Raw genomic sequence first — 227,578 nt, forward strand, 5'->3', positions numbered from 1 at the left:
CGACGAGCCGGTCGCCGGCGCGCGAGACGGCGAAACCGCGCGGTTGCGGCTCGGTGGGGATGAAGGTCTCGACGGGGCGCACGGTGCCGTCCTGCGCGACGGGGACCGCCCCCAGCGAGCTCGTCGAGCGCTCGGACGTCCACAGGTGGCGCTCGTCGGCGCCGAGGTGGATGTCGGCTCCCCACACCGCGTGGTGGGCGACGGGGTCCGCCCCGATCTCACCGCGGACGAGCCCGGCGGCCGGGTCGACGGCGGGGGCCTGCGAACGCAGCTCGAGCGTGCCGGTGTCGCGATCGCGGGCGTAGTGCAGCACCTCGCCGGAGTACTCGGTCATGACGTAGACGGCGTCCTGTGCGGCGGTGAGCACGAGGTGGCGCGGACCGCTCCTGGCCGGGGCCGCCGCGGTGCCCACGGGGCTCAGCGTCAGGTCGTCGGCGAGTGCGTACGCGGCGACGAGGTCGTCGCCCAGCGACACGAAGTAGACGAACCGGCCGTCCGCCGAGGGGAGGACGGAGTGGAGCTTCGAGAACTCGACGCGACCGGTCGGCTCGCCCACGACTCCGTCGACGATCGGCGCGACGACGCCGTAGTCGCCGCCGTACGAGGCGGCCAGCAGCGCCGAGCCGTCACGGGTCAGGGCGATGTAGCTGACCGAGCCGCCGGGCAGCGCGAAGCGCGAGCGCGGAGTGAGCGTTCCGGTCTCGCGGTCCAGCGCGAGCGTGACGATGGCGGCGGGGTCGCCCTTCACGCCGGCGTAGACGAGGTCGCGTGCTTCGTCGACGGCGAAGGTGCCCGTGCCCGGGAGGTCTGCCGTGACGGCGAGCCGCTCGAGCGCATCGCCCACGAGGCGGAAGACGCTGATGCTGTTGTCGCCCGCGTTGGCGACCAGGACGAGAGAGGAGTCAGTCACACCCCGAGCCTAGCCGGGGGGTGTCGGCGGGCTCGCGGCGGGAACGCCCCGCCGGGACTGATAAACTCGCGGACGGAAGTGTGTCCGAGCGGCCTAAGGAGCATGGCTGGAATCCATGTAGGCGGGGTAACTCGCCTCGCAGGTTCAAATCCTGTCACTTCCGCCACGAACGACAGAGCGCCACTCCTCCGGGGGTGGCGCTCTGTCGTGTCCGGGGCGCGCCGGTCAGTCGCGTTCACCGGCCGGGACATCGAGGATGCCCGCCCAGATGCGGCCGCCGGCCACGATGCGCTGCGACGCGTCCAAGCGTGCAGCGGCGGTCGTCGGCTTGCGGACGGCCTGGGCGTGGATGCAGCCGGCGAACTCGTCGGTGAACCCCGAACGCGGATGCCGCACCGTCACGGCCCGCAGCACATCGTGGTCCCACAGCTCGGGTGCGACGCCCGACACGTCGAGGCTCGTCGCGACCTCGAGCAGGTGCCCCTCGGCATCCTCGTCCGGGTCGACGCTCAGCCACATGTGGCGCTCGATGATCTCGCGCACCCGCTCGCGGCGCTCCGGCGGCCAGCCGGCTCCGGCTGCGAACGCCCACGCTGCCGCACCGCCGGCGGATTCGAACGCGACCTCGTGGGCGTCGAAGGACGGCGTCACTCCGAGGTCGTGCAGCATCGCCGCGACGAACAGCAGTTCCGCGTCGTAGGGCAGCGACAGCGCGTCGGCCCGCAGCCGCGCCCACGCCCAGGATCGGATGCCGTGGTTCACCAGCGCCGGCGACGACCAGCGCCGCAGTGTCTCGAGGGCCGCCGCGGCGGCGGGGGTCGGGGGAGCGAGGAGCGCGTCGAGATCCGAGGTCACCCGGTCATTGTCGATCCCGGCGGTCGGGATGCCGGCCCGCGGCGGCCGGTCCGGCAGGGATCAGCGCGACGCTGTCGCGAATGCGACGATGGGGAGCGTTTCGAGGCGTCACGAAGGGTCATATGACCCTCACCACCCCGCGAAGGGTTTAGCGTCGGTGGGTCGCCATCGCGACGACATCCCCTCAGGAGCATCACCATGAGTTCTGCCACCTCGAAGAGTCCGGCCCCCGCCAAGCGGAAGAAGCCGTTCTACCGTTCGTTCGGCTTCCAGATCACCGTCGCCCTCGTCGCGGGCGTGCTGCTCGGCCTGCTGGCGCGCCAGCTCGGCCCCGACGCCGAGGGCAACCCGAACGGGCTCGCCGCGACGCTGTCCACGGTCGGCAGCGGCTACGTCACGCTGCTGCGCACCGCCGTCGTGCCGCTGATCTTCCTCGCGATCGTCGCCTCGATCACGCAGTTGCGCAACGTCACCAACGCCGCTCGCCTCGCCGGGCAGACGCTGCTGTGGTTCGGGATCACCGCCCTGATCGCGGTCACGATCGGCATCGTGCTCGGCGTCACGATCCAGCCCGGCGCGCGCGTCGACGCCGGCCAGCTCACGCCCGAGACCCCGTCGAACGTCGGCTCGTGGTGGAGCTTCCTCACCGGGCTCATCCCGCAGAACTTCCTCGGGCTCACCGTGTCGACCTCGATCAACCCCGACACCGGCGCGGCGTCGTCGAGCGTCGGCTACAACGTCCTGCAGATCATCGTGATCTCGGCCGCGATCGGCATCGCCGCGCTCAAGCTGGGCGCGCGGGCCGAGGCGTTCGTGACGTTCACCGAGTCGGCGCTCAAGGTCGTCCAGCGCGTGCTGTGGTGGATCATCCGCATCGCCCCGATCGGAACGCTCGGCCTCATCGGCTCCGCCGTCGTGACCTACGGCTGGGAGAAGCTGACGACGCTGCTGTGGTTCGCCGTGGCGATCTACGTCGGACTGGCCCTCGTGCTGTTCGTCGTGTACCCGGTGCTGCTGAAGACCCACGGCCTCTCGATCCGCCAGTACTTCTCGGGCGTGTGGCCCGCCGTGCAGCTCGCGTTCGTCTCGCGGTCGTCGATCGGCACCCTGCCGCTGACGCAGCGCGTCACCGAGCGCAACCTCGGCGTGCCGCGCGAGTACGCCTCGTTCGCCGTCCCGTTCGGCGCGACGACCAAGATGGACGGCTGCGCCGCGATCTACCCCGCGATCGCCGCGATCTTCGTCGCGCAGTTCTTCGGCCTCGAGCTGTCGGTCGTGCAGTACCTGCTCATCGTCGTGGTCTCGGTCGTCGGCTCGGCAGCGACCGCAGGCACCACCGGCGCGACGGTCATGCTCACGCTGACCCTCACGACGCTCGGCCTGCCGCTCGAGGGCGTCGGCCTGCTGCTCGCGATCGACCCCATCCTCGACATGGGCCGCACCGCCGTCAACGTCGCGGGGCAGGCGCTCGTGCCGACGATCGTCGCCAAGCGCGAAGGCATCCTCGACCGCGAGCTCTACGACGCCGAGCGCTCGGGCGACCCCTTCGCCGACGACAGCGCCGACGAGCTCGAGCAGCCCGCGCGCGCCTGATCGCGACGCCACCACCTGAGAGGGGCCGGTCCGGATGCTCCGGGCCGGCCCCTCTCGTGTGCGTGGCAGGTCAGGCCCGAACGAGGGTGCGAGGCAGCAGCATCGCCGTCAGGCGCCGCGGGGTCGACACCGACGCGAGCAGTCCCTGCCTCACCGCCGCCGCGTCCTCCGCGGCCGCGCTGCCCGCCGAGGTGTCGGCGGCGTCGCCGGGTCGGTCGAAGCCGGCGCGTTCGACGGCACCGACCAGCGCGGCCATGCGCTCGGCGGGCACGGCGGGCAGCGCGATCAACCGCGTCCCCAGCGCGCGGGGGCTCTCGGCGTCCGAGAGCGACAGCCCGACGTCGCGGGCACTGTCGCGGACGAACTGCCACGCCGCCAGGACGTCCCCGCGCCGCGCAGCCGAGAGCTGGCGACGGCGGCGCGCGGCGGCCAGCAGCGCCGGCAGTAGAAGCACGGCGACGGCACCGAGCACGACGCCGGCGTAGGGCAGCGCGACCGCGACGGGCGAGCGCTGCGATGCCGTGCCCGAAGCCGCGGAGGCCGACGGGCTCGGCGCGGCCGCGTCGCTGGGGGCGACGGATGCCGTGGGCTGCGGCGCCGGATCGGGCGTGACGTCCTCGCCGCCGTCGTCGGGAAGCGGCTGCGTCGACCGCTGGTACGTCGGCGGCGCACCGAGACTGTTCGTCGGCTCGAACGGCACCCAGCCGATACCCGCGAAGTACACCTCGGGCCACGAGTGCAGCTGCGAGCTCAGGACCGAGGCGACGCTCTCGCCGTCGACCGAGCGCCCCGTGAGGCTGCCCGGCAGGTAGCCCACGACGATGCGGGACGGCATGCCCAGCGTGCGCGCCATGACGGCGAACGCCGAGGCGTAGTGCACGCAGTACCCGCTGCGCGCCCGCAGGAAGTCGGCGATCGCGTCGACCCCCGAGCCGTCGAACCCGTCGGCCACGGGAGCGTCGAGCGAATAGCGGAAGTCCGAGCCGCGGAACCACCGCTGCAGTGCGGCGAGCTGGTCGTACGCGGTGACCTCGCCCGCGGTGATCTCGCGCGCCGTGCGCTCGATCGAGGGCGGCATGGCGTCGGGAAGCTGCGTGACGAAGTCGGGTAGTCCCTCCGAGGTCGTGCCGGCGGCCTGGATCTGTTCGAGCGTCGGGCGCACCACGTGCGTCGTGGTGACGTACTCCTGGCCCTGCGTGTCGGCGCCGTCGCCGATGACGGTGCGGTTGCTCGGCATCGCCGCCCACGATCCGGCGAGGTCGTCGACGCGCACGGCCGGCGACGGCACGGGCAGCCACGTCGACGAGAGCTGGGTGACCGCCACGGTCGTGCGGTACTCCGTGATCCGGATGTCGGGATCGGCGACGACGGGTCCGAGCGCGTCGGGCGTCAACGGGGCGGTCTCGTCGCGGTCGGGCTCCCACACCCGGCCGTCGAAGCGCGAGAGCGTCGTTGCGCGCAGGTACGGCGAATTGGGGGCGTTGGTGCGCGTCGTGAGCACCTCGACCTCGGTGGGGCGCCGCAGGTCGTCACCCAGCTCGAGGTTGGCGTTGATCGTCGTGGCCGGTCCCGTGCCGATGCCCACGCGCGGCGCGGGCCGCGGCAGCTCGGGCACGACGACGACCGTCGCGACGATGGCCGCGACCGCCACACCCGCGGCCAGCGCCGTGCCGGTCCGCGGCGAACGGCGAGATGTCGCGGTCGCGTCGGAACCGGATGCCGTCCGTGCCGCCGCCGCCACGAGCGCTCGCTCACGCGTCCGCGTCTCGGTGCGTAGGAGCAGCAGCAGGGATGCCGCGAAGGCGACGAACGACGCGATGTCGAGGGGCGTCGGCACCGACAGCGCCGGGATCAGCCAGACCGCGACGAGGGCGACGGCCCCCAGCAGCGGCATACGCGCCGTGATGACGGTGTGGTCGAGCAGGACGGTGAGTGCGGCGAGGGCCGCCACCGTCACGATCGCGAGCGGCCGGCCCACCTCGAGCGGCGCGACACCGGTGATGATCTGATCGGCGGCGCCGGCGGCGATGGCGGGCAGCTCCGCGATCGTGCCGGGGGAGGGGATGACCAGCAGTAGGGCGGTGCTGCCGAAGTAGACCGCGGTGATCAGCGCCCCGGCCAGCAGCAGCTCGGCGAGCGTCACCAGGAGCGCCGGGGTGCGCAGCCGCCGCAGAGCCACGCCGGCGGCGAGGACCGTGATCACGACGGCGGCCGCCACGACGAGCCACGACCCCGCCGCGACGACGCGCAGCAGCGGCAGGACCGCCACGGTGATCGCGACGAGAAGGGCGAGGGCCAGGCGCGTACGGCCGCTGCGCCGAACCTCGAGCCGCCGCACCTCAGACCCCCGCACGGCTCGCCCCTCGGTCGGTGGCGAGCTGCCAGGCATCGGCGAGGTCGCGGTCGGGCGTCAGCGGCGCCACGCGCCACCCGGCGTCGCGGGCGCGCTCGAACACGTCCGCGGTCGTGTCGGCGGCCCAGAGGATGGGCAGCGCGCTGTGTCCGACGAGAGGCGACAGTGCGGTGATGTCCGCGGGGCTCACGTGCGCGGTGATGACGACGACGGGGCCCGACACGGTCGTGGAGAAGAACCGCGGGATCAGCGACAGACGGTCCGCGCCGCCGGCGACGACCGTCGCGAGGTCGAGGCCGAGCTGCTCCACCGCGACCGTGTCGCCCGCCGGGACCGGCGCCCCCAGCGGCATCCCCTCGGTGTCGAGCACGATCACGTCGTAGCCTTCGCGGGCCAGGCGGGCGCTCGCCGACACCGCGGCCGAGACGGCGACCTCGAACGCGGGGTCCGCGCCGGGCAGCGCCGCGTCGGCCGACCACCGCGTCGCCGCGCGGTCGAGCACGACGGTGGCCTCGGGGGTCGACTCCTGCTCCTCCTGACGCACCATCAGCTCGTCGTGGTGGGCGCTGGCCCGCCAGTTGATGCGCCGCATCGAGTCGCCGGGCTCGTACGAGCGGGGGATGAGGTTGTCGGCTCCTTCGCCGAGTTGATGGGTCGCGGTGTGCAGGCTGCCGCCGGCCTCGCCGGGGTACTCGGCCAGGGGTGGCAGCGCGACGATCGCCGGGGTGACGGTCACCGACTCGATGCCGCCGACCCGCAGACGGCGGCGGGTGAGGCCGAACGGATCGGTGACGACCAGACCGAACGGGCCGATCTCACGGATGCCGCGCCGCACCGCGCGGATGCGGTATGCGAGCCGCATCCGTCCCGCCGACCCCGCCGCGACGACCCCGGTCGCCTCGCCCTCGATGCCCTCGGGCAATACGTCGGTCCAGCGCGCGAGCGTGCCCGGCAGGCCGGAGCGCGCCGATACGTGCACGGTGACGACGCTCTCGTGTCCGACGGCGGCGACATCGGGTGCGAACGACCGCGACACCTCGCCGTAGCGGTGCACGAACCACAGCGAGATCCAGGCCACCACGACGGTCGCCAGCAGAAGCACACCGACGTAGACCAGCTCGGCGACGTTGACGGCATGGGCGAGGACGATGGCGCCCACCCCGAGGACGACGGCGCCGCCGCCGCGCAGCGTCAACGGCCACCCGCGGCGCAGGCGGGCGCGGAGGCGCGCGGGGCGTGTCGCGACGGCGGAGCGGGCCGGCATGTCGCGCCTCACCGCACCGGAAGCGGCACCGGAACCTCGGCCGCGATGGCCGCGAGGGCCGCGTCGACGACCTCCGTGCCGCTGCGCCCGCGCGCGGCGCCGCTGCTGCGGGCCGGGATGAGGCGGTGGGCGAACACCGGCTGCAGCAGGGCGACGAGGTCGTCGGGGATGACGAACGGGCGCCCGTCCAGGGCGGCCCACACCTTCGCGGCGCGCACGAGCTGCAAGGTGGCGCGCGGACTGGCGCCCAGGCGCAGATCGGGGTGTTCGCGGGTCGCGCGGGCGATCGCGACGGCGTACTCCTCGATCGCGGGCGAGACGTGCAGCCGACGCGCCCACGCGATGAGGTCCTGCACGTCGGCGGCCGCGACGACCGGCGCCAACGACGTGAGCGGGTTCACGCTGTCGCGATCGCGCAGCATGCGCGCCTCGGATGCCGCATCGGGGTAACCCATCGAGATGCGCATCATGAACCGGTCGCGCTGCGCCTCCGGCAGCGCGTAGGTGCCGTCCATCTCGAGGGGGTTCTGCGTCGCGACGACCAGGAACGGGGCCGGAAGCGGATGGGTACGCCCGTCGACGGTCACCTGACGTTCCTCCATCGCCTCGAGCAGCGCCGACTGCGTCTTGGGGGAGGACCGGTTGATCTCGTCGGCGATGACGATGTTGGCGAAGATCGCGCCCTGCTTGAACTCGAACTCGCGGTCGGCCTGGTTGAAGACGCTGACGCCGGTGACATCGCCGGGCAGCAGGTCGGGCGTGAACTGGATGCGGCGCACCGACGCGTCGACGGTGGCCGCGAGGGCTCGCGCCAGCATCGTCTTACCGACACCGGGCACATCCTCGATGAGCAGATGCCCCTCGGCGAGCAGGCACACGAGCGCGGAGCGCACCGCCTCCGGCTTGCCGTCGATGACCCGGGCGATGCTCGCGGAGATGGCGTCGGTCGTGGCCGCGAACCGATCGGGGCCGAAAGCCGCCCGCGTGCCCTCGTTCGTCATGCGATCCCCTCGTTCCCTGCGCCACGCCGCATCGCGCGCGTCTGCGGCAGAGCCTAACCGGCCCCGGTGACGGGAGGACTCAGCTTCCGGGTTAGACTGGTGGCAGCTCTCCGCGAGGCGGCATCCAGGCCAACTCCCCCAGGACGGAAACGTAGCAAGGGTAACCAGGCTCTGCCGGGTTCGCGGAGAGTCTTAATTTTCCCCACCGACGTGGCCTGCGGCATCCGCCGCCACGATCCGCGGGGATTTTCCCGGCTCGTGGTCAGGCCTCTCCTCTTAGGCTGAACCCGTGGCTCAGAGCATCTACATCACATCCGCAGAAGGCCATTCCGCGAAGTCGATCATCGCGCTGGGGGTGCTCGAGGCCTTCAGTCGCGTCGCGCCACGCGTCGGCGTCTTCCGGCCGATCGCGCGATCCACCGACGAACGCGACTATGTGCTCGAGATGCTGCTCGACCACGACGGCGTCGACCTCGCCTACGACGACTGCATCGGCGTCACCTACGACGACATGCGCAGCGACCCGGATGCCGCGCTCTCGCGCATCGTCGAGCGCTACAAGGCCGTCGAGGCGCAGTGCGACGCCGTCGTCATCATGGGCAGCGACTACACCGACGTCGGGTCGCCGGCCGAACTGGGCTACAACGGCCGCATCGCCGTGAACCTCGGTGCTCCCGTGCTGCTCGTGCTCGGCGGTCGCGCCGGGCAGGGCGGGGGAGAGACGCTCGGCTCGTCGGCCGCGCGCACGCCCGACGAGATGGGCCAGATCGCCTCGCTCGCCGTCGCCGAACTGCGCGGCGACCGGGCCGAGCTGTTCGCCGTCGTGGCGAACCGTGCCGACGGCGACCGCCTCGACGAGATCATCGCCGCCGTCCGTCGCACCGTCCCCCAGGACGTCCCGGTGTGGGCGGTGCCCGAAGACCGGTTCCTCGTGTCGCCGTCCGTGCGGGGCGTGCTCGAAGCGGTGCAGGGCAGCCTCGTCAAGGGCGATGCCGACCTGCTCGGCCGCGAGGTGCTCGGGGTCGTCATCGGCGCGATGTCGATGGTCAACGTGCTGCCGCGCCTGAGCGAGCGCTCGGTGGTGGTCATCCCGGCCGACCGGGCCGAAGTCCTCCTGGCGACGCTGCTCGCGCACGCGTCCGGTACCTTCCCGACCCTCTCGGCGATCGTCATCAACGGCGGCTTCCCGTTGCCCGAGTCGGTCGACCGGCTCATCGACGGCGTCGGCGCGACCCTTCCCATCATCGCGACCGATCTCGACACGTACGAGACGGCCGCGCGCATCATGAGCACCCGCGGTCGCCTCGCCGCCGACTCCCGTCGGCACTACGACGCCGCTCTCGCCCTGTTCGAGCGTCACATCGACACGTCCGAGCTGACGCAGGCCCTCGGCCTGGCGCGCTCGACCGTCGTGACGCCGCTGATGTTCGCGTACGGACTCGTCGAGCGGGCCCGCACCGACCGGCGCCGCATCGTGCTTCCCGAGGCCGACGACGACCGCGTCCTGCACGCGGCATCCATCGTCCTCTCGCGCGGCATCGCCGACATCACCCTGCTGGGCGAAGAGGTCGAGGTGCGCTCGCGTGCGCTCGAGCTCGGCCTCGACCTGCGCGACGCCGAGATCCTCTCGCCGTTCGACGCCGTGCACGTCGACAAGTTCGCCCGCGAGTACGAGCGCCTGCGCGCCCACAAGGGGATGACGTACGGCCAGGCCGCCGATGCCGTCACCGACGTGTCGTACTTCGGCACGCTCATGGTGCACCTGGGGCTCGCCGATGGCATGGTCTCGGGCGCCGCCCACACGACGGCCCACACCATCCGCCCGGCGTTCGAGATCATCAAGACCAAGCCGGGCGTCTCCGTCGTCTCGAGCGTCTTCCTCATGGCGCTCGCCGACCGCGTGCTCGTCTACGGCGACTGCGCCGTCATCCCCGACCCCACGAGCGAGCAGCTCGCCGACATCGCCGTGTCGTCGGCCGAGACGGCGCGTCAGTTCGGCATCGACCCGCGCGTGGCGATGCTGTCGTACTCGACAGGGGAGTCGGGCTCGGGCGCCGACGTCGACAAGGTCCGGGCAGCGACGGCACTCGTGCGCGAGCGCGCGCCGGAACTGCTCGTCGAGGGACCGATCCAGTACGACGCGGCCACCGACGCCGCCGTCGCGGCGAAGAAGATGCCCGGGTCGTCAGTTGCCGGAAAGGCGACGGTGTTCGTCTTCCCCGACCTGAACACGGGAAACAACACCTACAAGGCCGTGCAGCGCTCGGCGGGCGCGATCGCGATCGGTCCCGTGCTGCAGGGCCTGAACAAGCCCATCAACGACCTTTCGCGCGGAGCGCTCGTCGAAGACATCGTCAACACGATCGCCATCACCGCGATCCAGGCCCAGGGAGGGGCATCCGCATGAGCATCGTGCTCGTCATCAACAGCGGCTCGTCATCGTTCAAGTACCAGCTGATCGACGCCGCCACCGGGTCTCCGCACGCCTCCGGCCTCGTCGAGCGGATCGGCCAGGAGCAGGGCCGCGTCAAGCACACCGTCTTCTTCTCGGGCACCGACACGACCGGAGCGGATGCCGCCGTCGCGGCGACCGACGCGACGTACGAGCGCGAGCTGCCGATCGCCGACCACACGGCCGGGTTCCAGCTGATGCTCGACGCCTTCGCTGAGAACGGGCCGTCGCTCGAGCGCCTGGCGCCCGTCGCCGTCGGACACCGCGTCGTCCACGGCGGCGCCCGCTTCTTCGAGCCGACGCTCATCACGCCCCTGGTCGAGATCAACATCGACGAGCTGTCGGTGCTCGCGCCGCTGCACAACCCCGGGGCGCTCCAGGGCATCCGCGCCGCGAAGGCCGCCTTCGGCGACCTGCCGCACGTCGCGGTCTTCGACACCGCCTTCCACCAGACGATGCCGCCCGCGGCCTACACGTACGCGATCGACGCCGAGCTCGCCGAGGCGCACCGGGTGCGCCGCTACGGCTTCCACGGCACCTCCCACAAGTTCGTCTCCGAGGCGGCGGCCGCCCATCTCGGGCGCCCGCTCGCAGACCTGCGTCAGATCGTCTTCCACCTCGGCAACGGCGCATCGGTCACGGCGATCGACGGCGGGCGCTCGGTCGACACGTCGATGGGTCTGACCCCACTCGAAGGCCTCGTCATGGGCACGCGCTCGGGCGACCTCGACCCCGCCGTCATCTTCCACCTGGCCCGCCGCGCCGAGATGACCATCCCCGAGCTCGACGACCTGCTCAACAAGCGCAGCGGCGTGCTCGGCCTCGCGGGCGTCTCGGACATGCGCGACATCGAGGACGGCGTCGAACGCGGCGACGAGAAGGCGACGCTCGCCTTCGAGGTTTACGCGCACCGGCTGCGCGCGTATGCGGGCGCCTACCTCGCGCAGCTGGGCGGCGTCGACGTCATCTCCTTCACCGCGGGGGTCGGGGAGAACTCGCCGCTCGTGCGGGCGAGCGCCCTCGCCACGCTCGGCTTCGCCGGCATCGAGATCGACCCGGCGCGCAACGAGCAGCGCGGTCGCGGCATCCGTCGCATCTCGACCGACAGCTCGGCCGTGACGGTCCTCGTCGTGCCCACCAACGAGGAGCTCGAGATCGCGCGGCAGACCGTCGCCGTGACCGCCTGAGATCATCCGGCCGTGTGGCGCGTCGAGCGGCCCGGGGGTGATTACGCTGGGTCTGTGACCGCGGCTCAGCTTCCCGACCTGACCACCTACGACGGCGTGCTGTTCGACCTCGACGGGGTTCTCACCCCGACCGCCGAGGTGCACATGCATGCGTGGGAGGCGATGTTCACCGAGCTGTTCACGGCGTGGGGGATCACGCCCGCCTACACCTCCGACGACTACTTCCGTCACCTCGACGGCAAGAAGCGGTACGACGGTGTTGCGAGCCTGCTGCGCTCGCGCGACGTCGAGGTGCCGTGGGGCGAGCCCGGCGACGACCCCTCCGCCGACACGGTCTGCGGCATCGGCAACCGGAAGAACGCCGTCTTCGAGCGCGTGCTGCGCGCCGAGGGCATCGCCCCGTACCCCGGTTCGCTCGCCCTCGTCGACAAGCTGCAGGCGGCCGGCATCCCCATCGCCGTCGTGTCGAGCTCGAAGAACGCGCGCGAGGTTCTCGATGTCGCCGGCCTGCTCGAGCGCTTCCCGGTGGTGATGGACGGCGTGATCGCCGAAGAGCGTCACCTGCCCTCGAAGCCCGCGCCCGACGTCTTCGCCGAAGGCGCGCGCATGCTCGGCGTCGACCCGGCGCGTTCGGTCGCCATCGAGGACGCGCACTCCGGCGTCGAGTCGGCCGTCGCGGCAGGCTACGCTCTCGTGGTCGGGGTCGATCGCGGTGCCGGCGCCGACACGCTCCGCGCCCTCGGAGCGAACGTCGTCGTCGACGATCTCGACGCCTTCGTCTGAACCCGAATCACCCGAACTCACCCGCATCCACCGGCCACCTCCCGCGGCCGGTCACCGCCCTCTGGAAGGCCGTCATGATCGATCGCGATCGCTTCCCCGTCGACCCCTGGCGACTCGTCGAGACGAGCTTCTCGGTCGATGACATCGGCGTCACCGAGACCCTCTTCGCCGTCGGCAACGGGTACCTCGGTCTGCGCGGAAACCACCCCGAGGGACGCAACGCGCAGGAGCACGGCACCTTCATCAACGGGTTCCACGAGATCTTCCCGATCCGTCACGCCGAGCAGGCGTACGGCTTCGCCGAGGTCGGTCAGACGATCATCAACGCGCCCGACGCGAAGGTGATGCGCGTCTACGTCGACGACGAGCCGCTGACCCTCGACATCGCGGACGTCCGCGATTACGAGCGCGCGCTCGACATGCGCACGGGTGTGCTCACGCGCAAGCTGCGCTGGATGACGCCGAGCGGCAAGGAGGTGCAGGTCGACTTCGAGCGCCTCGTGTCGTTCGAAGAGAAGCACCTCGCCATCATGCGGCTCACCGTGACCGTGCTCAACGCCGACGCCCCCGTCACCGTCAGCTGCCAGATCGTCAACCGCCAGGACGGCGAGGACGTCTACGGCGGATCCGCGCCCAACCTGCCGAAGGCCGGTTTCGACCCGCGCAAGACCGAGAAGATCGACGAGCGCGTCCTGCAGCCGCAGGAGTACTGGCAGGACGAGGACGGCCGCGCGGTGCTGTCGTACAAGGCGTCCAACTCGGGCATGACCGTCGCCGTCGTCGCCGACCACATCGTCGAGACCGAGAACGAGCATTCCGCCCGCCGCCTCGTCGAGCCCGACATCGCCAAGAACGTCTTCCGTGTGCACGCCAAGCGCGGCGTCCCCATCACGGTGACCAAGCTCGTGAGCTACCAGACCTCGCGCGGCGTGCCCGCGCGCGAGCTCGTCGACCGCGGGCGCCGCATGCTCGACCGCGTGCGCGACGAGGGCGTCGACACGCAGTTCGAGCGCCAGGCGGCGTGGTGCGCGGACTTCTGGCGTCGCTCCGACGTCCGTATCGGCGGCCACGACGACCTGCAGCAGGCGACCCGCTGGTGCCTGTTCCAGCTCGCGCAGGCCGCCGCGCGCGCGGACGGCCAGGGCGTGCCGGCGAAGGGCGTGTCGGGGTCGGGGTACAGCGGCCACTACTTCTGGGACACCGAGGTCTACGTCCTGCCGTTCCTCGCGTACACGACGCCGCTGTGGGCCCGGAACGCGCTGCGCATGCGCTACCTCATGCTTCCCGCTGCGCGGCGCCGCGCCCGTCAGCTGAACGAGGCGGGCGCCCTCTTCCCGTGGCGCACCATCAACGGCGAGGAGGCGTCGGCGTATTACGCCGCCGGAACCGCGCAGTACCACATCAACGCCGACGTCAGCTTCGCGCTGGCCAAGTACGTCCGGACGACCGGCGACACCGACTTCCTGTATCGCGAGGGGGTCGACATCGCCGTCGAGACGGCGCGGCTGTGGTCGACGCTGGGCTTCTGGCGCTCCGGCGACACCGGCGACGACGAGTCGTTCCACATCCACGGTGTCACCGGCCCCGACGAGTACACGACCGTCGTCAACGACAACCTCTTCACCAACGTGATGGCCCGCTTCAACCTGCGGTTCGCGGCGCGCACCGTGCGCGACATGGCCGACGAGGCGCCGGAGGCCTACCGCGCGCTCGTCGACCGGCTCGAGCTCGACCCCGGCGAGGCCGACGCGTGGGAGCGTGCGGCCGAGGCCATGCGCATCCCGTTCAGCGAATCGCTCGGCATCCACCCCCAGGACGCGGTCTTCCTCGACCGCGAGGTGTGGGACCTCGAGAACACCCCCGAGAGCCAGCGGCCGCTGCTGCTGCACTTCCACCCGCTCGTGATCTACCGCTACCAGGTGCTCAAGCAGGCGGACGTCGTGCTGGCGCTCTTCCTGCAGGGCAACCACTTCACCGACGCCGAGAAGCTGGCCGACTTCGAGTACTACGACCCGCTGACCACGGGCGACTCGACGCTGTCGGGGGTCGTGCAGTCGATCCTCGCAGCGGAAGTCGGGTACCAGGACCTGGCGCTGGAGTACTTCCTCGAGTCGATCTACGTCGACCTCGGCGACCTCCACAGCAACGCCGCCGACGGCGTGCATGTCGCATCCGCCGGCGGTGTGTGGACGTCGCTCGTGTCGGGCTTCGGCGGCATGCGCGACCACTACGGCGAGCTGAGCTTCGACCCGCGGCTGCCGCGGGATTGGCCGTCGCTCGAGTTCACGCTGCACTGGCGCGGCACGCGGCTGGATGTCACCGTGACGGCCAACGCGCTGACGGTCGACGCCGGCCCGGGCGAGGCCGTGGACTTCTCGGTGCGGGGGCGCGATGTGCGGGTGGCCGGCGGCGAGTCCGTCACCATCCCGCTCGCCGGTCAGGGGCCGTTGCTCACGGGACGGCCGTCGCTGCGCCAGGTCGCCGAATCGCGCCGCGAGGACGGATCGCTGCTGGGCGCCTCCGTTCCGGTCGCGACGGTCACCACGTCGATCCCGACGGTGACGGGTACCGTCCCGACGATCACCGGCGAGATCCCCGTCGTGACCGACTACGAGCAGAACTTCACCGAGCAGGTACGGACGGGCCTCGACGCCTGAGCATCGCCGTGTCCGCGCGCTCAGCGGTGCGTGGACACGGCGGTGGCGGACGTGTCGGATGCGAGATCGGCCATGATCGCGCGCACCGCGTCGCGGCCCGCGCGGTTCGCGCCGACGGTGGACTGAGACGGCCCGTAGCCGATCAGGAACAGACGCGGCTCGTCGAGCGAGCGGCCGTTCGCGACGCGGACACCGCCGGCCGGCGTCCGCAGGCCGAGGGGTGCGAGGTGGGGGATGTCGGCGCGGAAGCCGGTCGCCCACAGGATCGCGTCGGCGGGCTCGAACGAGCCATCGGGCATCCGTACGCCGCCCGGCTCGATGCGTTCGAACATCGGATGCCGCACCAGCACGCCCCGGTTGTGAGCCGCCTGGGCCCAGCGGTTCCAGTGCAGGCCCGTGACGGAGATGACGCTGCCCGGGGGCAGGCCTTGACGCACGCGCTCCTCGACGCCGGCGATGGCGGCGATGCGGGCGGCGGTGTCGAAGTCGCCCGCATCCCACCGCAGCTCATCGCGGGTCACCCAGAACGTGTCGGCGACGCGGGAGATCTCATCGAGCAGCTGGATGGCCGAGATGCCGGCACCGACGATCACGACACGCTCGCCGGCGAACCGGTCGGCCGCGATGTAGTCGTGCACGTGCAGTTGGCGGCCGCGGAAGGTGTCGGAGCCGGGGTAGTGGGGCCAGAACGGTCGGCGCCAGGTTCCGGTCGCGTTGACGACCCAGCGCGCCGACCAGCTGCCGACGTCCGTGCTCACGCGCAGTCGGCCGCGCGGATCGTCGTCCGCGCGCTCGACCCGCCGCACGTCGACGGGGCGCTGCACCCGCAGGTCGAATCGCCGCTCGTACGCGTCGAAGTAGGCCGGCAGCACGGACCGGGCCGACGCCCGCGGGTCGGCGGGCGGCACCGCGAACCCCGGGAGCTCGTGGATGCCGTTGACGGTCTCCATGCGCAGCGACTCCCACCGGTGCTGCCACGCGCCGCCCGGCGCGCGTTCGGCGTCGAGCACGACGAAGGTACGCTCGGCGGCACCGGAACCGACGGGCTCGAATCCCCGGCGCCGCAGGTGGTACGCGGCGGAGAGTCCGGCCTGTCCCGCGCCGATGACGACGACATCGACGGGTACGGCATCCATGCTCCGTGCAACCGCGCCGCCCCCTGCGCTGTTCCCGCTCGGCGGCCGAGCGGGGCGGATGCGGGCAGGGCCCATGTCGGTGGTACGCCGTAGTCTGTTCGGGTGACCACCGCCCTCTACCGCCGCTACCGTCCCGAAGCGTTCGGCGAGATGATCGGCCAGTCGCAGGTGACCGAACCCCTGATGACGGCGCTCCGCTCCGACCGCGTCGGCCACGCCTACCTGTTCTCCGGCCCCCGCGGGTGCGGAAAGACCACGTCGGCCCGCATCCTCGCTCGTTGCCTCAACTGCGCGCAGGGGCCGACCGACACTCCCTGCGGGACGTGCGACAGCTGCGTCGAGCTCAGCCGCGGCGGCGGGGGATCGCTCGACGTCGTCGAGATCGACGCGGCATCCCACAACGGTGTCGACGACGCCCGCGACCTGCGCGAGCGCGCCGTGTTCGCGCCGGCCCGCGACCGGTTCAAGATCTTCATCCTCGACGAGGCGCACATGGTGACGGCGCAGGGCTTCAACGCCCTGCTCAAGCTCGTCGAAGAGCCGCCCGCGCACGTGAAGTTCATCTTCGCCACGACCGAGCCCGAGAAGGTCATCGGCACGATCCGCTCGCGCACCCACCATTACCCGTTCCGGCTCGTCGCACCCGCCGCGATGCTCGAGTACGTCGAGCAGCTGTGCACGCAAGAAGGCGTGCAGGTCGAGGCGGGCGTGCTGCCGCTGGTCGTCCGGGCGGGCGGCGGGTCACCGCGAGACACGCTGTCGCTGCTCGATCAGCTGATCGCCGGCTCCGACGACGGCGCCGTGGCGTACGAGCGGGCCGTAGCGCTGCTCGGTTACACCCACGCCGAGCTGCTCGACGAGGTCGTCGGTGCGTTCGGCGCCGTCGATGCCGCGGCGGCCTTCGCCGCCGTCGACCGCGTCATCCAGACCGGGCAGGATCCGCGGCGCTTCGTCGACGATCTGCTCGAGCGGCTGCGCGACCTGATCATCGTCTCGGCCACCGGCCAGGGCGCGTCGGCGGTGCTGCGCGGCGTCTCCGCCGAGGAGCTCGAGCGCATGGACCGGCAGGCGTCGATGTTCGGCACCGACCGGCTCTCGCGCACCGCCGATCTCGTCGTCTCCGCTCTCGACGAGATGTCGGGCGCCACCTCGCCTCGACTGCAGCTCGAGCTGCTGGTCGCCCGCGTCCTGGCCGCAGCGCAGCACGGGGTACCGGCGACCAGCGGCGCGCCGGTCGCCGCCGCTCCCGCCTCGTCGGCGATATCGGCCCCCGCGGCCTCGTCGCAGCCGGCTGCGCCGCCGCGCATCGTCACGCCCGCCGCATCCGCGCCCGCGGCGCCGTCCAGCCCGGCGTCGCCGGCGGCCGCACCCGCCGCGGCGGCACCGGCGTCGTCGGCCGCGCCGTCGCCGGCGGCGTCGAACGGGTCGGATGCCGCTTCCGCCGAGCCGCGCGACCCGTCGACGGTCACGCTCGGGCAGATGCGCGACGCGTGGCCCGAGGTGCTGCAGCGTCTCGAGTCCATCAGCCGCACGTCGTGGATGATCGCCTCGGTCGCCTCGCCCGTCGCCTTCTCCGAGACGGGCGTGCTGACGCTGTCGTTCCAGAGCCACTCCGACGTCCTGCAGTTCAAGAAGCTCAACGCCGGAAAGGGGCCGAGCGAAGACCTGCGCGGAGCGATCCTCGGCGTCCTGGGTGTGCGCGTGAAGTACGTCGCCCGGCACGACTCCGACCCCGGCGGCGGGCCCGCGCCCGGTGGCCCCGCGCCGAGCGCCCCCGGCGGCGAGCCCGGTGGCGACGCCCGCCCGCAGCCCGACGGCCGCTCCACGGGGACCGGTGCGCCCTCCTCGTCCGCACCGCCCGCCGCATCGGCTCAGCCTGCGGCATCCGCCTCGCCCGCCGCGTCGGCTCCGGCGGCGGCATCCGCTCCCGCCGGGTCGGGCCAGCCGGCCGGCCGGGCGGGCGGCGCGCCGACGCGCGGCGCCGCGTACGCCGCGCCCGTGACCGAATGGGCGGTGGCTCCGATCCCGCAGGGCGAGCCGGTTGCCCAGCTCGCCGTCGACGACGAGCCCGAGGACGCCGTCGTCGCACCGGTGCGCACGCTGACGGCACCGCACGACGGTGACATCGACCGGTACCCCGATCCGCTGCCGCCGATCGACGAGGAAGACCGCGACGACCCTCCGCCGCCGATCGACGACGAGGCCCCCCTGCCGCCGCGTGCCCCGGCCGCCGTCGAGCGTCGCGCCCCCGAGTCGTTCGTCGGCGCCGCGTCCGAGCGCACCGCGCTGCCGGCAGCCGGCCCGTCGCCCGCTTCGGCGACGTCGCCCGCTCCGGCCCCGGTACCGGCATCGGAGCGCTCCACGCCGCGTCGCGGCGGCATCGAGCGCTACGGCGAGGCGGTCGTCCGCCAGATGCTCGGCGCCACCTTCGTCCGCGAAGAGCCCTTCACGTCACCGACGAGATTCGGATAAGCCATGTACGACGGCATCGTCCAAGACCTCATCGACGAATTCGGCCGGCTTCCCGGTATCGGGCCGAAGTCGGCGCAGCGCATCGCGTTCCACATCCTCCAGACGCCGACCTTCGACGTCTCGAAGCTCTCGCACCTGCTGGGCGAGCTGCGTGAACGCGTGCGCTTCTGCGAGCTGTGCGGCAACGTCTCCGAGCAGGAGCGCTGCGCCATCTGCCGCGATCCGCGCCGTGACGGCACGTTCATCTGCGTGGTCGAAGACGCGAAGGATGTCGCCGCCATCGAGCGCACCCGCGAGTTCCGCGGGCTTTATCACGTGCTCGGCGGTGCGATCAGCCCCATCGGCGGCGTCGGTCCCGACGACCTGCGCATCGCGCAGCTCATGCAGCGTCTCGCCGACGGCACGGCGCAAGAGGTCATCCTCGCCACGAACCCGAACCTCGAGGGCGAGGCGACGGCGACGTACCTCAGCCGTTTGCTGACGACGCTCGAGATCCGGGTCACCCGTCTCGCGTCGGGGCTGCCCGTCGGCGGCGATCTCGAGTACGCCGATGAGGTCACCCTCGGGCGAGCCTTCGAGGGCCGCCGCCAGCTCTGACGGCGACCCTCGCCCGGCCTCAGGACTCCGTCGGCGCGTCGGCGAGACCCACGACGTCGAGCAGCCAAGCCAGCTCGAAGGCGCGCTCGCGCCAGGAGTTGTAGCGCCCGCTCACGCCGCCGTGGCCGGCCGACATCTCGCACTTGAGCAGCGCGTCGGCCCCGACCTCGCGCAGGCGGGCGACCCACTTCGCCGGCTCGACGTACAGCACACGCGTGTCGTTGAGTGAGGTCACCGCCAGGATGCGGGGATAGGTGACGCCCTCGCGCACGTTCTCGTAGGGCGAGTACGACTTCATGTAGGCGTACACCTCGGCGTCGTGCAACGGGTCGCCCCACTCGTCCCATTCGATGACCGTCAGCGGCAACGACGGGTCGAGGATGGTCGTCAACGCGTCGACGAACGGTACCGCGGCGAGGATGCCGGCGAACAGCTCCGGGGCGAGGTTGGCCACGGCGCCCATCAGCAGCCCGCCGGCCGATCCACCCTCGGCGACGAGCCGATCCGGCGCGGTGTAGCCGGTGTCGACGAGGTGGCGGGCGACGGCGACGAAGTCGGTGAAGGTGTTGCGCTTGTGCAGCAGCTTGCCCTCCTCGTACCACTGGCGGCCCATCTCGCCGCCGCCGCGGACGTGTGCGACGGCGAAGACGACGCCCCGATCCAGCAGCGAGAGCCGAGCGACGGACATCGCCGGGTCGATGGAGTGCTCGTACGAGCCGTAGCCGTAGAGGTGCAGCGCGCGCGGAGCGGCATCCGCTGCAGCGGGGTCGCCGAACGAGCGCTTCCACACCACCGAGACGGGGATGCGGGTTCCGTCGTCGGCGACCGCCCAAACGCGTCGCTGCTCGTAGTCCTCCGGCTGGTAGCCGCCGAGCACCGGCTGACGCTTGCGCAAGAGCAGCTCGCCGGTCTCGACGACGTAGTCGTAGACGGCGGCGGGCGTCACGAACGAGCCGTATCCGAGCCGGACCACGGGCGGAGCCCACTCGGGGTTCCCGCCCGAGCCGACGGTGTACAACGGTTCGGGGAAGGTGATCTCGTCGACCGATCCGCTCGCGTAGTCGAAGACGCCGAGACGCTGCAGCCCCTCGCGGCGGTAGCCGAGCAGCGCCCAGTCGCGGAAGGTCGACAGGCCCTCCAAGCGGCGCCCGGGCACGTGGGGAAGCACGACCTCGCGGGCACCGGTGGGGTCGTCGGCGGCGACGCGGACGAGCTCGAAGTCCAGCGCGCCGTCGTTGTGCAGGATGTAGAGCACGTCCTCGCCGTCCACGACCGCGTGCGAGAGCTCGTACTCGACGCCCTCGCGGCGCGGCCACACCGACCGGGGCTCGGCTCGCAGGTCGTCGGCGGGCACGAGGAACTCCTCGCTCGTGATCGACGAGCCGACCTCGATCACGAGGTAGCGGTCACTGCGGGTGAAGCCCGCGCCGACCCAGTAGCGCTCGTCCGGCTCGTGGAACAGACGCTGATCGGATGCCGGGTCGGTGCCGATCTCGTGCAGCCACACCGAGTCGGGGCGCCAGGCGTCGTCGACGGTCGAGTAGACGACGAATCGGCCGTCCGGCGACAGCGAGGCACCGGCGAAGGTGCCGGGGATCTCGTCGGGCAATGTGCGGCCGGTCGCGATGTCGCGGATGCGCAGCGTGTAGCGCTCGTCGCCCTCGGTGTCGACGCCGTACAGCAGCAGCGAGCCGTCCGTGGAGACCTCGAAGCTGCCGAGCGAGAAGAACTCGGCGCCTTCGGCCTCGACGTTGCCGTCGAGCAGCAGCTGCTCACCGGGCACGTCGACGCCGGGCTCGAGCTGCGGGGGCGTCCAGTCGTCGGCCGAGGCCAGGGGAGCGCGGCAGTGGATGCCGTACTGGCTGCCCTCGACCGTGCGGCTGTAGTACCACCACGGGCCGCGGCGCGACGGCACCGACAGGTCGGTCTCGAGCGTGCGGCCCTTGATCTCGTCGAAGATGCGATCGCGGAGCGCCGCCAGGTGCTCGGTGCGGGCGTCGGTGTACGCGTTCTCGGCCTCGAGGTGCGAGAGCACGGCGGCGTCGTCCTTCGCGCGCAACCACTCGTACCGGTCGATCACCTCGTCGCCGTGGTGCCGGCGTCGGTGCTCGTGGACGGGGGCGATCGGGGCGGACGGTGATGCGGTGTCGCGAGAATCGGTCACCGTTCCACGGTAGTGCCGCGTCCGCGCTGCCCGGCCGGACGATTGCCGGTCGCACGGATCGATGTGGCAGGATTCGATGGTCCGGTTGCCGGACCCTGAACAGACGGTGAACTCTTCGTTCGCGCCCGCCGCCGCCGCGGCATCCCGATTCGTCCTGCGGACCCGCGCTCGCGCGGCCGCACGTCACAGAGAGCGCGTAGTGGAAACCGCTGTCCTGATCCTCCTGCTGGTCATCGCACTGGCCCTGTTCTTCGACTTCACCAACGGCTTCCACGACACGGCGAACGCCATGGCGACGCCCATCGCGACCGGGGCGCTCAAGCCCAAGGTCGCCGTGCTGCTGGCGGCCGGACTCAACCTCGTCGGAGCCTTCCTGTCGACCGAGGTCGCCAAGACCGTCTCGCACGGCATCATCCACGAGGATCAGCTCGCCGCGACGGCTCTGCTGCCGCTGATCTTCGCCGGACTCATCGGCGCGATCACCTGGAACATGCTGACGTGGCTGCTGGGGCTGCCCTCGAGCTCGTCGCACGCGCTGTTCGGCGGCCTGATCGGAGCGACCCTGGTCGGCGTCGGCGCCATGGCGATCGACTTCGGCGTCGTGCTGAGCAAGATCATCCTGCCCGCGCTCATCGCCCCGGTCACCGCCGGGATCATCGCCTTCACCGTGACGAAGGTCGCCTATGCCGTGACCCGTCGCCACGACGGCAAGCCCGACGGGCGCGACGGGTTCCGCTGGGGCCAGATCTTCACCTCGTCGCTCGTCGCGCTCGCGCACGGCACCAACGACGCGCAGAAGACGATGGGCGTCATCACTCTCGCCCTCATCGCCGCGGGATGGCAGAACGCCGAGCACGCCGAGCCGCAGCTGTGGGTCATCGTCGCATGCGCCGTCACGATCGCGCTCGGCACCTACATGGGCGGCTGGCGCATCATCCGCACGCTCGGCAAGGGACTCACCGACGTCAAGCCGGCGCAGGGCTTCTCGGCCGAGGCATCCACCGCCTCGACGATCCTCGCCTCGAGCGCCCTGGGCTTCGCGCTGTCGACGACGCAGGTGGCCTCGGGCTCGGTCATCGGCTCGGGTCTCGGGCGCCGCGGCTCGACCGTGCGCTGGCGCACCGCGGGCCGCATCGCGATCGGGTGGCTGCTCACCCTGCCGGCCTCGGGCGCCGTGGGCGCGCTCGCCGCGCTCCTCGTGGTGTGGTTCGGCGCGGTCGGCATCATCGTCGACGCGGTGCTCGCCGTCGCGATCGTGGTGGTGCTGTTCCTGCGTTCGCGTCGCGACGAGGTGCACGCGGGGAACGCGATGAGCGAGGTCGCCGATTCGGGCCTCGCCGTCGATGTGCCGGCCGACCCGCCGCCCACCCGCCGTCAGCGTCGCGAGAAGGCGGCCGCCGCCGCGCAGACTCCGACACGGGAGGAGGACCGATGAGCGTCTCGATCGACTGGCTCGCCTTCGTCCAGGTCTTCGCCGCCGCCATCTGCGGCGCCCTCCTGGTCGTGGGGTTCTACGCACTCGGGCTGCGCCTGCTCGTGCGCGCGGGCCGGGTGCCGGTGGTCAGCCCGGCGGAGTTCACCGACGCGATCGCCGTGATCAGCGAGAAGCAGGCCCGCCGCCGGGCGAAGGCCGCCGCCAAGGCCGCGAAGAAGAACCCGCTCACCGCGGGGCAGAAGCGCGTCGCGTTCATCGGCGCCGTCGGAGCCTTCGCCCTGTGCGGGCTGGCGGTTCTCGGCGGCATCGTCCTCATCGTCGCGGGCCGGTAGGAGCCCCGGCCTAGGCTGACCGTATGAGCTCTCGCGAATCGTCCGAAGCCGCACGCGTGCAGTTCGGGCGCCACGCACCCGCCGAGCACGTGATCGTCCACCTCAGCGACACGCACCTGCTCGCCGGCGGTGCCGCCCTGGGCGGTCGCTACGACGTCGAGGCCAATCTCGCGGCCACCCTCGCCGCCGTCGAGCGAACCGGCGTGCGTCCCGACGCCCTGGTGTTCACGGGCGATCTCACCGACCTCGGCGAGCCCGACGCCTACCGCCGGCTGCGCGATGCGGTCGAGCCCGTCGCCGAGCGCCTCGGCGCCCCGGTCGTCTGGGTGGCGGGGAACCACGACGAGCGCCCCGCGATGCGCGCGGGCCTGATGGATGCCGCCGGGCCGGGCGGTCGGGACGACGCGCCGCTGACGGGGGTGTGGGACCTGCGCGGGCTCCGCCTCGTCGCGCTCGATTCGACCGTGCCGGGATGGCACCACGGGCAGATCGACCCCGACCAGCTCGCCTGGCTCGACGAGGTGCTCGCCGAGCCGGCACCGCACGGCACGATCCTCGCACTGCACCACCCGCCGCTGCCGAGCCACATCCCGTTCTTCGACATCCTCGAGTTGCGCGAGCAGGACGCGTTCGCCGATGTCATCCGGGGCACCGACGTGCGCGGCATCCTCGCCGGTCATCTGCACTACTCGACCTCGGGCACCTTCGCCGGCGTTCCCGTGAGCGTGGCCTCGGCGACCTGCTACACGATGAACCTGCAGCGCCCGGCCGCCGCGGTGAACGGCATGGATGCGGGCCAGGCCTTCCAGCTCGTGCACGTCTACGACGACGTGATCACCCACGCGGTCGTCCCCGTCGTCGAGGCCCCGACCGGCGACTACTTCTCGGCCGAGTGGACCGCACGGATGGCAGCCCTCTCGCCGCAGGAGCGGCTCGAGGCTTTTTCGCGTAAGCGCTGAGTAGGCTGGGAGCGTCCCTCCCATCGCCGTGAGACCCACAAGGACCCGTGCATGAGCTTGCCCACTCCCGCCACCCGCACCGAGACCGATTCGCTCGGATCCCTCGAGATCCCCGCCGACGCCTACTGGGGGGTGCACACGGCGCGAGCCCTCGAGAACTTCCCGGTCTCGCAGCGCCCGATCTCGGTGTATCGCGACCTCGTGCGGGGGCTGGCGATGGTGAAGCAGGCCTCGGCTCGCGCCAACCGCGACATCGGCGCGCTCGACCCGGAGCGGGCCGACCTCATCGACCGCGCCTCACAGCGGGTCATCGACGGCGAGTTCCACGACCAGTTCGTCGTGGGTGTGGTCCAGGGTGGTGCCGGCACCTCGACCAACATGAACGCGAACGAGGTCATCACCAACATCGCGCTCGAGATGGCCGGCCGCGAGAAGGGCGACTACGCCTATCTGTCGCCGATCGACCACACCAACCGCAGCCAGTCGACGAACGACGTCTACCCGACCGCCATCAAGGTGGGGCTCGGCCTCGACCTGCAGACGCTGCTCGATGAGCTGGGGCTGCTGCGCGCGTCGTTCCTCGCGAAGGCCGTCGAGTTCCACGACGTCCTGAAGGTCGGTCGCACGCAGCTGCAGGATGCCGTGCCGATGACGCTCGGCCAGGAGTTCCACGGCTTCGCCACGACGCTGGGCGAGGACCTCGAGCGCCTGGGCGAGAACGCGTCGCTGCTGTATGAGATCAACATGGGCGCGACCGCGATCGGCACCGGGATCACGACGCATCCCGACTATCGCGCGAGCGTCGTGCGACACCTGCGCGAGATCACCGGTCTCGACCTGTCGAGCGCCGTCGACCTCGTCGAGTCGACGAGCGACACCGGCGCGTTCATGTCGTTCTCATCCTCGCTCAAGCGCAACGCCATCAAGCTGTCGAAGATCAGCAACGACCTCCGTCTGCTCTCCAGCGGCCCGCAGGCCGGCTTCGGCGAGATCAACCTGCCGCCGCGGCAGGCGGGGTCGAGCATCATGCCGGGCAAGGTCAACCCCGTCATCCCCGAGGTCGTGAACCAGGTCGCCTTCGCCGTCGCGGGCGCCGACCTCACGGTCACGATGGCCGTCGAGGGAGGACAGTTGCAGCTGAACGCCTTCGAGCCGATCATCGCGCACTCGATCTTCCAGTCGATCACCTGGATGCGGCGCGCGATGCGCACGCTGCGCGTCAACTGCATCGACGGCATCACGGCCAACCACGAGCGCCTGGGCGCGATGGTCGGTTCGTCGGTCGGCGTCGTCACCGCCCTCACGCCCTTCATCGGGTACGCGGCGGCCGCGGCTCTGGCCAAGACGGCGCTGCTGACCCACCGCAACGTCGGCGACCTCGTCGTCGAGGCCGGTCTGATGTCGCGCGAAGAGGTCGACAAGCAGCTGTCGCCGGCGCGGTTGTCGGGCCTGCAGGCGATCACGGCGGCGATCCCGATCGTGCGCCCCGATGTCGACGAGGATGCCGCGCGCTGACGACTCCGCGCACCCGGCCCGCGCAAGCCTTTGTGCGGCGGTGACCGCTGTCGCTAACGTCGGTGGTGTTCATCGCTTCTCGACCGACCGGGGGACCCCATGACCGACCCGAACAACTCGTCCGCGCCGCAGCCTCCGGCGTACCAGCCGCCGGCCTACCCGACCTCGTCCTCGGACGCGTCGTACGGCAACTCCAACGCGCCCGTGCCCGGCAAGACGCTCGGCATCGTCGCGTTCATCCTGTCGTTCTTCGCGCAGCTGGTCGCGCTGGTGCTCGGTATCGTCGCGCTGGTCCAGAGCAAGAAGGCCGGGCACAAGAACGGGTTCGCTCTGGCCGCGATCATCATCAGCGCCGTCCTCATGGTGGTCGGCATCATCGTGGCGATCGTGCTCTTCACGATCTTCGGCAACGTGGCGAACGACGTCTACCAGGCGTGCGTCGTCGAAGGCGCCGACACGGTGACCGTGTGGGGCCAGACGCAGTCCTGCGCCGACATGCGCTGACGCCGTCGGCACGCCGAGTACCCGAAAGCCCCCGCGGACGACCGCGGGGGCTTTCGCTGTGCGGTCTCAGCTCGGAGCGGCCGGTTGCGGCGGCGGCATCAAAGCGCTTAAACTCGGGAGGGCACGGTTTAAGCGCTTTGATCGCACCGTGTCATCCGCGATTCAAGGAGGAAGACGTGAAGTTCAGAACAGTGGCCGGCGGTGTCGCGACCCTCGCGGTGTTCGCCCTGGTGCTCACCGGTTGCGGTCGCGCCGACGAGACGGCCTCAGGCCCGGCCGAGGTCACCTCGCTCGACAACAGCCCGGCCACCGGGACGCTCAGCGTCTGGGCGATGGGGGCCGAGGGCGAGGCGTTGCCCGAGTTCGTCTCAGAGTTCGAAGAGGCCAACCCCGATGTGAAGATCGAGGTCACCGCGATCCCGTGGGATGCGGCGCACAACAAGATCCAGACGGCGATCGCCGGGGGCAACACCCCCGACATCGCCATGATGGGTTCGACCTGGATGGCCGACTTCGGCGACGCCTTCGCGACGGTTCCCGCCGAGATCCCGACCGACGGCTTCTTCCCCGGCCCGCTCAGCACCACCGAGTTCGACGACCGTGCGGCCGGCGTTCCCTGGTACGTGGACACCCGCGTGCTGTACTACCGCACCGACCTGGCGCAGCAGGCCGGCTGGACGCAGGCGCCGACCGACTGGGACGAGCTGCAGCAGCTCGCCGCCGACATGAAGGACAAGGCGGGCGCCGATTTCGGCATCCGGATGCCGGGTGGCAACGACTCCTTCCAGGGCGCCATGTGGATGCCGTGGTCGGCCGGCGCCGAGCTGATCGACGGAGACGCCTGGACCCTCGACACCCCCGAGATGGCCGAGGGGCTGGCGTACTACCAGAGCTTCTTCGACAAGGGGCTCGCCGATGCGGACGCTGATGTCTCGGCCGGAGCGACCGAGTCGGAGTTCGTCGCCGGCACCACCCCCATGGTCGTCGAAGGGCCGTTCCTCCGAGGCCAGCTCGAGCTCGTGGGCGGCGAAGACTTCGCCTCGAAGTACACCACGGCCGTGCTGCCGGCAGCCGACGAGTCGGTGTCGTTCAGCGGCGGCGCGAACCTCGTCGTGTTCGAGAACAGCGCCAACGCCGAGTCGGCTTGGAAGCTCGTGCGCTGGCTGAGCGAGCCCGAGACGCAGGTCGCCTTCTACGAGGAGACCGGTGACCTCCCGGCGCTGCAGGCTGCGTGGGACGACCCCGCGCTGGCGGATGACACCAGCCTGACCACCTTCGGCGAGCAGCTGCAGACGGCCAAGGCTCCGCCCGTCACCACGAGCTGGGTGCAGGTCGCCGCGAAGGGCGATCAGGCGCTCGAGCAACTGCGTCGTGGCGGCGCCGACGTCGCGACCGTGCTGCAGAAGCTCCAGTCGGACGCCGACGCCATCGGCGTGAAGTGACCTCGATGTCCACGTCCACCCTCCCCGCGGCCGGAGCCGTCACCGACTCCGGCCGCGGGGCCTCCCGCCCCGGCGGCCTGCATGCGCGCCAGCGCAAGCGCCAGGCGCTCATCGCGTGGGCGTTCTGCCTGCCGTTCGTCGCCGTGTTCGCCGTCTTCATGCTCTTCCCGATCGTCGGGTCGTTCGCGATGTCGTTCACCGACTTCACGGCGCGCGACATCACCTCGCCGTTCGCGGTGAACTTCGTGTGGCTCGACCAGTTCGCGACCCTCTTCCGCGACCCGCGCTTCCTCACCTCGCTCGGTGTCACGGCCGTCTTCGTCGTCGTCGGCATCCCCGTGACGATGGTGCTCGCCCTCGCTCTCGCGCTTGCGCTCAACAGCGGGGGAGGGCGCATCGTGGCGTTCTTCCGCGTCGGCTTCTACGCGCCCGTGGTCACGAGCATCGTCGCCGTGGCCGTCGTCTGGCGCTACATCCTCCAGCCCGAGGGGCTGCTCAACTCCGCCCTCGCGGTCGTCGGCATCGACGGGCCCAACTGGCTGAACGATCCCGCGTTCGCGTTGCCTTCGCTCATCATGATGGCGGTGTGGCGCAACGTCGGCACGCTGATGGTGATCTTCCTCGCGGGGCTGCAGGCGGTGCCGCAGGACGTCAACGAAGCCGCGACGATGGACGGCGCCTCGTCGTGGCGCCGACTGATCTCGGTCACCCTGCCGCTGCTGCGCCCGACGATCCTGCTCGGCGCCGTCCTCATCTCGGTCGGCTACCTGCAGTTCTTCGAGGAGGCCTTCGTGATGACCAAGGGCGGGCCGCTCGATTCGACGCTGTCGGTGGCGTACTACACCTTCCAGCAGTTCGGTTTCGGCGAGTACGGTCTCGCGTCCGCCGCGAGCTACGTGCTCTTCCTCGCCATCGCCCTGCTGAGCCTGCTGCAGTTCCGGCTGCTCCGTTCGAAGGACTGACCCGATGACCACGATCCCCGCCCCCGTGGTGGACACCGTCGCGCCGGCCCCGACGACCCGTCGCCGCCGCCGCCGCGGTCTCGGTCCCCGCGCGATCACGTACACCGTCCTGAGCGTCGGCCTCGCGCTGTGGCTCATCCCATTCGTCTGGATGCTGCTCGGGTCCGTCAAGACCCAGGGTGAGATCCTGCAGCGGCCGCCGACCTGGCTGCCTCAGAACCCCACGGGTGAGAACTTCGCCCAGTGGTTCGGTCCGCTCGACTTCGGCCACTTCTTCGTCAACAGCCTCGTCGTGGCTGTCGTCACGGTGCTCGGCAACATCGTGTTCTGCTCGATGGTCGGCTACGCGCTGGCGAAGATGGAGTTCCCCGGCAAGCGGGTGCTCTTCGTCCTCGTGATGGTGACGCTCATGGTCCCCGGCGTGGTCACCTTCGTGCCGCTGTTCGTCATGGTGTCGTCGCTGGGCCTGGTCAACACCTACCCGGCGCTCATCCTGCCCTTCATCACCGCTCCCATCGGCGTCTTCCTCATGCGCCAGTTCATCCAGGGCATCCCCGACGCGCTGCTCGAGGCGGCGCGGCTCGACGGCGCGGGGGAGTGGCGGATCTTCTCGCGGATCGTGATGCCGCTGTGCGGCCCGCCGCTGGCGACCCTCGGCATCCTCACCTTCCTGGCGTCGTGGAACAACTTCCTCTGGCCGCTCGTGTCGGCCCAGAGCGAGGACATGTACACGCTCCCGGTGGCGCTGTCGCTGTATTCGACGGGGCAGAACGCCACCAACTACGGCCTGCTCCTGGCCGGATCCGTGCTGGTCATCGCGCCGATCATCGTGCTGTTCATCTTCTTGCAGCGCTGGTTCATCCGCGGCGTCGCCACGACCGGACTCAAGTGACGACCGCGACGCGGCATCCGTCCCCCCACGAACGAAAGCTCTCCATGCGACCCGACTTCCACACCGCACCCGACGGCACGCGCTTCCGCGACCTCAACGGCAACGGGGTGCTCGATCCGTACGAGGACCCGCGCCTGAGCCCCGAAGAGCGCGCCGATGACCTCGTCGGACGGATGTCGCCGGTCGAGAAGATCGGGCTGATGTTCCAGACCGTCATCGAGATCGGTCCCGAGGGGGAGCTGCTCGAGGCGCCGGGCGCGATCTCGAAGTCGCCCACCTCGGACGTCGTCGTGGGCAAGAACATGAGCCACTTCAACGTCCATGCGATCCGCACGGCTCGCGAGGGCGCGCGCTGGAACAACCACGTGCAGCGTCTTGCCGAGAGCACGCCGCACGGCATCCCGGTCACGATCAGCACCGACCCGCGCCACGCCTTCGTCGAGAACACCGGCGTCGCATTCTCGGCCGGGCCGTTCTCGCAGTGGCCCGAGCCGCTGGGCCTGGCCGCGCTGGATGACCTCGAGGTCATCGAGCGGTTCGCCGACGTCGCTCGGCGCGAGTACTGCGCCGTCGGCATCCGCGCGGCGCTGCATCCGCAGATCGACCTCCCGACCGAGGCGCGCTGGGGACGCCAGGCGCAGACCTTCGGGTTCGACGCGGACCGGGTCTCGCAGATCACCGCGGCCTACCTGCGCGGGTTCCAGGGCGAGCATCTCGGCGCCGACAGCGTCGCGTGCACGACGAAGCACTTCCCCGGCGGCGGCCCGCAGCTCGACGGCGAGGACGCGCACTTCCCGTACGGGCGCGAGCAGGTGTACCCGGGCGAGATGTTCGAGTATCACCTCGAGCCGTTCCGCGAAGCGATCCGACGCGGCACCGCCGGCATGATGCCCTACTACGGCATGCCCGTCGGTCTCGAGCGGAACGGAGAGCCGATCGCCGAGGTCGGATTCGCCTACAACCGGCAGATCATCACCGACCTGCTGCGCGACGAGCTGGGCTACGACGGCGTCGTCGTCACCGACTGGGAGCTCGTCAACGACAACCACGTCGGCGATCAGGTCCTCCCCGCACGCGCCTGGGGAGTCGAAGAGCTCGACCCCACCGAGCGGATGCTGCGCCTGCTCGACGCCGGCGTGGACCAGTTCGGCGGCGAGGAGTGCACGGAGCTGCTCGTCGACCTCGTCGAGCGCGGCGTCGTGCCGATCGAACGCGTCGACGTCTCGGCCCGCCGCATCCTGCTCGTGAAGTTCCGCCTCGGCCTGTTCGACGATCCGTACGTCGACGAGGACGAGGCCGAGCGCATCGTCGGCAACGCCGAGTTCCGCGCGCTCGGGGAGCGGGCGCAGGCCGAGTCGCTGACGGTGCTGCAGAACCGGGACGGCGTCCTGCCGCTCCGGGCGACGCCGCGCCCGCGCGTGTACGCCGAGAACATCGGTGACGATGCACTCGCGGCCGTCGGCGAGCGGGTGTCGCGGCCCGAGGATGCCGACGTCGCCGTGGTCCGGATCGGAGCGCCGTTCGAGCCGCGCGACGACCTCTTCCTCGAGAAGTGGTTCCACCAGGGATCCCTCGAGTTCGGGCCGGGCCTCGTGGCGCGGCTCGCCCGCGTCGCCGCGCACGCCCCGCTCGTGGTGGTCGTCGGGCTCGACCGACCGGCGATCCTCACCCCGCTCGTGCCGGTCGCCTCGGCGATCGTCGCCGACTACGGCAGCTCCGATGCCGCGGTCCTGGCCGCCCTCACGGGGGCGGTGGCGCCGCGGGGACAGCTGCCCGTCGAGATCCCCCGTTCGATGGATCAGGTCCGGCGTTCGCGCACCGACGTCCCGGGTGACACGGTCGATCCGATCTTCCCGCGTGGCACCGGTCTGTCGATCGTGACGGCATGAGGCCGCTGGGTAGACTCCCCGAGGAATCGAGGTAGTCATGGCGATCGGGCGTCCCACCGTCTATGACGTCGCGGAACGGGCCGGGGTGTCGATCGCGACGGTGTCGTTCGCGTTCCGGCGGCCCGACAAGGTGCGCAGCGAGACCCGCGAGGTGGTGCTCCGTGTCGCGCGCGAGCTGGGGTACGTCCCGAGCGGCTCGGCCCGGAACCTCGCGCGCGGCCGCACCGGTGTGCTCGGGCTGCACCTGTTCGACCTGCTCGTCGAGTCGGCCACGCCCCTCGACCTCGATCCCGCGCGACCCGCGCCGCCCGCGCGGAGCCGTCTCACGGATCTGGCCGATCTCGACCTCGACGGCGGCCTGCTCGCCTGGGACTCGGACGAGGACAGCCGTCGCAGTGAGCCGCGCACCTTCCCGCTGTATGTCGACGAGGTCCAGCGCGGCTTCGTCCTCGAATGCAAGCGGAACGGGTCGGCGGTGCTGCTGAGCACCGGTGGCCGCGGCGCCTCCGAGATCGCCGACACGGCGGGCCAGGTCGATGGTCTCGCGATCCTGCCCGGCGCGACCGTCGACGCCTCGCTCGGCTCGGTCGCCTCGACGCTGCCGGTGGTCGTGTTGAGCTCGCCGATCGGCGACGCCCATCACGTGCTCGCCGACAACGCCGGTGGCGAGCGGATGCTCGTCGACCACTTCGTCCGTACGCACGGCGCGCGCTCGTTCGGATGGATCGACGCTCCCGCGGGCTTCGACACCGACGAGCGACGGACGGCGTTCTTCGATGCCGTCGCCGCGCATCCGGGGGCCTCGGCCGAGGTGCTCGATGTCGTGAACCTCGAGCGTTCGCCATCGTTCCCCGAACTCACCGGTCGCATCCGTGCCGGGGCGCTGCCGGACGCGGTGCTGTGCGCCACCGACCAGTTGGCTCTCGCGACCCTCGACGTGCTGCACGCCCACGGCGTCGACGTCCCGCGTCAGGTGGGACTCGCCGGGTTCGACGGCATCCAGGCGGCACGGATGTCGACGCCGCCGCTGACGACCGTGCGCCAGCCGATGGAGCTGATGGGGCGCCTCGCCGCGCATCTGCTGCTCAACGACCCCGCCGACGGCACACTCGAGCGACGCAGCGTGCGCGTCGAGGTCGAGCTGCGCATCGGCGGCAGCTGCGGCTGCGGGGTCGCCGTCAGTCGGTGATGCGGCAGTGGGTGCGCAGCTCGCCGATGCCGTCGATGCCCACCGTGACGACCGAGCGGTCGCGCAGGAAGATCTGCGGGTCGCGCGAGTAGCCCGCACCGCCGGGGCTGCCGGTCGAGATGAGCGTTCCCGGCAGCAGCGTCGCCGCAGTCGACAGGTGCGCGACGAGCGTCGCAACGGAGCGGATCATCTGGCCCGTCGAGGCATCCTGCACCGTCTGTCCGTCGACGACGGCCCAGATGTGCAGGTCCTGCGGGTCCGGGATCTCATCGGCGGTGACGACGAAGGGACCGGTGGGCGTGAAGCCGTCGAAGGACTTGCAGCGCGACCACTGGGCCTCGGAGAACTGGATGTCGCGGGCGGTGATGTCGTTGACGACGGTGTAGCCCCACACGTGGTCGAGGGCCGCATCGGCGGCGACGTTCTTGGCCGGGCGTCCGATGATGACGCCGAGCTCGGCCTCGTAGTCGACCGACTCGCTGAGGCTCCGCGGCCACGAGGTCGTCGCCTCGTGCGCGGTCAGCGAGTTCGGCCACAGCGTGAACACGGTCGGCGCGCTGTCGGCCTTCAAACCCAGCTCGCTCGAGTGGGCGGCGTAGTTGAGTCCCACGGCGAGCACGATCGGGGGAGCGAGCACCGCCGACGCGTAGGTGACGCCCGCGAGCTGGTGCCAGGCGACACCACCGGCCGCAGCGGCCTCGGCGACGCGCGCCAAACCCTCGTCGCCGAGCTCGACCAGCTGCTGCAGCCGATCGGGTGCGCCGTCGAACAGGTCGCCGACGAAGGTGGCCCGGTCGTCGTCGACGAGCACGAGTCGGGGTTCGTCGGCCCCCGCGGTCATCACGTGGGCAAAGCGCATGATCCCAGGCTACCGGGAGCCGGACGCGGATGATCCCGCGCGGTCGTCCGTCGCGGCCCGTTCGCGGGACGGCGCCGGGTGCTTGTCGGAGTCGAGCCAGTTCGTCTGATCGGTCTTGAGGAACTTCGCGTAGACCACGAGCGAGACGGCGATGACGACCGTGGCGTAGCCGATGAACAACGGCACCTGCGAGCTCGCGTTGGCTGCGGTGAACAGCAGGGGCGCCGTTCCTCCGAAGATCGAGTTGGCCATGGCGTACCCGAAGCCGACGCCGAGGGCGCGGATGTAGGTCGGGAAGAGTTCGGCCTTCACGATCGCGTTGATGGACGTGTACCCGGTCAGGATCACGAACGCTCCGATGAGCAGGGCGAAGGCGATCACCGGATCGGTCTGCTGCGGCAGGTAGGTCAGGAAGAACCAGGTGTACAGCACGCCGCCGATGCCGAAGAACACCAGCAGGGCGCGACGTCCGACGCGGTCCGAGATCCAGCCGCCGAGCGGCTGCAGCAGCATGAGCACCGTGAGAGCGATGAGGTTGATCACCGTTCCGGCGACGACGTCGCCGTCCGCGAATGCGTTCTTGACGATGTTCGGCCCGGTCACCGAGTACGTGTAGAAGGCGACGGTGCCGCCCATCGTGATGAGGAAGCACAGCAGAAGCGGGCGCCACTGCACCACGATGAGGTCGCGCATCGAGCCGGCTCGGGTGAACTGCCCGGTGCGCACCGCGTCGAGCGTCTCCTGGCTGAGCGACTCGTCCATGGTGCGGCGCAGCCAGAACACCACGATCGCGGCGAGGCCGCCGATGCCGAACGCGACGCGCCAGCCCCAGTCGCTGATCTGCTCGGGGGTCAAGGTCAGCACCATGACCAGCAGGGTCGTCTGGGCCAGCACGTGCCCGCCGACGAGGGTCACGTAGTGGAAGGACGAGAGGAACCCCCGATGCCCGGGAACCGCCGCCTCCGACATGTACGTCGCGCTGGCCCCGTACTCGCCGCCGGTGGCGAATCCCTGCGCCAGCCGGGCGATCAGCAGGATGACCGCCGCGCCGCCGCCGATCATCGCGGCGGTGGGCGCCAGCGCGATGAGGGCGGAGCACGCCGCCATGACGGTGACCGAGACGGTGAGGGCGAACCGTCGCCCGCGGCGGTCCGCGAGCCGGCCGAAGTACCACGAGCCGAGGGGGCGCATGAGGAACGTCACCGCGAAGATCGCCCAGGCGTACAACGTCGAGTTCTGGTCGTCGGCGCTGAAGAACTGCGATTCGAAGTACGTCAGGAAGACCGAGTAGACGTACACGTCGTACCACTCGACGAGGTTGCCCGCCGAGCCCTTCAGGGTGTTCAGGACGGAGCGCTTGACGCTGCGGGGCCGGTCTGTCGCCGTCGACATGAGCGATTCCTCTCTCTGCGGCGGGCGCGTCGCTGCGGCCGCCGGGATGTTCCGTCACCCAGCATCTCCACGGGACCCCATCGCCGCCCGGATCTTTACGTCGCCTTTACAGCGCCGCGGGGTGACGCCCGTTCCGTCGTACCCTGCAGTATGCGTTTGCTCATCGTCGAGGACGACGACTCGGTCGCCGCCGCCCTCGTCGCGGGCCTGCGGCGGTCCCCGCATTCGGCCACCCGTGTCGCGCGGGCGAGCGACCTGCTGCTCCAGCACCACGACCACGACGTCGTGCTGCTCGATCTCGGGCTGCCCGATCTCGACGGCATCGAGGCGCTGCGGCGTCTTCGTCGCACCTCCGAGGTGCCGCTCATCGTCGTCACCGCCCGCGGCGACGAGGAATCCACTGTGCGCGCCCTGCGTGCCGGCGCCGACGACTACGTCGTCAAGCCCGTCCGCATCCCCGAGCTGCTGGCCCGCGTCGAGGCGGTCGCCCGCCGCCGAGGCGAGACGCCCCGCGTCGACGAGGTGCGCATCGGCGACCTCGCCATCGATCTCGCGGCGCGACGGGTCGCGATGCACGCCGACGAGGTGCACCTGACCGCGACGGAGTTCGAGATGCTCGCCGAGCTCGCACGCTCCGCGGGCCGGGCCGTCAGCCGTCACCGGCTGCTCGACGCCGTGTGGGGCGACGCCTACGCGGCGTCGTCACGGTCGTTCGACGTGCATCTGACGGCGCTGCGTCAGAAGCTGCCGGTGGCGACGATCACCACCATCCGCGGCTACGGCTACCGCCTCGAGACGGAGTCATGAAGACACGGATGCTGGTGGGGTTGCTCCTGCTCGGCGGCATCAGTCTCGTCGCGGTGCTCGTGCCGCTGCTCGGCGCGCTCGCGTCCGCTCGCACCCAGGCTCTCGCCCTGCAGCGCGGAGCTGCGCTGACCGAGATCGTCGAGCTCGCCGCCACGACCGACGAGAGCCGGCCGGTGTCGCTGCAGCGCTACCTCGACCGGTTCTTCGAGGTGCACGGCGAATCGGTGCGGGTGGTCGATGGCACCGGCCGGACCATCGCCGGGGTAGGTGAACTCGTCGACGCGGGCCGGGCGGACCGCATGCTGCTGTCGGCGCGCCGCAACCTGCCGCAGTACGACCTCCCCGTCGTGCTGCCCTGGTCGCCCGAGGCCGCGCCGATCGCGGCCCCTGTACGCCGTTCCTCGGAGGTGGCACGCGGCGCGGCGATGCTCGTCGTGGACGTCGGCGAGGCCCGGGCCGACGTCACACGGTCGTGGGCGATCGCGCTCGGCGCGGCGGTGCTGCTGCTCGCCGCCCTGATCGCCTTCTCGCTCCGCTTCACGGACTGGGTGCTGCGTCCCGTGCGCATCCTCGACGCGGCCGCCACCGATGGGGCGCTCGGCACGGGCGGGCTCGACGCCGTGCCGATCGGACCACCCGAGATCCAGCACCTCTCGGAATCGGTGGCCCGGATGACGCGCGCTCGCGAAGAGGCCCTCGAGCGTCAGCGCGGGCTCGTCGCCGACGTCTCCCATCAGCTGCGCAATCCGCTCAGCGCCATGCGCTACCGGGTCGACGACCTGCTCGCCGACGACCCGACCTCGGAGTCCGTCACCGCCCTCGACACCGACCTCGAGCGGCTGAGCGCCACACTCGACCGGCTGCTGGCGCTGGCCGAGGCCGAGCAGCGGGCGAGTTCGCGCCCCGATCACGGTGCGAGCGCCGCCGAGCACGTGACCTCGGCCGATGCGCTCGTCGCGCTGTTCCGGCAGCGCCGAGATCTCGACGGCCTCCGTCTGGTGTCGGCCACCCGCGACGAGGTGGTGGTCGGATGCCGCCGCAGCGACCTCGAGGACGTCGTGTTCATCCTGCTCGAGAACACCCGGAAGTACGCCGGGGTGAGCCCCACGGCGTCGGTGGCGCTGCGTGCCGAGGGAGACCGGGCGGTGCTGCGCGTGAGCGACGACGGTCCCGGTCTGCCCGACGGAGATCTTCCGCTCGTCGGTCAGCGGTTCTGGCGCGCCGCGGTGCACCGGTCGCTGCCCGGCACCGGCCTGGGTCATGCCGTGCTCGCCGCGATCGTCGACGCCAATCGCGGAACGGTCTCCGTGTCGCGGGGACGCCCGAGCGGCCTGACCGTGACGGTCACGTTCGCGGGTGCGTCGTGGAGCTGACGCGGCGGGCCCTCCTCGGGCTCGGTCTGGGGTCGGTCGCCCTTGCGGCGCTGGCGGGGTGCGGGCAACGGGATGCCGCGCCGGCGCTGCGGCTCGCGTGCGGTGAGCGGGGCGGAACGTACCTGCAGTTCGGCGAGAACTTCCGCGATCGCCTGGATGCTCGACGCCCGGGTGCCGTGCGCGTCGTCGAGACCGAGGGAAGCGCCGACAACGTCGACCTGCTCCGCCGCGGCGACGCCGACCTGGGGCTCTGCCTCGCCGATCTCGCCGCCGAGCGGGCCGACGGGTTGCAGGCGGTCGGCCGGGTGTACCAGAACTACCTGCAGTGCCTCGTGCGCGCCGACTCCGGCCTGACCGACGCGGCACAGCTGGCGGGGCTGACGGTGTCGATCGGTGCTCCGGGGTCGGGCGCGGCGGTGGCCGCTCGGCGCGTGATCGAGTCCGGCGACCCCGGGCGGTGGCCGCGGACCCGGCAGCTCCCGCTGCGCGCCGCCCTCGATGCGCTCGAGGCGCGCGAGCTCGACGCCGTGTTCTTCTCGGGCGGCGTGCCCATTCCCGAACTCGTCGATCGCCCGCCCGCCACCCCGCTGCGCCTGCTCGACCTCGACGAGCCCGCCGACCGGCTCGCGCAGGACTGGCCGGAGTTCTACCGGCCGGTCGAGATCGCCGCGGGTGTCTACCCGGAGCAGGGCGAGGCCCGGACGGTCGGCATCGCGAATCTGCTGCTGGTGCGACCGGATGTCGCGGCCGACGCCGTGCGGCTGCTCGTCGATGTCCTCGTCGACGAGGCGCCGCGGCTGGTGCCGCCGGGAAGCCTCGGCGTGCAGTACCTCACCGAGTCGTCCCTCATCGACACCGCGCCCCTCGAACTGCACCCGGGGGCGCTCGCCGCCTATCGTTCGCGTTACGGCTGACGCGGCGCAGCGTGACGCGCGGCTGCGCGATCCGCGCGATCGGGGTCGTGGGGGACCGGGCGCGCCCTAGGGTGGGGGCGTGTCGTACCCGTCGTCGCTCTCGCAGCCCCAGCCCGGCCAGCCCGGCGCCGTCCCTCCCGCCCCGGCGTCGCCCGCGACGCTGCCGGTGCATGCGCGGCCCGGTGGCTGGGCCGCCCTGTGGGTGATCGCGCTGCTGGTCGTGCTGCTGCTCGGGCTGGTGGCCTACGTCGTCACGTTCCTCGGATGGGTGGCGTCGATCATCGGTGCCGTGCTGGCGCTCCTCCCGCTGCTCGGGGTGCTGTGGGTCGTGCGCATCGTCGACCGGTGGGAGCCTGAGCCGCCGCGCCTGCTCTGGGTGGCCCTGGGCTGGGGGGCGATCGCGTCGGTGGTCATCGCGCTCGGCGTCGACCTGCTGCTCGCGCTCGCGGTCGGGCCGTCCCGCGACCCGCTGGCGTCGGCGATGGCGAGCGTCGTGCAGGCGCCGATCGTCGAAGAGATCGCCAAGGGGCTCGGCATCCTGCTCATTCTGTGGATCGGTCGTCGGTACTTCGACGGTCCCGTCGACGGTGTCGTCTACGGGGCGATGATCGGAGCCGGCTTCGCCTTCACCGAGAACATCCTCTACTTCGCCGACAGTCTCATCTCGGGCGGTTTCGCCCAGGTGACCGTGACGTTCGTGCTGCGCGGCATCCTGTCTCCGTTCGCGCACGTCATGTTCACGGCGGCGACGGGCTTCGCCGTCGGCCTCGCCGTGCGGCGCGGGGCTCGCGGGGGAGCGGTGTTCGCCCCCTGGGCGGGCGGGTTGGCCGTGGCGATCCTGCTGCACGCGCTGTGGAACGGCTCGGCCGCATTCGCGGACTTCTTCGCCCTGTATGTGACCCTCCAGGTGCCGCTGTTCATCGCCTTCGTGTTCGGCATCGTGCTCCTGCGCCGCGAGGAGTCGCGGCTCACCCGCGCGCGCCTGCAGGACTACGCCGCCGCCGGCTGGTTCACCCCCGTCGAGGTCGACCTGCTCGCCACCGGACCGGGTCGGCGCCGCGCGCTCGCCTGGGCGCGGTCGCTGCCCGGCGATCGCACCGAGACGATGCGCGCGTTCATCGCCGAGGCCACGCGGCTCGCCTCGGCGCGGCAGCGCGCGCTCACCGGCCGCGATGACGAGGCCCTCGCCGACGAGCGCGCCCACCTGGCCCGCGCCACGCGCCTGCGGCGGACGCTGCTGCTCTGACGGACTGCGCTGACGCAGGCTCACGAGACGGGCGGAGAAAGACTCAGCGCCCGGTGCCGCGGCGATGCCTGCGTGTCTCCCGGGCGCTGAGTTGGCCTGCATCCATGATCCATCCGGACCCGAGGGCCGTCAAGGGCGGTCGCGTACCGCCGGCTCGCGTTGCACCGGGCGGCGCGCTCGGGTTGGATGGAGCCCATGACTGACGACCGCACCAAGCCCGAGATCGATGCCCCTGAGGGCCCGGCACCCGACGACCTGGTCGTCCGCGACCTGATCGTCGGCGACGGCGCTGAAGCCAAGCCCGGCGACACCGTCACCGTGCACTACGCCGGTGTCGAGTACACCTCGGGCGAAGAGTTCGACTCGTCGTGGAACCGCGGCGAGAGCATCCAGTTCCCGCTGCGCGGCCTCATCCAGGGCTGGCAGGACGGCATCCCGGGCATGAAGGTCGGCGGACGGCGCGAGCTCGTGATCCCCCCGCACCTCGCGTACGGCCCGGCCGGCGGCCACTTCCTCGGCGGCAAGACCCTCATCTTCATCATCGACCTGCTCGCGGTGGGCTGACCCCGCTCCGACGCTCTCCGGGCGGATGTCGCGCACAGCGGCATCCGCCCGTCGTTGTTCGGTCGTCGTTCCGTCGCCGCGAATTTACATTCGCGGGAATACGATGTTCGAGCGGCGCGTTGCCGCCCCCTGTACGCCGGACCCCTCCGGACGCCCTACGAGAAGGACGATCATGACCACCACGACTGACATCCCCGGTTACAAGGCAGGCACCTGGGCGCTCGACGCCTCCCACAGCGAGGTGGGCTTCAGCGTTCGCCACATGATGATCTCGAAGGTCCGCGGCACGTTCGCCGTCGCCGAGGCGACCATCGTCGCCCCCGAGAACCCGCTCGACCTCACGCTCGAGGCGAAGGTCGATGTCGCGTCGATCAACACCAAGGACGAGGGTCGCGACGGCCACCTGCGCAGCGCCGACTTCTTCGACGTCGAGACCTACCCGACCATGACCTTCGTCTCGACCGGTGTGCGCGAGCAGGGCGGCGACTTCCTCGTCGACGGCAACCTCACCATCAAGGACGTCACCAAGCCCGTCACCTTCACGGTCGAGTTCGGCGGCTTCGGCACCGACCCGTGGGGCAACTACAAGGCCGGCGCGACGGCCAAGACGGTCATCAACCGCGAGGAGTTCGGCCTCACCTGGAACGCCGCCCTCGAGACCGGCGGCGTGCTCGTCGGCAAGGACGTCACGATCGAGCTCGATCTGCAGGGTTCGATCCAGGCCTGATCGCCCGGATTCTCTCCGAGGGGCGGATGCTGCGGCATCCGCCCCTCGTTCTGTCTCAGGGCGTCGGGTGGGCCGCGTCGTAGGCGCGGAAGGTCGGGGCGAGGCGCACGAGCAGCGCGACGAGCCCGATGATGACGAAGCCGCCGAGCAGTGGCGGGAACCACAGCGCGGTGACGGTGGCGAGCGTGCCGGCGTACAGCGCTCCCAGTCGGGGTCCGCCCGCCACCACGACGATGAAGAGCCCCTGCAGGCGGCCGCGGATCGCGTCGGGGACAGCCGCCTGCACCATCGTGTTGCGGTAGATGGAGCTGACGTTGTCGGCGGCACCCGATCCGGCGAGGGCGACGGCGGCGAGGACGATGAGCGTGACGTTCGCGGAGTCCTCGCCGATGCGCCCGGGTGCGAAGAACCGCAGGCTGCCGGCCAGCAGGACGCCGCCGAAGAGCGCGATCGACACGCCGTAGGCGATGATGGCGCGTTCGATGCCGCGGCCGTGCAGCGGGTAGCGGGCGATCGGGCCCGAGAAGAGGCTCGAGAAGAACGCGCCCACGGCGATCGCGGCGGTCAGCAGCCCCGTCGTGATCGCGCCCCCGCCCAGCAGGACGGCGCCGATGGCGGGGAAGAGCGCGGTCGGCTGCCCGAACGTCATGGCGATGATGTCGAGGATGAACTGCATCCGGATGTTCCGAGCGCGCTGCAGGAACTGCCAGCCGTCGGCGAGCGAGCGCAGGCCGGGGCGCACGACGGTGCCCTCGGGGCGGATGCTCGGCAGTGACCACAGGCCCAGGAACAGCGCGCTCATCAGCACGAGGTCGATCGTGTACGTCCAGCCGTAGCCCGTGAACGCCACGAGCAGTCCCGCGGCGGCCGGTCCGACCGACACCATGATGCCCATCGTGATGCCCCCCAGTGCGGATGCCGCCGGCAGCAGCTCTCGGGGGATGAGCCGCGGCACGATCGCCTGGCGCGCCGCCATGACGACCGAGTTCGCGGCCGAGTTCACGACGGCGATGGCGTACAGCCAGCCGACGGTCTCGTCACCGGTCCAGGTCAGCACCATCAGCACCGCGGTCGAGGCGAAGGTGATCGAGGCAGCGATCAGCGCGACGCGGCGCCGGTCGAAGGCGTCGGCGAGCATGCCGCCGTAGAGGCCCGCGATGATCATCGGCACGAGGCCCGCGACGGCGATCATCGCGACGGCGAAGGTCGACGCGGTCAGCTCGTACATGTGGAGCATGATCGCGACGATGGTCAGCTGGCCGCCGAGGCCGGCGAGCGTCGAGCCGACCCACATGCGGGCGAACGCGGGCGAGGTGGTCAGCGGCCGGAGGTCGATCAGATGGTCTCGTCGCAGGCGCACCGGACGAGCCTAGAGGACTGGTAGAGTAGAGCGGTTGCCGTTCGATCGGCCGCGGATAAAGAGAGCTCGCACATCAGGTGCCGGGCGCCGCGCAATGAGAAGGAAGGGGATCCCATCTATGGCACTCGAAGCAGACGTCAAGAAGGCGATCATCGAAGAGTACGCGACGCACCCCGGTGACACCGGATCCCCCGAGGTGCAGGTCGCGCTCATGTCGCAGCGCATCAAGGACCTCACCGAGCACCTCAAGATCCACAAGCACGACCACCACTCGCGCCGTGGACTCTTCCTGCTCGTCGGTCAGCGCCGTCGACTGCTCGGCTACCTCCAGGAGCTCGACATCCAGCGTTACCGCAAGCTGATCGAGCGCCTCGGTCTGCGCCGCTAAGGAGCACGACCCGCGCACAATCGCGCGAAACATTCTTGCGAAGGCCGTCCCAGGTGCGGGGCGGCCTTCGGCATTTCCCCGCGACCCGGGCAGTGCGCCGCGCGTCAGGCGCGGGTGGCGAGCAGGTCGGCGTGCCAGCGCTCCGCGACGTCCGGGTGGGCGCGCAGGCGGGACTTCAAAGCGTTCTCGCCGTGCACAGCGTGGATCGGGTTCGACGGGTCGCGCGTGACACCGCGAGCCTGAGCGGCGAGGTCGGCCGGCAGCTCGATGAGCGGGAAGCGCGCGTCGAGCGCGGGGTTGAAGAAGAACGGCACCGAGATGCGGTCGTCGGGGTAACGGGGCGACACCACGCGGTGGTTCGTCGCGATCAGGTAGCCGTCGGTGGCGTACTCGAGCAGCTCGCCGATATTGACGACGAAGGCTCCCGGCACCGGCGGAGCGTCGACCCAGGCGCCGTCGCGCTCGACCTGCAGTCCGCCCTTGCCCGGTTCGACCCACAGCAGCGTCAGCGCTCCCGAGTCCTTGTGCGCGCCCACGCCCTGCGCCGGCGTCGGGTCGTCCTTCCCGGGGTAGCGCACGATCTTCAGCAGCGTCTGCGCCTCACCGAAGTGGTCCTCGAAGTACGACGCGCGGGCACCCAGCGCCTCCGCCCACGCGCGGAGCAGCCGCCGGGCGACCTCGGAGAGGTGGGCGACCCACGCGTCCGTGACCTCTCGCAGCTCGGGCTGCGCCTCGGGCCACAGGTTGGGGCCGATGAGGCGGGCGTAGTCGGGCGCGTCGGGATCGGTGACGGCGGCTCGCTCGGGGCCTATGTCGATCTGTTCGCGCCAGTCGACCCGCCCCTGCGTGCGCTCGCCGCCGACGCGCGTGTACCCGCGGAAGTGCGGGCTGGTGACGTTCTCGATCGCGAGCTTGTCAGCCTCGGGAAGCGCGAAGAAATCACGCGCGACACGATGCAGACGCTGCTCGAGGCCGGCGGGGATGCCGGTGCCGGTCAGGTAGAAGAAGCCGACGTCGTGCGTCGCAGCGCGCAGCTCGTCCTGGAACCGGGCCACGGCCGCCGCATCGCCGTCGAGCTGCGAGAAGTCGAGCACGGGCAGGGAGAGGTCGCTCATGCAGCGAGGCTACGAGCCGTCGGCGGCATCCGCTCGATTGTTGCGGGGGATGACTCCGCCGGGTTCGCGGGGGCGGCGCGACCCCGTCGGATCGTTGCGGTGTCCCTCGCGCGCCGCGAGTCCCCGGTCGGCGAAGATCCATGCCGGGCGGGGCTCGACCAGGGGGCGGAACAGGCGCCGCACCGGGCGGGAGGCGAGGCCCAGCGCGATGCCGAGCGATGCCACCACGACCGCCGGCAGCCACAGCCACGTGGGCTCGGCGTCGCGCAGCACGCCGGACTCGCGGAACGGGTAGAGCACGAACGAGTGCAGCAGGTACACGTACATCGTGTACTGGCCGAGGCGGGTCCAGCCGTGCTCACCGCGGGGCACGAGGGCGAAGAACGCCGCCGTCAGCACCAGGGCGAGCAGGAGCAGCGCGACACGGATGCCGCCGGCCCACCACTCGGTGGTTCCGGCGTCGGCGTAGCTGGCGTCGTAAGACAGCCACCTGCCGAGGTCGACCTCACGCCAGACGTCGATGAAGGCCCAGGCTGCCCACCCGGCGACCGCGAACGTGACCACGGCGGCGGCGAGCGACCAGGCGCTGCGTCGCAGCAGGCGGAAGCGGTCGACGATGTCACGGTCGCGCAACCACCAGCCGAGGACGAAGAGCGGCAGGAAGCCGAAGGTCCGCGACAGCGACAGGGTGGAGTCGATGTTGGGCAGGTATCCCGCCACGATCGAGATCGCGAAGGCCCACAGCAGGGGCCAGCGCAGCAGCGCGAGGTACGGCAGCACGAGGCGGAAGATGCCGAGGGCGAGCAGGAACCACAGCGTCCACGACGGCTGCGTCGGGTTGGGGTTGGCATGCCCCTCGACCACGAACTTCGTGAGGGTCCACAGGCCCTCGAAGATCGCGTAGGGCGCGACGATGTCGGTCAGGATCCGCGCCATCTGCCGCCGCGAGGGCGGGTCGGATTTGGAGAAGTAGCCCGAGATGATCGCGAACGCGGGCATGTGGAAGGCGTAGATGACGAGGTACATCGCCATCGCGATGTCGGAGTCGTACGTCAAGCGCTGCACCGCGTGGCCGAGCACGACCAGCACGATGCACGCGAACCGGGCGTTGTCCCAGAACGGGACCCGGCGCTTCGGGCGCGCTGGCGTCGTTCCGGTTGCGGGATGCGTCATCGTGGATGAAACACTATCCCGCGGGAATACTCCAGGCGCCCCCACGTTCCATGGTTTATATTCATTTGCATGAAACGGATGCCGAGGCGTCCGGGAAGGCGGATCGACGTGAACACGCACACGAGCGACAACACCAGCTGGCCGGGGATGCAGTTCGGCATCTTCACCGTGAGCGACATCACGGCCGACCCCACCACCGGCCACACCCCGAGCGAGGCCGAGAAGATCCAGGCGGCGGTGACCATCGCCAAGCACGCGGAAGAGGTCGGCCTCGACGTCTACGCGATCGGCGAGCACCACAACCCGCCGTTCTGGTCGTCGTCGCCGACCACGACGCTGGCCTACATCGCGGCGCAGACCGAGCGCCTCATCCTCTCGACGGCCACGACCCTCATCACGACGAACGACCCGGTGAAGATCGCCGAGGACTACGCGATGCTGCAGCACCTCTCGGGCGGCCGCGTCGACCTCATCATGGGCCGCGGCAACACCGGCCCCGTCTACCCGTGGTTCGGCAAGGACATCCGCCAGGGACTACCGCTCGCGATCGAGAACTACGCGCTGCTGCACAAGCTGTGGCGTGAGGACGTCGTCGACTGGGAAGGCAAGTTCCGCACGCCCCTGCAGGGCTTCACCTCGACGCCCCGTCCGCTCGACGGCGTCGCGCCCTTCGTCTGGCACGGTTCGATCCGCACGCCCGAGATCGCCGAGCAGGCGGCCTACTACGGCGACGGGTTCTTCGCGAACAACATCTTCTGGCCGAAGGAGCACTACCAGCGCCTCATCGACCTGTACCGCCAGCGCTTCGCGCACTACGGCCACGGCACGCCCGAGCAGGCGATCGTCGGCCTCGGCGGCCAGGTGTTCATGAGCGCCAACTCGCAGGACGCCGTGCGGCAGTTCCGCCCGTACTTCGACAACGCCCCCGTCTACGGTCACGGACCTTCGCTCGAGGATTTCAGCGAGATGACCCCGCTCACCGTGGGCTCGCCGCAGCAGGTCATCGACCGCTACGCCGCCATGCGCGAGACGTTCGGCGATTACCAGCGTCAGCTGTTCCTCATCGACCACGCGGGGCTGCCGCTGAAGACGGTGCTCGAACAGCTCGACATCCTCGGCGGCGAGGTCGTGCCGGTGCTGCGCAAGGAGCTCGCTCAGGGGCGCGGCCCCGAGGTGCCCGATGCCCCGACGCACGCCGCACGTGTCCGCGCCGTGTACGGCGACGGTCCTGCGCGTGAGGCGCGTCCCCGCGCCAACCGCGGCGACAACCTCAGCGGTCCCTCGCCCTACCAGGACGCTCCGGCTCCCGCCGGCGCCGCCTTCGGTGTGGGGGCGGGACGATGAGCGCGCGGCGCATCGCGGTCGTCTCGGCCGGTCTGTCGAACCCGTCGTCCACACGCATGCTCGCCGATCGGCTCGCCACGGCGACGATCGCCGAGCTCGCGGCATCCGACGTCACCGCGACGGCCGATGTCATCGAGCTGCGGGACCTGGCGCACGACATCACGAACAACCTGCTGACCGGCTTCGCGCCGCCCGCGCTGGAGTCGGCGATCAACTCGGTCGTCTCGGCGGATGCGTTGATCGCCGTGACGCCGATCTTCTCGACGAGCTACTCCGGGTTGTTCAAGTCGTTCATCGACGTGCTCGACCCCGACTCGCTCACCGGCAAGCCGGTGCTCATCGGGGCGAACGCGGGCACGGCACGGCATTCGCTGGCCATCGACTACGCCATCCGACCGCTGTTCGCGTACCTGCACGCGGCCCCGGTCTCGACCGGTGTGTTCGCCGCCTCGAGCGACTGGGGCAGCAAGGCCGACGACGTCGCGCCGCTGAGCGCACGCGTCGACCGCGGTGCCCGCGAGCTGGCGGCGGCGGTCATCGCCCGCGCGCCCCAGACCGGCACCGACCCGTTCGACCCGTCGACCTACCTCGGTGACGGCAAGTCGTTCGGTCACCTGCTCGGCGGTCTCGCGGGCGAGTGACCCGCGGTCTCAGGCCAGCACGACCTGCGAGAGCGACGCGAGCGGCATCCACTGCGGTGTCCGCAGCGTCGCTCTCGCCACGTCGGCGGCGACGAGCGGCCCGAGGTCGACGTCCGCGAGCGCGGCGATGTCGGCGATCGGCACCTGGAACGTTCGGAACCCCGCGAGCGGCGGGACGGCGGCGGGCAGGAGCATCGCGGTCTGATCGAGCACGAAGCCGGCAGCCGCGAGCCGCGGCGACGCGCCCGGTTCCGCCGCATCCCAGGCGGCGACCTTCCAGAAGCGTCGGGGGATGAGGATGCCGCGGTACCTCGGGTCGTCGGGGGCGAGCACCGGTGCGGAGAAGACGCTCACGCGCAGGCCGCTCGCCTCGGCGTAGGCGAGCACGTGATCCTCCAGTCCGACCCACAGCTCGGGCGACTGGTTGAAGTCGGCGGCCTGCGGTGCGGCGTTCGGGTACGCGAAGGTCGCCTCGGTGGCGGTGCGCGCCTGCTCCGCGGTACCCCAGCCGGGGTCGCGGCGGCGGACGAGGTGGCCGCGGTCGTAGTCGTTGTCGCGGTACAGCTCGTTGCCGGCCTGCTCGTCGGCGGGGACGCGGGAGTCGAGGTACCAGTCGCCCGAGCGCGCGACATCGCGCAGCGACGAGCCGTCGATGTTGACCCCCGTCGAGACGGCGAGGCGCCGCGCCGGGTCGAGCAGCACGCTGAAGTGCGGGTAGGAGAGATCCCGCAGCGGACGATCGTCGGTGGGCCGGGGAAGGGGCACCTCGCTCCGGAGGAAGTCGGGCTGGTAGCCGTCGTGCGATGTCATCGATCCTCCGCGGTGGTCGGTCGGGGGGTGTCCGGGTCGGTGTCGTCCGCGCCGCGGGCGGCACGGCCTCGTGCGACGCGCGCCGACAGCACGTCGATCACGACACCGAGCGCGAGCGCGACCGCGATCGACGCCAGCACTGCCAGCAGCGGCGCGTCGGGCAGCAGCGCCCCGATCGCCGCGCCGATCACCGCCTGGTAGGACGCCCAGGCTGTGGCCGCAACCGCGGCGATGGGCAGGAACCGTCGCGCGGGCACCCGCGTGGCGCCGGCGGTCAGGTTCACCGCGAGCCGGGCGAACGGGATGAACCGCGCGGTGAAGACGACGGTTGCCGTGCCGCGGGTGAGCCGTCGCCGCGCCCAGTCGAACGCGCGCTGGACGCGGGTGTCGCGCATCCAGCGCCACCGTCCGAGGCCGACTCGACGCCCGATCGCGAAGCACAGCGCGTCGCCGCAGAAGGCCGCGAGAGCGGCGACCCCGATCACCGCCGCGAGCGGGGGAGAGCCGGTCGCGGTCGACAGCGCCCCGGCCGCCGTCACGGCGATCTCGCCGGGGACGACCACGACGACCGCGTCGGCGAGCACGAGCGCGAACATGACGACCAGCGTCCACGGGCCCTCCGAGATCGCGGTCAACAGATCGGCGGGCACGACAGCATGCCTAACAGCCGGGGGTGAACGGTGCGGGAACGACGACGGTCAGGCGACCGCGAGGTGACCGGCGATCGATGACTGCGTGAACACTCCGCGTTCGGGCCGGTTCCCCGGCGCCGGGCGCCGACCGCGGGGGCACCCTGGTCGTGTGAGAGTCGCGGTGGTCACCGAGTCGTTCCTGCCCCACATGAACGGGGTCACCGGTTCCGTGCTCCAGGTGCTCGAGCATCTCGAGCGGCGTGGACACGAAGCCTTCGTCGTCGCCCCCGGCGCCGGCCGCGAGCACCCGCTCGCGATACCCGGCCGCTCGGTGCCGTCGCTGCCGCTGCCGCGCTACCCGGCGGTGCGCGTCGCCGCGCCTCCCGTGGCCTCGATCAGCCGCGCGCTGCGTGCGTTCCGCCCCGACGTGGTCCACCTCGCGTCGCCGTTCGTCCTCGGCTGGCAGGGGCTTCTCGCCGCTGAAGGAATGAGCGTGCCGAGCGTCGCGATCTACCAGACCGACGTCGTCGCCTACACCGAGCGCTACGGCCTGCCGCACGCGACCGCGCTCGCCGCCGCACACGTGCGTCGGCTGCACCGGCGGGCGACCCTCACCCTCGCCCCCTCCGAGGCGGCACGCGGTCAGCTCGAACGCCTCGGCGTCGATCGCGTCTCGATCTGGGGACGCGGCGTGGACGGCATCCGCTTCGCCCCGCACCGCCGCGACGAGGACTGGCGCGCGCGCGTCGTCCCCGGGACCGCCCGGGGCGAGGTCATCGTCGGATACGTCGGCCGGCTCGCGCCCGAGAAGCAGGTCGAAGACCTGGCCGTGCTCGGCTCGCTCGAGGGCGTTCGCCTGGTCATCGTCGGTGACGGCCCGGCCCGTCCCACGCTCGAGCGGCTGCTGCCGGATGCCGTGTTCCTCGGCCACCTGCAGGGCGACGAGCTCGCCACGGCGATGGCGAGTTTCGACGTCTTCGTGCATCCCGGTGAGAGCGAGACGTTCGGCCAGACGATCCAGGAGGCGCAGGCGAGCGGGGTGCCGGTGGTCGCCACCGGGCGCGGCGGTCCGCTCGACCTGGTGCGCAACAGCATCGACGGCTGGCTGTACCGGCCCGGAGACGCCGCCGATCTGCGCGCGCGCGTCGCCGACCTCGCCGGGGATGCCGCGAAGCGCCGGGCTTTCGCGGACGCCGCCCGTTCGGCGGTCGCAGGCCGCACGTGGGAGAGCCTCGGCGACGCGCTGCTGTCGCACTACGATCGCGCCGGGGCGCTGCACGGCATCGATCGCGGCGCACGCGTGCGCGTGTGGCCGCGCCCTGACCCGGCTCCCGTGAGCAGCGCCCCGCCGCTGTGGCGCCGGTACGTCGCCCTCGGCGATTCGATCACCGAAGGGCTCTGCGACACGTCGCGGGTGCCGGATGGCGCCTACCGCGGCTGGGCCGATCGTCTGGCACAGTTGCTGGCGCTCGCCGCCCCGCGTGCCGGAGGGCAGGCGGGGGCGTTCCAGTACGCGAACCTCGCCGTGCGGAGCCGGCGCGTGCGGCACCTCGTCGACGAACAGGTGCCGGCCTGTCTGGCGCTCCGCCCCGACCTCGTCTCGGTGCTCATCGGGGCGAACGACCTCGTGCGCGGCCGGGTGGACGTGGCGGCGGTCGCGGACGAGGTCGAGATCGCCGTCCGGCGCCTGCGCGACTCCGGCGCCGATGTGCTGCTGGGCACCGTCTTCCTTCCCGATCGTGCGGCGGCGGGCGTGCTCGCGCGCCGGTTCGCCTCCTTCAACGCGCGGCTGCGCACGATCGCCGCGGCGACCGGGGCGATCCTGCTCGACCTCGAGGCGGTTCCCGAGCTCGGCCGCGTCGAGCTGTGGGCCGACGACAGAGTCCACCTGCGCTCGCGCGGACACCGACTCGTCGCGTACCGTGCGGCCGAAGCGCTCGGCGTCCCCGATGCCGAGGCGCTCGCCGACCTCGACGAGGCGCTGCACCTCGACGAAGACCTGCCCGTCGCGGGAACCTGGCTGCGGCGGGACGTCCTGCCCTGGATGTGGCGTCGGCTGCGCGGACGCACCGCCGGCGACGGCATCGCGGCGAAGCAGCCGTTCTACCTGCGGATCGGCCCGTCCGACCGGCGACGGTCGTCGCTGTCGCAGTGACCGCGGCGGTGCGCTACGGCAGGGGGCGCGTGGGGCGCCGGGCTCAGTCGCGCCAGCGATACTCGGTCTCGGGGCGGCCCGGGGTGCCGTAGCGCTGCGCGCGTTCGGCGCGGCCGCCGTCGGCGAGGTGCTCGAGGTAGCGGCGGGCGGCGACGCGCGACAGCCCGAGCGATGCGGCGGCCTCACGGGCCGAGAGCACCCCGGCGGAGCGCAGGGCGGCGGTCACCCGCTCGAGCGTCTCGGGCGCCAACCCCTTCGGCACCGGGGCTGTGACCGGCCGCAGCGCGCCGAGCATGGCGTCGATCTCGGCCTGCGTCGCCGCGCCCGTGGTCTCGCTCGCCCGTTCGCGATATCGCGCGTACTGCGTCATCCGCTCCTGGAACATCGCGAACGTGAACGGCTTGACGAGGTAGTGCATCGCCCCGAGTCCGACCGCCTGGCGCACGACGTCGGCGTCGCGCACCGACGTGATCGCGATGACGTCGACGGTGCGGGCGCGGGCGCGCAGGTGCCGCAGCACGTCGAGTCCGGAGCCGTCCGGCATCGTCATGTCGAGCAGCACGAGGTCGATCTCGGGCGCCCGTGGGCCGTCGAGCAACGCGCTGAGCGCGGACCGCGCGCCCGCGCATTCGCCCACGACCTGGAACCCCTCGAGTCCTTCGACGTAGTGGCGGTGCAGGTCGAGGGTGAGGGCTTCGTCATCGACGAGCAGCACGCCGATCATGCGTTCCTCCGGGGCAGGACGACGCGGAACGTCGTGGGTTCGGGTGCGAAGGCGAGTGAGCCGCCCGCGTCATCGACGATGGCCGACACGAGCGCGAGCCCGACGCCGCGTCCCTCGGCGCCCGCGGGCTTGGTCGAGAACCCGTGCTCGAAGATGCGCCGCTCGAGCTCGGGCGGCACACCCGCTCCCGAGTCGGAGACACTGATCTCGAGCTCGTCGTCCGTCGTCCGCGTCATCCGCACCTCCACCCATCGTGGTTCGGAGCCGCTCGCGGCGGCGTCGAGGGCGTTGTCGATCAGGTTCCCCACCACCGACACCGCGTCGACGGGGGTGAGGACCGAGCGCGGAGCGTCAGGCTCGATGTGCGAGCGCCACCGGATGCCGCGCTCCTTCGCCTGCGACGCTTTGCCCAGCAGCAGCGCGCCGACGGTCGGGTCGCCGTCGCGGCGTGCGGCCACCTGATCGACGAGCACCTGGCTCTGGCGCGACGTCTCGGCGAGGATCTCGATCGCCTCGGCCGTGCGACCGAGCTCGAGCAGCGCGATGGCGGTGTGCATGCGGTTCCCGTGCTCGTGGGTCTGCGCCCGCAGCGCCTCGCCGAGCGTGCGCAGCGACTCGAACGACGACACCGCGTCGCGGATCGCCCCCGCCGGCAGGTCGCCGGTGACCTGGCGAGTGGCGCGGCGGGCGACGACGGCGCCGACGAGGCCGGCGACGAGCAGGGCCGCGGCGATGCCGGCGACCACAAGCAGACGAGGGCCGAGGGTTGCGGTGATGCTGCCGATCGTGACGCCGACCGACACCCAGCCGACGATCCGGTCGTTCCGCTCGACCGGGACGATCGTGCGCACCGAAGGGCCGAGCGTGCCGGTGAACTCCTCGGTGAGCGCTGCCGGTTCCGCGGGGATCGAGCCGAGATACGGTTCGCCGATCCGCTCGCGGTCGCGGTGCGTGATGCGGATGCCGTCCGGGTCCATGATCGTGACGAAGTCCACGCGCGCGTCGACGATGACCTGTTCGACCTGCGGTTGCAGCAGCGCGGATGCGGCCGCGGCGTCGTCGTCGGCGAGGGCGTCGGCGACCTGCGCGGTGTCGGCGACGGTCTGCGCGACGGCCTGCGTGACCCGCTCGGCCTGCGCACGGGCGGTGCGTTGCCCGTCGACGATCAGGATGCCGGCGATCGCGAGGCTGAGCACGGCCACGGCGACCGTGACGGCCACGAACACGAGTGACGCCGCGCTGCGGCTGCGTCTGGGCGCCATCGCCCCTCCCTCTCTCGCGTCGTCGCGGGTGCGCTGCTCGCGCTCCGCGACCAATACGACCACAAATCGGACGCGGACGAGAACCGGCGGAAGCTGAGGGGGACCGACAGAGGCGTCGGCCACGGACAACGACTGTTCACCTGGAGAAGACCATGGCTCTCACATCATCCTTCCGCCTTCCGGGCTACAACTTCCGCCGAGGCAAGCAGGCCTGGGACAAGCACACCTGGCTGTACGTCTCGGTGATCCTCGCCGTCGTGCTCGGCGCCGTCGTCGGTCTGCTGTGGCCGACGTTCGCGGTCGGGCTCGAGCCGCTCGGCAAGGGCTTCGTCAGCCTCATCAAGATGATGATCGCCCCGATCATCTTCTGCACGATCGTCGTCGGCGTCGGTTCGATCGCCAAGGCGGCCACGGTGGGCCGGATCGGCGGCCTGGCCCTGCTGTACTTCATGGTCATGTCGACCTTCGCCCTCGCGATCGGGCTGGTGGTGGGCAACATCATCCACCCCGGCGAGGGTCTGAACATGCAGAGCGCCACCTACGACGCCGGCACCGCAGCCGAGGCGAAGTCGACGACGGACTTCATCCTCGGCATCATCCCGACGACGTTCTTCTCGGCCTTCACGGGCGAGAGCGTGCTGCAGGTGCTGTTCATCGCGCTGCTGGTCGGGTTCGCGCTGCAGGGGCTCGGCAAGAAGGGCGAGCCGATCATGAACGCCGTGAAGTACCTGCAGACGCTCGTCTTCCGCATCCTCGGCATGATCCTGTGGCTCGCGCCCATCGGAGCCTTCGGCGCCATCGCGGCGGTGGTCGGCAAGACGGGTGTCGCAGCCATCGTGAGCCTGGGCGTGCTGATGATCGCGTTCTACATCACCTGCATCATCTTCATCGTCGCGGTGCTCGGCAGCATCCTGTACGCCGTCGCCCGGGTCAACATCTTCAGCCTCATGAAGTACCTCGCGCGGGAGTACCTGCTGATCGTCGGCACCTCGTCGAGCGAGTCGGCACTGCCGCGACTGATTGCGAAGATGGAGCACCTGGGTGTGTCGAAGCCCGTCGTGGGCATCACGGTTCCCACCGGCTACTCGTTCAACCTGGACGGCACGGCGATCTACCTCACGATGGCGTCGCTGTTCATCGCCGCGGGCATGGGTGCGCCGATGTCGATCCCGGAGCAGATCGGGCTGCTCGTGTTCATGATCATCGCGTCGAAGGGCGCCGCGGGCGTCACCGGCGCAGGCCTCGCGACGCTGGCCGGTGGTCTGCAGGCCTACCGTCCCGACCTCGTCAACGGCGTCGGCGTGATCGTCGGCATCGACCGGTTCATGTCGGAGGGCCGCGCGCTGACGAACTTCACCGGCAACGCCGTCGCCACCGTCCTCATCGGAACCTGGACGCGCGAGTTCAACCGCGAGCAGGCGCGTGCCGTGCTCAGCGGACAGCACCCCTTCGACGAGTCGACACTGACGGGCCACGGACACGACGGGATGTCGGACGACACCGGCGCCGTCAACACCCAGGGCCTCGAGGAAGCGGCGCTCACCGAAGCCACCGCCAAGGAGGAGCGCGCCCGCCAGCGCCGCGCAGCCGCAAGCCGCTGAGTCGCTGAGTCGCTGAGCGGCAGAGTCGCTGAGCGGCAGAGGCGCTGAGTCGCAGGCTCGCTGAGCCGCTAGGCCGCTAGGCCGCTCGACGGTCGCGGGTCCGAGGAATCGGATGCCGCGGCCGTCGGCTTTCTGCGCGCGGAGGATCGCCGACCCGCGGCGTCGAACCGAAGCTCAGAACGGTGGTGGCGATTCGGCGGGAACCCGCGGGACTCCCGGTTGCCTCATCGTCCGCGGCGGATCGGCCGCGATCGTGAACGCGACCACGGGCGGGGGTGCGTCTTCGCGGTAGACCCTCCCGGTGGGCGAGGTCCACACGAGCCTTCCGCCGTGCAGCTGTCTCACGCGCCATCGAGTGTGGTGTTTGACGTCGTGGGGTCGTTTGCAGAGGTGGGCGAGGTTGCCGACGTGCGTGGGTCCGCCGTCGGAGGCGGCGTGGGTGTGGTCGATTTCGCAGCGGATGGCGGGTTGCCGGCATCCGGGGAACCGGCAGTGCCGGTCTCTTGCTCGCAGCAGCCGGCGCATGGCGGCGGTGGGTTGGTACGTGTCGCATTCCAGGACGGTTCCGGTGACGGGGTGGGTGAGGAGCCGGTCCCAGGCGGTGTTGTCGCCGGCGAGTTCGCGGGCGGTGGCTGCGTCGATGGGGGAGCGGCCCACGAGCTCGGCCGGCCCGTCGTCCTCACCGGTCAGGGTGAGCGCGGACACGACGACCTGCACCTTCGCGCGGATCGCCCCGAGCCCACCGTTTCCGTCGTCGTCGGCCGGGGGGTCGAGCGCGGGCGTTCCCGCGAGCAGCAGATCGGCGAACACGTCGGCACGAACCTGGTCGATGCTGCGGGTATCCGCCGCGAACGACGAGCCGTTAGGTGCGTCGGCGTCGGCGTCGGCGTCTGCGTCTGCGTCTGCGTCGGCTTCGGCTTCGGCGGCCGCGTCGCCCGCGTCCGCTCCCGCCGCATCCGCCCGCGGGCGGGCGTCGATGATCTCCCGTGCCTGTCGAGTCAGCCGGTCGACGACGCCCTCGGCGATCACGGTGGGCAGTGTCGCGATGAGGTCGGACATCCCGTCCGGCCCCGGCTGCACGCGCACGCACCGCCCCGCCGCGGCGGCCTCGTGCCGCTCCGTGAACGACCGCGGATGCAACCTCTCCGCCACGTGCACCAGGGCATCCCGCACGCGGTTGGGCGTCTCACCCTCGCACCGCTCGATCGCGACCCGCTCGAACTCTCCGCGCACCTCGGCCGGCACGACGCACCCCGTGTCTTGGATGACCCGGACATGCCCCCGCGTGATGCGCCCGGCCTCCCAGGCATCCATCGTCGCGGGGTAGTTGTCGACGAGGTCTCGCGCTTCGTCGATGCGTCGTTGCAGCGTCCGGTCGGTCGTGACGAAGACTCCCGCGAGCTCGGCTGCGATGCTCCGCAGTGCCATCTCGCGGGCCTTGACCCGCTCGTCCGCCCTCGCCGCCTGCTGCTCCGCCAGCCGCCCCGCCGCGGCGAGCACGCGCACCTCGCGGATCTGCACGGCGCGCGCGGCATCCGTGACACCCGCGGCGTCGGCGACGAGCTCCGTGAGCGCGGCGATGTCCGCGTCGCTCCCGATCCCGCTACCGACCCGGTTATTCGAAGACATGTTCGAATGATGTCATGGACCTCCGACATCGGCCTCGGCCCGGGCCGTGCCACGATCCGGTGGCCGCTGGCCCGCGGCCTCGCCACATGCCGCGATGCTGGTGCTCCCTGCCTGAGCCGGCAACACGCGTCGTTCGCACCGCCCGTCGTTCCCACCGCCCGTCGTTCGCACCGCCCGTCGTTCGCACCGCCCGTCGTTCGCACCGCCCGTCGTTCGCACCGCCCGTCGTTCCCACCGCCCGTCGTTCCCACCGCCCGTCGTTCCCACCGCGCACTCCTCCGCGGCGTTCTCAGCCGCCGCTGAACGTCATGCGAGAGGATGGAGTCTTCCTTTCCCCGATCGAAGAGGTCACTCGTGCGTCTGCGCCCGCTCGCCGCTCTGTCCGTCGTCGCCGTGTCGGCGCTCGCACTCGCCGGTTGCGCCGGCGGGGGAGAGCCCACGGAGACGCCCAGCCCGGACGCCTCCGGCTCGTCGCAGTGCCTCGTCGACGCCCAGCCGGGCGACGCGTCGAACAGCATCGAGGTCGAGGGTTCGGCGCCCGACCTGACGGCGACCGTGACGCCGGGCATCGAGCCGGCGGACATCGAGCGCACGCTGACGGCCGAGGGTGACGGCGACGAGCTCGTCGCGGGCGACCTCGTGTCGGGCGCGTACGCGATCTACGACGGCGCGACCGGCGAGCAGCTCGAGTCGTCGGCCACGACCTCTCCCGACGACTCCGGCCTCGTGCCGATCCTGCTCGACCCGCAGCAGTACTCCGTCTTCGTGGCGGCACTCGAGTGCGCGCCGCTCGGGTCGACCGCCGCGCTCGCGATCCCCGGCTCGGCGTTCGGCGAGGGTCGCACCTCCGTCGTCGTCGTGGCGGAAGGCGTCGAGAAGCTCGACACCCGCGCCACCGGTGACGAGCAGGAGCCCGTCGAGGGGATGCCGGCGGTCGAGCTCGGCGAGAACGGCGCGCCGACCATCACGATCCCCGAGGGCGACGCCCCCACCGAGGTGCAGCTGGCGAACCTGAAGACCGGTGACGGTGCAACCGTCGGCGCGGGCGACACCGCGTTCGTGCAGTACACCGGCGTGAAGTGGTCCGACGGCACGGTCTTCGACTCGAGCTGGGACCGCGGCCAGCCCGCGGCCTTCCCGACCAACGGTGTCGTCGCCGGCTTCCAGCAGGCGCTCGAGGGGCAGCAGGTCGGCTCGCAGGTGCTCGTCGTGATCCCGCCGGCAGCGGGGTACGGCGCGCAGGAGGGCAGCGAGCTCCAGAACGAGACGCTCGTGTTCGTCGTCGACATCCTCGGCGTCCAGCGCACCCCGGTTCCCGCCGCCGGCTGAGGCGGCGGGTCGGGCTCGGGGCCTCCGGGCGACGAACGCCTAGGCTGACGGCATGCGTCGCGTCCTCATCCTCGGCTCCACCGGATCGATCGGAACGCAGGCGCTCGACGTCATCGACGCCAACCGCGACCGGTTCGCCGTCGTGGGCCTGGCCGCTGGCTCGAACGGCGGGCTGCTCGCCGAGCAAGCGGCACGGTTCGGCGTGCGCGAGACGGCTCTCGGCGCCATCGACGCGGAGCGCCTGGTGCGCGATGTCGACGCGGATGTCGTGCTCAACGGCATCACGGGATCGGTGGGGCTCGGGCCGACGCTCGCGGCCCTCGAAACCGGTCGGATCCTCGCCCTGGCGAACAAGGAGTCGCTGATCGTGGGCGGCGAGCTCGTGACCTCGCTCGCCCGGCCCGGCCAGATCGTGCCCGTCGACTCCGAGCACTCCGCGATCGCGCAGGCGTTGCGTGCGGGTGAGCACACCGAGGTGCGACGGCTCGTGCTGACGGCATCCGGGGGCCCGTTCCGGGGTCGCGGCCGCAACGAGCTCGTCGATGTGACCCCGACCGAAGCCCTCGCGCATCCCACGTGGGACATGGGCCGGGTGGTGACGACGAACTCCGCGACGCTCGTCAACAAGGGCCTCGAGGTGATCGAGGCTCATCTGCTGTTCGGTATCGGCTACGACCGCATCGACGTCGTCGTGCATCCGCAGTCGGTCGTGCACTCGATGGTCGAGTTCGTCGACGGATCGACGATCGCGCAGGCCTCGCCGCCCGACATGCGGCTTCCGATCTCGCTCGGGCTCGACTGGCCGCGCCGTGTGGCCGGCGTCGGAGCGCCGATCGACTGGACGCGGGCGACCGCCTGGACCTTCGAACCGCTCGATGGCGAGGCCTTCCCCGCCGTCGCGCTGGCGAAGAGCGTCGGGCGGGCCGGGGCGACCTACCCGGCCGTCTTCAACGCCGCGAACGAGCAGGCCGTCGAGGCCTTCCACGCCGGCGCGCTGACCTTCCCGGGCATCGTCGAGACGATCGAGCGCGTCGTCGACAGGCACGAGCCGCCGACCGAGCTCAGCCGCGAGAGCCTCGCCGCGGCGGAGTCGTGGGCGCGGTCAGCGGCGGATCGCGCGATCGCCGCGGCATCCTGACCCCGGGCGCACCCACCCGGCGCGCCCGGGGCGTGTCATGTCGGTGTCAGTACACGGTGAGGCCGCGCGCGGCGAACTGCGCGCGCACGTGGGCGACGAGTCCGGCATCGGGCGTCTCGCGTCCGGCCAGGGGATAGGGGATGCCGAGGCGCTCCCATTTCGACGTGCCCATCTGATGGAACGGCAGCACCTCGACCCGCTGCACGTTGGACCATCTCGCGACGATGTCGGCGACGGCATCCACGTTCTCGGGGGCGTCGGTCAGGCCGGGGACGAGCACGAAGCGGATCCACGCCGGCACACCGCGCGCGGCGAGGCGGTCGCCGAAGTCGAGCGTCGGCTGCAGTTCGCGGCCGGTCACCTCGCGGTAGGTCTCGGGAAGGCCGGACTTGACGTCCAGCAGCACCAGCGACAGGTCGTCGAGCAGGGCGTCGGATGCCGCGCGGCCGAGGTTGCCGGAGGTGTCGATCGCGACGTGGACGCCGAGGTCGGCCGCGGCCCGCGCGAGCCGCGTGACGAACGCGGCCTGCTGCAGCGGCTCGCCGCCGGAGATCGTCAGCCCGCCGCCCGTCGCCCGGAAGACCGGCAGGTAGCGGCGGATGCGAGCGAGGATGTCGTCGAGGGCCGTCAGCTCGCCGTCGCGCTGCCGCCACGTGTCGGGGTTGTGGCAGTACTGGCAGCGCAGCGGGCAGCCGGCGAGGAAGAGGGTCATCCTGGTGCCGGGACCGTCCACGGAAGTGACGAGCTCCCAGGAATGCACGCTGGCGATCTGCCCGGATCGTCGTGCGGCGAGACGATCGCGCGGGGCGTCGCACAGATCAGCGTTGCTCGGTGCACCCGGCACCAGGATGGCGGACACGGGACTCAGACTCCCGTGTGGAAGGTGCGGCTGAGGACGTCGAGCTGCTGCTCGCGAGTCAGTCGCACGAAGTTGACCGCGTAACCGGAGACCCGGATGGTCAGCTGCGGGTACTTCTCCGGGTGCTCCATCGCGTCCTCGAGCGTCTCGCGCGTGAGCACGTTGACGTTGAGGTGGTAGCCGTCCGAGCCCATCTGCGCGTCGAGCAGCCCGACGAGGTTGCGCACCCGCTCCTCCGCCGTGCGACCGAGGCCGCCCGGCGTGACCGTCGTGGTGAGCGAGATGCCGTCCTGCGCCTGGTCGAACGGGAGCTTCGCCACCGACAGGGCCGCGGCGAGCATGCCGTGCGTGTCGCGACCGTTCATCGGGTTGGCGCCCGGGGCGAAGGGCTGGCCGGCGCGTCGGCCGTCGGGAGTGTTGCCGGTGGCCTTGCCGTAGACGACGTTCGAGGTGATCGTCAGCACCGATTGGGTGTGGACGGCGTCGCGGTACGTCTCGTGCTTGCGGATCATCGTCATGAAGTCCGACACGAGCTCGCGGGCGATCTCGTCGACCCGGTCGTCGTCGTTGCCGAAGGTGGGGAAGTCGCCGTGCACGAGGTAGTCGACGACGAGACCCGAGGCGTCGCGGACGGGCTCGACCCGCGCGTACTTGATCGCCGACAGCGAGTCCGCCGCGACCGACAGCCCCGCGATGCCGCAGGCCATGGTCCGCAGGACGTTGCCGTCGTGCAGGGCCATCTCGAGCCGCTCGTACGCGTACTTGTCGTGCATGAAGTGGATGCAGTTGAGCGCGTCGACGTAGGTCTCGGCGAGCCACTCCATCATTCCGCGGAAGCGCTCGCGCACATCGTCGTAGTCGAGGATGTCGCCGGCCACGGGGGACGCAGCGGGAGCGATCTGCTTGCCGCTGACCTCGTCGCGGCCACCGTTGATCGCGTACAACAGCGTCTTGGCGAGGTTGACCCGTGCGCCGAAGAACTGCATCTGCTTGCCGACGGTCATGGGCGACACGCAGCACGCGATCGCTGCGTCGTCGCCGCAGAGGGCGCGGATGTGGTCGTCCGACTCGTACTGGATCGACGAGGTGTCGATCGACACCTGGGCGCAGAACTCCTTGAAGCCCTCCGGCAGCGCGTCGGTCCACAGCACCGTGAGGTTCGGCTCGGGCGCCGGGCCGAGGTTGTACAGCGTCTGCAGGAACCGGAACGCGGTGCGGGTCACGAGCGTCCGGCCGTCCTCGCCGACGCCGCCGATCGACTCGGTGACCCACGTCGGGTCGCCCGAGAACAGGGAGTCGTACTCGGGGGTGCGGAGGAACCGGACGATGCGCAGCTTGATGACCAGGTCGTCGACGAGCTCCTGAGCCTCGACCTCCGTGAGCGCGCCGCGGGCCATGTCGCGCTGGATGTAGGCGTCGAGGAAGGCGGTGTTGCGGCCGAAGCTCATCGCCGCGCCGTTCTGCTCCTTCACGGCGCCGAGGTACGCGAAGTACAGCCACTGGATCGCTTCGCGGGCGGTGGCGGCGGGCCGGGTGATGTCGAACCCGTACGAGGCCGCCATCTCGGCCAGCTCGTGCAGGGCCCGGATCTGCTCCGCGTTCTCCTCGCGCGAGCGCAGGATGTTCTCCGTCGATGGGTGCATGTCGAGCTCGGCGCGCTCGACGTTCTTGGCGGCGATGAGGGCCGTCGTGCCGTAGAGCGCGACGCGCCGGTAGTCGCCGATGATGCGTCCGCGACCGTAGGCGTCGGGCAGGCCGGTGATGATGTGGCTGCTGCGGGCGAGGCGCACGGCGGGCGGGTACACGTCGAAGACGCCGTCGTTGTGCGTCTTGCGGTAGCGCGTGAAGATCGTCTCGAGCGTCGGGTCGACGGGGTAGCCGTAGGTCTCGAGGGCGCCCTTGACCATGCGCCACCCGCCGTTGGGCATGATGGCGCGACGCAGCGGCGCGTCCGTCTGCAGTCCGACGATGAGCTCGTCGTCGCGTCGGATGTAGCCCGGAGCGTGCGAGGTGATCGTCGAAGGGGTCGCGGCATCGACGTCGTAGACGCCGCGCTCGCGCTCGGCGGGGAACATCTCGCTCAGCGTGCCCCACAGTCCCGTGGTGCGGGCAGTCGGTCCGACCAGGAACGACGCGTCGCCGGTGTAGGGCTCGTAGTTGCGCTGGATGAAGTCGCGAACGTCGATGTCGTCCTGCCACGGGCCCGGGGCGAACCCCTCCCACGCCGCGGGAACGGCATCGTCGTCGTGTGCTGTCGAGGTCGGGATGACTGTGCTCATCGTGGGTCCTTCGTCCTGTCGGAAGGCCCGCCGGGGAGCGGGGGAGGCGCTGGTCGTGCCTGCCGCGGCGTGCCTGAGGCCGACGCTACGCCCGCGCGCGGAGCACGATGCGGATCATGCACGACGACTACAGGAGCTATGGATGCCGCTGATTTTTCACAGTGGTCTGACCACAAACGCGCTCAGTCGGTGTACGGCACCGACCAGCTCGGCTCGGGCACGGGCCACCCGGCATCCCGCAGCGCCCGGCGGGCCAGCTCGCGCGCCGAGTACGGCGTGCGCTGCCCGCGGATGTCGCGATAGTCCTGGTGTCCTGGGCCGGCCCACAGGATCGCGTCGCCCTCGCCGACGAGCGACACCGCGTCGACGATCGCCCGCTCGGGCGGCGAGGACTCCCGGATGTCGGCATCCGGGCGCGCGTTGCGGGCGCCCTCGAGCAGCGTGGCGCGGATGGCGTCGGGATCCTCGAACCGCGGGTGGTGATCCGTCACGATGAGGATGTCGCTGCCGAGCACGGCGGTCGCGCCCATGTCGTGGCGCTTGGTCTTGTCGCGGTCGCCGTCGGCGCCGAAGAGCATGAGGACGCGGCCCGGGGTCACGCGGCGCACGGCGGCGAGGGTCTTCGAGAACGCGTCCGGGGAGTGCCCGAAATCGACGTACACCGCGGGGCCGCGATCGCCCGAGACCCGCTGGATGCGTCCGGGCAGGTGAGCGTCGATCACCGATCCGTCGAGCGCGCTGACGATCGTGTCCCACGCGTAGCCGCCCTCGAGGAGCATCACGATCGCGAGCCCGGCGTTGGCGGCCATGTGCGGCCCGATCACGGGCACGGTCGTGGTCAGCTCGCGGTCGCCGGGGCCGCGCAGTCGGAAGCGCGTGCCGTCCTGGCGTTCCTCGACGATGTCGATGGTCCAGTCCGCCGTCTGGGTCGGGTCGTCGGCGATCGCCGGCGTGACGATCGTGACGACCGGGATGTCGGCGCGCGCGACGATGTCGGAGCCCGCGGCCGAGTCGAGGCAGACGACGCCGCGGCGCGACCGGTCCGCGCGGAACAGCGGCAGTTTGGCCTCGAAGTACTCGGCCATGTCGCCGTAGTCGTCGAGGTGGTCGTGCGACAGATTGGTGAACCCGGCGACGTCGAAGACGACCCCGTCGACGCGGTGGCGCGTCAGCGCCTGCGCGCTCACCTCGACGGCGACCGCCTCGACGCCGCGTTCGCGCATCAGCGCGAGCAGGGCGTGGAACTCGGATGCCTCGGGCGTGGTCAGTCGCGAGACGATCACCTCTCCGGCGATGTGGCGCTCGGCGGTCGATGAGAGCCCCGTGACCGCCCCCAGCTGCCCGAGGATGCCCTCGAGCAGGTGCGAGACGCTCGTCTTGCCATTCGTGCCCGTGGTGCCGAACAGGACGGGCAGCTCGTCGTCGCGACCGGTGCCGTAGACCCAAGCCGACAGGTCGCCCAGAGCCGCGCGCGGATCGTCGACGACGACGATCGGCAGCCCGGCGGAGCCGGCGATCTCCGCGCCCGCGGCATCCGTCACGATGGCCGTGGCTCCGCGGTCGGCGGCGACGGACGCGAATTCGGCGCCGTGGCGTGCTCCGCCGCGGATGGCCACGAAGGCCTCGCCGGCTCGCAGGTCGGCGGTGGCCAGGGTGATCCCCGTCACGGTCACGCCGTCGGCGTCGCCGACGACACGGCCGCCGACACGGGCGGCCAGGTCGGCCAGCGCGCGGCGCGGCGGACGCGCGGGGCGCAGGACGGGAGGAAGGTTCGAGGCGTCGGTAGGCATTGCCGACCATTCTGCCACTCCAGGCAGGTCCGGGCGGGCGGGTCCGACGACCCTCCCGCCCGGACGATGGTCAGGCGCGGCGTCGGGCGATCGCCAGCACGAGAGCGGCCGCGGCGACGACGAGGGCGCCGGCCGAGAGCCACACCGGCAGCGGGTCTGCGGCGGGCGCCGCCGCGGCGGCGTTCTCGGCGTCGGCCGCGGTGTCATCGCCGTGCTCACCGCTCGCGTGGCCGCCGTGCTCGGTGTCCGCGGCCGCTCCCACCACGACCACCGGCGCGGGGTACTCGAGGTCGTGCGGGTCCTGCCCGTCTTCGGCGATCTCGACCCACGCCGCCTCGCCGGCCTCGCACTGCTGCGTCACGGGGAAGGCGAAGCTCTCGCCCTCCGCGGATCCGGGGAAGATCACGTTCATGCCCGCCGACGCGGCGTAGGCGTCGGGCACGGGAGTCACGGCGGTGTACGTGATGCGGGTCGGGATGCCGGACTCGCCGGCCTCGGTCGTGATGGTCCAGGCGCCGTCGACCACAGGGGTCGCGCCCTGGGCCTCGGCGGGGATGTCGACGACGAGCGCGGTGGTGGGCGATCCGTCGCAGCCGTGGCTGAAGGCGAAGTCGATGCGCGTCGAACCGTTCGCCGCGACCTCTTCGGGCGTGACGTGGACGTGCGCCGACGCGGCCAGCGGCAGCGCGAGGGCGAGGGCGGCGCCGGCGGTGACGCCGGCCAGGGTGCGCACGCGGCGGCGCGCAGGAGTGATGCGGGACATGGTTCTCTCTCGGAACGGGCGGGCCGCGTCGGGCGGCGCCGCACAAGGGGTGGGTCGATGGTCACGCGGTCGCGACCGGCGGACCCCGCAGCGAGAGGAAGGAGCGGACCGGGCGGGCGACCACGAACCGCCGCCGGCGATCGGGCGTCAGCCGCAGGAGAGCGGGGACCGGCGCCACCGGCGACAGCAGCCGCTCGACGCGACGGATCCCGCGGGCGATCGCCCCGATGGCGCGTTCGCCCACGACGAGCGCGAGGATCGTGAGCGCCGCGGCAGCGACGTGGGTCGCCGTCATCGACGGGCTCGCCGCATGCGCGTGCGACCCCGCCGCGAGGGCGAGCTGCGATCCCGGATGCAGGTGCGCGGAGGCCGCCCCCGGGTTCGCCGACCCGGCGATGGAGAAGAAGGTGTGGAACAGACCCTGACTGGCGAGCACGACGAGCGCCGTTCGCCCCGAGGACGGCGTGCGACCGACCAGCCACACCGACACCGGCGTGGCCAGCAGAGCGGCAGCGGCGATCAGCCAGAGCGGTGCGAGCCCGCCCGAGAGGGTGTGTGCGGTGGCCGCCAGCACGGTGGCGATCGCTGCCGACCCGGCGCCGCGGCCGGCGCGCAGACGCCGAGCGTGCGCACCCCCCGGCCGGTCCATGGGTCCGAGTTTAGGGGCCCGGGCAATTCAAAGGCTCGACCGGTAGCCTCACCGCTCGTGGATGTCCTCGCTTTCGCCATCGGAGTGGTGCTGCTCGTCGTCGGGCTCGCGGTGTCGATCGCTTTGCACGAGATCGGTCACCTCGTTCCGGCGAAGGCGTTCGGCCTGCGCGTCGGGCGCTACATGATCGGCTTCGGTCCGACCCTGTGGTCGCGTCGATTCGGCGAGACCGAGTACGGCGTGAAGGCGTTGCCGCTCGGCGGCTACATCTCGATGTCGGGCATGTACCCGCCCGCCCTCGAGGGGCAGAGCGCGGCCGGTCGGGCCGGCGGCGGATTCTTCGCCACGATGGTGCAGGACGCGCGGGACGCCAACGCCGAGACCCTCGTCGAGGGCGACACCCGCCCGGCCTTCTACCAGCTGTCGGTCTGGAAGCGGGTCGTCATCATGCTCGGTGGCCCCGTGATGAACCTGCTGTTCGCGATGGTGCTCTTCGGCGTCGCCCTCAGCGCCATCGGCCTGCCCGCCGTCTCGCCGACGGTCGCGTCGGTCAACGAGTGCGTGCTTCCCGCCGGCGCCGATCGCACGGCCTGCGAGGCGGGAGACCCGACCTCGCCGGCTGCGGCAGCCGGCATCCGCCCCGGTGACGTCATCGTCGCCGTCGACGGAACCGAGGTCGACACGTTCGCTGCGGCGACCGCGATCATCCAGGACGCGCCGGGTCGCAGCATCCCGATCGTCGTCGAGCGCGAGGGCGAGCGTGTCGAGCTCACCGTCACGCCCGTCCGGGCGGAGCGGCTCGTGGCGACCGCCGACGGGGGAACGACGCAGGCCGAGGTCGGCTTCGTGGGGATGAGCGGCACGCGCATCAACGAGCCCCAGCCCCTGTGGGCCGGGCCGCAGGCGGCGGTCGATCGCGTGGGCGCGGTCGCGGGCGTCATCTGGCAGCTGCCGGTCAAGGTCTACGAGACCGGTGTCACGCTCGTCACCGGCGCGGAGCGCGACCCGAACGGGCCGCTGTCGGTCGTAGGTGCCGGGCGCATCGCGGGCGAGGTCGCCGCGACCGAGGCGCCGATCCAAGACCGCGTGCTCGACCTGATCAGCCTCCTGGGCTCGCTGAACATCGCGCTGTTCGTCTTCAACCTGCTGCCGCTGCTGCCGCTCGACGGCGGGCACGTCGTCGTGGCCCTCTGGGACGGGATCAAGCGCGCGTGGGCGCGCATCACCCGACGGCCGGCGCCGCGCCCGGTGGACGCCACGAAGCTCGTGCCGGTGACATTCGTCGTCGTGATCGGGTTGATCGTGATGGGCGGGACGCTCATCCTCGCCGACGTCTTCAACCCCATCTCGATCCTGGGCTGACGCGCCGCAGTGCCCGACGCCGCAGGACCTCCGCGCTGAACGCGCTCAGGCCTGAGCGGGCTCGAGGGCGAAGCCGATCAGTCGCTCGAGCGTCGGCAGGCCGTCGCGCGAGAGGATCGACTCGAGGTGCCCCTGCACCGAGGCGTAGCCCGGCCCGCGCAGGGCGTAGACGTCGCCGGATGCCGCGTCCGCCGCGATCTCGGTCTCGCCGAGGTGCTGCATGCCCGCGGGCACGCGCGCCGTGAAGGTGTTGTAGAACCCGATCGACGACGGCACGCCGAAGACATCCACCTGCTTCTGCAGGCCCTGGTGCGGTGAGGCGAGCGGCGCGAGATCGAGCCCGACCCGGTCGGCCAGGATCTGGTGGCTCAGGCAGACGGCCAGCAGGGGGCGAAGCGCATCCGCGCGCCGTGCCACGAGGTCGCGCATGCGCGCGATGCGGGCGCTGGCGCCGTCGCGCGGGTCACCGGGTCCGGGACCGAAGACGACGAAACCGGCCTCGTCCACAGCGGCATCCGTCACCTCGCTCCACGTCCGGATGTCGACCCGGAAGCCGAGGTGGTGCAGCTGGTGTCCGAGCATCGTCGTGAAACGGTCCTCGGCATCGACGACCAGCACATCCCGCCCGGCGAACGGCCCGCCCTCAGCGGCCTGCGGATCGAGCCAGAACTGCGCCAGGCGCGCGTTGCGCGAGGCCAGGAGCTCGGCGATGGTCGGGTCGTCGCCCAACCGGGGGGCGGGGGCGTCCGCGGGCGCGTCCTCGTCGATCGCCGTCGCGACCGGCACGGCGGCCGGAGCGTCGTCGCGGTCGACGGCGCCGATCGCACCGAGCACGCCCGCCGCCTTGCCGTGGGTCTCGCCGACCTCGCCGGCCGGGTCGGAGTGCCGCACGAGCGTCGCGCCCACCGGCACCCGCAGTCGGCCGTCGACGAGGTAAGCCGTGCGGATGAGGATCGGCGCGTCGAGGTCATGACCGCCGTCGACGGTCGGCGTGAACAGCGCCGCCACTCCGGAGTAGTAGCCGCGGGGCGAGCGCTCGTGCCGGGCGATGACGGTGCAGGCGTTCTGCATCGGCGAGCCGGTGACCGTCGGGGCGAACATCGTCTCGCGCAGGATGTCGCGAGGGTCCATGGTGCTCGAGCCGCGGAGCATGTACTCGGTGTGGGTCAGCCGCGACATCTCCTTCAGATGCGGGCCCGTGATGCGGCCGCCGTCGGAGCAGACCGCCGACATCATCTTCAGCTCTTCGTCGACGACCATGAAGAGCTCCTCGGTCTCCTTGGTCGACGACAGGAACTCGGTCAACGTCTCGGCGGTCGCCCCGCCGCGGGGATGCCGGAAGGTGCCCGAGATCGGGTTCATCGTCACGATGCTCGTGCCCGGCTCAGCGGGCGGACCGCTGTGCGCGCTGACGTGCGCCTCGGGGCTCGCGCCCACGGCGACATGACCGTCCGTGACCACGAGGAACGTCCAGTACGCCCCGCGCTCGTGCTGCAGCAGCGCGCGGAACCAGGTGAGCCCGGCCGTCACCGGGTCGGTGTCGACGGTCGCGGTGAAGTCGCGGCGGATGACGAAGTTCGCGCCCTCGCCGCGACCGATCTCGTCGGCGATGACGCGGCGGACGATGTCGGCGTACTCGTCGTCGGAGATGTCGAAGCCGGCGTCGCCGAGGGGGATCCGCTCGGACGGCAGCTCGCGCAGAGCCTCCGCGAGCGGGATCGATCCGTGGTCGGTGACGCGCAGGCAGCGCAGGGGAGCGCCGTCGTCGTGGCAGACGAAGCCGCGCTCGACCACCTGACGGAACGGCACGAGCGCGAGGACCTCGCGCGGCGTGCCGTCGCCGTCGTGCAGGGGGATGTCGCCCAGCAGGTCGACGTCGACGACGTCGCCTCGCAGCACCTCCACGGTGGCGCCGTCGCGAGCGATGAGGGCGAACGGCTCGCCGCTCGCGGCGAGATCGGTCAGCGTCGAGGAGGTCATCGTCGTCTTTCGTCGTCGGGGCGTCCGCCCCACGAAAAAGACCGCCGGGCCTTCGTCGCCGGGCGGTCTGTTGTCGTGTGCACGTCGGACACACCGCCTAAGCGGTGTGCCACCAGGAGAAGCGCGTGCGCATGGGGCGAAATTATCACACCCGCCCGGCGCGCGCCGTTCCCAGCCCGGGCGGGGCACCGCCGCGTAGGCTGAGCGCGTGCCAGCAGTCAATCTCGGGATGCCGCAGATTCCCGACGTTCTCGCCCCGCGCCGCAAGAGCCGGCAGATCCGTGTCGGGCGGGTGCTCGTCGGTGGTGGCGCCCCGGTCAGCGTGCAGTCGATGACGACGACGCCCACGACCGACATCAACGCCACCCTGCAGCAGATCGCCGAGCTGACGGCATCCGGCTGCGAGATCGTCCGTGTGGCAGTGCCCTCGCAGGACGACGCCGACGTGCTGCACATCATCGCCAAGAAGAGCCAGATCCCCGTCATCGCCGACATCCACTTCCAGCCGAAGTACGTGTTCCAGGCGATCGACGCCGGCTGCGCGGCTGTCCGCGTCAACCCGGGCAACATCCGCAAGTTCGACGACCAGGTCGGTGCGATCGCGAGCGCGGCCACAGCTGCGGGGGTCTCGCTGCGGATCGGCGTCAACGCGGGGTCGCTCGACCGTCGCCTGCTCGAGAAGTACGGCAAGGCCACGCCCGAGGCGCTCGTCGAGAGCGCCGTGTGGGAGGCGTCGTTGTTCGAAGAGCACGACTTCCACGACTTCAAGATCTCGGTCAAGCACAACGACCCGATCGTCATGGTGAAGGCCTACCGCCAGCTCGCCGAGCGCGGCGACTGGCCGCTGCACCTCGGCGTCACCGAAGCCGGTCCGGCCTTCCAGGGGACGATCAAGAGCGCGACGGCGTTCGGCATCCTGCTGGGCGAGGGCATCGGCGACACCATCCGCGTGTCGCTGTCGGCACCGCCGGCGGAGGAGGTCAAGGTCGGCCACCAGATCCTGCAGTCGCTGAACCTGCGTGAGCGCAAGCTCGAGATCGTCTCGTGCCCCTCGTGCGGACGCGCACAGGTCGACGTCTACACGCTCGCCGACGACGTCACCGAGGGTTTGAAGGACATGACCGTTCCGCTGCGCGTCGCCGTCATGGGCTGCGTCGTCAACGGACCCGGTGAGGCCCGCGAGGCCGACCTGGGTGTTGCGTCGGGCAACGGCAAGGGTCAGATCTTCGTCAAGGGAGAGGTCATCAAGACCGTGCCCGAGTCGGAGATCGTCGCGACCCTCATCGAAGAGGCCCGCCGCATCGCCGACGAGCTCGGCCCCGACGCGCCGTTGGGCACCGCGCAGGTCGTCACCGCCTGACGCGGGACCACCCGGGTCGATCCGACGTCGATTCGGTAACGGCTTGGATCCGGATGCCGCTGCGCGTATGGCTGTGCTGACACAGTGTTGTCATGCCGCGCCGCCGTATCGCCGTCCTCACGCTCGCCCTCGTCGGTGCCCTGACGGCGGGTTGTGCGACGCCCGCGCCCGTCGCCGATACGCCGACGGCGACCCCCACACTCGAGGTTAGCCCGACGCCCACGCCCTCTGAAACGCCCGATGCCGGACCGGTACCGGCGTTCGACGGCGACTGCGCGCAGATGCTGACGACCGATCAACGTGACGCGATCCTCGGCGTGGGTTCACGCACGGCGGAGGAGCATGCGCAGCAGATGGAGCCGGATCGTCCCCTTCCCATTCGAGTGGATGTCGCCGGGACGCTCGGCGGGCTCGGCTGCACCTGGTACGCCGCCGAGGGCGCGGACCTTCCGGACGGACTGCGGGTCCTCACCGTGATGGTCCTCCCCGCATCCTCGGTGCCGAAGGAGTACGCGGCGAAGTACTCCGTCGCGGTCTGCGAATCCAACTACGGAACCAGCGCCTGTCGCCTCGGACGAACTGCCGGGGAGAGCTGGGTGAGCGCCTCCGTCGGCGACGCGGTGCCCGAACCTCCTCGCGAGCTGCTCGCCTCCGCGATCGACGCCGTCGCGGAGAACCTCGCAAGCACCGTCGGGCGGGCCCGTCCGATCACGCTGACCGATCAGGTCTGGTCGATACCCGACTGCGAATCGCTCGGGCGCGACATCCGGCTCGACGAGCTCATCGGCCCGTACGTGCACGGGCATTGGGAGGGCAAGGCGGAGCCCGAAGACGACCTGTTCCGCGCCGCCGGCGTGCTCGCGGGCTGCCCGCTCTTCACCGACCCCGAGCACCCGGACTCCGAGGCGTGGGAATTCCACTACCTGACGCCATACGTCGCCCCGGGGCTGGCGTGGCAATGGGACGAGCTGCGTGCCGATGCCGAGAACTCCTCGCGTGCCGTCGATGTCGAGGGTGCGGCCGATGCGTTCGCCGTCGACCAGGGGTACGGGGCGAGCATCGTGTTCGCGACGGACGGCACGAACGTCGTCAGCCTCTACTCACAGAACCCCGACCTTGCCGTGCAGATCGTCGGACGCATCATGACGTCGCTGTCGTCGTGACCGGCCCCGCGCTCAGCGCGATGACCCGCCGGCGGGATCAGGAGATCGTGCCGGCGGCGTAGGTGGCGTCGGTGTCGACGTCGAGCGCCGTCCGGATCGCGATGGCCAGGCCTTGGGTGATCGCGGCCAGGGGCAGCGAGGGCTGGCCTTCCGGCGCGTTCTCCGAGGCGTAGGGCACGTGGATGAAGCCCGCGCGCTGACTCTCGCGATCGGTGCTGTCGAGAGCCGTGAACATCGCGTGATTGCAGACGAACGTCCCTGCGGAGTACGACACAGATGCCGGCGCCCCCGCGTCGGCGATCGCGGCGGTGATCGCCTTCACCGGGAGCGTGGCGAAGTGGGCGGCGGGACCGCCCGGGCGCGAGGGCATGTCGACGGGTTGCGCGCCCGCGTTATCGGGGATGCGTGCATCCATGAGGTTGATCGCCACGCGTTCGGGTGTGATGCCGGTACGACCACCGGCGAGGCCCGTCGCGATGATGACATCCGGCTGATGCGTCGCGATCAGCTCGGTCAGGGTGCGTCCGGCTCGATCGAACTCGACGGGCAGGATCTCGACCACGAGGCGTTCGGGCCCGTCCCATTCCTCCGCAACCCGTGTCACGGCGTCGCCCGACGGGTTCGTCGCGTCGCCCGCGAAGGGTTCGAAGCCGGTCAGCAGCACAGTTCTCATCGATCCAGGCTAGAACGTCCGTGATCGGGAACCTTCTCAGTGAGCGCACATCGCCGCGCCGCGGCATCCGTAGACTCGACTCGTGGTCACCCGTATGTCGCACCTGTTCCTCCGCACGCTCCGTGAAGACCCGGCGGGCGCCGAGGTCGCCAGCCACAAGCTGCTGATCCGCGCCGGCTACATCCGGCCGCAGGCAGCGGGCATCTTCGCGTGGCTGCCGCTCGGCCTGCGCGTCAAGGCCAAGATCGAGCGCGTCGTCCGCGAGGAGATGGCAGCCGCCGGTGCGCAGGAGGTGCACTTCCCGGCGCTCATGCCGCGTGAGGCCTACGAGGCCTCCGGGCGCTGGGACGAGTACGGCGATTTGCTGTTCCGCCTGCAGGACCGCAAGGGCGGCGACTACCTGCTCGCGCCGACGCACGAAGAGGCGTTCACGCTGCTGGTGAAGGACCTGTACTCGTCGTACAAGGACTTGCCGCTGACGATCTACCAGATCCAGGACAAGTACCGCGACGAGGCCCGGCCCCGCGCCGGCCTGCTGCGCGGGCGCGAGTTCACGATGAAGGACGCCTACTCGTTCGACGCGAACGACGCCGGGCTCGAAGCGAGCTACCAGGCGCAGCGCGACGCGTACGAGCGCATCTTCCAGCGCCTCGGCCTCGAGTACGTCATCGTCCAGGCGGATGCCGGCGCGATGGGTGGCTCGCGGTCCGAGGAGTTCCTGCACCCGACGCCCGTCGGTGAGGACAGCTTCGTCCGCTCGGACGGCGGCTACGCCGCCAACGTCGAGGCCTTCACGACGGTCGTCCCCGAGGCGCTGCCGATCGACGGCTTGCCCGAGCCCGTCGTCTTCGACTCGCCCGACACGCCCACGATCGAGACGCTCGTGGCCCACGCGAACGCGACCCTCGAGGGTGAGTACGCGGCGGCGCACACACTCAAGAACGTCGTGCTCGCGCTGACCCACCTCGACGGCACCCGCGAGCTCGTCGTCGTCGGCCTGCCGGGCGACCGTGACGTCGACGCGAAGCGTGTCGAGGTCGCTTTCGCGCCTGCCGAGGTCGAGCCCGCCACCGCGGAGGACTTCGCCAAGCACCCGCTGCTCGTGAAGGGCTATATCGGCCCCTGGTCGCCCGAAGGTCCGGTGCTCGGCGAGGAGTCGGCCACCGGCATCCGTTACGTTCTCGACCCGCGCGTCGTCGACGGCACGTCCTGGATCACGGGCGCGAACATCGACCAGAAGCACGTGCACTCGCTCGTCGCGGGCCGCGATTTCACGGCCGACGCGTTCGTCGAGGTCGCCACGGTGCGCGAGGGCGACCCGGCCCCCGACGGGTCGGGCCCGGTCTCGATCGCGCGCGGCATGGAGATCGGTCACGTCTTCCAGCTCGGACGTAAGTACGCCGAGGCGCTGGGGCTGAAGGTCCTCGACGAGAACGGCAAGCTCGTGACGGTCACGATGGGCTCGTACGGCATCGGCGTCACGCGCATCCTCGCGATCATCGCCGAGCTCAACAACGACGACCGTGGTCTCATCTGGCCGGGATCCGTCGCTCCCTTCGACGTGCACGTCGTCGCGACCGGACGGGACGCCGCCGCGTTCGAGCTCGCCGCGAAGCTCTCGGCCGATCTCGAGGCGTCCGGGCTCGAGGTCGTCTACGACGACCGTCCCAAGGTCTCGCCGGGTGTGAAGTTCGGTGACGCCGAGCTCGTCGGCGTGCCGCAGATCCTCATCGTCGGGCGCGGCGCCGCCGAGGGTCAGGTCGAGCTGTGGGACCGGCGCACGGGCGAGCGCGAGACCGTCGCTGTCGCGGACGCGGTCGCGCGTCTCACCTCACGCTGACCGCCTGTCATCGCCGGATGCCGCAGACGTTGCGGCATCCGGCGCACTTCTTTCTGCGCTCGATGCACGCGACCGCGTCTGACACCGCCGCCCCCGGGCTGTCGCGACGTCGGCGTCGACGCGGCGGCGTTCAGAGCCGGGCGTAGCGCGCGCGGAACACCGTGAACACGCCGTAGGCGAGCAGGCCCGCGCCGATTGTCACGACGATCGCGGGCCCGAGCGTCAGGTCGAGCATGGCGCGGATGGCCGCGTCGAGGCTGCCGGCGTCCTGGGCGCGGGCACGGAGCGCGGCGACCACCAGCACGAGCCCGAGTGAGCCGAGGGCGATGCCCTTCGCGATGAAGCCCGCGACGCCCAGGCCCTCGACCGTGCGCCCGAGGCCACCGTCGGGGATCGACATCTTCGAACGGAACGACCGGCGCACGCCCATGACCGCGAAGACCACGCCGGCCACGGCGACCCCGACGCCGACCAGCACGATCGCGACGACGCCGCCCGGCAGGGCCAGCACGCCGCGGCTCGCGTCGCGTGCGGCCTGATCGGCGCGAGGCCGCGCCCCGAGCGCGACCGCGGCGGAGAGCCCGCCGAAGAACAGGAAGACGAACGCCTGGCCCCATTCCGAGATCCGCAGCCCCCAGGCGGCGGCGCCGTCTCGACGCCGTGAGGCGAGCATGCCCTCTGCGAGGTGCCAGACGCCCAGTGCCGCGAGCAAGGCGGCGGCGGCCCACAGCGCGATGGAACCGAGAGGTATCTCAGCGACCGCGCGGAACGCGCCGGTCTGGTCGGCGTCCTGACGGCCGCCGAAGGCGACGGCGATGATGAGCGAGCCGATGAGCAGGTGGACGACGCCGTTCGCGACGTAGCCGCCGCGCGCGAGCGCTCGAGCCACGGGCTGCCGTTCGACGGCTCGCGCCGCGTCGTGCACCCCGTGTTCGGTCATCCCGAGAGCCTATGGCGGTGCGAGGTCGACGGCGCAGCGGCGGGCCGGGACGCGACGGATGCCGCCGCGCCCCGGCCCGGGGGATCAGCCGCGGGCGATCCGTCGGCGGCGCAGGGTCAGCAGCACCCCGCCGAGGACCGTCAGGACGGATGCCGCCACGGCCAGCGGCATCATGAGGCCCGAGTCGCCACCGGTGGCAGCCAGTGAGCCGTCGACGTCTGCGGCGGGGGTGCCGGTCGGCGCGGTCTCGCCGGGCACCGTTCCGCCGGGAACAGCGGGGGCCGGCGTCGTCGGAACCGGCGCCGGCGACGGCGCAGCGATCGCGAAGGCCACACGCTGCGGCGCGATGGTGCGCGCTCCGAGAGCCTGTGAGAGCTCGACGGCGTGCTCGCCGGCGGTCAGACCGGACGTGACGACGATCTCCCACGAGCCGTCCGCTGCCACGGCGGTGACAGCACCGCCGAGGTCGGCGCGTGCGGCCATGCTCGCCGCGGCGGGCGCCAGACGCACCTCGGCGCCGGGGAAGCCGACTCCGGCGAAGCGCACCGACGACACATCGGCGGCGAGCTCGCCCGACGGTGCCTCGCGGACCTCGAAGCCGGTCAGGTCGGCGCGCTGCGTGAGCCACTCGTCCGGGGTGGTCGGGCGGTCGATGATGCGCGTCTCGCCGATGCATCCGTGCCAGCCGTTGCGCGCGGCGTCATCGGTCCAGTCGGCCCCGAGGATCCAGGAGTGCCCCTCGTGCCAGGCCATGCCGCCGACGTTCGTGGCATTGCGCAGCACCGGAGCGCCGTCGACATACATGGTCGTCGTGCGCGACGTGGGGTCGTTCACGATCGCGACGTGCTGCCACTGGTCGACCATGATCTCGCCCGACCAGTTGACGCGGTCGCCGAGCGTCGCGTCGGCGTCGAGGCTCGTGTACTGGAACTCGCGCAGGTTCGAGATGCCCAGCGCCGTGGGGGAGGCGGTCCAGTCCCAGCGCGTCTGCGGCACCCCGATCTTCGAGCGGTTACCGGTGCGGGTCAGCGCCTTCGACCACCCGTTGTCCGACGCGTTCCAATCGGCATCCATCTTCACGAAGCTCTCGATCGTGTACCCCTGCGACAGGTCCGCCTCGTTGATCGGGGCGTCGGGGCCGGTCGTCAGGTAGCTGAAGCGCGAGCCCGACGAATCGTCGAAGCACACCGCGGCGGCATCCGACGAGTAACCGTGCACGTCGGAGGACTGCACCGTGACGTCCTCCCATAGCGTCCCGACGGCGTTGGTGTCGGCGGGATCGGGACGCGTCAGGTCGTTGTCGCCGGCGATGTCCTCGATGACCGTGTCGCCGTCGACGACGCCGTCCTGGCCGTTGAAGCGCCAGTGTGCGAGCGTGCCCTCGGCCTCGACGAAGTCGAGCTCGTTACCCGGGGCCTCGGTCGAGATCGGGTCGGGACCCTCGAAGCCGTCGAGGAGGATCGCGCGGGCGGCATCCGTCAGCTTCGGCTCGTCGGCCGAACCGGCGGTGAACCCGGGGGCGAAGCCGGCGAAGCGCTCGCGGAAGTCGATCGGCACCGTGAAGCGCTGGTGCTCACCGTCGAGGAGGGGCTGGTCGTAGCTGGTGAGGCTGTCCTGCGGCTTCTGCACGACCCACGGCGACCCGGTCTCGAGCGACAGGCTGCCGTTGGTGAGGTCGAACTCGACGAGGCCGAGGTAGCCGTTGCCGCCCTCGTACGCCATCTGGTAGTCCATCAGCACCTGGTGCACGTCATGGCCGAAATCGTTCTGCTTGACCTGTCGCGTCGCCCCGTGGAAGTGGCCGTTGAAGGTCAGGAAGATCTGGTCGTTGCCGCGGATGAGGCGGTCCCACACGCGCTGGCTGTCGCCGGTCTCGATGGGGGAGGTCTGGTCGGCCGCGACGTTGATCAGCGCGTGCGAGGTGAGGATCACCGGGACATCCGGGTGCGCGTCGAGCACGCTCTGCGCCCAGGCGAGCGTCGCGTCCGAGGCGTTCCAGGCGACGGCGAGCGACATGAACCGCTGGCCCTCGGCCTCGAAGATGTGGAACTGGCTCAGACCGAGCGGGTCGCTGCCGCCGTACGTGCTCTGCTTCGCCGCACGCGTCGCCCCGAACCAGCGGGTGAACGGCTCGTTCGCGACGTCGAGCTGGTCATCGCGGACGCCGCTGTTGAGCACGTCGTGGTTGCCGGGGAGGATCGAGTACGGCGCGGCCGCCTCGTCCATCGTGCGCATCGCGTTGTCGGCCGCGCGCCACTCGGCCTCGACCCCGGCCCGATCGACGATGTCGCCGAGGTGGAGCGTGAACGGGATGCGCAGGTCGTCCGCGTGGGCCGTGAGCCATTCGGTCTGCGTCGCGAACGGGTCGGTGCCGTATCGGGGCAGGAACTGGTCGGCCGAGTAGCGCGAGTAGAACTGCGTGTCGGGCAGCACGGCGAGGGTGAAGCGGGAAGCGAGGTCTTCGGCGGGCGGTACGGCGGCGGTCGCCGCGGTGGTCGCGGGCGCGGCCACGGCGAGACCGGCGGCGAGACCTGCCACGGTCAGGGCGGCGGCGGTGCGACGCGTGCGAGAGGCTGACGGAAGGCGTGAGGACACGCGGGAACTCCTGTTCGACGGGGAGGGCGGCGCGATATGCGCCGGTCCCCGACTCTGGAGAGCCCCCGTGACGTGCCGGTGTCCGCCGGGAGGCCGCTGGGTGGCTCAGCGATGGCCGAAGTCGTCGCCCGGCTCCGCCGTGGGCTCGGGCGCCGCAGGAACGCGGTACCACGCGCGCCCGAGCGGCAGGAACGACCGACCGAGGGTGCGCCCGAAGAACTTCTCGACGAGCATGTACGCCGCCAGCGCGGAAGCCAGCAGCAGCGCGGCCGAGCCGGTGGCGCCGAACGCGGCGGGCCCGCCGAAGGCCGTGACGGTCTGCAGTCCGAGCCCGGCGGACACGGCCAGCAGCGTCACGGGGAGCATGGTGTTGCGGCTCGCCGCCGACACCGCGAACAGGAGGGCCAGGATCGCGAACATGAGCGTGAAGACGCCGCGTGCCGGACCGTCGACGGCGAAGATCCCGAGCTCGCCGCCCAGCAGGAAGCCGGGCATGCAGATCCAGTACCAGCCGAAGGCGCTGTAGACGATGAAGTGGAAGTCGTCGCCCGCGAAGTACGAGAGCATGCCAGCGGTCACCTGGACGACGCCGCCGAAGACGGCTCCGACCCAGAAGACCGGGCTCTCGTTCTGCAGCCCGAGATGCTCGAGCTGCGCCGTCAGCGTCGCGATGACGAAGCCGAGCAGACCGATGAGGCCGGGGTCGGCGAGGCGGGGCGTGCGTGCACTCATGCGCCTCAGTATCCCGGTCCAGCATCGGCGGAGGCAGGGTGCCGACCGGGCAAACACGACACGAGCGGCATCGGGTAACGTTGGAGGGATGCCGGGAGCCTCGCGCGCCCCCGGTCGAGAGCTGAATACGGAGGGCACCATGGACATCGATCTCTCACTGTTGCGCACGGTCGAGCGAGAGAAGGAGATCCCCTTCGACGAACTCATCCGCATCATCGAGCAGGCCGTTCTGACGGCCTACGCGAAGCACACGTCGCCCGAGGGCGAGCTGCCCGAGGGCACCCGTGCCGCGCTCGATCGCAAGACCGGCCACGTCGCCATCTACGTGCCGCTGCGCGACGACGAGGGCGCGGTCATCGGCGAGGAGGAGTCGACCCCCGACGACTTCGGCCGCATCGCCGCGTTCGCCGCCAAGCAGGTCATCAGCCAGCGTCTGCGCGACATCGCCGATGACGCGGTGCTGGGGGAGTTCCGGGGCAAGGAGGGCGACATCGTCGCCGGCGTCATCCAGCAGGGGCCGAACCCTCGGATGGTGCACGTCGACCTCGGCACGATCGAGGCGATCCTCCCGCCCGAAGAGCAGGTCGCCGGCGAGGAGTACCGGCACGGTTCGCGCCTGCGCGTCTACGTGACCTCGGTCGCGAAGGGCGCGAAGGGCCCGTCGATCACGGTCTCGCGCACCCACCCCGGTCTGGTGCGCAAGCTCTTCGCGATGGAGGTGCCCGAGATCGCGAACGGTCTCGTCGAGATCACCTCGCTCGCCCGCGAGGCGGGCCACCGCACGAAGATCGCCGTCACGGCGAACGACCCGTCGATCAACGCGAAGGGTGCATGCATCGGCGAGCTCGGACGACGGGTGCGAGCGGTGACCGAAGAGCTCGGCGGCGAGAAGATCGACATCATCGACTTCAACGCCGACCTCGCCACGTTCGTGGCGAATGCGCTGTCGCCGGCGAAGGTCACCTCGAGCTTCGTCCTCGACGCGTCCACGAAGGCCGTCCGGGCGCTCGTGCCCGACTACCAGCTGTCGCTCGCGATCGGCAAGGAGGGGCAGAACGCCCGCCTGGCCGCGAAGCTCACCGGCGCGAAGATCGACATCCAGCCCGACTCGATCCTGGAGTCGTGAGGCTCGCCGGCTGCGCAGCCGCGTCGGCGCGATCGCAACGTCCGACCCGGTCGAGGGGGTAGAATGGATCCTGTTCGAACGTGCGTGGGATGTCGCGCGCGTGCCTCCCGGTCCTCACTCCTGCGAGTCGTGGCCCGCGACGGCGTCCTGATCGCAGATCCGGCCGCCTCGCTTCCGGGGCGGGGCGCGTGGGTGCATGACACGACGGAATGCGTGGATGCCGCCCTGCGGCGTCGTGCTTTCGGACGAGCTCTGCGACTGTCCGGCCCACTGGACACGCAGGATTTCCAGATTGATCACCAGCGCAAAGGCTGAACGGCTATGGACACGAAGTGAACGGCTCCAGATGAGACCCGTCCGCGCTTAAACGGTCCGCCCTGTCCGAGGGTGGGCCTTCTGACAGGAGAATTGTGGCAAAACCACGCGTACATGAGATCGCTTCCGAGCTCGGCGTCGACAGCAAAGTCGCACTCGCCAAGCTGAAGGAGCTCGGCGAGTTCGTCAAGAGCCCGTCATCGACCATCGAGCCTCCCGTGGCTCGCAAGCTGCGGGCTGCGCTCCAGGCCGAGGGCGGTTCCGCCGCTGCGGCCCCCGCGCCCGCCGCTTCTTCGGGCCCGCGCCCCGGCGCCGCCCGTCCGGGTGCCGGCAAGCCCGGTCCCGCTGGCGCCAAGCCCGGCCCTGCCGGCGCGAAGCCCGGCCCCGCGAAGCCCGCCGCACCGGCTGCGCCCGAGGCGCCCGCCGCTCCGGCCGCCCCCGCGGCATCCACCCCGGCCGCGCCGGCGACCCCGGCTGCTCAGCCCGCGGCCCCCGCCGCGCCCTCTGCCCCGACTCCCGGTGCCGGCAAGCCCGGCCCGGCCAAGCCCGCGGGCCCGACGCCCGGCGGCTCGCAGCCTCCGCGTCCGGGTGGCGCGCGTCCCGGCAACAACCCCTTCGCTCCTTCGCAGGGCATGGGTCAGCGTCCCGCCGGCCCGCGTCCGGGCAACAACCCCTTCGCTTCAGCGCAGGGCATGGGTCAGCGACCCAACCCCGGCAACATCCCGCGTCCGCAGGCTCCGCGTCCCGGCGCCCCGCGTCCCGGCGCTCCGCGTCCCGGTGGCGCTGGTCGTCCCGGTGGTGGCGGTCGTCCCGGCGCGCCGTTCCAGCAGCGTCCCGGTGGTCCCGGTCGTCCCGGCGGTGCCGGCGGCGGGTTCCAGCGTCCCGGTGGCGCCCCGGGCGGCGGCGGTTTCGCCGGTCGTCCCGGTGGCGGTGGCGGCCGTGGCCGTGGTCCCGGCGGTGGCACCGCAGGTGCCTTCGGCAAGGGCGGCGGCAAGTCGAAGCAGCGTAAGTCGCGTCGCGCGAAGCGGCAGGAATTCGAGATGCGGTCGGCGCCGGTCGTCGGCGGTGTCAACGTCCAGAAGGGCAACGGCGAGATCATCCGCCTGCGCCGTGGCGCGTCGATCGCGGACTTCGCCGACAAGCTCGAGGCGCTGCGCGGCTACACGGTGCAGCCCGGCACGCTCGTGACCATCCTGTTCAACCTGGGTGAGATGGCCACGGCCACCGAGTCGCTCGACGAAGCCACCTTCGAGGTGCTCGGCGAGGAGCTCGGCTACACCATCCAGATGGTCTCGCCCGAGGACGAGGACAAAGAGCTCCTCGAGGGCTTCGGTCTCGACCTGGATGCCGAGCTGGAGGCCGAGAGCGAGGACGACCTCGAGATCCGTCCTCCCGTGGTCACCGTCATGGGCCACGTCGACCACGGTAAGACGCGACTGCTCGATGCGATCCGTCAGACCAACGTGGTCGCGGGCGAAGCCGGCGGCATCACGCAGCACATCGGTGCTTACCAGGTCTGGACCGAGCACGAGGGGATCGAGCGGGCCATCACCTTCATCGACACCCCGGGTCACGAGGCGTTCACCGCCATGCGTGCCCGTGGTGCGCAGGTGACCGACCTCGCGATCCTCGTGGTCGCCGCCGACGACGGCATCATGCCGCAGACGGTGGAGGCGTTGAACCACGCACAGGCGGCGAACGTGCCGATCGTGGTCGCGGTCAACAAGGTCGACAAGCCCGACGCCAACCCCGGCAAGGTGCGCCAGCAGCTCACCGAGTACGGTCTCGTGGCCGAGGAGTACGGCGGCGACGTGATGTTCGTCGACGTGTCCGCTCGTCAGGGCACCGGCATCCAGGAGCTTCTGGACGCGGTGCTGCTCACGGCCGACGCCGGGCTCGACCTCACGGCGAACCCGAACAAGGCGGCGCGCGGTGTCGCGATCGAGGCCAAGCTCGACAAGGGCCGCGGTTCGATCGCCACGGTGCTCATCCAGTCCGGAACGCTGCGCGTCGGAGACGCGATCGTCGCCGGAACGGCGTACGGCCGCGTGCGTGCCATGGTCGACGAGAACGGCGACGCCGTCGAAGAGGCCTACCCGTCGCGTCCGGTCCAGGTGCAGGGTCTGAACTCCGTGCCCCGCGCCGGTGACGTGTTCATCGTCACCGACGAGGACCGCACGGCGCGTCAGATCGCTGAGAAGCGTGAGGCCGCCGAGCGCAACGCCCAGCTGGCCAAGGCCCGCAAGCGCATCTCGCTCGAGGACTTCACCCGTGCTCTCGAAGAGGGCAAGGTCGAGTCGCTCAACCTCATCATCAAGGGTGACGTCTCGGGTGCCGTCGAGGCCCTCGAGGAGTCGCTGCTCAAGATCGAGGTGGACGACTCCGTGCAGCTGCGGATCATCCACCGCGGCGTCGGTGCCATCACCGAGTCGGACATCAACCTGGCGACGATCGACAACGCGATCGTCATCGGCTTCAACGTCCGTCCCGACACGAAGGCGCGCGAGCGTGCTGCCCGCGAGGGTGTGGACGTCCGGTTCTACTCGGTCATCTACAACGCGATCGACGACGTCGAGCAGTCGCTCAAGGGCATGCTCAAGCCGGAGTACGAAGAGGTCCAGTCGGGTGTGGCCGAGATCCGCGAGGTGTTCCGCTCCTCGAAGTTCGGCAACATCGCGGGTGTCATCGTCCGTTCGGGCACGATCACGCGCAACGCGAAGGCACGCGTCATCCGCGACGGTGTGGTGCTCGCCGATGGCCTGGCCATCGAGTCGCTCCGCCGCTTCAAGGACGACGTCACCGAGGTCCGCACGGACTTCGAAGCCGGTATCGGCCTCGGCAAGTACAACGACATCCAGATCGGTGACGAGATCGAGACCACCGAGATGGTGGAGAAGCCGCGCGGCTGACCCATCGTTGGTTGCTACGGCGATGGATGTCGCTCGGATGACGGGACCCCCAAGACCCGACTATCCGAGCGACATCCATCGCCTCCGCAGTCGCCGGTCCGCCGACGAGCGGGCCCGAAGAAGGAGAAGAAGGTATGTCCAGCGAACGTCAGTCGCGCCTGGCCGATCGCATCCGCGTCCTCGTCGCGGAGCGTCTGGAGAAGGGCCTGCGCGACCCGCGGCTCGGCTTCGTGACCATCACGGACGTGCGCGTCACCGGTGACCTGCAGCACGCCTCGGTGTTCTACACCGTGTACGGCTCGGACCAGGAGCGCGCCGACTCCGCCGAGGCGCTGCGGGCGGCCACGGGCATGCTGCGCAGCGAGGTCGGGCGCAAGCTCGGCGTCCGCCTGACCCCGACCCTCGAGTTCATCCTCGACGCGATCCCGGAGAACGCCGGGCACATCGAGCACCTGCTGCGCGAAGCGCGCGAGCGGGATGCCGCGACCGCCGCCACCGCGACCGGTGCGGACTACGCGGGAGAGCCCGACCCCTACGTCAAGCCGCGCGAGATCGCGGACGACGAGGACTGATCGGACGGGGGATGTCGCTGCGGCGGCATCCCCCTTCCTCGATCGTCAGCGGGGAAGGCGCAACCGTCCGTCGACCGCTTCGACGAGGCCGTCGGCGACGAGCGAGTCGATCGCGCGGTCGCGCTGCACGAGATCCGGCCAGTCGGGCACGACGTCGGTGCTCGCGACGTCGTGCGCGGGTGCGTCGCGCAGCACCCGCAGAACGGCGCCGCGCGCCTGCCGGTCGCTGCCTTCGTAGCGGGCCTGTTTCACGCGGGTGTCACCGGTATCGGGGTAGCCCGCGACGCGCCATGCGCAGCGATCGCTCAGCGGGCACGCCTCGCACCTCGGAGCGAGCGCCGTGCAGACCAGGGCGCCGAGCTCCATCGCCGCGGCGTTGACCACCGCCGCGTCCGGGACGCTCGCGGGCAGGATCGCGCTCATGTCGGCCAGGTCGCGTTTGGCCGCCGGCCCGGGCTGCGAACGCCCGTCCACCGCGCGCGCGAGCACGCGCCGGGTGTTGGTGTCGACGACCGGATGCCGGTCGCCGTAGGCGAACACGGCGACGGCGCGCGCGGTGTAGTCGCCGATGCCCGTGAGCGCGAGCAGGTCGTCGACGTCGCGGGGCACGATGCCGTCGTGGCGGTCGCGGATCTCGACCGCTGCCCGGTGCAGCCACAGCGCCCGCCGCGGGTATCCGAGGTTGGCCCAGTGGCGCACGGCGTCGGCCGGCGGGGCCGCCGCGAGGTCCGCGGGCGTCGGCCACCGCTCCAGCCACGCTTCGAGCAGCGGGATCACTCGGCTGACCGGGGTCTGCTGCAGCATGAACTCGCTGACGAGCGTGCCCCATGCGCCGAAACCGGCACGACGCCAGGGCAGGTCGCGCGCGTTGTCGCGGTACCACTCGATGAGCGGTGCGGCGAGGTCCGACATCCCTCCAGCCTAAGCGGCCGCGGATGAGACGCACGCCGAGCGTGGGGCCCAGATGAGACCGCGCGCGGTCGGCGAAACGGCACCCGAAGCGCCGGACCGGCGGGCACGGCCCAGCGCCGTAGGCTGGAAGGTATGCCCGAACCCGCGCCCCGTGGCATCCTGCTCGTCGACAAATCGGGCGGGATGACCAGTCATGACGTCGTCGCCCGCGCTCGTCGGGCGCTCGGCACCCGCAAGATCGGGCACGCCGGGACGCTCGACCCGATGGCGACCGGCTTGCTCGTGCTCGGCGTCGGTGCCGCGACGCGGCTGCTGACCTACATCGTCGGCCTCGACAAGACGTACGAAGCGACGATCCGGCTCGGCGTCGCGACCGACTCCGACGACGCGGACGGGGGCGAGACCGCACGCGCGCATCCGGATGCCGTCGCGGCGGTCACCCGCGAGCGCATCGACGCCGGCGTCCGCGAGCTCACGGGAGAGATCGCGCAGGTGCCGAGCCGGGTTTCGGCGATCAAGGTCGGGGGCAAACGCGCCTACGATCTCGTGCGCGCCGGCGAGGAGGTCGAACTGAAGGCCCGTCGCGTGACGGTCTCGCGCTTCGACGTCGTCGCCGTGCGCGGTGCCGACCTTGACGCGGGCGGCACCGCCGTGGACGTCGATGTCGTGGTCGACTGCACGAGCGGAACCTACATCCGGGCCCTCGCCCGAGACCTCGGCGCCGACCTCGGCGTCGGCGGTCACCTGACGGCGCTGCGACGCACTCGCATCGGCCCGTTCGCGGTGGCCGACGCGGGCCCCGAGATCGAACCCGGCGCAGCGCTGCTGAGCGACGCGGCCGTGGCCACGGCGGTGCTCGGTGCCTTCGACGTCAGCGCCGACGAGGCCCGCGATCTGCGGCACGGCAAGCGGCTGCCCGGAGCCGCGGCGCGGCTGACCGGAGACACCCCGGCCGCCGTCGATCCGGACGGGCGACTCGTCGGCATCGTCGAACGACGGGGTGACGACGTCAAGAGCCTCATGAACATGGCGGCGGACGCGTGATCTCGGTCTTCACCATCGTGCAGGTCGCGATAGCGGTCGCCGCGGGTCTGCTGTGCGTCGTCCTGGGGCTCGCGAACCGGCGCCCCAGCGACCTGTCGGTGGGGTCGCTCGCGCTCGTCGAGCTGCTTCTGCTGGCGCAGGTCGTCATCGCGATCGTCGCCCCCTTCGCCGGCAACAGCCCGAGCGGAAGCGCGCTGGAGTTCTGGGTCTACCTCGTCTCCGCGGTGCTGATCCCACCGGCGGCGGTGTTCTGGGCGCTCGTCGAGCGCAGCCGCTGGAGCACCGTCATCCTGGGCGTCGCCGCGCTGTCGGTGGCGGTCATGGTGTGGCGGATGCAGGTCATCTGGACGGTTCAGGTCGGCTGAAGCCGCACCGGTGGCGCCTATCATTGACAGGTCATGGATCACACCCGTCCCCGTATGACCGGCATCGGTCGCGTCCTCGTGGTCGTGTACGCCGTGATGGCGCTCGCGGCCACGGGGCGCTCGTTCGTGCAGATCGTCGAGGACTTCGCCTACGCGCCGCTCGCGTACTCGCTGTCGGCGGTGGCCGCGCTCGTGTACGTCCTCGCGACGGTCGCCCTCGTGAACTCGGGTTCGCGCGCCTGGTACCTCGTCGCCTGGGTGGCGATCTGCTTCGAGCTCGCCGGCGTCCTCCTCGTCGGCACCCTCAGCCTCGTGCTGCCCGACCTGTTCTCGCACGACGCGACGGTGTGGTCGGGGTATGGCTTCGGATACTTCTGGGTGCCGTTGGCCTTGCCGTTCGTCGGCATCTGGTGGCTCGTCGCACACCGCGACGGCGCACCGAAGACCGAGGAGGCTCCGGCCGTCCTGGAGGGTTCGTCATGGTGACCGTGTTCCGCGATCCGGCCGAGGTCCCGCCCGGCTTCGGCCCCAGCGTCGTCGCGATCGGGAAGTTCGACGGTGTGCATTCGGGTCACCGAGCCGTGATCGACCGGGCGCGGGTGGATGCCGCCGAGCTCGGCGCCCGCGTGGTCGCGGTCACCTTCGACCGCAACCCGCTGAGCCTGTTGCGTCCCGAGCTGTGCCCGCAGCCGCTCGTCGGCCTCGAGCAGAAGATCGGGCTTCTCGCGGCAGCGGGCGTCGATGCGGTGCTCGTGCTGCGTTTCGACGACGAGCTCGCCGCCCTGCCCGCCCGCACTTTCGTCGAGAGCATCCTCGTCGGCGCGCTCGGCGCTGTCGCGGTGCTGGTCGGCGACGACTTCCGGTTCGGCCGAGGCGGCGAGGGCGATCCGGACCTCCTCACGCGGCTCGGCGACGAGCTGGGATTCGACGTCGCAGTCATCGGCGACGTGCGCGCCCGCGACGCCGGACGCCGGGTCTCGTCGACCTGGGTGCGCGACCTGCTCGCCGAGGGCGACGTCGAAGGCGCCGCGCGGCTGCTCGGCCGCCCCCACGCGGTCGAGGGGGTCGTGGTGCACGGGCTCAAGCGCGGGCGCGAGCTCGGTTACCCGACCGCCAACCTCTCCGCCGACGCGGCCGGGTTCATCCCCGCCGACGGGGTGTACGCCGGCTGGCTCGTCGACCAGGGTGCCGAGGGGCCCGCGGATGCCGCCGCCGGCAGCGTCATCCGCTATCCCGCCGCCATCTCCGTGGGCACCAATCCGACCTTCGACGACGTCCCACAGCGTCAGATCGAGGCGTATGTGCTCGACGAGACGACCCTCGACCTGTACGGGCACCGCGTCGAGGTGCGCTTCGCCGCGCGCATCCGCGGGATGGTGGCGTTCACCGGCATCCCGGCGCTCATCGCCCAGATGGACGACGACATCGTCCGGGTGCGCGAAGCCCTGGCCTGACCGGCCCGGCGGCCGTCAGCCCGTGGGAGTCAGCCCGTGGGCGTCAGTACGACGACTGGTCGACGGCGCCGGTGGCCTCGCCGCCGGCCTCGATGCGCCGGGCCTCGCCGAGGATCGTGGCGCTGCCGCTCGTACCCAGGCGGGTGGCGCCGGCCTCGAGCATGGCCACGGCATCGGCGAAGCTGCGGACGCCGCCGGAGGCCTTCACCTGCACCGAGGGGCCGACGTTCTCGCGCATGAGGCGGACGTGGGGAACGGTCGCGCCGCCGCCCGCGAAGCCCGTGGACGTCTTGACGAAGTCCGCACCGCCGGCTTCGGTCAGGCGGCTGCCGCGTGCGATCTGCTCGTCGTCGAGCAGGCTGGTCTCGAGGATCACCTTGACGATCGAGTCGCCCGCGGCGTCGACCACCGCGCGGATGTCGTCGACCACGACGTCGTCGAAGCCCGAGCGCAGCGCCGCGATGTTGATCACCATGTCGAACTCGCTGGCACCGTCGGTGCGCGCCTGCTGGACCTCGGCGACCTTCGCGGCGGTCGAGGTCGTGCCGTGCGGGAACCCGATGACGGTGCCGACGGCCACGCCGGTGCCCGCCAGACGCTCGACCGCATGCGCGATGTCGGACGGACGCACGCACACCGAGAACACACGCCATTCGGCGGCGATGGCGAGCTCGGCGTCGACCTGCGAGCGGGTCAGCTCGGGCTTGAGGATCGCGTGGTCGAGGGTCGCAGCGAGGTCGCGCTCGGAGATCGTGGGCATGGTCTCAGCGTACGCGGTCGCCGCGACCCGGTTCGGTTCGCCACCGGGGCGCAGGCGTCCGCGTGCCGCTCCCGCGAGCGCACCCCGTTTCTCGGAACCGCCGCGTCGCAACCCGCGGTGGTGCGTCCTCACGGGCGCGGACGATGATGGCGTAGACTGACGACCGGGGACATCGTCGTATTCGACGCCGCAGCTCGCTGAAGCGAGTGCCCGTGGCCGGCCGACGAGAACCCCATCGCTCGCCTGACGTTCCGACGTCAGCTCGGGCGGCACCTCGTACGTTTCCGTCACGACGGAACTCCGGCACTCAGGCTCAGGAGGAGCATGCCGACCATGGCCACCGCCGCAGCGACCGCCAACCGCCGCAGGAAGTCCTCGTCCGCGCGCCGAGACGACGACGCCCCGCTCATCCCGATCCTCGCGCGCAAGGTGCGCGAGGTCGAGGCGAAGGCGCAGCGCGGCAAGCTCGGTCCCACCAATCGTGTGAAGTTCCAGGTCATCGCGTTCCTCGTCCGAGAGGAGCGCGCCCGCGTCAAGGCCGACGAGAGCATCTCGACGGCGGCGCGTGCGGAGCTGCTCAAGCGCCTCGACGGCGTCGCGACGATCCTGGCCAAGACGGCCGCGCGCGACACCTCCCTCATCCAGCTGCTCGAGGTCGATCAGGCGACGTCGCCGGTGGCCAAGCGCATGCGGCGCGACTGGCTGCTCGAGTCCGGGGCGGAGCTGCCCGAGGACGAGCTGATCATCACCGATGCCGCGCCGGCGCAGTCACCCGTCGTGCCCGCCGCGGTCGCCGACCGGCAGGTCACCCCGCCGCAGGTCTTGGCTCGCCGCGAGGCGAACCCGTTCCTCGCCCCCGACCTCGAGCTGCGCGCACCCCACCCCACGCCGCGCCGCCGCCTCGACGGCTGGGAGCTGATGGGCCCGCTGTACAAGGCGTTCGAGACCGGCGCCGGCGGCGCCGCCGCCTCGATGGACCTGCCCCCCGTGCCGGAGTTCGACCGACTCTCGCCCAAGGGCCTCGAGGTCATGCCCCACCAGTCGCGGTTCCTCGAGGCGGTGCGCGAGGGACACCGCTCCTTCCTGCTGGCCGACGAGCCGGGACTCGGAAAGACGGCGCAGTCGGTGCTTGCGGCATCCGTCGCCGATGCGTATCCGCTGCTGGCCGTCGTGCCGAACGTCGTGAAGATGAACTGGGCGCGCGAGGTCGAGCGGTGGACGCCGCAGCGCCGGGCGACGGTCATCTCGGGCGACGGCGACCAGATCGACGCGTTCGCCGACGTCTTCATCGTCAACTACGAGGTGCTCGACCGGCACCTGTCGTGGCTCGGCTCGCTGGGGCTGCGCGGCATGGTCGTCGACGAGGCGCACTTCATCAAGAACCTCTCGTCGCAGCGGTCGCAGAACGTGCTCGCGTTGGCCGGCCGCATCCGCGAGCAGGTCCGCGACCCGCTCATGCTGGCCCTGACCGGCACACCGCTGATCAACGACGTCGAGGACTTCGATGCGATCTGGCGGTTCCTCGGCTGGACCAACGGCGAGAAGCCGGGTCCCGTGCTCATGGAGCGCCTGGACGAGACCGGACTCACGCCGGCCGACAAGGCGTTCTACCCCGCCGCCCGCGACGCCGTCATCTCGATGGGCATCGTGCGCCGGAAGAAGAAGGATGTCGCGGCCGACCTGCCCGACAAGCTCGTGGCCGATCTGCCCGTGCAGCTCGACGACGAGTACGGTCGCTCGATCCGTCAGGCCGAGCAGGAGCTGGGTGAGCGCATGGCCGCCCGCTATCGCCGCATCATCGAGGCCCGCGGTGACCGCGTGTTCATCGGCGAGGCCGACGACGACATCGTCCGCCTCGTCTCGACGCAGGAGCTCGAGGAGTCCAAGGCCGCCGGCACCGGCGCCGAGAACGTCTTCACGATGGTCCGTCGCATCGGCCAGGCCAAGGCCGTGCTCGCCGCGGACTACGCCGCGCAGCTGCAGCGCTCGGTCGGCAAGGTCGTCTTCTTCGCCAAGCACATCGACGTCATGGATGCCGCGGAGGCCCACTTCGCGGCCGCGGGGCTGCGCACGGTCTCGTTGCGCGGCGACCAGACCGCGACCGCCCGCCAGGACGCGATCGACGCCTTCAACAACGATCCGGACGTCGCGATCGCGGTGTGCTCGCTGACGGCCGCGGGTGTCGGGGTGAACATGCAGGCGGCGTCGAACGTCGTGCTCGCGGAGCTGTCGTGGACGGCGGCCGAGCAGACGCAGGCGATCGACCGCGTGCACCGCATCGGTCAGGAAGAGCCCGTGACGGCGTGGCGCATCATCGCCGCCCACACGATCGACACCAAGATCGCCGAGCTGATCGATTCGAAGCAGGGGCTCGCGGCACGCGCGCTCGACGGCGAGGCGGTCGACCCGACCTCGAGCGACTCGGTGCAGCTGTCGGCGCTCATGCACCTGCTGCGTCAGGCGCTCGGCGCCGCCTGAGCGCGGCAGAGGAGTTTCTCCGGCGGTCCCCGCGTGGCAGCGGGGGCGCGGCGACGATAGTCTCGGATCGAGGCATCGTCGCCGCACCCCCACCCAGCTACCACGAAGGATCTCCCCATGAAGATCGGCATCCTCACGAGCGGCGGCGACTGCCCCGGACTCAACGCTGTCATCCGAGGCGTCGTGCTCAAGGGCACCACCTCGTACAACATCGAGTTCGTCGGCATCCGTGACGGCTGGCGCGGCGTGGTCGACGGTGACTTCTTCCCGCTGACCCGCCACGAGGTGAAGGGTCTGTCGAAGGTGGGTGGCACGATCCTCGGCACGAGCCGCACGAACCCCTACGAGGGCCCCCGCGGTGGCGCCGAGAACATCGCCGCGACGCTCGACAAGCACCGCATCGACGGCATCATCGCCATCGGCGGCGAGGGCACGCTCGCCGCGGCCAACCGCCTCGCCAACGACGGCATCAACGTCCTGGGTGTTCCCAAGACCATCGACAACGACCTGAAGGCGACCGACTACTCGTTCGGCTTCGACACGGCCGTCAACATCGCGACCGACGCGATGGACCGCCTGCGCACGACGGGTGACTCGCACCAGCGCTGCATGGTCGCCGAGGTCATGGGCCGCCACGTCGGCTGGATCGCACTGCACGCGGGCATCGCCGCCGGCGCCCACGTCATCTGCATCCCCGAGGTGCCGATGTCGATCGACGAGATCGTCGCCCAGGTCACCAAGGCGTTCGACCGCGGCCGCGCGCCGCTCGTGGTCGTGTCGGAGGGCTTCAAGCTCACGGGCCAGGACGAGGCGTACAGCGACAAGGGCCTGGACGCCTTCAACCGTCCCCGTCTCGGTGGCATCAGCGAGGTGCTCGCGCCCGAGATCGAGCGCCTCACGGGCATCGAGACCCGTGCGACGGTGCTCGGTCACATCCAGCGAGGCGGCTCGCCCTCGGGCTTCGACCGCGTGCTCGCGACGCGACTGGGGCTCGCTGCCGCCGACGCCCTCGTCGACGGCGCCTGGGGCCAGATGGTCTCCCTCAAGGGCACCGACATCGTCCGCGTCTCGTTCGACGAGGCGCTCGGCGAGCTGAACACCGTGCCCCTGTACCGCTACGAAGAGGCGGCCGCCCTCTTCGGCTGAGCAACCACCGCTTCTTCCCGCGACCGCGTCCGCACAGGTTCTCCTCCGAGAACCGCCGGGCGCGGTCGCTGCCGTTTCGGGCGCTCGTCAGCGCACGCGCGCGCGCGAGCGGATGACCGACCCGAGCGAGGCGCGCAGCGGCTGGCCGAGGTAGATGCCGAGCGACGCCCCCACCGCCAGCGCGATGCCGATGGTGGCGGCATCCGCGAGCGTGCTGAACCCCGTCAGCAGGGTGGCGGGGCTGTCGCCCGACTCGACCACCCCGAGCAGGCCGCGGAACACCGCCGCTCCGGGCACCATCGGCAGGATCGCCGCCGTGGTGATGGCGACGGAGGGCACATGCAGGCGATACGCGGCGACGATGCCCGCGAGGCTTGCCACGAAGGCCCCCACGCCGCTGGCGGTGGCGGTCTCGAACCCGACGGATGCCGCGGCGACGTAGCCCGCCCAGGCGACCACGCTGAGGGCGACGCTGACGACGATGATGCGCAGCCCCGCACCGTTGAAGATCGCGACGGCGAGGGCGATCAGCCCCGCCCCGAAGAACTGCAGTGGGATGCCGCCGAGGGGGAGTGCCTCGGTGGGGGCTTCGAGCCCCAGCCCGATGACGCGTGCTGTCTCGATGCCCGCCAGGATGCCGAGGACGACGCCGAGGGTCTGCGTGACGAGCTCGAGGATGCGTCCCATGGCGGTCAGCGCGAAGCCGTCGATGGCGTCCTGCGCGGCGCCGACGACCGTCAGGCCCGCGAGCATGAGGACGATGCCCGACGCGACGATGACGGACGGTCGCATGCTCATCGCCGCGTCCCATCCCGTGGAGCGCAGCAGGGGGGAAGCGGCCGCGACGATCGTGAGGACGAAGGCGCCGGCGATCTGACTGAAGAAGAACGGCACGCGTGCGCGTCCGAGCAGGAACTGGGTGAACGCGGCCGCGCCCGCGGCCAGGAACGACAGCAGGATGACCAGCCAGTTGCCGCCGAACATGAGCGCGACGCCGACCGCGAGGAGGGCCTGCGACGCGACGACGACGGGCTGGTGATAGCGGAACGGCGTCCGACGGATGCCGCGGAAGCGCAGGGCGGCGGCATCCAGGGGCAGCCCCGAGCGGATCTCGGCCACGAGGGCCTGCAGCCGCTGCAGGCGGGCATGGTCGGGCGCAGCGCTGCGCACGACGCGCATGAGCGTGATGGGGCGGTCCTCGCCGCTGCGGTGATGCGCGACGGTGATGGAGTTGTAGGTCACGTCGACGTGCACGGGGTCGAGCCCGTAGACGCCTGCGACCCGCACGATCGTGAGCGTGACCTCGCTCGCGGGCGAGCCGGCGACGAGCATGGTCTCGCCGATGCGGATCGCCAGATCGAGCACCCGCACGGCGAAGGCGTCGTCGATGACGGGCAGCATCTCGGTCGCGGGGCCGGCCATCGCGTCGGAGGTGCGGACGAGTGCGTTCAGCGACGCGAAGAGCCGGGGACGTCCCATGCGGTCCAGCCTAATTCGGCCGGTCCCGGCGGAGCGCCGCTTCCGGCGGGGACGGGCTGTCACATGGCGAACACCGCATGGGAGGCTCCGTAAGATGGGGCGGTGGACGCGGCATCCGGCGTCCTGAGGCAATCGCGCCGGTTCCGGCATCCCGGGGAGAACCCACATGGCATTGATCGTGCAGAAGTACGGCGGGTCGTCCGTCGCCGATGCGGAGAGCATCAAGCGGGTCGCCAAGCGCATCGTCGACACCCGTCGCGCCGGCCACGACGTCGTCGTCGCCGTGAGCGCCATGGGCGATACGACGGACGAGCTGCTCGACCTCGCCAACGAGGTCGCCCCCATCCCCGCCCCGCGCGAGCTCGACATGCTGCTCAGCTCGGGCGAGCGCATCTCGATGGCGCTGCTGGCGATGGCGATCCATTCGATGGGCTTCGAGGCGCGGTCCTTCACCGGCAGCCAGGCCGGCATGATCACCGACGCCACCCACGGCGCGGCCCGCATCGTCGATGTCACGCCGGTGCGCCTGCGCGAGGCCCTCGACGAGGGCGCCATCGTGATCGTCGCCGGCTTCCAGGGCTTCAACCGCGACACCCGCGACATCACGACCCTCGGCCGCGGCGGCTCCGACACCACCGCCGTCGCGCTCGCGGCGGCCCTCTCGGCCGACGTCTGCGAGATCTACAGCGACGTCGACGGCATCTACACCGCCGACCCGCGCGTCGTGCCCAAGGCGCGCAAGCTCGGCGTCGTCTCGGCGGAAGAGATGCTCGAGCTCGCCGCCAACGGCGCCAAGGTGCTCTACATCCGTGCGGTGGAGTACGCCCGCCGCCACGGCGTCATGATCAACGCCCGGTCGACGTTCAGCTCCGGCACCGGCACCTTCGTGCTGGGTCCGGGCATGACGCTGCCCGCAGGTCGAAAGGAAGAAGAGATGGAAGAGCCGATCGTCGCGGGCGTCGCCACCGACCTCAGCCAGGCCAAGATCACCGTCATCGGGGTGCCCGACGTGCCCGGCAAGGCGGCCGAGATCTTCAAGATCGTCGCCAAGTCCGGCGCCAACGTCGACATGATCGTCCAGAACGTCTCGGCGGCCACGACCGGCCGTACCGACATCTCGTTCACCCTGCCGAAGACCGACGCCACGCTGGCACTGCGTGCCCTCGCCGGTGAGCAGAACGAGGTCGGCTTCGAGAGCCTCGTGCACGACGACCAGATCGGCAAGCTCTCGGTGGTCGGTGCGGGTATGCGCACGCACTCCGGCGTCTCGGCGACGCTGTTCGAGGCGCTGTCGACGGCCGGCGTGAACATCGAGATGATCTCGACGTCCGAGATCCGCATCTCGGTGGTCGTCCGCGGCGACGAGCTCGCCGAGGCCGCACGCGTCGTCCACACCGCTTACGGGCTCGACGGCGACACCGAGGCCGTCGTCTACGCCGGCACCGGTCGCTGACGTCCGCGGGGTCCGCGACGGGCCCCGTCGATCAGTGCGATCGAGCGGTCAGCGGATGCCGCGGACGGCGGTGATCGCGTCCCAGACCGCGCGGGCCACGACGGCTTTCGAGCCGGTTGCCTCGGCCACGACCGCGCCGTCCGCACCGATCACCGCGATCGTGTTGCCGCCCGCGCCGAACCCGGTGTCCCAGCCCACCTCGTTGACGACGAGAAGGTCGGCGCCCTTGCGCTCGCGCTTGCGCCGCGCGCGCTCGAGCAGGTCGTCATCGGCGGTCTCGGCCGCGAACCCGACGACGGTCTGACCCGGCCGGCGCGCGGCGGCCAGCCCCGCGAGGATGTCGTCGTTGGGTACGAGCGCGATGCTGTCGAGGGGACCGTCCTCCTTACGGAGCTTGCTCTCCGAGACCGAGGCGGCGCGGTAGTCGGCGACCGCGGCGACCATGACGACGACGTCGGCGGATGCGGCCGCCGTGCCCATCGCCTCGCCGAGCTGCGCCGCGGTCTCGACGTTCACGATCGTCACGCGCGGGTGCGCCGCGACCCCGTCGAGCACACCGGCATCGACGGATGCCGCCACAAGGGTCACCGTCGCGCCGCGCCGGGCCGCGTCGAGGGCGACCTCGGCGCCCTGTCGTCCGCTCGAACGGTTGCCGAGAAAGCGCACCGGGTCGAGCGGCTCGCGGGTGCCGCCCGTCGAGACGGCGACGTGAAGTCCGTCGAGCGGCCCGCCCGACACCGCCGCGAGGGCCGCGGCGACGATGTCCTCGGGTTCCGACAGACGCCCCGGCCCGCTGTCTCCGCCCGTCAACGGGCCGTCGGCCGGGCCGACCACCACGACGCCGCGCTCACGCAGGGTCGCGACGTTGGCGGTGGTGGCGGGGTGCCGCCACATCTCCGTGTGCATGGCCGGGGCGACGACGACCGGCGCCGTCGTGGCCAGCAGCGTGGTGCCGAGCAGATCGGACGCGAGACCCGCCGCCATCGCGGCGAGGGTGTTCGCGGTGGCGGGGGCGACGATGACGAGGTCCGCGCTCTGACCGAGCGCGACGTGCCGCACCTGCGCCACGTCGTCGTGGACCGAGGTCGTGACGGGGTTCCGGCTGATCGCCTCCCACGTCGTGAGGCCGATGAACCGCAGCGAGTCCGGCGTCGGCACGACGTGCACGTCGTGCCCGGCCTGCACCAGCAGCCGGACCAGCTGCACGCTCTTGTACGCGGCGATGCCGCCGGTGACCCCGACTACGATGAACATGTCCCGATCCTCCCACGCCGTAGGGAGAGCGCGGAGGGCGCGGACGGGACGTCGAGAGCGAGAACCGTCATGTGCACCGTCGTCATCCAGGTTCCCTCGGACCGCACCCATCCGGTGCGGCTGCTCGCCGTGCGCGACGAGGATCCGGCACGCGCGTGGGACCCCGTCGGGCCGTGGTGGCCCGAGTCCTATCCCGGCGTCATCGGGGTGCGCGATCGCCGCGCCGGCGGCGCATGGCTCGCCGCGGACGACGAGCAGCGGCGCCTGGCCGTCATCCTCAATCGCGCCGACGTGCTGCCCGACGACGCCCCGGCGGCATCCCGCGGCGGCATCGTCCTCGACGCCGTCGCCGGCGACCCGCCGACGGGCGCACCGCCCACGCACGGCTTCAACCTCGTCGACGTCGGGCCCGACGGTGTGCGCGTGACGATGTGGGATGCCGCGACCCTGCGGACGGTCGCTCTCGAGCCCGGCACGCACATGATCGCGCACGACGACGTCGACGATCCGCGCACGGCCCGCATCCGCCGGTGGCTCGGGGCGTTCGCCGCGGCGGCTCCCGAGCTCGAGCGGAGCGCAGACGTCACGCCCTGGCTCGACGTCCTGCAGGACACCACGGCGACGCCCGCGGCCGACGACGCGGCCATCATCCGCGACAACCGGCCGTACGGCATCCCGACGCTGTCGTTGCTCGTGTGCACCGCGACCATCGGCTCGGACGGCGTCGACGTGGCCTACGGCGCGCTCGCCGTGCCGGGGGAGTGGAACCGCCCCGAGATGGCGTGAATCCGGCGGTCATCGGCCGTCACGCGGGCCGAGGCGGCTTCGGCCCGCCGGTAGAATCGCGGAAACCCGATCCCGCTCCACGCAAGGAACAGCTATGACCCGCATCTCCGATTCCGGACTCTCCGTCGCCGTCGTCGGCGCCACCGGCCAGGTCGGAAAGGTGATGCGCGAGATCCTCGTCGAGCGAGACTTCCCGATCCGCGAGCTGCGTCTGTTCGCGACCGCGCGCTCGGCCGGCACGTCCATCGACTTCGCCGGTCACGACGTCGTCGTCGAAGACATCGCGACCGCCGACCCGGCGGGCATCGACATCGCCCTGTTCTCGGCCGGCGCGACCGGCTCGCGCGCGCACGCCCCGCGCTTCGCCGAGGCCGGTGCCGTCGTCATCGACAACTCCAGCGCCTGGCGCATGGACCCCGAGGTGCCGCTCGTCGTGAGCGAGGTGAACCCGCACGCGACGCTCAACCCGCCCAAGGGCATCATCGCCAACCCCAACTGCACGACGATGGCCGCGATGCCGGTGCTGAAGGTCCTCGACACCGAGGCCGGTCTCGAGCGCCTCATCGTCTCGACCTATCAGGCTGTCTCCGGCTCCGGGCTCGCGGGCGCCGAGGAACTGCTTGGGCAGGTCGAGGGCGTGCTCGCGCAGGGACACACGCTCGATCTCGTCCACGACGGCTCGGCCGTGGAATTCCCGCAGCCCGAGAAGTACGTCGCCCCGATCGCGTTCGACGTCATCCCCTTCGCCGGCAACCTCGTCGACGACGGCGACAACGAGACCGACGAGGAGAAGAAGCTGCGCAACGAGAGCCGCAAGATCCTCGAGCTGCCCGACCTGCGCGTCGCCGGCACCTGCGTCCGCGTGCCGGTGTTCACCGGCCACTCGCTGTCGATCCACGCGGAGTTCGCCCGCGACATCACGCCCGACCGTGCCCGCGAGGTCCTCTCGGCCGCACCTGGCGTGGTGCTCGAAGAGGTGCCGACGCCGCTGCAGGCGGCGGGCAACGACCCGAGCTACGTCGGCCGCATCCGTGCCGATCAGTCCGCACCCGAGGGCAAGGGCCTCGTGCTGTTCATCAGCAACGACAACCTGCGCAAGGGTGCCGCGCTCAACGCGGTGCAGATCGCCGAGATCGTGGCCGAACGCCTCTGACCGGGCGGCCGGATTCCGGCGCCGCCAGCGGGGATAGACTGGTGCATCGTGAGTGAAAAGGTCGACGTCGTCCTGATCGGCGGTGGCATCATGAGTGCCACCCTGGGAACGCTGCTGAAGCAGCTCCAGCCCGATTGGAAGATCGAGGTGCATGAGCGCCTCTCGGATGTGGCCCAGGAGAGTTCCAACGCCTGGAACAACGCCGGCACCGGCCACGCTGCGCTGTGCGAGCTCAACTACATGCCCGAGGGGCCCGACGGTTCGGTCGACCCCGGCAAGGCGATCACGATCAACGAGCAGTTCCAGCAGAGCCGTCAGCTGTGGACATCGCTCATCGAGCGCGGCATCCTCGATGAGCCGTCGACGTTCATCAATGCGACCCCGCACATGACCTTCGTGCGCGGCGAGAAGGATGTCGCCTACCTCAAGAAGCGCTACGAGGCGCTCAAGGATCAGCCGCTGTTCGCCGGCATCGAGTACTCCGAGGACTCCCGCGTCATCAACCAGTGGGCGCCGCTGCTCATGCAGCACCGGCGCAAGGGCGAGCCGTTCGCGGCGACGCGCGTGCCCGCCGGCACCGACGTGGACTTCGGCGCGCTCACCCGCCAGCTGTTCACGCACCTGCAGGACCAGGGCGTCGAGGTCATCACCGACCGCGAGGTGCGCACGATGAAGCAGCAGAAGGACGGGTCGTGGCGCGTGCTGTGGCGCAGCCGGCTCGGCGGCACCCCCGGCCACACCGACGCGCGATTCGTGTTCGTCGGCGCGGGCGGATGGGCGCTGAAGCTGCTCCAGAAGTCGGGCATCCCCGAGATCAAGGGCTACGGCGTCTTCCCGATCGGCGGCCAGTTCCTCAAGACCAGCAACCCCGAGGTCGTGGCGCAGCACAAGGCGAAGGTCTACTCGCAGGCCTCCGTCGGCGCGCCGCCGATGTCGGTGCCGCACCTCGACACCCGCGTCGTGGACGGCGAGGCCTCGCTGCTGTTCGGTCCGTTCGCGACCTTCAGCCCCAAGTTCCTCAAGACAGGCCGGATCACCGACATCGTCGCGCAGGTGCGTCCGCACAACCTGGTGCCGATGCTGAAGGTCGCGGTCGACAACCCGAGCCTGATCTCTTATCTCGTCGGCGAGCTGATGAAGAACCACAGCAAGAAGGTCGACGCGCTGCGCGTGTTCATGCCGACCGCGCGCGACGAGGACTGGGAGCTCATCCAGGCCGGTCAGCGTGCACAGGTGATGAAGAAGGACCCGAAGAAGGGCGGCGTGCTGCAGTTCGGCACCGAGGTCGTCACCTCGGCCGACGGCACCATCGCCGGTCTGCTCGGCGCCTCGCCGGGCGCCTCGACGGCGGCATCCATCATGCTCGGGCTGCTCAAGAAGTGCTTCCCCGATCGGATGCCGGCGTGGGAGGGGGAGCTGCGCGAGCTCATCCCCAGCTACGGGCAGCCGCTGAACCCCCGGGGCGAAGCGGCCCGCGCCTCGGTCGAGAAGACCGCCGCGGCGCTGTCCATCACCCCCTGACGGGCATGGCCAAGCTCTACTTCCGATACGGAGCGATGAACTCCGGCAAATCGACGGCTCTGCTGCAGGCGGCGTACAACTACGAGGAGCGCGGTCAGCACGTGCTGCTGGCCAAACCCGAGATCGACACCAAGGGCGCCGGGCAGATCGCCAGCCGGCTCGGGGTGCAGCGCGACGTGGACTTCCTCATCGGTGCCGGCGAGGACGTGCGGGCGATCTTCGCAGAGCACCGCGCTCGCGTGCAGGCCGAAACCGGCTCCGACGTCGCCTGCCTGCTCATCGACGAGGCGCAGTTCCTCACCTCGCCCCAGGTCGATGACCTGCTGCGGACGGTCGTGGACGAGAACGTGCCGGTGCTGGCCTACGGCATCCGCACCGACTTTCAGACGCGCGCCTTCCCCGGGTCGGCGCGCCTGATGGAGCTCGCGCACAGTCTCGAAGAACTCAAGACGATCTGCCGCTGCGGGCGCAAGGCGCTCTTCAATGCCCGGCTCGTCGGTGGTCGGTTCGTCTTCGAGGGCGACCAGGTCGCGATCGACGAGCTCGCCGCGGACCGCGTTACGTACGAGTCGATGTGCGCCGAGTGCTACCTGCGCGAGTCGGCCGGTCGGCTCGCCTGAGACGTTTCACGCCGATCATGCGCTACCGCTTTGCGCGGTCAGACCACAAGATGTAGGGTGATCCGGCCACGAAGGAGAGGGGCGTCATGGCGGACGAAACCCCGGCGCGCGCTTGGCGCGTCGTACTGGAGAAGATCGAGTCCGATCTTCTCGCCGGCAAGCTCGGCCCCGGAGACCGCCTTCCCTCGGAGCGCGACCTGGTCGCGCAGCTCGGCGTCGGACGATCCAGCGTCCGCGAGGCGCTGCGCGTGCTCGAGGTCATGGGACTCATCCGCACGGCGACTGGTTCCGGCCCCAGCGCGGGCGCCATCGTCGTGGCGCGTCCCAGCGGCGGCATGCAGGCGCTGCTCAAGCTGCAGGTCGCGGCGCAGGGCTTCGCGATCTCGGATGTCGTCAGCACCCGCCTGCTGCTCGAAGACTGGGTCGCGGGCCGCCTGGCCGCGGCCGACGCGGTCGATCTCGGCACGGCCCGCGAGGCGCTCCGCGCGATGGATGCGGCGAGCCTGAGCCCCGCGGACTTCCTCGCGCTCGACGCGCAGTTCCACGTCGCACTGGCCGAGGCCTCGGGCAACGAGGTCGTCGCGGCGATGATGGCCGGGCTGCGTTCCTCGATCGAGGACTACGTGCTGCAGGGTGCCTCGCGCATCCCGGACTGGGAGAGCGCCGTCGACCGCCTGCGCGGCGAGCACCGCGCGATCGTCGCCGCCATCGAAGAGGGGCGCGCCGACGATGCCCGCACCGCCGTCCACGACCACATCACCGGCTATTACGCCTCGGCGAATCCCGTTCGCCCGGAAACCGCCTGACCCACCGCACGTCACCACGATCCCGGCGTCACCGCCGAACCCGAGGAGGAACATGGTCACCCGCCAGCTGCCGAAGATCCCGGAACTGCTCGAGTTGATGCAGTTCAAGGCGCCCGACCTCAACGGGCGGCGTCGTCGCCTCAACTCCGCGCTCACCATCGACGATCTGCGCACCATCGCGAAGCGTCGTACCCCCAAGGCGGCCTTCGACTACACCGACGGCGCGGCCGAGGGCGAGCTCTCGCTGGCGCGCGCCCGGCACGCGTTCGAAGACATCGAGTTCCACCCCGACATCCTGCGTCCGGCCGAGTCGGTCGACATGTCGACCGAGATTCTCGGTGGCCGGTCGGCGTTGCCCTTCGGCATCGCCCCGACGGGCTTCACGCGCCTGATGCAGACCGAGGGTGAGAGCGCCGGAGCATCGGCCGCGGGCGCCGCCGGCATCCCGTTCACCCTCTCGACGCTCGGGACGACCTCCATCGAGGGCGTCCGTGCCGCGAACCCGCATGGCCGCAACTGGTTCCAGCTCTACGTCATGCGCGACCGCGAGATCTCGTACGGTCTCGTCAAGCGCGCGGCGGAGGCGGGGTTCGACACGTTGATGTTCACCGTCGACACCCCCGTCGCGGGCGCCCGGCTGCGCGACAAGCGCAACGGCTTCTCGATCCCGCCGGCACTGACGGTCGGAACGATCGTCAATGCGATCCCGCGCCCCTGGTGGTGGATCGACTTCCTCACCACGCCCAAGCTCGAGTTCGCCTCGCTGACGACGACCGGCGGCACCGTGGGCGAGCTGCTCAATGCGGCGATGGACCCGACGATCAGCTACGACGACCTCGAGATCATCCGCAGCATGTGGCCCGGCAAGATCGTCATCAAGGGCGTGCAGAACGTCGAGGACTCGAAGCGTCTGATCGACCTCGGCGTCGACGGCATCGTGCTGTCGAACCACGGCGGTCGTCAGCTCGACCGGGCCCCCGTGCCGTTCCATCTGCTGCCGCAGGTCGTCCGTGAGGTCGGCAAGGACGCGACGATCATGGTCGACACCGGCATCATGAACGGCGCCGACATCGTCGCCTCCGTCGCGCTCGGGGCCAAGTTCACCCTCATCGGGCGGGCATACCTGTACGGCCTCATGGCGGGTGGGCGCCAGGGCGTCGACCGCACGATCGGCATCCTGCGCAGCGAGATCGAGCGCACGATGCAGCTGCTGGGCGTCTCGAGCCTTGAGGAGCTCGAGCCGCGTCACGTCACCCAGCTGCAGCGCCTCGTGCCGATCGCGCAGCCCTCCGCGCGTCGCTCCGCCGGCGCCCGCGCCGTGGCCGCCGCGAAGGACTGACCCCCGCACACAGAACCGGGCCCCGGGCCGACAGCGAAACGGCTGTCGGATCCCGGGGCCCGGTGGTCGTGTGGCGGCTCAGCGGCGAGGCAGCGTCGGCAGCAGCGTGTCGAGGAACTCCGCGGTGTCCTCCCAGCCGTCGACGGCCTGGCAGGTGACGCCCATGGCGAGCACGGGGTAGTCGTTGCCGTTCTCGTCGAGGCGGTCGCCGACGAAGAGCATGTCGTCGAGCGGGATGCCGGTCTGCTCGACGAGCCGGTTCATGCCGTAGGCCTTGTCGATGCCGCGCTCGGTGATGTCGACCGACGTGGAGCCACCCGATCGCACCTCGAGGTCGGGGAGGAGGGCCTGGACGGCTTCACGCAACGTGTTCTTCTTCTCGCCGGACGGGTCCCACGCCATCTTCGCGTCGACGGGAGCCTGCTGCCCGAGCGCCGAGAACGTGATCTGCGAGCCGCGGTCCTCGAGGATCGGGCCCCACGTCTCGCTTTCCCACAAGCCCAGACGGCGTGCCTCGCCCTCGACGGCGGCCAGCGCGCGCTGCTTCTGGTCGTCGGTCAGGGCGCGAGCGTAGATCGTCTCGATGCCCGCGGGGGAGAGGCGGTAGTACTGCGTGCCGCAGGTGGGCAGCAGGTGGAAGTGCGAGAGCACTTCGGCGTCGGTCTCGGGCAGGCGGTCGACGACCTGCGCCGTGAACTGCGCGAGCTGGCCGCCCGAGATGATGGCGACCTCGACGCGCTCGGCGAGATCGAGCAGCTGCCGGCCGATGCGCGGGTCGATCGCGCTCTTGGAGGGGGCGAGGGTGTCGTCGAGGTCGAAGGCGACCAGGCGAGGGGTGGGCATCCGTGCTCCGTTCTCCGGTGGCATGACAGAGGCTCCGCCTTCCGGCGGAGCCTCTTCGCTGTCGGGGTGACAGGATTTGAACCTGCGGCCTCGTCGTCCCGAACGACGCGCGCTACCAAGCTGCGCCACACCCCGTGGCAACCCTCCAAGCTTACCCCGATCCGGCTCAGATGACGAATCGGCTCACATGCGAGCGCGCAGGGTCAGCACGGAGGCCTCGGGGCGGCATCCGAAGCGGATCGGGGCGTAGATGGAGTGCCCGAGGCCGGCGCTGACGTTGAGAGGCACGGCATCCGTTCCCCACGTGCTCAGGCCGCGGGCCTGGTCGAGGGGGATGTCGCAGTTGGCGACGAGCGCCCGCGACGAGAACGGGACACGCACCTGGCCGCCGTGCGTGTGGCCGCCGAAGATCACATCCGCGCCGAGGTCGACGAAGCGGTCGAGGACCCGTCGATACGGGGCATGGGTGACGCCGACCGTGAGCTGCGCCTCGTCGGGCTTCCCGAGCCCCGTGAGGGCCGCGGGGAGGGCGTCGAGGTCATCCCAGTCGCGGTGGGCGTCGTCGACGCCGACACCGTCGATGCGCAGGGCGCCCACACGGACCGTGGCGGCCGCGTTGTCGAGATCCGACCAGCCGAGCTCGTCGGCGAAGTACGCGTCCATGGCGGGCGTGTCGAGCTTGTCCGCGGCCTTGGCGTGGCCCGACGGGCCGGTGAAGTAGCGCAGCGGATTGCGGCCGCTCGGCTCGAAGACGTCGTTCGACCCGTGGACGAAGAACCCGGGCACCCCACGCAGGGGGGCGAACGCGGAACGGATGCCGTCGAGCCCGCGCGCATGCCCGAGGTTGTCGCCCGTGTTGATGACGAGATCGGGCTGGGTGTCTTCGACGAGGTCGGCGATCCAACGCTGCTTGCGGTGCTGCCACGGCGCCATGTGGGCGTCGGACAGGTGCAGCACCGTGACGTTCGCGCTGCCCGGCGGGAGGACACGCAGCTCGTGCCGACGCACGGTGAACAGGTATCGCTCGATACCGACGCCCCAGACGACCGCACCGCCGGCGCTCAGGGCGCCGGCGGTGGCGATCGTGGTCAGCGTCCGGCGGACGCTCGCCATCAGCAGTCCTTCGCCGCGTACTGGATCGTGATCTGCGTGCTGCGGCCGACGCCCGTGCCGGCGGCGGGATCCGTGCCGGTGACGGTGGGCTGAGCGGCATCCTCCTGCTGCGTGCAGGCGGTCGTCACGCTCGTGAACCCGGCGGCGCGCAGTTGGCGTTCCGCCTCTTGCGGGTTGCCCGTCACGGGCGGGACCGTGGCCCCCTCGCCGTTGCTCGGCGTGATGGTGACGGTCGTACCGCCCGGGGCGCGTCCCGGACCCGGGTCCTGCGAGACGATCCGGCCCGCGGGCTCCGTCGAGTCGGTCGGCGACGCGACGTTGACGCTGAAGCCCGCGGCCTGAAGCGCGCGCTCGGCCTCTTCGACGGACTGGCCGACGACGTTGGGCAGGTCGGTCAGGATGTTCTTCGTCAGGTTCGAATCGGGAGCCGGAAACGGGTCGCCGCCGAACTTGGCGTTGGCAGCGCGCTGCATGACCGGCCAGACCGCGTTACGGATCTGGTCGAGTCGCCAGCCGTTGGCGCGGTACTCGTTGAGCTTGCCGTGGCCCATGACGTTGCCGACCCAGACGACGGTCGCGACCTTCGAGCTCGCGCCGTCCATCCAGGTGTGCTCGTACTCGTGGATACCGGTCTTACCGAAGATCGGGGTGCCGTCGTTGGTGCGCGAGCCCTGACCGGTCGCGTTCATCACGCCCTGCAGCGTGTACGCGGCGGTCGCGGCGACGTTGGCCGAGATCGCCTGCGAGCACTGCAGCTGGGGCGTGATGTCGGTGCCGTCGGAGGTGATGGCGCGGTCGATCACCTTGCTCGGGCAGAGGGTGCCGCCGCCGGCGATCGAGGCGTAGGCCTGCGCCATGTCGATCGGTGCGACCGCCGCGTCGCCCAGGACGTTGTAGGGCTGGTTACCGTTGTCGAGCGGCGAGCCGTCCGAGCGCATGACGCCCATCTTCATCGCGACCTGGTTCGTCGAGCAGACCGAGATGCGCTCTGCCATGGCGAAGAATCCCGAGTTCAGGGAGTCCTCGGTGAACTTGCGCACGGTGCCCGAGTAGCCGTTGCTGTTCTGGAAGTTGCCGATGCCGTCGCGGCTGTTGTCGGCCCGCACGTTCTGCGTGCCGCCCTCGCACGTGGTCAGCACGCGCTTGGTCCCTACGCGGCCGTTGAGCACCTCGTTGACCGAATGGCCCTGCTCGAGCCAGTTGATGAGGCTGAACACCTTGTACGTCGAGCCCGCGGAGTGACCGCCGCCGCCGTCGTTGTTGCGCACGTTGTAGTTGACCGGGGTGACGTTGCCGGAGTCGTCGCCCGTGGGGGCGAAGGGTCGGTTCTGGACCATCGACAGGACGCGGCCGGTGCCCACCTCGACCTGGACGGCCGAGGAGCCGAGGTTCATCCCGCTGTGGTTCGCCGGGACGACCGACATCGCGTCGAGCGCGGCGTTCTGCAGGTCGGGGTCGAGCGTCGTGTAGACCTTCATGCCGCCGCGGCGGAGGTTCTGCTGACGGTCCTCGAGGGTCTCTCCGAACGCGGGGTCGGACAGGACGATGTTGCGGACGTACTCGCAGAAGAACTCCGCGCCGGCGGCCAGCTGGCATCCCTGGGGGCGCTGCTGAATGGCCGGCGTGATGGGCTCCGCGATCGCGGCATCCCGTTCTTCCGCCGTGATCTTGCCGTCCGAGAACATGCGGTTGAGCACGTAGGTCTGACGGTCCTTCGTCAGCGCGTACCCGTTCGCGGCACCGTTCGTCTCGCTTTCGGGACGGTCGAGACGGTAGGAGTTGGGCTCCTGGACCATGCCCGCGATGGCGGCGGCCTGACCGATGGTGAGGTTGGCCGCGGAGGTGCTGAAGTAGTACTGGGCCGCTGCGCCGATGCCGTACACCGTGCCGCCGAAGTGCGCGATGTTCAGGTAGCCGAGGAGGATCTCGTTCTTCGGGTAGCGCTTCTCGAGCTGGATCGCGTAACGCATCTCCTGCAGCTTGCGCTCGATGCCGTCGGTGCCGCTGGCGACTGTCGTCGAGCGGAAGCAGGCGTCGACCTCTTCCTGCGACTTGGCCTCCTTCTCGCAGGCCTGCTGCAGGACGTTCTTGACGTACTGCTGCGTGATCGACGAGCCACCGCGGGTGTCGCCACCACGCAGGTTGCCGAACACGGCGCTGGCGGTACCGACCAGATCGACACCGCCGTGCGTGTAGTAGTTCTTGTCCTCGCTCGAGATGATCGCGTCGTACATGACCGGCGCGACCTCCTCCCAAGCGACGGGGATGCGGTTCTGGTCGTAGAACTGCGTCATGAGGACGTCGTTGCCGTCGCTGTCCTTGCGATAGAACTCGGTCGGGAGCATGAGCTCGTCGACCTCGAGGTAGCTCGGCATGTTGTCGAAGACGTCGATCGCGCTGGATGCTGCGTAACCCGACACGGCGATGGCGGGGGTCACGGTCGCCGTGACGAGCACCCCGGCCACGGCACTGAGGCCGACCAGGCCGGCGAGACCGCCGAGCACACCGGTGGCCGTGCGTTTCTTGTGAGGCATAGGGTGAATCGTAAGCGAGATACCTGGGCGTCCGCCTCAGGTCGAGCCGTTGCGCGCGGCCGTTTCGCACCCTAGCCCTGCCACAGATCGGAGCCCCGATGACGACGTGGGAGTACCTCACCACGCCCCTGCTGATCCACAACACCGCCGCGATCCTCAACAACTGGGGCAAGCAGGGCTGGGAGCTGGTGCAGGTCGTGCCCGGTCCCGAGGGCGGCCTGGTGGCCTACTTCAAGCGTCCGGCGGGCGGAGGCGTCGCCAACGCCGGTCTCGGGGCGGCACAGCAGGCGGCGCAGCAGTTCGAAGGAATGGGCGCGTGAGCGTCGCCGCGCGCCTGCGCGAGCTCGGGATCGAGCTGCCGCCGGTCGTTCCGCCGGTCGCCGCGTACATCCCCGCGACCGTGCACGGTGACCTCGTCTACACCTCGGGTCAGCTCCCGATGGTCGACGGAGCGCTTCCTGCGACGGGCAAGGTCGGCGACGGCGAGGGACTCGTCCCGCCCGTGGATGCCGCGCAGTTCGCGCGCCGCTGCGCCCTCAACGCGATCGCTGCGGCCGCCGACGCCGCCGGCGGGCTCGACAAGCTCGTGCGGGTCGTCAAGGTCACGGGGTTCGTGGCATCCGTTCCGGAATTCACCGGTCAGCCCGGCGTCATCAACGGTGCGAGCGAGCTGCTCGGCGAGGTGTTCGGCGAGGCCGGTCGTCACGCGCGGTCTGCCGTCGGCGTGCCCGTCCTGCCGCTGGATTCGCCCGTCGAGGTCGAGGTCGTCTTCGCCCTGCGCTGACCCCGTCGGCTGACACCGTCGGCTGACACCGACACGCGCCGCCCCCGCGAGGGCGCGGCGATCTCTACGCTGTGCTCAGGTTCACGACGGAGGCGGTAGGCATGCAGGGACTCGAAGTCACGGTTCTGCTCGGGATCGCGATGCTGGTGGGCACGGTGCTCGCGCCCCGGTTGCGCGTCGCGACACCGCTCGTGCTGCTGGCGATCGGCCTGCTGCTGGGCTTCGTGCCCGAGCTGCGAGAGATCGAGCTGCCGCCCGAGACGATGCTGCTGCTGTTCCTGCCGGTGATGCTGTTCCGCGAGGCATGGACGACGTCACTGCGGTCGGTGCGCCGATCGCTGCGCTACATCGTGCCCATGAGCACGCTGCTCGTCGTCGCCTCGGCGTTCGCGGTGGCCGGCGTCGCCACCGCTCTCGGCGTGCCGTGGGAGGCGGCGCTCGTGATGGGCGCGGCAGTCGCGCCGCCCGACGCCACCGCCGTCGCCGCGCTGGGCCGGTTGCTGCCCGAGCGCACCTTCATGAAGCTCAAGGCCGAGAGCCTCACCAACGACGGCACGGCGCTCGTGCTCTACGCCATCGCGGTCTCGCTGCTGCTGGGCGACCAGGTCACCCCGTGGTCGATCACCGGGATGGTCGCGCTGTCGTACCTCGGGGGAGCGGCTGCCGGTGTCGCGGTCGCGGCCGCCGCCTTCGTCGTGCTGCGCCGGATGCGGTCGACGCTCACGATCAACCTGACGCTGCTGCTCGTCCCGTTCGTCTCGTTCCTCGTCGCCGAGCTCATCGAGGCGTCGGGGGTGCTCGCCGTCGTCTTCGCCGGCCTCATCATCGCTTGGGTGTCGCCGCGCATCACGACGGCGACCTCGCGGCGAGCCGCCGACGCCACCTGGCCGTTCGGCGTCTACCTGCTCAACGGTGCCCTGTTCGTGCTCATCGGGCTCGAGGTGCAGCTCGTGATCCACGAGATCTCGCCGTCCGAGATCGGCACCCTGCTGCTCGTCACCCTCGCCGCCTGGATCGCCCTCGTCGTCGTCCGCTACGTCTTCCAGTGGCTGTTCTCGCCGTTCTCGCGGCCCGCCGCCGGCTCGTCGCGGTCGCTGCGGCATCGCTCGCGGGTCGTCAGCACCTTCGCGGGGTTCCGCGGCGCCGTCTCGCTCGCTATCGCGCTCTCTGTCCCGATCACCCTGCCCGGCGGCGGGCCGGTGCCGGGGCGCGATGCCATCGTCTTCGTCACCGCCGGTGTCATCATGCTCACGCTCCTCGTGCAGGGGCCGCTGCTGCCGGCGGTCATCCGGTGGGCCAAGCTCCCGTCCGACGATGCCGCCGTGGCCGAGTTCGAGCTCGCTCAGCGGGCCATCTCGGGCGCCGCCCTCGCGGCCCTGGACGATCTGGCCGTCGAGCACGGCATCAGCGATGTCGTCCGCGACCGCGCGCGCCGCGAGGGCTACGAGCGCCTCGAGCTCGCCAACGCCCGCGCAGTCGCCCGCGTCCGCGCCGCCGAGGAGAGCGAGCGCTCGGACGCCGACGATGGCATCGGGGGCGATGACGAAGCCGCTCGCGTGGGGCCGGTGCCCCCCGACGCGGTCGACGGCGACGGCCGCCGCGCCGTGCCGCAGCTCGAGATGATCGCCGTGAGCGACGACATCGACCTCACCCAGCGCTCACCCCTGATCCGGCACCGCGAGGCCACGCGCCTGCACCTGGCCGTCCTCGACCGCAAGCGCGAGGTGCTGCTGCGTCTGCGCCGGGAGGGGACGATCGACGACCTCGTGGCCCGCCGCATCCTGGCCAGCCTCGACCTCGACGAGATCCGCGCCCGCGGTCTCGAGCGGACCGACGACTGACCGCCCCTACTTCAGCTGGGCGCTGATCACCGACATCACGGCGGTGTCGGCGAGCGTCGTGGTGTCGCCGACCTCGCGGCCCTCGGCGACATCCCGCAGCAGACGCCGCATGATCTTGCCCGAACGCGTCTTGGGAAGCTCGCCGACGATGTAGACGTCGCGCGGACGTGCGATCGGTCCGATCTGCTCGCCGACCCACTGGCGCAGCGAGGTCGCGAGCCCGTCGGGTTCGTGAGCGTCGAGGTAGCTCTGCTTGATGATCACGAACGCCACCACCGCCTGGCCGGTCGTCTCGTCGGACGCGCCGACGACCGCGGCCTCGGCGGTCGCCTCGTGGGCCACGAGGGCCGATTCAATCTCGGTGGTCGACAGGCGATGGCCCGACACGTTCATGACGTCGTCGACGCGGCCCAGGAGCCAGATGTCGCCGTCGTCGTCGAGGCGGGCGCCGTCGCCGGCGAAGTAGTAGCCGCGATCCTGGAACTTCTCCCAGTAGGTCTCGACGAACCGGTCGGGGTCACCCCAGATGCCGCGCAGCATGCTCGGCCACGGCTCCGTGATGACCAGAAGGCCGCCGTTGCCCTCGCCGACGCGGTCGCCGTTCTCGTCGACGACGTCGATCGAGATGCCCGGCAAGGCCATCTGCGCCGAGCCGGGTTTCGTCTCGGTCACCCCCGGCAGCGCGGAGATCATGATGGCGCCCGTCTCGGTCTGCCACCACGTGTCGACGATCGGGGCGTTCTTGCCGCCGATGACCTTGCGGTACCACATCCATGCCTCGGGGTTGATGGGTTCGCCCACCGACCCGAGCAGCCGGATGCTCGACAGGTCGTACTCCGCGGGCACCTGGCGGCCGATCTTCATGAACGATCGGATGGCCGTGGGGGCGGTGTAGTAGATCGTCACCCCGTACTTCTGGATGATCTCCCACGACCGTCCCGGGTGCGGGGTGTCGGGCGTTCCCTCGTAGAGCACCTGGGTCGCACCGTTCGCGAGCGGTCCGTAGGTGACGTAGCTGTGGCCCGTGACCCATCCGATGTCGGCGGTGCACCAGTAGACGTCCGTCTCGGGGTGCAGGTCGTGGACGACACGGTTCGTGAACGCGGCCTGGGTCAGATAACCGCCGGAGGTGTGCAGGATGCCCTTGGGCTTCCCGGTCGTGCCCGACGTGTACAGGATGAACAGCGGGTTCTCCGCGGGAAAGGCACGTGCCTCGTGATCGGCGGATGCCGCCGGCACGACGTCGTGCCACCAGAGGTCGCGGCCCTCGGTCCACTCGACGTCGTTTTCGCCGCGCCGCACGACCAGCACGTGCTCGACCGTCAGCTGCGGTCCGGCGCCGCGGTCGGCGAGGGCCTGGTCGACGGCGGGCTTGAGGGGAGAGACCTTGCCCTTGCGGTAGCCGCCGTCGGCGGTGATCACGAGCTTCGCGCCGGCGTCGTCGATGCGGGTGCGCAGGCTGTCGGCCGAGAAGCCGCCGAAGACGACCGAATGCACCGCGCCGAGGCGGGCGACGGCGAGCATCGCGGCGACGGCCTCGGGGATCATCGGCATGTAGATCGCGACCCGGTCGCCCTGCTCGATGCCGAGCTCCGTGAGCACGTTCGCGAGGCGCTTGACCTCGTCGGTCAGCTCGGCGTACGTCACGGCGCGATCGTCGCCGGGCTCGCCCTCCCACAGCAGCGCCACGCGGTCTCCGAGGCCGGCGGCCACGTGCCGGTCGAGGCAGTTGTAGGCGACGTTGAGCTCGCCGTCGGCGAACCATTCCGCGAACGGCGGGTTCGACCAGTCGAGCACCTGCGTGAAGGGGGTGTGCCAGTGCAGCTCGCGTGCCTGATCGGCCCAGAATCCCTCGCGGTCCGCCGCGGCCCGCTCGTACAGCTCGGCGGTGCCGATCGCGGCGGCGGCGAAGTCGGGCGAGGGGGCGAATCGCCGGGTCTCGGTCAGCAGGTGGTCGATCTTGCTGCTCATGCGCACGCTCCTTTGCGGTCCATGGCGCCGCAGTGCGGCGTCCGGTCAATCTAGACCGGCGCGGTGCCGGGGGACTACCGCCGATAGTGGGTGGCCAGCCACGGCCGGTCCGGCCCTCGGCGAGTGGCCGGGGTCGGAGGCGCGGCGTAAGCTGGAGGTGGCTGCGAGTTCTTCGCGCCCGTGGCGCCCCGACCTACCCCCCAAGCGGCGGGTCGTCGCGTGGACGGCATCCCAATCCCCCAATGTGGGGTGCCGTCCTCCCCCCTCTTCGGACAACCCTCCCCAGCGCCGGGCAGGTGCCGTTCCTCCACTGATCGACGGATGCGGCTCCGCGAGAACGCCGCCGGTTTCTACCTTCGGGGTATGTCTCAACCCTTCGTCGTCGCTCCCCGTGAGGGCAGCCCTTCCGCCCGCACCGCGGCTGCGCGGGCCGCTTCACCTGTGGCGGATGCAGCTGGCGGGGCACCCTCCCGACGGCGGCTGCCGGATCATCCTGCGCTCGATGCGCTGCGCCCGCATCTGCTCGATCCCGAGGTCACCGACGTGTTCGTCAACGGCCGCGGCGGCCTGTTCGTCGACCGGGGCCGGGGCGCCGAGCCTGTCGTCGGGTGGCGCGCGGACGAGTCGGCGGCGCGCGCGCTGGCGGTCTCGCTGATCTCGCTCGGGGGTCGCCACATCGACGACGCGACACCGTGCGCCGACGTGCGCTGGGAGGGCGGCATCCGGGTGCACGCCGTTCTCCCGCCGGTGGCGTGCGAGGGTGCTGTCATCTCGATCCGGCTTCCCGCGGGCGACCGGATGACCCTCGACGATCTCGGGCGCCGCGGGATGTTCGACGCCGCCACGGCGAAGCGCCTGGAGGCGCTGGTGACGGCGCGGACGAACGTCCTCGTGACCGGTGCGACCGGGGCGGGCAAGACGACGCTCCTCGCGGCGCTGCTGGGGCGCGTCGCGCCCACCGAACGCATCGTGACGATCGAGGATGTCGCCGAGCTCCGACTCGACCACCCTCACCACGTGCGGCTCGAAGCACGGCAGCCGAACCTCGAGGGTGCGGGCGCGGTGCCGCTGGCCCGGCTCGTCCGCGAGGCGCTGCGCATGCGTCCCGACCGTCTCGTGGTGGGGGAGTGTCGCGGAGAAGAAGTGCGCGAGCTGCTGACAGCCCTCAACACCGGACACGACGGCGGCGCGGGCACGGTGCATGCGAGCGGTCTGGGTGACGTGCCGGCGCGCCTCGAGGCGCTCGGTTCGCTCGCCGGACTCGACGATCATGCGGTCGCGCGGCAGGTGGTCAGCGCGATCGGAGCGATCGTGCACGTCGGCCGTGTCGACGGAGCACGACGTGTCACCGGGATGGCTCGACCGATTTTGACCGCGGGGCGGCTCGACGTGCAGGAGTTGCGGTGAGGCCACTGCGACGACGGACGACGGATGCCGCTGCCGCGACGGCGTCATCGGTCGCGCCCACCCTGCGGCGCCTCGCGGTCCTGCTCGAAGCCGGCGTCGCACCGGACCTCGCGTGGCAGCACCTGGCGGCCGCCGGTGACGCCGCAGCCGTCGGCGTGTGCGCCGGCCGGACGTCCGGCAGCGACCTGGTCGACGCGATCGGGGCGTCGGGCGGGGCCTGGCGCGACGCCGCCGCGGCATGGCAGGTCGCCGCCGTCGTCGGCGCGCCGCTCGCACGCACGCTCCGGAGCATCGCAGCAGCCCTGAGCGAAGCCGAGCAGACACGCGACGACGTTCGTGTCGCGCTCGCCGAACCGGCCGCGACCGCCCGCTTGGTCAGCTGGCTTCCCCTCGTCGCGGTCGTCCTCGCGCTCGTCCTCGGCTTCGACATCGTCGCCACCGTGACTCACCCGATCGGTGCTGTCTGCCTCGCCGCCGGCGCGTTCCTCATGGCTGCGGCGCACGTATGGACGCGGCGGCTCGTGGCGCGGGCGCAACCCGATGCGACCGTCGCGGGGCTGACGTCGGAGATGCTTGCCATCGCCCTCTCGGGCGGCGTCTCGATCGCGCGCGCCGAGCAGGTGCTGGCATCGGTCGACACCGAGCCCACCCCGGCCGACCGCGAGGTGCTCGAGCTCTCGCGCACCGCCGGAGCGCCGGCTGTCGAGCTGCTGCGCGCCACCGCCGATCTCGAGCGGCATCGCGCCCGCGTCGACGGGCGCTTGCGCGCGGCGCGCCTCTCGTCGCGACTGCTGATACCGCTCGGTGTCTGCACGCTGCCGGCCTTCCTGCTCATCGGCGTCGCCCCGATGCTGCTCAGCGTGCTCGCGAGCACCCCTGTGACGCTGTGACGCTGTGACGCCCGCCGCCGAGCTACCCAGCCGTGCCCGACCCACCACCCATCCAGAGAAACGGAGCGATCATGACACCCCACCTCCCGCGCCTCACCCGTGCACGCGCCGCGCGCCTGTTCGCCGACGAGTCCGGCGCCGCCACGGCCGAGTACGCCATCGCCACCATGGCGGCCGTGGCCTTCGCCGGCTTGCTGGTGATCATCATGCGCAGCGACGAAGTCCGCGGCATCCTCACCGACCTGGTGCGCCGCGCGCTCACCGTGCAATGAGCATTCGCCGTGACGAGCGCGGCTCGGCGACCGCCGAGTTCGCCATCGTCGTGCCCGCGGCGCTGCTGGTCGTGCTGCTCGCCGTCGCCTCGCTGGCGGCGGCGGGCACGCAGGTCCGGCTCGAGCATGCGGCGGCGCAGGCGGCCCGGCTCGCCGCGCGGGGAGAGGATGCCGCCCGCGCGCACGCCACCGTCACCGCGGCGGTTCCCGGTGCGTCGCTCTCGCTCGGCGACGATGGTGACCTCGTATGCGCCGCCGTCTCGGCCGACCACGGCGTGCCGTTGCCGCTGCCGCCCCTGCGGGCTCGCGCCTGCGCTCTCGCCGGAGACCTGTCGTGACGGGCGCGGCCGTCGCCGCCGGCGTGCTCGTCGTGACGGCGACCCTCGCCGCCGGGTGCGCCGCCGTCGGCGGGGCGGCCATCCGCTCGGCGCAGGTCACCGCCACAGCCGACAGTGCGGCGCTGGCTGCGGCGGACGCGGCGGTCGGGATCGTCGGGGGAGCGCCGTGCGAGCGAGCCGCGCAGGTCGTCGCGAGTGCGCGGCTCGACCTGGCTTCCTGCGAGGTGGCGGGCGTCGTCGCCACGGTCGAGGTGGCGGGCTCGGCGGGTGTATTCCGCGTGCAGGCGCGCGCCCGCGCGGGGCCTCCGGCTTGATATGCCCGCCGGAGGATACGGGCGTTCCGCTCCCAGCGTCTTACCCCGTGTGGCGCGTGTATGGTTTGCGTCGGAGAAAGGAAGACTCGTGGCAGGCGGCAAGAAACTCGTCATCGTCGAGTCCCCGACCAAGATGAAGTCGATCCAGGGGTACCTGGGCGACGAGTACGAAGTGCTCAGCTCGGTCGGGCACATCCGGGACCTCGCTAAGAAAGAGGACATCCCGGCCGACAAGAAGCAGGCGTACGGCAAGTACTCCATCGACGTCGAGAACGGCTTCGATGCGTACTACGTGGTCAGCGACCGCAAGACAAAAACGGTCGCCGAGCTCAAGCGCGCCCTGAAGGGCGCCGACGAGGTCCTGCTCGCCACCGATGAAGACCGCGAAGGCGAAGCCATCGCGTGGCATCTTCTCGAGGTCCTCAAGCCCAAGGTGCCCGTGCGGCGCATGGTCTTCCACGAGATCACCAAGGACGCCATCCGAGCGGCCGCCGACAACACGCGCGAACTCGACATCGCGCTCGTCAACGCGCAGGAGACCCGGCGTGTGCTCGACCGCCTCTACGGGTGGGACGTCTCTCCCGTGCTGTGGCGCAAGGTCGGTTCCGGCCGTGACGGTCAGGCGCTCAGCGCCGGTCGCGTGCAGTCCGCCGCCACCCGCATGGTCGTCGAGCGTGAACGCGAGCGCATGGCCTTCGTATCGGCGTCGTACTGGGACATCGAGGCGCACGCCGCGAAGGAGGGCAGCTCGTTCTCGACGCGTCTCGCGCGGCTCGACGGTGCGCCCCTCGCGCGCGGCACCGACTTCGACGACACCGGCTCGCTCAAGAAGGCCGTCGTCGTGCTCACCGAGACCGAAGCGCGCGCGCTCGCCGCCGGTATCGAGAAGGCCGCTCACGCCGCCGTCACCGCCGTCGAGGCGAAGCCGGGAACGCGCAGCCCGAAGCCGCCGTTCACGACCTCGACGATGCAGCAGGAAGCCGGCCGCAAGCTCTCGATGAGCGCGAAGCACGCCATGAGCGTCGCTCAGCGTCTCTACGAGAAGGGCTACATCACCTATATGCGAACCGACTCGACCGCGCTGTCGGCGCAGGCCGTGTCGGCGGCGCGCACGCAGGCGGTCGCGCTGTACGGCGACCGCGCCGTGCCGGCGAGCCCGCGCTCGTACCGCAACAACGCGAAGAACGCGCAGGAGGCCCACGAGGCCATCCGCCCGTCGGGCGAGGAGTTCCGCACGCCGGCCTCCGTCGCCTCCGGCCTCGACCGCGACGAGCAGCGCCTCTACGACCTCATCTGGAAGCGCACCGTCGCCAGCCAGATGTCGGACGCGAAGTACGAGACCACCACCGTCACCCTCGAGGTCGACGCCGACGGCAAGCGTGCTGCGTTCACGGCATCCGGCACGGTGTACACCTTCAAGGGCTTCCTCGAGGCGTACGAAGAGGGCAACGACGAGAAGCGCGGTGACAGCGACCGCTCCGCAGACCAGTCGCTGCCGCCCGTCACCGTCGGCGACACTCTGACGCTGTCGGATGTCGAACCGAAGGGCCACGCGACCAGCCCCAAGCCCCGCTACACCGAGGCGAGCCTCGTGAAGGCGCTCGAAGAGCGCGGCATCGGCCGTCCGTCGACGTTCGCGAGCATCATCGACGTCATCCTCGAGCGCGGTTACGTCACCAAGCGCGGACAGGCCCTGGTGCCGAGTTGGCTCTCCTTCAGCGTGGTCCGTCTGCTCGAGCAGCACTTCGCCGACCTCGTCGACTACGACTTCACGGCGGCGCTCGAGGACGACCTCGACGCGATCGCGCGCGGCGAGCAGGAGCGCGAGGCCTGGCTGAAGGAGTTCTACTTCGGCTCCGACAACCACGTGGGCCTTCGCAACATCGTCGAGAACCTCGGTGACATCGACGCGCGCGAGCTCAACGCCACGCCCATCGGCGATGTCGCGACCCTGCGGTTCGGCAAGTACGGCCCGTACCTCGACGTTCCGGTCGGCGACGGCGAGACGCGCATCGTCAACGTCCCCGACGACCTCGCACCCGACGAGCTGACGCCCGAGAAGGCGCGGGAGCTCATCGAGGCCCCCGTCGCGGGGGACCGCGTGCTGGGCGAGAACCCCGAGAACGGCAAGCTCATCGCGGTCAAGGACGGTCGTTTCGGACCCTACGTCCAAGAGCTCGAGCCCGAGCCGGAAGAGACCGTCGACGAGGCGACCGGCGAGGTCGCACCGGCGAAGAAGAAGACGACGAAGAAGAAGGAAGCGGCCCCCAAGCCGCGCACGGCGTCGCTCTTCAAGTCGATGAGCGTCGAGACGGTCGACCTCGATCAGGCCCTCAAGCTGCTGTCGCTGCCGCGCGTCGTGGGCGTCGACCCCGAGACGGGCGCCGAGATCACGGCGCAGAACGGCCGCTACGGTCCCTACCTGAAGAAGGGCACCGATTCGCGCACGCTCGCCAGCGAGCAGCAGTTGTTCGACATCACGCTCGAGGAGGCCCTGGCCGTCTACGCGCAGCCGAAGTACGGCGCCCGTGCGGCGTCGAGTGCGCTCAAGGAGTTCGAGGCCGATCCGACCAGCGGCAAGCCGATCAAGCTGAAGGACGGCCGCTTCGGTCCCTACGTCACCGACGGTGAGACCAACGCGACCATTCCCCGCGGTGAGAACGCTGAAGAGGTCACCTTCGAGCGGGCGGTGCAGCTGCTGGCCGACAAGCGTGCCAAGGGGCCGGCGCCCAAGCGCACCCGCAAGACGACCACGACCCGCAAGCCCGCGGCGAAGAAGAAGTGACGGCAGCCGCGACCCGCGGGCTGTGGGTCACGCTCGAGGGCGGTGACGGGGCGGGCAAGACCACTCAGGCCGCCGCGCTCGAGTCGTGGCTGCGGCAGGCGGGGCGCGCTGTCGTGCGCACGAGAGAGCCCGGTGGAAGCGACGTGGGTGTGCTCATCCGCGACATCGTGCTGCATCACCGCGGTGACATCTCCCCGCGGGCCGAGGCGCTGCTGTACGCCGCCGACCGCGCCCACCACGTCGAGACGGTCGTCCGGCCCGCCCTCGCGCGCGGCGACGTGGTCATCCAGGACCGCTACCTCGATTCGTCCGTCGCCTATCAGGGCGCCGGACGCGTGCTCGATGCGCACGAGGTGCGCGAGCTGTCGCTGTGGGCCGCCGAGGGAGCGCTGCCCGACCTGACGGTGCTGCTCGACCTCGACCCCCGTGCGGCACGCGAGCGGCTCGACGCCGCCGACAAGCCGTTCGACCGGCTCGAAGCCGAGAAGTCCGAGTTCCACGAGCGGGTGCGGGCAGCCTTCCTCCGGCTCGCCGCCGCCGAACCCGAGCGGTTCCTCGTCGTCGACGCGACCCGCCCGCCCCTCGATATCGCGACCGAGATCCGCGAGCGGGCCGAGCGCGTGCTCCACGCCTCCTCCCCAAGCTGAACCCCGCCGGATCCCCAGCCGTGCGCCCTGATGCGTGCGGGCGAGGTCGGGGGCTCCCCGTAGGCTGGACCCATGGCAGCGGCGACCGAGCTCGCGCCCCCGTGGGGCGAGGTGTGGGGGCAGGATGCCGCTGTGGCGGCGCTGCAGGCTGCGGCATCCGATCCCGCGCAGCTGGCGCACGCCTGGCTGATCACCGGCCCGCCCGGATCCGGTCGTTCGACGCTCGCCCACGCGTTCGCGGCGGCGCTCATCGCCGAGCCCGGCGACGAGGCGGCCATGCGGCAGGTGCTCGCCGGAACGCACCCCGACCTGACGGCGCTGCGCACCGAAGGCGTCGTGATCTCGATCCGAGACGCTCGCGGCCTCGTCGAGCGTTCGTACTTCTCGCCGTCGCTCGGACGGTACCGGGTGATCGTCGTCGAAGACGCCGACCGGATGGTCGAGCGCACGAGCAACGTTCTGCTGAAGGCGCTCGAAGAGCCCCCCGAGCGGACGGTCTGGGTGCTGTGTGCCCCGAGCGACGCCGACCTGCTGCCGACCATCCGCTCCCGCGTACGCACCCTGCGGCTGCGCGAGCCGGACGTCGCCGACGTGGCTCGTCTCATCGCCGCGCGCACGGGCGTCGACGAGGCCGTCGCATTGCAGTCCGCTCGTCTCGCGCAGCGTCACATCGGGATGGCGCAGCGCCTCGCCACCGACGTCGCGTCGCGGCAACGACGCGACGCGACCTTGCGGTCCGTGCTCGCGGTGCGCGGTGTCGGCGACGCGGTCGAGGCGGCGGGGCGCATCGTGGCTGCGGCGACCGAGGACGCCAAGGCACTCACCGCTGAACGCGACGAGGCCGAGCGCGAGGCGCTGCTGCGCACCCTGGGCGTCGCGCCGGGCGCCGCGGTTCCACCGGCCATCCGCGGCCAGCTCGGGGCCCTCGCCGACGACCAGAAGCGCCGCGCGACGCGCAGCCTGCGCGACGGCATCGACCGCGTCCTCACCGATCTCGAGTCGATGTACCGAGACGCCCTCATGCTCCAGTTCGGACGCGCCGACGACCTCATCAACGTCGAGCTGACCGACGAGCTCGCCGCTCTCGCGTCGGCGTGGACGCCGGAGCGGACCCTCGCCGTGCTCGATCGCATCTCGGCCACCCGCACCAACCTCGAGGGCAACGCGGCCCCCTTGCTCGCGCTCGAGAGCATGCTCATCACCGTTGCCAGCGGAAGGACACCGTGAAAGCTCCTCGTCGTCTGCTCACCTCCGTCGCCCTCGTCGGGGCCGCCGTCGTCGCCTTGACCGGCTGCATCTACAACGCCATCCCCGACGAGAAGAGCACGGCCCCCAGCCGCACTCCCGTCATCGAGGGCATCTCGCCCGACCTGCTGCCGTTCTACAGCCAGGATCTGACGTGGGAGAGCTGTGAGGGTGCGGACGCCGGCAGTTACGACTGCACCACCGTGCGCGCGCCGCGCGACTGGGACGACCCGTCGGCCGGCGAACTCGAGCTCGCGCTCGTCCGCCGCGCCGCCGACTCGGGCTCCCCGGCCGGTTCACTGCTGGTCAACCCGGGCGGCCCCGGGGCCAGCGGCTACGACCTCGTCGCCGACAGTGCGCAGTTCGCGGTGGGCTCGGTGCTCGCGGACGCCTACGACGTCGTCGGCTTCGACCCGCGCGGTGTCGGCCGTTCCACGCCGGTGGCGTGCTTCGACGCCGCCGGCACCGATGCCTACTTCTTCGACATCCCTGCGGCTCCGCGCGGCACCCCCGAGTGGGAGGCGGATCTCACCGCCCGCAACGAGCAGTTCGCCGCAGCGTGCGAGCAGAACAGCGACGGCGTCCTGCCCTTCATCACGACGGAGTTCGCCGCCCGCGACATGGACCTGCTGCGGGCCGTGCTCGGTGACGAGAAGCTGAACTACCTCGGCTACTCGTACGGGACCTTCCTCGGCGCGACCTACGCCAAGCTCTACCCCGACAACGTCGGCCGTCTCGTGCTCGACGGCGCGATCGACCCGAGCGTCCCCTCGCTCGACGTCAGCACGACCCAGGCGGTCGGATTCGAGTCCGCTCTGCGCGCCTTCATGGCGGCGTGCCTGGAAGCCGAGGACTGCCCCTTCCGCGGCTCGGTCGACGAGGCGATGGCCGACCTCGGCTCGCTGCTCGCCAGCGTCGACGCCTCGCCGCTGCCCGCAGCCGACGGTCGCCGGCTCGGCGCCGATGCACTGATGACGGCGGTCATCGCCGCGCTCTACGCCGAGGGCAACTGGCCGATTCTGCGCCAGGCGCTGTCGCAGGCGCTGGCCGGCGACCCCGAGACGGCGTTCCTGCTCGCCGACTTCTACTACGCGCGCACGCCCGCGGGGGAGTACGAGGACAACTCTTCGGAGGCGTTCCGCGCCTACAACTGCATGGACTACCCGGTCGAGAACGACCCCGAGGCGGAGGCGGCCTCAACGGCGCGTCTGGCCGCCGAGGCCCCGACCATCGCGCCGTACTGGGAAGGCGTCGACGCGTGCGCTGTGTGGCCGTACCCGCCCACCGGTACCCGCGGCGAGATCACCGCGGAAGGGGCGGCGCCGATGATCGTGATCGGCACCACCAACGACCCGGCCACCCCGTACGAATGGTCCGTCGCCCTCGCCGAGCAGCTCGCCTCGGGCGTGCTCATCACCCGCGAGGGTGAGGGTCACACCGGGTTCCAGAAGGGCAGCGCCTGCGTCGACACGGCGGTCGAGGCGTTCTTCATCGAAGGCACCGTGCCCGAGGACGGGCTCGTCTGCCAGTAGCTCAGACGTGCGGTCGCGGCAGCGAACGCGCCGCCGCGACCGCCTCGAGCAGCTAGCGCCGACGGCATCGGTCGTCCGGAGTGGTCAGCGGCGCAGGATGCGGCGGGCGAGGGCGTTGCCGAGGAACTGCACGCCCTGCACGATGACGACGATCACGAGCACCGCGGCCCAGGTGACCCACGGGTTGAACTGGCGGAAGCCGTTGACGAGCGCGAACTGACCGAGCCCGCCGGCCGCGACGGCGCCGGCGATGGCGGTCATGTCGACGAGGGCGACGACGATGAAGGTGTAGCCCAGCACGAGGGGGCCGAGCGACTCGCGCGGCACCAGGCGGAACAGGATGCGCGACCGGCTCGCGCCTGCGGCGCGTGCGGCCTCGATGACGCCCGGGCGCACGGTCAGCAGGTTCTGCTCGACGATGCGGCCGATCGCGAACATCGAAGCGATCGAGATCGCGAAGACGCCGAACTCGATCCCGATGCCGCGGATGCCGACAGCGCGGGCGAGCGGCTGCACGGCCGCCAGCAGGATGATGAACGGGATCGGTCGGAACGTGTTGACGATGACGTTCAGGATGCCGAAGACGACGCGGTTCGGGAACAGGCTGCCCGCGCGCGTGGCGTACAGCGCGAGGCCGATGAGGAATCCCGCCAGCCCACCGAAGAGGAGGCTGAGCGTGATCATGTAGAGCGTCTCGGCCGTCGCGGGCCAGAGCTCGGGCAGCAGGTCGATGAGCCTATCCACGGACGTCCTCCTCGATCAGCGGGGCGTGCTGCGACGCGGCGGTGATGGCGCGCTCGACGGCGTCGTCGTCGCCGGTGACAGCAAGGGTCAGGTGGCCGAAGACGCGACCACGGATGTCGTTGATGCCGCCGTGGATCAGCTCGAACCGGGCCCCGTGCGACGACAGCGCGGCGAAGACGTCGGCCTGGGTGGCGTCGCCCTCGCGGATCGTGAACGTCACGATCCGGCCGGGATGCCGCCGTGTCAGGGCTGCGAGCTTCTCGCCCGAGGGCACTTCGTCGATGATGCTCGCGACGAACCGACGGGTCGCCGGCTGCTGCGGCGAGGAGAGGACCTCGAACACCTCGCCGCTCTCGATGATGCGGCCGTGCTCCATGACGACCACGCGGTCGGCGATGGCGCGGACGACCTCCATCTCGTGCGTGATGACGAGGATCGTCACACCGAGCTCGGTGTTGACGCGCTTGAGCAGCGCCAGCACCTCCTGCGTCGTGTCAGGGTCCAGCGCGCTCGTCGCCTCGTCCGCGAGCAGGATGCGGGGATCCGTGGCCAGCGCGCGGGCGATGCCGACCCGCTGGCGCTGGCCGCCGGAGAGCTGTTCGGGGTAGTTGCGGGCCTTGCCGGCGAGTCCGACGAAGTCCAGCAGTTCGCTCACGCGCTCCTTCACCTCGGTGCGGGATCTGCCCGCTACCTCGAGCGGATACGCGACGTTGCCCGCGACGGTGCGCGAGTCGAATAGGTTGAACTGCTGGAAGATCATGCCGATGTCGCCGCGCAATGCGCGCAGCTCGCGTTCGCGCAGTCCGGTGATGTCGCGCCCGTCGATCTCGACCCGTCCGCTCGTCGGCGTCTCGAGGGCGTTGACCAGGCGCAGCACGGTGCTCTTGCCCGCGCCGGAGTAGCCGACGATGCCGCACACGGTGCCCGCGGCGATGTCGAGGTCGACGTCATCGACCGCCACGACGGGGTCACCGCCCTTCGTGGACGGGGGGAAGCGCTTGGTCACGCCGGACAGGCGGATCAGGGTCATACGAAGGCTCCTCGAACGCGACATGCGTGTGCGGCCCGTCCGGAGGGAGCGGGCCGCACACGCAGGATGTCACTGGTTGGCGCGGATGTCGTCCTCGACCTGCTTGAGGGCAGAGGCGAGCTCGTCGGCGGGGGTCTTCACGAGCACCGCGGAGCCGCCGGAGGCCTCCTGCAGCCCGTCGGTGACGGCCGTGGTGTCCTGGAAGATCTCGACGAGCTTCTGGTACGTGGGGTTGTCGGCATCCTCGGCCTTGGCGGCGAAGATGTTGATGTACGGCTGCGCGCTCGGGTCGCTGGGGTCGTCGGTCGCGAGGGCCTCGTCGAACGTGAGTCCGGCGTCCTCGACGAAGTCGTTGTTGATGATCGCGGCGGCGACATCCGGCAGCGAGGTGGCCGTGAGCGCGGCATCCAGGGCCTCGACGGTCACCTTCGAGCCGGGCTCGACATCGGCGACGGTCGAGAAGACCGATCCGCCGTCCTTGAGCTCGATGAGTCCCTGCGCCTGCAGCACGAGCAGGCCGCGCGCCTGGTTGCTCTCGTCGTCGGGAACGACGACCGTCGAGCCCTCGGGGATCTCGTCGACCGAACCGTACTGCGACGAGTACAGCCCGAGCGGGTAGGTGGCGGTCGAACCGACGGCGACGAGGTCGTCGTCTGCGTTCACGTTGTAGGTCGCGAGGTAGATGATGTGCTGGAACTGGTTCAGGTCCAGCTCGCCCGCCGACAGGGCGGGGTTGGGCTGCGTGTACTCGGTGAAGTCGACGATCTCGACCTCGATGCCCTCTGCGGCAGCGGCCTCGACGTACGTCTCCCAGTACGGGTCGCCGGCGCCGACGACGCCGATGCGCACGGGGCCCTCGGATGCGGCGTCTCCCGAGCCGTCGGATCCGCCGGCGCAGGCGCCGAGCAGGAGGGTCAGGGGGAGGGCCAGGGCGGCCGCGGTCAGAAGTCGCTTGGACATGAGTGGTGCTCCTCGGATCAGGCACCGCGGGGCGGTGTCCCGCCCGTGCGCGACCGGGGTCGCGCTCGCCTCGTCGCGGTGCCCTTCGACGCTAAGCGCCCCCGATGTCCAACGAGTAATCGATGCGTAACACGGCGTCTCCCGCTATATGGGGTGCGCGAGCGGCGCCGGTTCGCGGCGGGGTCCGCCAGCATGTAACATTGCTGATCGTGCATCGCACAGCGACGCGCGCCGCCTTAGCTCAGACGGCAGAGCGATTCACTCGTAATGAATAGGTCAAGGGTTCGATTCCCTTAGGCGGCTCCACAACGAAAGGCCCGGACTCCGAAGAGTCCGGGCCTGTCGCGTTCCCCCTCAGCGGGGCGCCGTGAGGGTTACAGCGTCGCCGTGAACGGGTCGAAGTCGACGGGAACAGTCGGCACGGGTGCGACGGTGCTGGCGACGGTGACGAACTCGCCGGATGCCGCCGACTCCTGCGCCGACAGCATGATGTCGAGCACGTGGTAGCCGAGCTCTCCCGTGGCCACGTGCGGGCGACCCTCGGCGATCGCGCGGACCATGTCGAGAAGACCGAGGCCACGGCCGGTGAGCGCGCCCTCCTGCTCGATCTCGATCCACTCCTGCTCGCCCCAGTTGCCGTCCGAGATCGACTTCCGCGCCGTGACGTAGGCGATACGGCCCTCGAACTGGTTCGGGTCGGGCAGGACCATCGAGCCCTCGGTGCCGTGGACCTCGAAGACGCCGTGGCGCTCGAGCGGCGAGTCGAAGCTCAGCAGGCTCGCGGACTGCTGGCCCGCCTCGAAGGCGGTGACGACCTGCATGGTGGTCGGAACCTCGACGGGGAAGACCGTGCCCGCCTGCGGGCCGGCCTGGATGGTGCGCTCCTCGAGCTTCTTGCGGCCCACGGCGGCGACCTGGTCGGCCGACCCGAACAGGCTGACCAGACCGCTGAAGTAGTACGGGCCCATGTCGAGCAGCGGACCCGCGCCCTGCGCGAACAGGAAGGCGGGGCTCGGGTGCCACAGGTCGGGTCCGACGGTCTGGAACGTCGTCGAGGCGAACATCGGCTCGCCGATGACGCCGCTCTGGATGGCGCGCTTGGCGGTTTGGAAGCCCGGTCCGAGCAGGGTGTCGGGCGCTGAGCCGATGCGCAGGCCCGCGGCATCCGCCTGTCGGAGCAGCTCGGCGGTGCTCTCTCGGTCGAGACCCAATGGCTTCTCGGTCCAGACGTGCTTTCCGGCCGCGATGGCGCGCGAGGAGATCTCGACGTGGACGGCGGGGATCGTCAGGTTGACGACGACGTCGACGTCAGGATGCGCGAGCACCTCGTCGGTCGAGCCCCATTCGGCGACGCCGTGCTTCTCGGCCTGAGCCTTCGCGCGGTCGACGTCGAGGTCGCCGAGGATGACGACGCGGACATCGGGGAACGAGCCGAGGTTCTCGAGATAGGTGTCGCTGATGACGCCCACGCCGACGAAGCCGACTCCGACGGGCCCGGTCATGCGCTGACACCGTTCTCGCGCAGGAACGCCAGGCTGGCGGCGACATCGGCGAAGACGTCGCCCGGAGCGTTGTCGTACTCGACGACCGCGTACTTCAGCGCCGTGGCCGCGCGCAGCGACTCGACGAGGGGGACGTCGCCGGTGCCGGCGTGGCGCTGGTCGAGGCTGTCGGAGCCGAACTCGCCTGCTCCGGCGGCCCACGGGTTGGTGGCGGGGACGATGCCGTCCTTCACGTGCACCGCGATCAGGCGGTCGCCCAGGCGCTGGACGAGCGCGGGGAGGTCCTGCCCGCCGGTCAGGGCCCAGAACAGGTCGAGCTCGAGGGTGACGCGCTCGTCCAGCAGCGAGACGAAGCGCTCGTAAGCGCTCTGCCCGTCGAACGACGCGATGAACTCCTGCGCGTGGTTGTGGTAGCCCACGGTCAGGCCGAATCCGGCGGCGGTCTCCGCGGCGGCGTTGAGACGCCCGGCGATGTCGGCGACACCGTCCTCGCTCAGCCAGCGCTCGGGCGCGACGAACGGGTCGATGACGGTCGTGATGCCGATCGTCGCGGCGGCCTCGTAGACGACCTCGGGCGCGGGGGTGGGGATCGAGCCGTCGGGCGTCCAGAGCTCATCGGTCAGCAGGGGAGCGTGGCCGGTGGGCGATGTGAGACCGGCGGCATCCAGAGCCGCGCGGATCTCGGTGGGACGCGAGACGAAGTCGAACGCCTCGACATGCGCGAACCCGATCTCGGCGAGCCTCGCCAGCGAGCCGGACATGTCGGCGGAGAACTCCTTCGCGAGCGAATAGAGCTGGACGGATGCCTGGACGTCAGTCACAGTCGACCTTCTTTCGTACGTCATCGTGCGGGGTGCCTCGTGGTGGCACGTCGACACGCTAACACGGAAAACATCCGGCTGGAGGTTTTTGTTAGAGTCGCGCTGTGAGCACCGACGATCGCGCAGCCGTGGGCCGGCCCGGCGCCTATGCCAAGGGGGTCGCGCGGCGCCGCGAGATCCTCGATCGCGCGATCGAGGTGTTTCAGGAGCGCGGACTACAGGGCACGTCGCTGCGCCGCATCGCCGAGGCGATCGGTGTCTCGCACGCCGCGCTGCTGCACTACTTCGAGTCGCGCGAGCAGCTGCTCGTCGCCGTCTACGAGCACGCCGAGGCTCAGCGCGACGCCCGCGATCGGCCGCCGTCGGCGACGGCCGTCGGCGTCATGACGCGCGCGGCCGTCGACAACGCCGAGGTGCCCGGCCTCGTCGAGCTGTATTCGATCCTCGTGGCGGGGGCGCTGGAGGCGAACAGCGACCACGGCAAAGCGTTCTTCACGGCCCGGTTCGAGCGTGTGCGGGCTCAACTGACGCAGCGGCTGCGGGCAGAGCAGGCCGCGGGAACCGTGCGCGACGACGTGCCCGCCGAGCAGCTCGCGGCGCTGCTGGTCGCGGCGTCGGACGGTCTGCAGATCCAGTGGCTGCTCGAGCCGTCGATCGAGCTCGAACGCACACTCGCCTCGCTGAGCGTGCTGCTGCGTCCGGCGTGACCCATACTGAGAGCATGCTGCGCGCGCCCCGATCCCTCCGCCGGCCGCGCGCGTGACGACGGCTCTCGACGCCGTCCTCGAGGTCTTCACGTGGATCGGCTTCGGCGGCGCCGTCGCCCTCGCGATCGCGCTGGTGGTGCTGTGGGCCAGTGACGGCACCTGGTTGCCGGCCGAGGCGGTCGTCGACCACGACCATGACGGCACCTGGGTGCGCTGGTTCGACGACGAGGGCGAGGCCAACAGTGCCCGTGTCGACGACCACACGGCGGCCGCGCTGGCCGGGGCCGACCGCGCCGACATCTGGTTCCGTCACGGTTGGCACGGACGGATGCGGCTCACCCGCAGGCCCCCGATGCATCGTCTGCTGCTCGGTTTGACCTGGGGAGCGCTCGCGCTGGGCATCGTGTCGGTCGTGGTCTCGACGATCGTCCTCTTCGCGCGCGGCTGATCGCCGCCGTTTCGGGCGTCCGCGACGGATGCCGGGTCTGGCGTATACGTAGATTGCTAGATAAGCTACCTACGTGAAGAGCGAAACACGTGTGCCGCGCTGGCTGCGCCTCGGAATCCCCGCCCTGCTCGTCCTGATCTGGCTCGTGGGCGGGACGGTGGGCGGTCCCTACTTCGGCCGGGTGGACGAGGTCGCGACCAACGACCAATCCTCGTTCCTGCCGTCGAGCGCGGACGCGACCCAGGTGAACGAACGGCTGACCGACTTCACCGGCGCCGAGGAGATCCCCGCGGTGGTCGTGGCATCCTCCGACGCTCTGCTCGATGACGCGCAGCTCGCGGCGCTCGCCGAGCTCGGCACCGCGATCGGAGAGCTGGACGGCGTGGGCGAGGTGTCGCCGCCCATCCCCGCGGACGACGGTCTCGCGGTGCAGCTGTTCGTGCCGATCGACGCCTCCGGAGATGTGGGCGAGATCGTCGGTGAGATCCGGTCGCTCGTCCAGGACGACATCCCCGCCGGCGTGGAGGGGTGGGTCACCGGGCCCGCCGGGTTCACCGCGGACCTGGTCGAAGGCTTCCTCGGCATCGACGGGCTGCTCCTCATCGTCGCGCTGGCCGCCGTCTTCGTCATCCTCGTCGTCGTGTACCGGTCACCGCTGCTGCCGATCCTCGTGCTGCTGACATCGGTGTTCGCGCTGTGCGTCGCGCTGCTGACGGTGTGGTGGCTCGCGAAGGCGGAGATCGTGGTGCTGAACGGCCAGGTGCAAGGCATCCTGTTCATCCTCGTCATCGGCGCGGCCACCGACTACGCGCTGCTGTACACCGCCCGCTACCGCGAGGCGATCGGCTCGGGGATGAACCGGTGGGATGCCGCGGTGCGGGCGTGGAAGGGATCGGTCGAGCCGATCCTCGCGTCGGGCGGCACGGTGATCGCCGGTCTGCTCTGCCTGCTGCTGAGCGACCTGGCCAGCAACAAGGCGCTCGGGCCCATCGCCTCGATCGGCATCGCGTTCTCGATGCTCTCGGCGCTGACGTTCCTGCCCGCCCTGCTCGCGCTGTTCGGTCGCGCGGCGTTCTGGCCGTTCATCCCGCGCACGGGCGCCATCGACCTGCCCGACGATCCGGCCGTCCCGGTGCGCGGGATCTGGCCGCGACTCGCACGCTTCGTCGCGCGTCGAGCACGCACCGTGTGGATCGCCAGCACGGCGGTGCTGCTCATCGGCGCGGTCGGCGTGCTGCAGCTCAATGCGAACGGCGTTCCGTCGAGCGACCTCGTGCTGGGAGCGTCGGAGGCCCGTGACGGCCAAGCGGCGCTCGCCGAGCACTTCCCGGCCGGTTCGGGCAGCCCCGCGTCGATCATCGTTCCGGAGGATCGACTCGCCGACGCTCTGGCGGTGCTCGAGGACAACCCCGGTATCGACTCGATCGCCGCCACCGCCGCCGATTCGCCCACCGGTCAGGTCTCGGTCGCGCTGCAGGACGGCGCCCCGGTGTTCACGGCGGCCGGCCCGCCCGGAGCGCCCGTGCCGTCGCCGACGGTGTCGGACGGTGACGTCCTGCTGTCGGCGACGCTGACCGAGCCCGCCGACTCGCTCGAGGCGGAGCAGACCGTGCGCGACCTGCGCGCGACGTTCGCGGACGATGTCCCGGGGGTGCTCGTGGGCGGCTCGACGGCCACCGACGTCGACACGAACGACACGTCGATCCGCGACCGCACGCTGATCATCCCGGTGATCCTCGTGGTCATCCTGCTGATCCTCATGCTGCTGCTGCGTTCGGTGCTCGCGCCGGTGCTGCTCATCCTCAGCACGATCCTGTCGTTCGGCACGGCGCTCGGGGTCAGCGCCCTCGTGTTCAACCACGTCTTCGACTTCCCGGGCGGCGACCCGGCGGTGCCGCTGTACGGTTTCGTCTTCCTCGTCGCACTGGGGGTGGACTACAACATCTTCCTGATGTCCCGGGTCCGCGAAGAGACGCTGCAGCACGGCACGCGCCGCGGTATCGCCCGGGGCCTCGTCGCCACCGGCGGGGTCATCACCTCGGCCGGTCTGGTGCTGGCGGCGACGTTCGCCGCACTCGGCGTGATCCCGATCCTGTTCCTGGCCCAGATCGCGTTCATCGTGGCCTTCGGAGTGCTGCTCGACACGTTCGTCGTCCGGTCGCTGCTGGTGCCCGCGCTCGCGCACGACATCGGCCCCGCCATCTGGTGGCCGTCGAAGCTGTGGCGACGCGAGCGGGCCGAGCACCGGCGCGAACGGGTCGAGCGCCGACACGACTGACACCCCCGAGCCGCCGGGCGTACCCTCGAGCCATGACTCGTGCACTGTTCATCGTCGATGTCCAGAACGATTTCACGGAGGGAGGGGCGCTCGGCGTCTCGGGCGGCGATGCGGTCGCCGCCGCGATCACCCGTCACCTGCGCGCCCACGCCGACGACTACGCGCTCATCGTCGCCTCGCGCGACTGGCATCACGCCGACCACGACAACGGCGGCCACTTCGCCGACGGTGAGCCCGACTTCGTCGACTCGTGGCCTGTGCACTGCGTCGCCGACACCCCCGGAGCCGAGTACGACCCCGAGCTCGACACGCAGGCCATCACCCACCACGTCAAGAAGGGGCAGGGCATCCCCGCGTACTCGTTGTTCGAGGGGACGACGGATGCCGGGGAGTCGGTCGCCGAGCTGCTCACTGCGCACGGCGTGGTCGACGTCGACGTCGTCGGTCTCGCCACCGACTACTGCGTGCGCGCGTCGACCCTCGATGCGCTCGCCCACGGACGCCGGGTGCGTGTCTTGACCGATCTCGTCGCGGGCGTCGCGCCCGCCACGAGCGAGGCGGCTTTGGCCGAGCTGGCGCACGCGGGCGCGGAGCTCGCGACCACCGACGCGCTCTGACGCTCAGTTCCCGTCGCCGGGCTTTCCGCCCGGCTTCCCGTTGCCGTTGCCGTTGCCGTTGCCGCTGTTCGAACCAGGCCCCGAGCCGCTGTTCGCGCCGGGTCCGTTGCCGTTTCCGTTGCCGCCCGCGCCGGGAACCTCGGCGGGGCCGGGCTCGACGGGCACGCCGACGGGCTCCGTGACCGGCTCGATCACCGGCTCGGCGGGTGCGATCGGTGCATCGACCGCGACGGTCTCCTCCGCCTCGACGGCGTCGTCCGCCGATTCGTCACCGGCGGGCGAGACGTCGGTCTCGGCGACATCCGGTGCGTCGGCCGGCTCGACGAGGGGGGTCTGCACGACCGGTGGGTCGACGGGCGTCGTGGTCGAGGCCGTCTGCGGCTGGGCCAGCACGACGGATGCCGCCACGACGACCGCTACGACGGCCGTGGCCACCCCGGTGACGAGGGCGACCCGCCGCCGACGGCGCCGCTGACGACGATTCGCGATGACACGGTCGGGAGCCGACGCCGCCGCGGCGGCGAGGCTGGGGGAGACCAGCGTCGGGTTGGTGTCGTTGCGCCCGGCCGCCGTGGCTCGCGAGGCGGTGACGGGGGCACTGACGGCGGGCGGCGGCGTCACCGGCCAGGCGGCGGTGGCGAGGTCGGCCTGCGCGGCGCGACGCTCGGACTCGGGGCGCCCGTCGACCGTGCTCGAGAGCGTCGAGCGGAGACCGTCGCTCGGGATTCGTGCCATGACCTCGTGGGCGGTGGGACGGTCGCAGGGTTCGCGCGCGGTCATCTCGCACAGCAGGTCGCGCCAGTGCTGATCCAGTCCGCCGGGGATCTCGGGGTCGCGGGAGAGCCGCGCCAGGAGCTGTCCGCGGTTGCCCTCGGTGCCGGCGAACGCGCGCTCGCCGCTGGCGGCTTCGAGCAGCACGAGCCCGAGCGCGTAGATGTCTGAGGGGGGTGCCGGATCGGCGCCGTGCAGCAGCTCGGGTGCGATGAACGCGGCCGTGCCGACGATGAGGCTCGGCGAGGTCACGCGGTCGCTGTCGAGCAGGTGCGCGATGCCGAAGTCGGCGAGCTTGGCGCGCATCGGCACTCCCGGCGTCGACGAGCGTGCCAGAAGAATGTTGGAGGGCTTGACGTCGCGGTGGACGATGCCCGCATCGTGGACGACGTGCAGTGCATCGGCGAGCTGCGCGCCGAGTGCCGCGAGCTCGCGTATGTCGAGCGGACCGTCGGCGATCCGGTCGGCGAGGGTCGGGCCGACGACGTGTTCCATGACGAGGAAGCGGGGCTCGTGCGAGAGGTGCGCGTCGAACAGCGTGACGAGACCGGGGTGATTCAGGGACGCCAGCAGCCGGGTCTCGATGCCGGCGCGATCAGCGGTCGCCTCATCCGCGATGTCGGCGCGCAGCACCTTGACCGCGACACGCCTGCCGAGCGCCTCGTCGTGCGCCAGGAACACCCGCGCCATCCCGCCCGTCCCGATGGGTTCGACGACCCGATAGCGCCCCGCCAGGAGCGCGCCGACATCGACCGCGTCGTCGCTCGTGGCTCCGTCGTTCATCGCGTCCTCGTGCTCGGCCATCCCCACCCCGGGAAAAACCGTAGACCCGCGAAATCGCTTCCGCCTCGGGCTGGCGCCCAGCGCCGGCCCGCGCTATGGGCCGGCGCTCAAGCGTTGCCCCGCAGGGCGACCACGGGTTCGATGCGCGAGGCACGTCGGGCCGGGATGCCGCCGGCGGCGAGCCCGATCAACGCACCGAGCACCGTGCCCGCGACCGCCACGAGCGGGTCGAGCACGGGGGTCCACTGCTGCGCGACGGCGACGGCGAGCACCCCGAAGACCCCGAGTGCCGCGCCGATGAGACCGCCGAGCAACCCGATGACGACCGACTCGACGACGAACTGGCCCGCGATCTGACGTCCGGTGGCCCCGAGCGCGCGGCGCAGGCCGATCTCGCCCGTGCGCTCGAGCACCGAGAGGGTCGTCACGTTAGCGATGCCGAGCCCGCCGGCCAGCAGCACGATGACCCCGAGGATGACGAACACGACGTTGACATCGCCCTGGACGTCGCGGGCGAGATCGGACCGGCCCTGCGGCGCGCTCACCTCGAGGGTATCGATGGCGTCGGGTGCCAGGGCGAGAGGCGCCTGCTCGCGCAGCTGCGGTCCCGTCCCGACGGTGATGTGGGCGATGGCGTCGCCCGGCGCGCTCAACCCGAAGTCGCTGCGCGCGGCCCCGGTGGGGATGACGACGGCGTCGACGAGCTCGGCGCGCCGCTGCAGATCGTCGAAGATGCCCACGACGGCGTACGCGGTACCGCCGATGAAGATGGACGGCTGGGTGTCGACGCGATTGATCGACAGCCTCTCGGCGGCCCCCGCGCCGAGCAGCGCCACGCGGTCGCCGCGGGTGTCGTGCCCCGCATCGAACGCCCGCCCTGTGACGACGGTGCCGCCGAGGGTCTCGAGTATGCCGCCGGACGCGGCGAACAGCGCCGGGGGAGCAGCGGTGGCGACCGACGGGTCGTTGATGGGGACGGCGGTGATCGAGTTCTCGGGCGGGGTCACCGCGGCCAGCACGGCCGCTGCCTCGACGCCGACCAGGCTCTCGAGTCGCTGCGGGGCGTCCCAGGGCAGGGATGCCGTCGCGACACTCTGGCCGCCGCGGGCTTCGGCTTCGGCGGGCCCGATGCTCAGATGCGTCGCTGCGGCCGCGTCGAACTGCCGTGCGATCTGACCCGCGGCGGTCTGCGCGAAGCCGATGGTGGCCACGAGCGCCCCGATGCCCAGCACCGTGCCCGCGATCGTCATGACGAGTCGCCCGGGTCGTGAGCCGATGTCGACCGTCGCCTCCAGGACGAGGTCGCCGAAGCCGAACCGGTCGGCGCGCGGCACACGATCGGCTTCGGCGACCGCCGTCGTCAGCTCGGCATCGGGCCGATTCCGCCGCCGGGGCAGCCAGCGCAGCAGCGCCCTCCGCGGCGCGGTCACGCGAGCTCGCGCATGCGGCCGTCGTCGATCCGGATGCGCCGGGCGGCGCGATCGGCGACGTGCTGGTCGTGGGTGATGACGACGAAGGTGAGGCCGCCGGCGTGCAGCTCTTCGAACAGCGCCATGATGTCCGCGGTGGTCGCCTGATCGAGGTTGCCCGTGGGCTCGTCGGCGAGGATCACCCGCGGCTGGGTCACGACGGCACGCGCCACGGCGACGCGCTGGCGCTCGCCGCCCGACAGCAGGCCGGGCAGGAAGTCGACGCGGTGGCTCAGTCCGACGCGCTCGAGGGCCTCACGGGCCCGAACGGGGCGCTCGTCACGCGGCATCCCGCTGTAGAGCATGGGCAGCATGACGTTCTCGAGCACGGTGCGCCGCGGCATCAGGTGGAAGGCCTGGAAGACGAATCCGAGGCGGCGCGCGCGTACCGCCGCCCGCTGGTCCTCGGTGTAGCCGCCGGTCAGCTCGCCCGACAGCCGGTACTCGCCGACCGTCGGGCGATCGAGCAGCCCGAGGATGTTGAGCATCGTCGACTTGCCCGACCCGCTGGGTCCGACGATGGAGACGTAGTCGCCGTCCGACACCGTGAGGTTGATGCCCTTCAGCGCCTGTACCTCGGGCGGCCCGGGGAAGGATCGCGTGACATCGCGCAGCTCGATCACCGGCGGGACGGCGGTCGCCGCGGTCATCGGCCGACCACGACGAGGTCGTCCTCGTTCAGTTCGCCCTCGGTCGCCCGCACCTCGACGGCGCCGCCGGCCGACAGCCCGGTCTCGACGACGACCAGGCGGGTGCGGGCGTCGGCGTCGCGGGGATCGCCCGCGACGACCTCGACCCGCGTCTCGCCGCCCGGGCCCGCGGTCAGCGCGGCGGCGGGGACGCTGAGCACCTCGCCGGCGGTGGCGCCGACGGCGATCACGACTCGCACGTTCGACCCCTGCAACTGCGCGATCTGCTCGGCCGACAGCTCGGCGGGCTGCAGCGTCACCTTCCAGCGTGCCTCGCCGTCCGCGCCCGGGGACACCTCGGTGACGGTGGCGGCGTGCTCGGCGCCGTCGGGCAGCGCGAACGTCGCCGTCGCCCCCGTCGTCAGCAGCTTCGCGTCCGCCTCGGCGGCCGACCCGGTCAGAGCCACGGTGGCGCCCGACACGGTCATCGCGGCGCCGGCGAGGATGCTGCCGCGCTCGGCGGTGACCGCGTCCACACGCCGCGGGAGTTCGCTCAGGTAGAGCACCTCACCCGCAGGGAGGGCGGGAAGAGCCTCCTGGCGTGCCCGCGCGAGGTCGTCCTGCGCCTGCGAGAGCTGGGAGACGGCGGCATCCACAGCGGCGCGCTCGGCGCTCGTGTCGCGCCCGGCGTTCAGCTGCTCGCGGCGCAGTTGCGCGAGGGCGAGGGCGTCTTCGGCGTCACCGATCGCGACGGTGTCGTCCGGCTGCGTCGTGCGCAGATTGTCGAGCTGGCGCCGCGCGCTCGAGATCCCGTTGTCGGCCTCACGGATCTCGACGGGCGAGGCGCCACTGCGAGCGGCATCCAGCGCGCCTCGTGCGCTCGTGACCGCCTGCTCGGCGGAGCGGACGCCCTCGTTCGCGGCGCGCACCGCACCCTCGCCGTCCTCCTCGCCCTCGGGGCCGGTGTACCCGACCGCGGCGTAGAGCGCGGTGACGGCGTTCGCCGCCTGCTCGTCGAAGGCAGCGTTCGCGGGGTCGCCCGCGTCGATGCCGACGGCGCGCATGGCCTCCTTGAACTGCACGACGTCGGGGCCCGACACGCCGAACCGCAGCGTGCGGTACGCGGGCAGATCGCCCGGCAGGGTGATGACCGGGCGACCGGCGACCTCGAGAGCCACCGACAGCGGAGAAAGCTGCGCCCCGACCTCCGGCACCTGTCCGGTCACGACCGCCGGGCCCGAGATCGCGGAGGTGTCGATCTTCACCTCGACGGGGTCGGCGAAACCGACGTCGCCGCGGATGGTGACGTCGTTGCTCAGCGCGCCGAACGCGACCGGCACGGTCACGAGCCCGGGAGCCGGCGCGTCCTCCGCGGCGGCCGAAGCGGCCGGCATGACGAAGCGCCCGAGCAGCAGACCCCCCACGAGCGCGATGACCGCGACGGCCGCCGTTATCCACAGCGCACGGTTGCGGGTCGCGATCGAGCGCCACACGGTCCGTCGGCCGCCCGTCGCCGCGTCGGCGTTCGTCGCCGCGTCGGGCACAGGATCGCCGATGAGCTCGTCGAAGGCGGCGTCGTCCGGCGACGCCGGGGCGTCGGTGCGACCGTCGCTCACGAACGCGCCTGCTCAGCCGCTGCCTTCATCGCGTCGAGCTCGGCCTTGTGGTCTTCGATGAAGGCCTCCTCGGCGGCGAACTGCGCCTTCTCGTAGGTCTCCCGGTAGTCCAGCTCTTCCCGGCAGTCCAGATCGGCGAGCGCGAGCTCGACCTCGCGCTCGTGCACGGCGTCGAGCTGCGCCTGGTCGAGGCCGGTCTCCGAGGCTCCCTCTTCGTAGAGGGCGTTGAGCTCGTCGTAGATCGAGTTCTGCGCGTCGGACTGCGTGGCGAACCCGGGGTAGCCGGCTGCATCCATGCATGTCGACCAGGCGCGATCGAGCTCGGCGATCTCGGGCAATGACGCGGTGTCCTCGTACAGCGTGTTGATGGCGTCCATGACGTCGGCGAACTCGTCGGACTGCAGCGGGTCGTCGCCGCCGATCTCGTGACTCGCCCATCCGCTGCAGCCGGCCGTCTGCCAGTCGTACTCGTACGAGCCGTCCTCCGACATCTCCTCCTCACTGGGAGTCGGTCCGTACAGCGCCTCGTAGAAGGCGGTCTGCTCGGATTCCGACAGGCTGCTGACGTAGTCGGCGTTCGGGTCGCTCGTCATCTCCTCGGGCGCGGGCTCCTCGTCGCCGCCCGGGTACTCCACGGCGCCGTAGCCCCACTGCGACACGAATTCGCGGTCGTCCGGCTTCCACTCTTCCCCGGTGTCGAACGACACGCTCGTGGTGGGCACGGGAACGTACTCGAACCCCTCGTCCTGCATGCACTGCGCCATGAGCTCTTCGCGCTGCTTGTCCTCGGCGGCGTACTTCGCCTCCTGCTCCTCGGGGCTCAGGTCGCCACCGGAGAGCGCGATGAAGTACTCGCTCAGCGGCGAGACCTTCTCGTCCGGTGCGCCGGAGTCCGTGCCCGTGCATCCCGCGAGAAGGAGGACCGCACCGACCATCGCCGGCGCCGTCCATCGAAGTGTGTTCCGGTGCACCTGCAACCCCCTTGAAATGAAGAACGCGCTCAGGCTATGGCGCGGGCGGGAGCGACCGAATCATCCAGAAGGATGACGTTCACGAGAAATCGTCGGATCGATGACGACGCTCGCCGCGGCGGGCGGAGCCGTGTTCGCCGGCTGCAGGTCGACCCGATGGGCGCCGCAGTGCGGGCAGCGCACATAGCGGATCAGACCCTCGCTGGTGCGATGGGCCGATTCGGTCACCCACCCGTGGTCGTGGGGCCAGACACCGGTGTCGCGATGAGTGTCGGCCTGCGCGGGGGAGGAGGTGGTCATCACCCGATCGTGCTGTAATGCCCTTATGCAGCTCAACCCTTACGGCGAGTACGCGGTGCTGTTGGCGGCTTCTCGCGCCAACGACTGGCCTGCCGACCGCGACGGCGTCGTCGCCCGGACCTACGAGCACGGCATGACCGCCGTCTACGCACCCGCGGCGGCATCCGATCATGCCCGCACGCGCGACGTCATCGACGCGTGGCTCGACATCGTCGACGCCGATACGGAGGCGCAGCGAGCACGCTTGTTGAACGACCAGATGGCGGCGGCGACGGCGTACCCGCGCCTGACCGACCACGACGGCGCTTGGCACCTGCACTATCGCGACGATGACCAGCGCCTGCCGCAGGTGCTGCGCGCGGTCATCGCGGTCGGAACGGCGCTGCACGTGACGACTCGCGGGATGCACCGGCTCGCCCGATGCGCGGCGGGCGGTGCCGCCGGCGACCCGTGTCGCAACGTTGTCGTCGACATCACGCGCAACGGTCGGCAGCGGTACTGCTCGGTGCGGTGCGCGAACCGCGACGGCGTGCGCCGCCACCGTGCCCGCACCGCCATAGCGCATCGCGCCGGTTGACGACAAACGACCGCACGCGGCGGAACGACGCGTCACAGTGGACTGATGTCCACCGAGCCGACCCCCTTCCGTGCCTCCGAGCTTCCCGACGGTTTCGGGCTCGTCGTCGGCAACTGTCAAGCCGAGACCATGCGGATCCTCCTGCACGCCGACGACCGGCCGACCGTGCGTGTCCCACCCGTCCACGAGTTGGATGCCGCCGACACCGCACGCCTGCACGAGCTGTTGCCGCGGGCGTCGTTCCTCGTCGCGCAGCCGGTGCGCGACGACTACCACGGCCTTCCGCTGGGCACGCGGCAGCTCGCGGCCGCGCTGTCGCATCACGCGCGGCTCGTGACCTTCCCCATCGTGCGCTACACGGGCCTGCATCCGTTCCAGGCGGCTCTGCACGTGTCGGGCATCGACGAGGTCCCGCCGGTCGTGGCCTATCACGACGTCCGCACGCTCGCCGCAGTCGCCGGGCTGCCGGTCGCATCGCGCCTGCCGCGACGCGCGGTCGAGCAGGTCGCGGCGGACTCGCTGGACGAACTGCGCCGGCGTGAGCAGTCGATCGACGTGGCGGCATCCGATCTGCTGCGGCCGACCTCGGGCGAGGTGATGCGCACGGTCAATCATCCGGGGAACGTCGTCTGGATGCCGCTGGCGCAGCGGGTCCTCGAAGCGCTCGACGACTCGGGAGCGCCAACGGATCCGGGCCGCCCGCTGCTCGCCGCCGTGCGAGCACCACTCGAGGAATGGGTGGTCGACGCATGGGACCTGCCGGACGAGCCGCGGACGCGCTGGCGGGCGGACGGCGTCGAGATCGAGCCCGACGTCGTGGCGGCCGCACACCGGGAGTGGTACCTCGCGCATCCGGCGTTCGTCGATGCGGCCGTCCGTCGTCTGCGTCGAACGCTCGGTCACTGGAGGCTGTGAGCCCGTCCGGCCCGGGCACGCGAACCCCGTGCTAGCGTTGAGGGGTCCCTCCGGGGCTCGTGCGTCGTTCGTCTGGCTCACCGTCGAGCAGATCGTGACGCGATCACTGGTTCATCCAGCCCCCAGCCTGGTTCGTCCAGCCCCCATCTTCGTGCGCACGCGTTCGTGCGCCACTGTTCTAAGGCACTCTTGCTCTCCACGCTTTCTTCGTCCGCGCCCGCCCTCGTCTGGCGACAGGCCGACGCCGACTTCTACGTCGCGACCCTCGACGGCCAGTACGCCGGGTTCGTCACGACCGGCTCGCTGCCGGCTACCTTCGACGCCGAGAGCGGCCACGGCGCCGACCTCGGCGCTCACACGTCACCGGGGGCCGCGGCAGCTGCCGTCGCCGACGCGGCGGCGCCCGCCCGCAGCGGCCCGTCGCGTGCGCGTCGGCTTTCCACCCGCACCGCGGCTTCTCGCCCGCGGCGGCACTCCTTCGACCGTCACTGACCCTCACCACGCGTGGGTCGGGCCCGACGCACCGCGGTTCAGCGGTACGTCGGGGGAGCGCCCTCGAGGTCGCGGGCGATCGCGGCCACACCGCGGCGCATCTCGAGATAGATCTCGCGCACACTCGCTCGCTCATTGAGTTCGGCGCGGCGAACCCACTCGTCGATCGTCAGACGCAGCACCAGCGCGAGCGTTGAAACAGCGGCTCGCGAGGCGATCACGTCCGCGTCGGCACCCGCGGCGTCGACGGCGGCGTCCGTCAGCTGCTCGACCTGTTCTGCTTCGTTGCGCAGCGCCAGGGCCAGGAGCGACGGCTCGGCGCCCACGATGCGGCGTACCCGTAGGGCGCGGATGTGCTCGTCAGGGTGCGCATCGAAGCGTTCGAGCAGATTCAGCCAGCTGAGCTCGATGCCCTCGACGACCGACGCGCCGGCTCGCACGGCCTCGATCGCATCGCTGACGACGCGGGCCGAGTCATCGGCGCTGGCGAACACGGCCGCTTCTTTGGTGGGGAAGTAGCGAAAGAACGTCCGTTGCGAGGTGCCCGCCCGACGGGCGATGTCGTCGACGGTGGTCCCGTGCACTCCCCGCTCCTCGAACAGCTCGAGGGCGGCATCCGACAGCTCGCGCTGCGTCTCGAGGCGCCGGCGCTCACGCAGTCCGGTCGGCGGGGTGTCGGCGAGGGGATCCTCGCGGTCGCTCTCCATGCAGGAATTGTCGCACAGTGCCTTCGTGTCAGTCACTGCCATATAATCGAGCAGTGACTCTCGAACAGCAGCATCCCGAAACGCAATCGGTACCCGTCAATTCCGCCGTCGTGACCCCCGCCATCCGCACGGGACCCGTCATCGCGCTGCTCGTGGCCTCTGCGTTCGTCGTCATCTTGAACGAGACGATCATGGGTGTCGCCCTGCCGCGTCTGATGGTGGATCTCAACATCACGGCGGCTACCGCCCAGTGGCTGACGACCGGCTTCCTGCTGACGATGGCGATCGTCATCCCCTTGACCGGCTACCTGCTCGCGCGCTTCCCGCTGCGTCGCATCTACTTCATGGCGATGTCGCTCTTCACGCTCGGCACGCTCATCGCCGCCCTCGCGCCCGGGTTCGAGATGTTGCTCGCAGGGCGCGTCGTCCAGGCATCGGGCACGGCGATCATGATGCCGCTGCTGATGACGACGGTGCTCAACGTCGTCGACCCCTCGCGCCGCGGCCGGATGATGGGCGTCATCAGCATCGTCATCGCTGTCGCACCCGCGATCGGCCCCACGGTGTCGGGCCTGATCCTCTCGGTGCTCGACTGGCGCTGGATGTTCTGGCTCGTCCTTCCCATCGCGGTGCTGGCCCTCTCGCTCGGCGCCGTCTGGGTGCGCAACGTCACGCAGACCCGCGAGGCACGCTTCGACATCGGGTCGGTCGTGCTCTCCGCACTCGGCTTCGGCGGCCTCATCTTCGGCCTCAGCTCCATCGGCGAATCCGCCTCGGGTCACGCGCCCATCCCGGTGTGGATCCCGCTCATCGTGGGTGCCCTCTCGCTGGCCGCCTTCGTCGTGCGTCAGCTCGCGCTGCAGAAGTCGGACGCCGCGCTGCTGGACCTCCGCACCTTCCGCTCGCGCGCGTTCAGCCTCGCCGTCGTGCTCGTGGTCGTCGTGATGTCGGCCCTGTTCGGCTCGCTCATCCTGCTGCCGCTGTACCTGCAGCAGGTGCTGGGCCTCGACACCCTGACGGTCGGACTCATGCTGCTGCCCGGCGGTGTGCTCATGGGCGTGATCGCCCCGATCGTGGGCGCGCTGTTCGACCGCTTCGGGCCGACCCCGCTCGTCATCCCGGGCATGATCGTCGCCGCCGGCGCCCTGTGGGGAATGACGACCTTCGGTACCGAGACGTCCATCGCCTGGATTATCGCGGTCCACATGACTCTCAACCTCGGGCTCGGCTGCGTCTTCACCCCGCTGCTGACCTCGGCGCTCGGCTCGTTGCCGGCGCGGCTCTACTCCCACGGCAGCGCGACGGTGAGCACGCTGCAGCAGGTCGCGGGTGCGGCCGGCACGGCGCTGTTCATCACGCTCATGTCGGTCGGCGCAGCGACGGCGGCCGCGGAGGGGGCGGATGCGGTTGCCGCGACCGCCACCGGCGTGCACACGGCATTCGTGACCGGAGCGATCATCGCGTCCGCGGCGGTCGTGCTGACGTTCTTCGTCCGCAAGCCCGCGCCCGTCGAAGGCGCGCCGCCGGTCGTGGCCCACTGATGGGCTCCCCGCAGCGCGCGGCCAGCATCTGGTGGGAACGGGTGCGCGACCTTCTCTCGCTCGGCACCCACTCCCACGCCGCGGTCCCGGATCTCCGGAGCCTCGAATCGCAGCGCTCGCGCATCGAGCGGACGCACTTCCTCGTGAACGACCGCCAGCGCCAGATCCGCGGCGACCGTCTGTACGTGCTCCGCCGGTCGCGGCGTGACCGGCGCAATCCCACGGCGATCGCGGTGTACGCCCGGGGGCGCGTCGTCGGCCAGGTGTCCGACGTCCGCGCCCGCGACCTCGCCCCGCTGCTCGACCGCATCGGCGGAGCGGCGCTCGTATCGGGCACGGGCACGGCGCCCGGCAGCATCCGCCTGTGGGTCGACCTGCCGACGCCGAGCGCCCTCGCAGCGTTCATCAACGGCCCGACGGTTTCGACGCCGGTGGGCCACGAGTCGGGGACGAAGCGCGCGCCGCGTGCTCGCCGCGCCGTCTCGGGAACCGACACGATCCTGACGGTCGCGACGGGCTGACCGGGCGGCAACGAAGAACAGGGGCGGGGTGCTGATGCACCCCGCCCCTGTTCGCTGCCTGTTGCGGCTCAGCCCTCGCTGCCGGCGTGCGTGACGCGGACGAGCATCTTGCCGGTGTTGGCGCCGCGCATCATCGCCAGGAACGCGTCGACGGTGTTCTCGATGCCCTCGACGACCGTCTCGTCGTAGGCGATCCGGCCGTCGGCGAACCAGGCGGTCATCTTCTCGGTGAACTCGGGCGACACGTGAAGGTAGGAGGCCAACGTGAAGCCTGTGGCGGTGAGGCTGCGAGTGATCAGCCTGCCCATGTTGTCGGGGCCCGGCGTCTTCTCGGTGGTGTTGTAGCCGGTGATGGCGCCGCACAGGGCCAGACGTCCGCCGGTGTTCATCACATCGAGCGCCGCCTCGAGGTGGTCGCCGCCGACGTTGTCGAAGAACACGTCGACCCCGTCGGGGGCATGCGTCGGCAGCTGTGCACGCACAGGAGCGTCCTTGTAGTTGAACGCCGCGTCGTACCCGTACTTCTCCGTCAACAGGGCGACCTTCTCGGCCGATCCCGCCGACCCGATGACGCGGCCGGCACCGAGCAGTTTGGCGATCTGGCCGACGGCCGTCCCGACGGCGCCGGCGGCCCCCGACACGAAGACCGTGTCGCCCGGCTTCAGGTTTGCGATGGCGGTGAGCCCGACGTATGCGGTGAGGCCCGTCATCCCGAGGATGTGCAGTCGCAACGACAGGGGGAGGCCGGGAACCTCGGGTACCGGTCGGAAGCTCGAGGCCTCGGCCTGCACGACATCCGTCCATCCGTGCTGGTGCAGCACGACCGTGCCGACGGGCAGGTCGTCAGCGGCGCTCTCGACGATGCGACCGATCGCGCCTCCTGCGATGACGTCGCCGAGAGCGAAGGGCGGGATGTAGCTGGGGACGTCGTTCATCCGCCCGCGCATGTACGGGTCCACCGACACGTACTCGTTCGCGACGCGCACCTCGCCCGGGGCGAGCGCGCCGAGCTCGACGCGTTCGATCGCGAAGTCGTCGGGAGTCGGCCACCCCTCGGGGCGGCGTGCGAGCCGGATCTGCGTGCTGGTCGCGTGAGTCATGGTTCTCCTTCGTGAGGGGTCGGTGACGGATGCCGCCGGCTCGATCGGAGCCGCGGACAGGATGCGCGGGTGGCGCGGGGTCAGAGGGCGAGGCCGAGGATGAGGGCCACGACACCGAGCGCGGGGATCACGCCCTGCTTGAGCGCCGCGGATGCCTTCGACGGATCGGACAGCAGGAGCACGAGGCTCGCCGCGACCATCGACCCCGCACCGGCGAAGACGAGCGTCACGCCGATCGCGAGCTCGCCGACCGCGACGAAGACGATGCCGGCGAAGACGGCGATCGCGAGGAACAGGTTGTAGAAGCCCTGGTTGAAGGCGAGGGCCTTCTGCGTCTCGGCCTGTGCGACGGTGCCCGTGCCGAAGGTCGCGCGAGCCCGCTCGCTCGTCCAGGCAAGTGACTCGAGATAGAAGATGTAGACGTGGATGAGCGCTGCAAGACCCGCGAGCGCGAGACCGAGGATGATCACGAGCTGTTCCCTTCCGGCGGTTGCCACCGCACTTCTGTACTGGTCGGTTCAATATATACTGGACTGACCGATACACAAAAGGGGTGTGAGAGATGGGGCGAACGCAGGCATACGACCGCGCCGAGGTCGTCCGCGCAGCTCGGGGTGTCTTCTGGGAACAGGGGTTCGACGGCGCGCCGCTGCCGGAGCTCGAGCGCGTCACGGGGCTGAATCGGTCGAGCATCTACCACGCGTTCGGTTCGAAGCGGGGCCTGTTCGACGCTGCCGTTCAGAGCTACCTCGACGAGGTCGTGCGACCCCGGCTGGCGCCCCTGACCGGAGCGACCGTGGAGCCCGCGGCGATCGAGGACTATCTCGTCGGGTTGCGCGCCGCGCTGGGACGATCGCGGTCGCTGCCCGGTTCGAGCGGTTGCCTGCTCGTGAATACGGCCGCGGCTCCGATCGGGCGGGACGATGCGGTCGCCCAGGTGGTCGCCGACTACCGTGCCGAGTTGCGGGCTGCGTTCGGTCGGGGCGTCGCGGCGCGCCGACCCGATCTTCCTGCCGGCGAGAGCGCGACGCTCGCCGATGCGTGCACCGGTCTGGTCATCTCGGCGTTCGCTCTCGTCCGCGTCGACAGCGCCGGCGCCGTCGACGCCATCGGGACCGCTCTCGCGCTCGTATCGGGGGCGCCGCGGTCCTGAGGGCGCCGGTGCAGTCCGTGATGCGCGCTCTCGCGAGACGCTTTACGCCTCTTCCTTGACTTCTGGCAAGCGTTCGCGGCGAGAAATCGCGACGCATACCGTGAGCCGCGTGCAGCAGAGCGATCAGTACGACTTCGACAACCCCGTGACCCGATACGAGCGGGTCGAGCCGCCCGTGCAGCACCAGCCCGAGCCCGGCGTGCAGGCCGACATGCAGCCCACCCCCGACCTCGGCGAAGAGACCTATCGCGGCTCCGGCCGCTTGTTCGGCCGGAAAGCCCTCATCACCGGCGGCGATTCCGGCATCGGCGGCGCGACGGCGATCGCGTTCGCGCGAGAGGGGGCCGACGTCGTCATCGTCCACCTGCCCGCCGAGCAGCTCGATGCCGATCGCATCCTCGGCCTCATCGCCGACGCCGGAGCGCGCGGGCACGCCATCGCGGCCGACATCTCCGACGCCGAGGCGTGCCGGTCGCTCGTCGCCGAGGCGGTCGAGTTCCTCGGTGGTATCGACATCCTCGTCAACAACGCGGGCAAGCAGGTCGCCGTCGAGCGGCTCGAAGACCTGACCGACGAGCAGTTCGCGGCGACCTTCCACACCAACGTGTTCGCCAACTTCTGGATCACCAAAGCCGCGCTGCCGCACCTGCCGGCGGGGGCGTCGATCATCAACACGGCGTCTCTCGAGGCGTACCAGCCCGCCCCCGACCGTCTCGACTACGCCGCGACGAAGGCCGCCGTCAACAACCTGTCGAAGGGTCTTGCCCAGCAGCTCGCGCCCCGCGGCATCCGAGTCAACGTCGTCGCCCCAGGCCCCGTGTGGTCTGCGCTGCAGGTCAGCCAGGGCGTGTCGGACGAGCAGATGCGCGCCTTCGATGATGAGAGCACCTATCAGCGCGCCGGGCAGCCGGCCGAGATCGCCCCGGCATTCGTCTTCCTGGCATCGGCGGAGTCGAGCTACGTCTCGGGCGAGACCCTCAACGTCAACGGGGGCATGGTCACTCCGTGAGCCCCAGAACCTTCGCGGTCGTCTCGCTGCGCGGAGACGTACCGAGGCTCGACGACGCCCCCGGCCCTGCGGATCCCGCCGCACCAGACCCTGCCGGTCCGTTCCGCGTCGTCGTCGCTGGCTCGCCGACGGACGCCGACGAGGTCCTCTCCGCCATCGCCCAGGCCGAGATCTACACGCCCTGGATCCTCGTCGGTGACGCCGCGCAGCACGAGCTGATCGCGACGATCGCCGACTGCGTGCTCGACGGCGCGATCGGTGTGTTCGGGCTCGCCGGCGTCATCGTCGTGGACGGCTCGGTGCCTGGCGTCGTGCGTGAGCGCGAGGTGCCCGCAGACGCCACGGCCGCCGATGACCTCGCGGTCGCTGTCCGGCGCCTCGCGGGCCGCATCGCCGATCGTTCTCCGCGTGTGCCGGAGGCCTGGGCGCGGGTCATCGCCTCGTCGCGCACCGATGTCGCGGTGCGCGCGACCTACGCTCGCCGCGCGCTCGCCGATGACCCGGAGTATGCGCCGCGATCGCTGTCGCCCGCGCAGCTGGCGCTGCTGCGGCAGGTGGCCCGTCGCGTCATGCCGCAGGGCGAGGGACCCGCGATGGACCTCGCCGCGCGCCTGGACCGGATGGTCGACGCGGGGGAGAGCGACGGGTGGCGCCCCACCGGCATGTCGACGGACGAAGAGGCCTACCGCGCCGGTCTCGACGCGCTCGCCGCGATCTGGAAGCGCGGGTCGGCCGCGCAGGACGAGGTCATCCGCGAGGTCATCGCCGGGACGGCGGCCCCCAACTCCGCGCTCTCGCCCGGACAGCTGAGCCTGTGGTTCGAGGACGTCCGCAACGACCTCGTCCGCGCGTGGCTGTCGCACCCGGCATCCCTCGCACGGGTCGGGTATAGCGGCTTCGCCACCGGCGGCACCGGACCCGAGCCCGCGGGATACCTCGTGCTCGCGGCCGGACGGCGCGAGGAATGGGAACCCGCCGAGCTCGGCCGCCTCGAGGCAGAAGGAGACGCAGCATGAACCTCACCGGGATGCGCACCTACGACCTGGACGAGGTCGTGGATGTCGTCGTCGTGGGCACCGGCGCCGGGGGTGGCCCCCTGCTCAGCAGGCTCGCCGAGCGCGGCCTGCGCGTCGTCGCCCTCGAAGCGGGGCCGAACCTCGAGCTCGACCAGTTCACGCCGGACGAGCGCGAGGCGACCCGCATCAACTGGATGTCGGACCGCTTCAGCGGCGGCGACGCACCGACCGCATTCGGCCCGAACAACAGCGGGTGGGGCGTCGGCGGCGGAACCCTGCACTGGGGAGCCTTCACGCCCCGCCCCGACCGCCGCGACCTGTCGCTGCGGACCGAGACCGGGCAGGGACGGGACTGGCCCGTCGACTACGACGAGCTCATCGGCTACGTCGCCGAGGTCGAGCGCGCCATCGGGGTGAGCGGTCCGACGCCGTATCCGTGGGACCCTCAGCGCGAGTACCTCGACGGCCCGACGCGGCGGAACGCTCCCGCCGACCTGGTGCTGCAGGGCTGCGAGCGCCTCGGCATCAGGGCCACCGACGCGCCCGCGGCGATCATCACCCAGGACCGCGACCAGCCGCACTACGGCCCGCGCAAGGCGAGCATCGACGTCGGCGGCATCCATCAGGGCGACCGGTTCGGCTACAAGGCGACCACTGCCATCACTTACCTGCCCGTCGCGGTCGCGCACGGGGCGGAGATCCGCCCCGACTCGATGGTGCACCGGATCGAACAGGATGCGGCCGGCGCAGTGACCGCGGTCATCTATTTGCACGAGGGCGTCGAGTACCGACAGCGCTGCGCCGCGCTCGTGCTCGCGGGCGGCGGGATCGAGACGCCGCGGCTGCTGCTGAACACCGGGCTCGCCAATTCGAGCGGTCAGGTGGGCCGCAACTTCCTCGCCCACGGCGCCGTGCAGGTGTGGGGGCGGTTCGACGAATCGGTCCGCGGATACCGCGGGTATCCGTCGGCGGCGATCACCGAGGACTTCGTGCGCCCCGAAGGCGTCGATTTCGCCGGGGGGTATCTCATCCAGAGCCTCGGGGTGATGCCGCTGACCTACGCCACCTCGCTCGTGCGCGGGGGCGGGCTGTGGGGCGCGGACCTCATGGCGGCGCTGGACGCCTGGCAGAACTCCGCCGGCATCGGGATCAACGGCGAGTGCCTGCCGTCCGAGCGCAATCTGCTCGTGCTGTCGGACGACACCGACGAATGGGGCATCCGGCGCGCCGAGATCAGTTTCTCGCCGGGCGAGAACGAGAAGGCCATCGATGCTCACGCGGTGGACGTCATGACCCGCATCCTCGAGGCGGCCGGTGCGCGCGAGACCCGGGTGCTCGCCCGCACCGCCCACACGATCGGCACGTGCCGCATGAGCACCGACCCCGATGACGGCGTCGTCGATCCCGAGGGACGGTCGCACGACATCCCGAACATGTGGATCTGCGACAACTCGACGTTCCCCAGCGCGCTGTCGGCCAACCCCGGCCTCACGCAGATGGCGATGTCGCTGCGGACGGCCGATCGGATGCTCGCATCACGATGATCGGCCGCCCGCAGCGCGGCATCAGCGGCTGACCGCCTGACGCTCGCGCGTGCGCGCCACCACGCGGTTGCGCACGGAGAACACGAGCACGATCGCGAGCAGCGCGTAGAGCACGATCGTGATCGGGCTCTGGACGAGCACCGAGAAGTCGCCGTTGGAGCTCATGGCCGCGTCGCGCAGGCTCGTCTCGGCGAGAGGCCCGAGCACCATGCCGATGATGAGCGGCGCCAGAGGGAAGTCCATCGCCCGCATGAGGAACCCGAGCAGCCCGATGCCCAACAGCATCAGCAGGTCGAACGTCGAGCCCGACGTGGCGTAGATACCCAGGGCGCAGAACACCGTGATGCCGGCGTAGAGGTACGGGCGCGGGATGAGGAGCAGCTTCGCCCACAGCATCGCGAAGGGCAGGTTCAGGATGAGCAGCACGACCATCGCGATGAAGAAGCTCGCCAGCAGCGACCAGACGAGGTCGGGCGCGCGGTCGAACAGCAGCGGTCCGGGCTGCAGGCCGTACTGCCGGAAGGCGGCGAGCATGATGGCCGCCGTCGCCGAGATCGGCAGACCCAGCGCGAGCAGGGCTCCCATCGCCATGCCCGTCGTGGAGTTTCCCGCCGCCTCGGGGGCGGCGAGACCGCGGATCGCACCGGTGCCGAAGCGGGGGTGCTTGCGCCGCGCGTCGAGGCGCTTCTCGAGTCCGTAGGCGAGGAAGGTCGGGATCTCCGAGCCACCCGCCGGCACGACGCCGAACGGGAGGCCGATGGCGGTGCCGCGGGCCCAGGCCGGAGCCGCCTCCTTCAGCTCCTGGCGCGAGAGCCAGGGGCGTCCGGTCGGCTTGATCAGCCCCTTGGTCGAGGTGTGGCGCTCGAGGCACGCGACGTAGATCACCTCGCCGAGGGCGAGGATCGCGACGGTGACGGTCACGAGCGAGATGCCGTCGAACAGGTTGGGGGAGTCCATCGTGAACCGCGGGGCGCCCGAGACGCCGTCGATGCCGATCACCGCGATGCCGAGGCCGATGAACAGCGCCGTCAGACCCTTGACCACGTTGTCGGTGACGACCGACGAGGTCGCGGCGAAGGCGAACACGGCCAGGGCGAAGAACTCGGCCGGACCGAACCGGCTCGAGAAGTCCGCGAGGGCCGGGGCGAGGAACACCACGACCACCGATGCGACGAACCCGCCGATGAAGGCGCCGATCGCCGCGGTCGCGAGCGCCTGGGCGGCCCGCCCGTTGAGCGCCATCTTGTGTCCCTCGAACGTCGAGGCGATCGCCGACGCTTGACCGGGGGTGTTCATGAGGATGCCCATGGTCGAGTCGCCGAACAGACCGCCGAAGTAGACCCCCGCGAACATGATGAACGCGGCGGTCGGATCGAGCGAGAAGGTGACAGGAAGCAGGAGCGCGACGGCCATCGACGAACCGAGGCCGGGGAGCACGCCGACGGCGGTTCCGAGGACGCACCCGATGAGCACCCACAGCAGGTTGGCGGGGGTGAGGGCGCCGGCGAAGCCTTCGCCGAGCAGCTGGAGGACGTCCATGGTCAGAAACCTCCGAGGATGCCGGACGGGAGCGGCATCCCGAGCAGCATGTCGAAACCAATGTAGGCCAGTGAGCTCACCGTCAGCCCGACGACGAGGCTCGCCACGGGCTTGCGCGAGCCGAACCCGCGGGCGACGCACCAGAACAGCAGGCCGGCGGCGATGATCCAGCCGAGGATGTCGAGCAGGAAGGCGAACGCGAAGAACGACACCACGACCCACGCCAGCGATCGCACGTCGACGCGCACCGGACGCGGGGCGGCGTCATCGGCCGTGGCGGTCGCGCGGACAGGTGCGGTGGCGCGCTCGCGCATCTCTTTCACGGCCGAAACGACGAGCGCCGCGGCGAAGACGTACAGCCCCGCCGCGATGATCGCCGGGAAGAACTGCGGGCCGGGGAAGACGGTGCCGGCAGGCACCTTCATCGTGAGGATGCCCACGACCAGGTAGGTGGCGAACGCGGCCACGACGGCGGGCATGGTGAGGCCCTTGAGCAGTGCCGCGGCGCCCGGGCCGGAGACGAGCCGCAGCCGGTCTCCGACGACGGCCGAGGTGGCGGTCGGGTTGGCGGGGAACGTCATAGTCCCATCTCCTCGTACAGGTTGCGGATGCGCTGTTCCTCGTCCTTCAGGAACGTGTCGAGCTCGTCGCCCGTGATGACGCGTTCGGTCCAGCGGTAGCGTTCGATCGCGTCCTGCCACTCCGGCGTGGCCACGGAATCCAGGACGAGTTGCGTGAGCCCGTCGACGTCGTCGTCGCTGAGCCCGGCGGGCGCGGCCAGCATGCGCCAGTTCGACAGCGAGATGTCGTAGCCCTGCTCGGCCGCCGTCGGGATGTCGATGCCGTCGATCGGCTCTTCGGCTACGAGGGCGAGCGCCCGCAGGCGCCCGGCTTCGATCTGATCGATGTTGTCGGGGTAGCCGCCGGTCGCCGCCTTCGCGGTGCCGTTCAGCAGCGCCTGGATGGCCTCGCCGCCGCCGTCGGACGAGATGTAGGTCGTGTCGACGGGGTCGATGCCGGCTGCCAGCGCGAGGTCGGTGACGACGAGCTGGTCGAACGAGCCGCCGCCGGTCCACGGGATCGACTTCGGGTCCTCGCGCCATGCCGCGACGAGGTCGTCGAGCGTCTCGTACGGTGAATCGGCCGGCACGACGATGACGTCGTACTCCTCGACGATCACGGCGAGGGGCGTGACGTCGTCGAGGGTGGCCGCCGAGTCGAACTGGATCGTCGCGGCGAGCAGACCCGTGCCGCCGACGAGCATGTTGCCGGGGTGCCCGTCGAGCGCCGAGACGTTGCCGAGGGCGATCGTGCCGCCGGCGCCCGGCATGTTCACGACCTGCACGTTGTTCACGAGCCCGTTGGCCTTCTGCGCCTGCTGCAGCTCGCGGGCCACGCCGTCCCAGCCGCCGCCCGCGGCCGCCGGGGCGATGATCGTCATCGAGGCGTTGATCTCCTCGCCGGTCGCGGCGGACGAGATCGAGCCGAAGCTCGCCACACCGATCGCGGCTGCCGCGATCGCCCCGCCGATGACCCGCGCTGCGGTTCTGCGTCCGGTCGAGCCGGGACGCGCGTCTGTATCCGTCGCGTTCTGCGTCATGATCACTCCATTCGCGCGGACGTCGTCGTCCGCGAGATCGAATTAGGATGGCACCTCATCGCACCGCCCCGACCGCCGAGGCGATTTGTTCTCATTGATGCGCACGAGGGATGCCGACGCGGCCGTTCTCCACGAGGAAGTGACCAGGATGCCGATGACGATGAGACCCTCCGCGGTGCGCCTCGTCATGCTCGTCGTGCCGTCGCTGGTCACGATCGGCGCGCTGTCGGCGACGGCGGGCGTGGCGTTGGCGCTGCAGGAACGGACGATCCGCACCGCGACGACCGATCGGGTGCTCGAGGTCGCGTCGAGCCTCGCCGAGTTGCCCGAGGTCCGCGAAGCGGTGGCGGCGGCCCGGCCGGCGGGAACGCCCGACGACCTCACGGATGCCGCGGGCCTGGCCCCCGTGACGGCCGTGCTGCAACCCATCGCCGAGCTCGTGGGCGAGGCGGCGGGCGTCTACTACGTCGTCATCACCGATGACGAGGGCGTGCGCATCACGCATCCGCTCGCGTCGGAGCGCGGCGTGCAGGTCGAGACCGCCAACGCGTCGGTGCTCGCCGGCGAGACGTTCGTGGGAACCGAGGTCGGGGCGTCGGGGCCGTCGCTGCGCGCGAAGGTGCCGGTGCGCGATGCCTCGGGCGAACCGATCGGCATGGTCGCCGTCGGCGTCCTCGAGTCGCAGATCGCGAGCGAGCTCGATGAGGCGCTCAGCGCGTTGCGCCCGTGGGCGATCGGCGCGCTCGTGATCGCGACCCTCGCCGGCTCCGTGGTCACCGCCGTCGTCGAGCGACGTTTCCGCCGGCTGGATGTCATCGCCGCCGAGCACGCGCAGATGCGGCGGACCACCGCGGCACTGCGCGAGCAGTCGCACGAGTTCCGCACGCGCCTGCACGTCATCCACGGTCTCGTCTCGCGCGGACAGGGCCCGGAGGCGCTCGGCTACATCGAAGACATCGTGCCGGTGCGCCGCGCGGAGGGCGAGTTCGAGACATCGGGCGATGGGCGCGCCGACGACCGCCCGATCGCCGCGGCGACGATGCGGGCGGTGCAGGCCGAGCTGCTCGACCTCGGCGCCCAGGCACGGTTCGACCTGGACCTCGCCTCCGACCTCGACGAGGGACTCGTCTCGGTCGTGACGAACCTGTGCCGCAATGCTGCGGAAGCCGGTGCCACGGTTGTCTCGTGCGCGCTGCGCACCGAGGGTGAGCGCGTGATCGGCTCGGTCGAGGATGACGGTCCGGGCGTCGACCCGAGCGTCGCGGGGCGCATCTTCACGCCGGGGTTCTCGTCCAAGCATGACGCCTCGGGGTTCGGACGCGGGCTCGGGCTCGACGTCGTCCGCCGGATCGTCACCGCGCGGGGTGGCTCGATCGAGGTCGGTGCATCGACGCTCGGTGGAGCCCGGTTCACGTTCGATCTGGCGGTGGCCCGGTGAGCAGCGGCATCCGTGTTCTGATCGCGGACGACGACCGGGGGGCGCGCGCCCTGCACGCCGGGTTCGTGGCGGACGTGCCCGGGTTCCGGGTGGTCGGTACAGCCGACACCGGTGAGGCGGCGCTCGAGCGCATCCGCGGCGGCGTCGATCTCGTCCTGCTCGACATGCGGCTGCCGGGGATCAGCGGCATCGAGGTGCTGCACCGCCTGCGCACGCTCGAGGCGGGCGGCCCCGACGTGCTCGTCATCAGCTCGTCGCAGGATCAGACCACCGTGCGCCAGGCGCTCGCCGGGCAGGTGGTCGGCTACCTCGTCAAACCGTTCACGTTCGCGGCGCTGCAGGAACGCCTCGAGCGCTACGCCGTCGACCGCGAGCGCCGGGTGTCCGACGAGCGCGACCGGCCGCTCGCCCAGAGCGAGATCGACCGGTTGCTGTCCACCGGCACGATTCGGACGGCATCGGCGACGTCGGTGCGCGACGGCCGCGGCGCGGCGCACCTGATTTCGGGCGGCGACGCGGCCGCGCTGCCGAAAGGGCTCGCCGCGCCCACGCTCGCGCAGGTGGTCGCCGCCCTCGATCCCGTCGTGCCCCTCACCGGCGCCGAGGTCGCCGCCGCGTGCGGCATCTCGCGCGCCACCGCGAACCGGTACCTCACGCACCTCGTCGACACCGGCGTGATCCACCTCTCGCACCGCTACGGCAAGCGGGGCCGACCCCAGGTGCTGTACCGGCTCGCGCCGTCGCCCGAGCGGTGAACCGGGCATAGCCTGAACGGATGAGTGCGCCCGAGGTTCTGCGGTACGCCGCGTTCACATCCCGTCCCGAGGGCGGCAACCCCGCGGGGATCGTCCTGGATGCCGCTGGGCTCGACGCCCGCGACATGCAGCGCATCGCCGCCGAGGTCGACGAGGCCGAGACGGCCTTCCTCACGGGAACAACCCCCGACGGCGCGCACACCGTGCGTTACTTCTCGCCCATCGCCGAGGTTCCGTTCTGCGGACACGCCACGGTCGCCACCGCCGTGGCGCTCGCCGAGCGGGGACGCGTCGCGGATGACGGCGCCGTCCGCTTCGACACCCCCGTCGGAGTCGTCGCCATCGCGGTCACGCACGACGACGGCGGCATCCGGGCGGCGTTCACGAGCATCCAGCCGTCGGTGCGCGAGCTCGACGATGCCGACCTCGACGCGATCCTCGACCTGCTCGGGCTGACGCGCGATGACCTCGACCCCACGCTGCCGCCGCGCCTCGCGAACACCGGGAACACGCACCCGGTCATCGTGCTGCGCGACCGTGAGACCTTCGACGGGTTCACGTTCGACCCTGATGCCGTACGCGCGCTGCTGGATGACCGCGGATGGCCCGCGACCATCACCGTCGCCCACCGGGCGGCATCCGATCGGTTCCACGCGCGCAACCTCTTCCCGGTCGGGCGCATCACCGAAGACCCCGCGACCGGTTCCGCCGCAGCGTCCTTCGGCGCCTACCTGCGGTCGCTCGGCGCGGTCGCGGTGCCATCGACGGTCGTCATCGAGCAGGGTGGGCACGTCGGCCGACCGGGGGAGTTGACCGTCGAGATCACCGAGAGCGGTGGGATCACCGTGTCGGGGCACGCCGTCCGCATGCCGTGACCGGGTGAGCCGGATGGTGGACCGGGCGACGGTGGATGCCGCAGCCCCGATGTGATTGCATCGAGCGATGGACCTGTCGTGGTTGTGGTTGCTGCCGGTCGCCGCCGGAGCGACGATGCAGGTCGTGTCGGTGTTCTGGTTCGAGCGGCTGCGCCCCGACGTCCCGTACCCGCTCTGGACATTCGCGACTCGCGAACCGGGCGGTGTGCGCGCGCTGCGGGTCGGCGGTGCCACGCTCATCGTCTTCGCGGCGGTGATGCTGGCGCTGTCGCGCGGAGCCCTCTGGTTCGTGACGCCGATCGTCGTGGCGGCGGCCTTCGTGCCGATGGTGGTCGCGATCTACGTCGTGAACGGCAGGTTCACGCGGCGCCAAGCTCCCGGCGCCGAAGCGACCGACTGACTGACCGCCGAGCTCCTACCGCGGGGCGGCCTCAGTCCGAGGTCGGGCGGTTCTGCGCCGGGGGAGGCGTCGCTGACCGCCGGCCGAGCAGGAACGCCAGCGCGAGCAGGCCGACGACGGCAACGGCGATCCCCGCCCACATGAGCGGCGAGACGACGGTGCCCGGCGTCGGAAAATAGGAGGCCGCGGCCAGCGGCTGGTAGGCGAACCACCCGAATGAGGCTTGTGGCTTCGTGATCAAGGCATCGAACAGGATCAGCAGGAGGCCGCTCGCGATCATCGCGCCGGCGATCCACCAGAGAGAGCGCGGAACGCGCGGCGACGGCGCAGGCGGTGATGTGGCGTCGGCCATGGAGTTCCTTCGTCATTCGCCGAAAACGCGGAATGGCCCAGGCCTGGAGGTGCCTGAGCCATTCCTGAGATCGGGTGTGCTTAGTTCGCGGCCCGATAAGCGTCGATCACGGATGCCGGAATGCGGCCGCGCTCGTTAACGGTGTGCCCATTCGCGCGCGCCCACTCACGGACGGCGCCGAGGTCGAGGTCGCTCTTGGTCGCGCGCGAGGAACGCGCACGCGTGGCGTTTCCGTTCGCGCGGATGGACCGGGCGACCTCCACGAAAGGCTCGAGCGCCTTGTAGAACTTCTCGGCGTTGTCGTCGGAGAGGTCGATCTCGTACGCCCGACCTTCGATCGAGAACGTGATCTGCTTTCCTTCGCCGTCCTCGAGCACGGTGCCGTCGAGGTCATCGATGAGCTGGGTGATTTGTTTGCGGGCCATGTACGCCATGGTAACGCTGACGCGTCCTTTCCCCTCATCGATTTCCCCGACCGCTATTTCATGTCGTGCCTGGCAAACGCTCAGACCATCTTCGCCCGCGCATTCGGAACGCAATGCGTCATCTGCAGACCGGCGACATCGCGGGGGCCGTTGTTCCCCAGATTGCCCAGTCGCTCGAGCTCGCCTTCGCTGAGCGTCTGCGACTGCAGCGGCGGCAGATCCTTGACCTCGTCCAGCCCGATACCGAGCCCCTCGCCGACGCGCCGACCGAGGTCGTCCTCCACCATGTAGAAGTGCCAGAGCATGCGTTCCTGCACCGGACGCGCGGCCTGCCCGATCAACTCGACGAAATTGGCCACGAGGTCATCGCGCTCCCAGTCCTCCATCAACAGGTAACGCTGGCCCGCCTGCGTGTAGTCGTTCGTGCGCGGAATGCGCTTGCGCGTCAGGCGTCCCGTGATCTCGGGGCCCTGCTCGTCGTGCGTGGGATATTGCGCTTCGCGCAGACCGCCCGTGATCGAGGGCTCGTAGTTGACGTGCGGGTTCTCACCGCCGTTGTCGACGTGATAGGCCATCTGGCCATCACGCAGGTTTGTGGCGACCGACGCATTCTTCGGCGAATTCACCGGCAGCTGCAGATAATTCGGGCCGACGCGGTAGCGCTGCGTGTCGGAGTACGAGAACGTGCGGCCGACGAGCATCTTGTCGTCCGAGAAGTCGAGTCCATCGACGAGCACGCCGGTGCCGAACGAGATCTGCTCGTTCTCGGCGAAGAAGTTCGAGACATTGCGGTTCAGCACCATCTTGCCCACGGTGCGCGGCGGGAACTCATTCTCGGGCCAGAGCTTCGTGTCATCGAGCGGATCGAAATCGAGTTCGGGGTGGTCGTGGTCATCCATCATCTGAACCTGCAGCTCCCACTCGGGGTACTCGCCGCGCTCGATCGCCTCGTACGCGTCCTTCGAGGCGTGGCCCAGGTCGCCGGCCTGGACGGCAGCGGCATCCGCTTCGGTCATCGAGCTGACGCCCACCGACGGGATCCAGTGGTACTTCACGAGCTTGGTCTCGCCCTGCTCGTTCACCCACTTGTAGGTGTTGACGCCGAACCCCTGCTGTGTGCGGTAGTTCGCCGGGATGCCGCGGGGGCTGAACAGGTTGACGAGCATGTGCATCGACTCCGGCGTCTGCGACATGAAGTCGAAGATGCGCGCCGGCTCCTGCCGGAAGGTGATGGGGTCGGGCTTGAGCGAGTGGATGACGTCGGGGAACTTGATCGCGTCGCGGATGAAGAAGACGCCGAGGTTGTTGCCGACGAGGTCCCAGTTGCCATCCTCGGTGTAGAACTTCACGGCGAAGCCCCGCGGATCACGAGCGGCCTCGGACGAATCGCGGCCGCCGATGACCGTCGAGAAGCGCACAGCGACATCCGTGCGCTTGCCGGCTTCCTGGAAGAGCTTCGCGCGCGTGAACTGTGCGATGGGCTCGTCGCCCCATGTGCCCGTCGTCTCGAAGTAGCCGAACGCGACGAAGCCGCGCGCATGCACGACGCGCTCGGGGATGCGCTCACGGTCGAAGTGGCTGATCTTCTCGAGGAAGTGGTAGTTCTCGAGCGTCGCCGGCCCCCGAGCCCCGACCGTCCGCTGGTTCTGGTTGTCGTAGACGGGGTGTCCCTGCCGGGTGGTCAGCTCCTGGCGGTCGTCGCCCTCAGCGGGCCCCTGGCTCGATACATCGGTCATCGCGTCCTCCGTATGGTTCGCATGTCGTCGGAACGGCCGACGCTACGGGGGAGTGCGACGGGTGCGGAAGGGGGTTGCGGGCTATCGGAGCTTGACAGTCCTGCCCTGGCGATCGGCGCGGGCCCCGAGGGCTGGGACTACCCTCGAGATCGCCATTCGGAGCGGTTCAGGCGTCCGGGTGCTGGCTGTGGTCCGCGAAGTCGGGTTCAGCGCGCAGAACGTCGGCTATCTGTTCCTCCGGCCGTGGCGCAACGGTCTCATCAGCCTCGAGCTCCGGAACGCTCGGCTCATCGGCAGCCGGGATGTGGTGGTCAGAAGTGTTGTCGTACGACACGGCGGATCCTTCGGTCGGTGCACTGCCAAGCGTACGTGGATGTCGAGGCAGGCATCGTGAGCAGGAGGATTGCTGCCGCTCGGTGGCCAAGGCGGTTGCGGTGGGCGCCGGCGTTCCGACTTCTTCGGAGGTCGAGAGTTCCGACGCTGTTCCAGTGGTGGGCCCCGTGGGGCTCGAACCCACGACCCGCGGATTAAAAGTCCGATGCTCTACCGACTGAGCTAGAGGCCCTGAGCTTCCCAGCTTAGTAGCCGTCGCGGTGCCTGCGAGCCGCACCGGCCGCCGCACCCGGAAGGCATCCGTCCGGGCACGACAAAGCCGCCGGTGTGCTCGCACCGGCGGCTTCGCCTCGGCCACGGAGATACCGAGGCCGTGCCGCGGGAACCCCTCACCGCGGCTGTTCGGGTCACATCGGGGGCATCAGCACCGAGTCGATGAGGTAAACCGTTGCGTTGGCGGTCTCGACGCCACCGCAGATGACAGCAGCGCTGTCGTTGATCATGATGTTGTCGCCCGAGCCGGTCACGGTGACCTCGCCGCCGTTGACGGTGGCGTGGGTGCCCTCGATCTCGTCGGGAGCGATCTGGCCGGGGACGACGTGGTAGGTGAGGATCGACGTCAGGGTCGCCGAGTCGGTCTTCAGCGACTCGATGGTGGCGGGGTCGATCTTCGCGAAGGCGTCGTCGACGGGAGCGAAGACGGTGAACTCGTCACCGTTCAGCGTGTCGACGAGGTTCACGTCGGGGTTCAGCTGGCCGCTGACGGCCGCCGTGAGCGTGGTGAGGATCGGGTTGTTCGACGCTGCGACGGCAACCGGGTCCTGCGACATGCCCTCAACCGAACCGGCACCCGAGGGAACGGCCTCGGCGTAGTCGGCACAGCCGGCGCCGACGAGGTTGGCGGCGGGGTCCATGCTGGCGTCGGGGGAGGCCGACTCCATGGGCGCCGACGAGGGCGAGGTGGTCTCTTCGGTCATCGTCTCGCCCGAGCTGGACGAGCAAGCCGACAGCGCGAGCGCTCCGGCGAAGCCGAGGGCCAGGGCAGCAGTGAACTTCTTCTTGGTGCTGAGCATGATTGCCTCCGTGTGTCTCCGCCGTGGGTCCGTCCCCGGCGTCGAGGGTTCTTCGGAGACCCCCGCGGAACGGATCGGAAAAAAGTTGAGAATCTTGGAAAACGAGCTTCCGGGCGCTCGACGACCCCGTGACGAAGCGGCGTAGCGGAGGTAGAGAAGCGATAACAGCTCGGCGCGGGGATCGGGAACGTGCTGCCTGATGCGGCATGCTTATACGGATGGTCATCGATGGAATGGACGTGCCCGAGGACGGGCCGTCGACGGATCACGTGGCGGAGCTGCTGCAGCGCTGCGCCGACGGTGACCACAGCGCATTCACCCGCCTCTACGACATGCTCTCCGCGCGCGTATTCGGCCTCATCCTGCGCGTGCTCGTCGACCGGGCGCAGAGCGAGGAAGTGCTGCAAGAGGTCTTCCTCGAAGTGTGGCAATCCGCTTCGTCGTTCGCTCCGAAAAGAGGGCAAGGAAGATCGTGGGTTCTCACGATCGCCCACCGCCGAGCGGTCGATCGAGTGAGGTCGTCGCAGGCGAGCAGCGATCGCGATGTACGTGCGGGCTACCGAGACATGGCGTCGCAGCCCGAAGGCGTCGCCGAACAAGTGGAGCTTCGCATCGAAGGACGGCGCGTTGCTCGGGCTCTCAGCTCTCTACCCGAGGCGCAGCGAGAGGCCATCACCCTCGCCTATTACGGGGGTTACAGTCAAAGCGAGATCGCAGCGCTGGTAGGAGCGCCACTCGGAACGATCAAGACGCGGATGCGAGACGGCCTGTCTCGGCTGCGCACCGCCATGGGGGTGACATCGTGAACGAACAGGAATTCGCCGAACTCTCGGCCGGGTATGCCCTCGGCGCGCTGTCGCCGGAAGACGAAACCGCCTACCGCGAAGCACTCCACGCACACCCCGAATACGCCTCTCTCGCCGATGACGATGCCCGCGCGGCATCCTTCCTCGCCGAGGGGGCGGAAGAGGTCGCCCCGCCGGCCGACATCCGTGCCAGCCTGCTGGCTCGCATCGGTGCACCCGGGACTGCTGCGCCCGCAGGGAACACCGCAGCCGACCCGGATGCCGCTGACCCCGGCGACGAGCTGAGCGACGACGACCCGCGAGCGGAAGCGACCGCTCACCCCGTCGGCTCGCCCGTGACCGAGCAGATCCAGACGGTGCAGCGCCGCAACTGGACGCGCAGCCTGTTCGCCCTCACCGCGTCGATCGCGCTGCTGGTCGGCATCGGCTGGGGCGTCGGCACGCTGACCGAGGACATGCGGGCGCCGAGCGCCGAGAGCGTGCTCGCTCAGATCGAGCGCTCCGGCGATGCCCATTCGAACACCGCGCAGCTCGCCGACGGCGGCGAGGCCACCGTGCACTGGTCGCCGAACGTCGAGGGTGTCGTGCTCGTCGCCGACGGCCTGCCCGAGATCGCTGACGACCAGTCGTACGAGGCCTGGTTCGTCCGCGGCTCCGCGCCTATCCCCGCGGGAGCGTTCGAGTCGAGCGACGGCTCGGCGGCGCTGCTGCTCGAGGGCGAGATGCAGCCCGACGACGTCATCGCCCTCACCATCGAGCAGAGCGGCGGATCGCCGAGCGGCCTGCCGACCACCGATCCGATCGTCGCCATCCCGACGAGCGCCTGACTGCCCACCCCGTTATCCGGCAGCAGAACGGCCGGCCCATCGAAGGGCCGGCCGTTCTGTCGTCCGTGTTCACCCCTCGCGAGCGGTCCTCCGTCAGGGGCCAGTCGGGGCAGCGCCTCGCTTAGCCTGGAATGATGACGGACGCATCCCGGGACTACCACAAGCCGGTTCGACGCCCCGCCGACGAGTTCGACCGGCACTTCGCCGGCGAGGATCCGGCCGAGGTCTCACGCGTCGCCCACGCGACCGCGGGCGCGCTGCTCTCGCGTGTGCGCGAAGACCCCAGCGAGGACGTCGTCGAGCGGCTCGTCGGCCTCACCGCGCAGCACGGGATCGACACCGTCGCTGAGCTGTGGTCACGGTCGCCGGCGAAGTCGCTGCCGGGGGCGCTGTGGCGGCTGTACCTGCTGCAGCTGATGATCCATCGCGATCCCCGCACCGCCGCGCTGCTCTACGAGCGCGGGCGCACGACACTTCGCTCGGCCGACGAGGTGATCGCGGGAGCCCCGACGCCCGCCGGACCGGAGGAGCTCGTCGCCCTCATCGACATCATCCTGCGCGGGGCGTTCCGCGGCGACTTCGCCGTCGCCCTCGAGCGAGCCGCCGCGTTCTGCCGGGTGCAGGCCGCCGGCGCGACCTCCGTCGCCGACGACCATGACGCCAGCGAGCCCGACCAGTCGACGGCGCTGACCGCGCGTGCCCTGCGGCTGAGCACCTACGCCGACGATCTGGGCTCGTGTGCGGGCCTCTGGCGGCGTGAAGCGCTGACCTGAGCCGGGGAGCGGGCGGCAACGCTGCTGCGCAGGTCGTCCGGAGAAAAGAAGTGCCGGACCGCAGAACGCCTCTCGGCGCGTGGCCGCTCGCGGCGGCTGAAGATGGAGCCCGGGGTTACTGCGGCCCGGCACCTACAGTCTAACCGAGCCTCACCCGAGGGCATTCCCGGGGTGTCGAATCGGATGCCGCGGGTGCGCGTCCAGCGCTGGCCGTAGGCTCGGCGCATGGCACTGCGATTCGCGCTGATGATCGATCCGCTCGCGGCGGACGAGACCACCCCCGACCTGTCGACGACCTTCACCACCGTCGACCCGGCGGCCCCCGCTCTGACGGTCGGTGAACTGAGCACGCAGCGCGGCGACGGCATCTTCGAGTCCATCGGCGTGGTGGGCGGCCACCCGCAGGATGTCGAAGCCCACCTCGAACGCCTCGTCCATTCGGCGCGCCTGTGCGACCTTCCCGAGCCCAACGTGGCGCAGTGGCGGGCGGCGGTCGCCGTGGCGGCATCCGAGTGCGGAGACGGTGAAGGCGTCGTCAAGCTGATCCTCAGCCGCGGGGTCGAGCACGGGCCGACGCCGACCGCATGGGCGACCGCTGCGACCGCCGGCGACTTCACCGACGCCCGCACGCAGGGCATCCGGGTGGTCACGCTCGACCGCGGATACGCCATCGACGCGCCGGCACGCGCGCCGTGGCTGCTGCTGGGCGCGAAGACCCTGTCGTACGCGGTCAACATGGCCGCGTTGCGCGAGGCGCACCGGCGCGACGCCGACGACGCGGTGTTCCTGAGCTCGGACGGATTCGTGCTCGAAGCGCCGACGGCATCCCTCATCCTGCAGCGCGGCGACACCTTCGTCACCCCCGCGCCCAACGGCGGCATCCTGCACGGAACGACGCAGCTCAGCCTCTTCGAGCACCTCGCGTCCCGCGGCTTCGAGACCGCGTACGAGACGATCCCGGTCGACGACCTGCGCCGAGCGGATGCTGCGTGGCTCGTGTCGAGCGTGCGCCTCGCGGCGCCGATCCGCCAGCTCGATGGCGTCGCGCTGAACGTCGACGCCGCGTTCACGGCATCCCTCAACGACTACCTGCTCTCGCCCCGCGACTGACCGGGGCGGGGCCGCGGCCCGGAAACGACGACGCGCCGGGCGAGGAGGACCTCGCACCGGCGCGTCGCGTGTTCAGGGGTGGATCACCCGAAGCGGCCCGAGACGTAGTCCTCGGTCGCCTGCACGGTCGGGGTGGTGAAGATCGACGTGGTGTCGTCGTACTCGATGAGCTTGCCGGGCTTGCCGGTGCCGGCGATGTTGAAGAACGCGGTCTTGTCCGAGACGCGCGACGCCTGCTGCATGTTGTGCGTGACGATGACGATCGTGTACTCGCTCTTGAGCTCTTCGATCAGTTCTTCGATCGCGAAGGTCGAGATCGGGTCGAGAGCCGAGCAGGGCTCGTCCATCAGCAGTACGTCGGGCGAGACGGCGATCGCGCGGGCGATGCACAGACGCTGCTGCTGACCACCCGACAGGCCCGAACCGGGCTTCTCGAGCCGGTCCTTGACCTCGTTCCACAGGTTCGCGCCGCGAAGCGACTTCTCGACGAGGGCGTCGGCGTCGGACTTCGAGATGCGCTTGTTGTTCAGCTTGACGCCGGCCAGCACGTTCTCGCGGATCGACATCGTGGGGAACGGGTTGGGGCGCTGGAAGACCATGCCGATCTGGCGGCGCACGAGCACCGGGTCGACGCCGGGGCCGTACAGGTCGTCGCCGTCGAGCAGCACGCTGCCCTCGACACGACCACCGGGGATGACCTCGTGCATGCGGTTCAGCGTGCGCAGGAAGGTGGACTTGCCACAGCCCGACGGTCCGATGAAGGCCGTGACGCTGCGGGGCTCGATGTGCAGCGAGACGCCTTCGACGGCCAGGAAGTCGCTGTAGTAGACGTTGAGGTCGTTGACCTCGATGCTCTTGGACACTGGTTGATTCCTCTAACTGGCTTCGGGTTGCCGGGTCAGCGACCGAACTTGGGGGCGAACCGCTTCGCGACGAATCGCGCGACGAGGTTCAGCACCATGACGATGATGATCAGGGTGAGGGCACCGGCCCAGGCACGCTGCATGGCGGCCTCGATGTTGGTGCCCGGGTTCTGGAACTGGTCGAAGACGAACACCGGCAGCGTCATCATCGGCTGCGAGGTGAGGTCCATGTTGAGCGAGTTCGTGAAGCCCGCGGTGAGCAGCAGGGGCGCCGTCTCGCCGATGACGCGCGAGATCGACAGCATGATGCCGGTGGTGATGCCGGCGATCGAGGTGGGCAGCACGACCTTGAGGATCGTGAGCCACTTCGGCACGCCGAGTGCGAACGACGCCTCGCGCAGCTCGTTGGGGACCAGACGCAGCATCTCTTCGCTCGAGCGGACGACCACGGGGATCATCAGCACCGACAGCGCGAGCGCACCCATGAGGCCCGTGTTGTTGCCGGGTCCGATCAGCAGGGCGACGAGCGCGACGATGAACAGACCGGCGACGATCGAGGGGATGCCGGTCATGACGTCCACGAAGAACGTGATGGCCTTCGCGAGGCGGCCGCGGCCGTACTCGACGAGGTAGATCGAGGTCATCAGTCCAATCGGCACCGAGATGACCGCGGCGATGGCCGTGATCAGGAGCGTGCCCCAGATCGCGTGCAGGGCGCCGCCGCCCTCGCCCACGACGCTGCGCATCGTCCAGCTGAAGAAGGTCGCGTCGAAGCGCGACAGTCCGTTGACGACGACGGTGTACAGCAGCGACACCAGGGGCAGCAGCACGATGAGGAACGCGATGCTCACAACGACGGTGGCGAGGCGGTTCACCGCGTGGCGGCGCGACTCGACGATGGCCGAGAGCGTCACCAGTCCGATGGCGAAGATCACGGCGGCGATGACGGTCGCGCCGGCGATGTTGAAGTCGCCGAGCTCGTTGCCGAGGTTCAGGACCGTGAAGATCAGGATGCTGATCAGCGCGCTGATGCCGAGGAGGGCCCAGGGCATCCACGTGGGCAGGCGCCCGGCGGTGAGAGACGAGGTGCCCGAGCCGGACGAGCCGGCGGGCCGAGGCGGGCGAACAGCGGTGGCGGTCATCAGTTCGCTCCAGAGAACTCGGCGCGGCGGTTGACGATCCACCGCGCGATGGCGTTGACGGCGAAGGTCACGATGAACAGGATCAGACCGGTCGCGATGAGGACGTTCGTGCCGGTCCCGTACGCCTCACCGAAGTTCAGGGCGATGTTCGCGGGGATCGGGGTGGGGTTGCTTGAGGTGAGCACCTGGAAGCTCACGACGCCCGTGGCCGACAGCACCATGGTCACGGCCATGGTCTCGCCGAGTGCGCGTCCGAGGGCGAGCATCGCCGCCGAGACCATGCCGCCGCGGCCGAACGGGAAGACGGCCATGCGGATCATCTCCCAGCGCGTGGCGCCGAGGGCGAGCGCGGCCTCTTCGTGCAGCTTGGGGGTCTGCAGGAAGACCTCGCGGCAGATGGCGGTCATGATCGGCAGGATCATGACCGCGAGCACGAGGGATGCCGTCAGGATCGTGCGGCCGGTCGGCGAGGGCTGACCCGAGAAGACGAAGATCCAGCCGCCGCGCTCGTTCAGCTCGACGTAGAAGGGCTGGAGGATGCGCGAGAACACCAGCGCGCCCCACAGGCCGTAGACGACCGAGGGGATGGCGGCGAGCAGGTCGACGACGTAGCCGATGACCGAGGCCAGCCGGCGCGGAGCGTAGTGCGAGATGAACAGGGCGACGCCGATACTGAGCGGCGCTGCGACCAGGAGGGCCATGAACGATGCCCAGATGGTGCCGAAGACGAACGGCCACACGTACTGCAGGAAGGGCGTTCCGTTGAGGAACTGCGTGCCGTCCGGGTCGGCGGTCAGGGCGGGGATGCTCTGCGCGATGAGGAAGAAGGTGACGGCGGCGAGGACCGCCAGGATGACGATACCGGCGCCGAGCGCCGTACCGGAGAAGGCGACGTCACCGGGACGTTTCTTCGCCTTCGTCGTGACCGGCGCCGAGGTTTCGGCAGCCGGGGGAGCTGAGGTGGTCATCTTCTCCTCTGTGATTCGTTATCTCCGCGCGAAGCCGGGTGGCGCCGAAACTGGCACCACCCGGCTCGCATGGGGTGTCTTACTGAGCGGCGCCGATCATGGCGATGGCGTCCGTGACCTGCGAGCGCAGGTCCTCCGACAGCGGAGCGGAGCCCGCGGCCTCGGCGGCAGCGTTCTGGCCCTCTTCGCTGGCGACGTACTCGAAGTAGCTGCGGACGATGTCGGCGGTCGCCGCGTCCTCGTACTGCTCGCACGCGATGAGGTAGCTCACGAGCGCGATCGGGTAGGAACCGGCGGGAGCGGCGGCCGGGTCGACCTCGAAGACGAGGTCGCCCTCGCCACGGCCCTCCGCGAGCGGCGACGCGGCGACGAGCTGCGCGGCGGCGTCGGCCGAGAACGGAACGAACTCCTCGCCGACGCCGACGGCGACGGTTCCGAAGTCACCGGCGCGGGAAGCGTCGATGTAGCCGATCGTGCCCTCACCGGCGCCGACAGCGGACTCGACGCCCGAGGTCTGCTGAGCCGACTCGGAGCGCGTCGTCGAGACGGGCCACTCGTCGCCGTCCTCGTAGGGCCACGCCTCGGGCGCGACCGAGGCGAGGTACTCGGTGAAGGTGCCGGTGGTGCCCGAGGCGTCGCCGCGGTAGACGGGCGTGATGTTCGTCGAGGGCAGCTCGGCGTCGGGGTTCAGCGCGGCGATGGCCGGGTCATTCCAGGTGGAGATCTTCTCGTCGAAGATCTGCGCGATCAGGTCGGGGGTGAGGTTCAGGGTCTCGACGCCCGGCAGGTTGAAGACGACGGCGACCGGCGAGATGTAGGCCGGGATCTCGACGATGTCGGGGGTGACGCAGCTGCCGAACTGGCCGGCGGCGAGCTCCTCCTCGTTGAACGCGCGGTCGGAGCCGATGAAGGCGCTCGAGCCGGCGATGAAGTTCTCGCGGCCGGTGCCCGATCCGGTCGGCTGGTAGTTGATGGTCACGCCGCCGTTAGCGTTCTGGAACTCGGCGGTCCAGGCCTGCTGTGCCGCACCCTGCGACGAGGCGCCGGTCGCGTTGACGGTGCCCGACAGGTTCGAGGCTGCGTCGCCCGAAGCGTCGCCACCCGGGGCGGGCTCGTTGGCGGGGGCGCACGCGGTCAGTGCGAGAGCGGCGACGGCGCCGAGGGCGCCGATCTGGGCGAAACGGGAAAGCTTCACGCTGTGATTCCTTCGGGATAAGGGATTGCCCCTGGTGCAGGGCACGTGGAGACCGTAGAGACCGTCCCTTACGAGAGTGCGCTGTCGGGGTGAACAGAAGGTGAACGGCATCCGTGAGGCAGGCGTGAGGGATGCCGCGTGGCGCGGAAGTCGTTCACCTGCAGGCACTACGGTGTGCGCCATGTCGAAGAGTGCGAAGCAGGAACGCGCGGCCCGCGAAGCGGTCGAGGAGACAGCGGCTGCGGCGAAGACCGCGAGGAAGACGGCGAAGAAGCTGCCCAAGAAGGTCGCGCGACCGCTGCAGGACGCCATCGACGACGCCCGCGATGCCGCTGACGTCTCGAAGAAGGACGTGCGCAAGGCGCCGAAGAAGGTCGCCAAGCGAGCACGGGCTGCCGCCGCGCGCCTCGAGAAGGCGGTCGCGAAAGCGGTGCAGCGCTCCGCCGAGAAGGCACGTCTGCGTGAACAGGCGGAGCAGGCCGAGGCGGCCGCGCGCCGCGCCGAAGAAGAGGCCGCCGCGGCCAAGGCGGAGTCCAAGGCCCGCCGTCGCGCTGCCGCCGAGGCCGAGAAGGCCGCCGCCCGCGCCGACCGGGCCGCGCGCGAAGCGGACGACGAGCTCGCGGTCGCGCTGGGCGAACCCGAGACCGACGCGACCGTCAGCGACGCGGCTGCGACCGGCGGCGCTGATGTCGTCGGTGATCTCGCTGCATCCCAGCTGGCGACCGACGAGCTCGACGCACCGCTGTCTGCCCTCACCGTCGCTCAGCTGCGGGTGCGGGCACGTGACGCGGGCCTGACGGGGTACTCGCGTCTGCCGAAGGCGCAGCTCGTCGCGCGACTCACCGCACGGTGACCGCCACCGTGCAGCGTGTGCTCGATCGGCGCGCGCAGACTCCGCCGGAACGCACGCTGCTCGATGTGCTGCGCGCGACGACCGAGCGCCACCCCGAGGCATCCGCCCTCGACGACGGCTCGGGTGCCCTGAGCTACCGAGAACTGATGGCTCGCGTCGGCCGGCTCGCGGTGCGCCTGCACGAGAGCGGCGTCCGCCGCGGCGACCGCGTCGGCATCCGGATGCCGTCCGGCTCGAAGGAGCTGTACCTCTCGATCCTCGGCGTGCTCGCGGCCGGAGCAGCGTACGTGCCCGTCGACGCGGATGACCCGGACGAGCGCGCGCGCCTCGTCTTCGGCGAGGCCGCGGTGCGGGGCATCATCGGCGGCACGGGGGAATACGTGCCCGCCGACCGCGCCATCGCGACCGACGCGGATGCCGACGCGGATGCTGGTGGGGTGGCATCCGTCGGTCCCGGCGCGCTGTTCGCGGGCGAAGCACCGCACCCGTCGACGCATGCGGTCGTGACGGTGCCGCAGCCGCGACCCCACGACGACGCCTGGGTGATCTTCACCTCCGGCTCGACCGGCGTGCCCAAGGGCGTCGCGGTGTCGCATCGTTCCGCCGCCGCGTTCGTCGATGCCGAGGCGCGACTGTTCGTGCAGGAAGCGCCGCTCGGCCCCGGCGACCGCGTGCTCGCGGGGCTGTCCGTGGCGTTCGACGCGTCGTGCGAGGAGATGTGGCTCGCCTGGCGCCACGGCGCCTGCCTCGTGCCCGCGCCTCGTTCGCTCGTCCGTTCGGGCGAAGACCTGGCGCCGTGGCTGCTGCGCCAGGGCATCACCGTCGTCTCGACGGTTCCGACGCTCGCGGCGATGTGGCCGCCCGCTCTCATCGAGAACGTCCGGCTGCTCATCTTCGGCGGCGAGGCCTGTCCGCCCGAGCTGGCGGCGCGGCTCGCCTCGGATGACCGCGAGGTCTGGAACACCTACGGCCCGACCGAGGCGACGGTCGTCGCGTGCGCGGCGCCGCTCACCGGCAGCGGACCGGTGCGGATCGGTCTGCCGCTCGACGGCTGGTCGCTCGCCGTCGTCGATGGCGACGGTACCCCGGTGGCCGAAGGCGAGGTCGGCGAGCTCATCATCGGCGGCGTCGGGCTCGCGCGTTACCTCGACCCGGCGAAGGACTCCGAGAAGTACGCGCCGATGCCGACGCTGGGTTGGGAGCGGGCGTACCGTTCGGGCGACCTCGTGCGCTTCGAGAGCGCGGGGCTGCTGTTCCAGGGACGTGCCGACGACCAGGTCAAGGTCGGCGGACGCCGCATCGAGCTCGGCGAGGTCGAGGCGGCGCTGCAGGACCTGCCGGGCGTCTCGGGGGCTGCCGCCGCCGTCCGCACCACGGATGCCGGAGTGCCGATCCTCGTCGGCTACCTCGCGGCGCCGCCGGACTTCGACCGCCTCGCCGCGCGTGCGGCGCTCGCCGAGCGTCTTCCCGCCCCGATGGTGCCCGTCCTCGCCGTCGTCGACGATCTGCCCGTCCGCACGAGCGGCAAAGTCGACCGGGCCGCGCTGCCCTGGCCGTTGCCGTTGCTCGAGGACGCGCACGCCGATCTCACCCCGGCGGAGGCCTGGCTCGCGCAGCAATGGCAGGCGGTGCTGGGACTGCCGGTACCCGGCCCGAAGGCCGACTTCTTCGACCTCGGCGGCGGGTCGCTCGCCGCAGCTCAGCTGGTCTCGCTCATCCGCGCTCGCGTGCCGGAGTTCTCGGTCGCCGACATCTACGATCTGCCGCGGCTGGGCACGATGGCCCGCGCGCTCGGCCCGCTTCCGACCGCTGAGAACGCCGCCGGCTACCACCGCCCCGAGCCCACGCCCCGCCGCACGCAGTGGGCGCAGACGCTGCTGGGGGTGCCGCTGTTCATCCTGTCGGGGGTGCGCTGGCTGCTGTACCTGCTGACGGCTGCGGCGATCCTGCGCACGGCGCCGGGCTTCGAGGTGCTGCCGTCCGTCCCCTGGCCCGTGCTCGTCATCGGGCTCGTCGTTTTCGCGACACCGTTCGGGCGGATGGCGATCGCGGTCATCGCCGCGCGACTGCTGCTGGCGGGCGTGCGCCCGGGGGACTACCCCCGCGGCGGCGCGATCCATCTGCGCCTCTGGCTCGCCGAGCAGGTCGCCGATCAGATCGACGCCGTCGGCCTGGCCGGAGCGCCGTGGGTCGCCCTGTACGCGCGAGCCCTCGGCGCGAAGATCGGACCCGGCGTCGACCTGCACAGCCTCCCGCCCGTGACGGGCATGCTCGAGATCGGCGAGGGAGCGGCCATCGAGCCCGAGGTCGATCTGAGCGGCTACTGGATCGACGGCGACGTCGTACGCATCGGCGGCATCCGGATCGGCGCCGAAGCCAGCGTCGGAGCGCGCAGCACGCTCGCTCCCGGTACGAAGATCGGTCGACGGGCGGAGATCGCGCCGGGCTCGGCGGTGTTCGGACGCGTGCGCGCCGACCAGACGTGGGCGGGATCGCCGGCCGTGCGGGTCGGCGGCACGGCGGAGGACTGGCCGCGCCATCGGGCTCCCGCGGCGAAGCGCTGGCTGTGGGCCTACGCCGCCGGGGCCGCCGCGCTGGCACTGCTGCCGCTCGCCTCGTTCGCGGTCGGAGGGCTCGTGCTCGCCCAGGGAATCCGGGGGACCGAGACCCTGGGTGAGGCGCTCGCCGGATCGTTCGTCTGGCTGGCGCCGGCGGTGGTGGCGACGGGGATCGTCTTCGCCTCGTCCGTCGTCCTGCTCGTGCGGCTGCTCAGCATCAAGCTCACCGAGGGCGTCCACCCCGTGCGCAGCCGGGTCGGCTGGCAGGCGTGGGCGACCGAGCGTCTGCTCGACTCGGCGCGCACCGTGCTGTTCCCGATCTACTCGAGCCTCGCGACGCCCGTGTGGCTGCGACTGCTCGGCGCGCGCGTGGGCCGCGACGTCGAGGCATCCACCGTCCTGCTGCTTCCCTCGATGACGCGCATCGAGGACGGCGCCTTCCTCGCCGACGACACGATGGTCGCCTCGTACGAGCTGCACGGGGGCTGGATGCGCATCGGCCCCGTCCGCATCGGACGCCGGGCGTTCCTCGGCAACTCGGGCATGGCCGCCCCCGGGCACCGGGTGCCGCGCGACGGCTTGGTCGCGGTGCTGTCGTCCGCGCCGGCGAAAGCGAAGGCGGGAACGTCGTGGCTCGGCTCACCGGCCGTGCGCCTGCGGCGGCTCGCCTCCGACGCCGACGAGAGCCGAACCTACCGCCCCCCGACCCGCCTGCGCGTGGCCCGGGCGCTGTGGGAGCTCGGCCGCATCGTGCCGGTCATCGTCACCTGCGCCGTGGGGTTGCTCGTGCTCTTCGCCCTCGCCGCGCTGACGGCCTGGGCGGGTCCGATCGCGGCGCTGCTGCTGTCGGGCGTCGTCATGCTCACCGCGGGCGCCGTCGCCGCCGCGATCACGGTCGCGGCGAAATGGCTGATCGTCGGGCCGATCCGCGCGGGCGAGCAACCGCTGTGGTCGTCGTTCGTCTGGCGCACCGAGGTGTCCGACACCTTCACCGAGATGGTCGCCGCGCCCTGGTTCGCCCGCGCGGCCGCCGGCACCCCGGCGCTCGCGGTGTGGCTGCGTGCGCTCGGAGCGCGGATCGGACGCGGCGTGTGGTGCGACAGCTACTGGCTGCCCGAGCCGGATCTCGTCGAACTTGGCGACGGATCCACCGTCAACCGCGGGTGCGTCGTGCAGACCCACCTGTTCCATGATCGAATCATGAGCATGGATGCCGTTCGCCTCGAACCCGGCGCGACGCTCGGGCCCCACAGCGTGATCCTTCCCGCGGCCACGATCGGCGCCCACGCGACGGTCGGTCCCGCGTCGCTCGTCATGCGCGGCGAGAGCGTGCCGGTCGGTTCGCGCTGGAGCGGCAACCCCATCGGCCCCTGGCGCGCGGTCACCGTCCGCGCCTACCAGTCGACGTCGTGACGGGGGCGCCCGCGACCGATCCCTATGCGCCGCAGTCGGGAGACGGCTCCTACGACGTCGAGGGGTACGACCTCGATCTGACCTACCGGGTGCGCACCAACCGGCTGTCGGGCGTCGCCGTCCTCGACGCGGTGGCGCGCGAAGACATCTCGGCGGTGCATGTCGACCTCGTCGGGTTGCGCGTCGAGCGGGTCGAGGTCGACGGTGTGCGAGTGCGGACGATGCGGCAGGGGCCGCGGCGCCTGCGCATCGGGCTGCCGACCGAGGTCGTCGCGGGCGACCGGTTCCGGCTGCGCATCGTCTACGCCGGGACGCCGGCGCCCCGACGCTCGCGCTGGGGCGCGATCGGCTGGGAGGAGCTGACCGACGGCGCCCTCGTCGCGGGTCAGCCGACGGGAGCGCCCACCTGGTTCCCCTGCAACGACCGCCCCGACGCCCGCGCGCCGATGCGGCTGAGCATCACGACCGACGGTGACTACACCGTCGTGGCGACCGGAGTCGCGGCGCCACCCACCCGTGCGGGGGCGTTGCGCACGTGGGCGTTCACCTCGAGCGTCCCCGTCGCGACCTACCTCGCGGCCGTGCACATCGGCCACTACGTCGAGCAGCTGCTCGCGGGCCCGGTGCCGGTGCGCGTCGCCTTCCCCGTCGAGCACCGCGCCGCGGTGCAGCGCGCCTTCGCGCCGGTGCCCGCGATGCTCGAACTCTTCGGCGACCTGTTCGGCCCGTATCCGCAAGAGACGTGCGCGCTCGTGGTGGCGGCAGACGAATTGGAGATTCCGCTCGAAGCCCAGGGTCTGGCCGTGTTCGGCGTGAACCACCTCGTCCCCGACGAGCAGCGACTCATCGCGCACGAGCTGGCGCACCAGTGGTTCGGCAACAGCGTCGGCATCGGCGCCTGGCGCGACATCTGGCTCAACGAAGGCTTCGCCTGCTACGCCGAGTGGCTCTGGTCCGAGCGCGCGGGCGGTCCGAGCGCCGCGCAGTGCGCGGCCGAGCACCACGCGCGGCTCGCTGCGCTGCCGCAGGACCTTCCGCTGCGCGACCCCGGACCCGATCTCATGTTCGACGACCGCGTGTACAAGCGGGGCGCGCTCACCCTGCACGCGCTGCGGCTGACGATCGGCGATGCGGCGTTCTTCGACCTCGTGCGCGCGTGGACGCAGCGCAACCGTCACACGCTCGTCAGCACCGAGGACTTCCGAGACCTCGTCCTCGAACGAGCCGGCGAGCCCGCGGCATCCGTTCTCAGCGCGTGGATCGATCGGATGCCGCTCCCGCCGCTGTCGCCACGCTGAGCACGACCTCGGCGGGGCCCGGGAGCTCGCGGACGAGCAGGGCTCCGGGGTGGTCGGGGACGTGGGCGAGCCAGCCGTCGCCCTGGCGGGTGAGTCGCACGGTGGCGGGGTCGACCCGCAGCCCCCGTCCGTCGGCTTTGAGGGCCGCCTCGACGCGGGTCCAGGTCGCGGCATCGGCGGTGTCGTCGCCGAGCGCGGCGCGCAAGCGGTGCTGGGCGCCGGGGTCGAGCGCGCGGGGTTCGGCGTCGATCGCGAACGCGCCGTCGCCCGCGCGGGTCGCGACGATGGCCCAGCCGCCGGCGTAGCTGACCGACACCGCGACGGCAATCGACGTGCCGTCGTCGGTCGCGCGGGCTGCGCCGTGCGGGCCGCCGCACCATGGGCACACCCGACCGATGCGGGGAGACCGGATGCCGCGGTCCCGCAGCGCCGCGACGAGCAGCTCATCGGCGATACGGCGGCGGTCCTGCCCCGGGGGCACGCGACACCAGCGCACGTCGAGGCCGGCGGTCATCAGACGGGCGTCAGATGCGTCTCGATCGCCACGATGCCGGCGCCGGGGTTCGTCCGCGGCAGATGCACGACCGAGAACGCACCGGTCTCGAGGGCGGAGGCGCTGCCGAGGTAGGACCCGCGCAGGGTTCCGGTCGCCAGCGCCATCTCGCTCAGCAGGTCGGGAAGGACGGGGCCGTGGGTGCAGAGCACGACGGGCTTGCGAGCGCGGACGCGTTCGCCGACGACGCCGCGCACGTCGGCCTGCCCCTGTTCCCAGGCGTCCTGCGACAGGGCGCGCGAGCGATCGACGCGCTTGCTGATCGCGGCGGCGAGGGGCGCGACCGTCCGCAGACACCGCTGCGCGTCGGACGAGACGATACGGCGCACCCCGAAGGCGATCAGGGGGCCGACGACCGCGTGCGCCTGCTTCTTGCCGCGCGGCGACAGCGGACGAGCGGCATCCTCGCCCTCCCAGTCGTCACGCGAGACGGCCTTGCCGTGCCGCAGGGCGATGAGGGGGAACGTGTCGATCGCCTGCTCGTCGACCAGGCGCACGAACTCGTCGAGGATCTCGATGTCGACGGGGTAGCTCAGCCGGCTGCGCGCCTTCTTCAGGCCCATCCACTCGAGCGCGGCGATCTCTTTGTTCGGAACGAACGTCGACACCCGGATGGCCAGCTCGGTCGCCTCGGCCGCCCAGTAGTGGACGATCTTCTGCTTCTTGCTCGGCAGCCGGTACTTCGAGACGCCCACGGGTGGTCCGAGCCGGACGGCGATGCCCGTCTCTTCGCGGATCTCGCGCACCGCCGTCTCGGCGAGCATCTCGCCGGGCTCGACCTTGCCCTTGGGCAGGGTCAGGTCGCGGTACTTGGTGCGGTGGATGATGAGCACCTTGACCTTGCCCTCGACCCACCGCCACACGACGCCTCCGGCCGCGTACACCGCGGTGTCGGTCATCGCACCGCCCGCGCCCGGCGCCGGCGTTGCACCTGCGCCATCGTCCGGTCCTGGAGATCCACCAGCGGCTTGCCGTCCTCATCGAACGCGTGCCGCGTCCAGACGCCGCCTTCGCCGAGATGCCACGAGCTGGTCGCGTCGCTCATCGCGAGATCGAACAGCGTCGTCAGCTCGTTGACGTGGTCGGGCGTGATGACGCGGACGAGGGCCTCGACGCGGCGGTCGAGGTTGCGGTGCATCATGTCGGCGCTGCCGATGAATGCGAGGGGGTCCCCGTCGTTGTGGAACGCGAAGATGCGGGAGTGCTCGAGGTAGCGGCCCAGGATCGAGCGCACCGTGATGTTGTCGGTGACGCCCGGCAGATCCGTCCGCAGCGAGCAGATGCCGCGCACCCAGACGTCGACGCGCACACCGGCGTGGCTGGCGCGGTACAGGGCATCGATGATCTGTTCGTCGACCATCGAGTTGACCTTGATGCGGATGTGAGCCGGTTTGCCGTCGAGCGCATTGCGGCGCTCGGCTTCGATGTGACGCAGCAGCCCCTTGCGCAGGTGCAGGGGCGCGACCAGCAGACGCTTGAACTTCTTCTCGATCGCGTAGCCGCTCAATTCGTTGAACAGGCGGGTGAGGTCGCGCCCGACCTGCTCGTCGCTCGTGAACAGACCGAAGTCCTCGTAGAGCCGGCTCGTCTTGGGGTTGTAGTTACCCGTGCCGATGTGGCTGTAGCTGCGCAGCGCGCCGTCCTCTTCGCGGATGACGTGCAGCAGCTTGCAGTGCGTCTTCAGCCCGACCAGGCCGTAGACGACGTGCACGCCGGCCTTTTCGAGCTTCCGCGCCCAGACGATGTTCGCAGCCTCGTCGAACCGGGCCTTCACCTCGACCAGGGCCAGCACCTGCTTGCCGCGCTCGGCGGCGTCGATGAGGGCCTGGACGATGGGGCTGTCGCCCGATGTGCGGTACAGCGTCTGCTTGATCGCGAGCACGTGCGGATCGCGCGCGGCCTGCTCGAGGAACGCCACGACACTCGTGGTGAACGACTCGTACGGGTGGTGGACGAGCACGTCGCCGGCGCGGATGGCGCCGAAGAAGTCGGTGCGGCCGTTCTGCTCCGCCGGCTGGAACGCCGTCGCCGTCGTGGGCACGTGCGGCTTGTACCGCAGCTCGGGGCGGTCGATGCGCGACAGGTCGAACAGGCCCCGCAGATCGAGCAGGCCGGGAAGCCGGTAGACCTCTTGGTCGGTGATGTCGAGTTCGCCCAGCAGCAGATCGAGGGTCACATCATCCATGTCCTCGGTCACCTCGAGGCGGATCGGCGGCCCGAACCGGCGACGCAGCAGCTCGGCCTCGAGCGCCTGGATGAGGTTCTCGGTGTCGTCCTCCTCGATCACCACGTCCTCGTTGCGGGTGAGGCGGAAGGTGTGGTGCTGCAGGATCTCCATCCCGGGGAAGAGGTCGCCGAGGTTGTTGGCGATCAGGTGCTCGAGCGGGAGGTAGCGCTTGACGGACGTGCCCGTGTTGAGCTCGACGAAACGCGGCAGCATCGGGGGCACCTTCAGGCGCGCGAACTCCTGCCGACCGGTCTTGGCGTTGCGGATGCGGATGGCGAGGTTGAGCGACAGACCCGAGATGTAGGGGAACGGGTGAGCCGGGTCGACCGCGAGCGGCATCAGCACGGGGAAGACCTGAGCCTGGAAGTAGTCGTAGAGGCGGCTGCGCTCGGAGTCGTCGAGATCGTCCCACCCGACGATCTCGATGCCCGCCTGGGCGAGGGCGGGCTGCACCATGTCGCCCCAAGCGCTGGCGTGACGAAGCTGCAGGGCGTGCGCCTCGGACGAGATGTCGGAGAGCACCTCCTGCGGCGCGCGGCCGACGTTGGTGGGAACCGCGAGGCCGGTGACGATGCGGCGCTTGAGGCCGGCCACCCGCACCATGAAGAACTCGTCGAGGTTGCTGGCGAAGATCGCGAGGAAGTTGGCGCGCTCGAGCACCGGCAGCGTCGGGTCTTCGGCCAGCTCGAGCACGCGCTGGTTGAACGCCAGCCAGCTCAGCTCGCGGTCGGTGTAGCGGTGGTCGGGCAGCTCGGCGTCGACGTCCTCGACGGCGGGGTCGAAGTCGTCGTCGTCTGCGTCTCCCAGACCGGAGTCCAGAGCCTCGGTGTCGATCATCCCCTCATCATGGCAGTCTCGCGTGTCCTGCCGGTGAACGCGGGGGCGCGTCAGCGGGGCGCGGTCTCGCGTGCGGCCGGCAGCTGGTCGTCTTCGTAGACGTTGAAGCGGTAGCCGACGTTGCGGACGGTGCCGATGAGCTGCTCGAGGTCGCCCAGCTTCGCGCGCAGGCGCCGGACGTGGACGTCGACGGTGCGCGTGCCGCCGAAGTAGTCGTATCCCCAGACCTCGCTGAGCAGCTGCTCGCGCGTGAACACGCGCGACGGGTGCGTCGCGAAGAAGTGCAGGAGCTGGAACTCCTTGTAGGTCAGGTCGAGCGGGCGCCCGTGCACCTTCGCCGAGTAGGACGACTCGTCGATCGTGATGCCGGAGGTCTGGATGCGGCTGGAGACCTGCTCCTTGCTGACCCGTCCGACGGCGAGCCGCACCCGTGCGTCGACCTCGGCCGGACCGGCCGTCGCGAGGATGACGTCGTCGATGCCCCAGTCGGTCGAGACCGCGGTCAGACCGCCCTCGGTGACGATGAGGACCAGCGGCGCGTCGATGCCGGTGGTGCCGAGGATCTTGCAGAGCGACTTCGCTCCGACGAGGTCCAGACGCGCGTCGATGAAGATGACGTCGGCGCTCGGGGCGTTGACGAGCTGCGCGGGCTCGGCAGGGATCTGCCGAACGCGGTGGCTGAGCAGCTCGAGCGCGGGGAGCGCGAGACCACCGCCGTGCGTGGAACTCAGGACGAGAAGCTGTGCCAACGGGGATTCCTCCGGGAGCGGCCGGGACGTGACCTCATCTTAGGGTCTCGGTCCGGGCCCGCTGCGCGCCCGCGTCGCGCGGAGACGCGGGCTGGTCCACAATGGACGGGTGACAGCACCCGATCTCGCCCCGCCGCGCACCATCGGCGGCGTCATCGCCGTCTGGGTCGTGGCCGCGCTCGCCGCCGTCGTGGTGGGGGTGCTCGCGCCGAACGAGACGCGCGCGCTGTGGATGCCCGTCGCGCTGGGTGGATGCCTCATCCTCGCGTTCTGCGTGCAGCTGGCGCTGGGCCGCTCGCGGGGGTTCATCGAGCGCGTGTCGGCGAGCGTGCTGGGAGCACTGCTCGTCATGGGCTTCATCGGAGTCGGTTTCGGTCTGTCGTCACTGGTCGCGGTCTGACACCGCGCGCGGGCGTAGAGTAAGGGCATGGATCTCCTCGCGCTCGAAATCTTCTACGTGGGCCTGCTCGGCCTCGCGTCGCTCGCGATCGTGTTCGTCTCGGCCGTCGTGGTGAAGAACCTCTACCGCGGCCAGCGCTGACGTCGTGCTCGAGCTGCCCACCGATCTTCCGGCGGACCTCGTCCCCCTCTCGTGGCTGATCGGCGTCTGGGAGGGATCGGGCGTCATCGACTACGAGACGGCGGCCGGTCACGTCTCGGGCGAGTTCACCCACCGGGTGAGCTTCAGCCATGACGGCGGTGACTACCTGAACTACTCGGCGACCGCCTGGCTGCTCGACGACGCCGGTGCCACGACGCAGGCGCTCGTCGCCGAGAGCGGCTTCTGGCGATTGGCACGTCCCGCGGACGACGCCGACGCCGGACCGGCACTGCTGCCGGCGACCGTTCCCGCGCCGCAGCCGCGCACCGTCGATGACGTCGAGGCGCTTCGCAACGCCGAGGGCGGGTTCGACATCGAGGTCGGCCTCGTGCACTCCGACGGTGTGAGCGAGCTGTACCTCGGTCAGGTCCGCGGCCCGCGCATCGACATCGCGACGGATGCCGTGGTGCGCTCGGCATCCGCCAAGGAGTACACCGCCGCCACCCGCATGTACGGCCTCGTCGACGGCCATCTGCTCTGGGCCTGGGACATCGCTGCGCTCGGCGGCGAGCTCGCCTCGCACGCGTCGGCGCGACTGGCGCGAGCCGAGTGATGCCCGGCACGGCAGACGTCTTCGCCGGGGTCGCCGGCGCCGTGCACGACGAGCGCGGGCTGCTGCACGTGGGCAATCCGCTGCGCGAGCAGCAGCTGCTCGAACGCGGTTCCGCCCTCGCCGCACTCGGAGACCGCGCGGTGGTGACCGTCTCGGGTCCCGATCGCCTCACGTGGCTCGACTCGCTCACCTCGCAGGCGGTGGCGGGACTGCAGCCGGGGGAGAGCACCGAACTGCTCGTCCTCGATCCGAACGGGCGCGTCGAGCACGCGGCATCCGTGGTCGACGACGGCGACACGACCTGGCTCATCACCGACGCCGAGCGCGTCGCAGCGTTGACGACGTGGCTGACGCGGATGCGCTTCCGTCTGCGCGTCGAGATCGCCGACCGGTCGGCTGATACGGCTGTCGTCGGCGGCGCGGGTGCGGCGGTCGCCGACGTGGCTACGCGGGTGGTCTGGCGTGACCCGTGGCCCGACGTGACCGTCGGGGGCTGGGGTTACGCTCCCACGGAAGGCCACCCCGCCACGGGGCGCGACTGGGTCGAGGCCGTCGTCGATGGCTCCGAGCTCGAGCGCTTGGCGGCGCAGGCCCGAGCGGGCGAGCGATCGATCGTCGGACGTCTCGCCGCCGACGCGCTGCGCATCGCGGCCTGGCGTCCCCGTCCGAGCGCCGAGGCCGACGGCATGACGCTGCCGCACGAGGTGGACTGGCTGCGCACCGCGGTGCACCTGTCGAAGGGGTGTTACCGCGGGCAGGAGACGGTCGCGAAGGTGCACAACCTCGGCCACCCGCCGCGCCGGCTCGTCGCGCTGCAGCTCGACGGCAGCGATGCCGTGCTCCCCGAGCCCGGGGCGATCGTGCGCTTCGCGGACGATGAGGTCGGTCGCGTCACGTCGTCGGCCCGGCACTTCGAGCAGGGGCCGATCGCGCTCGCCATCGTCAAGCGGTCGGTGCCGGTCGATGCGCCGCTCATCGTCCAGGTCGACGACGAGGCGGTCGCGGCTGTGCAGGAGACCGTCGTGCCGCCCACCGCCGGGCGCGCGGCCGCCCCGCCGCGACTGCCCCGGCTCAGCCGCCGCACCTGACGTGTCGCCCGAGCGTTCCGACGAGCCGTCGCCCGTGACGGCGCCGATCGCGACCGGCTGGCGTGCGCGCGTTCGGCCGCAGCGCGGCCTGAACCGCATGCGGGAGTCGGTGCCCGCGGTCCTGCAGATCGTCCTCGCAGCCTCCGCTGCATACGCGTTCGCGCACCTCGTGCTGGGGCACACCGCGCCGCTGCTGGCGGCGACGGTCACCATCTCGAGCCTCGGTCTCGTCCGCGATGCGCGGCCCCGTCGCGTGCTCGAGACCGTCCTTGGAATGCTCGTCGGCATCCTCGTCTCCGAACTGATCGTGCTCGTGGTCGGCTCGGGCACCTGGCAGCTCGCGCTCGCGCTGCTGGCGACGCTCCTGATCGCGCGCCTGCTGTCGTCGCAGCCGAGCTTCGCCATCGCCGCGGCCATCCAGTCGGTCATCGTCATCGCGATCCCCGGCAGCATGCCCTTCCTCCGCCTCGTCGACGGCGGCGTGGGGGCGGTGGCGGCTCTGCTGGCGACCGCTCTGCTGCCGCGGCGCCCGCTGCGGGAGGTGTCCCGGGCGGGCCACGAGCTGTTCGCCGCGCTCGGCGGCGCCGCGGCCACGGTCATCCAGGCGCTCCGGCGTGGTGACCGCGTGCGCGCGGACCGCGGACTCGAGAAGGCTCGCGCGCTGCAAACCCTCGTCGACGACTGGTCGACCTCGCTCGAGTCCGGACTCGCCGTCGCGCGCATCTCGCCCTTCCTGCGTCGTCAGCGCACGGAGCTCGAGCGCCAGGACCGGATGCGCGCCTCGCTCGACCTCGCCACCCGCAACCTGCGGGTCATCGCCCGGCGGGTGGTCTATGCCCTCGACGACCGCCAGCCGCGTCCGATCGCCGCCGATCTGCTGGCCCAGATCGCGCGCGGCGCCGACCTGCTCGCCCAGTCCATCGACGACATCGCGCTCGAGCCGGTCGCGCTCGAATCGCTGCGCGCGGTGGCGGCGCGCCTCGATCCGCGCACGCTCGCTCCCGAGGCGTCGCTCGGCGACCAGAACGTCATCGCGGCGCTTCGCCCGCTCGTGGTCGACCTCCTCACCGCCGCGGGGATGCCGCCGGCCGAGGCCCGCGCCACGATGCCGCGCATCTGAGCCACACACCCGTGCGGCCGTCCTTCTCGTTCGCGGCCCTCGGCCCGCGCGGATGTGCGACGCTGGCGGAAGGAGCGCGAAAGGGAGGGCGATGAGCGAGCAGGCCGAGGGGACGGCATCCGATCGGCTGCGGGCCGCCTTGCACGCGGGGGACGGGTCGAGTCGGGTCCGCAGCGCATTGGCGGCCGGCACCTACCCGCGCGCCGAGTACGTCGCGGTTCTCGTGGAGCAATGCGCGCACGAGCCGGACTTCACGGTGCGCGAGACCCTGACGTGGGCGCTGACCCGCCAGGACCGCGAAACGGCGCTGGCATCCCTGTTGCCGGAGCTGCGGTCGGAGCGGCCTCAAGCCCGTCGACAGGCGCTGCACACCCTGTCGAAGCTCGGTGACGCGCGAGCGTGGCCCGAGATCACGACCGCCCTCCTGCACGACGACGACCCGGAGGTCGCCCAGACCGCGTGGCGCACCGCCGCCGGGCTCGCTCCCGACGAGGCGAAACCCGCGCTCGCCGACGAGCTCGCGGTGCATTTCGGCGTCGGTCCCGAGGAGGTGCGCCAGAGCCTCACGCGCGCGTTCCTCGTGCTCGGGTCCGCCGGTCAGCCCGCGGTCGACACGGCGGCAGCCTCAGACGACTGGGATGTCCGCGTGCACGCGCTCGCCACGGATCACCTGCTCACCCACCCCGACGACGGGTTCGCGACGGCGATCGCGGCGGCGCGACGCTCCGCCGCGCGCCGTGACGCTGCCGACTGGGACAGACAGGCCTGATCCTGATCCGTCTCAGCGGGGTGCGACGGCCTGCCAGGGCAGGGTGAGCTCGCCGAGGCGCCACCGGGCACGCGGTCCCAGGTCGACGCCGCGTCCGCTCAGTGCGGCCAGGGCGGTGCGCCACCGCTGCTCGGGCCCGAAGGCGGCGGCCGATGCGGCGCGCGTCCACTCATCCTCGAGCGCTCCGAGAACCTCGTGGATGCGCTCGCCGGGGACGTTGCGGTGGATGAGCGACTTCGGCAGGCGTTCGGCGGCGATGCCCGGCGTCGCGAGGTCGATCAGACGGAGCGAGATGGTCAGGCTGCGCGGTACCGCATCCGGTCCGACCTGCACCCACGTGCTGACGCGGCCGATCTCGTCGCAGGTCCCCTCGACGAGCATCCCGTCGGGCGCGAGTCGCCGGGTCATGCGGGCCCAGGCGTCGGCGACATCCGCTTCGTCGTACTGACGCAGCACGTTGAAGGCGCGGATGACGGCGGGGCGTCGACCACCCGGGACCGGCACTTCGAAGCCGCCGCGCGCGAAAGAGACCCGGGCGTCGGGCGCGAAGCTCGTGCCACCCCGCCGCACCTCGGAGAGCTGCTCGCTGGCACGCGCGACGCGCTCGGGGTCGATCTCGAGTCCGAGCACCTCGACGTCCGGCCGGGCCGGGCGCAGCCGCGCCTCGAGCTCGAGGGCCGTGACGCCGCTCGCGCCGTACCCGAGGTCGACGACGAGCGGGTCGACGCACCGACGGAGGATCGGATGCCGCGCGATCCAGCGATCGACGCGTCGCAGGCGGTTCGTGTTCGTGGTGCCACGGGTGGCCTGCCCGATATGTCCCGGGGCCATACCCCCATGATCGCAGGCCTCGGCTCGATAGACTCGGAGCATGACTGCGCCGTACACGCTGATCCTCCTCCGCCACGGGCAGAGCGAGTGGAACAAGTCCAACCAGTTCACCGGCTGGGTCGACGTCCGACTGACCGAGCAGGGCAAGGCCGAGGCCCACCGCGGTGGCGAGCTCCTCGCCGAAGCGGGTCTGCTTCCCGACGTGCTCTACACGTCGGTCCTGAGCCGCGCCATCCAGACGGCGCAGATCGCGCTTGACGCCGCCGACCGCCTGTGGATCCCCGTCAAGCGCTCGTGGCGCCTGAACGAGCGCCACTACGGCGCCCTGCAGGGCAAGGACAAGGCGCAGACCCTCGAGGAGTTCGGCAACGAGCAGTTCATGCTGTGGCGCCGCTCGTTCGACGTGCCGCCGCCGCCGCTCGCCGACGACGACCAGTACAGCCAGGTCGACGACCCGCGCTACGTCGGCATCGACGGCGAGGTGCCCCGCACCGAGTCGCTCAAGCTCGTCATCGACCGTCTGCTGCCGTACTGGGAGTCCGAGATCGCGGATGACCTGCGGTCGGGCAAGACCGTGCTCGTCACGGCCCACGGCAACTCGCTGCGCGCCCTCGTCAAGCAGCTCGAAGGCATCAGCGACGACGACATCGCCGAGCTGAACATCCCCACCGGCATCCCGCTGGTCTACAAGCTCGACGAGAACCTGCAGCCGCTCGGACCGGGGGAGTACCTCGACCCCGAGGCCGCCGCTGCCGGTGCTGCCGCCGTCGCGAACCAGGGCAAGGCCTGACGCCAGACGACAGAAGAGGGGCGGTGCCGATCGGCACCGCCCCTCTTCGCGTTCCGGATGCCGGTCAGAGACCGCCGTCGCCCACGATCACGTTGATCGTCTCGGTGTCGGGGCGCCATTCGCCGGTCGCGAGGTAGGCGACGCGCTTGCCGACGGTGACCGCGTGGTCGGCGAAGCGCTCGTGGTAGCGGCTGGCCAGGGTCGCGTCGACGGTCGCGGCCGCCTCGCCCTGCCAGTTCTCGCTGAGCACCTTCTCGAAGACGCTCAGGTGCAGGTCGTCGAGCTGGTCGTCGAGGCCGCGCAGCGTCTCGACGAGAGCGAGGTCTTCGGTGCGCAGCAGCTCGGTGAGCGTCCGTGCGACCTCGACGTCAATCTCGCCCATACGGGTGAAGGTGCCCTTCAGGCCCTTCGGGATCGCACGCTCGGGGAAGCGCATGCGCGTCAGCTGCGCGATGTGCTCGGCGATGTCACCCATGCGCTCGAGCGATGCGCTCGTGCGCAGCGCGGCGACGACGATCCGCAGGTCGCGGGCGACCGGCTGCTGGCGGGCGAGGATCTCGATCGCCGACTCGTCGATCGCGACGGCCTTCTCGTCGATGATGGCGTCCGCGTCGATGACCTCTTCGGCCAGCGTGATGTCGCTGGTGCCGAACGCGCGGGTGGCCTTCTCGATCGCGACGGTCACCAGCTCGGAGATCTCGACCAGGCGGGCCTGGACGTCCTCGAGGGACTGGTGGAAAACTTCGCGCATCGGGGCACCTTTCCTTCTTGCGGGGACAGCAGGACACCGCACTCACGGCGACGCGATTGTCGCCTGACAAGGTTAACGAACGGTGCCGGAGCGATGAACATCCCTTCGCCGCACTCCGGGAACGCCCGCCGTGCGACAACGCGCGGTTGAACGGCGTCTTAATCTGGAGGAATGAACCCGACGCAGCTGGCGCTCGTCGCCCTGCTCGCCGGGGCCGTCGTCGGGCTTCTCATCGCGGGACTCGTCATCGCCGCCCTGCGCGCGCGCGACAAGGCCCGCGCGCAGGCGGACGGCGACGTCCCGCCGGGAGCGCGCGAGGTCCTGGCGGCGCTCGACGAGGCAGCTCTCATCGTCGATGCCTCCTTCGTCATCGTGGCCACCTCACCGTCGGCCGAGCTGTTCGGCCTGCGCGAAGGCGAGGCGATCCCCGGCGACGAGCTGCGCGAGCTGCTGCGTGCGTCGCGCGGCGTCTCGCATTCCGAGACCGGCACGCTGCGGCTCCGCCGCAGCGTCGCACCCGCCGAGCCGCGCCTCATCGTGGCGCGCGCCAGCGGCATCACGCCGCGACTGACCCTCGTGCTCGTGCGGGACATCACCGAGCGCGAGGGTCTCGCCGAGATGCGCCGCGACTTCGTCGCCAACACCAGCCACGAGCTCAAGACGCCCGTCGGCGCGGTGACCCTATTGGCTGAGGCCATCGAGTCCGCCGCCGACGACCCTGACCAGGTGCGGTCGTTCGCGACGCGCCTCAGTGCCGAGGCGACGCGTCTGGGCAACCTCACGTCGCGGATCATGAGCCTCTCGCGGCTGCAGTCCTCTGACGAGCTGACCGAGCTGCGCGACGTCGCGATCGACGAGGTCATCACCTCGGCGGTCGAGACGCACGCGATCGCCGCCGAGTCCGCGGGCGTCACGCTCGTGCGGGGCGGCGACCGCGGGCTGTACGTGCGGGGCGATGTGCAGGTGCTGAGCGAGGCCGTGGGCAACCTGATCGCCAACGCCATCGCCTACTCGCCCCCGGCCAGTCAGGTCGGGGTGGGGGTGCGCGGGGTCACCGATGCGGTCGAGATCGCCGTGAGCGACCGCGGCATCGGCATCCCGGAAAGCGACCAGCAGCGCGTGTTCGAGCGCTTCTACCGCGCCGACTACGCGCGGTCGCGCCGGACCGGCGGCACGGGCCTCGGCCTGTCGATCGTCAAGCACGCCGTCCAGCGGCACGGCGGCGAGGTCCAGCTCTGGTCGCGCCCCGGCCGCGGCTCGACCTTCACCATCCGCCTGCCCGCTATCGCGGCACCCGACGGCACACCCGCCCCGAAGAAGACCAAGAAGAAGATCGCCCGAGCGCTCCCCGCCCGGACGAAGGGAGACGCACCATGACCCGTGTTCTGCTCGTCGAGGATGAGCCCGACCTCGCCGATCCGCTCGCGTACCTGTTGCGCCGCGAGGGCTTCGAGGTCGAGATCGCCGAGGACGGTCCGGCCGCCCTCGAAGCGTTCGAGTCCCGTGGCGCGGACATCGTCCTGCTCGACCTGATGCTGCCCGGGATGCCGGGCACCGAGGTGTGCCGCATCATCCGCACGACGTCGAAGATCCCGATCATCATGCTGACGGCGAAGGACTCCGAGGTCGACATCGTCGTGGGGCTCGAGCTGGGAGCGGACGACTACGTCACGAAGCCGTACTCGTCGCGCGAGCTGCTGGCCCGGATGCGTGCGGTCCTGCGTCGCTCGGCCACCGCCGACGTCGATGTCGACGAGCGGGTCCTCGCCGGTGGTCGTGTGACGATCGACCTCGACCGTCACACGGTGGCCGTCGACGGCGGTGAGATCAACATGCCGCTCAAGGAGTTCGAGCTCCTCGAGGTGCTCATGCGCAATGCCGGCCGCGTCATGACGCGCGGTCAGCTCATCGACCGCGTGTGGGGGAGCGACTACTTCGGCGACACCAAGACGCTCGACGTCCACATCAAGCGCATCCGGTCGCGCATCGAGACGGACCCCGGCCAGCCGACGATGCTGCTCACAGTGCGCGGCTTGGGCTACCGCTTCGAGGCCTGACGGCATTCCCTCATCGACGGCACCCCACGACGAGAGGCCCGGCGCTGTGCGCCGGGCCTCTCGTGTCGCTGGTGAGCGGAGCTCAGTCGACCAGCGGGACGTACTCGGTGTAGTAGGGGAGCGTGCCGTCGAGCACGGGCACCTCGGTGGCCACGCCCTCGCCGTCGCCCGACTGGAACGACATCGACAGCGTGCCGCCGGGCTTCGTGTCGATGCCCTCGAACAGGATCGGCTCATCGCCGTCGACACCGAGGCTGATCCGATCGCGGGCGGGCACGCGCAGCGTCTCGACCTGGTCGCCGAAGCCGAAGACGAGCGTCTGCGCCTCGTCGGTGTCGTTGACGATGGCGGCGAGGAAGTTGCCGGCGGTGCCGTCCTCATCGGCGACGATCATCGCGTTGCGGACGTCGACCGGGCCGGACGACGGAATGTTCACGCCGTCGGAGGCGGAGTAGTCGATGGTCGTCGCCTGGGGCGAGATCATGCTGCATCCCGTGGCCCCCAGGGTCAGGGCGGCGGCCACGGCAATCGAAGCGACGATTCGCAGTTTCACGGATCCTCCAGGCAGGCAGACGGCGTCGTGAGCAGTCTACGGGTGCGCTCGCCCCTCCGCGGACAGGCGCGGCCTCGACGCCGGGGGTGGTCGACCGCGAACCTTACTGTATGACCCCTGTGGTATCCTGGATGTTGCCGAAGGGACATAACTCCATGCTTTTTGAGGTTGGCGAAACCGTCGTCTACCCCCACCACGGGGCAGCCACGATCATCGAGGTCAAGGACCGGATCATCAAGGGCGAGACGAAGAAATACCTGAAGCTCAACGTCACCCAGGGCGACCTGATCATCGAGGTCCCGGCCGACAACGTCGATCTCGTCGGCGTTCGCGACGTCATCGGCAAGGACGGGCTCGAGCGCGTCTTCGACGTGCTACGCGCTCCCTTCACCGAGGAGCCGACCAACTGGTCGCGCCGTTACAAGGCGAACCTCGAAAAGCTCGCGTCGGGCGATGTCATCAAGGTCAGCGAGGTCGTTCGCGACCTCTGGCGTCGTGACCAGGACCGCGGACTGTCGGCGGGCGAGAAGCGTATGCTCGCGAAGGCTCGTCAGATCCTCGTGTCCGAGATCGCGCTCGCGCTGAAGGCCGACGAAGATCACGCCTCGGGCGTGCTCGACGAGGTCCTCGCCTCCTGATCGCCGCGCGGCGAACCCGGCTGTGAACATCATTCCGGTGCCGCGGGTCGCGGTCATCGTCGTCGCCGCCGGTTCCGGAACGCGGCTCGGTGCATCTGCGCCGAAGGCGTTTGTCGGTATCGACGAGCACTCGATCCTCCGCCACGCCCTCGATGGAGTGGCATCCGCGCCGTCGGCTCAGGTCGTCGTCGTGGTCCCCGCTGGACGAGAGGGTGACGCGCGCACCGAGGCCGAAGCCGCTTTCGGCGACCGGAGCGATCTCGTCTCGGTCGTGACGGGAGGCGACACGCGCCAGCGCTCGGTCGCCGCGGGGCTGGCCGCGTTGTGGGCCGATGTCGAGTGCGTGCTCGTCCACGATGCCGCGCGCGCCCTCACCCCGCCCGCCGTGTTCGCACGGGTCATCGACGAGGTGATGCGCTCGCGCGCGGGCGTCGTCCCGGCGCGGCCGGTCGTCGACACGCTCAAGCGGGTGGATGGCGCGGTGGTGACCGCCGCTGTGGATCGCTCGCCGCTCGTCGCGGCGCAGACCCCCCAGGGTTTTCCGCGCGAGCTGCTGGTGACCGCCTACGCCGACGCCGTCGACGAGCACACCGACGATGCGGCGCTGTTCGCCGCCGCTGGGCACCGCGTGCGCACCGTCGCCGGCGACGACCTCTCGTTCAAGATCACGACGCCCGCCGATCTCGATCGCGCCCGACACCTGCTGACGCCTTCGCGCGCGGCATCCGTCGTGCCGAGGATCGGGACGGGCACCGACGTGCACGCCTTCGGTGGCGATGGTCCACTGCGTCTCGCCGGCCTGGAATGGCCCGGCGAGAGCGGGCTGAGCGGTCACTCCGACGGTGACGCGGTCGCGCACGCGATCGTCGACGCCGTGCTCGCCGCCGCCGGTCTCGGCGACATCGGCACGCACTTCGGCGTCGATCGCCCCGAGTACGCCGGCGCGACGGGAACGGTGTTCCTGCGCCGCGTCCGCGACCTGGTCGCCGAAGCGGGTTATGCGATCGGCAACGTCTCGGTGCAGGTTCAAGCGAACCGTCCCCGGATGGCGGGGCGGCGCGTCGAAGCCGAGTCCGTGCTCTCGGACGCGCTCGGCGCCCCCGTCGCGGTCTCGGCGACGACGACCGACGGGCTGGGCTTCACCGGCACCGGCGACGGCGTGCAGGCCACCGCCGTCGCGCTCGTCTACCCGCTGCGCTGACCCGCGGCACGGGCCTCGCCGCCCGGCGGCATCCGCGTCCGGCGCACTTTCGCGCGCCGAGAGCGCAGTTGCACCTGCGCCGTTTGCGACGAACTGCGCCTTACGGCATCGCGTCGGCGCCGATCGCCCGCGTCATGAACACCGACAGGGGATCGGGGCGGTAGTCGGCGAAGGGGGCGCACGCGACGAAACCGGCGCTCTCGTACAGCGAGCGCGCCGCGACGAAGTCGGGCCCGGAGCCGGTCTCGAGCCAGAGGCTGCGGATGCCGGCGGCGCCGGCCTCCCGTACGAGGTGCATGAGCATCGCGCGCCCGAGACCCTGACCCAGGAACGCGTCGGCGACACGCATCGACTTGAGCTCGGCGCGATCGCCGTCGAAGATCGCGAATGCGCCGATGGCGGCGATCTCACCGTGCACCCAGGCGGAATACACCCGAACCGACGGATGCTGCAGCGCCGACAGGTCGAGCGCATGGACGCTCTCGACGGGTGTGTTGGCGAGCATGCCGGCCAGGTGTGCTGCGATGAGACGGCGGGTGGGCTCGCCCGTCAGGTCGTCGCGGACGATCGTCAATGCGGGCGCCATGTCAGGCCTCTCGAGGGGACGGAACGCGTCGAGGTGTCGAGCGCGCGGTGATGGCGAGCAGGACGAGTCCGGCCGCGAGCACGGCCAGCCCCACCATGGCGAGCGGCGCGAGACGTTCGCCCAGCAGTGCGACGCCGAGCAGGCTCGCCATCAGCGGCTCGGCCAGCGTCAGGGTTGCGGCGGTCGCAGCGCTGAGGCCGCCGAGTCCCCACGTGAACAGCGCGTACGCGACGGCGACCGTCGCGAGGCCGAGCCACAGCGCCATCGCCCAGCCGCGGGGCTGCGCGATCCAGGTCATGTCCGTCGCGGGCAGCATCGCGACACCGCACACGGCTGCGCCGATGCCCATGGCGCCCGACACGGTGAAGGCGTCCCAGCCGCCCGAGATCAAGCGGCGTTGCGCGTTGGCGATGACCGCGAACGCTCCGCCCGCGCCGAGCGAGCCGAGCACGCCGATGCCGTCGGCTCCGGCCGCTCCGCCGCCGGCGACCGCCAGCAGAGCGACGCCGACCGTGGCGAGCGCGGTCGCGATCAGCCATGGCGATGTGGGGCGCCGCCGCGTCAGCATCCACTCGAGCAGACCCGCCAGGACCGGCGCCGAGCCGAGGGCGATGACCGTGCCGACGGCGACGCCGTTGCGTGCCGTCCCAAGGAAGAAGAGCGGCTGGTACAGGGCGAGGCACAGGCCCGTCAGCGACATGAGCGCGAGCGCACGACGTCCGCCGGTCGGGGCCGCACCGCCGGCCGCCGCGCGGGCGCCCTGGCGGCGAGACCCCACGATGAGGCCTACGATCCCAAGGGCGGTGCCGCCGACGACGAGCCGCACCGCGCCCACGCCGAGGGGAGTGGTCTCGCTCGGACCGAGGGCTTGGGCGGTACCTGTGGTGCCGAACAGCACGGCCGCGACGAGGACGGCGATCACGAACGGCATCCTCCAGTTCTACCGCGTCGACCGGGCGGCGCGTGCCGACGGGGCTCCAGCGCCCCGCCGGTAGGATTGTGCGGTGACCGTTCGGCTCTATGACACTCGCGCGCAGGCGCTGCGCGACTTCGCGCCCCGCGATGCGTCGAATGTCTCGATGTACGTCTGCGGTCCGACCGTGCAATCGGGACCGCACATCGGGCACGTGCGTGCCGCCGTCGGGTTCGACATCCTGCGCCGCTGGCTGATGCACCGGTTCGATCGGGTGACGTTCGTGCGCAACGTCACCGACATCGACGACAAGATCCTCGCGAACGCCACCGACGGTGAGCCGTGGTGGGCGCTGGCGTACCGCATCGAGCTCGAGTTCACGCGGGCCTACGCCGCCGTGGGAGTGCTGGCTCCGACCTACGAGCCGCGCGCAACGGCATCCGTCTCGCAGATGATCGAGCTCATCGAGACGCTCATCGAGCGCGGGCACGCGTATGCGGCCCCCGACGGCTCGGGCGACGTGTACTTCGATGTGCGGTCGTGGTCGGAGTACGGCTCGCTCACGCGGCAGTCGCTCGACGCGATGGAGGCGGCCGCGGATGCCGACCCCCGCGGCAAACGTGATCCCCGCGACTTCGCCCTGTGGAAGGGCACCAAGGCCGACGAACCCGCCGACGCGGCGTGGGCGTCACCGTGGGGCCTCGGGCGACCCGGATGGCACATCGAGTGCTCGGCGATGAGCCGGCGCTACCTCGGGTCCGAGTTCGACATCCACGGCGGCGGACTCGACCTGCGCTTCCCGCACCACGAGAACGAGCTCGCGCAGTCCACGGCCGCCGGTGACGCCTTCGCCCGGTACTGGGTGCACAACGGACTCGTCACCGTCGGCGATCAGAAGATGTCGAAGTCGCTCGGTAACTTCTTGCTCGCCGACGAGGTGCTCGCGGAACGTGACCCCCTCGTCGTGCGATATGCGCTCGGCGCCGCGCACTACCGGTCCAACCTCGACCTCGGTCCCGCGAGCTTCGACGAGGCCGAAGCGGCCCTCGACCGCATCCGATCGTTCCAGCAGCGGGTCGCCCGAGTTCTGCCGGGCGGAACGGACGACGCGACCCCCGCGGTGCCCGACGCCTTCGCCGCCGCGATGGACGACGACCTCGGTGTGCCCCAGGCCCTCGCGGTCGTGCACGAGACCGTGCGCGCGGGCAACACTGCGATAGATGCCGCAGACACGGATGCCGCTGCTGCCGCCGCCGGCGCTGTCGCCGCGATGCTCGACATCCTCGGACTCGACGTCGCCGCGCAGCAGGGCGGCGACCTCGCCGAGACCGTCGCGCTCGACACGCTCGTGCGCACCATGATCGACCAGCGCGCCGACGCGCGCGCCACTAAGGACTGGGCGACGGCCGACCGCATTCGCGACGCGATCGCGGCGGCCGGCATCGTCCTCGAAGACGGTCCCGAGGGGACCCATTGGAGTGTGAACCGTGGCTAAGCCAGGAAACCCGTCCGCCGGACGCGGCAAGAAGAAGGGCCCCACCAAGGGCACCGGCGGCAAGAACCGTCGCTCGCTCGAGGGCCGTGGCCCGACCCCGAAGGCGGAGGACCGAGCCTGGCACCCCGCCGGCAAGCGCAAGGCCGCCCAGGAGCGGTTCGTCGCGGCCGGCGGCAAGGTGTCGCAGCGTCCGAGCGGTGGCAACCGGGCCCCGAAGTCGAAGGCGGGCGACGACACCGAGACGGTCACGGGCCGCAACAGCGTGCTCGAGGCGCTGCGTGCGAAGATCCCCGCGACGGCGTTCTACATCGCCCAGCGCGTCGAGATGGACGACCGCGTCAAGGAGATGCTGTCGATCGCCACGAACCGGAACATCCCGGTGCTCGAGGTCACGCGGCAGGAGCTGGACCGCATGGCGGGCTTCGACGGCGTGCACCAGGGCGTCGCGATCAAGGTGCCGCCGTACGAGTACGCCCACCCGCAGGATCTGCTCGAAGAGGTCATCGATCGGGGCGAGACGCCGCTGTTCGTCGCGCTCGACAGTGTGACCGACCCGCGAAACCTCGGCGCGATCATGCGTTCGGCTGCCGCGTTCGGCGGTCACGGTGTCATCATCCCGCAGCGCCGTTCGGCGGGCGTCAACTCGGCCGCATGGAAGACCAGTGCGGGCGCAGCGGCGCGCATCCCGGTCGCGATCGCTCCGAACCTGACGACCACGCTCAAGGAGTTCAAGAAGCAGGGCGTTTTCGTGCTCGGCCTCGACGGCGACGGCGATGTGTCGCTGCCGGCGCTGCAGCTGGCCGACCGTCCTGTCCTGATCGTCGTCGGGTCCGAGGGCAAGGGCCTCTCGCGGCTGGTCACGGAGACGTGCGACCAGGTCGTGTCGATCCCGATCTCGGCTGCCACCGAGTCGCTCAACGCCGGCATCGCCGCATCGGTCGCCCTGTACCAGGTCGCGACCATCCGCGCCGCTCAGGAGTGAGCGCTCGCCGCCGCGGCGGTACGGGCTGATGACCTTCCTGTAAATTCCGGCAGCCGCGGCTGCGGGGACCAGACAGGACGCGGTGCCATTGGGTAGTTTCGAACCGTGTCCGAGAACGACAAGACTCCTGGCCCCCGTCCGCTGACGGCGACGCATCCGCTGGCTCTGGCCCCGGTGAGCTCACCGCCGGCCACCGTCGACGGTTTCGTGCGCGAGTTCCTCGTCAACCTGAACCTCGAACGCGGCGTCGCGCTGTCGTCGGCGACCGAGACCGACAAGTACCTGGCGCTCGCGTCGACCGTGCGCGACTACCTCGTCGCGCGCTGGCTCGAAGACCAGCGGATGCAGCGCGCGGATCAGAGCAAGGCGGTCTGCTACCTCTCGGCCGAGTACCTGCTCGGCCGGCAGCTCGACAACAACCTCCTCGCCTCGGGGCTGACCGAGATCGCGACCGAAGCGCTTGCGGCGTGCGGCATCGACATCGACACGATGCGCGCCCACGAGGTGGAGCCCGGGCTCGGCAACGGTGGTCTGGGGCGCCTCGCCGCCTGCTTCATCGACTCGCTCGCCACCCTCAGCGTGCCGAGCATCGGCTACGGCATCCGCTACGAGTACGGCATCTTCCGTCAGGTGTTCCGCGACGGCCAGCAGGTCGAGAAGCCCGACGCATGGCTGGCCCTCGGTTCGCCGTGGGAGTTCCGCCACCCCGAGGCCGCGCAGACGGTGTCGTTCGCCGGACACACCGAGACCTACGACGATGACGGTGTGCTGCGATCCCGCTGGGTGCCGGCGTGGAGTGTCCGCGCGGTGCCCTACAACTACATGGTTCCGGGCTACCAGAACGGCCGCGTGAACACTCTCCGTTTGTGGAGCGCCGAGGCTACGAAGGCGTTCGACCTGCGGACGTTCAACAGCGGCGACTACGTCGAGGCCGTGCGGGCGCAGACCTTCGCCGAGAACATCTCCAAGGTGCTCTACCCCGAGGACTCCACGCCGCAGGGCAAGGAGCTGCGTCTGCAGCAGCAGTACTTCTTCGTCGCGGCATCCATCGCCGACTACATGTCGAAGGTGCTGCCGAATGACTTCGACCTGGCGACGCTGCCCGATCGCGTCATCTTCCAGCTCAACGACACCCACCCCGTCATCGCGGTTCCCGAGATGATGCGGGTGCTCGTCGACGAGCGCAAGCTCGACTGGGATGCCGCATGGGCGATCACCCAGAAGTGCTTCGCGTACACGTGCCACACGCTCCTGCCCGAGGCGCTGGAGGTCTGGTCGGTCGATCTGCTGGGACGCCTGCTGCCACGTCACCTCGAGATCATTTACCGCATCAACGACGAGTTCCTGCTGGCGGTGCGCGAGCGGTTCGGCGACGACGAGCGTCGCTTGCGCGACATGTCGATCGTGTCGGAGAACCCCGCCTCGGTGCGCATGGCGTACCTCGCGACGGTCGCCGGCGCGAAGGTCAACGGCGTCGCCGAGCTGCACTCGCAGCTGCTGCGCGAGAAGGTGCTGCACGACTTCGACGAGATGATGCCCGAGAAGTTCACCAACGTCACGAACGGCGTCACACCGCGCCGGTTCATGCGTCTGGCGAACCCCGAGCTCTCCGACCTCATCACCGCGGCGCTCGGCACCGGCTGGCTGACCGATCTCGAGCGGCTGCGCGAGCTCGAGTCGTACGCCGAGGACGCCGACTTCCGTGCCGCCTTCGCCGATGTGAAGGCCGCGAACAAGCGCCGCCTGAACGAGGTGCTGCTCGCGCGCGACGGCTTCGCGATCGCCGATGACCACCTGCTCGACGTGATGGTGAAGCGCCTGCACGAGTACAAGCGGCAGATGCTGAAGGTGCTGCACATCGTGACGCTTTACGAGCGGGTCGTGTCGGGCCGCGTCGCGGCGTCCGACCTGCAGCCGCGCACCTTCATCTTCGGCGCCAAGGCGGCGCCCGGGTACGCCATGGCCAAGCGGGTCATCCACCTCATCAACGCGGTCGGATCGGTCGTCAACAACGACCCGCGCCTCGAGGGACGCCTCAAGGTCGTCTTCCCGCCGAACTACAACGTGACCCTGGCCGAACGCGTCATCCCCGCCGCCGACCTGTCGGAGCAGATCTCGCTCGCAGGCAAGGAAGCATCCGGCACCGGCAACATGAAGTTCGCCCTCAACGGTGCGCTCACGATCGGCACCGACGACGGCGCGAACGTCGAGATCCGCGAGCTCGTCGGCGACGACAACTTCTTCCTGTTCGGCATGAGCGAGCCCGAGGTCGAGGCACTGTGGGCGAGCGGCTACCGTCCGGGTGAGTTCGCGCAAGCCGACGACGAGCTGCGGCGGTCCCTCGACCTCATCTCGTCGGGCGCATTCTCGGGCGGCGACCGGTCGACCTTCGAGCCGATCGTCTCGAACCTGCTCTACGACGACCGCTTCATGGTGCTGGCCGATTACACCGCGTACATCGCGGCGCAGGAGCGCGTGGATGCCGCGTACGCGGACCGCGACGGCTGGACGCGATCGGCCATCCTCAACGTCGCTCGAACCGGCTTCTTCTCGTCCGACCGGTCGATCCGCGATTACATCGACCGCATCTGGCACGCCCAGCCCGTGCGCTGACCGCGGCCCAGCCGCATCCGTCAGCCGAGGAACAACCAACGAAGGGAACGCCATGGCACGCATCGCCGTCATCGGAGGCACCGGATACGCCGGCAGCCACATCATCAGCGAGGCCGTCTCGCGCGGTCACACCGTCGTCTCGGTCGCACGCAAGCTGCCCGCCGATCGCGTCGACGGCGCGACCTACATCGAGGGCACTCTGCTCGACGTGCCCGCCCTCGTCGAGCAGCTCGACGGCGTGGATGTCGTGGTCTCGGCGGTCGCTCCGCGCGGCGACATGCAGGGGCAGGTGCGGCCGAACACGGCGCTGCTGGTGGCGGCGCTGCCCGAGAACGTCCGCGTCGGAGTCGTCGGCGGCGCCGGCGGCAGCCTCGTCGCCCCGGGCGGACCGCGCCTGATCGACAGCGGCTTCCCCGAGGAGTTCAAGGACGAGGCGCTCGAGGCGATCGGTGTCCTCGAAGACCTGCAGGCGGACCCGACCGGACGCGACTGGTTCTTCATCCACCCGGCCGGTGGCTTCGGCGCATTCAACCCGGGGGAGCGCACCGGTACCTACCGCGACGGTGGAGACGTGCTCGTGACGGACGAGAACGGCGACTCGTTCATCTCGGGCGACGACTTCGCCATCGCGGTGCTCGACGAGATCGAGAACCCGCGCCACGTGCGCGAGCGGTTCACGGTCGGCTACTGACCCGCGACCGGTTCGGACGGGCGCGACCTCAGACCAGGTCGCGCCAGTCGACGGTGGTCTCGTCGTCGTCGACCGGGACGGCGTCGGTGACGATCGGCACTGACATCGTCTCGGTGGGAGGGCCCATGACGGTCGCTTCGTCGCGTCGGTGGCGCAGCACGTTCTCGACGTAGGACGACAGCACCTCCGCGAGAGGCACGGAACGGCCCTCGGTCTGCGACAGGTACCACCGGTGCTCGAGCACCTGGTGGAAGAGCTCGGCCGGCTCGAGCTTGGCCCGCAGGTCCCACGGCACCGACAGCACGACCGGTTCGAACACGCGGGTGAGCCACTCGTGCGCGACCATCTCCTCGTTCGAGCCGAGCCGTGAGACGCGCGCGCTGAACTCGTCGAGGTCGTTGAGCAGACGCCGAGCCTGGTTCTCCTCGACATCCAGTCCCGTCAGACGCAGCAGGCGGCGCTGATGGTGCCCCGCATCGACGACCTTCGGCTGGATCGACACCCGCGTGCCGTCGGCGGCGGCGTCGATGGACATCTCGCCGATGTCGAAGCCGAGCGAGTTGAGCTTCTGCACGCGCTCGGTGATCCGCCACGACTCGTTGGCCGAGAACGATTCCTGGTCGGTCAGCGCCGCCCACAGGGAGTGGTACGACGACATGATGCCGTCGGCGATGGCCACGGCATCCACCCCGCCCTCGAGGCGCCCGCCGGCCTCGAGGTCCATGATCTCGCCCGCGATGTTCGTCCGGGCGATGTCGAGGTCGTGCATGCGCTGGCCGCGTGTGAGCCCGCGCTCGTGCAGTTCTCCGGTCTCGGCGTCGACGAGATAGGCGGCGAATGCGCCGGCATCCCGTCGGAAGAGTGTGTTCGACAGCGACACGTCGCCCCAGAAGAAGCCGACGTTGTGCAGGCGCACCAGCAGCACCGCGAGCGCGTCGACGAGGCGGGTGGCCGTGTCGGGGCGGAGGACCTGCGTGAACAGGGCGCGATAGGGGAGGGAAAACTTCAGGTGCGCCGTGACGAGCGCCGCGGGCAGCTCCTCACCGTTCTCGTCGCGCCGGCCATCGATCACCGCGACGCGCTCCACGCACGGCACATCCAGGCGCTGCAGCGACCCGAGCATCTCGTACTCGCGGCGTGCCATCGTCGCGGTCGTCTCCTTGATGGCGACCACGCGCCCCGACAGGTTCGCGAACCGCACGAGGTGGCGTGAGATGCCCTTCGGCAAGTACACGATGTCGGGGGTCGACCAGTCCGCCAGCGTCGTGGACCAGGGGAGGGCGAGCAGGCCCGGATCGACGCTGCTGGCGGTGATCGAGAGCGAGGAGCGCACGGATTCTCCGATCGGGTGGGGAGCAAAGAACCGCGGCGCGGGCGACCGATGGCCACCCGCGCCGCAGCGTATGAAGATACCGGATCAGGCCGAGGCGATGGCCTTGTCGTTCAGGCGTTCGCCGCTCTCGATGTCGAAGGCGTGGACGTGACCCGGCTTGGCGGCCAGCGTCACGGTCTGTCCCGCGTTCGGGTGGTTGCGGCCGTCGACACGGGCAACGATGTCGACGCGCTTGCCGTTGACCTCGGTGTGGCCGTAGAGGTAACCGTCGGCGCCGAGCTCCTCGACCAGGTCGACCTGGACGGGCAGGCCGCGGCCGTCGGCGGGGCCGACCTCGATGTCCTCGGGACGCACACCCACGGTGACCTGGCTGCCGTTGGCGCGGCCGACGGTGTCGCGGTCGAGGGGAACGACCTCGGAGCCGAAGCGCACGCCGCCCTCGGCGAGGTCCGCCGGGAACAGGTTCATGGCGGGGGAGCCGATGAAGCCGGCGACGAAGACGTTGTTCGGCTTCTCGTACAGGTCGCGGGGCGTGCCCACCTGCTGCAGGAGGCCGTCCTTGAGCACCGCGATGCGGTCGCCCATCGTGAGCGCCTCGGTCTGGTCGTGGGTGACGTAGACCGTGGTGACGCCCAGGCGACGCTGCAGCGACGCGATCTGGGTGCGCGTCTGGACGCGGAGCTTGGCGTCGAGGTTCGACAGCGGCTCGTCCATGAGGAACACCTGGGGCTGACGCACGATGGCGCGGCCCATGGCGACACGCTGACGCTGACCACCCGAGAGGGCCTTCGGCTTGCGGGTCAGGTACTCCTCGAGGTCGAGCAGCTTGGCGGCCTCGAGCACGCGCTGAGCACGCTCTTCCTTGCCGACACCGGCGATCTTCAGGGCGAAGCCCATGTTCTCGGCGACGGTCATGTGCGGGTAGAGCGCGTAGTTCTGGAACACCATCGCGATGTCGCGGTCCTTCGGCGGGACGTCGGTGACGTCGCGGTCGCCGATGCGGATGCTGCCCGAGTTGACCTCTTCGAGGCCGGCGAGCATGCGCAGCGAGGTGGACTTTCCGCAGCCGGAGGGGCCGACGAGAACAAGGAACTCGCCATCGGCGACCTCGAGGTTCAGCTTGTCGACCGCGGGACGCGTGCCCCCGGGGTACAGACGGGTTGCGTTGTCGAAAGTGACGGACGCCATCGTTTCTTCTCCTTCACCGGCAGGTACGTGCCGGACGATCCGTTGTGAATGGAACGGGGTCACCCCCGTACGCCCATCATTGGACGCGATCTCAGTATGGCACGCGCGCGAGGGCGATGAGCCCGGAAGTGCACGGGTCGGACGCCGCCGTGCCGCGTCGTGCTCTGGGCTTTCCCAGACTGGCTGATTACCATCGACTGACTCGTGAGCCCGCGACGAGATCTCGCGCGGCCCTCATCCTTCTTCGTTCTCCGAGGTTTCATGTCTTCTGACGACACCCACGACGCGCCCGAATCGTCGGCGGTCACCGACCGCCGCGAAGCGGTTCGCGAGAAGGCGCTCCAGGTTCACACGCGCCAGTCCCGGGCGCGCATCGCGCGTCGTTCGGGCCTCGGCCTGCTCGCCGTCGGCGCTGTCGCCACGGCTGCGGTCATGGTCACCATGACCGTCTCGGGCGCGAACAGTCGGCCCCAGCTCGAGCCAGCGACCTCGTCGCGCGACGGTTTCGTCGTGGCGGATGTCGTCACCGGTTCACTTTCGACCGACATCGAGGCGCAGGCCGAAGCTCCGGCTGAGGCTGCGGAGGCCACCGAGGCCGCCGAACCCGCCGAGGGGCTGCCGGCTCCCTCGGCGACCGCGAAGCCGCCCGTCGAGATCCGCGTCTACGTCGACTACCTCTCCGCCGGCGCGCGCGAGTGGCAGCTGGCGAACTCGCAGCAGCTGACGTCGTGGGTCGACGACGGCGCCGTGACCCTCAGCTACTACCCGGTCGCGATGCTGACGGCGAAGTCGAACGGCACCAAGTACTCGTTGCGCGCCGCGAGCGCCGCCGCGTGCGTCGCGACGCATTCACCCGACGCGTTCTACTCGTTCAACAACGAACTGCTCACGCGCCAGCCCGACATCGACACCGACGGCTTCTCCGACACGCAGCTGGCCGACATGGCGCTTGCTTCCGGCGTCGACTCGACCAAGGTCATCCGCGAGTGCATCGAGTCCGGGTCGTACGCGGCGTGGGCCAAGGCGGCCACCGAGCGCGCGGTCGCCGGCATCCCCGACACCGACGGTCTGTCGCTCACCGGTACCCCGATGGTGCTCGTGAACGGCAAGCAGTACATCGGCGACATGGGGGACCCCGCCGAGTTCTCGCAGTTCGTGCTCACGACGGCGAGCGACGCGTACTACCGGTCGGCTCCGACTCCCACGCCGACACCGACACCCGCTTCCTGACCGCCGCGGGGCTGCCGCGCCGGATCGCGACAGCGTTCGCCGCGTCATCCGTTTCGCTTGCTTCAGACGCGGGATGCGCACATCGAGGGTGTTAACTTCGAGCCAGGCATCCGCCCCGTGAAGAAGGACACCACCGTGCCGTTCCATAGCAAGAAGACCCTCGAGCACTGGGTCGCGGAGTTCGTCGCGTCTCGCGGCGCCGGTGACGACATCCGTGTGGCGGTTCAGGATGGATCGGGCGGGTCCGACACCGGCCTCGTGCTCGTGCCGCTCGTCCACGCTCCGAACGCCGTCTACATCGAACCGAGCGGCGAGGGCGACGACCTGAGCTGGTCCGTGTCGATCGAGCCGCACGACGAGACGCTCGTGCTGTCCAGCTTCGACCTCAATGCTCTGACCCACGAGCTGCTCATCGCCGCAGAGCTGTGCGCCTACCTGCAGGAGAAGTCACTCGGGCATTACGAACCCGACGGCGCCCCCGACCCGACGGGCCGGTCCGCGAGCGCGGGCTGACGGCGCCCGGGCTCGGGTCATGAGCGCACACGCCCTAGAATCGAGTCAGAAGATCCGCGCCTCCGGGCTCGGGTCGGTCCCGCTCGGCGGGGCTCCGCCGACTTGGCGCAATTGGTAGCGCACCGTACTTGTAATACGGGGGTTACGGGTTCAAGTCCCGTAGTCGGCTCAGAACACCGTGGTGGCGATTCGCGGCGGACACCGCGCCGCACGGTCAGCCGTGCAGGTCGGGATCCCAGGGGTCGGGCTCGCCGCCGTCGACACTGCTGCCACCGTCATCGTGCTGCGTGTACGGATAGAAGCGGTGCATCTGGAGGAGCGTCACGTCGGTCGAGAAATCCGGCTCGGGATCCTCGTGGTCGAGCGGCATACTGAGCAGCGGGATGCCGGGGCCCACGAGTAGCTGCACCGTCGCGGTCGTCCCCGCCGGCTCCGTCACGATCGGGATCGTGATCATGTCCGTCTCGCCGAGGGCCGACATGGCGACGGCCAGCCGCGCGAGAGCCTCGGCTATGCCGGCTGTGGTCGTGAGTGCGACACCGGCATAGAAGACTCGTCGCATTGTTCCATTGTCGTGGGCTCGCCGATCGCTGTCATGGGGTTGTGCGTTGCGCTGGACGCGCTATCCTACGGCGACGAGATCCGAGCCGCTGAGGGCTCTCAGAGCTTCCGGATGCTGACGAGCTGCCAGCCCGGGGGAACGAGCGCGAAGAGTGCCGCGCGGTCATCGGCTTCGATGTCTCGGCCGCCGTCGTGACGGCGGAACGTGGCGGTCGCTGTCAGCTCGGTGCTGCCCTTGATCATCTTCACGGGCGTTGACGCGAGGCGGAAGCCCGCCGGGGTCGCAGCCAGGGCCTGCTCTTTGATCTCGGCGAGCGAGTGTCCGGTCAGGTCGATGGTGCTGGTCTCGACGGGCCGGATCGTGCCGATGTACATGTCGACCAGCCTAGAACGCGGATGCTGCCGTCCGCGGCCGCCTCGGGCCGGGCCGCGTCAGGCGTGGTCGACGTCCGAGCTCCACTCGATGGGCACGCGGAGAGTGCCGGTGTCCGTCGACGAGCGCGGTGCGGGCTCGGGTACGACGTACAAGCCGGCGGCCGAGCCGGCGACCAGCGCCATCGCCTCGAGCCAATCCCGGTTCAGTCGGGGAGCGCGATGCCCGAAGTAGGTGAACTCGAGGTCCGCCCCCTGGTGGATCCAGACCGAGCGCCGCCCGCCGCCGACGCTCGTGTCTTCCCGCCACGAGAAGAAGAACGACTCGTTTCGGCGCAGCTTCGTGCCGATGACCTGCTGCAGGTGCGCGAGGGTTCGGTCTTCGATCTCGACCTTGGTGTTGCCGTTGCCGTAGATGAATCGACCCATGATGACCCTCGGGAGACGTCCGTCGGGAGTAGCCGCCGCACTGAGGGGTTGAGGCGTGAGGACCACTGCCGAGAGCGTTCTCCGTGCTGCTTCTTACGGTGGCGCGGACGACCACACCTGTCAAGGGTGGCCGGTGCAGCGCATGGTCCGGAACGGCCTCCGGGTGATGCACCATTGGATGAGTGACCGAGCAGAAACGCCCCCGCACCCTGCCCCTCGGGGTCGCCATCGCATTGACTGTCTTCATCGGCGTGCTGACGGCGGTCCAGGCCCGCATCAACGGACAGCTCGGTGCAGCCCTCGGCGACGGGTTCGTCGCGGCATCCATCTCGTTCGGCTCGGGGCTGGTGCTGATCGTCGTGATCACGGCGCTGTCACCGAGCGGCCGCGCGGGGTTGGTGCGCCTGCGCCGAGGACTGCGCGGCGGCATCCCGTTCTGGATGCTGCTCGGCGGGCTCGCCGGCGCCGTCACCGTCGCCACGCAGGGTCTGACCGTCGCCACGATCGGTGTCGCGCTGTTCACGGTGGGTCTCGTCGCGGGTCAGACCGCCGGCGGGCTCGTCCTGGATCGCGTGGGCTACGGGCCCGGTGGGGTGGTCCCCGTCACCCTGCCGCGGCTCGTGGGCGGCCTGCTCGCCATCGCGGGCGTCGTGCTGTGCGCCCTCGGTCAGCGGGGAGAGCCGGTCGTGTGGTGGATGCTGGCGCTTCCGCTCATCGCCGGGGTGGGCATCGCCTGGCAGCAGGGCACGAACGGGCGCCTGCGGCAGGAGGTCGGCAGCCCGCTCGCCACCACGGTGGTGAACTTCACGGGCGGATCCATCGCCCTCGGCATCGCTGCCGTCGTCAGCGTCGCGATCAACGGTGCGCCCGCGGCTCTGCCCACCGAACCGTGGATGTACCTCGGCGGCGCGATGGGGGTCGTCTACATCGTGATCTCGGCCGCACTCGTGCGGCGAACCGGTGTGCTGCTGCTCGGCCTCGGTTCGGTCGTGGGCCTGCTGGCGGCGTCGATCGTGCTCGACGCCGTCGCACCGCCGCCGTCGGGCCCTTCGCTCACCGCGGCGACGACCGCCGCCGCCGTGGCGTTCGTCGGCGTCGTCATCGCCGTCGTGCCGTGGCGTCGCCGTCGGCGGGTCTGAGCGGATCGGGTGCCGGCGCTAGGCGCGGGCGTCCGCGTAGTGCCGGGCGAGACGATCGAGGCCGTCGTCGAGGCTGACCGTGGGTGTCCACTGTAGGTCGCGCCGGATGTCGGTCTGATCGAACCAGTGCGCGGTCGACAGCTGCTCGGCGAGGAAGCGCGTCATCGGCGGCTCGTCCATGCTCGGGCGGACTCGCCACAACGTCTCGATCGCGCCGCCCGCGGCACGCGCGACGCCGGCCGGGACGCTGAAGCGTGGCACGGGGACACCGGCGGCACGACAGATCCCCGCCATCAGGTCGCCGACCGGCCGCGGTTCGCCGTTGGTCAGCACATAGGCGCGTCCGCCGACGGCATCCGCTCGATGCAGCGCCGCGACGATCCCCGAGGCGGCGTTGTCGACGTAGGTGGCGTCGATGAGAGCCGTGCCGCCGTTGAGCAGCGGCAGGGTGCCGCGTCGTGCCCGCGAGACGATGCGCTCGGTGAGCTGCGGGTCACCGGGACCCCAGACGAGATGCGGGCGGATGGCGACCACCCGCATCGTCGCGGAATCGCGGGCGAGGGCCAACAGCTCGGCCTCGGCCTTCGTGCGCGCGTAGTCGCCGCGGGCGTTCACCGGGTCCGCGGGATCGGCGCCCGCGCCGCTGAGTGCCGACCCCGCGTGCGCGACGGACGGCGACGACACGTTCACGAACCGGGTGACCCCGGCGCGAGCCGCCGCGTCGAGCAGCGTGCGTGTTCCGTCGACGTTGACCGCGCGGAACTCGCGCTTATCGCCGGCAAGTGAGACTTTGGCGGCGAGGTGCACCACCGCCTCGACGCCCTCGACGGCTTCCGCCACAGCGGCGGCGTCGGTCACCGAGCCGAGGATGTCGCGGGCGCCGTCCACGCGCGAGGGGCGTCGCTGCAGCGTGCGCACGTCGTGGCCCGCGGCGATCAGCTCGGTGACGACGGTGCGACCGAGGAAGCCCGACGTGCCCGTGGCGAGGACGATCATGGTGCGCTCGGCTTCTCTCCCGCGAGGACGCGTTCGGCCCAGGCCGACAGGCGAGACCGGTCGATCTTGGAGTTGTGACGGATGTCGGTGGGCAGCGCAGGCACGACGAGAACGGCCGCCAGCGGCAGATCGGTCGCACCGCGCACCTGTTCGGTCAGCTCGGCGGAGGCGAGACCGGGACGGCGGGCGCCCGGAACCGTCTCGACGACGGCCGCGCACACCCGACGCATGCGTGGTCCGACCCCCACTATGGCGGCGCGGCGGACGGCGTCGACCGTCTCGACCTGCTGCTCCGGGCCGACCGGGGTCACCGGCCCCGACGCCGTCACGATGACGTGCGGCAGTCGCCCCTCGATCCAGAGCCGTCCGCCGGCATCCAGGTGCCCGACGTCTCCGGTGCGGTGCCACCTGCCGGACTCCGACCCCGTCGCGCGTGCCGCCTCGCGGTCGGTGGCCCACAGGCGGTGGTAACCCTGCTTGAGGTGCGGCGCCGAGACGACGACCTCGCCGGTGATGCCGGGAGCATCCGAGAGTTCGCCCGAGGCGCGCCCTTCGGCGTCGAGGGCGCTGATGCGCACACGACCAGCACCGATAGGGGTGCCGACGCACACACCCGCGTCCGGGGAGCGCTGCGCGTCCTCCAGCTCGTCGAGCGTCACATCGGTGACGAGCAGACACTCCGTCATCCCGTACGGCGTGTGCGCCTGCGCGTTCGGCATCAGCTCGTGCGCGCGGCGCAGCAGCTCGATGCCGACGGGCGCGCCGGTCGAGAGGAAGGTGCGCACCTCGCCGAGCGCCGCGCGGTCGGCATCCGTCAATGCGTCGGAAGTCGCACACACGTTGGCGAGGGCGGCGGGGGAGAGGAAGACGATGCCCGCTCGCGACGCGCGGACCGCCTCGGCGACAGCGCTCGCCGTCAGGGTGCGCGGCGCCGAGACATCCATGCGCGGCGTGGCGGAACGCGTGCCGAGGGCGGGGCCGAGCAGGGCGAACGGCGCGAAGCCCGTGACGAGCCCCGTGTCGGGCTCGACGGCGAAGTGCCGCTCGAGGGCGTCGCGCAGAGCGCTCAGCTGCCGGTGCGTGTAGACGACACCCTTCGCCGGCCCGGTGGAGCCCGACGTGAAGAGGATGGCCGCTTCGTCGTCGGGCTGAGGCTCGGCGGGAACCGTGCCCCGACGACCGGATGCCGCCAGCTCGGCGAGGCTCGTCTCGACACCGAGTGCGCGCGCCGCGGCAGCCGGCAGCTGCGGCGCCGAGATGCGCCGGCCCGGCCAGCCCAGCGCACGCGCTGCGGCGAGGCCGGCCTGCTCACCGATGACGAATGAGGGCTCCGTTCCGCGGACCGCACGGGAGAGGCCACGGATGCCGAGCCCGCGGTCGGCCACGACCACGACCGCTCCGATCCGCAGACATGCGTAGAGCACCGCCGTCAGGGTCGGTCCGGGCTGGACGAGGAGCGAGACGCGGTCGCCGGGGCGGACGCCGAACGCCGCCAATCCCGCGGCGAGCTCGTCGACACGGGTGGCGAGGGCGCGCCAGCTCACCTTCAGCGGCTCGCCGTCGACGCGACGCGTGAGATCGACCACGGCGGTGTCATCGTCCTCGCGGCGCTCCACCAGGCGGTGCCACAGCGGCGTCGAGGGCGAGTCGGCATCGGTCGCGGCGGCATCCGTCGAGTCGGCGTCCGTTGCGTCGACGTCGGAGACGTCGGCATCCGGTCGATCGGAGGCCGGGGACGTCGCGGACGATTCGGCGGCAAGCACGCGGTCGTCGAGCCAGTCGAGCACGGCGTCGGCGTAAGGCCGTTCCTCGGCGAGCATGTGCCCGGCGCCCTCGTAGCGGTGGACGTCGGCGTGGGGGAGTCGGCGCGCGAGATCGTCGAGGTGGTGCTCGCCGAACACGGGGTCGCGCGGGCCGCGCAGCAGCAGCGCCGGAACGGTGAGTCGGGGCAGCCCGCCCGCGACCTCGTCGAGCGCCGGGGTGCTCGGGTGGTCGGGGGTGGCGGGGATGTCGGCGACGAACGCGCCGATCCCGCGGCGCCGGTCCGGCGTCGCGTACGGGGCGCGGTAGGTCGCGCGCACCTCGGGAGCCAGCGCCGGATCGGCCAGGGCCAGCGTCGTGTCGAGGAACGCCGTCGTGCGGACCGTCGTGGCTGCGAGCATCGCGCGGGCACCGGCGACGCGGAGAGCCGAAGGCAACGGCATCCCGGCGGGGTGGTGCACCGCGGTGTTGAGGACGGCGACGCCGTCGACGCGGTCTCGGTGGCGCACGGCCCACCCGAGCGACACCGGACCGCCCCAGTCGTGACCCAGCGTGACCAGTCGGCCGGTGAGGTCGAGGCTGTCGATGAGCGCGCCGAGGTCGCGGATGCGCTGGTCGAGGCCGCGGGTCACGGCGGTGCGCTCGGAGTAGCCCATCTCGAGCTGGTCCACCGCGACGACGCGCCACGCCGCGCCTCCCGCGCGGGCACGATCGAGCGACGTCGCGATGAGCGAGCGCCAGAGGTACGACCAGGTCGGGTTGCCGTGCACGGCAACGATGGTGCCGACGACATCCGCGCCCAGCTCGTCGAGGATCGCGCCGGTGTCGAGCAGGTGCCAGCGACGGTCCGTTCCGGCATCGGCTCCGACCCCGGGGATCGTGATGAGGCGCGACACCCCGGGCTCGACTCCGGGCAGGGCGGTCGCGGGCGCGAGGCTCACCATGCGAGCTCCAGCATGCTCGTGTTCAGGCCGGACCCGACGCCCATGAGCAGCACCCGGTCGTCCTTCTGCAGCGTGGCCTGTTCGGCGGCCAGCGTGATGGGGATCGACGCCGGCCCGACATTGCCGAGGTGGGGGAACGTGATCGGCACGCGGCGACGGTCCAGCCCGACCGCCTTGACGATGGCGTTCGTGTGCACCGACGACACCTGATGCGTGATGTACCGGTTCATCGACGACCACGAGAACGTGGACTGCGCCTCGCGCCACGCATCGACGACCAGCGCGAGCCCGCCCTTGAGGAGCGCCTTCGCGTCGGTGAACATGCCGTCCACGCTTCCGACGCACAGCTCGTGGAACTGCGTCGCCGCCCGGGTGACGCCGCCGACGATGCGGTGACCTTCGGGGTGGGCGCTCGCGCGTCCGAGGACGGCGGCGGCAGAGCCGGACCCGAGGGTCAGTGAGGCGAACTCGCTCATGAAGCCGTCGCGGTCGAGGCCGCCGCGATTCAGTCGCTCCACGGTGTTCACCTGGATCTCATCCGCGTCCTCGCCGTTGACGATGATCGCGTAGTCGATCTGCCCCGACTGGATTATCCCGGCGGCCAGCGTCATCCCGTTGATGAACCCCAGGCACGCGTTGGCGACGTCGAAGTTGATGGCGGATGTCGGCAGGCCCAGGCCGTGATGCAGGCGGACGGCGACCGACGGCTCGAGGTGCTTGCGTGTCACCGAGGTGTTGATCAGCAGCCCGATCTGCGACGGGGCGATCCCCGCCTGCGCGAGCGCGTCGCGTCCCGCGGCGATGGTCGCCTCGTCGGACGACTCGCCCTCGCCCCAGTTCCGTCGCTCGTTGACGCCCGCCACGCGGCGCAGCAGCCCGGGTTTGAGCCGGAGCTGCGACAGAGCGCCGCCGAGACGCTCTTCGATCGCGTCGGAGGTCGTGATCCGAGAGGGGAGGACGCTCGCCACCGAGAGGAGGGCGACGTCGTCGTAACGAAGGGTGGCGTTTCCGTGCAATGCGACTCCCGCGATGTCTCCCGTGGCCGACGGCGACCGCCTTCGGCCCGCGCCGCTGGGGCGCATCCGGGCATCCCACGATTTTAGGTCGGCGCTCATGCGGTCGGCTGCATGAGCGGAGTTCTGGTAGACAGCGGCCCGAAACGGCTACCCTGCCGCGCGAGCAGGCGCTGATAGGCGCGAATCAGCCCGACGGTCACGTCGAGTTCGACCGCCATGGCCTCGACGTGTCCGCCGTGCAGGGTCTCGGCCGAGCGGTACGCCTCGACCGAGATGAGCGCCCGTGCCGCCCATTCGTCCGCGCGCGCCTCCTGCCGTTCGGCGTACCGGCGGTCGTCGATCGGGACGTCGCCGTAGACGGCGTGTCCGCACTCGTGTGCAAGAACCGACCGGTGCAGCCGCCGCGCCATGCGAGGCCGTAGTCGGATGGTGCGGCTGCCGTGCTCGTACTCGCCGTCGCGGTCGGGCGGCAGGTCGGTGACGATCACCCGCACGCCGAGCGCGGTCAGAATATCGAGCAGGTCGTCATCCGTCGCCATCGTCCCCTCCGCGATCGCCCTCCGGCTCCTTGGCCACTGCCCGGCCATTGTCGCGCGAGGATCGGACACGGATGTCGGTGACCTTCGCCGACGCGTCGGGCTCGGTCGCCTGCACGGCCTGGGAGATCACCTGCGTCAGCGACACCCCGATCGCCCGGCATACGGCGTCGAGCTGATCGATGGTGAACACCTTCCGCGCGGCGAGGACACGGGACAGCTGAGACGGCGACATCCCCGCACGCGCGGCGATCTCGACCTGACGGAGGCCGCGCTGACGGATCTCGGCGATGAGAGTCGTGGCGATGTGGCGGCTGAGGGGACCAGGGGTCGGAGTCTTTCCAGTAGGCACGTGCCAAGTTTGGCGCGCCACTTGCCATCTGGCAAACTCTGGCCATAGGGTTGCCATATGGCAGGCACTCTGTTAAGCGCTCGAGTAGCTCGAACGGTGCGAGCAGTGCTCGCCCAGAAGCGTCTGACGCAGGAGTGGTTGTCCGTGGCCAGCGGCATCCCGATGCGCACACTGGCCCGTCGTCTGCACGTGCGTCACCCGAGCCCGATGTCGGTCGAAGAGCTCGCCGAGATCGCTGCTGCGCTCGACGTTCGGATGGTCGACCTGTTGCCGGGCCTGGACGAGTCGCCCGTCTACCCGCGGACGACTCGTACCGGCATGGCCGCGGGGCAGCCCGGATTCAGGGCATCCGCGAAATGAACGCCTCGGCGTCGATCGTCTTGCGGCGCCCGGAATCGCGGTCGAGCGGCTTGCCTCCCACGCAGAGCCAGCCGAGCAGCTCCTCGCGCTTGCCGAGCTTGTGCGCTTTCGCGATGGGCTTCGACCGCGTCGCCGAGCCGGTGCGCCAGAACACGCCCCAGCCCGCCTCGTCGAGCAGCAGGCTCAGCATGTGCGCAACTCCGGAGGCGACGGCCTCCTGCTCCCAGCGCGGCACCTTGCTCTTCTTGCTATAGCTCGCGACGACGGCGATCAGCAGTGGCGCGCGCCCGGGCTTCGTCGAGATTCCGCGCTTGCCCTCGGCCTTATTGAGGGCCCGGCCCAGCCGCATCCGGTCGTCGCCGCGCAGCTCGATCAGCCGCCACGGGCGCAGCGACGAGTGATCGGCCACGCGCCCCGCCGCCGACACGATGCGGACGAGCTCGTCGTGCGAGGGTGCCTCGTCGGTCACGCGCGACCACGAGCGCCGCGCACGCGCCGCCTCGTAGGCGCTCGTCACTTCTCCGTCTCGGGGGTGAACGACAGCGACAGGGAGTTCATGCAGTACCGGTCGCCCGTGGGGGTGCCGAAGCCGTCGGGGAAGACGTGGCCCAAGTGCGATCCGCAGTTGGCGCAACGCACCTCGGTGCGAACCATGCCGTGCGACCGGTCTTCGATCAGCTCGACGGCCTCGGGGCGCACCGACTCGTAGAAGCTCGGCCACCCGCAGTGCGAGTCGAACTTGGTGCCGCTCTGGAAGAGCTCGGAACCGCACGCGGCACAGGCGTACAGGCCCGCGCGGCTCTCGTCGAGGAGCTCACCCGTCCAGGCGCGTTCGGTGCCCGCCTGGCGCAGCACGGCGTACTGCTCAGGGCTCAGCTCGGCGCGCCACTGGTCGTCGGTCTTGTTCACGGAATAGGTCATGTCTGCTCCTTCGCCTCGTCCTATTCAACTCGACGATCGCCCTGGGTGTTCCCGCACAATGGCTTCATGCCCGATGAACTCGCCGCCGTCGCCGAGCGCTACCGGCGGTTCGCCGTCGTCGAGGCGCCGGGGCGCTCCGAGCTCTACGCCTCCTGGGCGGACCGGGTCGCGAGCGATCCGGCTTTGCAGCAACTGCTCGCGCGGCTGCCGGGCATCCGCCGTCAGCCGCCGCTGGTTTTCGCGGTGACCCGTCTGCTGGGCTCGGGGGATGTGCCGGCGGACGCCTGGGCGCAGTGGATGCGCGACAACGCTGATGCCGTCGTCGCGGAGTGCCTCGCGCGTTCGGTGCAGACGAACGAACCGCTGCGCTGCGCGGCGCTTCTTCCTGCGCTGAGCCGGATCGACGGGCCGATCGCGCTGCTCGAGATCGGCGCGAGCGCGGGACTGTGCCTCTATCCCGATCGGTACTCGTATCGGTATCGCAGCGGACAGGGCGACACGCGGGTCGACCCGGACGCGGGGCCATCGACGGTGGAGCTCGTCTGCGACGTGCGAGGCGAACGGATGCCGCTCGTGCGCTCACCCGAGGTCGTCTGGCGTGCCGGCATCGACCTGAATCCGCTCGACGTGCGGAACCCGCGCGACGTCGACTGGCTGGCGCAGCTGGTCTGGCCGGGGGAGACGGGCCGCGCCGAACGGATCCGTGCGGCGGCGGGGATCGCCGCCGGCGACCCGCCGCTGATGGCCGCAGGTGACGCGTCGGCGCTGCTGCCCGAGATCGCCGCTCAGGCTCCCGCCGATGCGACGCTGGTCGTGACGACGCCCGGCGTGCTCGCGCACATCCCGCGAGCCGCACGGGCCGACGTGATCCGCGCAGCCCAGTCGGCGGGTCGCTGGATCACGATCGACGAACCGGGCCTCCACGACGGCTGGCGCGGCGGGCAGCCCACCGCGTGGGCCGACGGATTCGCGGTCGCCCTCGACGGCGACATCCTCGGGGCCGCGGATCCACTCGGGCGTTGGTGGGAGTGGCGTCCCGGATCCGGCGCGATCCGGTCGTAGCGTGGAGGCGTGCCTCTCTCCGACCGCGACCGTTCGCTCCTCGACTTCGAGGCGCGCTGGACGGGGCACAGCGGGGCGAAGGAGGAGGCCGTCCGTTCGGAGCTCTCGCTGACGCCGGCGCGCTACTACCAGCTGCTCGGGCGTCTCATCGACTCTGCCGAGGCGGTGGCGTACGACCCCCTGCTGGTGCACCGCCTGCGCCGACTCCGTGCCTCCGGGCGCCGGGCGGGCGCTGGGCGCGCGGCCATGTGACGCGGAGATTCGACAGATAGCATTCCTCCGTGCCGACAACGACCTACCCGAAGGACCGCTTCGACGAGCTGCCCGCTGACACCGCGCGCGTGGGAGCGCACCGCGCCGAGAACCCGCGCCTGCGGGCCGGCCTGCTGCTGTTCTGGTCTGCCGTGGCCGTTCTCGTCCTGATCGCCGTGGGCATTCTCGGCACGCTCCTGATCTCCGGTCGACTGTCGCTCTTCCCATCGGGTGCGGATTCGGCGCCAGCCGCCGAAGCGCCCGTCGAGGCGGCGCCGGTCGTCGATACGTCCTACCCCGTGCTCATCTTGAACGCCACCGCCGAACGAGGCCTGGCGAACTCCATCGCCGAGACGGTCATCGCCGCCGGCTGGAGCACGGAGTCGGTCAACGCCGGCGAGGCGGGCTCGCAGGATTTCGCGACGACCACGATCTACTACCCGTCGGCCGAGGACGAGGGGGCGGCTCGTGGGCTGGCCGAGGTCATCGGCGGTGCCAACCTCGAGCTGAGCGACGCCTACCCCGGCCCGGTGGACGCCGACGGGAATCCGGGCACGCAGCTCACCGTGGTGGTCGGCCTGGACCGAGCGGGTGGCGACACGACCGGCTGAGGATGCGTGTTTCGCGCTCGTGAACTTCTCGATGCGGACGTGTCAACAGTGCCGATAACGGCCGGATCCGGCGAAATCGCCTGCATACGATGACGCTGTCGCTCAGCATCATCAGGAGATTCGCATGACACAGGGAACCGTCAAGTGGTTCAACGCCGAGAAGGGCTTCGGCTTCATCACGATGGCTGAAGGCCAGGATGTCTTCGTCCACTACTCCAACATCGAGATGAACGGATTCCGCGTGCTCGAGGAAGGGCAGGCGGTCGAGTTCACCGTGGGGACCGGCCAGAAGGGCCCCCAGGCCGAATCGGTCCGCCCCCTCGTCTGAGCCGCGGCTCATCTCCATTCGAAAGAGCGCGTCGCGATAGCGGCGCGCTCTTTCGCGGCGTTGACTCGGGTGCGGCGTGGCTTGCACTCCCCATGGTCGAGTGCCAGAATGGCTTTAGCACTCGCATTCGTCGAGTGCTAATGACTGTTCTCCACCGTCCGGGAGGGACGACACACACATGGCAAAGATCATCGCTTTCGACGAGGAGGCCCGCCGTGGCCTCGAGCGCGGCCTGAACACGCTGGCTGACGCCGTCAAGGTGACGCTCGGCCCCCGCGGTCGCAACGTCGTGCTCGAGAAGAAGTGGGGCGCCCCCACCATCACGAACGATGGCGTCTCGATCGCCAAGGAGATCGAGCTCGACGACCCGTACGAGAAGATCGGCGCGGAGCTCGTCAAGGAGGTCGCCAAGAAGACGGACGACGTCGCTGGTGACGGCACCACGACCGCGACCGTGCTCGCTCAGGCGCTCGTGCGCGAGGGCCTGCGCAACGTGGCCGCCGGCGCCGACCCCATCTCGCTCAAGAAGGGCATCGAGAAGGCCGTCAAGGCCATCACCGACCAGCTTCTCGCCGACGCCAAGGAGGTCGAGTCGAAGGAGCAGATCGCTGCCACCGCTTCGATCTCGGCCGCTGACCCCTCGATCGGCGCGCTGATCGCCGAGGCGATCGACAAGGTCGGCAAGGAGGGTGTCGTCACCGTCGAGGAGTCGAACACCTTCGGCACCGAGCTGGAGCTCACCGAGGGTATGCGCTTCGACAAGGGCTACCTGAACCCGTACTTCGTCACGGACCCGGAGCGCCAGGAGGCTGTCTTCGAGGACCCGTACATCCTCATCGCGAACCAGAAGATCTCGAACATCAAGGACCTTCTGCCCATCGTCGACAAGGTGATCCAGGAGGGCAAGGAGCTCCTCATCATCGCCGAGGACGTCGAGGGCGAGGCTCTCGCGACGCTGGTGCTGAACAAGATCCGCGGCATCTTCAAGTCGGCTGCCGTCAAGGCGCCCGGCTTCGGCGACCGTCGCAAGGCGCAGCTGCAGGACATCGCGATCCTCACGGGCGGTCAGGTCATCACCGAAGAGGTGGGCCTCAAGCTCGAGAACGCGACCGTCGACCTGCTCGGCCGCGCTCGCAAGGTCATCATCACCAAGGACGAGACCACGATCGTCGAGGGCGCCGGTGACTCGGCTCAGCTCGAGGGCCGCGTGACCCAGATCCGTCGCGAGATCGAGAACACCGACAGCGACTACGACCGCGAGAAGCTTCAGGAGCGCCTCGCCAAGCTCGCCGGTGGCGTCGCCGTCATCAAGGCGGGCGCGGCCACCGAGGTCGAGCTCAAGGAGCGCAAGCACCGCATCGAGGACGCTGTCCGCAACGCGAAGGCTGCCGTCGAAGAGGGTGTCGTCGCCGGTGGTGGCGTCGCGCTCATCCAGGCCGGCAAGAACGCGTTCGCCGGGCTCGAGCTCACGGGTGACGAGGCGACCGGTGCCAACATCGTTCGCGTCGCGATCGAGGCTCCGCTCAAGCAGATCGCGCTGAACGCCGGCCTCGAGCCGGGCGTCGTCGCCAACAAGGTCGCCGAGCTCGAGATCGGTCACGGCCTCAACGCCGCGACGGGCGAGTACGGCAACCTGTTCGAGCAGGGCATCATCGACCCCGCCAAGGTCACGCGTTCGGCGCTGCAGAACGCCGCGTCGATCGCCGGCCTGTTCCTCACGACCGAGGTGGTCGTGGCGGACAAGCCCGAGAAGGCCGCCGCTCCCGCGGGCGACCCCACGGGTGGCATGGACTTCTGATCCATACGCAGAACGGCCCCTCCTTCGGGAGGGGCCGTTTCGCGTTTCCGGCGGCGTGAATCAGCGGAACATGCCCGCCGCGGCGGCTTCGGCGTGCAGGTACTGCTGGCCCGCGGCATCCAGCGCTGCTCCGATCTCGGTCAGCGCCGTCTCGACCTCGCGTTGGGCCGCGCGCCAGCGCTCGACGACCGACTGGAACGCGACCGCGGCCCCGCCTGTCCATGACGCCTGCAGCTGAGTGAGCTGCGCCATCATGGCGCCGGTGTCGGCTTCGAGGCGGCCCGAGGTGGCTCGGATGGCAGCGGTGGCCGAGGTGACGGCGTCGCTGTCGATGGAGAAGATGGCCATGAGTGCTCCTTCGTTCGGATGCGCCCAGGCTAGGGACGGCGGGAACCGTCGTCAGGGGCTCCCTCCCGGTCCGGGGAGAACCCTCTCGCGGCATCCGCGGGGGAGGAGCGTCGGCTCAGCCCTGATCGTTGCGGAGGCGCGGCAGCGGCTGCGTCTCGATCCAGAGGTGCTCGGCTGCCTCGCGCCGGTCGGCGAGGGGGAACGACACCCGGAAGGTCGCGCCGCCACCCGGGGTGTTCTGCACGTCGATCGAGCCGTGCAGCGCCTCGACGATCGATGCGACGATCGACAGCCCGAGACCGGAGCCGCCGGTCTCGCGGGTGCGCGAGGTGTCGGCTCGCCAGAAGCGCTGGAAGATTTTCTCGCGCAGCTGTTCCGGGATGCCTTCGCCGTGGTCGATCACCGAGATCCAGCCCATCCGCGTGTGACGGTCGAGCCCGACGGCGATCTCGATGGGCGTGCCCTCGGGGCTGTACCGACGCGCGTTGCCGATGAGGTTGGCCACGACCTGTCGGATGCGGTTCTCGTCACCCAGCACGACGGGAACGAGCGGCGGCTCGGCGGGGTGGACGAGGGGTGGCTCGTCCACCGGCTGCTCGCGGTCGCGCTGCTCGCCGGACCGTTGGTCGCTCGAGCGCGGCTCGGTGCGGCGCTCGTCGCGCGGTCGTCGACGCAGACGCGGCAGGCTGGGCCCACCGCGGCCGCGCCCGCTGCCGGGACGCTTCCGGCCGCCCGCGGCCTCGGGCTCGGTCGGCAGCTCCAGCGTCAAGGCATCGTCGGAGAACTCGATGACCGAGACCTCGCGCTCGGGAGCGGCGGCACGCGTGTCGAGGGCGGCGTCGCGAGCGATCGGACGCAGGTCGACGGGGGCGATCACCAGGTCGCGCCGCTCGTCGAGGCGGGCGAGGGCAAGCAGGTCTTCGACCAACCCGCTCATGCGGACGGCTTCCTTCTCGATGCGCTCCATCGACTGCGCGGTGTGCTCGGCGTCGGTGATGGCCCCCATGCGGTACAGCTCGGCGTAGCCGCGCACGGTGACGAGCGGCGTGCGCAGCTCGTGGCTGGCGTCGCCGATGAACCGCCGCATCTGCTGCACCGTTGCATCGCGCTGCGCCAGGGCGGTATCGATGCGGTCGAGCATCGCGTTGATGGCGATCTTGAGCCGGCCGACCTCGGTGCCGGGCGAGATGTCGCCCATCCGCTGGCTGAGGTCGCCGGCGGCGATGGTCATGGCGGTGTTCTCGACCTCGCCGAGGCTGCGGAAGGTGAGCGTCACGAGCCAGCGGGTGCCGAGCGCGCCGGCGACGAGGATCAGGGCCGCGATGATCGTGTAGATGCTGATGAAGGTCGTGACCGTCTGGGTCACGGAGGTCAGAGGCAACGCCACGAGCTGGGTGTAGCTCTCGCGCGAGCCCTCGGGTTGCAGCACGTCGACGCTCGCGTGGAACATGCCCGAGCCCTCGCGGGCCGGGACCTCGAACGGCTCCGTTCCCTTCACGACGGTCTTGTCGAGCGTGAACGTCGTCGGCAGGTCGGGCTTCGGATACTCGGGCCCGCCCGCCACCGAGAGCAGCTGACCCTCGGGGCTGTACACGGCGACGACGAACGTCGTCGGGGGTGCGGTCGTGCTCGCCTCGAACGAGGCGATCCCGTCGTCGACGGTGACTTCCATCACCGAGCTCGCGAGATCGGTGGGAGCCAGCGATCGCAGGCTCTCATCGAGCGCCGCGACCTGGGCGTTGCGCAGGAAGATCATCGTGCCGACGCCCGCGGCGATGAGCCCCATCGCGAGGAGCGTGACGATCACGCCCGTCACCTTCGTGCGCAGGCTGATGCCGCGCCACCAACGGGTGACGCTGTCGTTCGTGGCGTCGGTCAGGCTGCTGCTCCGTCGATCAGGCCGACTTGTCGGCCTTGAGCATGTAGCCGAAGCCGCGCTTGGTCTGGATCAGCGGCTCGGAGGAGTGCGGGTCGATCTTGCGGCGCAGGTACGAGATGTAGCTCTCGACGATGCCGGCGTCGCCGTTGAAGTCGTACTCCCACACGTGGTCGAGGATCTGCGCCTTGCTCAGCACCCGGTTCGGGTTGAGCATGAGGTAGCGCAGCAGCTTGAACTCTGTCGGAGACAGGTCGATCGACGCGTCGCCGACCTGCACGTCGTGCGTGTCCTGGTCCATCGTCAGCTCGCCCGCGCGGATGATCGACTCCTCGTCGGCCTGCATCGTGCGGCGGAGGATGGCCTGGATGCGCGCGACGATCTCGTCGAGGCTGAAGGGCTTGGTGACGTAGTCGTCCCCGCCCGCGTTCAAGCCTTCGATCTTGTCCTCGGTCTCGTCCTTGGCGGTGAGGAAGAGGATCGGCGCGGTGTACCCGGCGCCGCGGAGGCGCTTGGTCACGCTGAAGCCGTTCATGTCGGGGAGCATGACGTCGAGCACGATCAGGTCGGGCTCCTCCTCGAGCACGGCCGAGATGGTCTGGGCGCCGTTGCCGACGGCGCGGACCTGGTAGCCGGCGAACTTCAGCCCGGTGATCAGCAGGTCACGGATGTTCGGTTCGTCGTCCACGACGAGGATGCGCGGTGCTGTCATAGGCCCATACTGGCACCGGAATCCATCGGTTTGCTGGATATCGCTGCGGCGAGCGTCGTGGTGCTAGGCCACAGGGGAGGATGGGGGCATGCCGCGTCCGATCGACTTCGACCGTCTCGCATTCCACCGGCTCGTCTTCGCGCGGCGCCGTCACGGCTGGTGGACCCCGCTCGCGGTCGGCGCGCTCGGACTCGTCATCTACATCCTCGCCCTGCTGCTCCTGGCTCTGGTCGGCGTGGCCGCGGCTTTGTCGAACCCCGACGCGGCCCGCGCGCTCGAGGCCGTCCTCGCCGACGGCGGCGCCCTCGACGTGACGTCGCCGCTGTCGCTCGTCGTGGGGCTCGGCACTGTCGCCCTGATGCTGCCGGCCTACCTGCTGGCATCGCTCGTGGTCAACGGGCGCCGCCTGGGCTTCGCCTCCGCCGTCTACGGCCGCCTGCGCTGGCGGTGGATGCTGGTGTGCGGGGGCCTCGCGATCGCGACGGCCGTCGTCGTCACCCTCGTCACGGCGCTCCTGCCGGCGGACGCGTCGGCGGCGACGCTCGAGGCGCCCGCGGGGGCGACGCTGTGGCTCAGCCTGCTCGCGGTCGTCCTGCTCGTGCCGGTGCAGGCGACCGCAGAGGAGTACGTCTTCCGCGGGTACCTCATGCAAGCCATCGGGCGGTGGCTGCGGCATCCGCTGTTCGCCATCCTGCTGCCGGTTCCGCTGTTCGTCATCGGCCATCTGTACGACCCCGTCGGCCAGGCCGCCGTCGGACTCTTCGCGGTCGCCGCGGGCTGGCTCACGTGGCGCACCGGCGGGCTCGAGGCGGCCATCGCGCTGCACGTCGTCAACAACCTGCTGGCGTTCCTGCTGGGGCTGCTCGGGTTGTCGGATCCGGCGGCGACGGATGTCGGGTGGGTGAGCTTCGCGTCGTCCGTGCTGCTGCTGGCTGTGTACGCGGGGGCCGTCGAGCTCGTGCTGCGCCGCCGGCCCATCGTGCGCACCTACGCGTTGCCGCGCGCGCCCCTGCCGCCGACGGTCGCCATGCCGACGCCGACGGCGACCGTCCCGCTTCCGGGCGAGCCGACGCCGGACCTGACGCGGCCCTGACCTCGGTCCCAGGCGGGAGGCGCGTCAGGCGACGGCGAGGGTCTCGGCGTCGAGGATCGTGTAGCTGTAGCCCTGCTCGGCGAGGAACCGCTGCCGGTTCTGCGCGAAGTCCTGATCGACCGTGTCGCGGGCGATGAGGGTGTAGAAGCTCGCCGTGTGCCCGTTCGACTTCGGGCGCAGCAGACGGCCGAGGCGCTGCGCCTCTTCCTGCCGCGACCCGAACGACCCCGAGACCTGGATCGCGACCGAGGCATCGGGCAGGTCGATCGAGAAGTTCGCGACCTTCGAGACGATCAGCACCGGAATCTCGCCGGTGCGGAAAGCGTCGTAGAGCTCCTCGCGTTCGTCGACCGGGGTCGAGCCCGTGATCTTCGGGGCGCTCAGGGCGTCGGACAGCACGTCGATCTGATCGAGGTACTGCCCGATGACGAGGATCTGCTCGCCCGCGTGCTTCGCGACGAGATCGCGCACCACCGGGATCTTGGCGTGCGCGGTGGCGGCGAGGCGGTAGCGCTCGTCGTCGGCGGATGCCGCGTACTCGAGCCGGTCTGATGCCGGCAGGTCGACCCGCACCTCATAGCAGACCGCGGGGGAGATGAAGCCCTGAGCCTCGATCTCCTTCCACGGAGCGTCGAACCGCTTGGGTCCGATGAGGCTGAACACGTCGCCCTCGCGTCCGTCTTCGCGAACGAGCGTCGCGGTCAGGCCGAGGCGGCGACGGGCCTGCAGGTCGGCCGTGAGCTTGAACACCGGCGCGGGCAGCAGGTGCACCTCGTCGTAGACCACGAGGCCCCAGTCGAGCGCGTCGAGCAGCGCCAGGTGCGCGTACTCGCCCTTCCGCTTGGCCGTCAGGATCTGGTAGGTCGCGATCGTGACCGGCTTGACCTCTTTCGACTGCCCGGAGTACTCGCCGATCTCCTCGGGGGTCAGGCTCGTGCGCTTGAGCAGCTCGTTGCGCCACTGGCGCGCGCTGACGGTGTTCGTGACGAGGATGAGCGTGGTCGTCTTGGTGTCGGCCATCGCAGCTGCCCCGACGAGGGTCTTGCCGGCGCCACAGGGGAGCACGACGACGCCCGACCCGCCCTCGGTGAAGATGTCGACCGCTTTGCGCTGGTAGGGGCGCAGGGTCCAGCCGTCCTCATGCAGCTCGATCTCGTGCGGCGTGCCGGGGGTGAACCCCGCGAGGTCCTCGGCGGGCCAGCCGATCTTCAGCAGCTCCTGCTTGATCTGGCCGCGCGCCCACGCGTCGACGACGTAGGTGTCGGGGGTGGGGTGCCCGAGCAGCAGCGGCTGGATGCGCTTGTTCTTGGTGACCTCGGCGAGCACGGCGGCATCCGTCGAACGCAGGATCAGGGTGCCCTCGTCGTCGCGCTCGATGACGAGCCGGCCGTACCGGGTGACCGTCTCACGGATGTCGGTGGACACCGAGGGCGGCACGGGGAATCGCGACCACCGGTCGAGGGTCGTGAGCATGTCGTCGGCGGTGTGGCCGGCGGCGCGGGCGTTCCACAGCCCGAGACGGGTGATCCGATAGGTGTGGATGTGCTCGGGAGCGCGCTCGAGCTCGGCGAAGATCGCCAGCTCGTGCCGGGCGTCCTCGGCGCTGGGGTGGGCGACTTCGAGCAGCACGGTGCGGTCGCTCTGGACGATCAGGGGGCCATCAGCCATAACGAGCAATCCTACCGGTGCCGTGCCCGATCGGGTCGAGGGTCCACGGACCGCCAGCGCGCGCCGCGGGTCAGATCACGCGCGCGGAGACGATGCTCGAGACGGGAAGCGTCCGCTCGACGTCCGACGCGCGATCGCGTCCGCGCAGCCGGCCGCCGCCGAGCCCCGTCGCCTCGAGCGAGAAGTCGCGCGTCGACCCGTCGGGCAACCTCACGCTGACGGCGACGACCGCGCGGGCCTTGACCGCCTGCTCGAGTTCGCGCCCGAGCCAGGCGGCATCGGCGTCGCCCGCGGCGTGCGCCGCTCGCAGCCGCCCGACCAGCGCGCGGTAGCCCGTGTCGGTGCCGTCGAGGTCGGCGTCATCGGCCGGATCCGCGAGTTGGGCGCGGTCGAGGATGCGGACCTTCCCGTCCTCGTCCACCGCCGCGACGGGGTACCGGGCATCGCTGAGCATCCAGAAGACCGCGTCCACCGAGCTGCGGCTGGTCAGACGGTCGCCCTCGGCGATGAGCCCGAGGGGCCGCAGCGCCTGATCGACGGCCAAGGTGTCGAGGGCGCCGGGTTCGGTCGCCGTCACCTGCGTGCGCCCCGAGGCGTCGACGCCCACACGCAGCCGGCCGTGACGGCGGGCCGCGCGCTCGAGCTCGTACGCCAGCGGCTGCGGCAGCCCGGTCAGCGAGATGCCGGTGAGGAACTCCGTGAGCGAAGCGGCATCCTCACCGGCGGCGAGGGCCGCGCCGATCGACTCGGCCGAGAAGCGGTAAGTGGATGCCTGTGCCCGCGACTCCCGGCGCGCGGCGCGGCGCAGTCGCGCGTCGATCGCCGGTTCGAGCGGCCCGGGGGCGATCGCGGTGAGGTCGTTCTGCAGGAAGATGCGATCCACCTCGCCGGGCAAGCGCTGCTGCAGCGCCGCCTCGTCGATGTCTCCGCCGGCTTCGAGGGGAGTCGCCCACGCCGGGGCCCGACCCGAGCCGTCGACCAGGGCCCACAGGCGCCACTGCGCGATGAGCCGCCGCGCGCGAGCACCCCACGACGGATCGAGCGGGTACGCGCGAGGCCACGCGGCCGGCGGCATCCATCCGCCGGTGGAAGCGCGCAGTGCTGCGGGTAGGGCGTCGCGCAGGGCACGTGCGGTGCTCGCCCAGCGGTCGACGGTGCCGCGTGAGAGCCAGGCGTTGCCGGCCGTCGTGACGCGCCATTCGCGGCCCGTCGGCGCCAAGAGGCCCGCATCGACGCCGATCGCGATCACGAGATCGGCCGTCTCGGCGTCCGGCACGGCCCCCGCATCGATCAGGCGGCGCCGGTCGCCCGCGCCCAGTGTTCCGGCGCCGGTGCGACCGAGCGGCGCGGGCGCGGTGAGGAGCAGGACATCTGCGAGCGAGGAGAGAGCGGTGAAGGCGCGCTCCGCGAGCTGCGCGTCGTCGTCCTCGCCGGCGTCCTCGTCGGTGGCGTCACCGTCGGCGGGCGACGCGTCGGCGTCGTCGTCCGTGGCGTCGGTGCGCGGCAGGTCCGCCCACACGTTCGTGATCCCGGCATACGGTTCGCCGGACGCTGTCGTGAAGCCGAGCGCCGTCAGCGCCGCGCGCTCGTCGCCTTCGGGCACCGGCCGACCCGAAGCGACGGCCGCGTCCATCGCCTCGACGAGTGATCGCGGCAGCGCGGGCGCGGCCTTTGCGACGGCGGCCGGATCGAGCAGGGCTTCGGCAGCGTCGAAGAAGTCGGACCACGCGGCATCCGGGGCGACCCGGCGCGCGCGCAGCAGGGCGATCAGCGCGTCGTCGTCCGCCGCAGCGAGCCAGCTCGCCAGAGCACGGGCGTCGACCGGGGTCATCTCACCGGCCCTTGTTCGCCCGGCCCCGTCGGATGAACGTCATGATGAGCACGGTCAGCAGCAGGGCGAAGGCGAGAGGCGGGGCGATCCAGACGATCGCGCTGACGGTGGGCCAGGCACCCGAGGCGAAGTCGGCCTGCTCGAGGCCCGTCGCCGTCCCGATGATGATCGAGAAGAAGCAGACGATCGCGAGAACCAGCAACCCCAGCGACATGAACGCGAGGATGCGGTCGATGCGGCGGACCGGCAGGTCGTCGCTCGGGCTGGGGGTGCTCATCCGCATCAGCGTAGCGGCTCACGGTGGTGCCGTAGTCTGGATGTCGGGGCGCATCAGGTCCCGGCATTCCGTTCAGCCCGCGAAAGCGCGGCCATCACAGCGAGGTACGCACATGCCCACCGGCAAGGTCAGGTTCTACGACGACGAGAAGGGGTTCGGCTTCATCTCTGCAGATGACGGCCAGGACGTCTTCCTGCACGCCACGGCCCTTCCGGCGGGCACGACGTCGCTCAAGCCCGGCACCCGGCTCGAGTTCGGCGTCGCCGACGGCAAGCGCGGTCTTCAGGCTCTCGCCGTGCGGGTGCTTGAGGCGCCCGTCAGTCTGAGCAAGCGCAACCGCAAGCCCGCGGACGACATGGCGATCATCGTCGAGGACCTCGTGAAGCTCCTCGACGGCATCGGCGCGGATCTGCGCCGTGGCCGCTACCCCAGCTCGGGCCATGGCAAGAAGATCGCCGCGGTGCTGCGCAAGGTCGCCGATGACCTCGACGCCTGAGTCGTTCGACGACGCGTCGTCGAACCCCGAGCCCGATGCCGAGGCATCGAGCACCACACCCGTCGCCGTCGACGAGCGGCTGCTGAGCGCGTCCGATCTCGCACGCGCCGCGCTCGCCGAGGTGACGCCCGAAGCCACGGTCGGCGAACCAGTCGACTATGTCATCGAGGCCGACGGCGTGATCTCGCTGCGCTTCGCCAACCGGATGCCCGGCTATCCCGGCTGGCTGTGGACGGTCAGTGTCGCGGTGGTGCCCGACTCCGAGCCGACCGTGCTCGAGGTCGAGCTGCTGCCGGCCACCGGAGCCCTGCTCGCCCCCGAGTGGGTGCCGTGGGCCGTGCGCCTCGCCGACTACCAGGCCGCGCAGACGGCCGCGGAAGAGGCCGGTGACGACGACGAACTCGACACCGACGACGAACTCGACGCCGACGACGACCTCGATGACGACGACGACCTCGATGACGACGAGGACGACTCGGACGACGAGGACGACTTCGACGGCGGCGCGACCGTCGTCACGCACGCCGGAGACGTCGACGGCGTCGACATCGACGAACTCGACGCCGACGAATCGGACGACGAAGACGACTCCGACGAGGACGAGGACGACTCGGACGACGACGACTCGGACGAGTCGGACGAGGACGAGTATGTCGACGAGTCGGAGGACCCGGCTCACGACGAAGCGCCGAACGAGCGCTGACGCCTCAGCCCGCGAACGAAACACGGAAGGGATGCCGCGCAGTGCGGCATCCCTTCCGTGTTTCCGAGGCTCGGTGTCAGAGACGCTCGATCGTGTAGTCGATGCACTTGATCAGCTGACGCACGTCGTCGGGCTCGATCGAGACGAAGGTCGCGACGCGCAGCTGGTTGCGGCCGAGCTTGCGGTAGGGCTCGGTGTCGACGATGCCGTTGCCGCGCAGGCTCTTGGCGACGGCGGCCGCATCGACGGTGTCGTCGAAGTCGATCGTCACGACCACGGGGGAGCGGTCGGCCGGGTCGGCGACGAAGGGCGTCGCGTGCTCGGACGCCTCGGCCCACGCGTACAGCGCCGACGAGGACTCGGCGGTCCGGTCGGCCGCCCACTGCAGCCCGCCGTTGCTCTGGATCCACTCGAGCTGCTTGTCGAGCAGGTAGAGGGTCGCGACCGCGGGGGTGTTGAGGGTCTGGTTCAGACGCGAGTTGTCGAGCGCGTTCTTCAGGCTGAGGAACTCGGGGATGTAGCGTCCGGATGCCGCGACGCGCTCGATGCGCTCGATGGCGGCGGGCGAGACCGCGGCGAACCAGATGCCGCCGTCCGAACCGAGGTTCTTCTGCGGCGCGAAGTAGTAGACGTCGCACTGCGACACCGAGAAGTCGATGCCGCCCGCGGCGCTCGTGGCGTCGATCACGGTGAGGGCACCGTCGTCGCCGGCGACGCGGCGGACCGGAGCGGCCACGCCGGTGGAGGTCTCGTTGTGCGGCCAGGCGTAGACGTCGATGCCCGCGACGGCCTCGGCGGCGATGCTCGAGCCGGGCTCGGCCTTCCGGATGTCGGGGGCCTCGAGCCAGGGGGCGGATGCGGCGGCGCCGAACTTGCCGCCGAACTCGCCGAACACGAGGTTCTGGCTGCGCTTCTCGATGAGGCCGAAGGCGGCGGCATCCCAGAACGCGGTCGAGCCGCCGTTGCCGAGGATGATCTCGTAACCGGTGGGCAGGCGGAGCAGATCGGACAGTCCGGAGCGGACCTGGCCGACAAGGCTCTTCACGGGCGACTGCCGGTGCGAGGTGCCCAGCAGGATCGAGCCCGGGCCCGACAGGGCAGCGACCTGCTCCGGCCGGATCTTGGCCGGGCCGCAGCCGAAGCGACCGTCGCGGGGAAGGATGTCTCGAGGCAGGGTGACATGCGCCATGTGCCGATTCTAGGGGTCGGCGCGGGGGCGGCCCGTGCCCTGATGCCGGCTGATGACCGCCGCGCTCCCGGCTGGTATGTCGGTGCCAGCGGATAGGGTGGGAACCACTCCACTACGCACGACAAGGGCTGTGATGACCGATCTCATCGACACGACAGAGATGTATCTGCGCACCATCCTCGAACTCGAGGAAGAAGCGATCGTCCCGCTTCGCGCTCGCATCTCGGAGCGTCTCGGACACTCCGGCCCGACGGTCTCGCAGACGGTGGGGCGCATGGAGCGCGACGGACTCGTCGTCGTCTCGGAAGACCGCTCGCTCGAACTGACCGACAGTGGGCGGCAGAAGGCCGTCGACGTCATGCGCAAGCACCGGCTCGCTGAGCGTCTACTCAGCGACGTCATCGGTCTCGATTGGGCGTACGTGCATGAAGAGGCCTGCCGCTGGGAGCACGTGATGAGCGAGCTCGTCGAGCGCCGCCTCATCGAGCTGCTGGGTCACCCCACCGAGTCGCCGTACGGCAACCCGATCCCCGGTCTCGACCAGCTCGGCGATGTGCCCGCCCGCACCTTCGATGAGGGCGTCGTCGGCCTCGTTCGGCTGCTCAACGAGAGCGGTGGTCCGGTGCAGGGCACCGTGCGCCGCCTCGCCGAGCCCGCCCAGGTCGATCCCGAGCTGCTGCAGCAGCTGCGAGCTGCCGGCGTCATGCCGGGTCGCGACGGAACGTTCCAGTTCTCCGAGGGGTACGTCCTCGTGCAGATGGCCGGCACCGACGAGGGGCTGGAGCTCCCGATCGAGGTCGCCTCGCACATCTTCCTCACGCGCCGCGACTGACGCCGCCGTCCGCCGAATCTGAGTGTCGGGTGGGCATGGCGACCGTAGCGTGACTTATTCGTTACCTTCCGGTAGCCTCGAGAAGTCTTTAGGCGAGAAGCCCGCCCGAGACCGCTGCGTGGATTGCCTCTTCGGCTCGTCGTCCACACGGTGACACCCGAACGTCGCGTGAATCATCACGCAGTATCGACGAGCCAGCGCGTCAGCGCGGAGGCGCCGGAGGACTGATTTGGCTGAACACAACGATTCGTCCGTGGACGTACCCGAGGTCGACGCGACGAATCCCGACGACACCGGTCGCGCGCTGCACACCCGGCGGCGCTTCCCGATGGCGAAGAAGCAGAGCCGTGAGCTCGCCACCGCCCAGAACCGCGCCGCACGTCGTCGCCCCCGAACCGTGCACCCCGTGCGCAGCACCTTCACCGTCGTGGCCGTGGTCGGACTCGTCGCCACCGTCGCGATTCCGGCCTTCGCCGCCGTCCGCGCCACGTCGGCCGACGCGATGACGCTGCAGCAGGTGGCCGCCGACAACGCGCAGTCGCTCGTGGTCGGCTCCGAGTCGGCGCCCGCGACACTCGACCGCAGCGGTTTCACCGCGACCACGCCCGAAGAGATCCAGAAGAAGAAGGACGAGGAGGCCGCCGCCAAGGCAGCCGCCGAGGCCCTGGCGAACCGGATCTCCGCAAGCAGCTCGACCGCGTCGTCGTCCTCATCGCTGAGCAACTCCATCCCCCTCGTCGCGCCGGGCTCCGGTCTCGTGCGTCGTCCGCTGATGTCGTTCAACAACTTCGGCACCCCGTACGCCGGTCACCGCGGCACCGATTACATGGCCGACCGCGGCACGCCGATCTACTCGGTTGCCGACGGCACCGTCGTGGCCTCGAGCGAGAGCGGTCCCGGGTGGGGCGTCTACGTCAAGGTGGCGCACAACATCAACGGCACGAACGTCACGAGCCTGTACGCCCACATGGACTGGGGCACCCGCGCCGTCCAGGTCGGCGACACGGTCTCGGCCGGTCAGCTGCTGGGCCAGGTCGGCGACACGGGCCGTGCGTTCGGAACGCATCTGCACCTCGAGATCGTGATCGACGGCACGTACGTGAACGGCGAGGCCTGGCTCGCTGCCAACGCGGGCTGACGACACGCGTCGTCCGTTCACCTTCCGTCGACCTTCCTGGTGCGGGGGTGGGTTACCCTGATCCCGACGCTCGCGCACGCCGAGGGGGAGCCATGGGATCAGTGCCACGCATTCGAACCGTGAATGCGATCGGTCGCTATGTCCTGCGGCATCACGTGCACCACTGCGGCCTCGGCCGTGAATCAAGGCGCTGTCTTCATGACAGCGCCTTTTTTCGTGCCCGGACCCGTTCCGCCCGCTCGGTGCGCAGGGCGTCGATGATCGAACATCCGCTGAAGCCGTCAGGGCAGTTCGTGAGGACAGGTAATGCGCACTCTGGTACTGAACGCCGGGTATGAGCCACTCGCCGTGGTGTCGTTCCGCCGGGCACTCCTGCTCGTGTTGAACGACAAGGCGACGATCGTCGAGCACGTCGTGCACGATCCCGTTCTGGGGATCGACGGGATCTACGAGCGCCCAGCGGTGATCGTGCTGACCCGCTATGTGCGCATCCCGAACGCGCGCCGGGTACCGGTGACGCGGCGCGGAGTGCTGCGCCGTGACGGTCACCGGTGCGCGTACTGCGGGAAGGCGGCGTCGACGATCGACCACGTCCTGCCGCGTTCGCGCGGGGGCAGCAACTCGTGGGAGAACCTCGTCGCGTGCTGCTTGCGGTGCAACAACCACAAGAGCGACCACACCCCGCAGGAGATGGGGTGGGAGCTGCGGTGGGCGCCGAAGCCGCCGCGCGGTCCGCAGTGGACGGTGCGGGGAACCGAGCGCACCGACCCGATGTGGGAGCCCTACCTGGGCCTCGCCGCCTGACGACGGGGCATCGCCGCGCCCAGGCGGAGGCGATGTCGGAAGTCGGTCGTATCTTCGATCTCGACGTTGATGGACTAGAACGTATGTTCTACCCTTGATGAGTGAGGTCGATCATGCGCAATCCTGCTGCCGCCGAGGACGTGCAGCGACTGCGCGCGCAGATGGAACGGATGCAGGGGCGCCGCCTCGACGCTCCCGTGCTGCCGACCCACCCGGCTCTGGCGAACCTGCTGCCGGGGCGAGGGCTGCGTCCGGGGACGGCCTATTCTCTCGGTTCGTCCTCCTCGCTGCTGTTCGCGCTGCTGGCGCAGCCGTCGCAGACCGGCTCGTGGTGCGGGGTCGTCGGCATGCCCGGGTTCGGCGCCGAAGCCGCCGAGCGGGCGGGCGTCGACCTGTCGCGGGTCGTGCTGATCCCCGATCCCGGGCCGCGATGGCTCGCGGTGACGGCGACGATCGCCGATGTCCTCCCCGTGATCGCGGTGCGACCGCCCGAGCGGGCGAAGGACTCCGACATCGCCAAGCTCGCCGCCCGCCTCCGCGACCGCGGTGCGGTGCTGCTCGTGCAGGGGCCGTGGCCGCAGACCGAGGCGATGCTCGATGTCACCGACCCGCGCTGGTCGGGCCTGGGCGACGGCGACGGCTACCTCAGCGACCGCGAACTGACCGTCACGGTGTCGAGCCGGCGCTTCCCCGTGCCCCGTTCGGCGCGGATGCTGCTGCCGGCGCCCGACGGTGCCCTCTCGGCCGCTCCGCAGCACCAGCACGGCGGACGCATGGCCCCGGTGCCGTTCGAGGAGCAGCCGCTGGTCGAGCCGATCCCGATGCGACGGGCGGTCTGACGTGGCCGAGTCGACATCGCACGCCCCCGTCCGCAGCCTCGTGGTGTGGGTGCCCGACTGGCCGGTCGTGGCGCTCATCCGCGAGAGCGGCGGAGACCCGGACGAGCCGATCGCCGTGTTCGACAAGGGGATGGTCGTGGCCTGCTCGCCCGCAGCCCGCGCCGACGGCGTCGCCCGAGGGCAGCGTCGGCGCGATGCCCAGGCGCGGTGTCCGGCGCTGCGTGTGGCCGACGCCGACGCCGCGCGCGATCACCGGCAGTTCTCGCCGATCGTCGCACGGCTCGAAGAGATGGCGCCGGGCGTGCAGGTTCTCGAAGCGGGACTGTGCGCCCTGCGGGTGCGCGGACCGGCCCGCTTCTACGGCGGTGAGACCGAGGCTGCCGGCGCTCTGCTCGCCGCCGTCACCGAGGGCGACCTCGATGCCCGGGCCGGTGTCGCCGACGGTCCCTTCACCGCGCAGCAGGCGGCGCGGATGAGCACGCGGGCCGATCGGCCCATCCGGGTGGTCGACGCGGGGCGCTCGGCCGAGTTCCTCGCTCCGCTGACGATCGCCGTGCTCGAGGACGAGACGGTCGACCTCTTCGCGCGGCTCGGCGTCCAGACGCTCGGTGACCTGGCCGCGATCGAGCCCGAACGCCTGGTCGAGCGGTTCGGCACCCGCGGCGCCCGGTTGCACGCCCTCGCCGCCGGCGCCGACTCCCGGCCCGTCACGCCGCGGACGCCGCCGCCCGAGCTGCACCGCGAAGTGGCGTTCGAGCCGCCCCTCGAGCTCGCCGACCAGGTCGCGTTCGGCATGCGTGTCGCGGCCGAGGAGTTCATCGCCGGCCTCGGCGCCGTCGATCTCGTGTGCACCGAGCTGCGCGTCATCCTCACGGGTGACCGCGGTGAGACGAGCAACCGGGTGTGGCTGCATCCGGGCACCTTCGACGCCGCCGCCGTCGTCGACCGGGTGCGGTGGCAGCTCGCCGAGAGCGGCAAGCTCACCAGCGGGGTCGCACGGGTGAAGATCGAGCCCGAGGCGGTGGATGCGGCATCCCATCATGCGGTCTCGCTCTTCGGGTCGGGTCCCGAGCAGCGGGTGCACCACGCCCTCTCACGCGTGCAGGCGATGCTCGGGCACCGCGGCGTCGTCACCCCCGTCGTGGGCGGCGGTCGCTGGCTCACCGAACGGCAGGTGCTCGTGCCCTGGGGAGATCGCCCCGTCACGAGCGACCGGGGCCGGCCGTGGCCGGGAAGCCTGCCCGATCCGCTGCCCTCGACGGTGTTCGAGCGCGCGCTTCCGCTCGCGGTCATCGATCGCGAGGGCGACATGGTGGCCGTCGACGGTCGGGGCGAGCTGACCGCGGCGCCGTCGGCGCTCGTGTCGGCGAACGGCTCGCGGGGCATCCGGTCGTGGGCCGGTCCCTGGCCGGTGATCGAGCGGGAGTGGGATGCCACGCGCGCGCGGCGCGCCTACCGCTTCCAGATGGTCGACGCCACGCAGACGGCCTGGCTGCTCGTGTGCGACGGCGGCGAGTGGCTGGCCGAGGGGCGGTACGACTGATGAGATTCAACAACCCGTCGGTGTCGTGGTCCGAGATGGAGCGGCTGCTCAGCGGCAACCGTGCTCCGAGCGCGCCGCCGGGGGCCGACGGCGGTGACAGCCCCGCGTGGTCGCGCAAGCGGGGTTCGTACTCCGCGCCCCGTATCGAGCGGCCCGACGACGCCGTCCCGTACGCCGAGCTGCACGCTCACACGTCGTACTCGTTCCTCGACGGCGCCTCATCGCCCGAAGAGCTCGCCGAAGAGGCCGAGCGCCTCGGGCTGCACGCTCTCGCTGTCACCGATCACGACGGCTTCTACGGCATCGTGCGCTTCGCCGAGGCGGCCGAGCAGCTCGCCGTGAAGACCGTGTTCGGCGCCGAGCTCTCGCTCGATCTGCCGCAGCGCGTCGGCGCGTCGCGCAACGAGGCCGATCCACCGGGCGAGCACCTGCTCGTGCTCGCGCGCGGCGAAGAGGGGTACCACCGGCTCGCCGGTGCGCTGACGCACGCCCAGCTCGCCGGAGCCGAGAAGGGCAAGCCGCGGTACCGGCTCGACGACCTGGCCGACGCCGCCGACGGGCACTGGAGCATCCTCACCGGCTGCCGCAAGGGCTCGGTGCGGCGGGCGCTGCTCGAGCGGGGAACGGATGCCGCCGCGGCCGAGCTCGACGCGCTGGTGGCACGCTTCGGTCGCGACGCGATCGAGGTCGAGCTGATCGACCACGGCGAGCCGCTGGACTCGCGGCACAACGACATCCTCGCCGGCCTCGCGCGAGAGCGCGGGCTGCCGGTGCTCGCGACCAACAACGTCCACTACGCCGTGCCCGAGCGGGCCCACCTGGCCGCCGCGATCGCCGCGGTCCGCGCGAACCGGGGACTCGACGAGCTCGACGGATGGCTGCCCGCACACGCCGGCGCCCACCTGCGGTCGGGCGCCGAGATGACACGTCGGTTCCGCCGTTACCCCGGGGCCGTCGCCCGCACCGTCACCGTGGCCGACGACCTGGCGTTCCCCCTGCGCCGAGCCAAGCCCGCGCTGCCGAAGCTTCCCGTCCCCGACGGACACACGCCGATGTCGTGGCTGCGACACCTTGTGTGGGAGGCCGTCCCGCGCAAGTACCCGGGCCTGCCGCCGAAAGACCGCGACCGCATCGAACGCGAGCTGGCGGTGATCGAGCAGAAGGACTTCCCGGGTTACTTCCTCATCGTGCACGGCATCGTGCAAGAGGCGCGGCGGCGCGGCATCCTGTGCCAGGGACGAGGATCGGCAGCCAACAGCGCCGTCTGCTACCTGCTCGACATCACCGCGATCGACTCGATCTACTACCAGCTGCCGTTCGAGCGCTTTCTCTCGGCACTGCGCGAGGAAGAACCCGACATCGACGTCGACTTCGACTCCGACCGGCGCGAAGAGATCATCCAGTGGGTCTACCAGACCTACGGGCGCGAGCGTGCGGCACAGGTGGCGAACGTCATCCAGTACCGGCCGAAGAACGCCGTCCGCGACATGGCCAAGGCGCTCGGGCACTCGCCGGGTCAGCAGGATGCCTGGTCGAAGCAGGTCGAACGCTGGGGAGCGACCCTCGACACCGGCCCCGACCACGACATCCCCGAACGGGTGCTGGCATACGCCGCCGAGCTGCTGAAAGCGCCGCGGCACCTCGGCATCCACTCCGGCGGCATGGTGCTGACCGATCGACCGGTGGGCGAGGTCGTGCCGATCGAGCACGCGCGTATGGAGAACCGGACCGTCATCCAATGGGACAAGGACGATGCCGCCTGGATGGGGCTGGTGAAGTTCGACCTGCTCGGGCTCGGCATGCTCGCCGCCCTGCAGTACTGCTTCGACCTCATCGCGGGCGCGACGGGAGAGCGGTTCGAGCTGTCGACGCTGCCGAAGGAAGAGGCGGCGGTCTACGACATGCTCTGCCGGGCCGATTCGATCGGGGTGTTCCAGGTCGAGTCGCGCGCCCAGATGGGTCTGCTGCCGCGCCTGCAGCCGCGCCGGTTCTACGACCTCGTCATCGAGATCGCGCTGATCCGCCCCGGACCCATCCAGGGCGGCGCCGTGCACCCCTATGTGCGGCGCAAGCTCGGCTACGAGAAGACGACGTATCCGCACGAGAAGCTCAAGCCCGTGCTGGAGCGCACGCTCGGGGTGCCGGTGTTCCAGGAACAGCTCATGCAGATGGGCATGGTGATCGGCGGGCTCTCGGGCGAGGACGCCGATTTGCTGCGCCGGGCGATGGGGTCCAAGCGCGGCATCGAGCGCATCGACTCGCTCAAGCAGAAGCTCTACGACGGTATGGCCGAGAACGGCCTGGTGGGGGATGCCGCCGACGACATCTACGCGAAGATCCAGGCGTTCGCGAACTTCGGCTTCGCCGAGAGTCATTCGCTGTCGTTCGGGCTGCTCGTGTACGCCAGCTCGTGGATCAAGCTCCACTACCCGGCGGCGTTCCTGGCGGGGCTGCTGCGCGCGCAGCCGATGGGCTTCTACTCACCGGCGACGCTGTCGGCCGATGCCCGCCGGCACGGGGTCGAGGTGCGCCGCCCCGACCTGCAGCTCTCGAACGCGGAAGCCCTGCTCGAACCGGTGGCGGAGGGTGAGCGAGCGGCACCGACGGGGCGCGACAGCTGCCTCGGCGAGCAGCCTCCGGTGCCGGTCTTCGACATC

At 70.8% G+C, this 227,578-nt stretch carries 208 protein-coding genes, 5 tRNA genes and 1 other RNA gene (2 of these 214 running past the window's edge); 123 read left to right on the plus strand and 91 right to left on the minus strand.

What is annotated here, in order from left to right; genetic code table 11:
• A protein-coding gene (locus PUW82_RS06465) for a lactonase family protein (protein WP_274221465.1) crosses the window boundary here: on the minus strand, positions 1–910 show its 5' portion. It extends 113 nt beyond the left edge of the window; 910 of the gene's 1,023 nt are visible here — the first part of the coding sequence; the start codon lies at positions 908–910; the stop codon falls past the left edge of the window.
• Between the two features lie 74 nt (positions 911–984).
• On the opposite strand from PUW82_RS06465, the gene PUW82_RS06470 reads away from it, so the two are divergent.
• Positions 985–1,076: transfer RNA gene (locus tag PUW82_RS06470), tRNA-Ser, on the plus strand.
• Positions 1,077–1,135: 59 nt separating this feature from the next.
• Here PUW82_RS06470 and PUW82_RS06475 read toward each other — a convergent pair.
• Positions 1,136–1,765: an HD domain-containing protein gene (locus PUW82_RS06475; protein WP_274221466.1), complete on the minus strand. Its 630-nt coding sequence runs from the start codon at positions 1,763–1,765 to the stop codon at positions 1,136–1,138.
• 198 nt (positions 1,766–1,963) lie between these two features.
• Here PUW82_RS06475 and PUW82_RS06480 point away from each other — a divergent pair, with 198 nt between their 5' ends.
• On the plus strand, positions 1,964–3,358 hold the full coding sequence (locus PUW82_RS06480; RefSeq protein WP_274221467.1) for a dicarboxylate/amino acid:cation symporter: 1,395 nt from the start codon (positions 1,964–1,966) through the stop codon (positions 3,356–3,358).
• Between the two features lie 70 nt (positions 3,359–3,428).
• On the opposite strand, the gene PUW82_RS06485 is transcribed toward PUW82_RS06480, so the two are convergent.
• The 3 genes from PUW82_RS06485 to PUW82_RS06495 are packed head-to-tail and all read right to left on the minus strand — an operon-like array spanning position 3,429 to position 7,976.
• A complete protein-coding gene (locus tag PUW82_RS06485; RefSeq protein ID WP_274221468.1) occupies positions 3,429–5,711 on the minus strand; it encodes a transglutaminase TgpA family protein in 2,283 nt (760 codons plus the stop codon).
• Positions 5,698–6,975, minus strand: a complete 1,278-nt coding sequence (locus PUW82_RS06490) for a DUF58 domain-containing protein (protein ID WP_274221469.1) — start codon at positions 6,973–6,975, stop codon at positions 5,698–5,700. Before PUW82_RS06490 ends, PUW82_RS06485 begins: the two co-directional genes overlap by 14 nt.
• An 8-nt stretch (positions 6,976–6,983) precedes the next feature.
• Positions 6,984–7,976 carry an AAA family ATPase gene (locus PUW82_RS06495; protein ID WP_274221470.1) on the minus strand — a complete coding sequence of 331 codons (993 nt, stop codon included), beginning with the start codon at positions 7,974–7,976 and terminating at the stop codon, positions 6,984–6,986.
• A gap of 101 nt (positions 7,977–8,077) precedes the next feature.
• Here PUW82_RS06495 and ffs point away from each other — a divergent pair.
• From ffs to PUW82_RS06520, 5 genes are all read left to right on the plus strand, one after another.
• An RNA gene (gene ffs / locus PUW82_RS06500) (signal recognition particle sRNA small type) lies at positions 8,078–8,174 on the plus strand.
• 91 nt (positions 8,175–8,265) lie between these two features.
• Positions 8,266–10,383 (plus strand): phosphate acetyltransferase, encoded by a 2,118-nt coding sequence (gene pta / locus PUW82_RS06505; protein ID WP_274221471.1) that lies wholly within the window; start codon positions 8,266–8,268, stop codon positions 10,381–10,383.
• Entirely contained in the window at positions 10,380–11,615 is a 1,236-nt protein-coding gene (locus PUW82_RS06510) for an acetate/propionate family kinase (protein WP_274221472.1), read from the plus strand. Before pta ends, PUW82_RS06510 begins: the two co-directional genes overlap by 4 nt.
• A gap of 54 nt (positions 11,616–11,669) precedes the next feature.
• Complete coding sequence (locus tag PUW82_RS06515) at positions 11,670–12,398, plus strand: HAD family hydrolase (protein WP_274221473.1); 729 nt, start codon at positions 11,670–11,672, stop codon at positions 12,396–12,398.
• Positions 12,399–12,472: 74 nt separating this feature from the next.
• Positions 12,473–15,055: a glycoside hydrolase family 65 protein gene (locus PUW82_RS06520; protein ID WP_274221474.1), complete on the plus strand. Its 2,583-nt coding sequence runs from the start codon at positions 12,473–12,475 to the stop codon at positions 15,053–15,055.
• Positions 15,056–15,075: 20 nt separating this feature from the next.
• Here the strand turns inward: PUW82_RS06520 and PUW82_RS06525 are convergent, their stop codons facing one another.
• The gene (locus PUW82_RS06525; RefSeq protein WP_274221475.1) at positions 15,076–16,191 is read right to left on the minus strand and encodes an NAD(P)-binding domain-containing protein; all 1,116 of its coding nucleotides are present in this window, start codon (positions 16,189–16,191) and stop codon (positions 15,076–15,078) included.
• A gap of 102 nt (positions 16,192–16,293) precedes the next feature.
• Here PUW82_RS06525 and PUW82_RS06530 point away from each other — a divergent pair, with 102 nt between their 5' ends.
• Together PUW82_RS06530 and recR are read left to right on the plus strand one after the other, a co-directional pair.
• Complete coding sequence (locus PUW82_RS06530; protein WP_274221476.1) at positions 16,294–18,663, plus strand: DNA polymerase III subunit gamma and tau; 2,370 nt, start codon at positions 16,294–16,296, stop codon at positions 18,661–18,663.
• A gap of 3 nt (positions 18,664–18,666) precedes the next feature.
• Positions 18,667–19,260 carry a recombination mediator RecR gene (gene recR / locus PUW82_RS06535; RefSeq protein WP_274221477.1) on the plus strand — a complete coding sequence of 198 codons (594 nt, stop codon included), beginning with the start codon at positions 18,667–18,669 and terminating at the stop codon, positions 19,258–19,260.
• A gap of 19 nt (positions 19,261–19,279) precedes the next feature.
• Here the strand turns inward: recR and PUW82_RS06540 are convergent, their stop codons facing one another.
• A complete protein-coding gene (locus PUW82_RS06540) occupies positions 19,280–21,424 on the minus strand; it encodes a S9 family peptidase (protein WP_420792725.1) in 2,145 nt (714 codons plus the stop codon).
• Between the two features lie 199 nt (positions 21,425–21,623).
• Here PUW82_RS06540 and PUW82_RS06545 point away from each other — a divergent pair, with 199 nt between their 5' ends.
• From PUW82_RS06545 to PUW82_RS06590, 10 genes are all read left to right on the plus strand, one after another.
• Positions 21,624–22,859: an inorganic phosphate transporter gene (locus tag PUW82_RS06545; protein ID WP_274221478.1), complete on the plus strand. Its 1,236-nt coding sequence runs from the start codon at positions 21,624–21,626 to the stop codon at positions 22,857–22,859.
• Complete coding sequence (locus PUW82_RS06550) at positions 22,856–23,191, plus strand: peptidase (RefSeq protein ID WP_274221479.1); 336 nt, start codon at positions 22,856–22,858, stop codon at positions 23,189–23,191. Before PUW82_RS06545 ends, PUW82_RS06550 begins: the two co-directional genes overlap by 4 nt.
• Positions 23,192–23,214: 23 nt before the next feature.
• Positions 23,215–24,150: a phosphodiesterase gene (locus tag PUW82_RS06555; protein WP_274221480.1), complete on the plus strand. Its 936-nt coding sequence runs from the start codon at positions 23,215–23,217 to the stop codon at positions 24,148–24,150.
• Positions 24,151–24,201: 51 nt separating this feature from the next.
• Positions 24,202–25,665: an aspartate ammonia-lyase gene (locus PUW82_RS06560; protein ID WP_274221481.1), complete on the plus strand. Its 1,464-nt coding sequence runs from the start codon at positions 24,202–24,204 to the stop codon at positions 25,663–25,665.
• 99 nt (positions 25,666–25,764) lie between these two features.
• The gene (locus PUW82_RS06565; protein WP_274221482.1) at positions 25,765–26,169 is read left to right on the plus strand and encodes a DUF4190 domain-containing protein; all 405 of its coding nucleotides are present in this window, start codon (positions 25,765–25,767) and stop codon (positions 26,167–26,169) included.
• A 176-nt stretch (positions 26,170–26,345) separates the two neighbouring features.
• Positions 26,346–27,611, plus strand: a complete 1,266-nt coding sequence (locus PUW82_RS06570; protein ID WP_274221483.1) for a sugar ABC transporter substrate-binding protein — start codon at positions 26,346–26,348, stop codon at positions 27,609–27,611.
• 5 nt (positions 27,612–27,616) lie between these two features.
• On the plus strand, positions 27,617–28,573 hold the full coding sequence (locus PUW82_RS06575) for a carbohydrate ABC transporter permease (RefSeq protein WP_210007330.1): 957 nt from the start codon (positions 27,617–27,619) through the stop codon (positions 28,571–28,573).
• A gap of 4 nt (positions 28,574–28,577) precedes the next feature.
• A complete protein-coding gene (locus PUW82_RS06580) occupies positions 28,578–29,465 on the plus strand; it encodes a carbohydrate ABC transporter permease (RefSeq protein ID WP_274221484.1) in 888 nt (295 codons plus the stop codon).
• 44 nt (positions 29,466–29,509) lie between these two features.
• On the plus strand, positions 29,510–31,354 hold the full coding sequence (locus tag PUW82_RS06585; protein WP_274221485.1) for a glycoside hydrolase family 3 protein: 1,845 nt from the start codon (positions 29,510–29,512) through the stop codon (positions 31,352–31,354).
• Between the two features lie 37 nt (positions 31,355–31,391).
• Complete coding sequence (locus PUW82_RS06590) at positions 31,392–32,543, plus strand: LacI family DNA-binding transcriptional regulator (RefSeq protein ID WP_274221486.1); 1,152 nt, start codon at positions 31,392–31,394, stop codon at positions 32,541–32,543.
• Here the strand turns inward: PUW82_RS06590 and PUW82_RS06595 are convergent.
• The gene (locus PUW82_RS06595) at positions 32,533–33,402 is read right to left on the minus strand and encodes a fumarylacetoacetate hydrolase family protein (protein WP_274221487.1); all 870 of its coding nucleotides are present in this window, start codon (positions 33,400–33,402) and stop codon (positions 32,533–32,535) included. The two genes, PUW82_RS06590 and PUW82_RS06595, sit on opposite strands and share 11 nt — an antisense overlap.
• Before the next feature lie 9 nt (positions 33,403–33,411).
• Positions 33,412–34,794, minus strand: a complete 1,383-nt coding sequence (locus PUW82_RS06600) for an MFS transporter (protein WP_274221488.1) — start codon at positions 34,792–34,794, stop codon at positions 33,412–33,414.
• Positions 34,795–34,944: 150 nt separating this feature from the next.
• On the opposite strand from PUW82_RS06600, the gene PUW82_RS06605 reads away from it, so the two are divergent.
• From PUW82_RS06605 to PUW82_RS06630, 6 genes are all read left to right on the plus strand, one after another.
• Positions 34,945–35,601 (plus strand): response regulator transcription factor, encoded by a 657-nt coding sequence (locus tag PUW82_RS06605; RefSeq protein WP_274221489.1) that lies wholly within the window; start codon positions 34,945–34,947, stop codon positions 35,599–35,601.
• Positions 35,598–36,974 carry a sensor histidine kinase gene (locus tag PUW82_RS06610; protein ID WP_274221490.1) on the plus strand — a complete coding sequence of 459 codons (1,377 nt, stop codon included), beginning with the start codon at positions 35,598–35,600 and terminating at the stop codon, positions 36,972–36,974. Before PUW82_RS06605 ends, PUW82_RS06610 begins: the two co-directional genes overlap by 4 nt.
• Positions 36,965–37,888: a TAXI family TRAP transporter solute-binding subunit gene (locus PUW82_RS06615; protein WP_274221491.1), complete on the plus strand. Its 924-nt coding sequence runs from the start codon at positions 36,965–36,967 to the stop codon at positions 37,886–37,888. Before PUW82_RS06610 ends, PUW82_RS06615 begins: the two co-directional genes overlap by 10 nt.
• A gap of 79 nt (positions 37,889–37,967) precedes the next feature.
• Entirely contained in the window at positions 37,968–39,134 is a 1,167-nt protein-coding gene (locus PUW82_RS06620; protein ID WP_274221492.1) for a PrsW family intramembrane metalloprotease, read from the plus strand.
• A gap of 195 nt (positions 39,135–39,329) precedes the next feature.
• A complete protein-coding gene (locus PUW82_RS06625) occupies positions 39,330–39,698 on the plus strand; it encodes an FKBP-type peptidyl-prolyl cis-trans isomerase (protein WP_274221493.1) in 369 nt (122 codons plus the stop codon).
• Between the two features lie 172 nt (positions 39,699–39,870).
• A complete protein-coding gene (locus tag PUW82_RS06630) occupies positions 39,871–40,425 on the plus strand; it encodes a YceI family protein (protein ID WP_274221494.1) in 555 nt (184 codons plus the stop codon).
• A gap of 55 nt (positions 40,426–40,480) precedes the next feature.
• Here PUW82_RS06630 and PUW82_RS06635 read toward each other — a convergent pair whose 3' ends face one another.
• On the minus strand, positions 40,481–41,779 hold the full coding sequence (locus PUW82_RS06635) for an MFS transporter (protein WP_274221760.1): 1,299 nt from the start codon (positions 41,777–41,779) through the stop codon (positions 40,481–40,483).
• A 124-nt stretch (positions 41,780–41,903) separates the two neighbouring features.
• Here PUW82_RS06635 and rpsO point away from each other — a divergent pair, with 124 nt between their 5' ends.
• Complete coding sequence (gene rpsO / locus PUW82_RS06640) at positions 41,904–42,173, plus strand: 30S ribosomal protein S15 (RefSeq protein WP_210007343.1); 270 nt, start codon at positions 41,904–41,906, stop codon at positions 42,171–42,173.
• A 104-nt stretch (positions 42,174–42,277) separates the two neighbouring features.
• Here rpsO and PUW82_RS06645 read toward each other — a convergent pair whose 3' ends face one another.
• Both PUW82_RS06645 and PUW82_RS06650 read right to left on the minus strand, forming a co-directional pair.
• Entirely contained in the window at positions 42,278–43,288 is a 1,011-nt protein-coding gene (locus PUW82_RS06645) for an isopenicillin N synthase family dioxygenase (protein WP_274221495.1), read from the minus strand.
• A 9-nt stretch (positions 43,289–43,297) separates the two neighbouring features.
• Complete coding sequence (locus tag PUW82_RS06650) at positions 43,298–44,461, minus strand: acyltransferase family protein (protein WP_274221496.1); 1,164 nt, start codon at positions 44,459–44,461, stop codon at positions 43,298–43,300.
• Positions 44,462–44,608: 147 nt separating this feature from the next.
• Between PUW82_RS06650 and PUW82_RS06655 the strand changes: the two genes are divergently transcribed.
• Both PUW82_RS06655 and PUW82_RS06660 read left to right on the plus strand, forming a co-directional pair.
• Positions 44,609–45,805, plus strand: coding sequence for an LLM class flavin-dependent oxidoreductase (locus PUW82_RS06655; RefSeq protein ID WP_274221761.1), 1,197 nt, complete (start codon positions 44,609–44,611; stop codon positions 45,803–45,805).
• Positions 45,802–46,446 carry an FMN reductase gene (locus tag PUW82_RS06660; protein ID WP_274221497.1) on the plus strand — a complete coding sequence of 215 codons (645 nt, stop codon included), beginning with the start codon at positions 45,802–45,804 and terminating at the stop codon, positions 46,444–46,446. Before PUW82_RS06655 ends, PUW82_RS06660 begins: the two co-directional genes overlap by 4 nt.
• A gap of 9 nt (positions 46,447–46,455) precedes the next feature.
• Here PUW82_RS06660 and PUW82_RS06665 read toward each other — a convergent pair whose 3' ends face one another.
• Together PUW82_RS06665 and PUW82_RS06670 are read right to left on the minus strand one after the other, a co-directional pair.
• Positions 46,456–47,256 (minus strand): DNA/RNA non-specific endonuclease, encoded by an 801-nt coding sequence (locus PUW82_RS06665; RefSeq protein ID WP_274221498.1) that lies wholly within the window; start codon positions 47,254–47,256, stop codon positions 46,456–46,458.
• On the minus strand, positions 47,253–47,906 hold the full coding sequence (locus tag PUW82_RS06670; RefSeq protein WP_274221499.1) for a DedA family protein: 654 nt from the start codon (positions 47,904–47,906) through the stop codon (positions 47,253–47,255). The genes PUW82_RS06665 and PUW82_RS06670 overlap by 4 nt, the downstream gene beginning before the upstream one ends.
• A 151-nt stretch (positions 47,907–48,057) precedes the next feature.
• Here PUW82_RS06670 and PUW82_RS06675 point away from each other — a divergent pair, with 151 nt between their 5' ends.
• Positions 48,058–50,043, plus strand: coding sequence for a GDSL-type esterase/lipase family protein (locus tag PUW82_RS06675; protein ID WP_274221500.1), 1,986 nt, complete (start codon positions 48,058–48,060; stop codon positions 50,041–50,043).
• Between the two features lie 43 nt (positions 50,044–50,086).
• Here the strand turns inward: PUW82_RS06675 and PUW82_RS06680 are convergent, their stop codons facing one another.
• Together PUW82_RS06680 and PUW82_RS06685 are read right to left on the minus strand one after the other, a co-directional pair.
• Positions 50,087–50,767, minus strand: a complete 681-nt coding sequence (locus PUW82_RS06680) for a response regulator (RefSeq protein ID WP_274221501.1) — start codon at positions 50,765–50,767, stop codon at positions 50,087–50,089.
• Positions 50,764–52,029, minus strand: coding sequence for a sensor histidine kinase (locus PUW82_RS06685; protein ID WP_274221502.1), 1,266 nt, complete (start codon positions 52,027–52,029; stop codon positions 50,764–50,766). Before PUW82_RS06685 ends, PUW82_RS06680 begins: the two co-directional genes overlap by 4 nt.
• A gap of 152 nt (positions 52,030–52,181) precedes the next feature.
• On the opposite strand from PUW82_RS06685, the gene PUW82_RS06690 reads away from it, so the two are divergent.
• Complete coding sequence (locus PUW82_RS06690) at positions 52,182–53,630, plus strand: cation:dicarboxylate symporter family transporter (protein ID WP_274221503.1); 1,449 nt, start codon at positions 52,182–52,184, stop codon at positions 53,628–53,630.
• A 174-nt stretch (positions 53,631–53,804) separates the two neighbouring features.
• Here PUW82_RS06690 and PUW82_RS06695 read toward each other — a convergent pair whose 3' ends face one another.
• Positions 53,805–55,259, minus strand: a complete 1,455-nt coding sequence (locus PUW82_RS06695) for an HNH endonuclease signature motif containing protein (RefSeq protein ID WP_274221504.1) — start codon at positions 55,257–55,259, stop codon at positions 53,805–53,807.
• 354 nt (positions 55,260–55,613) lie between these two features.
• On the opposite strand from PUW82_RS06695, the gene PUW82_RS06700 reads away from it, so the two are divergent.
• A complete protein-coding gene (locus tag PUW82_RS06700) occupies positions 55,614–56,588 on the plus strand; it encodes an FKBP-type peptidyl-prolyl cis-trans isomerase (protein ID WP_274221505.1) in 975 nt (324 codons plus the stop codon).
• A 52-nt stretch (positions 56,589–56,640) separates the two neighbouring features.
• Positions 56,641–57,726: a 1-deoxy-D-xylulose-5-phosphate reductoisomerase gene (gene dxr / locus PUW82_RS06705; protein ID WP_274221506.1), complete on the plus strand. Its 1,086-nt coding sequence runs from the start codon at positions 56,641–56,643 to the stop codon at positions 57,724–57,726.
• 46 nt (positions 57,727–57,772) lie between these two features.
• Here dxr and pflA read toward each other — a convergent pair whose 3' ends face one another.
• The 5 genes from pflA to PUW82_RS06730 all read right to left on the minus strand — a co-directional run bounded on the left by pflA (position 57,773) and on the right by PUW82_RS06730 (position 64,066).
• On the minus strand, positions 57,773–58,576 hold the full coding sequence (pflA, locus tag PUW82_RS06710) for a pyruvate formate-lyase-activating protein (RefSeq protein ID WP_274221762.1): 804 nt from the start codon (positions 58,574–58,576) through the stop codon (positions 57,773–57,775).
• A 14-nt stretch (positions 58,577–58,590) separates the two neighbouring features.
• A complete protein-coding gene (pflB, locus tag PUW82_RS06715) occupies positions 58,591–60,864 on the minus strand; it encodes a formate C-acetyltransferase (RefSeq protein ID WP_274221507.1) in 2,274 nt (757 codons plus the stop codon).
• Between the two features lie 182 nt (positions 60,865–61,046).
• On the minus strand, positions 61,047–62,654 hold the full coding sequence (locus PUW82_RS06720; protein ID WP_274221508.1) for a Mur ligase family protein: 1,608 nt from the start codon (positions 62,652–62,654) through the stop codon (positions 61,047–61,049).
• Positions 62,655–62,724: 70 nt separating this feature from the next.
• Positions 62,725–63,417: a DUF1775 domain-containing protein gene (locus tag PUW82_RS06725; protein ID WP_274221509.1), complete on the minus strand. Its 693-nt coding sequence runs from the start codon at positions 63,415–63,417 to the stop codon at positions 62,725–62,727.
• 61 nt (positions 63,418–63,478) lie between these two features.
• Positions 63,479–64,066: a hypothetical protein gene (locus PUW82_RS06730; RefSeq protein ID WP_274221510.1), complete on the minus strand. Its 588-nt coding sequence runs from the start codon at positions 64,064–64,066 to the stop codon at positions 63,479–63,481.
• 57 nt (positions 64,067–64,123) lie between these two features.
• Here PUW82_RS06730 and PUW82_RS06735 point away from each other — a divergent pair, with 57 nt between their 5' ends.
• Entirely contained in the window at positions 64,124–65,428 is a 1,305-nt protein-coding gene (locus tag PUW82_RS06735; protein ID WP_274221511.1) for a M50 family metallopeptidase, read from the plus strand.
• Between the two features lie 45 nt (positions 65,429–65,473).
• Here the strand turns inward: PUW82_RS06735 and PUW82_RS06740 are convergent, their stop codons facing one another.
• A complete protein-coding gene (locus PUW82_RS06740; RefSeq protein ID WP_274221512.1) occupies positions 65,474–67,408 on the minus strand; it encodes an anthranilate synthase family protein in 1,935 nt (644 codons plus the stop codon).
• Between the two features lie 229 nt (positions 67,409–67,637).
• On the opposite strand from PUW82_RS06740, the gene ispG reads away from it, so the two are divergent.
• Together ispG and PUW82_RS06750 are read left to right on the plus strand one after the other, a co-directional pair.
• Positions 67,638–68,768, plus strand: a complete 1,131-nt coding sequence (gene ispG / locus PUW82_RS06745; protein WP_274221763.1) for a flavodoxin-dependent (E)-4-hydroxy-3-methylbut-2-enyl-diphosphate synthase — start codon at positions 67,638–67,640, stop codon at positions 68,766–68,768.
• A 92-nt stretch (positions 68,769–68,860) separates the two neighbouring features.
• A complete protein-coding gene (locus tag PUW82_RS06750; RefSeq protein ID WP_274221513.1) occupies positions 68,861–69,931 on the plus strand; it encodes a hypothetical protein in 1,071 nt (356 codons plus the stop codon).
• A gap of 37 nt (positions 69,932–69,968) precedes the next feature.
• Here the strand turns inward: PUW82_RS06750 and pcp are convergent, their stop codons facing one another.
• Positions 69,969–70,604 (minus strand): pyroglutamyl-peptidase I, encoded by a 636-nt coding sequence (pcp, locus tag PUW82_RS06755; protein ID WP_274221514.1) that lies wholly within the window; start codon positions 70,602–70,604, stop codon positions 69,969–69,971.
• A gap of 82 nt (positions 70,605–70,686) precedes the next feature.
• On the opposite strand from pcp, the gene PUW82_RS06760 reads away from it, so the two are divergent.
• Complete coding sequence (locus PUW82_RS06760; protein ID WP_274221515.1) at positions 70,687–72,444, plus strand: proline--tRNA ligase; 1,758 nt, start codon at positions 70,687–70,689, stop codon at positions 72,442–72,444.
• 130 nt (positions 72,445–72,574) lie between these two features.
• On the opposite strand, the gene PUW82_RS06765 is transcribed toward PUW82_RS06760, so the two are convergent.
• From PUW82_RS06765 to PUW82_RS06775, 3 genes are all read right to left on the minus strand, one after another.
• Positions 72,575–73,384: a DUF1206 domain-containing protein gene (locus PUW82_RS06765; protein WP_274221516.1), complete on the minus strand. Its 810-nt coding sequence runs from the start codon at positions 73,382–73,384 to the stop codon at positions 72,575–72,577.
• Positions 73,385–73,468: 84 nt separating this feature from the next.
• Positions 73,469–75,979 carry a LamG-like jellyroll fold domain-containing protein gene (locus tag PUW82_RS06770; RefSeq protein WP_274221517.1) on the minus strand — a complete coding sequence of 837 codons (2,511 nt, stop codon included), beginning with the start codon at positions 75,977–75,979 and terminating at the stop codon, positions 73,469–73,471.
• Positions 75,980–76,084: 105 nt separating this feature from the next.
• On the minus strand, positions 76,085–76,711 hold the full coding sequence (locus PUW82_RS06775; protein ID WP_274221518.1) for an acetate uptake transporter family protein: 627 nt from the start codon (positions 76,709–76,711) through the stop codon (positions 76,085–76,087).
• A 139-nt stretch (positions 76,712–76,850) separates the two neighbouring features.
• Here PUW82_RS06775 and nusA point away from each other — a divergent pair, with 139 nt between their 5' ends.
• From nusA to rbfA, 4 genes are all read left to right on the plus strand, one after another.
• Positions 76,851–77,837, plus strand: coding sequence for a transcription termination factor NusA (gene nusA, locus PUW82_RS06780; RefSeq protein WP_274221519.1), 987 nt, complete (start codon positions 76,851–76,853; stop codon positions 77,835–77,837).
• Between the two features lie 63 nt (positions 77,838–77,900).
• A complete protein-coding gene (locus PUW82_RS06785) occupies positions 77,901–78,152 on the plus strand; it encodes a YlxR family protein (RefSeq protein ID WP_274221520.1) in 252 nt (83 codons plus the stop codon).
• Positions 78,153–78,247: 95 nt separating this feature from the next.
• Positions 78,248–81,061, plus strand: a complete 2,814-nt coding sequence (gene infB / locus PUW82_RS06790; RefSeq protein WP_274221521.1) for a translation initiation factor IF-2 — start codon at positions 78,248–78,250, stop codon at positions 81,059–81,061.
• 134 nt (positions 81,062–81,195) lie between these two features.
• Entirely contained in the window at positions 81,196–81,633 is a 438-nt protein-coding gene (rbfA, locus tag PUW82_RS06795) for a 30S ribosome-binding factor RbfA (RefSeq protein WP_274221522.1), read from the plus strand.
• A gap of 45 nt (positions 81,634–81,678) precedes the next feature.
• Here the strand turns inward: rbfA and PUW82_RS06800 are convergent, their stop codons facing one another.
• Positions 81,679–82,545, minus strand: coding sequence for an iron-sulfur binding domain-containing protein (locus PUW82_RS06800; protein WP_274221523.1), 867 nt, complete (start codon positions 82,543–82,545; stop codon positions 81,679–81,681).
• A 132-nt stretch (positions 82,546–82,677) separates the two neighbouring features.
• Between PUW82_RS06800 and truB the strand changes: the two genes are divergently transcribed.
• The 4 genes from truB to PUW82_RS06820 are packed head-to-tail and all read left to right on the plus strand — an operon-like array spanning position 82,678 to position 85,408.
• Positions 82,678–83,589 carry a tRNA pseudouridine(55) synthase TruB gene (truB, locus tag PUW82_RS06805; protein WP_274221524.1) on the plus strand — a complete coding sequence of 304 codons (912 nt, stop codon included), beginning with the start codon at positions 82,678–82,680 and terminating at the stop codon, positions 83,587–83,589.
• The gene (locus tag PUW82_RS06810; protein WP_274221525.1) at positions 83,586–83,954 is read left to right on the plus strand and encodes a hypothetical protein; all 369 of its coding nucleotides are present in this window, start codon (positions 83,586–83,588) and stop codon (positions 83,952–83,954) included. The genes truB and PUW82_RS06810 overlap by 4 nt, the downstream gene beginning before the upstream one ends.
• Before the next feature lie 33 nt (positions 83,955–83,987).
• Entirely contained in the window at positions 83,988–84,440 is a 453-nt protein-coding gene (locus tag PUW82_RS06815) for a hypothetical protein (protein ID WP_274221526.1), read from the plus strand.
• The gene (locus tag PUW82_RS06820; RefSeq protein ID WP_274221764.1) at positions 84,437–85,408 is read left to right on the plus strand and encodes a bifunctional riboflavin kinase/FAD synthetase; all 972 of its coding nucleotides are present in this window, start codon (positions 84,437–84,439) and stop codon (positions 85,406–85,408) included. Before PUW82_RS06815 ends, PUW82_RS06820 begins: the two co-directional genes overlap by 4 nt.
• A gap of 43 nt (positions 85,409–85,451) precedes the next feature.
• On the opposite strand, the gene deoC is transcribed toward PUW82_RS06820, so the two are convergent.
• The gene (gene deoC, locus PUW82_RS06825; protein WP_274221527.1) at positions 85,452–86,168 is read right to left on the minus strand and encodes a deoxyribose-phosphate aldolase; all 717 of its coding nucleotides are present in this window, start codon (positions 86,166–86,168) and stop codon (positions 85,452–85,454) included.
• A gap of 324 nt (positions 86,169–86,492) precedes the next feature.
• Between deoC and PUW82_RS06830 the strand changes: the two genes are divergently transcribed.
• A complete protein-coding gene (locus tag PUW82_RS06830) occupies positions 86,493–88,646 on the plus strand; it encodes a DEAD/DEAH box helicase (RefSeq protein ID WP_274221528.1) in 2,154 nt (717 codons plus the stop codon).
• A gap of 117 nt (positions 88,647–88,763) precedes the next feature.
• Entirely contained in the window at positions 88,764–89,792 is a 1,029-nt protein-coding gene (locus PUW82_RS06835) for a 6-phosphofructokinase (RefSeq protein WP_274221529.1), read from the plus strand.
• Between the two features lie 87 nt (positions 89,793–89,879).
• Here the strand turns inward: PUW82_RS06835 and PUW82_RS06840 are convergent, their stop codons facing one another.
• Complete coding sequence (locus tag PUW82_RS06840) at positions 89,880–91,271, minus strand: threonine/serine exporter family protein (protein WP_274221530.1); 1,392 nt, start codon at positions 91,269–91,271, stop codon at positions 89,880–89,882.
• Positions 91,272–91,437: 166 nt separating this feature from the next.
• Between PUW82_RS06840 and PUW82_RS06845 the strand changes: the two genes are divergently transcribed.
• Complete coding sequence (locus PUW82_RS06845) at positions 91,438–92,724, plus strand: aspartate kinase (protein ID WP_274221531.1); 1,287 nt, start codon at positions 91,438–91,440, stop codon at positions 92,722–92,724.
• A gap of 48 nt (positions 92,725–92,772) precedes the next feature.
• Here PUW82_RS06845 and coaBC read toward each other — a convergent pair whose 3' ends face one another.
• A complete protein-coding gene (gene coaBC, locus PUW82_RS06850) occupies positions 92,773–93,978 on the minus strand; it encodes a bifunctional phosphopantothenoylcysteine decarboxylase/phosphopantothenate--cysteine ligase CoaBC (RefSeq protein WP_274221532.1) in 1,206 nt (401 codons plus the stop codon).
• Positions 93,979–94,047: 69 nt separating this feature from the next.
• Between coaBC and PUW82_RS06855 the strand changes: the two genes are divergently transcribed.
• The 6 genes from PUW82_RS06855 (at position 94,048) to PUW82_RS06880 (ending at position 100,203) form a co-directional block, all read left to right on the plus strand.
• Positions 94,048–94,764, plus strand: coding sequence for an NRDE family protein (locus PUW82_RS06855; protein ID WP_274221533.1), 717 nt, complete (start codon positions 94,048–94,050; stop codon positions 94,762–94,764).
• Between the two features lie 94 nt (positions 94,765–94,858).
• A complete protein-coding gene (locus PUW82_RS06860; RefSeq protein WP_274221534.1) occupies positions 94,859–95,917 on the plus strand; it encodes an aspartate-semialdehyde dehydrogenase in 1,059 nt (352 codons plus the stop codon).
• 90 nt (positions 95,918–96,007) lie between these two features.
• Positions 96,008–97,438 (plus strand): malate dehydrogenase (quinone), encoded by a 1,431-nt coding sequence (mqo, locus tag PUW82_RS06865; protein WP_274221765.1) that lies wholly within the window; start codon positions 96,008–96,010, stop codon positions 97,436–97,438.
• A gap of 5 nt (positions 97,439–97,443) precedes the next feature.
• Positions 97,444–98,058, plus strand: a complete 615-nt coding sequence (locus PUW82_RS06870; protein WP_274221535.1) for a thymidine kinase — start codon at positions 97,444–97,446, stop codon at positions 98,056–98,058.
• Between the two features lie 86 nt (positions 98,059–98,144).
• Positions 98,145–98,864: a FadR/GntR family transcriptional regulator gene (locus PUW82_RS06875; RefSeq protein ID WP_274221536.1), complete on the plus strand. Its 720-nt coding sequence runs from the start codon at positions 98,145–98,147 to the stop codon at positions 98,862–98,864.
• Between the two features lie 52 nt (positions 98,865–98,916).
• Positions 98,917–100,203 carry an alpha-hydroxy acid oxidase gene (locus PUW82_RS06880; protein ID WP_274221537.1) on the plus strand — a complete coding sequence of 429 codons (1,287 nt, stop codon included), beginning with the start codon at positions 98,917–98,919 and terminating at the stop codon, positions 100,201–100,203.
• 78 nt (positions 100,204–100,281) lie between these two features.
• Here PUW82_RS06880 and PUW82_RS06885 read toward each other — a convergent pair whose 3' ends face one another.
• The 4 genes from PUW82_RS06885 to PUW82_RS06900 form a co-directional block, all read right to left on the minus strand.
• Entirely contained in the window at positions 100,282–101,046 is a 765-nt protein-coding gene (locus tag PUW82_RS06885; protein ID WP_274221538.1) for an HAD-IIB family hydrolase, read from the minus strand.
• Positions 101,047–101,107: 61 nt separating this feature from the next.
• A tRNA-Pro gene (locus PUW82_RS06890) sits at positions 101,108–101,181 on the minus strand.
• 48 nt (positions 101,182–101,229) lie between these two features.
• Entirely contained in the window at positions 101,230–102,159 is a 930-nt protein-coding gene (locus PUW82_RS06895; RefSeq protein WP_274221539.1) for a metallophosphoesterase, read from the minus strand.
• Positions 102,159–104,693, minus strand: a complete 2,535-nt coding sequence (locus PUW82_RS06900) for a transglycosylase domain-containing protein (protein ID WP_274221540.1) — start codon at positions 104,691–104,693, stop codon at positions 102,159–102,161. Before PUW82_RS06900 ends, PUW82_RS06895 begins: the two co-directional genes overlap by 1 nt.
• A 98-nt stretch (positions 104,694–104,791) precedes the next feature.
• On the opposite strand from PUW82_RS06900, the gene sp36 reads away from it, so the two are divergent.
• From sp36 to PUW82_RS06915, 3 genes are all read left to right on the plus strand, one after another.
• On the plus strand, positions 104,792–105,013 hold the full coding sequence (gene sp36, locus PUW82_RS06905) for a Sp36 family protein (protein ID WP_274221541.1): 222 nt from the start codon (positions 104,792–104,794) through the stop codon (positions 105,011–105,013).
• Entirely contained in the window at positions 105,010–105,477 is a 468-nt protein-coding gene (locus PUW82_RS06910; RefSeq protein ID WP_274221542.1) for a RidA family protein, read from the plus strand. The genes sp36 and PUW82_RS06910 overlap by 4 nt, the downstream gene beginning before the upstream one ends.
• A 101-nt stretch (positions 105,478–105,578) precedes the next feature.
• Positions 105,579–107,318 (plus strand): Na+/H+ antiporter, encoded by a 1,740-nt coding sequence (locus PUW82_RS06915; protein WP_274221543.1) that lies wholly within the window; start codon positions 105,579–105,581, stop codon positions 107,316–107,318.
• Positions 107,319–107,324: 6 nt separating this feature from the next.
• Here PUW82_RS06915 and acs read toward each other — a convergent pair whose 3' ends face one another.
• On the minus strand, positions 107,325–109,289 hold the full coding sequence (gene acs / locus PUW82_RS06920; protein WP_274221544.1) for an acetate--CoA ligase: 1,965 nt from the start codon (positions 109,287–109,289) through the stop codon (positions 107,325–107,327).
• Between the two features lie 363 nt (positions 109,290–109,652).
• On the opposite strand from acs, the gene PUW82_RS06925 reads away from it, so the two are divergent.
• The 9 genes from PUW82_RS06925 to PUW82_RS06965 all read left to right on the plus strand — a co-directional run bounded on the left by PUW82_RS06925 (position 109,653) and on the right by PUW82_RS06965 (position 118,719).
• Positions 109,653–110,696: a TadA family conjugal transfer-associated ATPase gene (locus PUW82_RS06925; RefSeq protein WP_274221545.1), complete on the plus strand. Its 1,044-nt coding sequence runs from the start codon at positions 109,653–109,655 to the stop codon at positions 110,694–110,696.
• Entirely contained in the window at positions 110,693–111,586 is an 894-nt protein-coding gene (locus tag PUW82_RS06930) for a type II secretion system F family protein (protein WP_274221546.1), read from the plus strand. Before PUW82_RS06925 ends, PUW82_RS06930 begins: the two co-directional genes overlap by 4 nt.
• Before the next feature lie 71 nt (positions 111,587–111,657).
• The gene (locus PUW82_RS06935; RefSeq protein ID WP_210007399.1) at positions 111,658–111,858 is read left to right on the plus strand and encodes a DUF4244 domain-containing protein; all 201 of its coding nucleotides are present in this window, start codon (positions 111,658–111,660) and stop codon (positions 111,856–111,858) included.
• A complete protein-coding gene (locus PUW82_RS06940; RefSeq protein WP_274221547.1) occupies positions 111,855–112,196 on the plus strand; it encodes a TadE family type IV pilus minor pilin in 342 nt (113 codons plus the stop codon). The genes PUW82_RS06935 and PUW82_RS06940 overlap by 4 nt, the downstream gene beginning before the upstream one ends.
• A complete protein-coding gene (locus PUW82_RS06945) occupies positions 112,193–112,510 on the plus strand; it encodes a helicase (RefSeq protein WP_274221548.1) in 318 nt (105 codons plus the stop codon). The genes PUW82_RS06940 and PUW82_RS06945 overlap by 4 nt, the downstream gene beginning before the upstream one ends.
• Positions 112,511–112,643: 133 nt before the next feature.
• Positions 112,644–115,295 (plus strand): type I DNA topoisomerase, encoded by a 2,652-nt coding sequence (gene topA, locus PUW82_RS06950; protein WP_502361420.1) that lies wholly within the window; start codon positions 112,644–112,646, stop codon positions 115,293–115,295.
• Positions 115,292–115,942 carry a dTMP kinase gene (gene tmk / locus PUW82_RS06955; RefSeq protein ID WP_274221550.1) on the plus strand — a complete coding sequence of 217 codons (651 nt, stop codon included), beginning with the start codon at positions 115,292–115,294 and terminating at the stop codon, positions 115,940–115,942. The genes topA and tmk overlap by 4 nt, the downstream gene beginning before the upstream one ends.
• A gap of 72 nt (positions 115,943–116,014) precedes the next feature.
• Positions 116,015–117,169, plus strand: coding sequence for a DNA polymerase III subunit delta' (locus tag PUW82_RS06960; RefSeq protein ID WP_274221551.1), 1,155 nt, complete (start codon positions 116,015–116,017; stop codon positions 117,167–117,169).
• Entirely contained in the window at positions 117,166–118,719 is a 1,554-nt protein-coding gene (locus tag PUW82_RS06965) for an alpha/beta hydrolase (RefSeq protein WP_274221552.1), read from the plus strand. The genes PUW82_RS06960 and PUW82_RS06965 overlap by 4 nt, the downstream gene beginning before the upstream one ends.
• 84 nt (positions 118,720–118,803) lie before the next feature.
• Here the strand turns inward: PUW82_RS06965 and PUW82_RS06970 are convergent, their stop codons facing one another.
• From PUW82_RS06970 to PUW82_RS06980, 3 genes are all read right to left on the minus strand, one after another.
• A complete protein-coding gene (locus PUW82_RS06970) occupies positions 118,804–119,463 on the minus strand; it encodes a methionine ABC transporter permease (protein ID WP_274221553.1) in 660 nt (219 codons plus the stop codon).
• Positions 119,456–120,493, minus strand: a complete 1,038-nt coding sequence (locus tag PUW82_RS06975) for a methionine ABC transporter ATP-binding protein (protein WP_274221554.1) — start codon at positions 120,491–120,493, stop codon at positions 119,456–119,458. The genes PUW82_RS06970 and PUW82_RS06975 overlap by 8 nt, the downstream gene beginning before the upstream one ends.
• A gap of 69 nt (positions 120,494–120,562) precedes the next feature.
• Positions 120,563–121,453, minus strand: a complete 891-nt coding sequence (locus tag PUW82_RS06980; RefSeq protein WP_274221555.1) for a MetQ/NlpA family ABC transporter substrate-binding protein — start codon at positions 121,451–121,453, stop codon at positions 120,563–120,565.
• Between the two features lie 230 nt (positions 121,454–121,683).
• On the opposite strand from PUW82_RS06980, the gene PUW82_RS06985 reads away from it, so the two are divergent.
• Positions 121,684–121,759, plus strand: a tRNA-Thr gene (locus tag PUW82_RS06985).
• Positions 121,760–121,827: 68 nt separating this feature from the next.
• Here PUW82_RS06985 and PUW82_RS06990 read toward each other — a convergent pair.
• Both PUW82_RS06990 and PUW82_RS06995 read right to left on the minus strand, forming a co-directional pair.
• Positions 121,828–122,955: a Gfo/Idh/MocA family protein gene (locus PUW82_RS06990; protein WP_274221556.1), complete on the minus strand. Its 1,128-nt coding sequence runs from the start codon at positions 122,953–122,955 to the stop codon at positions 121,828–121,830.
• Positions 122,952–123,716 (minus strand): sugar phosphate isomerase/epimerase family protein, encoded by a 765-nt coding sequence (locus PUW82_RS06995; protein WP_420792736.1) that lies wholly within the window; start codon positions 123,714–123,716, stop codon positions 122,952–122,954. Before PUW82_RS06995 ends, PUW82_RS06990 begins: the two co-directional genes overlap by 4 nt.
• 164 nt (positions 123,717–123,880) lie before the next feature.
• On the opposite strand from PUW82_RS06995, the gene PUW82_RS07000 reads away from it, so the two are divergent.
• The 4 genes from PUW82_RS07000 (at position 123,881) to PUW82_RS07015 (ending at position 127,826) form a co-directional block, all read left to right on the plus strand.
• A complete protein-coding gene (locus PUW82_RS07000) occupies positions 123,881–124,483 on the plus strand; it encodes a TetR/AcrR family transcriptional regulator (protein ID WP_274221558.1) in 603 nt (200 codons plus the stop codon).
• Between the two features lie 52 nt (positions 124,484–124,535).
• Positions 124,536–124,931 carry a hypothetical protein gene (locus PUW82_RS07005; RefSeq protein WP_274221559.1) on the plus strand — a complete coding sequence of 132 codons (396 nt, stop codon included), beginning with the start codon at positions 124,536–124,538 and terminating at the stop codon, positions 124,929–124,931.
• Positions 124,932–125,004: 73 nt separating this feature from the next.
• Entirely contained in the window at positions 125,005–127,209 is a 2,205-nt protein-coding gene (locus PUW82_RS07010) for an MMPL family transporter (RefSeq protein WP_274221560.1), read from the plus strand.
• Positions 127,210–127,241: 32 nt separating this feature from the next.
• On the plus strand, positions 127,242–127,826 hold the full coding sequence (locus tag PUW82_RS07015; protein WP_274221561.1) for an isochorismatase family protein: 585 nt from the start codon (positions 127,242–127,244) through the stop codon (positions 127,824–127,826).
• Between the two features lie 3 nt (positions 127,827–127,829).
• Here PUW82_RS07015 and PUW82_RS07020 read toward each other — a convergent pair whose 3' ends face one another.
• The 6 genes from PUW82_RS07020 to PUW82_RS07045 all read right to left on the minus strand — a co-directional run bounded on the left by PUW82_RS07020 (position 127,830) and on the right by PUW82_RS07045 (position 134,365).
• Positions 127,830–129,401: a serine/threonine-protein kinase gene (locus PUW82_RS07020; protein ID WP_274221562.1), complete on the minus strand. Its 1,572-nt coding sequence runs from the start codon at positions 129,399–129,401 to the stop codon at positions 127,830–127,832.
• 86 nt (positions 129,402–129,487) lie between these two features.
• Positions 129,488–130,810, minus strand: a complete 1,323-nt coding sequence (locus tag PUW82_RS07025) for an ABC transporter permease (RefSeq protein ID WP_274221563.1) — start codon at positions 130,808–130,810, stop codon at positions 129,488–129,490.
• Complete coding sequence (locus PUW82_RS07030) at positions 130,807–131,499, minus strand: ABC transporter ATP-binding protein (protein WP_274221564.1); 693 nt, start codon at positions 131,497–131,499, stop codon at positions 130,807–130,809. The genes PUW82_RS07025 and PUW82_RS07030 overlap by 4 nt, the downstream gene beginning before the upstream one ends.
• Positions 131,496–133,094 (minus strand): efflux RND transporter periplasmic adaptor subunit, encoded by a 1,599-nt coding sequence (locus tag PUW82_RS07035; protein WP_274221565.1) that lies wholly within the window; start codon positions 133,092–133,094, stop codon positions 131,496–131,498. The genes PUW82_RS07030 and PUW82_RS07035 overlap by 4 nt, the downstream gene beginning before the upstream one ends.
• Positions 133,091–134,029 carry a hypothetical protein gene (locus PUW82_RS07040; RefSeq protein WP_274221566.1) on the minus strand — a complete coding sequence of 313 codons (939 nt, stop codon included), beginning with the start codon at positions 134,027–134,029 and terminating at the stop codon, positions 133,091–133,093. The genes PUW82_RS07035 and PUW82_RS07040 overlap by 4 nt, the downstream gene beginning before the upstream one ends.
• 96 nt (positions 134,030–134,125) lie before the next feature.
• Entirely contained in the window at positions 134,126–134,365 is a 240-nt protein-coding gene (locus tag PUW82_RS07045; protein WP_274221567.1) for a hypothetical protein, read from the minus strand.
• Between the two features lie 25 nt (positions 134,366–134,390).
• Here PUW82_RS07045 and PUW82_RS07050 point away from each other — a divergent pair, with 25 nt between their 5' ends.
• From PUW82_RS07050 to PUW82_RS07060, 3 genes are all read left to right on the plus strand, one after another.
• Complete coding sequence (locus PUW82_RS07050; RefSeq protein WP_274221568.1) at positions 134,391–134,942, plus strand: CGNR zinc finger domain-containing protein; 552 nt, start codon at positions 134,391–134,393, stop codon at positions 134,940–134,942.
• Positions 134,943–134,987: 45 nt separating this feature from the next.
• Complete coding sequence (locus tag PUW82_RS07055) at positions 134,988–135,857, plus strand: WcbI family polysaccharide biosynthesis putative acetyltransferase (RefSeq protein WP_274221569.1); 870 nt, start codon at positions 134,988–134,990, stop codon at positions 135,855–135,857.
• 189 nt (positions 135,858–136,046) lie between these two features.
• Entirely contained in the window at positions 136,047–136,349 is a 303-nt protein-coding gene (locus PUW82_RS07060; RefSeq protein WP_274221570.1) for a hypothetical protein, read from the plus strand.
• Between the two features lie 38 nt (positions 136,350–136,387).
• On the opposite strand, the gene PUW82_RS07065 is transcribed toward PUW82_RS07060, so the two are convergent.
• On the minus strand, positions 136,388–137,056 hold the full coding sequence (locus PUW82_RS07065; protein WP_274221571.1) for a TetR family transcriptional regulator: 669 nt from the start codon (positions 137,054–137,056) through the stop codon (positions 136,388–136,390).
• A 53-nt stretch (positions 137,057–137,109) separates the two neighbouring features.
• Here PUW82_RS07065 and PUW82_RS07070 point away from each other — a divergent pair, with 53 nt between their 5' ends.
• Together PUW82_RS07070 and PUW82_RS07075 are read left to right on the plus strand one after the other, a co-directional pair.
• On the plus strand, positions 137,110–138,597 hold the full coding sequence (locus tag PUW82_RS07070) for an MDR family MFS transporter (protein WP_420792726.1): 1,488 nt from the start codon (positions 137,110–137,112) through the stop codon (positions 138,595–138,597).
• Positions 138,597–139,118: a hypothetical protein gene (locus PUW82_RS07075; RefSeq protein ID WP_274221572.1), complete on the plus strand. Its 522-nt coding sequence runs from the start codon at positions 138,597–138,599 to the stop codon at positions 139,116–139,118. Before PUW82_RS07070 ends, PUW82_RS07075 begins: the two co-directional genes overlap by 1 nt.
• Before the next feature lie 68 nt (positions 139,119–139,186).
• Here the strand turns inward: PUW82_RS07075 and PUW82_RS07080 are convergent, their stop codons facing one another.
• On the minus strand, positions 139,187–140,218 hold the full coding sequence (locus PUW82_RS07080; protein WP_274221573.1) for an NADP-dependent oxidoreductase: 1,032 nt from the start codon (positions 140,216–140,218) through the stop codon (positions 139,187–139,189).
• Positions 140,219–140,298: 80 nt separating this feature from the next.
• Positions 140,299–140,688: a DUF1304 domain-containing protein gene (locus PUW82_RS07085; RefSeq protein ID WP_274221767.1), complete on the minus strand. Its 390-nt coding sequence runs from the start codon at positions 140,686–140,688 to the stop codon at positions 140,299–140,301.
• Between the two features lie 92 nt (positions 140,689–140,780).
• Here PUW82_RS07085 and PUW82_RS07090 point away from each other — a divergent pair, with 92 nt between their 5' ends.
• The 4 genes from PUW82_RS07090 to PUW82_RS07105 all read left to right on the plus strand — a co-directional run bounded on the left by PUW82_RS07090 (position 140,781) and on the right by PUW82_RS07105 (position 144,940).
• Positions 140,781–141,371 carry a TetR/AcrR family transcriptional regulator gene (locus PUW82_RS07090; RefSeq protein WP_274221574.1) on the plus strand — a complete coding sequence of 197 codons (591 nt, stop codon included), beginning with the start codon at positions 140,781–140,783 and terminating at the stop codon, positions 141,369–141,371.
• A 109-nt stretch (positions 141,372–141,480) separates the two neighbouring features.
• Positions 141,481–142,380, plus strand: a complete 900-nt coding sequence (locus PUW82_RS07095; protein ID WP_274221575.1) for an SDR family oxidoreductase — start codon at positions 141,481–141,483, stop codon at positions 142,378–142,380.
• Positions 142,377–143,396, plus strand: a complete 1,020-nt coding sequence (locus PUW82_RS07100; RefSeq protein WP_274221576.1) for a gluconate 2-dehydrogenase subunit 3 family protein — start codon at positions 142,377–142,379, stop codon at positions 143,394–143,396. The genes PUW82_RS07095 and PUW82_RS07100 overlap by 4 nt, the downstream gene beginning before the upstream one ends.
• A complete protein-coding gene (locus PUW82_RS07105) occupies positions 143,393–144,940 on the plus strand; it encodes a GMC oxidoreductase (protein ID WP_274221577.1) in 1,548 nt (515 codons plus the stop codon). The genes PUW82_RS07100 and PUW82_RS07105 overlap by 4 nt, the downstream gene beginning before the upstream one ends.
• Positions 144,941–144,961: 21 nt before the next feature.
• Here the strand turns inward: PUW82_RS07105 and PUW82_RS07110 are convergent, their stop codons facing one another.
• From PUW82_RS07110 to PUW82_RS07120, 3 genes are read right to left on the minus strand one after another with little or no spacing between them, the layout of a single operon-like run.
• The gene (locus tag PUW82_RS07110) at positions 144,962–146,479 is read right to left on the minus strand and encodes a tripartite tricarboxylate transporter permease (RefSeq protein WP_274221578.1); all 1,518 of its coding nucleotides are present in this window, start codon (positions 146,477–146,479) and stop codon (positions 144,962–144,964) included.
• Between the two features lie 2 nt (positions 146,480–146,481).
• Positions 146,482–147,060, minus strand: coding sequence for a tripartite tricarboxylate transporter TctB family protein (locus tag PUW82_RS07115; protein WP_274221579.1), 579 nt, complete (start codon positions 147,058–147,060; stop codon positions 146,482–146,484).
• A complete protein-coding gene (locus PUW82_RS07120; protein ID WP_274221580.1) occupies positions 147,057–148,079 on the minus strand; it encodes a tripartite tricarboxylate transporter substrate binding protein in 1,023 nt (340 codons plus the stop codon). The genes PUW82_RS07115 and PUW82_RS07120 overlap by 4 nt, the downstream gene beginning before the upstream one ends.
• 154 nt (positions 148,080–148,233) lie before the next feature.
• Here PUW82_RS07120 and PUW82_RS07125 point away from each other — a divergent pair, with 154 nt between their 5' ends.
• From PUW82_RS07125 to PUW82_RS07140, 4 genes are all read left to right on the plus strand, one after another.
• Positions 148,234–149,517, plus strand: a complete 1,284-nt coding sequence (locus PUW82_RS07125) for a sensor histidine kinase (protein WP_274221581.1) — start codon at positions 148,234–148,236, stop codon at positions 149,515–149,517.
• On the plus strand, positions 149,514–150,272 hold the full coding sequence (locus PUW82_RS07130) for a response regulator (RefSeq protein ID WP_274221582.1): 759 nt from the start codon (positions 149,514–149,516) through the stop codon (positions 150,270–150,272). Before PUW82_RS07125 ends, PUW82_RS07130 begins: the two co-directional genes overlap by 4 nt.
• Positions 150,273–150,292: 20 nt before the next feature.
• On the plus strand, positions 150,293–151,147 hold the full coding sequence (locus PUW82_RS07135) for a PhzF family phenazine biosynthesis protein (RefSeq protein WP_274221583.1): 855 nt from the start codon (positions 150,293–150,295) through the stop codon (positions 151,145–151,147).
• A 67-nt stretch (positions 151,148–151,214) separates the two neighbouring features.
• On the plus strand, positions 151,215–151,547 hold the full coding sequence (locus tag PUW82_RS07140) for a hypothetical protein (protein ID WP_274221584.1): 333 nt from the start codon (positions 151,215–151,217) through the stop codon (positions 151,545–151,547).
• Between the two features lie 31 nt (positions 151,548–151,578).
• Here the strand turns inward: PUW82_RS07140 and PUW82_RS07145 are convergent, their stop codons facing one another.
• The 6 genes from PUW82_RS07145 to PUW82_RS07170 form a co-directional block, all read right to left on the minus strand.
• Positions 151,579–151,899, minus strand: a complete 321-nt coding sequence (locus PUW82_RS07145) for a hypothetical protein (protein WP_274221585.1) — start codon at positions 151,897–151,899, stop codon at positions 151,579–151,581.
• Positions 151,900–151,979: 80 nt separating this feature from the next.
• Positions 151,980–152,324, minus strand: coding sequence for a histone-like nucleoid-structuring protein Lsr2 (locus PUW82_RS07150; RefSeq protein ID WP_274221586.1), 345 nt, complete (start codon positions 152,322–152,324; stop codon positions 151,980–151,982).
• A gap of 80 nt (positions 152,325–152,404) precedes the next feature.
• The gene (locus PUW82_RS07155) at positions 152,405–154,060 is read right to left on the minus strand and encodes a catalase (protein ID WP_274221587.1); all 1,656 of its coding nucleotides are present in this window, start codon (positions 154,058–154,060) and stop codon (positions 152,405–152,407) included.
• Between the two features lie 166 nt (positions 154,061–154,226).
• On the minus strand, positions 154,227–154,394 hold the full coding sequence (locus PUW82_RS07160; RefSeq protein WP_274221588.1) for a hypothetical protein: 168 nt from the start codon (positions 154,392–154,394) through the stop codon (positions 154,227–154,229).
• Positions 154,395–154,549: 155 nt separating this feature from the next.
• Positions 154,550–154,625: transfer RNA gene (locus PUW82_RS07165), tRNA-Lys, on the minus strand.
• Positions 154,626–154,800: 175 nt separating this feature from the next.
• On the minus strand, positions 154,801–155,466 hold the full coding sequence (locus PUW82_RS07170) for a fasciclin domain-containing protein (protein WP_274221589.1): 666 nt from the start codon (positions 155,464–155,466) through the stop codon (positions 154,801–154,803).
• 206 nt (positions 155,467–155,672) lie between these two features.
• Between PUW82_RS07170 and sigK the strand changes: the two genes are divergently transcribed.
• The 4 genes from sigK (at position 155,673) to PUW82_RS07190 (ending at position 158,982) form a co-directional block, all read left to right on the plus strand.
• Positions 155,673–156,272: an ECF RNA polymerase sigma factor SigK gene (gene sigK, locus PUW82_RS07175; protein WP_274221590.1), complete on the plus strand. Its 600-nt coding sequence runs from the start codon at positions 155,673–155,675 to the stop codon at positions 156,270–156,272.
• Positions 156,269–157,099: an anti-sigma factor gene (locus PUW82_RS07180; protein ID WP_274221591.1), complete on the plus strand. Its 831-nt coding sequence runs from the start codon at positions 156,269–156,271 to the stop codon at positions 157,097–157,099. Before sigK ends, PUW82_RS07180 begins: the two co-directional genes overlap by 4 nt.
• Before the next feature lie 134 nt (positions 157,100–157,233).
• Positions 157,234–157,872, plus strand: a complete 639-nt coding sequence (locus tag PUW82_RS07185) for a DNA-directed RNA polymerase subunit beta (RefSeq protein ID WP_274221592.1) — start codon at positions 157,234–157,236, stop codon at positions 157,870–157,872.
• 225 nt (positions 157,873–158,097) lie between these two features.
• Complete coding sequence (locus tag PUW82_RS07190; RefSeq protein ID WP_274221593.1) at positions 158,098–158,982, plus strand: aminodeoxychorismate lyase; 885 nt, start codon at positions 158,098–158,100, stop codon at positions 158,980–158,982.
• 83 nt (positions 158,983–159,065) lie between these two features.
• Here PUW82_RS07190 and pstB read toward each other — a convergent pair whose 3' ends face one another.
• The 4 genes from pstB to PUW82_RS07210 all read right to left on the minus strand — a co-directional run bounded on the left by pstB (position 159,066) and on the right by PUW82_RS07210 (position 163,150).
• Positions 159,066–159,845 (minus strand): phosphate ABC transporter ATP-binding protein PstB, encoded by a 780-nt coding sequence (pstB, locus tag PUW82_RS07195; protein ID WP_274221594.1) that lies wholly within the window; start codon positions 159,843–159,845, stop codon positions 159,066–159,068.
• A 35-nt stretch (positions 159,846–159,880) separates the two neighbouring features.
• The gene (gene pstA, locus PUW82_RS07200; protein ID WP_274221595.1) at positions 159,881–160,987 is read right to left on the minus strand and encodes a phosphate ABC transporter permease PstA; all 1,107 of its coding nucleotides are present in this window, start codon (positions 160,985–160,987) and stop codon (positions 159,881–159,883) included.
• Positions 160,987–161,955, minus strand: a complete 969-nt coding sequence (gene pstC, locus PUW82_RS07205; protein ID WP_274221596.1) for a phosphate ABC transporter permease subunit PstC — start codon at positions 161,953–161,955, stop codon at positions 160,987–160,989. The genes pstA and pstC overlap by 1 nt, the downstream gene beginning before the upstream one ends.
• 79 nt (positions 161,956–162,034) lie before the next feature.
• A complete protein-coding gene (locus PUW82_RS07210; RefSeq protein ID WP_274221597.1) occupies positions 162,035–163,150 on the minus strand; it encodes a phosphate ABC transporter substrate-binding protein PstS in 1,116 nt (371 codons plus the stop codon).
• Between the two features lie 181 nt (positions 163,151–163,331).
• Here PUW82_RS07210 and PUW82_RS07215 point away from each other — a divergent pair, with 181 nt between their 5' ends.
• From PUW82_RS07215 to PUW82_RS07225, 3 genes are read left to right on the plus strand one after another with little or no spacing between them, the layout of a single operon-like run.
• Entirely contained in the window at positions 163,332–164,003 is a 672-nt protein-coding gene (locus tag PUW82_RS07215; protein WP_274221598.1) for a hypothetical protein, read from the plus strand.
• A complete protein-coding gene (locus PUW82_RS07220) occupies positions 164,000–167,974 on the plus strand; it encodes a Pls/PosA family non-ribosomal peptide synthetase (protein WP_274221599.1) in 3,975 nt (1,324 codons plus the stop codon). The genes PUW82_RS07215 and PUW82_RS07220 overlap by 4 nt, the downstream gene beginning before the upstream one ends.
• Positions 167,971–169,272 carry a M1 family metallopeptidase gene (locus PUW82_RS07225; protein ID WP_274221600.1) on the plus strand — a complete coding sequence of 434 codons (1,302 nt, stop codon included), beginning with the start codon at positions 167,971–167,973 and terminating at the stop codon, positions 169,270–169,272. Before PUW82_RS07220 ends, PUW82_RS07225 begins: the two co-directional genes overlap by 4 nt.
• Here PUW82_RS07225 and PUW82_RS07230 read toward each other — a convergent pair.
• From PUW82_RS07230 to PUW82_RS07245, 4 genes are read right to left on the minus strand one after another with little or no spacing between them, the layout of a single operon-like run.
• Positions 169,223–169,786, minus strand: coding sequence for a 4'-phosphopantetheinyl transferase family protein (locus PUW82_RS07230; RefSeq protein WP_274221601.1), 564 nt, complete (start codon positions 169,784–169,786; stop codon positions 169,223–169,225). The two genes, PUW82_RS07225 and PUW82_RS07230, sit on opposite strands and share 50 nt — an antisense overlap.
• Positions 169,786–170,724 carry an NUDIX hydrolase gene (locus tag PUW82_RS07235; protein ID WP_274221602.1) on the minus strand — a complete coding sequence of 313 codons (939 nt, stop codon included), beginning with the start codon at positions 170,722–170,724 and terminating at the stop codon, positions 169,786–169,788. Before PUW82_RS07235 ends, PUW82_RS07230 begins: the two co-directional genes overlap by 1 nt.
• The gene (locus tag PUW82_RS07240) at positions 170,721–172,889 is read right to left on the minus strand and encodes an RNA degradosome polyphosphate kinase (protein WP_274221603.1); all 2,169 of its coding nucleotides are present in this window, start codon (positions 172,887–172,889) and stop codon (positions 170,721–170,723) included. The genes PUW82_RS07235 and PUW82_RS07240 overlap by 4 nt, the downstream gene beginning before the upstream one ends.
• Before the next feature lie 50 nt (positions 172,890–172,939).
• Positions 172,940–173,638 carry a winged helix-turn-helix domain-containing protein gene (locus PUW82_RS07245; protein WP_274221604.1) on the minus strand — a complete coding sequence of 233 codons (699 nt, stop codon included), beginning with the start codon at positions 173,636–173,638 and terminating at the stop codon, positions 172,940–172,942.
• A gap of 109 nt (positions 173,639–173,747) precedes the next feature.
• On the opposite strand from PUW82_RS07245, the gene PUW82_RS07250 reads away from it, so the two are divergent.
• From PUW82_RS07250 to PUW82_RS07270, 5 genes are all read left to right on the plus strand, one after another.
• Positions 173,748–174,038, plus strand: a complete 291-nt coding sequence (locus tag PUW82_RS07250; RefSeq protein ID WP_274221605.1) for a hypothetical protein — start codon at positions 173,748–173,750, stop codon at positions 174,036–174,038.
• 145 nt (positions 174,039–174,183) lie between these two features.
• Positions 174,184–174,792: a nitrobindin family protein gene (locus PUW82_RS07255; RefSeq protein ID WP_274221606.1), complete on the plus strand. Its 609-nt coding sequence runs from the start codon at positions 174,184–174,186 to the stop codon at positions 174,790–174,792.
• Positions 174,792–175,880, plus strand: a complete 1,089-nt coding sequence (gene ygfZ / locus PUW82_RS07260) for a CAF17-like 4Fe-4S cluster assembly/insertion protein YgfZ (RefSeq protein WP_274221607.1) — start codon at positions 174,792–174,794, stop codon at positions 175,878–175,880. Before PUW82_RS07255 ends, ygfZ begins: the two co-directional genes overlap by 1 nt.
• A 34-nt stretch (positions 175,881–175,914) precedes the next feature.
• Positions 175,915–177,000, plus strand: a complete 1,086-nt coding sequence (locus PUW82_RS07265; RefSeq protein WP_274221608.1) for an FUSC family protein — start codon at positions 175,915–175,917, stop codon at positions 176,998–177,000.
• A gap of 91 nt (positions 177,001–177,091) precedes the next feature.
• Positions 177,092–177,769 (plus strand): HEAT repeat domain-containing protein, encoded by a 678-nt coding sequence (locus PUW82_RS07270; RefSeq protein WP_274221609.1) that lies wholly within the window; start codon positions 177,092–177,094, stop codon positions 177,767–177,769.
• Between the two features lie 12 nt (positions 177,770–177,781).
• Here the strand turns inward: PUW82_RS07270 and PUW82_RS07275 are convergent, their stop codons facing one another.
• Positions 177,782–178,600, minus strand: a complete 819-nt coding sequence (locus tag PUW82_RS07275; RefSeq protein ID WP_274221610.1) for a class I SAM-dependent methyltransferase — start codon at positions 178,598–178,600, stop codon at positions 177,782–177,784.
• 40 nt (positions 178,601–178,640) lie between these two features.
• Between PUW82_RS07275 and PUW82_RS07280 the strand changes: the two genes are divergently transcribed.
• The gene (locus PUW82_RS07280) at positions 178,641–179,390 is read left to right on the plus strand and encodes a phosphoglyceromutase (protein ID WP_274221611.1); all 750 of its coding nucleotides are present in this window, start codon (positions 178,641–178,643) and stop codon (positions 179,388–179,390) included.
• Between the two features lie 64 nt (positions 179,391–179,454).
• Here the strand turns inward: PUW82_RS07280 and phoU are convergent, their stop codons facing one another.
• The gene (phoU, locus tag PUW82_RS07285) at positions 179,455–180,141 is read right to left on the minus strand and encodes a phosphate signaling complex protein PhoU (protein ID WP_274221612.1); all 687 of its coding nucleotides are present in this window, start codon (positions 180,139–180,141) and stop codon (positions 179,455–179,457) included.
• Between the two features lie 171 nt (positions 180,142–180,312).
• On the opposite strand from phoU, the gene PUW82_RS07290 reads away from it, so the two are divergent.
• Both PUW82_RS07290 and PUW82_RS07295 read left to right on the plus strand, forming a co-directional pair.
• Positions 180,313–181,518: a sensor histidine kinase gene (locus tag PUW82_RS07290; protein ID WP_274221613.1), complete on the plus strand. Its 1,206-nt coding sequence runs from the start codon at positions 180,313–180,315 to the stop codon at positions 181,516–181,518.
• Positions 181,515–182,198 carry a response regulator gene (locus PUW82_RS07295; protein WP_274221614.1) on the plus strand — a complete coding sequence of 228 codons (684 nt, stop codon included), beginning with the start codon at positions 181,515–181,517 and terminating at the stop codon, positions 182,196–182,198. The genes PUW82_RS07290 and PUW82_RS07295 overlap by 4 nt, the downstream gene beginning before the upstream one ends.
• 82 nt (positions 182,199–182,280) lie before the next feature.
• Here PUW82_RS07295 and PUW82_RS07300 read toward each other — a convergent pair whose 3' ends face one another.
• Positions 182,281–182,751: a DNA modification methylase gene (locus tag PUW82_RS07300; protein WP_274221615.1), complete on the minus strand. Its 471-nt coding sequence runs from the start codon at positions 182,749–182,751 to the stop codon at positions 182,281–182,283.
• A gap of 155 nt (positions 182,752–182,906) precedes the next feature.
• Here PUW82_RS07300 and PUW82_RS07305 point away from each other — a divergent pair, with 155 nt between their 5' ends.
• Together PUW82_RS07305 and ispD are read left to right on the plus strand one after the other, a co-directional pair.
• Positions 182,907–183,389 (plus strand): CarD family transcriptional regulator, encoded by a 483-nt coding sequence (locus PUW82_RS07305; protein ID WP_023954865.1) that lies wholly within the window; start codon positions 182,907–182,909, stop codon positions 183,387–183,389.
• A gap of 22 nt (positions 183,390–183,411) precedes the next feature.
• Positions 183,412–184,590, plus strand: a complete 1,179-nt coding sequence (gene ispD / locus PUW82_RS07310; protein ID WP_274221616.1) for a 2-C-methyl-D-erythritol 4-phosphate cytidylyltransferase — start codon at positions 183,412–183,414, stop codon at positions 184,588–184,590.
• 100 nt (positions 184,591–184,690) lie between these two features.
• Here ispD and PUW82_RS07315 read toward each other — a convergent pair whose 3' ends face one another.
• Positions 184,691–185,176 carry a GNAT family N-acetyltransferase gene (locus PUW82_RS07315; RefSeq protein ID WP_274221617.1) on the minus strand — a complete coding sequence of 162 codons (486 nt, stop codon included), beginning with the start codon at positions 185,174–185,176 and terminating at the stop codon, positions 184,691–184,693.
• A 1-nt stretch (position 185,177) separates the two neighbouring features.
• Entirely contained in the window at positions 185,178–186,107 is a 930-nt protein-coding gene (locus PUW82_RS07320) for a DMT family transporter (RefSeq protein WP_274221618.1), read from the minus strand.
• 73 nt (positions 186,108–186,180) lie between these two features.
• On the opposite strand from PUW82_RS07320, the gene cysS reads away from it, so the two are divergent.
• From cysS to PUW82_RS07340, 4 genes are all read left to right on the plus strand, one after another.
• Positions 186,181–187,584: a cysteine--tRNA ligase gene (gene cysS / locus PUW82_RS07325; RefSeq protein ID WP_274221619.1), complete on the plus strand. Its 1,404-nt coding sequence runs from the start codon at positions 186,181–186,183 to the stop codon at positions 187,582–187,584.
• Entirely contained in the window at positions 187,577–188,566 is a 990-nt protein-coding gene (gene rlmB / locus PUW82_RS07330) for a 23S rRNA (guanosine(2251)-2'-O)-methyltransferase RlmB (protein ID WP_274221620.1), read from the plus strand. The genes cysS and rlmB overlap by 8 nt, the downstream gene beginning before the upstream one ends.
• A gap of 141 nt (positions 188,567–188,707) precedes the next feature.
• Positions 188,708–191,179 (plus strand): glycogen/starch/alpha-glucan phosphorylase, encoded by a 2,472-nt coding sequence (locus PUW82_RS07335; RefSeq protein WP_420792737.1) that lies wholly within the window; start codon positions 188,708–188,710, stop codon positions 191,177–191,179.
• 52 nt (positions 191,180–191,231) lie between these two features.
• Entirely contained in the window at positions 191,232–191,870 is a 639-nt protein-coding gene (locus PUW82_RS07340; RefSeq protein ID WP_274221621.1) for an NAD(P)-dependent oxidoreductase, read from the plus strand.
• A 28-nt stretch (positions 191,871–191,898) separates the two neighbouring features.
• Here PUW82_RS07340 and PUW82_RS07345 read toward each other — a convergent pair whose 3' ends face one another.
• Entirely contained in the window at positions 191,899–193,203 is a 1,305-nt protein-coding gene (locus tag PUW82_RS07345) for a DUF4032 domain-containing protein (RefSeq protein ID WP_274221622.1), read from the minus strand.
• 84 nt (positions 193,204–193,287) lie between these two features.
• Complete coding sequence (locus tag PUW82_RS07350; RefSeq protein ID WP_274221623.1) at positions 193,288–194,391, minus strand: ABC transporter ATP-binding protein; 1,104 nt, start codon at positions 194,389–194,391, stop codon at positions 193,288–193,290.
• Between the two features lie 261 nt (positions 194,392–194,652).
• Between PUW82_RS07350 and PUW82_RS07355 the strand changes: the two genes are divergently transcribed.
• The 3 genes from PUW82_RS07355 to PUW82_RS07365 all read left to right on the plus strand — a co-directional run bounded on the left by PUW82_RS07355 (position 194,653) and on the right by PUW82_RS07365 (position 196,303).
• Positions 194,653–195,621: a DsbA family protein gene (locus PUW82_RS07355; RefSeq protein ID WP_274221624.1), complete on the plus strand. Its 969-nt coding sequence runs from the start codon at positions 194,653–194,655 to the stop codon at positions 195,619–195,621.
• A gap of 117 nt (positions 195,622–195,738) precedes the next feature.
• Complete coding sequence (locus PUW82_RS07360) at positions 195,739–196,134, plus strand: hypothetical protein (protein ID WP_274221625.1); 396 nt, start codon at positions 195,739–195,741, stop codon at positions 196,132–196,134.
• 96 nt (positions 196,135–196,230) lie between these two features.
• A tRNA-Thr gene (locus PUW82_RS07365) sits at positions 196,231–196,303 on the plus strand.
• A gap of 45 nt (positions 196,304–196,348) precedes the next feature.
• Here PUW82_RS07365 and PUW82_RS07370 read toward each other — a convergent pair.
• The 3 genes from PUW82_RS07370 to PUW82_RS07380 all read right to left on the minus strand — a co-directional run bounded on the left by PUW82_RS07370 (position 196,349) and on the right by PUW82_RS07380 (position 197,496).
• Positions 196,349–196,696 carry a hypothetical protein gene (locus tag PUW82_RS07370; protein WP_274221626.1) on the minus strand — a complete coding sequence of 116 codons (348 nt, stop codon included), beginning with the start codon at positions 196,694–196,696 and terminating at the stop codon, positions 196,349–196,351.
• Between the two features lie 98 nt (positions 196,697–196,794).
• Entirely contained in the window at positions 196,795–197,070 is a 276-nt protein-coding gene (locus PUW82_RS07375) for a hypothetical protein (RefSeq protein WP_274221627.1), read from the minus strand.
• Between the two features lie 57 nt (positions 197,071–197,127).
• Positions 197,128–197,496, minus strand: a complete 369-nt coding sequence (locus tag PUW82_RS07380; protein ID WP_274221628.1) for a DUF7882 family protein — start codon at positions 197,494–197,496, stop codon at positions 197,128–197,130.
• 182 nt (positions 197,497–197,678) lie between these two features.
• Between PUW82_RS07380 and PUW82_RS07385 the strand changes: the two genes are divergently transcribed.
• Positions 197,679–198,635 (plus strand): DMT family transporter, encoded by a 957-nt coding sequence (locus PUW82_RS07385; RefSeq protein ID WP_274221629.1) that lies wholly within the window; start codon positions 197,679–197,681, stop codon positions 198,633–198,635.
• 18 nt (positions 198,636–198,653) lie between these two features.
• Here the strand turns inward: PUW82_RS07385 and PUW82_RS07390 are convergent, their stop codons facing one another.
• The 5 genes from PUW82_RS07390 to PUW82_RS07410 all read right to left on the minus strand — a co-directional run bounded on the left by PUW82_RS07390 (position 198,654) and on the right by PUW82_RS07410 (position 204,240).
• Complete coding sequence (locus PUW82_RS07390) at positions 198,654–199,631, minus strand: NAD-dependent epimerase/dehydratase family protein (RefSeq protein ID WP_274221630.1); 978 nt, start codon at positions 199,629–199,631, stop codon at positions 198,654–198,656.
• The gene (locus PUW82_RS07395) at positions 199,628–202,336 is read right to left on the minus strand and encodes an alpha/beta fold hydrolase (RefSeq protein WP_274221631.1); all 2,709 of its coding nucleotides are present in this window, start codon (positions 202,334–202,336) and stop codon (positions 199,628–199,630) included. Before PUW82_RS07395 ends, PUW82_RS07390 begins: the two co-directional genes overlap by 4 nt.
• Positions 202,330–203,352: a 3-oxoacyl-ACP synthase III gene (locus tag PUW82_RS07400; protein ID WP_274221769.1), complete on the minus strand. Its 1,023-nt coding sequence runs from the start codon at positions 203,350–203,352 to the stop codon at positions 202,330–202,332. Before PUW82_RS07400 ends, PUW82_RS07395 begins: the two co-directional genes overlap by 7 nt.
• Before the next feature lie 95 nt (positions 203,353–203,447).
• Positions 203,448–203,891, minus strand: a complete 444-nt coding sequence (locus PUW82_RS07405; RefSeq protein WP_274221632.1) for an ImmA/IrrE family metallo-endopeptidase — start codon at positions 203,889–203,891, stop codon at positions 203,448–203,450.
• Positions 203,878–204,240, minus strand: a complete 363-nt coding sequence (locus tag PUW82_RS07410) for a helix-turn-helix domain-containing protein (RefSeq protein ID WP_274221633.1) — start codon at positions 204,238–204,240, stop codon at positions 203,878–203,880. The genes PUW82_RS07405 and PUW82_RS07410 overlap by 14 nt, the downstream gene beginning before the upstream one ends.
• A 105-nt stretch (positions 204,241–204,345) precedes the next feature.
• Between PUW82_RS07410 and PUW82_RS07415 the strand changes: the two genes are divergently transcribed.
• Positions 204,346–204,600, plus strand: coding sequence for a helix-turn-helix domain-containing protein (locus tag PUW82_RS07415; RefSeq protein ID WP_274221634.1), 255 nt, complete (start codon positions 204,346–204,348; stop codon positions 204,598–204,600).
• Here PUW82_RS07415 and PUW82_RS07420 read toward each other — a convergent pair.
• Both PUW82_RS07420 and msrB read right to left on the minus strand, forming a co-directional pair.
• Positions 204,581–205,117: a nitroreductase family protein gene (locus PUW82_RS07420; RefSeq protein WP_274221635.1), complete on the minus strand. Its 537-nt coding sequence runs from the start codon at positions 205,115–205,117 to the stop codon at positions 204,581–204,583. The genes PUW82_RS07415 and PUW82_RS07420 overlap by 20 nt on opposite strands.
• Entirely contained in the window at positions 205,114–205,521 is a 408-nt protein-coding gene (gene msrB, locus PUW82_RS07425) for a peptide-methionine (R)-S-oxide reductase MsrB (protein ID WP_274221636.1), read from the minus strand. The genes PUW82_RS07420 and msrB overlap by 4 nt, the downstream gene beginning before the upstream one ends.
• Before the next feature lie 66 nt (positions 205,522–205,587).
• On the opposite strand from msrB, the gene PUW82_RS07430 reads away from it, so the two are divergent.
• The 5 genes from PUW82_RS07430 (at position 205,588) to groL (ending at position 209,572) form a co-directional block, all read left to right on the plus strand.
• Complete coding sequence (locus tag PUW82_RS07430; protein ID WP_274221637.1) at positions 205,588–206,583, plus strand: DUF2332 domain-containing protein; 996 nt, start codon at positions 205,588–205,590, stop codon at positions 206,581–206,583.
• 9 nt (positions 206,584–206,592) lie between these two features.
• Positions 206,593–206,835, plus strand: a complete 243-nt coding sequence (locus PUW82_RS07435; RefSeq protein WP_274221638.1) for a DUF3263 domain-containing protein — start codon at positions 206,593–206,595, stop codon at positions 206,833–206,835.
• Positions 206,836–206,864: 29 nt separating this feature from the next.
• Entirely contained in the window at positions 206,865–207,446 is a 582-nt protein-coding gene (locus PUW82_RS07440; protein ID WP_274221639.1) for a LytR C-terminal domain-containing protein, read from the plus strand.
• A 124-nt stretch (positions 207,447–207,570) separates the two neighbouring features.
• A complete protein-coding gene (locus PUW82_RS07445; RefSeq protein WP_210007512.1) occupies positions 207,571–207,774 on the plus strand; it encodes a cold-shock protein in 204 nt (67 codons plus the stop codon).
• A 178-nt stretch (positions 207,775–207,952) separates the two neighbouring features.
• A complete protein-coding gene (groL, locus tag PUW82_RS07450; protein ID WP_274221640.1) occupies positions 207,953–209,572 on the plus strand; it encodes a chaperonin GroEL in 1,620 nt (539 codons plus the stop codon).
• A 60-nt stretch (positions 209,573–209,632) separates the two neighbouring features.
• On the opposite strand, the gene PUW82_RS07455 is transcribed toward groL, so the two are convergent.
• From PUW82_RS07455 to PUW82_RS07465, 3 genes are all read right to left on the minus strand, one after another.
• Complete coding sequence (locus PUW82_RS07455) at positions 209,633–209,920, minus strand: WXG100 family type VII secretion target (protein ID WP_274221641.1); 288 nt, start codon at positions 209,918–209,920, stop codon at positions 209,633–209,635.
• 115 nt (positions 209,921–210,035) lie between these two features.
• Entirely contained in the window at positions 210,036–211,727 is a 1,692-nt protein-coding gene (locus PUW82_RS07460) for a sensor histidine kinase (RefSeq protein WP_274221642.1), read from the minus strand.
• Positions 211,728–211,815: 88 nt separating this feature from the next.
• Positions 211,816–212,508: a response regulator transcription factor gene (locus tag PUW82_RS07465; protein WP_210007515.1), complete on the minus strand. Its 693-nt coding sequence runs from the start codon at positions 212,506–212,508 to the stop codon at positions 211,816–211,818.
• Between the two features lie 88 nt (positions 212,509–212,596).
• Here PUW82_RS07465 and PUW82_RS07470 point away from each other — a divergent pair, with 88 nt between their 5' ends.
• Positions 212,597–213,601 carry a CPBP family intramembrane glutamic endopeptidase gene (locus PUW82_RS07470; protein WP_274221643.1) on the plus strand — a complete coding sequence of 335 codons (1,005 nt, stop codon included), beginning with the start codon at positions 212,597–212,599 and terminating at the stop codon, positions 213,599–213,601.
• A 24-nt stretch (positions 213,602–213,625) separates the two neighbouring features.
• On the opposite strand, the gene PUW82_RS07475 is transcribed toward PUW82_RS07470, so the two are convergent.
• The 3 genes from PUW82_RS07475 to PUW82_RS07485 all read right to left on the minus strand — a co-directional run bounded on the left by PUW82_RS07475 (position 213,626) and on the right by PUW82_RS07485 (position 217,377).
• Complete coding sequence (locus PUW82_RS07475; protein WP_274221644.1) at positions 213,626–215,269, minus strand: DNA repair helicase XPB; 1,644 nt, start codon at positions 215,267–215,269, stop codon at positions 213,626–213,628.
• Between the two features lie 70 nt (positions 215,270–215,339).
• Entirely contained in the window at positions 215,340–217,100 is a 1,761-nt protein-coding gene (locus tag PUW82_RS07480) for a helicase-associated domain-containing protein (protein WP_274221645.1), read from the minus strand.
• Position 217,101: 1 nt separating this feature from the next.
• Positions 217,102–217,377, minus strand: a complete 276-nt coding sequence (locus tag PUW82_RS07485; RefSeq protein WP_210007519.1) for a multidrug ABC transporter ATPase — start codon at positions 217,375–217,377, stop codon at positions 217,102–217,104.
• Positions 217,378–217,489: 112 nt separating this feature from the next.
• Here PUW82_RS07485 and PUW82_RS07490 point away from each other — a divergent pair, with 112 nt between their 5' ends.
• Both PUW82_RS07490 and PUW82_RS07495 read left to right on the plus strand, forming a co-directional pair.
• On the plus strand, positions 217,490–217,873 hold the full coding sequence (locus PUW82_RS07490; RefSeq protein ID WP_210007520.1) for a cold-shock protein: 384 nt from the start codon (positions 217,490–217,492) through the stop codon (positions 217,871–217,873).
• Positions 217,857–218,576: a DUF3027 domain-containing protein gene (locus PUW82_RS07495; protein ID WP_274221646.1), complete on the plus strand. Its 720-nt coding sequence runs from the start codon at positions 217,857–217,859 to the stop codon at positions 218,574–218,576. Before PUW82_RS07490 ends, PUW82_RS07495 begins: the two co-directional genes overlap by 17 nt.
• A 76-nt stretch (positions 218,577–218,652) precedes the next feature.
• On the opposite strand, the gene serC is transcribed toward PUW82_RS07495, so the two are convergent.
• Positions 218,653–219,765 carry a phosphoserine transaminase gene (serC, locus tag PUW82_RS07500; RefSeq protein WP_274221647.1) on the minus strand — a complete coding sequence of 371 codons (1,113 nt, stop codon included), beginning with the start codon at positions 219,763–219,765 and terminating at the stop codon, positions 218,653–218,655.
• A 133-nt stretch (positions 219,766–219,898) separates the two neighbouring features.
• On the opposite strand from serC, the gene PUW82_RS07505 reads away from it, so the two are divergent.
• From PUW82_RS07505 to PUW82_RS07530, 6 genes are all read left to right on the plus strand, one after another.
• Positions 219,899–220,597, plus strand: a complete 699-nt coding sequence (locus PUW82_RS07505) for an iron-dependent transcriptional repressor DtxR (RefSeq protein WP_210007523.1) — start codon at positions 219,899–219,901, stop codon at positions 220,595–220,597.
• 253 nt (positions 220,598–220,850) lie between these two features.
• Positions 220,851–221,735, plus strand: coding sequence for a M23 family metallopeptidase (locus tag PUW82_RS07510; RefSeq protein ID WP_274221648.1), 885 nt, complete (start codon positions 220,851–220,853; stop codon positions 221,733–221,735).
• A 306-nt stretch (positions 221,736–222,041) separates the two neighbouring features.
• Positions 222,042–222,539 (plus strand): HNH endonuclease, encoded by a 498-nt coding sequence (locus tag PUW82_RS07515; RefSeq protein ID WP_274221649.1) that lies wholly within the window; start codon positions 222,042–222,044, stop codon positions 222,537–222,539.
• A 113-nt stretch (positions 222,540–222,652) separates the two neighbouring features.
• Complete coding sequence (gene imuA', locus PUW82_RS07520) at positions 222,653–223,378, plus strand: DnaE2-dependent mutagenesis accessory factor ImuA' (protein WP_245338824.1); 726 nt, start codon at positions 222,653–222,655, stop codon at positions 223,376–223,378.
• A gap of 1 nt (position 223,379) precedes the next feature.
• Entirely contained in the window at positions 223,380–224,921 is a 1,542-nt protein-coding gene (locus PUW82_RS07525; RefSeq protein WP_274221650.1) for a DNA polymerase Y family protein, read from the plus strand.
• Positions 224,921–227,578 carry the 5' portion of an error-prone DNA polymerase gene (locus tag PUW82_RS07530; RefSeq protein WP_274221651.1) on the plus strand. 750 nt of this gene lie beyond the right edge of the window, so only the first 2,658 of its 3,408 coding nucleotides appear in the window; the start codon lies at positions 224,921–224,923; its stop codon lies beyond the right edge, outside the window. The genes PUW82_RS07525 and PUW82_RS07530 overlap by 1 nt, the downstream gene beginning before the upstream one ends.

It is taken from the genome of Microbacterium thalli (genome assembly GCF_028737325.1).
Taxonomy (GTDB): domain Bacteria; phylum Actinomycetota; class Actinomycetes; order Actinomycetales; family Microbacteriaceae; genus Microbacterium; species Microbacterium thalli.

What these genes read in the sequence shown, in the direction of transcription:
- PUW82_RS07110 (WP_274221578.1), bottom strand. Translation starts at nt 146,479, where the DNA reads ATGGACGTCCTCCAGCTGCTCGGCGAAGGCTTCGCCGGCGCCCTCACC.
- PUW82_RS07190 (WP_274221593.1), top strand. Translation starts at nt 158,098, where the DNA reads ATGGCACTGCGATTCGCGCTGATGATCGATCCGCTCGCGGCGGACGAG.
- PUW82_RS06860 (WP_274221534.1), top strand. Translation starts at nt 94,859, where the DNA reads ATGACCCGCATCTCCGATTCCGGACTCTCCGTCGCCGTCGTCGGCGCC.
- PUW82_RS06495 (WP_274221470.1), bottom strand. Translation starts at nt 7,976, where the DNA reads ATGACGAACGAGGGCACGCGGGCGGCTTTCGGCCCCGATCGGTTCGCG.
- PUW82_RS06655 (WP_274221761.1), top strand. Translation starts at nt 44,609, where the DNA reads ATGCAGTTCGGCATCTTCACCGTGAGCGACATCACGGCCGACCCCACC.
- PUW82_RS06685 (WP_274221502.1), bottom strand. Translation starts at nt 52,029, where the DNA reads ATGGCGCCCAGACGCAGCCGCAGCGCGGCGTCACTCGTGTTCGTGGCC.
- PUW82_RS07475 (WP_274221644.1), bottom strand. Translation starts at nt 215,269, where the DNA reads ATGGCTGATGGCCCCCTGATCGTCCAGAGCGACCGCACCGTGCTGCTC.
- PUW82_RS06855 (WP_274221533.1), top strand. Translation starts at nt 94,048, where the DNA reads ATGTGCACCGTCGTCATCCAGGTTCCCTCGGACCGCACCCATCCGGTG.
- rpsO (WP_210007343.1), top strand. Translation starts at nt 41,904, where the DNA reads ATGGCACTCGAAGCAGACGTCAAGAAGGCGATCATCGAAGAGTACGCG.
- PUW82_RS07370 (WP_274221626.1), bottom strand. Translation starts at nt 196,696, where the DNA reads ATGCGACGAGTCTTCTATGCCGGTGTCGCACTCACGACCACAGCCGGC.
- PUW82_RS06600 (WP_274221488.1), bottom strand. Translation starts at nt 34,794, where the DNA reads ATGTCGACGGCGACAGACCGGCCCCGCAGCGTCAAGCGCTCCGTCCTG.
- PUW82_RS06935 (WP_210007399.1), top strand. Translation starts at nt 111,658, where the DNA reads ATGACACCCCACCTCCCGCGCCTCACCCGTGCACGCGCCGCGCGCCTG.
- PUW82_RS06680 (WP_274221501.1), bottom strand. Translation starts at nt 50,767, where the DNA reads ATGATCGGCGTGCTGCTCGTCGATGACGAAGCCCTCACCCTCGACCTG.
- PUW82_RS06940 (WP_274221547.1), top strand. Translation starts at nt 111,855, where the DNA reads ATGAGCATTCGCCGTGACGAGCGCGGCTCGGCGACCGCCGAGTTCGCC.
- PUW82_RS07065 (WP_274221571.1), bottom strand. Translation starts at nt 137,056, where the DNA reads ATGGAGAGCGACCGCGAGGATCCCCTCGCCGACACCCCGCCGACCGGA.
- PUW82_RS07430 (WP_274221637.1), top strand. Translation starts at nt 205,588, where the DNA reads ATGCCCGATGAACTCGCCGCCGTCGCCGAGCGCTACCGGCGGTTCGCC.
- PUW82_RS06975 (WP_274221554.1), bottom strand. Translation starts at nt 120,493, where the DNA reads ATGACCCTGATCCGCCTGTCCGGCGTGACCAAGCGCTTCCCCCCGTCC.
- PUW82_RS07305 (WP_023954865.1), top strand. Translation starts at nt 182,907, where the DNA reads ATGCTTTTTGAGGTTGGCGAAACCGTCGTCTACCCCCACCACGGGGCA.
- PUW82_RS06665 (WP_274221498.1), bottom strand. Translation starts at nt 47,256, where the DNA reads ATGACATCGCACGACGGCTACCAGCCCGACTTCCTCCGGAGCGAGGTG.
- PUW82_RS06800 (WP_274221523.1), bottom strand. Translation starts at nt 82,545, where the DNA reads ATGTCGGACCTCGCCGCACCGCTCATCGAGTGGTACCGCGACAACGCG.
- PUW82_RS06900 (WP_274221540.1), bottom strand. Translation starts at nt 104,693, where the DNA reads ATGCCTCACAAGAAACGCACGGCCACCGGTGTGCTCGGCGGTCTCGCC.
- PUW82_RS06605 (WP_274221489.1), top strand. Translation starts at nt 34,945, where the DNA reads ATGCGTTTGCTCATCGTCGAGGACGACGACTCGGTCGCCGCCGCCCTC.
- PUW82_RS06875 (WP_274221536.1), top strand. Translation starts at nt 98,145, where the DNA reads ATGGCGGACGAAACCCCGGCGCGCGCTTGGCGCGTCGTACTGGAGAAG.
- PUW82_RS07465 (WP_210007515.1), bottom strand. Translation starts at nt 212,508, where the DNA reads ATGACAGCACCGCGCATCCTCGTCGTGGACGACGAACCGAACATCCGT.
- PUW82_RS06990 (WP_274221556.1), bottom strand. Translation starts at nt 122,955, where the DNA reads ATGACCGGGCCCGTCGGAGTCGGCTTCGTCGGCGTGGGCGTCATCAGC.
- PUW82_RS07270 (WP_274221609.1), top strand. Translation starts at nt 177,092, where the DNA reads ATGAGCGAGCAGGCCGAGGGGACGGCATCCGATCGGCTGCGGGCCGCC.
- PUW82_RS06895 (WP_274221539.1), bottom strand. Translation starts at nt 102,159, where the DNA reads ATGGCGAGCGTCCGCCGGACGCTGACCACGATCGCCACCGCCGGCGCC.
- PUW82_RS07320 (WP_274221618.1), bottom strand. Translation starts at nt 186,107, where the DNA reads ATGCCGTTCGTGATCGCCGTCCTCGTCGCGGCCGTGCTGTTCGGCACC.
- PUW82_RS06630 (WP_274221494.1), top strand. Translation starts at nt 39,871, where the DNA reads ATGACCACCACGACTGACATCCCCGGTTACAAGGCAGGCACCTGGGCG.
- PUW82_RS06660 (WP_274221497.1), top strand. Translation starts at nt 45,802, where the DNA reads ATGAGCGCGCGGCGCATCGCGGTCGTCTCGGCCGGTCTGTCGAACCCG.
- PUW82_RS07125 (WP_274221581.1), top strand. Translation starts at nt 148,234, where the DNA reads ATGACGATGAGACCCTCCGCGGTGCGCCTCGTCATGCTCGTCGTGCCG.
- nusA (WP_274221519.1), top strand. Translation starts at nt 76,851, where the DNA reads ATGGACATCGATCTCTCACTGTTGCGCACGGTCGAGCGAGAGAAGGAG.
- PUW82_RS06765 (WP_274221516.1), bottom strand. Translation starts at nt 73,384, where the DNA reads ATGACCGAACACGGGGTGCACGACGCGGCGCGAGCCGTCGAACGGCAG.
- PUW82_RS06555 (WP_274221480.1), top strand. Translation starts at nt 23,215, where the DNA reads ATGAGCTCTCGCGAATCGTCCGAAGCCGCACGCGTGCAGTTCGGGCGC.
- msrB (WP_274221636.1), bottom strand. Translation starts at nt 205,521, where the DNA reads ATGACCTATTCCGTGAACAAGACCGACGACCAGTGGCGCGCCGAGCTG.
- deoC (WP_274221527.1), bottom strand. Translation starts at nt 86,168, where the DNA reads ATGCCCACGATCTCCGAGCGCGACCTCGCTGCGACCCTCGACCACGCG.
- PUW82_RS06550 (WP_274221479.1), top strand. Translation starts at nt 22,856, where the DNA reads ATGAGCGTCTCGATCGACTGGCTCGCCTTCGTCCAGGTCTTCGCCGCC.
- PUW82_RS07115 (WP_274221579.1), bottom strand. Translation starts at nt 147,060, where the DNA reads ATGACGTTCCCCGCCAACCCGACCGCCACCTCGGCCGTCGTCGGAGAC.
- PUW82_RS07480 (WP_274221645.1), bottom strand. Translation starts at nt 217,100, where the DNA reads ATGACCCCGGTCGACGCCCGTGCTCTGGCGAGCTGGCTCGCTGCGGCG.
- PUW82_RS06510 (WP_274221472.1), top strand. Translation starts at nt 10,380, where the DNA reads ATGAGCATCGTGCTCGTCATCAACAGCGGCTCGTCATCGTTCAAGTAC.
- PUW82_RS06740 (WP_274221512.1), bottom strand. Translation starts at nt 67,408, where the DNA reads ATGACCTCCTCGACGCTGACCGATCTCGCCGCGAGCGGCGAGCCGTTC.
- PUW82_RS06960 (WP_274221551.1), top strand. Translation starts at nt 116,015, where the DNA reads ATGGCAGCGGCGACCGAGCTCGCGCCCCCGTGGGGCGAGGTGTGGGGG.
- PUW82_RS06490 (WP_274221469.1), bottom strand. Translation starts at nt 6,975, where the DNA reads ATGCCGGCCCGCTCCGCCGTCGCGACACGCCCCGCGCGCCTCCGCGCC.
- PUW82_RS06815 (WP_274221526.1), top strand. Translation starts at nt 83,988, where the DNA reads ATGGATCACACCCGTCCCCGTATGACCGGCATCGGTCGCGTCCTCGTG.
- recR (WP_274221477.1), top strand. Translation starts at nt 18,667, where the DNA reads ATGTACGACGGCATCGTCCAAGACCTCATCGACGAATTCGGCCGGCTT.
- PUW82_RS06785 (WP_274221520.1), top strand. Translation starts at nt 77,901, where the DNA reads ATGGATCCTGTTCGAACGTGCGTGGGATGTCGCGCGCGTGCCTCCCGG.
- PUW82_RS07280 (WP_274221611.1), top strand. Translation starts at nt 178,641, where the DNA reads ATGACTGCGCCGTACACGCTGATCCTCCTCCGCCACGGGCAGAGCGAG.
- PUW82_RS07315 (WP_274221617.1), bottom strand. Translation starts at nt 185,176, where the DNA reads ATGGCGCCCGCATTGACGATCGTCCGCGACGACCTGACGGGCGAGCCC.
- PUW82_RS06835 (WP_274221529.1), top strand. Translation starts at nt 88,764, where the DNA reads ATGAAGATCGGCATCCTCACGAGCGGCGGCGACTGCCCCGGACTCAAC.
- PUW82_RS07235 (WP_274221602.1), bottom strand. Translation starts at nt 170,724, where the DNA reads ATGACCGACACCGCGGTGTACGCGGCCGGAGGCGTCGTGTGGCGGTGG.
- PUW82_RS06995 (WP_420792736.1), bottom strand. Translation starts at nt 123,716, where the DNA reads ATGTCCGGCTCGCTGGCGAGGCTCGCCGAGATCGGGTTCGCGCATGTC.
- PUW82_RS06915 (WP_274221543.1), top strand. Translation starts at nt 105,579, where the DNA reads ATGCAGGGACTCGAAGTCACGGTTCTGCTCGGGATCGCGATGCTGGTG.
- PUW82_RS07105 (WP_274221577.1), top strand. Translation starts at nt 143,393, where the DNA reads ATGAACCTCACCGGGATGCGCACCTACGACCTGGACGAGGTCGTGGAT.
- PUW82_RS07185 (WP_274221592.1), top strand. Translation starts at nt 157,234, where the DNA reads ATGACGGACGCATCCCGGGACTACCACAAGCCGGTTCGACGCCCCGCC.
- PUW82_RS07495 (WP_274221646.1), top strand. Translation starts at nt 217,857, where the DNA reads ATGACCTCGACGCCTGAGTCGTTCGACGACGCGTCGTCGAACCCCGAG.
- PUW82_RS06480 (WP_274221467.1), top strand. Translation starts at nt 1,964, where the DNA reads ATGAGTTCTGCCACCTCGAAGAGTCCGGCCCCCGCCAAGCGGAAGAAG.
- PUW82_RS06845 (WP_274221531.1), top strand. Translation starts at nt 91,438, where the DNA reads ATGGCATTGATCGTGCAGAAGTACGGCGGGTCGTCCGTCGCCGATGCG.
- PUW82_RS07275 (WP_274221610.1), bottom strand. Translation starts at nt 178,600, where the DNA reads ATGGCCCCGGGACATATCGGGCAGGCCACCCGTGGCACCACGAACACG.
- pcp (WP_274221514.1), bottom strand. Translation starts at nt 70,604, where the DNA reads ATGAGAACTGTGCTGCTGACCGGCTTCGAACCCTTCGCGGGCGACGCG.
- PUW82_RS06610 (WP_274221490.1), top strand. Translation starts at nt 35,598, where the DNA reads ATGAAGACACGGATGCTGGTGGGGTTGCTCCTGCTCGGCGGCATCAGT.
- truB (WP_274221524.1), top strand. Translation starts at nt 82,678, where the DNA reads ATGCCCGAACCCGCGCCCCGTGGCATCCTGCTCGTCGACAAATCGGGC.
- PUW82_RS07290 (WP_274221613.1), top strand. Translation starts at nt 180,313, where the DNA reads ATGAACCCGACGCAGCTGGCGCTCGTCGCCCTGCTCGCCGGGGCCGTC.
- PUW82_RS06690 (WP_274221503.1), top strand. Translation starts at nt 52,182, where the DNA reads ATGGCTCTCACATCATCCTTCCGCCTTCCGGGCTACAACTTCCGCCGA.
- PUW82_RS07470 (WP_274221643.1), top strand. Translation starts at nt 212,597, where the DNA reads ATGCCGCGTCCGATCGACTTCGACCGTCTCGCATTCCACCGGCTCGTC.
- PUW82_RS07340 (WP_274221621.1), top strand. Translation starts at nt 191,232, where the DNA reads ATGGCACGCATCGCCGTCATCGGAGGCACCGGATACGCCGGCAGCCAC.
- ispG (WP_274221763.1), top strand. Translation starts at nt 67,638, where the DNA reads ATGCCGCAGATTCCCGACGTTCTCGCCCCGCGCCGCAAGAGCCGGCAG.
- pflB (WP_274221507.1), bottom strand. Translation starts at nt 60,864, where the DNA reads ATGAGCACAGTCATCCCGACCTCGACAGCACACGACGACGATGCCGTT.
- PUW82_RS07030 (WP_274221564.1), bottom strand. Translation starts at nt 131,499, where the DNA reads ATGACCGCGGCGACCGCCGTCCCGCCGGTGATCGAGCTGCGCGATGTC.
- PUW82_RS06840 (WP_274221530.1), bottom strand. Translation starts at nt 91,271, where the DNA reads ATGGGACGTCCCCGGCTCTTCGCGTCGCTGAACGCACTCGTCCGCACC.
- PUW82_RS06560 (WP_274221481.1), top strand. Translation starts at nt 24,202, where the DNA reads ATGAGCTTGCCCACTCCCGCCACCCGCACCGAGACCGATTCGCTCGGA.
- PUW82_RS07405 (WP_274221632.1), bottom strand. Translation starts at nt 203,891, where the DNA reads ATGGCGACGGATGACGACCTGCTCGATATTCTGACCGCGCTCGGCGTG.
- PUW82_RS07090 (WP_274221574.1), top strand. Translation starts at nt 140,781, where the DNA reads ATGGGGCGAACGCAGGCATACGACCGCGCCGAGGTCGTCCGCGCAGCT.
- PUW82_RS06980 (WP_274221555.1), bottom strand. Translation starts at nt 121,453, where the DNA reads ATGTCCAAGCGACTTCTGACCGCGGCCGCCCTGGCCCTCCCCCTGACC.
- PUW82_RS06885 (WP_274221538.1), bottom strand. Translation starts at nt 101,046, where the DNA reads ATGCCCACCCCTCGCCTGGTCGCCTTCGACCTCGACGACACCCTCGCC.
- PUW82_RS06725 (WP_274221509.1), bottom strand. Translation starts at nt 63,417, where the DNA reads ATGTCCCGCATCACTCCTGCGCGCCGCCGCGTGCGCACCCTGGCCGGC.
- PUW82_RS07505 (WP_210007523.1), top strand. Translation starts at nt 219,899, where the DNA reads ATGACCGATCTCATCGACACGACAGAGATGTATCTGCGCACCATCCTC.
- rbfA (WP_274221522.1), top strand. Translation starts at nt 81,196, where the DNA reads ATGTCCAGCGAACGTCAGTCGCGCCTGGCCGATCGCATCCGCGTCCTC.
- PUW82_RS06775 (WP_274221518.1), bottom strand. Translation starts at nt 76,711, where the DNA reads ATGAGTGCACGCACGCCCCGCCTCGCCGACCCCGGCCTCATCGGTCTG.
- groL (WP_274221640.1), top strand. Translation starts at nt 207,953, where the DNA reads ATGGCAAAGATCATCGCTTTCGACGAGGAGGCCCGCCGTGGCCTCGAG.
- PUW82_RS07355 (WP_274221624.1), top strand. Translation starts at nt 194,653, where the DNA reads ATGTCTTCTGACGACACCCACGACGCGCCCGAATCGTCGGCGGTCACC.
- PUW82_RS07215 (WP_274221598.1), top strand. Translation starts at nt 163,332, where the DNA reads ATGTCGAAGAGTGCGAAGCAGGAACGCGCGGCCCGCGAAGCGGTCGAG.
- PUW82_RS07050 (WP_274221568.1), top strand. Translation starts at nt 134,391, where the DNA reads ATGCAGCTCAACCCTTACGGCGAGTACGCGGTGCTGTTGGCGGCTTCT.
- PUW82_RS06585 (WP_274221485.1), top strand. Translation starts at nt 29,510, where the DNA reads ATGCGACCCGACTTCCACACCGCACCCGACGGCACGCGCTTCCGCGAC.
- PUW82_RS06625 (WP_274221493.1), top strand. Translation starts at nt 39,330, where the DNA reads ATGACTGACGACCGCACCAAGCCCGAGATCGATGCCCCTGAGGGCCCG.
- PUW82_RS06565 (WP_274221482.1), top strand. Translation starts at nt 25,765, where the DNA reads ATGACCGACCCGAACAACTCGTCCGCGCCGCAGCCTCCGGCGTACCAG.
- PUW82_RS07395 (WP_274221631.1), bottom strand. Translation starts at nt 202,336, where the DNA reads ATGGTGAGCCTCGCGCCCGCGACCGCCCTGCCCGGAGTCGAGCCCGGG.
- PUW82_RS07040 (WP_274221566.1), bottom strand. Translation starts at nt 134,029, where the DNA reads ATGGTCGGTGCGGTCCTCCTTCTCGCGGGATGCACGGGCACGGACTCC.
- PUW82_RS07515 (WP_274221649.1), top strand. Translation starts at nt 222,042, where the DNA reads ATGCGCACTCTGGTACTGAACGCCGGGTATGAGCCACTCGCCGTGGTG.
- ygfZ (WP_274221607.1), top strand. Translation starts at nt 174,792, where the DNA reads ATGCCCGGCACGGCAGACGTCTTCGCCGGGGTCGCCGGCGCCGTGCAC.
- PUW82_RS06925 (WP_274221545.1), top strand. Translation starts at nt 109,653, where the DNA reads ATGTCTCAACCCTTCGTCGTCGCTCCCCGTGAGGGCAGCCCTTCCGCC.
- acs (WP_274221544.1), bottom strand. Translation starts at nt 109,289, where the DNA reads ATGAGCAGCAAGATCGACCACCTGCTGACCGAGACCCGGCGATTCGCC.
- PUW82_RS06520 (WP_274221474.1), top strand. Translation starts at nt 12,473, where the DNA reads ATGATCGATCGCGATCGCTTCCCCGTCGACCCCTGGCGACTCGTCGAG.
- PUW82_RS06590 (WP_274221486.1), top strand. Translation starts at nt 31,392, where the DNA reads ATGGCGATCGGGCGTCCCACCGTCTATGACGTCGCGGAACGGGCCGGG.
- PUW82_RS07295 (WP_274221614.1), top strand. Translation starts at nt 181,515, where the DNA reads ATGACCCGTGTTCTGCTCGTCGAGGATGAGCCCGACCTCGCCGATCCG.
- PUW82_RS06830 (WP_274221528.1), top strand. Translation starts at nt 86,493, where the DNA reads ATGCCGACCATGGCCACCGCCGCAGCGACCGCCAACCGCCGCAGGAAG.
- PUW82_RS07380 (WP_274221628.1), bottom strand. Translation starts at nt 197,496, where the DNA reads ATGGGTCGATTCATCTACGGCAACGGCAACACCAAGGTCGAGATCGAA.
- mqo (WP_274221765.1), top strand. Translation starts at nt 96,008, where the DNA reads ATGAGTGCCACCCTGGGAACGCTGCTGAAGCAGCTCCAGCCCGATTGG.
- sigK (WP_274221590.1), top strand. Translation starts at nt 155,673, where the DNA reads ATGCTTATACGGATGGTCATCGATGGAATGGACGTGCCCGAGGACGGG.
- PUW82_RS07390 (WP_274221630.1), bottom strand. Translation starts at nt 199,631, where the DNA reads ATGATCGTCCTCGCCACGGGCACGTCGGGCTTCCTCGGTCGCACCGTC.
- PUW82_RS07055 (WP_274221569.1), top strand. Translation starts at nt 134,988, where the DNA reads ATGTCCACCGAGCCGACCCCCTTCCGTGCCTCCGAGCTTCCCGACGGT.
- PUW82_RS07350 (WP_274221623.1), bottom strand. Translation starts at nt 194,391, where the DNA reads ATGGCGTCCGTCACTTTCGACAACGCAACCCGTCTGTACCCCGGGGGC.
- PUW82_RS07140 (WP_274221584.1), top strand. Translation starts at nt 151,215, where the DNA reads ATGGACCTGTCGTGGTTGTGGTTGCTGCCGGTCGCCGCCGGAGCGACG.
- PUW82_RS07150 (WP_274221586.1), bottom strand. Translation starts at nt 152,324, where the DNA reads ATGGCCCGCAAACAAATCACCCAGCTCATCGATGACCTCGACGGCACC.
- PUW82_RS07155 (WP_274221587.1), bottom strand. Translation starts at nt 154,060, where the DNA reads ATGACCGATGTATCGAGCCAGGGGCCCGCTGAGGGCGACGACCGCCAG.
- PUW82_RS07015 (WP_274221561.1), top strand. Translation starts at nt 127,242, where the DNA reads ATGACTCGTGCACTGTTCATCGTCGATGTCCAGAACGATTTCACGGAG.
- PUW82_RS06575 (WP_210007330.1), top strand. Translation starts at nt 27,617, where the DNA reads ATGTCCACGTCCACCCTCCCCGCGGCCGGAGCCGTCACCGACTCCGGC.
- imuA' (WP_245338824.1), top strand. Translation starts at nt 222,653, where the DNA reads ATGCGCAATCCTGCTGCCGCCGAGGACGTGCAGCGACTGCGCGCGCAG.
- PUW82_RS06750 (WP_274221513.1), top strand. Translation starts at nt 68,861, where the DNA reads ATGCCGCGCCGCCGTATCGCCGTCCTCACGCTCGCCCTCGTCGGTGCC.
- serC (WP_274221647.1), bottom strand. Translation starts at nt 219,765, where the DNA reads ATGGCGCATGTCACCCTGCCTCGAGACATCCTTCCCCGCGACGGTCGC.
- PUW82_RS06695 (WP_274221504.1), bottom strand. Translation starts at nt 55,259, where the DNA reads ATGTCTTCGAATAACCGGGTCGGTAGCGGGATCGGGAGCGACGCGGAC.
- PUW82_RS06730 (WP_274221510.1), bottom strand. Translation starts at nt 64,066, where the DNA reads ATGGACCGGCCGGGGGGTGCGCACGCTCGGCGTCTGCGCGCCGGCCGC.
- PUW82_RS06720 (WP_274221508.1), bottom strand. Translation starts at nt 62,654, where the DNA reads ATGCCTACCGACGCCTCGAACCTTCCTCCCGTCCTGCGCCCCGCGCGT.
- PUW82_RS06880 (WP_274221537.1), top strand. Translation starts at nt 98,917, where the DNA reads ATGGTCACCCGCCAGCTGCCGAAGATCCCGGAACTGCTCGAGTTGATG.
- pstC (WP_274221596.1), bottom strand. Translation starts at nt 161,955, where the DNA reads ATGACCACCTCAGCTCCCCCGGCTGCCGAAACCTCGGCGCCGGTCACG.
- PUW82_RS06525 (WP_274221475.1), bottom strand. Translation starts at nt 16,191, where the DNA reads ATGGATGCCGTACCCGTCGATGTCGTCGTCATCGGCGCGGGACAGGCC.
- PUW82_RS07020 (WP_274221562.1), bottom strand. Translation starts at nt 129,401, where the DNA reads ATGGCCGAGCACGAGGACGCGATGAACGACGGAGCCACGAGCGACGAC.
- PUW82_RS07080 (WP_274221573.1), bottom strand. Translation starts at nt 140,218, where the DNA reads ATGACTCACGCGACCAGCACGCAGATCCGGCTCGCACGCCGCCCCGAG.
- PUW82_RS07145 (WP_274221585.1), bottom strand. Translation starts at nt 151,899, where the DNA reads ATGGCCGACGCCACATCACCGCCTGCGCCGTCGCCGCGCGTTCCGCGC.
- PUW82_RS07230 (WP_274221601.1), bottom strand. Translation starts at nt 169,786, where the DNA reads ATGACCGCCGGCCTCGACGTGCGCTGGTGTCGCGTGCCCCCGGGGCAG.
- PUW82_RS06870 (WP_274221535.1), top strand. Translation starts at nt 97,444, where the DNA reads ATGGCCAAGCTCTACTTCCGATACGGAGCGATGAACTCCGGCAAATCG.
- phoU (WP_274221612.1), bottom strand. Translation starts at nt 180,141, where the DNA reads ATGCGCGAAGTTTTCCACCAGTCCCTCGAGGACGTCCAGGCCCGCCTG.
- PUW82_RS07135 (WP_274221583.1), top strand. Translation starts at nt 150,293, where the DNA reads ATGAGTGCGCCCGAGGTTCTGCGGTACGCCGCGTTCACATCCCGTCCC.
- PUW82_RS07375 (WP_274221627.1), bottom strand. Translation starts at nt 197,070, where the DNA reads ATGTACATCGGCACGATCCGGCCCGTCGAGACCAGCACCATCGACCTG.
- PUW82_RS06580 (WP_274221484.1), top strand. Translation starts at nt 28,578, where the DNA reads ATGACCACGATCCCCGCCCCCGTGGTGGACACCGTCGCGCCGGCCCCG.
- PUW82_RS07445 (WP_210007512.1), top strand. Translation starts at nt 207,571, where the DNA reads ATGACACAGGGAACCGTCAAGTGGTTCAACGCCGAGAAGGGCTTCGGC.
- topA (WP_502361420.1), top strand. Translation starts at nt 112,644, where the DNA reads ATGAAGTCGATCCAGGGGTACCTGGGCGACGAGTACGAAGTGCTCAGC.
- PUW82_RS06650 (WP_274221496.1), bottom strand. Translation starts at nt 44,461, where the DNA reads ATGACGCATCCCGCAACCGGAACGACGCCAGCGCGCCCGAAGCGCCGG.
- pstA (WP_274221595.1), bottom strand. Translation starts at nt 160,987, where the DNA reads ATGACCGCCACCGCTGTTCGCCCGCCTCGGCCCGCCGGCTCGTCCGGC.
- PUW82_RS07045 (WP_274221567.1), bottom strand. Translation starts at nt 134,365, where the DNA reads ATGACCACCTCCTCCCCCGCGCAGGCCGACACTCATCGCGACACCGGT.
- PUW82_RS07485 (WP_210007519.1), bottom strand. Translation starts at nt 217,377, where the DNA reads ATGAGCACCCCCAGCCCGAGCGACGACCTGCCGGTCCGCCGCATCGAC.
- PUW82_RS07075 (WP_274221572.1), top strand. Translation starts at nt 138,597, where the DNA reads ATGGGCTCCCCGCAGCGCGCGGCCAGCATCTGGTGGGAACGGGTGCGC.
- PUW82_RS07120 (WP_274221580.1), bottom strand. Translation starts at nt 148,079, where the DNA reads ATGACGCAGAACGCGACGGATACAGACGCGCGTCCCGGCTCGACCGGA.
- PUW82_RS07240 (WP_274221603.1), bottom strand. Translation starts at nt 172,889, where the DNA reads ATGATCGACACCGAGGCTCTGGACTCCGGTCTGGGAGACGCAGACGAC.
- coaBC (WP_274221532.1), bottom strand. Translation starts at nt 93,978, where the DNA reads ATGTTCATCGTAGTCGGGGTCACCGGCGGCATCGCCGCGTACAAGAGC.
- PUW82_RS07455 (WP_274221641.1), bottom strand. Translation starts at nt 209,920, where the DNA reads ATGGCCATCTTCTCCATCGACAGCGACGCCGTCACCTCGGCCACCGCT.
- PUW82_RS06645 (WP_274221495.1), bottom strand. Translation starts at nt 43,288, where the DNA reads ATGAGCGACCTCTCCCTGCCCGTGCTCGACTTCTCGCAGCTCGACGGC.
- PUW82_RS07170 (WP_274221589.1), bottom strand. Translation starts at nt 155,466, where the DNA reads ATGCTCAGCACCAAGAAGAAGTTCACTGCTGCCCTGGCCCTCGGCTTC.
- PUW82_RS07490 (WP_210007520.1), top strand. Translation starts at nt 217,490, where the DNA reads ATGCCCACCGGCAAGGTCAGGTTCTACGACGACGAGAAGGGGTTCGGC.
- PUW82_RS06595 (WP_274221487.1), bottom strand. Translation starts at nt 33,402, where the DNA reads ATGCGCTTTGCCCACGTGATGACCGCGGGGGCCGACGAACCCCGACTC.
- sp36 (WP_274221541.1), top strand. Translation starts at nt 104,792, where the DNA reads ATGACGACGTGGGAGTACCTCACCACGCCCCTGCTGATCCACAACACC.
- dxr (WP_274221506.1), top strand. Translation starts at nt 56,641, where the DNA reads ATGCGTCGCGTCCTCATCCTCGGCTCCACCGGATCGATCGGAACGCAG.